This is a genomic window from Nocardia higoensis (assembly GCF_015477835.1).
GTDB classification, from domain to species: Bacteria; Actinomycetota; Actinomycetes; order Mycobacteriales; family Mycobacteriaceae; genus Nocardia; species Nocardia higoensis_A.
Genome location: NZ_JADLQN010000006.1, coordinates 57,672 through 273,515, shown reverse-complemented (window position 1 = coordinate 273,515; position 215,844 = coordinate 57,672). Strand labels below are relative to the sequence as shown.

General features: G+C 68.9%; 182 protein-coding genes, 5 tRNA genes and 6 pseudogenes (1 of these 193 cut by a window edge). 81 read left to right on the top strand and 112 right to left on the bottom strand.

The annotated features are described in order from the left end of the window. Positions 1 to 85: 85 nt before the first annotated feature. Positions 86 to 156: transfer RNA gene (locus IU449_RS25185), tRNA-Gly, on the bottom strand. Positions 157 to 623: 467 nt separating this feature from the next. On the opposite strand from IU449_RS25185, the gene IU449_RS25180 reads away from it, so the two are divergent. Beyond that, entirely contained in the window at positions 624 to 1,580 is a 957-nt protein-coding gene (locus IU449_RS25180; protein WP_195004614.1) for a GGDEF domain-containing protein, read from the top strand. A gap of 64 nt (positions 1,581 to 1,644) precedes the next feature. Here the strand turns inward: IU449_RS25180 and IU449_RS25175 are convergent, their stop codons facing one another. Both IU449_RS25175 and IU449_RS25170 read right to left on the bottom strand, forming a co-directional pair. Further along, a complete protein-coding gene (locus tag IU449_RS25175) occupies positions 1,645 to 2,442 on the bottom strand; it encodes an Fpg/Nei family DNA glycosylase (protein ID WP_195004613.1) in 798 nt (265 codons plus the stop codon). 29 nt (positions 2,443 to 2,471) lie between these two features. Then, entirely contained in the window at positions 2,472 to 2,945 is a 474-nt protein-coding gene (locus IU449_RS25170; RefSeq protein WP_195004612.1) for a ribose-5-phosphate isomerase, read from the bottom strand. Positions 2,946 to 3,010: 65 nt separating this feature from the next. On the opposite strand from IU449_RS25170, the gene IU449_RS25165 reads away from it, so the two are divergent. Beyond that, positions 3,011 to 4,093: a M48 family metallopeptidase gene (locus IU449_RS25165; protein ID WP_416382238.1), complete on the top strand. Its 1,083-nt coding sequence runs from the start codon at positions 3,011 to 3,013 to the stop codon at positions 4,091 to 4,093. A gap of 46 nt (positions 4,094 to 4,139) precedes the next feature. Here the strand turns inward: IU449_RS25165 and IU449_RS25160 are convergent, their stop codons facing one another. Further along, a complete protein-coding gene (locus IU449_RS25160) occupies positions 4,140 to 4,784 on the bottom strand; it encodes a DsbA family oxidoreductase (RefSeq protein WP_324188428.1) in 645 nt (214 codons plus the stop codon). A gap of 203 nt (positions 4,785 to 4,987) precedes the next feature. Between IU449_RS25160 and IU449_RS25155 the strand changes: the two genes are divergently transcribed. Then, a complete protein-coding gene (locus IU449_RS25155) occupies positions 4,988 to 6,211 on the top strand; it encodes an NAD(P)/FAD-dependent oxidoreductase (RefSeq protein WP_195004611.1) in 1,224 nt (407 codons plus the stop codon). A gap of 156 nt (positions 6,212 to 6,367) precedes the next feature. On the opposite strand, the gene IU449_RS25150 is transcribed toward IU449_RS25155, so the two are convergent. From IU449_RS25150 to IU449_RS25115, 8 genes are all read right to left on the bottom strand, one after another. Continuing rightward, positions 6,368 to 7,834 carry a polyketide synthase gene (locus tag IU449_RS25150; protein WP_228805665.1) on the bottom strand — a complete coding sequence of 489 codons (1,467 nt, stop codon included), beginning with the start codon at positions 7,832 to 7,834 and terminating at the stop codon, positions 6,368 to 6,370. A 14-nt stretch (positions 7,835 to 7,848) separates the two neighbouring features. Further along, positions 7,849 to 14,706 carry a type I polyketide synthase gene (locus IU449_RS25145; RefSeq protein WP_195004610.1) on the bottom strand — a complete coding sequence of 2,286 codons (6,858 nt, stop codon included), beginning with the start codon at positions 14,704 to 14,706 and terminating at the stop codon, positions 7,849 to 7,851. After that, the gene (locus tag IU449_RS25140; RefSeq protein ID WP_195004609.1) at positions 14,703 to 16,121 is read right to left on the bottom strand and encodes an NAD(P)/FAD-dependent oxidoreductase; all 1,419 of its coding nucleotides are present in this window, start codon (positions 16,119 to 16,121) and stop codon (positions 14,703 to 14,705) included. Before IU449_RS25140 ends, IU449_RS25145 begins: the two co-directional genes overlap by 4 nt. After that, entirely contained in the window at positions 16,118 to 17,023 is a 906-nt protein-coding gene (locus tag IU449_RS25135) for a class I SAM-dependent methyltransferase (protein WP_195004608.1), read from the bottom strand. The genes IU449_RS25140 and IU449_RS25135 overlap by 4 nt, the downstream gene beginning before the upstream one ends. Further along, the gene (locus IU449_RS25130; RefSeq protein WP_195004607.1) at positions 17,020 to 17,601 is read right to left on the bottom strand and encodes a hypothetical protein; all 582 of its coding nucleotides are present in this window, start codon (positions 17,599 to 17,601) and stop codon (positions 17,020 to 17,022) included. The genes IU449_RS25135 and IU449_RS25130 overlap by 4 nt, the downstream gene beginning before the upstream one ends. 67 nt (positions 17,602 to 17,668) lie before the next feature. Beyond that, on the bottom strand, positions 17,669 to 17,899 hold the full coding sequence (locus IU449_RS25125; protein WP_195004606.1) for a hypothetical protein: 231 nt from the start codon (positions 17,897 to 17,899) through the stop codon (positions 17,669 to 17,671). Further along, the gene (locus tag IU449_RS25120) at positions 17,896 to 18,837 is read right to left on the bottom strand and encodes a metallophosphoesterase family protein (protein ID WP_195004605.1); all 942 of its coding nucleotides are present in this window, start codon (positions 18,835 to 18,837) and stop codon (positions 17,896 to 17,898) included. Before IU449_RS25120 ends, IU449_RS25125 begins: the two co-directional genes overlap by 4 nt. Further along, a complete protein-coding gene (locus IU449_RS25115; RefSeq protein WP_195004604.1) occupies positions 18,834 to 25,280 on the bottom strand; it encodes a type I polyketide synthase in 6,447 nt (2,148 codons plus the stop codon). Before IU449_RS25115 ends, IU449_RS25120 begins: the two co-directional genes overlap by 4 nt. 394 nt (positions 25,281 to 25,674) lie before the next feature. Here IU449_RS25115 and IU449_RS25110 point away from each other — a divergent pair, with 394 nt between their 5' ends. From IU449_RS25110 to IU449_RS25095, 4 genes are all read left to right on the top strand, one after another. Then, complete coding sequence (locus tag IU449_RS25110) at positions 25,675 to 26,115, top strand: SRPBCC family protein (RefSeq protein ID WP_195004603.1); 441 nt, start codon at positions 25,675 to 25,677, stop codon at positions 26,113 to 26,115. A gap of 14 nt (positions 26,116 to 26,129) precedes the next feature. After that, a complete protein-coding gene (locus tag IU449_RS25105; RefSeq protein WP_195004602.1) occupies positions 26,130 to 26,870 on the top strand; it encodes an ABC transporter ATP-binding protein in 741 nt (246 codons plus the stop codon). After that, positions 26,858 to 29,353: an FtsX-like permease family protein gene (locus tag IU449_RS25100; RefSeq protein ID WP_324188427.1), complete on the top strand. Its 2,496-nt coding sequence runs from the start codon at positions 26,858 to 26,860 to the stop codon at positions 29,351 to 29,353. Before IU449_RS25105 ends, IU449_RS25100 begins: the two co-directional genes overlap by 13 nt. Positions 29,354 to 29,441: 88 nt before the next feature. After that, a complete protein-coding gene (locus IU449_RS25095) occupies positions 29,442 to 29,960 on the top strand; it encodes a hypothetical protein (protein ID WP_195004601.1) in 519 nt (172 codons plus the stop codon). 19 nt (positions 29,961 to 29,979) lie between these two features. Here IU449_RS25095 and IU449_RS25090 read toward each other — a convergent pair whose 3' ends face one another. Both IU449_RS25090 and IU449_RS25085 read right to left on the bottom strand, forming a co-directional pair. Then, complete coding sequence (locus tag IU449_RS25090) at positions 29,980 to 31,671, bottom strand: PQQ-binding-like beta-propeller repeat protein (RefSeq protein ID WP_195004600.1); 1,692 nt, start codon at positions 31,669 to 31,671, stop codon at positions 29,980 to 29,982. Positions 31,672 to 31,810: 139 nt separating this feature from the next. Continuing rightward, entirely contained in the window at positions 31,811 to 32,635 is an 825-nt protein-coding gene (locus tag IU449_RS25085) for a phosphoribosylaminoimidazolesuccinocarboxamide synthase (protein ID WP_195004599.1), read from the bottom strand. 288 nt (positions 32,636 to 32,923) lie between these two features. On the opposite strand from IU449_RS25085, the gene pepN reads away from it, so the two are divergent. Beyond that, positions 32,924 to 35,497 carry an aminopeptidase N gene (gene pepN, locus IU449_RS25080; protein ID WP_195004598.1) on the top strand — a complete coding sequence of 858 codons (2,574 nt, stop codon included), beginning with the start codon at positions 32,924 to 32,926 and terminating at the stop codon, positions 35,495 to 35,497. A gap of 108 nt (positions 35,498 to 35,605) precedes the next feature. On the opposite strand, the gene IU449_RS25075 is transcribed toward pepN, so the two are convergent. The 6 genes from IU449_RS25075 to IU449_RS25050 all read right to left on the bottom strand — a co-directional run bounded on the left by IU449_RS25075 (position 35,606) and on the right by IU449_RS25050 (position 39,226). Next, positions 35,606 to 36,070 carry a DUF5130 domain-containing protein gene (locus tag IU449_RS25075; RefSeq protein WP_324188426.1) on the bottom strand — a complete coding sequence of 155 codons (465 nt, stop codon included), beginning with the start codon at positions 36,068 to 36,070 and terminating at the stop codon, positions 35,606 to 35,608. After that, the gene (locus tag IU449_RS25070; protein ID WP_195004597.1) at positions 36,057 to 36,329 is read right to left on the bottom strand and encodes a hypothetical protein; all 273 of its coding nucleotides are present in this window, start codon (positions 36,327 to 36,329) and stop codon (positions 36,057 to 36,059) included. The genes IU449_RS25075 and IU449_RS25070 overlap by 14 nt, the downstream gene beginning before the upstream one ends. A 72-nt stretch (positions 36,330 to 36,401) precedes the next feature. Beyond that, the gene (locus IU449_RS25065) at positions 36,402 to 36,623 is read right to left on the bottom strand and encodes a hypothetical protein (protein ID WP_416382237.1); all 222 of its coding nucleotides are present in this window, start codon (positions 36,621 to 36,623) and stop codon (positions 36,402 to 36,404) included. Between the two features lie 158 nt (positions 36,624 to 36,781). Next, positions 36,782 to 37,018 (bottom strand): hypothetical protein, encoded by a 237-nt coding sequence (locus IU449_RS25060; RefSeq protein ID WP_195004596.1) that lies wholly within the window; start codon positions 37,016 to 37,018, stop codon positions 36,782 to 36,784. 116 nt (positions 37,019 to 37,134) lie between these two features. Then, a complete protein-coding gene (locus IU449_RS25055; protein WP_195004642.1) occupies positions 37,135 to 38,739 on the bottom strand; it encodes a glycoside hydrolase family 13 protein in 1,605 nt (534 codons plus the stop codon). 82 nt (positions 38,740 to 38,821) lie between these two features. Beyond that, on the bottom strand, positions 38,822 to 39,226 hold the full coding sequence (locus IU449_RS25050; RefSeq protein ID WP_067861213.1) for a globin: 405 nt from the start codon (positions 39,224 to 39,226) through the stop codon (positions 38,822 to 38,824). A gap of 211 nt (positions 39,227 to 39,437) precedes the next feature. On the opposite strand from IU449_RS25050, the gene IU449_RS25045 reads away from it, so the two are divergent. Further along, complete coding sequence (locus IU449_RS25045) at positions 39,438 to 40,163, top strand: HNH endonuclease (protein WP_195004595.1); 726 nt, start codon at positions 39,438 to 39,440, stop codon at positions 40,161 to 40,163. A 22-nt stretch (positions 40,164 to 40,185) separates the two neighbouring features. Here IU449_RS25045 and IU449_RS25040 read toward each other — a convergent pair whose 3' ends face one another. Continuing rightward, positions 40,186 to 40,749 carry an XRE family transcriptional regulator gene (locus IU449_RS25040; RefSeq protein WP_324188430.1) on the bottom strand — a complete coding sequence of 188 codons (564 nt, stop codon included), beginning with the start codon at positions 40,747 to 40,749 and terminating at the stop codon, positions 40,186 to 40,188. Positions 40,750 to 40,968: 219 nt separating this feature from the next. Between IU449_RS25040 and IU449_RS25035 the strand changes: the two genes are divergently transcribed. Then, the gene (locus IU449_RS25035; RefSeq protein ID WP_195004594.1) at positions 40,969 to 41,670 is read left to right on the top strand and encodes an AzlC family ABC transporter permease; all 702 of its coding nucleotides are present in this window, start codon (positions 40,969 to 40,971) and stop codon (positions 41,668 to 41,670) included. Next, positions 41,667 to 41,978 carry an AzlD domain-containing protein gene (locus tag IU449_RS25030; protein ID WP_195004593.1) on the top strand — a complete coding sequence of 104 codons (312 nt, stop codon included), beginning with the start codon at positions 41,667 to 41,669 and terminating at the stop codon, positions 41,976 to 41,978. The genes IU449_RS25035 and IU449_RS25030 overlap by 4 nt, the downstream gene beginning before the upstream one ends. 184 nt (positions 41,979 to 42,162) lie before the next feature. Here the strand turns inward: IU449_RS25030 and IU449_RS25025 are convergent, their stop codons facing one another. From IU449_RS25025 to IU449_RS24980, 10 genes are all read right to left on the bottom strand, one after another. After that, positions 42,163 to 42,828 carry a hypothetical protein gene (locus IU449_RS25025; RefSeq protein WP_195004592.1) on the bottom strand — a complete coding sequence of 222 codons (666 nt, stop codon included), beginning with the start codon at positions 42,826 to 42,828 and terminating at the stop codon, positions 42,163 to 42,165. Then, positions 42,825 to 43,250, bottom strand: a complete 426-nt coding sequence (locus IU449_RS25020; protein WP_228805708.1) for an acyl-CoA thioesterase — start codon at positions 43,248 to 43,250, stop codon at positions 42,825 to 42,827. The genes IU449_RS25025 and IU449_RS25020 overlap by 4 nt, the downstream gene beginning before the upstream one ends. A gap of 198 nt (positions 43,251 to 43,448) precedes the next feature. Continuing rightward, positions 43,449 to 48,380 (bottom strand): NAD-glutamate dehydrogenase, encoded by a 4,932-nt coding sequence (locus tag IU449_RS25015; RefSeq protein ID WP_195004591.1) that lies wholly within the window; start codon positions 48,378 to 48,380, stop codon positions 43,449 to 43,451. A 382-nt stretch (positions 48,381 to 48,762) separates the two neighbouring features. Beyond that, on the bottom strand, positions 48,763 to 50,439 hold the full coding sequence (ettA, locus tag IU449_RS25010) for an energy-dependent translational throttle protein EttA (RefSeq protein ID WP_195004590.1): 1,677 nt from the start codon (positions 50,437 to 50,439) through the stop codon (positions 48,763 to 48,765). A gap of 109 nt (positions 50,440 to 50,548) precedes the next feature. Then, positions 50,549 to 51,511 (bottom strand): serine/threonine dehydratase, encoded by a 963-nt coding sequence (locus IU449_RS25005; RefSeq protein WP_195004589.1) that lies wholly within the window; start codon positions 51,509 to 51,511, stop codon positions 50,549 to 50,551. Then, a complete protein-coding gene (locus IU449_RS25000; protein WP_195004588.1) occupies positions 51,508 to 53,583 on the bottom strand; it encodes a cytochrome c oxidase assembly protein in 2,076 nt (691 codons plus the stop codon). Before IU449_RS25000 ends, IU449_RS25005 begins: the two co-directional genes overlap by 4 nt. Positions 53,584 to 53,729: 146 nt before the next feature. After that, positions 53,730 to 53,803, bottom strand: a tRNA-Arg gene (locus IU449_RS24995). 129 nt (positions 53,804 to 53,932) lie between these two features. Continuing rightward, positions 53,933 to 54,331 carry an NUDIX hydrolase gene (locus IU449_RS24990; RefSeq protein ID WP_195004587.1) on the bottom strand — a complete coding sequence of 133 codons (399 nt, stop codon included), beginning with the start codon at positions 54,329 to 54,331 and terminating at the stop codon, positions 53,933 to 53,935. A 134-nt stretch (positions 54,332 to 54,465) separates the two neighbouring features. Continuing rightward, the gene (gene ectB / locus IU449_RS24985; protein ID WP_195004586.1) at positions 54,466 to 55,722 is read right to left on the bottom strand and encodes a diaminobutyrate--2-oxoglutarate transaminase; all 1,257 of its coding nucleotides are present in this window, start codon (positions 55,720 to 55,722) and stop codon (positions 54,466 to 54,468) included. Between the two features lie 198 nt (positions 55,723 to 55,920). Then, positions 55,921 to 56,241: a hypothetical protein gene (locus tag IU449_RS24980; RefSeq protein WP_195004585.1), complete on the bottom strand. Its 321-nt coding sequence runs from the start codon at positions 56,239 to 56,241 to the stop codon at positions 55,921 to 55,923. Positions 56,242 to 56,497: 256 nt separating this feature from the next. Here IU449_RS24980 and IU449_RS24975 point away from each other — a divergent pair, with 256 nt between their 5' ends. Next, on the top strand, positions 56,498 to 57,028 hold the full coding sequence (locus IU449_RS24975) for a DUF4254 domain-containing protein (protein ID WP_195004584.1): 531 nt from the start codon (positions 56,498 to 56,500) through the stop codon (positions 57,026 to 57,028). A gap of 75 nt (positions 57,029 to 57,103) precedes the next feature. Here IU449_RS24975 and IU449_RS29285 read toward each other — a convergent pair whose 3' ends face one another. From IU449_RS29285 to IU449_RS24960, 3 genes are all read right to left on the bottom strand, one after another. Further along, entirely contained in the window at positions 57,104 to 57,442 is a 339-nt protein-coding gene (locus tag IU449_RS29285; protein WP_228805664.1) for a hypothetical protein, read from the bottom strand. Further along, positions 57,439 to 58,590, bottom strand: coding sequence for a fatty acid desaturase family protein (locus tag IU449_RS24965; RefSeq protein WP_195004583.1), 1,152 nt, complete (start codon positions 58,588 to 58,590; stop codon positions 57,439 to 57,441). Before IU449_RS24965 ends, IU449_RS29285 begins: the two co-directional genes overlap by 4 nt. An 84-nt stretch (positions 58,591 to 58,674) precedes the next feature. Further along, positions 58,675 to 59,733, bottom strand: a complete 1,059-nt coding sequence (locus IU449_RS24960; RefSeq protein ID WP_195004582.1) for a ferredoxin reductase — start codon at positions 59,731 to 59,733, stop codon at positions 58,675 to 58,677. Positions 59,734 to 59,946: 213 nt separating this feature from the next. Between IU449_RS24960 and IU449_RS24955 the strand changes: the two genes are divergently transcribed. Continuing rightward, positions 59,947 to 60,570, top strand: coding sequence for a TetR family transcriptional regulator (locus tag IU449_RS24955; RefSeq protein WP_228805663.1), 624 nt, complete (start codon positions 59,947 to 59,949; stop codon positions 60,568 to 60,570). A 15-nt stretch (positions 60,571 to 60,585) separates the two neighbouring features. On the opposite strand, the gene IU449_RS24950 is transcribed toward IU449_RS24955, so the two are convergent. Continuing rightward, entirely contained in the window at positions 60,586 to 61,944 is a 1,359-nt protein-coding gene (locus IU449_RS24950; protein ID WP_195004580.1) for an MFS transporter, read from the bottom strand. 95 nt (positions 61,945 to 62,039) lie between these two features. Here IU449_RS24950 and IU449_RS24945 point away from each other — a divergent pair, with 95 nt between their 5' ends. From IU449_RS24945 to cmrA, 3 genes are all read left to right on the top strand, one after another. Beyond that, positions 62,040 to 62,573 carry a PadR family transcriptional regulator gene (locus IU449_RS24945; RefSeq protein WP_195004579.1) on the top strand — a complete coding sequence of 178 codons (534 nt, stop codon included), beginning with the start codon at positions 62,040 to 62,042 and terminating at the stop codon, positions 62,571 to 62,573. Positions 62,574 to 62,645: 72 nt separating this feature from the next. Further along, positions 62,646 to 64,676, top strand: a complete 2,031-nt coding sequence (locus IU449_RS29550; protein WP_195004578.1) for an NADPH-dependent 2,4-dienoyl-CoA reductase — start codon at positions 62,646 to 62,648, stop codon at positions 64,674 to 64,676. Positions 64,677 to 64,712: 36 nt separating this feature from the next. After that, positions 64,713 to 65,516, top strand: a complete 804-nt coding sequence (gene cmrA / locus IU449_RS24935; RefSeq protein WP_195004577.1) for a mycolate reductase — start codon at positions 64,713 to 64,715, stop codon at positions 65,514 to 65,516. Positions 65,517 to 65,899: 383 nt separating this feature from the next. Here the strand turns inward: cmrA and IU449_RS24930 are convergent, their stop codons facing one another. After that, a complete protein-coding gene (locus IU449_RS24930; RefSeq protein ID WP_195004576.1) occupies positions 65,900 to 67,627 on the bottom strand; it encodes a helicase HerA-like domain-containing protein in 1,728 nt (575 codons plus the stop codon). 220 nt (positions 67,628 to 67,847) lie between these two features. On the opposite strand from IU449_RS24930, the gene orn reads away from it, so the two are divergent. Continuing rightward, on the top strand, positions 67,848 to 68,510 hold the full coding sequence (gene orn, locus IU449_RS24925; RefSeq protein WP_195004575.1) for an oligoribonuclease: 663 nt from the start codon (positions 67,848 to 67,850) through the stop codon (positions 68,508 to 68,510). A gap of 54 nt (positions 68,511 to 68,564) precedes the next feature. After that, positions 68,565 to 68,637 (top strand) — tRNA-His (locus IU449_RS24920). Positions 68,638 to 68,717: 80 nt separating this feature from the next. On the opposite strand, the gene IU449_RS24915 is transcribed toward IU449_RS24920, so the two are convergent. Beyond that, on the bottom strand, positions 68,718 to 68,933 hold the full coding sequence (locus IU449_RS24915) for a hypothetical protein (RefSeq protein ID WP_195004574.1): 216 nt from the start codon (positions 68,931 to 68,933) through the stop codon (positions 68,718 to 68,720). 80 nt (positions 68,934 to 69,013) lie between these two features. Then, on the bottom strand, positions 69,014 to 70,243 hold the full coding sequence (locus IU449_RS24910) for a L,D-transpeptidase (RefSeq protein ID WP_195004573.1): 1,230 nt from the start codon (positions 70,241 to 70,243) through the stop codon (positions 69,014 to 69,016). A 377-nt stretch (positions 70,244 to 70,620) separates the two neighbouring features. On the opposite strand from IU449_RS24910, the gene IU449_RS24905 reads away from it, so the two are divergent. From IU449_RS24905 to IU449_RS24895, 3 genes are all read left to right on the top strand, one after another. Continuing rightward, positions 70,621 to 70,696 (top strand) — tRNA-Lys (locus tag IU449_RS24905). Between the two features lie 607 nt (positions 70,697 to 71,303). Continuing rightward, on the top strand, positions 71,304 to 71,948 hold the full coding sequence (locus IU449_RS24900) for a transglycosylase SLT domain-containing protein (RefSeq protein WP_195004572.1): 645 nt from the start codon (positions 71,304 to 71,306) through the stop codon (positions 71,946 to 71,948). Positions 71,949 to 72,041: 93 nt separating this feature from the next. Next, complete coding sequence (locus IU449_RS24895) at positions 72,042 to 72,392, top strand: hypothetical protein (RefSeq protein ID WP_195004571.1); 351 nt, start codon at positions 72,042 to 72,044, stop codon at positions 72,390 to 72,392. A gap of 97 nt (positions 72,393 to 72,489) precedes the next feature. Here IU449_RS24895 and IU449_RS24890 read toward each other — a convergent pair whose 3' ends face one another. Beyond that, positions 72,490 to 73,002, bottom strand: a complete 513-nt coding sequence (locus IU449_RS24890) for a MarR family winged helix-turn-helix transcriptional regulator (RefSeq protein ID WP_195004570.1) — start codon at positions 73,000 to 73,002, stop codon at positions 72,490 to 72,492. Positions 73,003 to 73,191: 189 nt separating this feature from the next. On the opposite strand from IU449_RS24890, the gene IU449_RS24885 reads away from it, so the two are divergent. Further along, complete coding sequence (locus tag IU449_RS24885; protein WP_195004569.1) at positions 73,192 to 73,485, top strand: excalibur calcium-binding domain-containing protein; 294 nt, start codon at positions 73,192 to 73,194, stop codon at positions 73,483 to 73,485. 93 nt (positions 73,486 to 73,578) lie between these two features. Here the strand turns inward: IU449_RS24885 and IU449_RS24880 are convergent, their stop codons facing one another. Then, positions 73,579 to 73,800 (bottom strand): DUF3618 domain-containing protein, encoded by a 222-nt coding sequence (locus IU449_RS24880; protein ID WP_195004568.1) that lies wholly within the window; start codon positions 73,798 to 73,800, stop codon positions 73,579 to 73,581. A gap of 157 nt (positions 73,801 to 73,957) precedes the next feature. On the opposite strand from IU449_RS24880, the gene bcp reads away from it, so the two are divergent. Then, entirely contained in the window at positions 73,958 to 74,428 is a 471-nt protein-coding gene (bcp, locus tag IU449_RS24875; RefSeq protein WP_195004567.1) for a thioredoxin-dependent thiol peroxidase, read from the top strand. 31 nt (positions 74,429 to 74,459) lie between these two features. On the opposite strand, the gene IU449_RS24870 is transcribed toward bcp, so the two are convergent. Further along, a complete protein-coding gene (locus tag IU449_RS24870) occupies positions 74,460 to 75,248 on the bottom strand; it encodes a TetR/AcrR family transcriptional regulator (protein ID WP_195004566.1) in 789 nt (262 codons plus the stop codon). A 106-nt stretch (positions 75,249 to 75,354) separates the two neighbouring features. On the opposite strand from IU449_RS24870, the gene IU449_RS24865 reads away from it, so the two are divergent. Then, a complete protein-coding gene (locus tag IU449_RS24865; RefSeq protein ID WP_195004565.1) occupies positions 75,355 to 76,314 on the top strand; it encodes an ATP-binding cassette domain-containing protein in 960 nt (319 codons plus the stop codon). Positions 76,315 to 76,346: 32 nt separating this feature from the next. Further along, positions 76,347 to 77,156 carry an ABC transporter permease gene (locus tag IU449_RS24860; RefSeq protein ID WP_228805662.1) on the top strand — a complete coding sequence of 270 codons (810 nt, stop codon included), beginning with the start codon at positions 76,347 to 76,349 and terminating at the stop codon, positions 77,154 to 77,156. A 27-nt stretch (positions 77,157 to 77,183) separates the two neighbouring features. Here IU449_RS24860 and IU449_RS24855 read toward each other — a convergent pair whose 3' ends face one another. After that, positions 77,184 to 78,548 carry a hypothetical protein gene (locus IU449_RS24855; RefSeq protein WP_195004564.1) on the bottom strand — a complete coding sequence of 455 codons (1,365 nt, stop codon included), beginning with the start codon at positions 78,546 to 78,548 and terminating at the stop codon, positions 77,184 to 77,186. Between the two features lie 354 nt (positions 78,549 to 78,902). On the opposite strand from IU449_RS24855, the gene IU449_RS24850 reads away from it, so the two are divergent. Then, complete coding sequence (locus tag IU449_RS24850) at positions 78,903 to 79,535, top strand: TetR/AcrR family transcriptional regulator (protein ID WP_195004638.1); 633 nt, start codon at positions 78,903 to 78,905, stop codon at positions 79,533 to 79,535. A gap of 31 nt (positions 79,536 to 79,566) precedes the next feature. Here the strand turns inward: IU449_RS24850 and IU449_RS24845 are convergent, their stop codons facing one another. Both IU449_RS24845 and IU449_RS24840 read right to left on the bottom strand, forming a co-directional pair. Beyond that, positions 79,567 to 80,004, bottom strand: a complete 438-nt coding sequence (locus IU449_RS24845) for a holo-ACP synthase (RefSeq protein ID WP_195004563.1) — start codon at positions 80,002 to 80,004, stop codon at positions 79,567 to 79,569. A 216-nt stretch (positions 80,005 to 80,220) separates the two neighbouring features. Next, positions 80,221 to 89,562 (bottom strand): type I polyketide synthase, encoded by a 9,342-nt coding sequence (locus IU449_RS24840; protein ID WP_195004562.1) that lies wholly within the window; start codon positions 89,560 to 89,562, stop codon positions 80,221 to 80,223. Between the two features lie 387 nt (positions 89,563 to 89,949). Here IU449_RS24840 and IU449_RS24835 point away from each other — a divergent pair. After that, positions 89,950 to 90,031 (top strand) — tRNA-Leu (locus tag IU449_RS24835). A 493-nt stretch (positions 90,032 to 90,524) separates the two neighbouring features. After that, a pseudogene (locus IU449_RS29265) lies at positions 90,525 to 90,736 on the top strand (transposase); the annotation flags it as partial. Positions 90,737 to 91,261: 525 nt separating this feature from the next. Here the strand turns inward: IU449_RS29265 and IU449_RS29905 are convergent. Beyond that, on the bottom strand, positions 91,262 to 91,774 hold the full coding sequence (locus IU449_RS29905) for a nucleotidyltransferase domain-containing protein (RefSeq protein WP_416382236.1): 513 nt from the start codon (positions 91,772 to 91,774) through the stop codon (positions 91,262 to 91,264). Between the two features lie 217 nt (positions 91,775 to 91,991). Between IU449_RS29905 and IU449_RS24825 the strand changes: the two genes are divergently transcribed. Next, positions 91,992 to 92,957 (top strand): DUF4231 domain-containing protein, encoded by a 966-nt coding sequence (locus IU449_RS24825; RefSeq protein ID WP_195004561.1) that lies wholly within the window; start codon positions 91,992 to 91,994, stop codon positions 92,955 to 92,957. Between the two features lie 28 nt (positions 92,958 to 92,985). Beyond that, on the top strand, positions 92,986 to 97,317 hold the full coding sequence (locus tag IU449_RS24820; protein ID WP_324188425.1) for a TIR domain-containing protein: 4,332 nt from the start codon (positions 92,986 to 92,988) through the stop codon (positions 97,315 to 97,317). A 323-nt stretch (positions 97,318 to 97,640) separates the two neighbouring features. Here the strand turns inward: IU449_RS24820 and IU449_RS29260 are convergent, their stop codons facing one another. The 5 genes from IU449_RS29260 to IU449_RS24800 form a co-directional block, all read right to left on the bottom strand. After that, positions 97,641 to 97,961 carry a cytochrome P450 gene (locus IU449_RS29260; protein WP_324188424.1) on the bottom strand — a complete coding sequence of 107 codons (321 nt, stop codon included), beginning with the start codon at positions 97,959 to 97,961 and terminating at the stop codon, positions 97,641 to 97,643. A 10-nt stretch (positions 97,962 to 97,971) separates the two neighbouring features. Next, positions 97,972 to 98,406 carry a hypothetical protein gene (locus IU449_RS29255; protein ID WP_228805660.1) on the bottom strand — a complete coding sequence of 145 codons (435 nt, stop codon included), beginning with the start codon at positions 98,404 to 98,406 and terminating at the stop codon, positions 97,972 to 97,974. A 37-nt stretch (positions 98,407 to 98,443) separates the two neighbouring features. After that, on the bottom strand, positions 98,444 to 99,466 hold the full coding sequence (locus IU449_RS24810) for a hemolysin family protein (protein WP_195004560.1): 1,023 nt from the start codon (positions 99,464 to 99,466) through the stop codon (positions 98,444 to 98,446). Continuing rightward, on the bottom strand, positions 99,459 to 100,820 hold the full coding sequence (locus IU449_RS24805) for a hemolysin family protein (RefSeq protein ID WP_195004559.1): 1,362 nt from the start codon (positions 100,818 to 100,820) through the stop codon (positions 99,459 to 99,461). The genes IU449_RS24810 and IU449_RS24805 overlap by 8 nt, the downstream gene beginning before the upstream one ends. 399 nt (positions 100,821 to 101,219) lie before the next feature. After that, the gene (locus tag IU449_RS24800; protein ID WP_195004558.1) at positions 101,220 to 102,515 is read right to left on the bottom strand and encodes a hemolysin family protein; all 1,296 of its coding nucleotides are present in this window, start codon (positions 102,513 to 102,515) and stop codon (positions 101,220 to 101,222) included. A 339-nt stretch (positions 102,516 to 102,854) separates the two neighbouring features. Here IU449_RS24800 and IU449_RS24795 point away from each other — a divergent pair, with 339 nt between their 5' ends. From IU449_RS24795 to IU449_RS24780, 4 genes are all read left to right on the top strand, one after another. Then, positions 102,855 to 103,079, top strand: a complete 225-nt coding sequence (locus tag IU449_RS24795; RefSeq protein WP_195004557.1) for a hypothetical protein — start codon at positions 102,855 to 102,857, stop codon at positions 103,077 to 103,079. 449 nt (positions 103,080 to 103,528) lie between these two features. Further along, entirely contained in the window at positions 103,529 to 104,716 is a 1,188-nt protein-coding gene (locus IU449_RS24790; RefSeq protein ID WP_324188423.1) for a lipase family protein, read from the top strand. A 114-nt stretch (positions 104,717 to 104,830) separates the two neighbouring features. Then, positions 104,831 to 105,115: a hypothetical protein gene (locus IU449_RS24785; protein WP_195004556.1), complete on the top strand. Its 285-nt coding sequence runs from the start codon at positions 104,831 to 104,833 to the stop codon at positions 105,113 to 105,115. A gap of 60 nt (positions 105,116 to 105,175) precedes the next feature. Then, on the top strand, positions 105,176 to 105,688 hold the full coding sequence (locus tag IU449_RS24780; protein WP_195004555.1) for a DUF1990 family protein: 513 nt from the start codon (positions 105,176 to 105,178) through the stop codon (positions 105,686 to 105,688). A 103-nt stretch (positions 105,689 to 105,791) separates the two neighbouring features. Here the strand turns inward: IU449_RS24780 and IU449_RS24775 are convergent, their stop codons facing one another. The 6 genes from IU449_RS24775 to IU449_RS24750 form a co-directional block, all read right to left on the bottom strand. After that, positions 105,792 to 106,091: a DUF1540 domain-containing protein gene (locus tag IU449_RS24775; RefSeq protein ID WP_195004554.1), complete on the bottom strand. Its 300-nt coding sequence runs from the start codon at positions 106,089 to 106,091 to the stop codon at positions 105,792 to 105,794. Between the two features lie 143 nt (positions 106,092 to 106,234). Then, complete coding sequence (locus IU449_RS24770) at positions 106,235 to 107,815, bottom strand: carboxylesterase/lipase family protein (RefSeq protein WP_195004553.1); 1,581 nt, start codon at positions 107,813 to 107,815, stop codon at positions 106,235 to 106,237. Positions 107,816 to 108,206: 391 nt separating this feature from the next. Beyond that, the gene (locus tag IU449_RS24765) at positions 108,207 to 108,860 is read right to left on the bottom strand and encodes an SDR family NAD(P)-dependent oxidoreductase (RefSeq protein WP_195004552.1); all 654 of its coding nucleotides are present in this window, start codon (positions 108,858 to 108,860) and stop codon (positions 108,207 to 108,209) included. Positions 108,861 to 108,969: 109 nt separating this feature from the next. Then, a complete protein-coding gene (locus IU449_RS24760; protein WP_228805659.1) occupies positions 108,970 to 110,097 on the bottom strand; it encodes a cytochrome P450 in 1,128 nt (375 codons plus the stop codon). A gap of 354 nt (positions 110,098 to 110,451) precedes the next feature. After that, positions 110,452 to 112,200, bottom strand: coding sequence for an acyl-CoA dehydrogenase (locus IU449_RS24755; protein ID WP_195004551.1), 1,749 nt, complete (start codon positions 112,198 to 112,200; stop codon positions 110,452 to 110,454). Positions 112,201 to 112,779: 579 nt separating this feature from the next. Beyond that, positions 112,780 to 113,403, bottom strand: a complete 624-nt coding sequence (locus tag IU449_RS24750) for a hypothetical protein (protein WP_195004550.1) — start codon at positions 113,401 to 113,403, stop codon at positions 112,780 to 112,782. 395 nt (positions 113,404 to 113,798) lie between these two features. Here IU449_RS24750 and IU449_RS24745 point away from each other — a divergent pair, with 395 nt between their 5' ends. The 3 genes from IU449_RS24745 to IU449_RS24735 all read left to right on the top strand — a co-directional run bounded on the left by IU449_RS24745 (position 113,799) and on the right by IU449_RS24735 (position 116,352). Then, positions 113,799 to 114,746, top strand: coding sequence for an esterase/lipase family protein (locus tag IU449_RS24745; protein ID WP_195004549.1), 948 nt, complete (start codon positions 113,799 to 113,801; stop codon positions 114,744 to 114,746). Between the two features lie 61 nt (positions 114,747 to 114,807). Further along, positions 114,808 to 115,353, top strand: a complete 546-nt coding sequence (locus IU449_RS24740) for a TetR/AcrR family transcriptional regulator (RefSeq protein WP_195004548.1) — start codon at positions 114,808 to 114,810, stop codon at positions 115,351 to 115,353. Positions 115,354 to 115,755: 402 nt separating this feature from the next. Further along, entirely contained in the window at positions 115,756 to 116,352 is a 597-nt protein-coding gene (locus tag IU449_RS24735) for a MarR family winged helix-turn-helix transcriptional regulator (RefSeq protein WP_228805658.1), read from the top strand. A gap of 32 nt (positions 116,353 to 116,384) precedes the next feature. Here the strand turns inward: IU449_RS24735 and IU449_RS24730 are convergent, their stop codons facing one another. Both IU449_RS24730 and IU449_RS24725 read right to left on the bottom strand, forming a co-directional pair. Further along, positions 116,385 to 117,275, bottom strand: a complete 891-nt coding sequence (locus tag IU449_RS24730) for a dihydrodipicolinate synthase family protein (RefSeq protein WP_195004547.1) — start codon at positions 117,273 to 117,275, stop codon at positions 116,385 to 116,387. A 23-nt stretch (positions 117,276 to 117,298) separates the two neighbouring features. Continuing rightward, positions 117,299 to 118,072 (bottom strand): aldolase, encoded by a 774-nt coding sequence (locus IU449_RS24725; protein WP_195004633.1) that lies wholly within the window; start codon positions 118,070 to 118,072, stop codon positions 117,299 to 117,301. Positions 118,073 to 118,223: 151 nt separating this feature from the next. Here IU449_RS24725 and IU449_RS24720 point away from each other — a divergent pair, with 151 nt between their 5' ends. The 5 genes from IU449_RS24720 to eutC all read left to right on the top strand — a co-directional run bounded on the left by IU449_RS24720 (position 118,224) and on the right by eutC (position 123,448). After that, positions 118,224 to 118,811, top strand: coding sequence for a helix-turn-helix domain-containing protein (locus IU449_RS24720; protein WP_195004546.1), 588 nt, complete (start codon positions 118,224 to 118,226; stop codon positions 118,809 to 118,811). A gap of 256 nt (positions 118,812 to 119,067) precedes the next feature. After that, positions 119,068 to 119,610 (top strand): carboxymuconolactone decarboxylase family protein, encoded by a 543-nt coding sequence (locus tag IU449_RS24715; protein ID WP_195004545.1) that lies wholly within the window; start codon positions 119,068 to 119,070, stop codon positions 119,608 to 119,610. Between the two features lie 201 nt (positions 119,611 to 119,811). After that, on the top strand, positions 119,812 to 121,233 hold the full coding sequence (eat, locus tag IU449_RS24710; protein WP_195004544.1) for an ethanolamine permease: 1,422 nt from the start codon (positions 119,812 to 119,814) through the stop codon (positions 121,231 to 121,233). Then, complete coding sequence (locus IU449_RS24705) at positions 121,230 to 122,633, top strand: ethanolamine ammonia-lyase subunit EutB (RefSeq protein WP_195004543.1); 1,404 nt, start codon at positions 121,230 to 121,232, stop codon at positions 122,631 to 122,633. Before eat ends, IU449_RS24705 begins: the two co-directional genes overlap by 4 nt. Next, entirely contained in the window at positions 122,630 to 123,448 is an 819-nt protein-coding gene (gene eutC, locus IU449_RS24700) for an ethanolamine ammonia-lyase subunit EutC (RefSeq protein WP_195004542.1), read from the top strand. Before IU449_RS24705 ends, eutC begins: the two co-directional genes overlap by 4 nt. Here eutC and IU449_RS24695 read toward each other — a convergent pair. Beyond that, complete coding sequence (locus tag IU449_RS24695) at positions 123,445 to 124,206, bottom strand: TetR/AcrR family transcriptional regulator (protein WP_195004541.1); 762 nt, start codon at positions 124,204 to 124,206, stop codon at positions 123,445 to 123,447. The two genes, eutC and IU449_RS24695, sit on opposite strands and share 4 nt — an antisense overlap. 238 nt (positions 124,207 to 124,444) lie before the next feature. Between IU449_RS24695 and IU449_RS24690 the strand changes: the two genes are divergently transcribed. The 3 genes from IU449_RS24690 to IU449_RS24680 are packed head-to-tail and all read left to right on the top strand — an operon-like array spanning position 124,445 to position 127,019. Then, entirely contained in the window at positions 124,445 to 125,116 is a 672-nt protein-coding gene (locus tag IU449_RS24690; RefSeq protein ID WP_195004540.1) for a carboxymuconolactone decarboxylase family protein, read from the top strand. Next, a complete protein-coding gene (locus IU449_RS24685; RefSeq protein WP_195004539.1) occupies positions 125,113 to 126,510 on the top strand; it encodes a GMC oxidoreductase in 1,398 nt (465 codons plus the stop codon). The genes IU449_RS24690 and IU449_RS24685 overlap by 4 nt, the downstream gene beginning before the upstream one ends. A 35-nt stretch (positions 126,511 to 126,545) precedes the next feature. Further along, positions 126,546 to 127,019 (top strand): hypothetical protein, encoded by a 474-nt coding sequence (locus tag IU449_RS24680; protein WP_195004538.1) that lies wholly within the window; start codon positions 126,546 to 126,548, stop codon positions 127,017 to 127,019. Positions 127,020 to 127,253: 234 nt separating this feature from the next. On the opposite strand, the gene IU449_RS24675 is transcribed toward IU449_RS24680, so the two are convergent. Then, a complete protein-coding gene (locus tag IU449_RS24675; RefSeq protein WP_324188422.1) occupies positions 127,254 to 127,889 on the bottom strand; it encodes a TetR/AcrR family transcriptional regulator in 636 nt (211 codons plus the stop codon). Between the two features lie 65 nt (positions 127,890 to 127,954). Here IU449_RS24675 and IU449_RS24670 point away from each other — a divergent pair, with 65 nt between their 5' ends. The 5 genes from IU449_RS24670 (at position 127,955) to IU449_RS24650 (ending at position 131,185) form a co-directional block, all read left to right on the top strand. Further along, complete coding sequence (locus IU449_RS24670) at positions 127,955 to 129,433, top strand: GMC oxidoreductase (protein ID WP_195004537.1); 1,479 nt, start codon at positions 127,955 to 127,957, stop codon at positions 129,431 to 129,433. Further along, positions 129,430 to 130,032: a hypothetical protein gene (locus tag IU449_RS24665; protein WP_195004536.1), complete on the top strand. Its 603-nt coding sequence runs from the start codon at positions 129,430 to 129,432 to the stop codon at positions 130,030 to 130,032. Before IU449_RS24670 ends, IU449_RS24665 begins: the two co-directional genes overlap by 4 nt. A 135-nt stretch (positions 130,033 to 130,167) precedes the next feature. Then, a complete protein-coding gene (locus IU449_RS24660; protein ID WP_228805656.1) occupies positions 130,168 to 130,539 on the top strand; it encodes a phage holin family protein in 372 nt (123 codons plus the stop codon). Continuing rightward, complete coding sequence (locus tag IU449_RS24655; RefSeq protein WP_195004534.1) at positions 130,536 to 130,928, top strand: DUF3618 domain-containing protein; 393 nt, start codon at positions 130,536 to 130,538, stop codon at positions 130,926 to 130,928. Before IU449_RS24660 ends, IU449_RS24655 begins: the two co-directional genes overlap by 4 nt. Continuing rightward, a complete protein-coding gene (locus IU449_RS24650) occupies positions 130,925 to 131,185 on the top strand; it encodes a DUF4235 domain-containing protein (protein ID WP_195004533.1) in 261 nt (86 codons plus the stop codon). The genes IU449_RS24655 and IU449_RS24650 overlap by 4 nt, the downstream gene beginning before the upstream one ends. A gap of 9 nt (positions 131,186 to 131,194) precedes the next feature. Here the strand turns inward: IU449_RS24650 and IU449_RS24645 are convergent, their stop codons facing one another. Beyond that, entirely contained in the window at positions 131,195 to 131,485 is a 291-nt protein-coding gene (locus IU449_RS24645) for a metalloregulator ArsR/SmtB family transcription factor (RefSeq protein ID WP_324188421.1), read from the bottom strand. 55 nt (positions 131,486 to 131,540) lie between these two features. Between IU449_RS24645 and IU449_RS24640 the strand changes: the two genes are divergently transcribed. Both IU449_RS24640 and IU449_RS24635 read left to right on the top strand, forming a co-directional pair. Next, positions 131,541 to 132,020, top strand: coding sequence for an SRPBCC domain-containing protein (locus tag IU449_RS24640; protein ID WP_195004531.1), 480 nt, complete (start codon positions 131,541 to 131,543; stop codon positions 132,018 to 132,020). Positions 132,021 to 132,165: 145 nt separating this feature from the next. Further along, positions 132,166 to 132,813, top strand: coding sequence for a DUF6328 family protein (locus IU449_RS24635; RefSeq protein WP_228805655.1), 648 nt, complete (start codon positions 132,166 to 132,168; stop codon positions 132,811 to 132,813). 33 nt (positions 132,814 to 132,846) lie between these two features. On the opposite strand, the gene IU449_RS24630 is transcribed toward IU449_RS24635, so the two are convergent. From IU449_RS24630 to IU449_RS24615, 3 genes and pseudogenes are all read right to left on the bottom strand, one after another. Beyond that, entirely contained in the window at positions 132,847 to 133,233 is a 387-nt protein-coding gene (locus IU449_RS24630) for a hypothetical protein (RefSeq protein ID WP_195004530.1), read from the bottom strand. A gap of 419 nt (positions 133,234 to 133,652) precedes the next feature. Further along, positions 133,653 to 134,363 (bottom strand): annotated as a pseudogene (locus tag IU449_RS24620) (transposase); the annotation flags it as partial. Between the two features lie 304 nt (positions 134,364 to 134,667). Beyond that, entirely contained in the window at positions 134,668 to 135,159 is a 492-nt protein-coding gene (locus IU449_RS24615; protein WP_195004529.1) for a hypothetical protein, read from the bottom strand. A 35-nt stretch (positions 135,160 to 135,194) separates the two neighbouring features. Here IU449_RS24615 and IU449_RS24610 point away from each other — a divergent pair. Next, positions 135,195 to 136,109 (top strand): annotated as a pseudogene (locus IU449_RS24610) (IS701 family transposase); the annotation flags it as partial. Between the two features lie 25 nt (positions 136,110 to 136,134). Beyond that, positions 136,135 to 136,274, top strand: a pseudogene (locus IU449_RS24605) (transposase); the annotation flags it as partial. Between the two features lie 404 nt (positions 136,275 to 136,678). Here the strand turns inward: IU449_RS24605 and IU449_RS24595 are convergent. Both IU449_RS24595 and IU449_RS24590 read right to left on the bottom strand, forming a co-directional pair. Beyond that, positions 136,679 to 137,224 carry a hypothetical protein gene (locus IU449_RS24595; RefSeq protein ID WP_195004527.1) on the bottom strand — a complete coding sequence of 182 codons (546 nt, stop codon included), beginning with the start codon at positions 137,222 to 137,224 and terminating at the stop codon, positions 136,679 to 136,681. A gap of 103 nt (positions 137,225 to 137,327) precedes the next feature. Then, a complete protein-coding gene (locus IU449_RS24590) occupies positions 137,328 to 138,302 on the bottom strand; it encodes a toxin-antitoxin system YwqK family antitoxin (protein ID WP_195004526.1) in 975 nt (324 codons plus the stop codon). Between the two features lie 527 nt (positions 138,303 to 138,829). On the opposite strand from IU449_RS24590, the pseudogene IU449_RS24585 reads away from it, so the two are divergent. After that, positions 138,830 to 139,030: pseudogene (locus tag IU449_RS24585) on the top strand (transposase); the annotation flags it as partial. Here IU449_RS24585 and IU449_RS24580 read toward each other — a convergent pair. Further along, positions 139,027 to 139,497: a helix-turn-helix domain-containing protein gene (locus IU449_RS24580; RefSeq protein ID WP_195004524.1), complete on the bottom strand. Its 471-nt coding sequence runs from the start codon at positions 139,495 to 139,497 to the stop codon at positions 139,027 to 139,029. The pseudogene IU449_RS24585 and the gene IU449_RS24580 sit on opposite strands and share 4 nt — an antisense overlap. Before the next feature lie 184 nt (positions 139,498 to 139,681). Here IU449_RS24580 and IU449_RS24570 point away from each other — a divergent pair, with 184 nt between their 5' ends. Both IU449_RS24570 and IU449_RS29720 read left to right on the top strand, forming a co-directional pair. Further along, on the top strand, positions 139,682 to 140,329 hold the full coding sequence (locus IU449_RS24570) for a GAD-like domain-containing protein (RefSeq protein WP_195004522.1): 648 nt from the start codon (positions 139,682 to 139,684) through the stop codon (positions 140,327 to 140,329). Positions 140,330 to 140,491: 162 nt separating this feature from the next. Next, positions 140,492 to 141,167 (top strand): annotated as a pseudogene (locus tag IU449_RS29720) (IS701 family transposase); the annotation flags it as partial. A gap of 578 nt (positions 141,168 to 141,745) precedes the next feature. Here the strand turns inward: IU449_RS29720 and IU449_RS24560 are convergent. The 17 genes from IU449_RS24560 to IU449_RS24480 all read right to left on the bottom strand — a co-directional run bounded on the left by IU449_RS24560 (position 141,746) and on the right by IU449_RS24480 (position 162,061). Beyond that, the gene (locus IU449_RS24560) at positions 141,746 to 143,875 is read right to left on the bottom strand and encodes a hypothetical protein (RefSeq protein ID WP_195004520.1); all 2,130 of its coding nucleotides are present in this window, start codon (positions 143,873 to 143,875) and stop codon (positions 141,746 to 141,748) included. A gap of 252 nt (positions 143,876 to 144,127) precedes the next feature. After that, the gene (locus IU449_RS24555; protein WP_195004519.1) at positions 144,128 to 144,574 is read right to left on the bottom strand and encodes a hypothetical protein; all 447 of its coding nucleotides are present in this window, start codon (positions 144,572 to 144,574) and stop codon (positions 144,128 to 144,130) included. Then, complete coding sequence (locus IU449_RS24550; protein ID WP_195004518.1) at positions 144,574 to 145,860, bottom strand: hypothetical protein; 1,287 nt, start codon at positions 145,858 to 145,860, stop codon at positions 144,574 to 144,576. The genes IU449_RS24555 and IU449_RS24550 overlap by 1 nt, the downstream gene beginning before the upstream one ends. 57 nt (positions 145,861 to 145,917) lie before the next feature. Then, positions 145,918 to 146,964: a hypothetical protein gene (locus tag IU449_RS24545; RefSeq protein ID WP_195004517.1), complete on the bottom strand. Its 1,047-nt coding sequence runs from the start codon at positions 146,962 to 146,964 to the stop codon at positions 145,918 to 145,920. Next, on the bottom strand, positions 146,961 to 148,037 hold the full coding sequence (locus tag IU449_RS24540) for a hypothetical protein (protein ID WP_195004516.1): 1,077 nt from the start codon (positions 148,035 to 148,037) through the stop codon (positions 146,961 to 146,963). The genes IU449_RS24545 and IU449_RS24540 overlap by 4 nt, the downstream gene beginning before the upstream one ends. Position 148,038: 1 nt before the next feature. Then, positions 148,039 to 149,103 (bottom strand): hypothetical protein, encoded by a 1,065-nt coding sequence (locus tag IU449_RS24535; RefSeq protein WP_195004515.1) that lies wholly within the window; start codon positions 149,101 to 149,103, stop codon positions 148,039 to 148,041. A 23-nt stretch (positions 149,104 to 149,126) separates the two neighbouring features. Further along, positions 149,127 to 150,746, bottom strand: coding sequence for a phage tail protein (locus tag IU449_RS24530; protein WP_228805654.1), 1,620 nt, complete (start codon positions 150,744 to 150,746; stop codon positions 149,127 to 149,129). Further along, on the bottom strand, positions 150,746 to 151,639 hold the full coding sequence (locus IU449_RS24525; RefSeq protein WP_228805653.1) for a phage tail protein: 894 nt from the start codon (positions 151,637 to 151,639) through the stop codon (positions 150,746 to 150,748). Before IU449_RS24525 ends, IU449_RS24530 begins: the two co-directional genes overlap by 1 nt. Then, a complete protein-coding gene (locus IU449_RS24520; RefSeq protein WP_195004514.1) occupies positions 151,636 to 153,879 on the bottom strand; it encodes a hypothetical protein in 2,244 nt (747 codons plus the stop codon). Before IU449_RS24520 ends, IU449_RS24525 begins: the two co-directional genes overlap by 4 nt. Before the next feature lie 171 nt (positions 153,880 to 154,050). After that, complete coding sequence (locus IU449_RS29715) at positions 154,051 to 154,467, bottom strand: DUF5361 domain-containing protein (protein ID WP_324188420.1); 417 nt, start codon at positions 154,465 to 154,467, stop codon at positions 154,051 to 154,053. Beyond that, the gene (locus IU449_RS24510; RefSeq protein ID WP_195004513.1) at positions 154,428 to 154,718 is read right to left on the bottom strand and encodes a hypothetical protein; all 291 of its coding nucleotides are present in this window, start codon (positions 154,716 to 154,718) and stop codon (positions 154,428 to 154,430) included. The genes IU449_RS29715 and IU449_RS24510 overlap by 40 nt, the downstream gene beginning before the upstream one ends. Positions 154,719 to 154,835: 117 nt before the next feature. After that, positions 154,836 to 155,423 carry a hypothetical protein gene (locus IU449_RS24505; RefSeq protein WP_195004512.1) on the bottom strand — a complete coding sequence of 196 codons (588 nt, stop codon included), beginning with the start codon at positions 155,421 to 155,423 and terminating at the stop codon, positions 154,836 to 154,838. A gap of 76 nt (positions 155,424 to 155,499) precedes the next feature. Then, positions 155,500 to 155,934: a hypothetical protein gene (locus IU449_RS24500; RefSeq protein WP_195004511.1), complete on the bottom strand. Its 435-nt coding sequence runs from the start codon at positions 155,932 to 155,934 to the stop codon at positions 155,500 to 155,502. Positions 155,935 to 155,952: 18 nt separating this feature from the next. Next, positions 155,953 to 156,543: a hypothetical protein gene (locus IU449_RS24495; protein ID WP_195004510.1), complete on the bottom strand. Its 591-nt coding sequence runs from the start codon at positions 156,541 to 156,543 to the stop codon at positions 155,953 to 155,955. Positions 156,544 to 157,122: 579 nt separating this feature from the next. Then, the gene (locus tag IU449_RS24490) at positions 157,123 to 157,554 is read right to left on the bottom strand and encodes a hypothetical protein (protein WP_195004509.1); all 432 of its coding nucleotides are present in this window, start codon (positions 157,552 to 157,554) and stop codon (positions 157,123 to 157,125) included. 956 nt (positions 157,555 to 158,510) lie between these two features. Beyond that, positions 158,511 to 160,829: a hypothetical protein gene (locus IU449_RS24485; protein WP_195004508.1), complete on the bottom strand. Its 2,319-nt coding sequence runs from the start codon at positions 160,827 to 160,829 to the stop codon at positions 158,511 to 158,513. A 101-nt stretch (positions 160,830 to 160,930) separates the two neighbouring features. Beyond that, positions 160,931 to 162,061, bottom strand: coding sequence for a serine hydrolase domain-containing protein (locus IU449_RS24480; protein WP_195004507.1), 1,131 nt, complete (start codon positions 162,059 to 162,061; stop codon positions 160,931 to 160,933). Between the two features lie 862 nt (positions 162,062 to 162,923). On the opposite strand from IU449_RS24480, the gene IU449_RS24475 reads away from it, so the two are divergent. Continuing rightward, a complete protein-coding gene (locus IU449_RS24475; protein WP_195004506.1) occupies positions 162,924 to 163,460 on the top strand; it encodes a hypothetical protein in 537 nt (178 codons plus the stop codon). A 6-nt stretch (positions 163,461 to 163,466) separates the two neighbouring features. Here the strand turns inward: IU449_RS24475 and IU449_RS24470 are convergent, their stop codons facing one another. Continuing rightward, positions 163,467 to 164,015 carry a hypothetical protein gene (locus IU449_RS24470; RefSeq protein WP_195004505.1) on the bottom strand — a complete coding sequence of 183 codons (549 nt, stop codon included), beginning with the start codon at positions 164,013 to 164,015 and terminating at the stop codon, positions 163,467 to 163,469. Positions 164,016 to 164,239: 224 nt separating this feature from the next. Here IU449_RS24470 and IU449_RS24465 point away from each other — a divergent pair, with 224 nt between their 5' ends. Genes IU449_RS24465 through IU449_RS24455 form a run of 3 tightly spaced genes read left to right on the top strand, consistent with a single transcriptional unit; the run spans position 164,240 to position 166,458 of the window. Further along, complete coding sequence (locus IU449_RS24465) at positions 164,240 to 165,058, top strand: SDR family NAD(P)-dependent oxidoreductase (protein WP_324188419.1); 819 nt, start codon at positions 164,240 to 164,242, stop codon at positions 165,056 to 165,058. Positions 165,059 to 165,061: 3 nt separating this feature from the next. Next, entirely contained in the window at positions 165,062 to 165,946 is an 885-nt protein-coding gene (locus IU449_RS24460; RefSeq protein ID WP_195004503.1) for a TIGR03619 family F420-dependent LLM class oxidoreductase, read from the top strand. 2 nt (positions 165,947 to 165,948) lie between these two features. After that, entirely contained in the window at positions 165,949 to 166,458 is a 510-nt protein-coding gene (locus IU449_RS24455; RefSeq protein ID WP_195004502.1) for a nuclear transport factor 2 family protein, read from the top strand. A gap of 207 nt (positions 166,459 to 166,665) precedes the next feature. Here IU449_RS24455 and IU449_RS24450 read toward each other — a convergent pair whose 3' ends face one another. The 5 genes from IU449_RS24450 to IU449_RS24430 all read right to left on the bottom strand — a co-directional run bounded on the left by IU449_RS24450 (position 166,666) and on the right by IU449_RS24430 (position 172,442). Next, on the bottom strand, positions 166,666 to 167,346 hold the full coding sequence (locus IU449_RS24450; protein ID WP_195004501.1) for a hypothetical protein: 681 nt from the start codon (positions 167,344 to 167,346) through the stop codon (positions 166,666 to 166,668). Positions 167,347 to 167,411: 65 nt separating this feature from the next. Beyond that, positions 167,412 to 168,665, bottom strand: coding sequence for a cytochrome P450 (locus IU449_RS24445; protein WP_195004500.1), 1,254 nt, complete (start codon positions 168,663 to 168,665; stop codon positions 167,412 to 167,414). Positions 168,666 to 168,929: 264 nt separating this feature from the next. Continuing rightward, entirely contained in the window at positions 168,930 to 170,102 is a 1,173-nt protein-coding gene (locus IU449_RS24440) for an aminoglycoside phosphotransferase family protein (protein ID WP_195004499.1), read from the bottom strand. 247 nt (positions 170,103 to 170,349) lie between these two features. Beyond that, entirely contained in the window at positions 170,350 to 171,498 is a 1,149-nt protein-coding gene (locus tag IU449_RS24435) for a hypothetical protein (RefSeq protein WP_228805652.1), read from the bottom strand. A gap of 17 nt (positions 171,499 to 171,515) precedes the next feature. Beyond that, positions 171,516 to 172,442 (bottom strand): metal-dependent hydrolase, encoded by a 927-nt coding sequence (locus IU449_RS24430; RefSeq protein WP_195004498.1) that lies wholly within the window; start codon positions 172,440 to 172,442, stop codon positions 171,516 to 171,518. A 199-nt stretch (positions 172,443 to 172,641) separates the two neighbouring features. Here IU449_RS24430 and IU449_RS24425 point away from each other — a divergent pair, with 199 nt between their 5' ends. The 4 genes from IU449_RS24425 (at position 172,642) to IU449_RS24410 (ending at position 176,281) form a co-directional block, all read left to right on the top strand. Further along, positions 172,642 to 173,274 (top strand): TetR/AcrR family transcriptional regulator, encoded by a 633-nt coding sequence (locus IU449_RS24425; RefSeq protein ID WP_195004497.1) that lies wholly within the window; start codon positions 172,642 to 172,644, stop codon positions 173,272 to 173,274. 82 nt (positions 173,275 to 173,356) lie between these two features. Beyond that, a complete protein-coding gene (locus IU449_RS24420) occupies positions 173,357 to 174,646 on the top strand; it encodes a hypothetical protein (RefSeq protein ID WP_195004496.1) in 1,290 nt (429 codons plus the stop codon). Continuing rightward, positions 174,643 to 175,557: a hypothetical protein gene (locus IU449_RS24415; RefSeq protein ID WP_195004495.1), complete on the top strand. Its 915-nt coding sequence runs from the start codon at positions 174,643 to 174,645 to the stop codon at positions 175,555 to 175,557. The genes IU449_RS24420 and IU449_RS24415 overlap by 4 nt, the downstream gene beginning before the upstream one ends. 97 nt (positions 175,558 to 175,654) lie before the next feature. Beyond that, positions 175,655 to 176,281 carry a TetR/AcrR family transcriptional regulator gene (locus tag IU449_RS24410; RefSeq protein ID WP_195004494.1) on the top strand — a complete coding sequence of 209 codons (627 nt, stop codon included), beginning with the start codon at positions 175,655 to 175,657 and terminating at the stop codon, positions 176,279 to 176,281. A 138-nt stretch (positions 176,282 to 176,419) separates the two neighbouring features. Here IU449_RS24410 and IU449_RS24405 read toward each other — a convergent pair whose 3' ends face one another. After that, positions 176,420 to 176,962: a YaeQ family protein gene (locus tag IU449_RS24405; protein ID WP_195004493.1), complete on the bottom strand. Its 543-nt coding sequence runs from the start codon at positions 176,960 to 176,962 to the stop codon at positions 176,420 to 176,422. A 205-nt stretch (positions 176,963 to 177,167) separates the two neighbouring features. Between IU449_RS24405 and IU449_RS24400 the strand changes: the two genes are divergently transcribed. After that, positions 177,168 to 177,992 (top strand): cutinase family protein, encoded by an 825-nt coding sequence (locus IU449_RS24400; protein ID WP_228805651.1) that lies wholly within the window; start codon positions 177,168 to 177,170, stop codon positions 177,990 to 177,992. A gap of 127 nt (positions 177,993 to 178,119) precedes the next feature. After that, a complete protein-coding gene (locus IU449_RS24395; RefSeq protein ID WP_195004491.1) occupies positions 178,120 to 179,715 on the top strand; it encodes a GMC oxidoreductase in 1,596 nt (531 codons plus the stop codon). A 113-nt stretch (positions 179,716 to 179,828) separates the two neighbouring features. On the opposite strand, the gene gndA is transcribed toward IU449_RS24395, so the two are convergent. Continuing rightward, positions 179,829 to 181,286, bottom strand: a complete 1,458-nt coding sequence (gene gndA, locus IU449_RS24390; protein ID WP_195004490.1) for an NADP-dependent phosphogluconate dehydrogenase — start codon at positions 181,284 to 181,286, stop codon at positions 179,829 to 179,831. An 84-nt stretch (positions 181,287 to 181,370) separates the two neighbouring features. Then, positions 181,371 to 183,095 carry a dihydroxy-acid dehydratase gene (ilvD, locus tag IU449_RS24385; protein ID WP_324188418.1) on the bottom strand — a complete coding sequence of 575 codons (1,725 nt, stop codon included), beginning with the start codon at positions 183,093 to 183,095 and terminating at the stop codon, positions 181,371 to 181,373. Between the two features lie 110 nt (positions 183,096 to 183,205). On the opposite strand from ilvD, the gene IU449_RS29900 reads away from it, so the two are divergent. Beyond that, positions 183,206 to 183,715: a helix-turn-helix domain-containing protein gene (locus IU449_RS29900; protein ID WP_195004489.1), complete on the top strand. Its 510-nt coding sequence runs from the start codon at positions 183,206 to 183,208 to the stop codon at positions 183,713 to 183,715. Here IU449_RS29900 and IU449_RS24375 read toward each other — a convergent pair. Both IU449_RS24375 and IU449_RS24370 read right to left on the bottom strand, forming a co-directional pair. Then, positions 183,699 to 184,292, bottom strand: coding sequence for a ClpP family protease (locus tag IU449_RS24375; protein ID WP_195004488.1), 594 nt, complete (start codon positions 184,290 to 184,292; stop codon positions 183,699 to 183,701). The genes IU449_RS29900 and IU449_RS24375 overlap by 17 nt on opposite strands. Continuing rightward, complete coding sequence (locus tag IU449_RS24370; RefSeq protein ID WP_195004487.1) at positions 184,289 to 184,894, bottom strand: ClpP family protease; 606 nt, start codon at positions 184,892 to 184,894, stop codon at positions 184,289 to 184,291. The genes IU449_RS24375 and IU449_RS24370 overlap by 4 nt, the downstream gene beginning before the upstream one ends. A gap of 222 nt (positions 184,895 to 185,116) precedes the next feature. Between IU449_RS24370 and IU449_RS24365 the strand changes: the two genes are divergently transcribed. Further along, positions 185,117 to 186,751, top strand: coding sequence for an amidase (locus IU449_RS24365; protein ID WP_228805686.1), 1,635 nt, complete (start codon positions 185,117 to 185,119; stop codon positions 186,749 to 186,751). A gap of 31 nt (positions 186,752 to 186,782) precedes the next feature. On the opposite strand, the gene IU449_RS24360 is transcribed toward IU449_RS24365, so the two are convergent. Continuing rightward, on the bottom strand, positions 186,783 to 187,301 hold the full coding sequence (locus tag IU449_RS24360; RefSeq protein ID WP_195004485.1) for a L,D-transpeptidase: 519 nt from the start codon (positions 187,299 to 187,301) through the stop codon (positions 186,783 to 186,785). A 362-nt stretch (positions 187,302 to 187,663) separates the two neighbouring features. Here IU449_RS24360 and IU449_RS29710 point away from each other — a divergent pair, with 362 nt between their 5' ends. Beyond that, entirely contained in the window at positions 187,664 to 190,183 is a 2,520-nt protein-coding gene (locus IU449_RS29710; protein ID WP_195004484.1) for a helix-turn-helix transcriptional regulator, read from the top strand. 27 nt (positions 190,184 to 190,210) lie between these two features. Here the strand turns inward: IU449_RS29710 and IU449_RS24350 are convergent, their stop codons facing one another. Next, complete coding sequence (locus IU449_RS24350; protein ID WP_195004483.1) at positions 190,211 to 190,522, bottom strand: DUF2277 domain-containing protein; 312 nt, start codon at positions 190,520 to 190,522, stop codon at positions 190,211 to 190,213. Between the two features lie 177 nt (positions 190,523 to 190,699). Here IU449_RS24350 and IU449_RS24345 point away from each other — a divergent pair, with 177 nt between their 5' ends. Beyond that, the gene (locus tag IU449_RS24345; RefSeq protein WP_195004482.1) at positions 190,700 to 191,593 is read left to right on the top strand and encodes an STAS domain-containing protein; all 894 of its coding nucleotides are present in this window, start codon (positions 190,700 to 190,702) and stop codon (positions 191,591 to 191,593) included. Between the two features lie 212 nt (positions 191,594 to 191,805). Then, positions 191,806 to 193,071, top strand: coding sequence for a diguanylate cyclase domain-containing protein (locus tag IU449_RS24340; RefSeq protein WP_195004481.1), 1,266 nt, complete (start codon positions 191,806 to 191,808; stop codon positions 193,069 to 193,071). 365 nt (positions 193,072 to 193,436) lie between these two features. Here the strand turns inward: IU449_RS24340 and IU449_RS24335 are convergent, their stop codons facing one another. The 3 genes from IU449_RS24335 to IU449_RS24325 form a co-directional block, all read right to left on the bottom strand. Next, a complete protein-coding gene (locus IU449_RS24335) occupies positions 193,437 to 195,137 on the bottom strand; it encodes an FAD-binding dehydrogenase (protein ID WP_195004480.1) in 1,701 nt (566 codons plus the stop codon). Then, positions 195,134 to 195,751 (bottom strand): TetR/AcrR family transcriptional regulator, encoded by a 618-nt coding sequence (locus tag IU449_RS24330; RefSeq protein WP_228805684.1) that lies wholly within the window; start codon positions 195,749 to 195,751, stop codon positions 195,134 to 195,136. The genes IU449_RS24335 and IU449_RS24330 overlap by 4 nt, the downstream gene beginning before the upstream one ends. Before the next feature lie 477 nt (positions 195,752 to 196,228). After that, entirely contained in the window at positions 196,229 to 196,711 is a 483-nt protein-coding gene (locus IU449_RS24325) for a hypothetical protein (protein WP_324188416.1), read from the bottom strand. Positions 196,712 to 197,139: 428 nt separating this feature from the next. Here IU449_RS24325 and IU449_RS24320 point away from each other — a divergent pair, with 428 nt between their 5' ends. Then, a complete protein-coding gene (locus tag IU449_RS24320; RefSeq protein ID WP_195004477.1) occupies positions 197,140 to 197,802 on the top strand; it encodes a TetR/AcrR family transcriptional regulator in 663 nt (220 codons plus the stop codon). Positions 197,803 to 197,820: 18 nt separating this feature from the next. Here the strand turns inward: IU449_RS24320 and IU449_RS24315 are convergent, their stop codons facing one another. The 5 genes from IU449_RS24315 to IU449_RS24295 all read right to left on the bottom strand — a co-directional run bounded on the left by IU449_RS24315 (position 197,821) and on the right by IU449_RS24295 (position 202,601). Then, positions 197,821 to 198,636 (bottom strand): DUF72 domain-containing protein, encoded by an 816-nt coding sequence (locus IU449_RS24315; protein WP_228805650.1) that lies wholly within the window; start codon positions 198,634 to 198,636, stop codon positions 197,821 to 197,823. Between the two features lie 34 nt (positions 198,637 to 198,670). After that, positions 198,671 to 200,047: a hypothetical protein gene (locus IU449_RS24310; protein WP_195004475.1), complete on the bottom strand. Its 1,377-nt coding sequence runs from the start codon at positions 200,045 to 200,047 to the stop codon at positions 198,671 to 198,673. 109 nt (positions 200,048 to 200,156) lie between these two features. After that, a complete protein-coding gene (locus tag IU449_RS24305; RefSeq protein ID WP_195004474.1) occupies positions 200,157 to 200,750 on the bottom strand; it encodes an Rv3235 family protein in 594 nt (197 codons plus the stop codon). A 259-nt stretch (positions 200,751 to 201,009) separates the two neighbouring features. Continuing rightward, positions 201,010 to 201,234 (bottom strand): ferredoxin, encoded by a 225-nt coding sequence (locus IU449_RS24300; protein ID WP_195004473.1) that lies wholly within the window; start codon positions 201,232 to 201,234, stop codon positions 201,010 to 201,012. Next, entirely contained in the window at positions 201,231 to 202,601 is a 1,371-nt protein-coding gene (locus IU449_RS24295; RefSeq protein WP_195004624.1) for a cytochrome P450, read from the bottom strand. Before IU449_RS24295 ends, IU449_RS24300 begins: the two co-directional genes overlap by 4 nt. Positions 202,602 to 202,818: 217 nt before the next feature. On the opposite strand from IU449_RS24295, the gene IU449_RS24290 reads away from it, so the two are divergent. Together IU449_RS24290 and IU449_RS24285 are read left to right on the top strand one after the other, a co-directional pair. Continuing rightward, positions 202,819 to 203,466: a TetR/AcrR family transcriptional regulator gene (locus IU449_RS24290; RefSeq protein ID WP_195004472.1), complete on the top strand. Its 648-nt coding sequence runs from the start codon at positions 202,819 to 202,821 to the stop codon at positions 203,464 to 203,466. 247 nt (positions 203,467 to 203,713) lie between these two features. Beyond that, positions 203,714 to 204,118, top strand: coding sequence for a hypothetical protein (locus IU449_RS24285; RefSeq protein WP_195004471.1), 405 nt, complete (start codon positions 203,714 to 203,716; stop codon positions 204,116 to 204,118). A gap of 22 nt (positions 204,119 to 204,140) precedes the next feature. On the opposite strand, the gene IU449_RS24280 is transcribed toward IU449_RS24285, so the two are convergent. The 3 genes from IU449_RS24280 to IU449_RS24270 form a co-directional block, all read right to left on the bottom strand. Further along, a complete protein-coding gene (locus IU449_RS24280) occupies positions 204,141 to 205,448 on the bottom strand; it encodes a diguanylate cyclase domain-containing protein (RefSeq protein WP_195004470.1) in 1,308 nt (435 codons plus the stop codon). A 32-nt stretch (positions 205,449 to 205,480) separates the two neighbouring features. Then, positions 205,481 to 206,290 (bottom strand): SAM-dependent methyltransferase, encoded by an 810-nt coding sequence (locus tag IU449_RS24275; RefSeq protein ID WP_195004469.1) that lies wholly within the window; start codon positions 206,288 to 206,290, stop codon positions 205,481 to 205,483. Between the two features lie 253 nt (positions 206,291 to 206,543). Continuing rightward, positions 206,544 to 206,936 (bottom strand): hypothetical protein, encoded by a 393-nt coding sequence (locus IU449_RS24270; protein WP_195004468.1) that lies wholly within the window; start codon positions 206,934 to 206,936, stop codon positions 206,544 to 206,546. A 3-nt stretch (positions 206,937 to 206,939) separates the two neighbouring features. On the opposite strand from IU449_RS24270, the gene IU449_RS24265 reads away from it, so the two are divergent. Next, positions 206,940 to 207,839, top strand: a complete 900-nt coding sequence (locus IU449_RS24265) for a cation diffusion facilitator family transporter (protein ID WP_195004467.1) — start codon at positions 206,940 to 206,942, stop codon at positions 207,837 to 207,839. A gap of 230 nt (positions 207,840 to 208,069) precedes the next feature. Here the strand turns inward: IU449_RS24265 and IU449_RS24260 are convergent, their stop codons facing one another. Further along, positions 208,070 to 208,429 carry a cupin domain-containing protein gene (locus IU449_RS24260; RefSeq protein ID WP_195004466.1) on the bottom strand — a complete coding sequence of 120 codons (360 nt, stop codon included), beginning with the start codon at positions 208,427 to 208,429 and terminating at the stop codon, positions 208,070 to 208,072. Next, the gene (locus IU449_RS24255; protein WP_195004465.1) at positions 208,426 to 209,220 is read right to left on the bottom strand and encodes a class I SAM-dependent methyltransferase; all 795 of its coding nucleotides are present in this window, start codon (positions 209,218 to 209,220) and stop codon (positions 208,426 to 208,428) included. Before IU449_RS24255 ends, IU449_RS24260 begins: the two co-directional genes overlap by 4 nt. Before the next feature lie 116 nt (positions 209,221 to 209,336). Between IU449_RS24255 and IU449_RS24250 the strand changes: the two genes are divergently transcribed. From IU449_RS24250 to IU449_RS24235, 4 genes are all read left to right on the top strand, one after another. Further along, the gene (locus IU449_RS24250) at positions 209,337 to 210,002 is read left to right on the top strand and encodes a helix-turn-helix domain-containing protein (RefSeq protein WP_195004464.1); all 666 of its coding nucleotides are present in this window, start codon (positions 209,337 to 209,339) and stop codon (positions 210,000 to 210,002) included. 172 nt (positions 210,003 to 210,174) lie between these two features. Then, a complete protein-coding gene (locus tag IU449_RS24245) occupies positions 210,175 to 210,354 on the top strand; it encodes a hypothetical protein (RefSeq protein ID WP_195004463.1) in 180 nt (59 codons plus the stop codon). Positions 210,355 to 210,463: 109 nt separating this feature from the next. Beyond that, positions 210,464 to 211,546 carry a MerR family transcriptional regulator gene (locus tag IU449_RS24240; protein ID WP_324188415.1) on the top strand — a complete coding sequence of 361 codons (1,083 nt, stop codon included), beginning with the start codon at positions 210,464 to 210,466 and terminating at the stop codon, positions 211,544 to 211,546. Positions 211,547 to 211,803: 257 nt separating this feature from the next. Continuing rightward, positions 211,804 to 212,271: a hypothetical protein gene (locus IU449_RS24235; RefSeq protein ID WP_195004622.1), complete on the top strand. Its 468-nt coding sequence runs from the start codon at positions 211,804 to 211,806 to the stop codon at positions 212,269 to 212,271. Between the two features lie 238 nt (positions 212,272 to 212,509). Here IU449_RS24235 and IU449_RS24230 read toward each other — a convergent pair whose 3' ends face one another. After that, entirely contained in the window at positions 212,510 to 212,956 is a 447-nt protein-coding gene (locus IU449_RS24230) for a DUF7144 family membrane protein (RefSeq protein ID WP_195004462.1), read from the bottom strand. 213 nt (positions 212,957 to 213,169) lie between these two features. Here IU449_RS24230 and IU449_RS24225 point away from each other — a divergent pair, with 213 nt between their 5' ends. Beyond that, positions 213,170 to 215,179 carry a hypothetical protein gene (locus tag IU449_RS24225; protein WP_195004461.1) on the top strand — a complete coding sequence of 670 codons (2,010 nt, stop codon included), beginning with the start codon at positions 213,170 to 213,172 and terminating at the stop codon, positions 215,177 to 215,179. On the opposite strand, the gene IU449_RS24220 is transcribed toward IU449_RS24225, so the two are convergent. Further along, positions 215,077 to 215,844, bottom strand: the 3' portion of a protein-coding gene (locus tag IU449_RS24220; protein ID WP_195004460.1) for a flavin-containing monooxygenase. The gene runs 741 nt beyond the window's last position; the window shows 768 of its 1,509 coding nt (coding positions 742–1,509); its start codon lies beyond the right edge, outside the window; it ends in the stop codon at positions 215,077 to 215,079. The genes IU449_RS24225 and IU449_RS24220 overlap by 103 nt on opposite strands.

Below are 215,844 nucleotides of genomic sequence, written 5' to 3'. Positions count from 1 at the left end.
GGCCAGTTGTGAGGCTGCCCGGGTTTCGTCGTGTCTGGCCGAATCTGCGCTTGACCTGCGATCGGTCGGCGTCGAGCCGGTGTTGAGCGGGCGACGGGAATCGAACCCGCACCATCAGCTTGGAAGGCTGAGGTTCTACCATTGAACTACGCCCGCAGGCATACGACATCGATGGGATCGCCACGATGTCGTGTGCGCACCGACTGTACCGAATGACCGTCGCGTGCGCCAATCGCGCCCCCATCCCTGCCGCCTCCAGCCCACGAGAACAGGTTTCAGCACCGGTGCGGTCCATGGGCGGGCGCGGCAAGGGAAACGCCGTCTCCGGCGTCCTCCGTTCGGTGGACGGAGGACATCGCTCGGGGCAGCACATCCACGGCGTGTCCGCGGCGACCCTCCAGCGAATCCCGATTCGGGTGTAACGCCGTCGCTGTTGAGACGATCACACAGCGGATCGTCGCACCCGGCAAGGGAAAACTCGTTGTAGAACGGCGTTTTTCAGCGGCGTACACCTTGCTACGATCCATGTGCCGGACGGGGGTATCTGGAAAGGGGGCGGTGACCGTGCACCTGACGAGGTGGGCACTACCGCGTGGCAGTACCGGACGGGGCCGGTGGGTGCGATGACGAGCGACATCGAACCTCCCGTGGCCGCGATGTGCCGCGCCTGGGCGCGGGCTGTCTGCTCCGAACCGGGCTCACACACCACACCGCAGCAGCTCGAACCCGTCCTCGTCGAGATCGTCGACCAATTGCTCCATCTGGCCAGGTACGAGCCGTTTCCGGTGCCCGCCGCGCGGATGCTCGGTGCCCGCATGGCCGAGCCGCCGTTCGAACGGACCAGGATGCTTGCCCAGGCGAGTCGCTGGCTGCTCGGGTTCCCTTCCGGGCGGCCGGGTTCGCTGGTGGCGACCCGATGGCCGTTCGTGGCCAGTCAGGCGATCGACAGCTATGCCCAGGCGCTGCAGGAGCGCGCACTCGCCTATCAGGAGCAGAGTCTGTCGGCCAAGGTGTCTCGACGAGTGCAGGAGATCGCCGCGCTTCAGCACCGTCTGCGTCACGAAGCGACCCACGACGCGCTGACCGATCTCGCCAACCGCACCCTGCTGCAGGACCGGGTGCGCCAGATGGCCGAGGATCCGGCCAGCTGCGTCGGCCTGCTGCTCATCGACCTGGACAGGTTCAAGCAGATCAACGACTCCTACGGCCACGCCGTCGGCGACGAGGTGCTGGTGGAGCTGGCCAACCGGCTGCGCGAGGTCTGTCCGGCCGACACGGTGATCTGTCGTTACGGCGGTGACGAATTCGTGCTCGCGGTCAATCGCGACGGTGACGCGCTGGCCGAGATCGCGCACCGGATCGTCGCCACCCTGCGCGACCCGGTGTGGTCCTCCGCGGGGCCGGTCCCGGTGTCGGCCAGTGTCGGTACCGCGTTCGACGCGCCGGGCGCCCGGTCCGACTTCACCGATCTGCTACGCCGCGCCGACCGCGCGATGTACTCGGCCAAGACGGCGGGCGGGCGGCGATTCGTGTTCGCGGGCGCCGACGAACCGGGTATCGACGCGGCGGTCGCGGGCTGAAACGGAGTGTCGGACGGCGTGGCGCCACCCCCTCGGGCGCCTCGCTCCCGCCGCGGGTGAGCGATCAGCGCGGTTGGCACTCCGGGCACCAGAACAGATTCCGGCCTTCGAGCACCGCATGGGCTACCGGCGAGCCGCACACCCGGCAGCCCGCTCCCGGCCGGCGGTAGACATAGGTGCGCGGGCGGTCCGGAGCGTAGGACGGTTCGCCGTGATCGTGTTCGGGGCGCACCACGTGCATGCGGCCGGTCTCCACGCCGATCGGCATGAGCTCCACCAGATCCGCCCAGATCGCCTTCCATTCCTCGGCGTCGATGTCCACGCCGGGACGGTAGGGGGAGATGCCGTGCCGGAAGAGAACCTCGGCGCGGTAGACATTGCCGACGCCCGCGAGGACCTTCTGATCCATCAGCAACGCCCCGATCGGCCTGCGCGAGCGACGGATTCGCCGCCATGCCTGCTCGGGGTCGGCGTCGGCGCGCAGCGGGTCCGGGCCGAGCCGGGCGAGCAGCGCATCGACCTGCGGGGGCAGCAGCACCTCGCACGCGGCCGGACCACGCAGATCGGTGCCGTGCTCGCGGCCGATCAGCCGCATCCGCACCGCGCCGACCGGCGGGCCCATCGGCAGCGGCGCATCGTGGAACGCACCGTACAGGCCGAGGTGCACATGCACGGTCAGGCCGTTGTCGTAGTGGTGCAACAGGTGTTTGCCGTGCGCCGTGCTGTCGTGCAGCGTCCGCCCGTCGACCAGCGCGGCGCCCTCGGCGAAACGCCCCTGCGGGCTCGTCACCCGCACCGGGCCGCCCGCGAAGCGACGGCGGTGCTGATCGGCGAGCCGGTGCAGGGTGTGCCCTTCCGGCATGGTGGTCTTCCCCCGAGGGTCGAGCGAACTCAGTACGCGGGTACCGCGGGAGCTTCGCCGGACTTCTCGTATTCGGCCAGGATGTCGATGCGGCGCTGATGGCGCGGCTCCTCCGACCAGGCGGTCGAGACGAAGGCGTCGACGATGGCCAGCGCCTCCTCGGTGGAGTGCATGCGCCCGCCGATGCCGATCAGCTGGGCATTGTTGTGCTCGCGGGCGAGCTTGGCGGTCTCCACGCTCCAGGCCAGCGCGCAGCGGGCGCCGGGCACCTTGTTGGCGGCGATCTGCTCGCCGTTGCCGGAGCCGCCGAACACCAGGCCGAGGCTGCCCGGATCGGCGACGGTGCGGCGCGCGGCCTCGATGCAGAAGGCAGGGTAGTCGTCGAGAGCGTCGTATTCCAGCGCGCCGCAGTCCACGACGTCGTGGCCCGCCTGCTCGAGATGAGCCTTCACGTGATTCTTCAGTTCGAAGCCGGCATGGTCGGCACCAAGGTATACGCGCATGGCTGCGATTGTCGCAGGTCGTTCCGCGCCTGCGCCCAGGGGGACCGCCCCATAGGCTGTGTTCCATGTACTCGCCCGAACCGGCGCCCCAGCCGCCACCGCAGGACCTGGCCCCCAGATACGCAGGCCCCGTCGATGTGTCCGGGCCTGCGAGCGGCTGGGGGTACCCGCCGTCCGGCGGACCCACCGCCGGGTATGCGTCCGCGTCGCTGGGAGCCGGCATCCGACCCGCGCATCTGCCGCCCGACAACGGGCCGCGCGGGCTGGCGCCGTGGGGCATGCCCGCCCGGCACAGCTGGGAGATCCCGCTGCTGGTGGTCGTCGTGCTGTGCACCGTGCTGGCGTATGTGGTCGCGCTCGGACTGTTCGCCGTCGCGATCCTGGAGGGCATCACACCGGGCGACTATCTGCTGTTGCTGGTCTTCGCACCGGTGCTGGTGTGGGCGGGACGCGGGTTCAACTACGCCGCCCAGCGGGTCGGGGCGGTGAAGATGTCGCCCACGCAGTTCCCCGAGGGCTACCGCATGGTGGCCGAGGCGGCGCAGCGCTTCGGTATGCGTGAGGCGCCCGATGCCTACGTCGTTCTCGGCAACGGGCAGATCAACGCCTTCGCCTCCGGCCACGGCTTCCGGCGGTTCGTGGTGGTGTACAGCGATCTGTTCGAGGTCGGCGGGCAAGCGCGCGAGCCCGACGCGCTGGCGTTCATCATCGGGCACGAGGTCGGCCACATCGCGGCCGGGCACGTCTCCTACTGGCGTCAGCTGGGCATGTTCCTGGTGCCGTTCCTGCCGATTCTGGGGTCGTCGCTGAGCCGCGCGCAGGAGTACACCGCCGACAACTACGGCTACTGCCATCGCGCGAACGGCGCGGCGGCGGCGATGGGCACACTGGCCGCGGGCAAGTACCTCAACACCATGGTCGGGTTCGACGAGATGGCCGACCGGGCCGCGACCGAACAGGGCGGGTTCGTCTGGCTGGTCAACGCGATGTCGACTCATCCGGTGCTGACCTGGCGGATGTCGGCGCTGCGTGATCGCAGCAGGCACGGAAAGTTGTTCTGGCGGCCCGCCGCGCGGCCCGCCGGGTTCGGCGTGGGCGGACCGCGCTACGGCGAGGCGCCGAGCCTGCCACCGAAATCCGTTGTCTGAGCGCGGGTTCCCGAGCGGGTAGGCACCCGCCCGGGGATCGGAGGGCTCAGTCGAAGATCGGGCCTTCGGTGCGGGTGCGCTTGAGTTCGTAGAAGTACGGGTAGGAGGCCAGGGCGACGACGCCGTCCCAGATCTTGCCCGCGTCCTCGCCACGCGGGATGCGCGAGAGCACCGGCCCGAAGAACGCGATGCCGTTGACGTGGATGGTCGGGGTGCCGACGTCCGGGCCGACCGCGTCCATACCCGCGTGATGGCTGGCGCGCAGCGCCTCGTCGTAGTCGGTGCTGTCGGCCGCGGCGATGAGCTCGGCGGGCAGGCCGACCTCGGCGAGGGCGTCGACGACCACCGCGCGCAGCGACTCCGCGCGGTCCTCGCGCTCGTAGGCCTCCTTGCGCTCGTGGATGCGGGTGCCCATCGCGGTGTAGAGCGGTGCGAGCACCTTGTCGCCGTGCTGCTGGGCGGCGGCGATCGCGACCCGGACCGGGCCCCACGCGCTCTTCATCATCTCGGCGTAGTTCTCCGGAAGATCGCGGCCCTCGTTCAGCACGGCCAGGCTCATGACGTGGAAGCGAGCTTCGATGCCGCGGACCTTCTCGACCTCGAGAATCCAGCGCGAGGTGATCCAGCACCAGGGGCACAGCGGATCGAACCAGAAATCGGCGACATCTTTCTCGGTGCCCGTCTCGGTCACGTGTCGTTCCTCTCGATCAGTCGGCGGACGCGGCGGTGACGCACGCGTCGTTCCTGGCAACCATCCCGGCCGCCGATTCGTTCCCATTTCGCCCTCGGCGAAGGCCGCCGCCTCGCGCGGGTAGATCGCGAACCGACCGCGCGAACACACCGGTGACAGTAGGGTCGGGGGCGACGAGTCCCTCGGCACCGAAGGAGTTCGCGATGACCTCGAATCGGCGTTTCGTGATCGTGGGCGGCGGCCTCGCCGCGGCAGGACTGGCTCGGGCGCTACGCGCCGCCGACTTCGACGGCTCGCTCACCCTCATCGGCCGCGAGGAACATCTGCCCTACGAGCGGCCACCGCTGTCCAAGGAGTTCCTGCTCGGCAAGAAGCAATTGCCGGACTTCACCGTGGAGGCGGCGCAGTGGTATCGCGACCACCACGTCGAAGTCATGCTCGGCACCACCGTCACCGGCATCGACGCCGCGGCGAAAACGGTGGCGCTGCCGGATGGTTCGACACTTGCCTACGACAAACTCGCGCTGGCCACCGGTTCCTCCGCGCGCCGGCTGCCGATCTCCGGCGCGGACGCCCCGAATGTCCATACGCTGCGCTCCATCGACGACGCCCGCACACTGTCGGAGTTGCTGGAGCGGCGAGCCCGGCTGGCGATCATCGGCGCGGGCTGGATCGGCCTCGAGGTCGCGGCCGCCGCGCGGACCCGCGGGTGCGAGGTGACGGTGGTCGAGACCGCCGCCCAGCCACTGATCGGCCCGCTCGGCCGGGAGATGGGCACAGTCTTCGCCGAACTGCATCGCGGGCACGGCGTCGACCTGCGACTCGGCGTGCAGGTCACCGAGATCACCACCGACGACCACGGCGTCGCGACGGGGTTGAGCCTGGCCGACGGCTCGGCGGCGCCGGCCGACGCGGTCCTGATCGCGGTCGGCGCGGACCCGGATCTCGCGCTCGCGCATCAGGCGGGGTTGGCGATCCACAGCGGCGTGCTGGTCGATGCGGGACTGCGCACCAGCGATCCCGACATCGTGGCCGTCGGCGACATCGCCGAACAGGATCATCCGCACCTGGGCACGCGGGTGCGCGTGGAGCACTGGGCGAACGCGCTGAACCAGCCGGAGGTGGCGGCGGCGACCATGCTCGACCGCGCGGCCTCCTATGACCGGCTGCCCTACTTCTTCACCGACCAGTACGACCTCGGCATGGAGTACACCGGCTTCGTCGCGCCGGGTACCGACGCGCGGGTGGTCGTGCGCGGCGACGTGACGAGCCGGGAGTTCGTGGCGTTCTGGCTCGATCCGGCGCACCGGGTGCTGGCCGGGATGAACGTCAACGTCTGGGACGTGACCGACCGGATCAAGGAATTGATCACCGCGGGCGAGCCCGTCGACCCGGGTCGCCTGACGGACACCTCCCAGCCGCTCTGAGGGCGCGGGCCGACCGCCCCCGGTCCCCTCGGCCGGTTTCCGACCGGCCCCACCACACGACCCGGCCTACCCGCCCCGCCGTCCTCGATGTCCGTCGGCGTAGCCGGGCATCGGCGCCACGGCGACCGGCGGCGGGGGCGGCTGGGGACGACGCGGTCAGGGCGCGTCCATCGGTGGCGGATCTCCGAGAAAGCCCGGGTAGCACGGGATTCGCTGCCACGGCGGGCGAACCCGCGGGTGCGGTGGGGGTGTGCCCGGAACCGGGCCGAGCACGGCGTGCGCGTTGGTGCCGACGATGCCGAACGAGCTGATGCCCGCCAGCGGGCCGCTGTCGCTGTCGGACCAGGGGGTGGCCTCGGCGGCGAGCCGGATGGCGGTGCCGGACAGGTCGATGCGCGGGTTCGGGGTCCGGAAGTGCACCAGCGGGACGATGGTTCGTTCGCGCAGGCACAGCAAAGCTTTGAGGAGGCCGACGATGCCGGAGGCGGCCTCGGAATGGCCGAGATTGGTCTTGACCGAGCCGACGTGCAGTGTGCGGCCGTCGTTGCGGGCGCCGAGCGCGGCGACGATGCCCGCCATCTCGATGGGGTCGCCGAGGGCGGTTCCGGTGCCGTGGGCCTCCACATACCCGATGTCGGCGGGCGAGCGGCCCGCGTCGGCGAGGGCCGCGGCGATCACGCGACGCTGGGCTTCGGCGTTCGGGGCCGTGAAACCGGAGGAGCGGCCGTCCTGGTTGACCGCGGTCCCGAGGACGACCCCGAGCATCGGATCATTGTCGCGCTCGGCGTCGGTGAGGCGTTTCAACACGACCATCGCGGCACCTTCCCCGCGCACGTAGCCGTTGGCGCGGGCGTCGAAGGTCTTGCAGATGCCGTCGGGTGCCAGCGATGTGGTCTGTTCGATGGCTCGAGTCGAGCCGGGAGCCAGAATCAGGTTGACTCCGCCCGCCACCGCGAGGTCGACCTCACCGCGCCGGAGCGCGCCGACAGCCTGGTGCACGGCGACCAGCGAGGACGAACAGGCCGAGTCGACCGCGACGGCGGGCCCGGTGAATCCGAAGGTGTAGGCGATGCGGCCGGGAGCGAAGCTGTGGCCGTTGCCGGTGGCCCAGAAGGCATCGACGTGGCTGCCCGCCCAATCGGCGTAGTCCTGACGGCCGGTGAGGCCCACGAAGACGCCGACGCGCTGATCGCGCAGCCGGTCGTGGTCGAGCCCGGCATGCGCGATCGCCTCCCAGGTGACTTCCAGCAGGAGCCGGTGCTGGGGGTCGATGGCGCGGGCGGCCCGTGGGGTGATGCCGAAGAAGCCGGGATCGAAGTCGAGGGCGTCGGGCAGGAAGCTGCCGCGGGTCGGCAGTTGTGCCCACTGGTCGTCGAACGGCCAGCGGCGGTGGCCGGGCATGCGGGTGATCAGGTCACGGCCCGCACGCAGCGCGGTCCAGTAGCTGTCGAGGTCCCCGATGCCGCCTGCCAGACGCAGTCCGGCGCCGAGGACGGCGATCGGGCCGGGTGTCCCGGCCGTTTCGGCGGCGGCCAGTTCGGCGCGCAGACGCTGGATGGTCCTGGTCGCGCGGCGCAGCGCGGTGTCCTCGGTGCTGATCGGCATCGGTTCTGCCTGTTGCATGGCTGCTCCTCGGGTCACGCCGGTTCGGCGGCGAGTCGTTCGTCGATCGCCGTCGCCAGCGCGGCGGTGGTGCCGTAGGTCCACAGCAGGGTCGCCGAAAGACGCAGGGCGAAGGTGGTTTCGAGCTGGTTGCGCAGTTCGAGGCCGAGCAGGGAGTCCAAGCCGAGGGCGCGCAGGGGCGCGGCGGTGTCGAGGTCGGTGGCGGGCAGGCGCAGGACTCGCGCCGCCAGTGCGGTGACCTCGGCCTGGATCAGCGTTCGCCGTTCGTCCGCGCTCGCCTCCGCCAGCGCGGTGCGCAATCGTCCGCCCGCCGCCGGCGGCGGAGCCGCGGGGCCGTCGCCTGAGTCGTACAGCCGTGACCAGGATGCTTGGCCCGCGCAATCGGGGTAGGCGTCGAACCAGCGGCGGCGGTCGAAACCGAGATAGCCGGTGACCGCGATGTGCTCGGTGAGGAAGATTCGCAGGGCGTGCCAGGCCTCGCCGGCGGCGATGCCGGTCAATCCTCGGTCGGCGAGGCGGGCGCCGCGGTCGGCGCGGGCCGCGGCCAGGCCGATGTCGTCGAACGGCCCCCACTGCACGCTCAGGCCGGGGCGTCCGTCGTGCCTGCGCGCCAGGGCGAACGCGTCGAGGTAGGCGTTGGCGGCCGCGTAGGCGGCCTGGCCGGGGTTCCCGACCAGCGCGGCGGCAGAGGAGAACAGGACGAACAGGTCGAGCGGGTCCTCGGCGGTGAGTTCGTGCAGGTGGCGGGCGCCGTCGATCTTGGGACGCAGGACGCGTTCGATCCGGTCGGCGCGCAGGCTGTGCACGGTGGCGTCGTCGAGCACTCCCGCCGCGTGGACGATGCCGTGGATGGGCGGCAGATCGGCGCGGATCGCGGCCAGCGCCTCGGCCAGCGCGGCGCGGTCGGCCACGTCGGCGCGGTAACCGTGGATCCGCGGGTCCTCCGGCGCGGGGTGGGCGCCGCTGCTGAGCAGCGCGACCGCGCCCGCGCCGTGGTCGAGCAGATAGGCGGCCAGGCTGCGGCCGAGAGCGCCGTGCCCGCCGGTGATCACGTAGGTGGCCTCGGCGCGGAATCGCCCGTGCGGCAGCGGTTCCGGGACGACCTCGGTGACCGTCTCCGGGCGGGTGAGCACGATCTTGCCGATCCGCTCGTCCTCGGTGAGCGCGGCCAGCGCCTTCGGTGCGTCGGCGAAGTCGTGAACGGCGAGCGGCAGGTCGGCGACGATGCCGTCGAGCACACTCCGCCAGGCTTCGCCGAGCAGGGCGGCGTAGCGGTGCGGTCGGCGGGTCATCATGCCGCCGAGGTCGACGGCGGCGAGGGTGAGACCTTTCGCGAAGGCGCGCAGGCCGATGCGCCGGTCGGCGTAGATGTCGCGTTTGCCGATCTCCACGAACCGGCCGTCTTCGGCGAGCACATCGATGCCGTATTCGACGGCCGCGCCCGCCAGGGAGTTGAGAACCACGTCGACGCCGCGGCCTCCGGTCGCCGATCGCACCTGTTCGGGCCAGTCGGCGGCCCGGGAGTCGAACACATCGGTGATTCCGAGGGCCCGCAGGTACGCCCGGCGGCGCTCGCTGCCCGCGGTGGCCAGCACCCGCCCACCCAGGTGCCGGGTGATGGCGACCGCCGCCGCGCCCACCCCGCCCGCCGCGGAGTGGATGAGCACGGTCTCCCCCGGTTCGACGCGGGCGACCCGGGCCAATGCCTGCCACGCGGTAGCGACCACGAGCGGCAGCGCCGCAGCCGTGGCGCTCGCCATCCCGGCCGGGATCGGCGCGGTGTGATCGGCGCGGACCGTGAGATGGGACGCCAGCGCCCCGAACGCGCAGGCGACGACCCGCTGCCCCGGAACCCGGTCACGCACTTCGGGACCGACCGCCTCGATCACGCCCGCACAGTCGACGCCGAGCAGATCGGCGCCCTGCGAGTCGTCGGGGTAGGAACCTGTCACCTTCATGAGGTCGATGAAGTTGATCGCCGACGCCTCGACACGCAGCCGCACCTCGCCCGCTTCGGGGGCGCGCGGGGCGAGGGGCCGGAACTCGATCTCGTCGATCCGGCGATTCGGCCCGGCACCGAGCCGGAAGGGACGGCGCGCGCCGCGCCACGGCGCGCGGACCCCTTGTGCGGGTATACCTCGGGTGATGCGCCCGACGAGACGATTCCCCGCACGCAGGAGCACCTGGTCCTCGGTGCCCGCGACGGCCAGCTCGGCGGCGCAGGCGGCGAAGCGGTCCGTGACGGCGGCGGCCGGATCGAGATCGAGCAGCACGGCCGCCAGTTCCGGATGCTCGCGGCGCAGGACACGACCGAAACCCCAGTACAGTGCCGCGCCGGGGTCTGGACGTTCTTCCGGGGTCGCCGCCTGTGCGCCGGTCGTCACCACGACCAACCGCAGCGGCGCTTCCACACCCGAGGACGCGCGTACCGAGTCGGCGAGGTCGGCCAAGCGTTGTCGCTGATCGGTGAGTCCGGCTCCACCGGAACCGAATCGGCGATGCTGCCCGCCGTCCCGGGCCGGATCGAGCACCGCGATCCCTTCGCCCGCAGGCGCGAGGAAGACGACCGTCGTGGGTTGTCCCGGCACGATCTCGTGGCCGACGCGCACACCGAGTCGGCGCAGTTCGACGCCGAGCAGCGCGCATCCGGGGTCGTCCCCCGTGAGCACGAAAAGGTCGTTGTCCGACCGCGATCCGGACTCGCTCGGACGGCGCGTTTCCGGGACGAACCCGACATGGAACTCCCGGTCACGGCGGCGCGGGTCGGCCACCGTCGTGTCGATCTCGGCCAACTCGAGACCGAGGAGCTGTGCCAACAGGCGGCCTTCGTCGTCGCGGAGATGGATGTCGGCGCGGTACGGGCCGGTGCGGACGGCGTGCGCCCAGGCCCGGTCCACGAATCCGGCCGGAGCGGGGTAGGTCCGATATTCGGCGAGCGCCGCGGGGACCAGGGTCGGCTCCGGGGTCGAGGTGGGCACACCGGACCCGATAGACACCGCAGACCCGATCAGCCCAGCGCGCCCATCGGATCCGATGGGCCCGGCGAGCCCATCGGCCCCGGTGGGCGCAGCAGACCCGGCGGACTGCCCGGCGGGAACGGTGGCCCCGGTGGGCGTGACCGGCCCAGCGGAGGTGACGAGGACAGTGGACTCACCGACGACAGGGAGGTCGGCATGGGCGGAAGGCTCGGTACGCGGGTCCGCCCGAATGGACGGGTCGAAGAGGGCCAGCGCGGTTTGCGCGGCGGCGTCGAGCAGAGTGACGTGGAGTTCCCCGGCGGCGGCGCGTGCTCGGGCGAGCGGACCCACTTCGATCCGTGCCAGGGCCGAACGGCCGGTGGGGGCCGTGGTCACCCGGAGTTCGCGGATACCGCGGAACTCGGGGCCGTAGTGCAGTCCGCGCCGCTCGCACCGACGGTAGAAATCCGCGGGGTCGATGTCGGTCGTCACCCGGGCCGGGTCACTCGGAGCGCCGGTGCGGTGACCGCCCACACCGGTTCGGTCGCTCTCGGACCGGCAGGGTGGCGGGGCAGGTGAGGGTGCGCGGGTCGGCGGACCGCCCGATTCCGGCGTGGCACGGACCGGGGAATCATTCGGGTCCACGGTGGCGCGCGGCGGCGAATCATCCGCGACTGGGGTGGCGCGGGCCGATTTCTCGCCGACCGGGTCCGTGACGGGCACAGCGGTGCCGTGGGCGTGGAGTGTGCCGCTGTCCGGTCCGGTTGTGCTGGTGCGGAATTCCAGTACCCCCGTTCCGGCGAGCCCTGGGCGTCGGAGAACATCCACGCACTGAGCGAGGGAGGCCGTCGCGGCCACGTCGAGCGGGAGGGGGTTCAGGAAGCGGATATCACGCAGACGGCGCGGAGTGGTGGGGTCGGGACCGGTGTGGGCGGCGAGGGTGAGGAAGAAGACCGCGGGGGCGATCACGGCCTCGCCCACCCGATGGTCGCCGAGCCAGTCGAGATCGTGACGGGTCAATGTGACGGCGGCCTGTTGGACGGCCGGGTCGGCGGGGCTGGGGCGCAGGACCGGCGGCACGGGGGCGGGTTCGGTGGGCGCGCCGGGCGGGAGCCAGTACCGGCTGCGGCGCATCACCGTGTGCGGCAGCGGGTTCCGGTCCGGCGGTGCGATGTCGGCGACCGGGCGGAGTCCGGCCAGGAAGGCGAGGGCTCGGCCGCGGGCGAGTTCGCGCAGGGGGTCGCGATCGCGCGTGAGGGAGGACAGGACGACGGGTGGGTCGAGGCGGGTGGCGGCGAGTTGTTCCACGGCGGGAGTCAGGACCGGATGCGGGGCGACCTCGATCACATGGGTGACGCCCGCGTCGAACACGGCGGTCATCGCTTCGGCGAAACGCACCGGGCGGCGCAGATTGTCGACCCAGTAGCCCGGATCGAGGGCGGTCAGCGGACGCACGGTGACCGTCGACATCATCTCGATTCCGCCGCTCGGTGACCGGCCGGATTCGGCGGCGGACCCGAGGTCGGCGAGTTCGGCGCGCAGGGCGGCGGCGAGGCGGTCCATGTGTGGACTGTGGGAGGCGTAGTCGACATTCACCGGCCTGCAGTACACGCCGTCGGCGGTGAGGATTTCGGCGAGTGCGTCGACGGCGTCGGTGTCGCCGGACAGGACGCAGGAGCGAGGGCCGTTGTGGACGGCCAGGCCGACGGAACTCTCGAAACCCGCTATGGCGTCGGGGATCTCGTCGGCGGACAGGTCGACGGCCAGCATCCGGCCGGTGCCCGCCACCGTGCGCAGGGCGGCGCTGCGGCGGGCGACGATGCGGGCCGCGGACCGGACATCGAGCAGGCCGGCCAGGGTCGCCGCGGCGATTTCGCCCTGGCTGTGGCCGATCACCACATCCGGGTGCACGCCCATGGCACGCCACTGCGCCGCGAGGGCGAGCGAATACGCCCACAGCACGGGTTGCACCTGGTCGACGCGGGCCAGCCAGCCGGGCCCGGCCGCGCCGGTCAGCACGGCGTGGGCGTCCCAGTCCACATGCCGGGCGAGGGCGGCCGCGCAGTCGTCGACGACCTCGGTGAACGTCGGTTCCCGGCCGTACAGGCCGCTGGCCGGGCTGTGCCATTGCGAGCCCTGGCCGGGGAAGACGAAAGCCACCCGACCGACCGGGCGGGCGCGTCCGGACAGCACCGTGGGCGAGTCGGGGCCCCCGTCCCGGAACGCGCCGAGCGCGGGCGCCGCTTCCGCGTGGTCGCCGACGAGGAAGGCCGCGCGCCAGGGCAGGGCGGGCGCGAAAGCCGCCAGGGCCGCGCCCATCTCGTCGATGGTGGTGGCATCCGAGGTCAGCAGATCGGCCAGCGCTCCGCAGCGCTCGCGTAGCGTCGCACCGTCCTGCGCCGAGACCATCAGAACGCCGGATGTTTCCGGCGCTCCGCCGGATCCGGGCACATTCCGAGGCCCGAAGGCTTCGGCACCCGCGGAGGCTCCGTGCGCGCCCGGCACATCACCGGGTTCCGGCGTAGTGCGCGATCCCGGTGCGCGCGACACACCATCCACCCCGGGCGACCCGTCGGCGACGGTCGTGCCGGCCCTCCCGGACCGAGGCACCGGGGCGGCCGGTACAGCGGTGGGCTCGGGTGCGGGCCCGAGGACGATGTGGACATTGGTGCCGCCCCAGCCGAACGAGTTGACACCGACGAGCGTCCCGGGGCCGACGGGCAGCGCGGCGGGAACGCGCATCACCCGCACGCCCAGGGTGTCGAAGTCGATGTCCGGGCGGAGGGTGTCGGCGTGCAGCGTGGCGGGCAGGTGCCGATGTTCCAGGCAGAGCACGGCTTTGACCAGACCGGCGATGCCCGCGGCGGCTTCCAGGTGGCCGATGGCGGACTTGATCGAGCCGATCGGCAGCGGGCCCGCGTCCGGTGGGCGGCGGCGACCGAGGATCGTCCCCAGCGCGCCCGCTTCGACGGGGTCGCCGCGGCCGGTGCCGGTGCCGTGCGCTTCGAGGTACCCGAGCCGCGCCGGATCCAGACCGGTGTGGAGATAGGCGCGGCGCAACAGGTCGCGCTGGCCGGCGAGGCTGGGCGTGACCAGGCTTTCGCCCCCGCCGTCGTTGTTCACCGCCGTTGCGACGATGGTCGCGCGGATCGGGTCACCGTCGCGCCGAGCGGCCGACAGCGTCTTCAGGTAGAGCACGGCCACGCCTTCGCCGCGCACGAAACCGTTCGCGCCCGCGCCGAATGCCGCGCAGCGCCCGTCCGGGGACAGCGCGCCGAAATGGGCGAGACCGGCGGTCACCTCCGGTCCGAGGATCAGATTCACCCCGCCGACCAGCGCGGCCTCGATATCGCCGGAGCGCAGCGCTCGGACGGCCAGGTCGACGGCGACCGAGGCCGAGGAGCAGCCGGTTTCGACGGTCATGCTCGGGCCGGTGATCTCGAGGGTGTAGGAAACGCGGGTCGCGATCATGTCCAGCGCCGAGCCGACCACGCTGTGCGGGGTCGGCGGCACCGCGGTGCGCGAGCGCAGCGTGGCGTAGTCGTGCCAGGAGGCGCCCGCGTAGACGCCTGTCCGGGTACCACGCAACCGGTCGGCGGGCGTGTTCGCGTCTTCGAGTGCCCGCCAGGCGGTTTCGAGGAACAGGCGCTGCTGCGGATCGATGTCGGCGGCTTCGCGCGGGGAGATGCCGAACAGGGTGGCGTCGAAGCCTGCCACGTCGTCGAGGAAGCCGCCCGCCGTGGGGACACGGACATCGCCGCCGGACGCCGGTGCGATATCCCGGCCCTCCGGTGGGGCGGCGCGGACGGCATCGGTGCCCGCGCACAACAGACGCCACAGGTCCGCGACGCTGTCCGCGCCGGGGAACCGGCCCGCCATGCCGACGATCGCGATCGGTTCGCCCGGTCCGGTCATCGGTGTCCCCCGGTCAGCACCGCTCGCTCCCGCTCGGTCAGCGGCGGCGTGGTCAGGTGCGGAGCACCGCCGTCGAGCGCGGCGGCCAGCGCCACCACGGGGTGCCCGACGCTGCGCACCGCGGGCGCGGCCAGGAACATCGCGTCGATGAGGCGGGCACCGACCGCGGGCCGGGACTGGGCGGCGCGCATCACCCGGTCGGCGTAGCCGTGCGCGAGCCGGTCGATCCGGCCGAGTGCCGGGCCGACAGTGCGGGGGAAGCGCCGGTCCTGGCGGGTGGACACTTCCCAGGCCAGTACCGCCGAGCGGGCGACGGCGCGTTGCAGCCGCCGGGTGACCGGCTCGCCCTCGGCCAGCGCCGATCGCAAGGCCGCCGCACCGCGCGCGGCGACGGTGAGGCCCTGCCCGTAGACCGGGTTCAGCGCGGTCACCGCGTCACCGAGGACGAGGAACCCGCGCGGCCACCCGGAGAGCCGGTCGAAGCGGTGCCTGCGGTTGAAGGTGCTGCGGGAGCGGACGACAGGGGTGATCGGTTCGGCGTCGGCGAGCAGGTCGGCCAGCAGCGGGGTGCCCAGTGCGTGGCGGGCGTAGCCGAGGTAGTCGTCCCCGGTGTCGGGGACCGCGGCCCCGCGCAGCCCGCCGAGGGTGACGATCCACACCCCGTCTTCGATGGGCAGCAGCGCACCGTTGCCGGAGGGCCTGCCCCGCCCGGTCTCGGCCTGGATCAGCACCAGCGGGGTGCTCGTCTCGGCACCGGGGCGGGCGCGATAGAGGCGGGTGGCATACGAGTGCCCGGCGTCGACCACCTGAACGGGCGCCTCGCCCACGCCGAGACCGGCCAGCAGCGCCGAGGCGCGGGACGCGCGGCCGGTGGCGTCGACCACGAGATCGGCGGGCAGCGAGCGGAGCCCGGACCGGTCGCGCAGATCCCGATAGGCCACGCCGGTGACCGCGCGGGCGTCACCGAGCAGTCCGGTGGGCAGGCAGTCGCCCCGGAAATCGACATTGCCGAACTGCCTGACCCGTTCGCGCAGCACGTGATCGAGCAGGGATCGGCTGCACGCCACGCCGAACCGCTCGGTCCGGTAGCGCGGCAGCCAGCCACCCGCGCTGAGGTAGAGCAGCATGTCCTCGGTGGTGCGGATACGCCGGGCGCCTGCCGACCACAGCGCGGCGTGCGCGCCGGGCAGCATGGCCTCGATCGATTCGGCGCCGCCGGGCCCGAGGAAATGCGGATGGCGGTCCTGCGGGACGCCACGACGCCGCTGCGGCGCGACGTGCGGCTCGTCGCGGTCGAGCACCGTGACCGTTTCCGCGTACGGGGCGATCGCGCCCGCCGCGAGGATCCCGGCGAAGCCGCCGCCGAGGACCACCGCGTGCCCGACCACGCGGCCACCCGAGGGAATGGTGTTCATGCCGATCCTGTTCCTGGCGCGCGGCGCAGGCGCACGGTCGCACACCAGACGCGTGATTTCTCCGGTCGCCCGAGCAGTCCCCGGTCGGGCAGCAGTGCCCATGGCGCGAACGGCAGCGGGGCGCGCCGCAGCCGGGCGGCGGCGCGAAAAATCGACCGCGCGCTGTCGAGCGTCCAGCCGTCGAAGTAGGTCAGCGGGGCGGCGAACTGCCAAGTCGCCGAGCCGAGGACGCCGCCGAGCAGGGTGTTGACCGCGCGCAGCATCAGCGGCGACCAGTGGTCGAACACCCACCAGTGCACGGGTGCGGCGCCCACGGCGGCGCGGATGTCGCGCACGCGCGGCTCGGGCAGGTACGGCAACAGTCCCTCGGTGAGCACCAGCGGGCGGGCCGCGCCCGCGGTGGCCTCGGCGAGGAAATCCTCCAGCGCGGGACGGTCGGTCACGTCCAGAGCGCGACTGATCCGGCGGCAGTGCGGCGTGCGCCCGGCGAGCACGCGGTCCTTGCCTGCGACCATATCGGGCAGATCGGCCTCGTACCAGCCGAGGTCCGGGGGCAGAGGGAGCCGGTACGGCCGGGTGTCCAGGCCCGCGGCCAGGTTCACGACCCGATCGCAGCCCTCGGCGATCGAGCGCGACAGCAGGTCGTCGATGAGCCGGGTGCGCACCACGGTGGGCCAGTGGTCGCGGGCGCCGGGCGGCAGCAGGCGCGGGTCGGCCAGGTCCGCGCCGTCCGCGCCGACGAGTTCGGCGGCCAGCGGGTCGTGGAACAGGGCATCGGGACGCAGGGATTCCCGTCCCCGGTGGACGGCCACCCAGCGCGCGGTGTCGGAGACGTCGCGGATGGCGCTCGCACCGCGCCTGCCGGACGTGAACGGGACACCTCCGTGGTGGCGCTCGGTCATGACCGGCCCCTCTTCGCGAAGGCGGTCAGCCGATCGCCCAGGCGGCGCGGCGTGGGTGCGGCGGGCACCGCGGGTTCGGTTGCGGGGGCGTTCATGTGCGCCGTCATGTAGTCCACGAACAGGTCGGCCGTGGCGAAATCCTGGCGGCGCAGCAGTTCGGCCATCACCTCGCCGACGACCTCACTCGAGGTCAGGTGGGCGGCACGGCCGATGGCCGCGGGGTCGATGAAGGGCGCGGCGTCGGCGATCACCGTGGGATCGATCGAGTTCAGCGACTCCGCGGCGGTGTCCACGTCGTGTTCGTCCGACAACGCGGCGGTGATGACGCGACCGAGCAGACGTGGCGGCAACAGCCGCACCGCGAAGGGCACCGCGCGCCGCTGCGGAAACCGGCGGCCGAGCCGGTAGAGGCGTCGGTAGCGGGCGGCGTAGCGGGCATGCAGCCTGGCCAGCACCCGGTCGGTGAGCACGGCCAGGTCCTCGATGTCGAGGGCGGCGAGGTGGTCGAGCCGCTCGACGGGCACGTGCAGCGCCGCGGACAGCCGGGCGAGCTGGCGGGCGGTGGCGCGATCGGTCATCGCCACCGCCCCAGGAAGACCCGGCGCACGGCGGGACGGTAAAGGCGCGGCAGGGTGGCGCGATCAGTCATCGCCACCGCCCCAGAAAGACCCGGCGCACGGCGGGACGACACAGGCGCGGCAGGGTGTCGATGTTGTCGCGCAATTGCGGCTCGCAGCATTCGATGTCACGGTCGGGGGCCTGCTCCAGCAGGAGGAGCAGGTCCGCGCACTGCTCCTGCGACAGTGTGTCGAGGGCGGCCAGGTCGCCGCCCAGTTCCCCGGCCAGCCGGGAGCGGGCGGTGGTGGTGTCGGTCATCGTGCGGTTCTCCCTCGGCGGCCGGACATCGGATCGGACAACGCGCTCGCCGCGCGCAGCGCCCCGCCGACCGCGCGGCGGGTCAGCGCGTTACCCGCCCGCCCCGAACGCGCGGGGCCGGGCAGGATTTCCCGCAACAGCGGATCGGGCAGGCCGCGGCGGCGCCATTCGCGCGGATAGCCCAGTGAGACCTCTTCGAAGCGCACACCGTCGTAATGGTCGGTGCGCCGGATGTGCAGGTGCCCGTAGACGACGCAGCGCACGTTGTAGCTGCGGTGCCAATCGGCGGTCAGCTCGGTGCCGCACCACAGCGCGAACTCCGAGCGCCACAGCATCCTGGTCTGCTCCCGCAGCAGCGGGAAGTGATTGATCAACACCAGCGGTCGCGCCGGGTCGAGGTGGTCGAGCCGCTCGCGAGTCAGCTCGACGCGCGCGCGGCACCACTGCTCACGCGATGGGTAGGGATCGTGGGCAAGCAGCGTCTCGTCGGTGGCGACCGTGCCCCTGGCCGCGGCCGCCGCCAGCCCGTCGGCTTTGGTACGGGCACCGCGGGGCAGGAAGGTGTAGTCGTAGAGCAGGAACATCGGCACCAGCGTCACCGGGCCGCCCGGCCCCTCCCACACCGGATACGGATCCTCGGGGGTGAGCACGCCGAGTGCCCGGCACTCGGCGACCAGCCGCTGGTACCGGCCCTCGCCGCGCCGCGCCGCCGGATCGTTCGCGGTGCACCACAATTCGTGGTTGCCGGGCACCCAGATGACTTTCGCGAACCGTTTGCGCAGCGCGGCGAGCACGCCGCGAATGTGCTCGATCCGCTCCCCCACGTCGCCGGCGACGATCAGCCAGTCCTCCGGCGAGGTGGGCCGGATCAGGTCGACCACGTCCCGATTGCCGGGGTGGCCGACGTGCAGGTCGGAGATCGCGAGCACCCGGTTCACGAACGGACCCCGTCGACGGCGGCCACCTCCCCACCGCGCAACCGGCCCATCGAGCCGGTCAGCCGTTCGAGCAGGGGCTCGGGGATCAGGCCGTCCTCGTGGATGGCGGCCAGGCGTTCGAGCAGCATCTCGACCTCGGAGACGATCGGGTCGGCCAGTTCGGCGTCCTGCGGGGTGATCTGGTCGAGCACGTGCCGGGCCAGCAGGTTGACCGTCGGATACTGGAAGATCACCGAATTGGCCAGTTTGACGCCGGTCATCGCGCGCAGGTGGGTGCCCAGTTCGATGGAGCTCAGCGAGTCGATTCCCATCTCGGTGAATTCCCGGTCCGGCGCCACCGCGTCGGGGGACGAGTAGCCGAGCACCATCGAGATCGGGGTCTTGAGCAGGTCGACCACCACCGCGTGTTGTTCGGCCGGGCTCAGGCCCGCCAGCCGCTTGGCCAGTTGCGAGGCGTCGCCGGTCTGCCCGGTGGCGCGCGGGCGCGAGTGCAGCAGCGCACGGAAGAACGGCGGCAGCTCGGCGACCGAGGAGGCCACTCGCAGCAGCGACAGGTCCATGCCGACCGGCACCACGTAGGGCCTGCCGGTGGCCAGTGCGGCGTCGAAGAGTTCCAGGGCCTGCGTGGTCTCGATGGGGGTCACGCCCATCCTGGTCAGGCGAGCGCGGTCCTTGTCGTCGAGCGAGCCGGTGTTGGAGGTGTCCTCGGCCCACCAGCCCCACGCCATCGAGGTCGCTGCCAGCCCTTCGTGGTAACGACGGCGGGCCAGCGTGTCGAGGAAGACGTTGGCGGCGGCGTAGTTCGCCTGCCCCGGCGCGCCGAACGTGCCGGCGGCCGAGGAGAACAGCACGAACATCGACAGATCCGCCTCGCGGGTGAGTTCGTGCAGATGCCAGGCGCCGTCGGCCTTGGCGCCGAGCACCGCGGCCACCTGATCGGGGGTGATCCGGTCGAAGGTGGCGTCGGCGAGGGCGGCCGCCAGGTGCACCACGCCACCCAGCCGGTGTTCGGCGGGCACGCGCGCGAGCACCGCGGCGAGTGCGTCACGGTCCGCGGCGTCGCAAGCCTCGACCCGTACCTGCGCACCGGCCTCGGCGAGTTCGGCGACCAGTTCGTCGACCCCGTCGGCGGCTGGACCGCTGCGGCTGGTGAGCAGCAGATGCCTGGCCCCGTAGGCATGTACGAGATGCCGGGCGATGATGCCGCCGATCTTTCCGGTGCCGCCGGTGACCAGCACGGTGCGCTCGGGGTCGAACGCGGCGGGCCAGGTGAGCACGACCTTGCCGATGTGCCTGGCCTCGCCGAGATGGCGTAGCGCGGCATCGGCCTGACGGATGTCGAAACGAGTCAGGGGCAACGCCGGGACGACTCCGCTGCCCGCCAGGGCGGCGACGTCGGCGAGCAGGCCGGCGAGCGTGGCGCGGTCCAGCGCCCCCAGCTCGAAGGTGTGGTAGCCGACGCCGTGTCCGGCACGCACCTGTTGCGGGTCGCGCACCGCGCCGCGGGCGAGGTCGACGAATCTGCCGTCGCCGCCGAGCAGTCCGAGGGAGGCGTCGGTGAACTCGGCCGGCAGCAGGTCGAGCACGATGTCGATGCCGCGCCCGGCGAAGCGGGTGGCGAATTCCGCCGAGCGGGAATCGGCGAGATGGTCCTCGGCGAACCCCATGCCGCGCAGCACATCCTGCTTACCCGCGCTCGCCGTGGCGTAGACCTCGAGGCCCAGGTGGGCGGCCAGGTGGACGGCGGCGGTGCCGACGCCGCCGGTGGCCGAGTGCACCAGCACCCGTTCACCGGGTTGCGCGGCGGCGATCTCGCGCAAGGCGTAGAGGGCGGTGAGGTAGGCGACCGGCGCGGCCGCCGCCTGCGCGAGCGACCATCCGGCGGGCACGTGGCTCAGCAGTCCCGGGCCGGTCTCCGCGCCGTCGGTGCCGGTGCCGGTCCTGACAGTGACGTCGACGGTGTCGGCGATCTCGTCGACCAAGCCGAAGACCTCGTCGCCGGGCGCGAACGCGGTGACCCCGGCGCCGACGGCGCGCACCACGCCCGCGGCCTCGTGCACCAGCCGTTGCGGCGTGCCCGCGACGGCGTCGAGACCGGTGAGGGCGACCGGGAAGGACAGACCGGCCGCGCGCAGTTCGACCCGCACGCTGCCCGGTGCGGGGCCGTCGCTGACGGGGGTCCGCTCGGCGAGCGCGACGTCGTCGAGATTGCCCGAGGACGGGATGTCCAGGCGCCACGGCCCGCTCAGCCGCCTGCCCACCGCCGCGACGGCATCGAGCCCGGAACGGATGCGCCTGCCGTGGAACACGCCACGGCGCAGCACCAGTTCGGGTTCTTCGAGGCCGAGCGCGGTGGCGAGCTGGTCGAGGGTGATGCCCGCGTCGTCGTGATCGAGCTGGACGATGCGGTCCTGATGCTCGGACTGCGCACTGCGCACCAGGCCCCAGACCGCGGCGCCCGCCAGATCCGCCACCGGTTCGGCCAGGTCGGCGGCCTGCACGCCGCTGCTCAGCAGCACCAGCGTGGTCTCGGTGAACCGCTCGTCGGCCAGCCAGGTCTGCAGCCGGGTCAGCGTGCGCACCAGATCCTCGCGGACCGACTCGGTGGTGCCGGCTTCACGCCAGGCGCCCGCCGTGTCCCGTGGTGCGAGCACCACTTTCGGTGCGGGCGTGCCGTCGGCGACGGCGGCGTAGAGCGCGTCCGGATCGGGGTAGACGGTCAGCCCCGCGGTGTCCGGCACGCCCGGCGGCAGTTCGCCGATCACGGCCCACTCCCCCGGCCGAGCGGTGTAGCGGGTCCGTTGCGCGGGCAGCGACAGCCAGTCGACGCCGAACAGCGAATCCTGTCTGCCCGACAGGCCGCGCTGGGCAAGTGTGCCCATCGAGATCGAACGCACCTGCAGGGTGCCCGCGGCCACCGTGCGACCACTGCTGTCGCCGAGCACCCAGCGCACCCGGTCCGGACCGGCCGGAGTCAGTTTGGCGCGCAGCGCTTTCGCGCCGACGGCGTGCAGTTCGACCCGCTCCCAGGCGAACGGCAGCCGGATCGCACCCGGCTCGGTGGGCATCATCGACGCCACCGCGGCCACGGTCTGCATGGCCGAGTCGAGCAGTGCCGGATGCAGGCCGTACTTGTCGGCGTCGGCCACCGAGTCCGGCAGCGCGACCTCGGCGAAGATGTCCTCGCCGCGCCGCCACACCGCCCGCATGCCCTGGAAGATCGGCCCGTAGTGGTAGCCGAGCGCGGCCAGCGTCTCGTAGGCGCGTTCGGGTTCGAGTGCCTGCTCGGCCCCGACCGGCGGCCACAGTTCGAGGCCGTGCTGATCGTCGTCCTCGGCGCGGGCGGGGCCGGTGAGCACGCCGTCGGCGTGCAGGCTCCACAGGTTCTCCCCCGCCGCGGCGTCCTCGTTCTCCTGGCGGGAGTAGATCGCGATGGCACGTCTACCGGCCTTCGCCTCGCCGATCACCAACTGCACCTGCACCGCGCCCTGGGCGGGCAGCGTCACGGGGGTGTACATGGTCAGCTTCTCCACGCGGGGGCTGGCGACCTTGTCTCCGGCGTGCAGCGCGAGTTCGAGCAGCATCGCGCCCGGGACCAGCACGTTGCCGTGCAGGGCGTGATCGCAGATCCAGCCGTGCGTGGGCACCGACAGCCGGGTGCTGAACTGGAACCGGTCGGCGCCGGGCAGCTCGGCCATCGCGCCGAGCAGCGGGTGGCCGGGATCGGTCAACCCGAGACCGCTGGGCTTGCCGCCGTTGGCGTTGTGCACCGATGCCAGCCAGTAGGTCTGGCGCTGGAACGGATAGGTCGGCAGCGGCACCGCCTGGTGGCACGCCGGATCGTAGATCTTCCGCCAGTCCGGCGAGACGCCGTGCACATGCGCCGTGCTCACCGAGGCGAGGAACCGGCGCAGGCCCGCGTCCTCGCGCTCGATCGAGCCGGCGATCAGGCAACTGTCGGCGAAGGAGCCGAACTGGTCGAGGGATTCGTGCATGGCGGAGGTGAGCACCGGATGGGCGCTCATCTCCAGGAAGGCGTTGTAGCCGGACTGGAAGGCGGCCTGGAAACCGTCGTCGAAGTTCACGGTCCGGCGCAGATTGGCGAACCAGTAGTCGGGCCCGAGATTCTCGGTTTCGAGCACGTCACCGGTGACAGTCGAGAAGAACAGGATCTCGCTCGGCCGCGGAGTGATCGGCGCCAGGGCCTCGCGGGTCTGCTCCGCGATGGCCTCCATGTGACCGGTGTGCGAGGCCACGTCCACCTGGATGCGCCGGGCGCGCAGCCCGTCGCGCTCGCACACCTCGAGAACGCGGTCGACACCGGCCCTGGTACCGGCCACCACGGTGGTCGACGGTGAATTGACCGCGGCCACCTCCAATTCCGGGATGTCGGCCAGCAGCTCGCGCACCCGCCCGGCGGAGGTGTTGATCGAGGCCATCGCCCCGGTGCCGTCGAGCTCGAGCAACGCCCGGCTGCGCAGTGCCACCACGCGCGCGGCATCACGCAGCGACAGCGCTCCAGCGACATACGCGGCGGCCACCTCGCCCTGCGAATGGCCGATGACGCCCGCCGGCTCGATGCCCAGCGAACGCCACAGCCGTGCCAACGACACCATGGTCGTGAACAGCGCCGGTTGCAGCACGTCGATGCGGTCGAGGGTGGGCGCACCGTCGGCTTCGCACAGCACATCGGCCACGGAGAAGTCGACGAATTCGGCAAAGGCGGCATCGCACTCGGCGACGGACGCGGCGAATTCCGCCGACTCGGCCAGTAGTTGCCGGGCCATGCCCTGGTACTGCCCGCCCTGGCCGGGGAAGACGAACACGACACCGCGCTCGGCGAGTGCCTGGCCGCGGATCGGGCCGACCGGCTGCTGCGCGGCCACGGCCGCCAGACCGGCCAGCAACTCCTCGCGGTCGCCGCCGAGCACCACCGCGCGATGATCGAACGTGGCCCGCGTGGTGGCCAGCGCGAAACCGATGTCGGCGTCGCGATACTCCGGGTGCGCGCCGGCGTGCTCGGCCAGGGCGGTGGCCTGCGCCGCCAGCGCCTCCGGGGTCTTCGCCGAGATCGGCCAGAGCACCACCGCCGGCCGCGGCCCGTCAGCCGGGGCGGCCGGAGCGGCAGGGGCGTTGACACGGGGCGGTTCTTCGACGATGACGTGCGCGTTCGTGCCGCTGATGCCGAAGGACGAGACACCCGCGCGACGCGGCCGGTGCCCGGCCGGCCACGGCGTGGTCTCGGTGACCACCTCGACCGCGCCCGTGGACCAGTCCACCGCGCCGGTCGGTTCGGAGACGCCGAGCGAGGGCGGCACCGCCTCGTGGCGCATGGCCTCGATCATCTTGATCACGCCGGCCAGGCCCGCCGCGGCCTGGGTGTGGCCGAAATTGCCCTTCACCGAGCCCAATCGCAGCGGCTGCCCGTCGGGGCGGTCGCTGCCATAGGTGGCCAGCAGCGCCTCCAGCTCGATCGGGTCACCCACCGGGGTCCCGGTGCCGTGCCCCTCCACCACGTCGACATCGGCGTAGCCGAGGCCCGCGTCGGCCAGCGCCGCCTCGATGACCTTGCGCTGCGCATCGGTGCTCGGCACCGTCAGGCCCTTGGTCGCGCCGTCCTGGTTCACCGCCGCGCCACGGAGCAGGGCGAACACCTGATGTCCGTGACGCCTGGCATCGGAGAGCCGTTCCAGCACGAGCACGGCCGCGCCCTCGGACATGCAGAAACCGTCCGCGTCGGCCGAATACGGTTTGCTACGACCCTCTTTGGAGATGGCGCCGTGCTGGCCGAGCGCGTAGAAACCGGTGAGCGTGGACATGATCGACACGCCCGCGGCCAGCGCCAGCGAGCATTCGCCCGCCTTCAGCGCCCGTGCGGCCAGGTGCATGGCGACCAGCGAGGACGAGCAGGCGGTGTCGATGCTCATCGTCGGGCCCTGCAGGCCCAGGGCATAGGAGATGCGCCCGGACAGCACGCTCTGACTCACGCCCGTCGCGACGTAGCCGGGGTCGAGATCCTTCTGGCCGGGGATGAGGTAGGCGTAGTCGCCGCCCATCGCACCGACGTAGACGCCGGTATCGCTGTCGTGCAGCGTGTTCGGGTCGATACGCGCGTCCTCGAGCGCCTGCCAGGTCAGCTCCAGCACGATGCGTTGCTGCGGGTCCATCGCCTTGGCCTCGCGCGGACTGATACCGAAGAACTCGGGGTCGAATTCCCCTGGCTCGTCGATGAATCCGCCCATCGGCGCCATCGCGGCCACCACCTCCGGGGCGGCGATGTCGGCCAGCTCGGTCATCGACCGGTCCGCCGGGAATTTGCTGGATGTGTGCTTCCCGTTGATCACGAAGTGCCACAACGCTTCCGGGGTGTCGATCTGCCCGGGGAATCTGCACGCCATTCCGACGACAGCGATGGGGTCGACTGCGGTTACGTCATCCTGCATGACGGCTCCCGGCCTTTCGGAGAAGTGATGAAGTAGAAACGACGCCGGCTCATTTCCGCACGGCGGAGAATGCCTTCGCGGCAGCTTTGATCGGAATTCGGGAACGGTTCGGCCACTGTGTCGTCGAGCATCACGGCCCGCCGGAACCACACTGGGCGACGACGATGGGGATGCCTCGTGCCGGTCAACGTACAGCAGTGTTCGCCGAACTGCAACGGGTTACAGCCAGGTTCGGAAAAACCTGTATCCGTGACCTCCGGTCACTTGCACAGGTTCGGTGAATCATGGACGCTCGCAACTACGTTCGCGCTGCCACCACCGAGAATCGGTCTCCGGTGCCCCAGGTTTCCCGGGCACGCCGGCACCCTCGGCAGGCGGACATCAGGGAGGATTCATGGCCGGCTTCGAGGTCAGCAGAGCACTGGAAGCGTCCCCGGCGCAGATCTACACGATTATCGCCGACACGAGCACGTGGAGCGATTGGTTCATGCTCCACGAGAGTTTCGCGGAGGCGCCACCGGAGAACATCACAGTGAATTCCCGGATGGTGCAGAACATTCGCATGCTCGGTATGTCACAACGCATCGAATTGACCGTCACCGCGTTCAAGCCGCCGATGCAGCTGATCATCGCCGGCCGCAGCCCGGCCGGAGTCACCTGCGAGTTCAGCTTCGCGATCGAACGCAAGCCAGGAGGTTGCCAGCTCACCATCGCCGGGGCATTCACCGGCGCGATGCTCACCGGCCCGCTGGAACAATCGGTACAGCAGGAAGCGCAGACGCAACTGGTGGCCTCGATCGGCAAACTCGCCGCGCTCTCCGACGTGAACGCCTGACCGGGACGCCGACGATGCCACCGATCATCGAATTGTCCGAGGTCTCCAAGCATTACCGCATCGGCGGCCAGACGGTTACTGCGCTCGACGGCGTCGATTTCGCGGTCGCGCCGGGGCAGTTCGTCTCGGTGGTGGGCCCCTCCGGCGCGGGCAAGTCCACGATGCTGCACCTGCTCGGCGCGCTCGACCGGCCCGACACCGGCTCCATCCGCTTCGGTGATCGCGAGATCGGCGGCCTCGGCGACGACGAGCAATCCGAATTCCGCAGGCACAGCGTGGGTTTCGTGTTCCAGTTCTTCAATCTGCTGCCCACCCTGTCCGCCTGGGAGAACGTCGCGGTGCCCCGCCTGCTCGACGGCAGCGCGCTGCGTTCGGCGCGCGAGCGGGCGGGCGAACTGCTCGAACTGGTCGGGCTCGGCAGCCGCGCCGAACACCGCCCCGCCGAACTGTCCGGCGGACAGATGCAGCGGGTGGCGGTGGCACGGGCGCTGATCATGGATCCGCCGCTGGTGCTCGCCGACGAGCCCACCGGCAATCTCGACTCGGCGACGAGCGCCGAGATCCTGACACTGCTGGCCGAGATCGCGAGCAGCGCGACAGGATCGCGATCGGTGGTGATGGTGACCCACGACCCCGAGGCAGCGGCAAGGACCGATCGTGTCGTCACCCTCGGCGACGGACGGATCGTCGCCGACGAGCCGACGGCCGCGGGCGCCGCGACCGCCGGCCCCGTGGAGCCGCCGTGCGCGCGCTGATCGATCGCTGGCGACTGTTCAGCCTGCGCGAATTCGCCGTGCACCGCGGCCGGACGCTGGCCTCGATCACAGTGATGGCGGTGTCGGCGGCGTTCCTGGTCGCCGTGTTCGGCATGTTCGGCTCGCTCACCGGATCGGTGCACCGGCTGGTCGACGGTCTGGCGGGCGAGGCGAGTCTCGAGGTCTCCGGGATCACCGACTCCGGGTTCCCCGGCACGCTGCACGCCGACGTGGCCGCCGTGCCCGGCGTGCGCGCGGCCGTGCCGATGGTGCGCACGGTCGCGCCGACCTCGGCGGGCTCGGCGCTGGTGCTCGGCACCGACGCGAGCGCGACCGCCCTGGGCAGCGTGCTGCAACCGGCCATCGAGTCCCGGCTGAGCGCGCTGATCTCGGTGCCGGACGGCGTGCTCGTCGGTCCGGGCCTCGGCGTGTCCGCAGGCGATCGCCTGCGGGTCGGCCGCACCGACGTGACGGTGGCGGGCGTGCTCGACGGCGGACAGCTCGGCAGGCTCAACGAGGGTCACTACGTTCTCACCTCGCTGCCGGTCGCGCAGCGGGCGCTCGGACGCACCGATCACCTGGACTCGATCCTGCTGGTCACCGAGCCCGGCGCGGATCCAGCGGACGTCCGCGCCGCGGTAGAGCAGCGGATCGACGGACGGGCGATCGTGGCCGAGCCGACGCTGCGCGCGGTGCGTACCGGTAACGGCCTGCGCATCCTCCAGTACATGACACTGATGGGCGCGGCGCTGGCCTTCATCGTCGCCGCGTTCCTCATCTACACCGCCATGTCGATGGCGATCGCGCAGCGCCGCCGGACGCTGTCGATGCTGCGCGCCGTCGGCGGCCGCAGGCGCACCCTGGCCGCCGACCTGCTCACCGAGGCGGGGGTCATCGGCCTGGCGGGCGGTGTGCTGGGTACGGCGCTCGGCATCGCCTACGGGCGCACGACCGTCGACGCGCTGCCCGTGGCGCTGCTGCAGTCCGTCGAGGCCAGGACCGTGTATTCGGTTCCGGTGTACGCGATTCCGATCGCGCTCGCCGCCGCGGTCGGCACCAGTGTCGCGGCGGCGGCGGTGGCGGCGCACCAGGTGTACAAGGTGTCGCCGGTGGAGGCGCTCGCCCCGGTGGGTGTCTCGGTCGCCGACCGGGTGCCGCTGTGGATGCGCGTCGGCTCGGGGTGTGTCGCGATCGGGGCGATGGGGCTGGCCGTCGTCCTGGTCGCGCTCCGGCTGGGTGACCTGGTCTGGTCGGGCGTGGCGCTGTCGATGTTCTTCGGCGCGGGGCTGTTCGCCTGCTGGGCGGTCACCGGGACGCTGGTCTCGGCGGCGGCGGAGGTGGCGCGGCGGTGCGGCAAGGCCGGTGAGCTCGCGGCGGCCACGGTGCGGCGCGCGCCTCGCCGGGTGTGGGCGACCATGATGACGGTGTTCATCGCCGTGGCCATGACGGTCACCATCACCGGCGCCAACAGCGACATGCTCGGCGCGGTGCGCGGCTCGATCGGCGCGGTCGACGAGGTGGACCTGCTGGTCGCCGCCAGACCGGCCGACCAGATGCCCACCGACCCGGCGCTGCCCACCGACGCCGCCTCCCGGATCGCCGCGCTGCCGGAGGTCGAGCGGGTCGTCGAGGGCCAGCTCGCCTATGCCACCCTCGGCGAGGAACGCATCATCCTGTACGGGCTGGCGCCCGGCGCGATCAGTCCCCTCTACGCCGATCTGTCCCCGGCGGCCAGGGAAGCGGTGATCAGCGGGCACGGCATCGTGCTCTCCCGCGACCTGAGCCGGACCCTCGGTGTGACCGAAGGCGATGCGCTGACCATGCGCACTCCGTCGGGGCAACGGCAACTGCCCGTGGTCGGGGTGGTCTCCTACTTCTCCGCGCTCACCGGAAACGCCGCCATCGGACTCGAGCAGATGCGCGACTGGTTCGACCGGCCCGGATCCACCGTGCTGCAGATCGACGGCCGCGACGATATCGGCTCCGAACAACTGCGCGCGGCCGTGCGCGCGGTGGTCCCCGCCGACACCCACGTCTTCACCGGGCAGGAGTCGCTGGCCGGAGTGGACAGCGCGATCCGCCAGGGCGCCGGGGTCGCGAACGCGGTGTGGGTGATCGTGGTGCTCATCGCCGCCGTGGCCCTGCTCAACACGCTGGGCCTGTCGGTCCTCGAACGCAGACGCGAACTGGGCGTGCTGCGCGCGATGGGGGCGACCCGGCGCGTGGTGCTGCGCACGGTGCTGGCCGAGGCGGTCGGCATCGGCGTCGTGGGCGGGGTGCTCGGCCTCGGCTTCGGCGCGCTCAGCCAGCTCTTCTTCGACCGGATCACCCCCGACATCATGAATCTCGACGTCGCCTACCGGCCGGGGCCGATGATGGTGGTCTTCGCGCTCGGGGCGATCGCGCTGAGCCTGCTCGGCTCCATTCCCCCCGCCGTCCGCGCCGCGCGGCTGGACATCATCGAGGCCATCGGCACCGAATGAGCCCACCCCGTCCGTCCACCGCGACCACGACGGCGACTCCAGCCGCACGCACTCCAGCGACAATCACGCCGCCGACGAGAGGACCCCGATGAACCTTCCCAGGCCACGCCTGTCCCGCGCCGCGCTCGCCGCTTGCCTCGCCTCGGTCGCGGTGCTCGCCGCGGGCTGCGGCGGGTCCGATGCCGACGAGGCGACCGTGTCCGCCGAATCCGCGACGACCGCCCCCGCCGCCGGAGCGCAGCAGCCACCGGTGCCGCTGCCCAGCCCCGCGGACCTCAACGCCGGTTTCCAGCTCGCGCTCGACCCGGACACCCCCGCCACCCTGAAGACCGGTGCGGTGCAGGGCGCCGACGCCGACCCGACGCTGATCGACAAGCTGGCCCAGGCTTCCCAGGCCAACGGGATCACCTTGACGATCGTCTCGGTGGACTACCAGGGCGACGCTGTCCTGCAGGCCACCGCGGACATGACCCTCGACGGCAAGCCGGTGCAGGGGCCCACCCTCATTCCCTTCGTCGCCGAGGACGGGCGCTGGAAACTCCAGCTGGCCTGGGCGTGCCAGATGCTGGCCAACACCCAGACCACCTCCCCGGCCTGCGCCGCCTAGCGCACGAGGACGATCGGCGTCACGGGCGGGCGACGGCCTGCAACGGCCGGTAGGGCGAACTGCCGTCGCTGCTGAGCACGAGATAGACCTCGGGCAGGGCGAACACCTGCAGCGACGGCCCAGAACGCTCGACGACGGCCACGCCCGCGTGGGATTCGGCGCCGGTGCGCAGGTCGAAGGCGCCCAGGCCGAGCACCCGGAAATTGTCGACGACCACCATCACGCGGTCGCCGTCGGCGACCAGCGCGTCGGGATCGTCGTCGAGCAGGTCGCCGGTCCAACGCCTGGCGCCGGTGGCGAGGTCGTGGGCGAGGAGCCGGTAGCCGTTCTCGCTCTCGGCGCGGGCGACGGCGACGAGCGTGTTTCCGGTCACCACCGTCCTGGTGACCGGGGCAGCGTCGAACCCGGCGAGGTCGACCGGCCGCAGGGGCATCAACTCCGGATCTGCGGTGCCGGTGCCGGTCTCGATGGTGGCGGTGACCGCGCCGGTGTCGTCGAAGGCCACGAAGGCGGACCGGCCGCGTCTGCCGTTCTCGGTGACGTGCACGACGAGTGGTTCCGAGGCGATCCGGGTGACCCGGCGAGCGCCCTCGAACGGGACGGCCACGGTCCAGGCCACCGCACCGGTGTCGGGGGCGAGCGCCCACAGTGCGGGCCCACTGTCGTCGGCGGACTCGGCGCCGGTGCAGCGGTCCACCGCGACGACCACATAGCGCCCCGCGGCCAGCCACGGAGTGCCGCAGGCCGATTCCGGCAACCGGAACTGCCAGCGGGGCGCGCCGTCCCGCAGGGCGAACCCGTGCACGGCGTCCTCGCCCAGTGCGACGGCGGTGCCGCCGGTGACGGCGAGTACGTCGGGGCCGTCGACGAGCCCGCCGGGCACGGTGGATTCCCAGAGGGTCCGCCCGGTCGCGATATCCACCGCCCCGAAACCGGCGCAGGGAGCGTTCTCGTCGTGCCGGGCGACCAGCCCGATTCCCTCGGGAGCCGTCCGGCTCATCGCGCACAGCACATCCCGGTCCGGGAAGACAGCCGACCAGCGTGTCGAACCCGAGGCGACGTCGAATGCCGTCAACCCGTCGAAGGCGACGCGCACGGCGGTGCCCGCCTCCGCCGCGGTGTGCCAGAGGCCGCCGGTCTCGCCGTCGTCCGTGCGATCCGAGGGCGCGGCCCAGGCCGGCTCCCAGGTGTCGCCGTGCAGTTGGCCGAAAGCGATCGCCGCCGGATAGATCGCGAGCACCGCGGCGACCGCGCCTGCCAGCGCGCCCGCCAGCCGGGTGCGGATCAGCGCGAACAGGAGCAGCGGAACGAACGCCATCAGCCCGAACAGCGAGATGACGAAGATGGTGCCCCAGTACCGGGGACAGTCCCCGTAGCTGATCCCCCTGCTGGTGCCACACGACCCGCCCGACTCGCGGGAGATGGCGATCCAGTCGAGCACCTGCCAGGTCACCATGAATCCGACGACCGCCGCGGCGAACGTCCCGAACAGCAGCCACGCCGGGGTATTCCACCGGCCCGACGTCGTCGGGTCGGCTCCGCCCCGTCCGGCCTTGCGCAACTGCGGCTTCGCCCGTCCGGTCCGGCCGGTCCTCCCCCGACCGGCACCGCCTTTGCCCGCGCCCCTCGTGCCGGTGCTCCCCCCGCCGGACTTCGCCTGCCTCGGATCACTCTGCTCGGGCGTGCCCGGATCGGTGCCTGCGCGCCTCATGTCCCGCCTCCCTGTCGCGCGGCCCTCGGCCACGGACATCGGGGAGTATCGCACCGCCGAGGCTCGCCTGTCAGCGCGAATCAGGATGCGGCCGAGCACGAGGACCGGCCCCGCGTCCCTCCCCTCGGCCGCGTGGCGATCAGCCCCAGGCGCGACCGGTGATGAGTTCGTAGGCCTCCTGGTACTTGCGCCGGGTGGCCTCGACGATGTCGGCGGGAATCTCCGGGCCGGGCGGTTCCTTGTCCCAGCCGGTGGAGGTCGCCCAGTCGCGGACGAACTGCTTGTCGAAGGAGGGCTGCGAGCGGCCGGGCTTCCACTGGTCGGCGGGCCAGAAACGCGAGGAGTCCGAAGTGAGGACCTCGTCCCCGAGGGTGAGCACGTCACCGTCCCAGCCGAATTCGACCTTGGTGTCGGCGATGATCACGCCGTTGCCCGCGGCGTGTTCGGCGCCGCGGCGGTAGATCTCGAGGGTGCGCTCGCGCAGCGCCTCGGCGACCTCGCGGCCCTCCTGGTTCACCACGTCGGCGAAGGTGATCGGCTCGTCGTGGCCTTCGGAGGCCTTGCTGGTGGGGGTGAAGATCGGTTCGGGCAGCTTGTCCCCGTCGCGCAGTCCGGCCGGCAGCGTCACCCCGGACACCGTGCCGGTGGCCTGGTACTCCTTCAGGCCCGAACCGGTCAGGTAGCCGCGGGCGATGCACTCCACGTGCAGCATCCGCAGCGGCTTGACCCGCACGGCGCGGCCGCCGAACTCCTCGGGCACGTCGACGGTCGAGACGATGTGGTTGGGGATGTCGGTGAAGAAGTCGAACCACCAGTTCGACAGCTGGGTCAGCAGCGCGCCCTTGCCGGGGATCGGCGTGGGCAGCACCACGTCGTACACCGAGACCCGATCGGAGGCGACCAGCAGCAGGGTGTCGCCGTCCTCGTACAGGTCACGCACCTTCCCGGCGTGCACATGCTTCACCGTCGAGCCTCCGCATCCGTGGGTTGTCGCCCGGCCGTCGGGCAGGCAAACAATACCGCCCGCCCTTTCCCTTCCCCGTGGCCGCCGTATCCACGGCCACTGCGACGCCCGCCCCGCCACCGTGCTCCGGGGCGGGCGGATACGGGTACCTGTCCGTCATGGGGCAGTGCCCGCGCCGGAGGTGGCCGATAGGGTTGGGCCCACAGTCCGCGTGACGGGTCCGCAGGTCGGCGCCGCCGCGTCGCGGACGACATTCGTGCCGTGTTCGTCGAAGAGCGAAGGAGTTCCATGTCCGCCCCGAATCTCACCCGCGACCAGGCGATCGAGCGCGCCGCCACGGTCGCCGTCGAGAACTACCGCATCGAACTCGACCTCACCGACCAGAGCGCAGGGGCGAGCACCTTCGGGTCGCGCACCACCGTCACGTTCACCGCGAAGCCGGGCACGAGCACGTTCATCGACATCGTCGCCGCGCGGGTCCGCTCGGCCGTGCTCAACGGTGCGGCGCTCGACGTGGACTCCTACGACGAGTCGACCGGCATCACGCTGCCGGATCTGGTCGAGCGCAACGAACTCGTCGTCGAGGCCGACTGCGAGTACTCGCACACCGGCGAGGGCCTGCACCGCATGGTCGACCCAGCCGACAACGGCGTCTACCTGTACTCGCAGTTCGAAACCGCCGACGCCAAGCGGATGTTCGCCTGCTTCGACCAGCCCGACCTCAAGGCCACCTTCGACATCACCGCCACCGCGCCGCTGGACTGGCAGGTCGTCTCCAACGGGGCAGGCGAGCGCACCGACGACGGCGCCGTCGCCACGCATACTTTCGCCACCACCCCGGCGATGAGCACCTACCTGGTCGCCATGATCGCCGGTCCGTACGCCAAGTGGACCGACACCTACCGCGACGAGCACGGCGAGATCCCGCTGGGCCTGTACTGCCGCGCCTCGCTGGCCGAGCACATGGACGCCGAGCGGCTGTTCACCGAGACCAAGCAGGGCTTCGGCTTCTACCACCGCAACTTCGGCGTGCCCTACGCCTTCGGCAAGTACGACCAGCTGTTCGTCCCGGAGTTCAACGCGGGCGCGATGGAGAACGCGGGCGCGGTCACCTTCCTCGAGGACTACGTGTTCCGGTCCAAGGTCACCCGCGCCTCCTACGAGCGCCGCGCCGAGACCGTCCTGCACGAGATGGCGCATATGTGGTTCGGCGATCTGGTCACCATGAAGTGGTGGGACGACCTGTGGCTGAACGAGTCGTTCGCGACCTTCGCCTCGGTGCTGTGCCAGGCCGAGGCCACCGAATACACCAGCGCCTGGACCACTTTCGCGAACGTGGAGAAGTCCTGGGCCTACCGGCAGGACCAGCTGCCCTCCACCCACCCGATCGCCGCCGACATCCCGGACCTGGCCGCGGTGGAGGTCAACTTCGACGGCATCACCTACGCCAAGGGCGCCAGCGTGCTCAAGCAGCTGGTCGCCTACGTCGGGTTGGAGCCGTTCCTGGCCGGGCTGCGGGCCTACTTCGCCGAGCACGCCTACGGCAACGCCACCTTCGACGACCTGCTCGGCGCACTGGAGAAGTCCTCCGGACGCGATCTGTCCGGCTGGGGCGCGCAGTGGCTCAAGACCACCGGCCTGAACATCCTGCGCCCGGAGTTCGAGGTCGCCGCGGACGGCACCTTCAGCTCGTTCGCGGTCGTGCAGGAGGGCGCGCAGCCCGGCGCCGGTGAGCAGCGCGTGCACCGGCTGGCGATCGGCGTCTACGACGACGAGGGCGGCAAGCTGGTCCGCACGCACCGGGTGGAGCTGGACCTCGACGCCGCCGAGCGCACCGAGGTGCCGGAGCTGATCGGCGTCGCGCGGGGCAGGTTCGTGCTGATCAACGACGACGACCTCACCTACTGCTCGGTACGCCTGGACCCGGAATCGCTCGAGGTGCTGGTCAATCGCATCGGCGACATCGCCGAGCCGCTGCCGCGCACGTTGGCCTGGTCGGCGGCCTGGGAGATGACCAGGCAGGCCGAGCTGCGCGCCCGCGATTTCGTCGCGCTGGTGCAACGGGGCATCGGCGCGGAGACCGAGATCGGCGTGGTGCAGCGGCTGCTCATGCAGGCGCACACCGCCCTGGGCAGCTACGCCGATCCGGTCTGGGCCGAAGGGGTCGGCTGGACCGAGTTCGGCGACCGGCTGCTGGAACTGGCGCGGGAAGCCGAGGCGGGCTCGGATCACCAGCTGGCCTTCGTCAACGCGCTGCTGGGCGCGCGCCTGGAGGCCAGGCACACCGAGCTGCTGCGCGAACTGCTCGACTCCGACCCGGCGACGGTCGGCCTGCCCGGTCTGGTGGTGGACACCGACCTGCGCTGGCGGGTGATCGGCGCGCTGGCCGCCGCGGGCGAGATCGACGCCGACGGTCTCGCGACTCCGGTCATCGACGCGGAGCTGGCCGCCGACCCGACCGCCACCGGCAAGCGTCAAGCCGCCACCGCGGCGACCGCCCGCCCGCAGGCCGAGGTCAAGGCCGATGCCTGGCAGAAGGCGATGCACGACGACTCGATCCCCAACGCCACCACCCGCGCCATCGTGGCCGGATTCGCACCTGCGGGCCAAGGGGAACTGCTGAAGGACTACGTGGGCAAGTACTTCGCGGAGATCCCGGAGGTCTGGGAGCGCCGCTCCAGCGAGGTCGCCCAGACCGTCGTCGTCGGCCTGTATCCGGCGTGGGAGATCACCGAGCAGGCCGTGGCCACGGCGGACGAGTTCCTGGCAGGCGATCACCCGCCCGCGCTGCTGCGGCTGGTGTCCGAGGGCAAGGCCGGCGTCGAGCGCTCGCTGCGGGCCCGCGCCTTCGACGCGAAGTAGGGCCGGGAAACGGCAACGGCGCGCTCACCCCGAAGGATGAGCGCGCCGTTTCGCGTCCTGATGTCGCCGCTGCGAGCCCGGATTCGCGAAATGCCGCGAGCAGGCTTCTCAGCGACCGATGGCGGCGGCCATCACGCGCACCGCGGAGACCAGTCCGTCGATCAGTTTGCCCTGTCGGATCGAGCTGAGCGCGGCGGTGACGCCGAGCTGGCAGACCCGGTCGTTGGCGCGGTCGGCGATCTCATGGCCGGAGCGGACCTCGATCACCTTGTCGTTGGGCGAGACGGCGATGAGCACCGAGCGCGACGCGTCCGGGGTGGTCGCGAACAGCTCGTCGACCGCGGCGGAGGCGTCACCGGCCAGATCGCCGATGTAGATGGTGAAGCGCACCTTGGTGGCTCGGGTCGCCTCGATCAGCGCGTTGTCGACAGCCAAGCGCTCGTCGTCGCTGAACGGCGCCTCGACGAACACCGCGCCCGCCTCGTGCACGCCGGAGACCCGGCCGCTGCTGGTGAGGACGTATCCGTGCGGAAGGTCGGCCTCGACCACCGCGGGCCACTTAGAACTTGCCACTTGCCCGGCCTCCGATCAGCTCCTGGGCGGATTCGATAGCCGCATGACTGCCATGCGGTGCGACGTCGTGGTGACCGTGACCGATCACCTCGTCGGTGGCACTCCACAGCACCGGCTCATGAGTCCACTTCTGTCCCAGGTCGAAGTGAACCGGCTTCTCGCCGGGCAGCGGCTTACCGAGATACGACAATCCGGCGATCGCCGCGTAGATCACCAGCGGGATGCCGAGGAAGATCAGCACTGTCTCGAGAATGCTCACGGTTCAAAGGTAGACGATGCTGTGTAGTAGACGCGCGTCCGGGCGGGAAATACGGCCCCGTGTCCAGCCTGATCAGTCCTTGCCGAACCGCTGGAAAGCAGCCTGCCTGCTGGTATCCAGCGCCATCCCGATGACGGTCCAGGAATCCCCGGCTGCATGGGCGTCCTTGACGGCGGCGCGTAGCTCGGCCTCCGCCTCCGCCACCTTCTTGCGGGCCGCGATAATCCGCCGGAAACTCTTCGCGTCCTTCGCCGGATTCTTGCCGGGGTCCAGTTGGTCCAAGCCTGTAGCCACGGCGGGCAACGCGGACTCCGAGTTGCTGACAGGGCCCTGATCGGGTGTAGCCGTGTCGGCCCGACGACTCAGGGAACCACGGCGGGTAACGCCTCCGGGCTGAGCCACACGCGGGTTTCGCTTGGCTGCCCCCTTCTTGTTCTTCGTCTGCATCTCGATCACCTCAGGTAGTCGTGGAATTTCGGCCTCAGCCAATCGGCGTGAATGATCCGGTTCGGGTCTCCGGCTGGAACGGCCACGAGTTCGAGTAATCGCCCTGCCAGGTCCGGTCCGATGATCAGTAACCGTTCATCGCCCTTGTACTCGTACTCCACGTACCGCAGTGCGTTTTCGTACGCGTGAAGGATGTCGGCATCGGTTATGCCGTGCTTGCGCGCCGACGCCGTGATGTTCACGCGTCAAGACTACCTTTACAGCCGGACAGTCTGTCAAGGCAATCTTGACAGGCGCTCTCCGAACTGCGACTCGCCGCAGTCGGCCGGCAAGCTGCGCCTGCGATGTCGCGGTGGACTCACACGAGCAACGCTGCGGCATTCGGCGCCAACCGCCCGTCCGCCGAGGGCGCGCTGGAGAGCAACAACTCCCCGTGCGGCAACACAACCGGCTCGTCGGTGGTGTTGAGCACGCACACCAGTCCGCCGGGGCGCCGAAAGACCAGCACGCCGGGAGCGGCGGCATCGATCCATTCGACCATGTCGCCAGCGAATTCCGTTCGGCTGCCACGCAATTCGATGGCGGCGCGGCACAGGGACAGCATCGATCCCGGGTCGCGAAGCTGGGACTCGACGGTCAGTCCGGCCCACTCCGGCGGGATCGGCAGCCAGGAGTCCGGGCCGGCGGTGAAGCCGAACGGCGGGGTGGTCCCGCGCCACGGGATCGGCACGCGGCACCCGTCCCGGCCGCGTTCGGTGTGGCCCGATCGCTCCCAGACCGGATCCTGCAGCACGTCCTCGGGCAGGTCGTCGACATTGGGCAGCCCCAGTTCGGAGCCGTTGTAGAGGAAGACCGCGCCGGGCAGCGCGAGTTCTACCAGCACCATCGCCCTGGCCCGCGCGAGCCCTACCGCCCCGCCGCCGTAGCGGGTGACCTCGCGCTCGATGTCGTGGTTGGACAGCGTCCAGGTGGCCGGAGCCCCGACCTCGGCGACCGCCGCCAGCGAGTTGTGCACCGCCTCGCGCACGGCCGCGGCGTCGAACGGTGTCTCGGCGAGCCGGAAGTTGAACGCCAGATGCAGTTCGTCCGGGCGCACGTACTCGCCGAAGCGGACATTGTCGTCCACCCACACCTCACCGATGACGACCGCGTGCGGGTACTCGTCGAGCACCTTGCGGATGCCGCGGTGGATGTCGTGCACGTCCGGATTGTTGAAACGCGGGTCGCTGTCGTCGTGGATCAGCATCTTGGTGTTGACCTGCGCGAGGTCGGGCAGGTCGGCGGGCTTGGCCATGCCGTGCGCGACGTCGATGCGGAACCCGTCCACCCCGCGGTCGAGCCAGAATCGCAGGGTCTGCTCGAAATCGGCGACGACCTCGGGATTGTCCCAGTTCAGATCGGGCTGTTCGGGGGCGAACAGGTGCAGGTACCACTGGCCCGGCCGCCCGTCCGGTTCGGTGACCCGGGTCCAGGCCGGGCCGCCGAAGATGCTCGGCCAGTTGTTGGGCGGCAGTTCGCCCTGCGCGCCGCGGCCGTCGCGGAAGAGGTAGCGGGCGCGTTCCGGGCTGTCCGGCGCGGCCGCCAACGCGGCGGCGAACCAGGGATGACGGTCGCTGGTGTGGTTGGGCACCAGGTCCATCGTGATCTTGATGCCGCGGGCGTGGGCTTCGGCGACGAGCGCGTTCATCGCCGACATGCCGCCGAAGAGCGGGTCGATGTCTCGCGGGTCGGACACGTCGTAGCCGCCGTCGGCCATCGGCGAACGCATCACCGGGCAGATCCACAGGGCGTCGACGCCGAGGTCGGCGAGGTAGCCGAGCCGGTCGCGGATACCGCCCAGATCGCCGACGCCGTCGTCGCCGGAGTCGGCGAACGAGCGCGGATAGACCTGGTAGAAGACCGCCGAGCGCCACCAGGTGCGGTCGCGATCGGCGGCGGGTTCGCTGTCGGGCGCCGGTGTCAGTCCGTCGAGGCTCACCCCGCCATGGTGCCGGAACCCGCCGCCGGACGCGCGACAGGCGTGCGGACGCTCACACCCGACTCGGTCAGATCGGCGAGTTCATCAGCGAGTTCGCGGCCATCTCGAAGTAGTCCAGCAGCGCCTTGCGGTGCTCGTCGTCGAGCACGTCCGGTTCGATCTCGGCGATCGCGATACGCATGCAGCGCAGCCAGGCGTCACGCTGCAGCGGGCCCACCGTGAACGGCATGTGCCGCATCCGCAGCCGGGGATGTCCGCGCTCGTCGGAGTAGGTGCGGGGGCCGCCCCAATACTGTTCGAGGAACATCCGCATGCGCCGTTCGGCGGGACCGAGATCGGCTTCCGGATAGAGCGGGCGCAGGATCTCGTCGGCGGCCACCTCGCGGTAGAACACCGCGACGAGGCGGTGGAACGTCTCCGCACCGCCGACCGCGTCGTAGAACGAGGTCGCCGTCTGTTCGCCGGAACTCATCGGATCCTTTCGATCGCAGGTAACGCCACGGTCCATTGTGCCCGCGCGCGCCGGGCCGCGACGGGCGCAGGGCTCGCGCAGGTCGCCGGTGGGCCGCGCTTCGACGGCAGTTCACCGAACATTGTGCGAAATCACCGTGCAAACACCCGGGGTTCATGGTCAGATTGTTGGCAGTCTTTCCACCTCGAGATGACCGAATCGGGGTCACCGAATGAAGCAGCGACACGGCCGATCACCGGAGGCCAGGACCCATCGACAACTGAAGCCCGCCGACGTCCACAATCGTGGGTCGGGGGCTATTCCGCTGCATATTCTGTCCGACCATCACCCGGGACCATCCCATCCCGGTGACGCTTCCCGCCGTGCCGAGCACGGCCATCTCGTTCCGGTGCCGAACGGCGCCGATTCTCTCGCACTCGGTTGGTCCAGGCGCCGGGTGCTTCTGCTGAATGCCACCTACGAGCCGCTGACCGCGCTCTCCGCCCGGCGGGCGATCGTCCTGCTCATCTGCGACAAGGCCGACACCGTGCACCACGATCCCGAAGGATCGACCGTGCGTTCCGCGGGGGCGGAGCTGACCGTGCCCTCGGTGATCCGCCTGCGCACCTATGTGCGTGTGCCCTATCGCGCGCGGGTGCCCATGACCCGGGCCGCGCTCATGCACCGCGACCGCTACCGGTGCGGTTACTGCGGCGGCAAGGCCGAGACCATCGACCACGTCGTGCCGCGCAGCCGCGGTGGCGAGCACTCCTGGGAGAACTGCGTCGCCAGCTGCGCGCCGTGCAACCACCGCAAAGCCGACAAGTTGCTCAGCGAGTTGGGCTGGACGTTGCGCACACCGCTCGTCTCCCCCAAGGGCCCGCACTGGCGGCTGCTGTCCACCACCGCCGAACTGGATCCGGTGTGGTTGCAGTACCTCGGCGAAGGGGCTGCCTGAGGGTTCGGAGGCGGTAGAGCCGTCAGGGGGTCTCGACGACCATCGTCGCCCAGGTCCCCGATTCGAGCGCTTCGAAGACATGGCCCGCGTCGCCCGGGTAGGAGATGTAGTCGCCGGCGTGGAGTTCGATCGGTTCGTCGGCCGGCCCGACCCGCGCTCGGCCGGCGGCGAGCAGGATGTGCTCGATCACGCCCGCCGTGTGCGGCTGGGAGACGCGGGCCCGGCCGGGTTCCGCGGTGATGCGGTAGACATCGCGGCGGGCGTTCGCCGGGCCCGCACTGAGCAGGGTCGCGCGGTAGTCCGATTGTTCGGCGGCCACCACCGGCCCTTCGCCTGCGCGGATGACCTGGACGGCCGGGCGGGGCGGGTCGAGCAGCCGGGAGAACGGCATGTCCAGGGCTACGCACAGCGCCCACAGTGTTTCGATACTGGGATTGCCGTTGCCCGATTCCAGTTGCGACAGCGTCGATTTCGCGATTCCCGCGCGCTGGGCGACTTCGCTCAGCGACAGGCCCGCCCGCGCCCGCTCCCGGCGCAGCGATCGCGCGATGATCTCCTGCGGGGCCGCCGGGACGGCACCCGCCACCTGCGCCGCGGCGCCCGCGGTCTTCGACTCGCTCTCGGTCACACCGCCTCCCTCACCGAGCATCGCCCGCTCACCGAACATCGCCCGCTCACCGAACATCACAGCGATCACACCCGCGACGCCGCATGGACGTCTCCACCATCACACGAGCGCCGCCCGCTCGGCGAATGCGCCGGCCCCATTTGACCGCACCGGCCCGGAACGTTCACCATAAGAAACATGCGTTCGATATGGCGAACACTCGGTCGGGACACCGCACTGGGCATCGCCGCGTTGTGCTCGGCCGTCGGCGTGATCGGCATCTCCTACGGCACGACCGCCGTGGCCCAGGGCTTGCCCGCGTGGCTGCCGGTCCTGCTCGCCACCGTCGTTCTCGCCGGCGGCGCGGAATTCCTGTTCCTCGGGATCATCGCCGCGGGTGGCAGCCCGATCGCTGCCGCACTGGCCGGACTGCTGGTCAATGCCAGGCACCTGCCCTACGGCCTGTCGATTCCCGACGTGATCGGCACCGGCCCCCGACGCCTGCTCGGCGTGCACGTGATGAACGACGAATCCGTCGCACTCGCCCTGGCCGAATCCGACCACACCCGGCGCACGGCGGTGTACTGGGCCGGCGGCCTCGGCGTGCTCGCGGTCTGGCCGCTCGGCGCGGCACTGGGCGTCGGGCTGGGCACTCTGGTCCCCGACACCGCTGCCCTGGGCTTGGACGCGGTCTTCCCCGCCGTCCTCGTGGCCCTGGTGCTGCCCGCCCTGCGCGACCGAGTCACGTTCGGCGCCGTCGCGATCGGCATCGTCGTCGCCCTGGTCAGTTCACCGTTGCTCCCCGCCGGACTCCCCGTGCTCCTCGCCCTCACCGGCCTCGTCTACGCCCCGCTGCGCCTGCGCCGCGAACCCGTTCCAGCGGCGCGGGAGCCGTCATGATGCTCGGCGCCGGTGTGGTCGCGCTCGCCGTCGGCACCTACGCCTTCCGCTGGGCCGGACCCGCATTGCGCAGTCGGGTGCGCTTGCCCGATCACGCCCGCCGGCTGCTCGAGACCGGCGCTGTGGTCCTGCTCGCGGCCCTGGCCGCCGTCACGATGCTGCCGTTGGGCACCGGGGAGATCGGGATAGCCATGCCGGTCGGCGTCGGGGTCGCGGGCCTGTTCGCCTGGCGACGCAGCCCGCTGCTGGTCATCGTCCTCGCCGCGGCCGCGACCACCACCCTGCTCCGGCTCCTCGGCCTGCCCTGAGCCGGTTCACCGGGCCACCGGGCCACCGGGCCACCGGGCCACCGGGCCACCGGGCCACCGGGCCACCGGGCCACCGGGCCACCGGGCCACCGGGCCACCGGGCCACCGGGCCACCGGGCCACCGGGAGGATCGTAGGGCCCGCTGCGCGGAATATGCCGACGAACCTCGGCCGGAAGCGCCGAGTCAGTTCGCGAACAGCGGGATGCCTCCGCCGCGACGGCGGGCGACCGACCCGAAGCGGGCGTCGATGCGCAACCAGCTGCCGGTCGCGCGGACCCGGACCATCTCGGTGGCGGCGATGCGCGGCGATTCGACGCGGTCTCCGGAGTGCGGGATGAAGTCCATCGCGGTCAGGGCGAAGACGACGCGCATGGGAATCTCGACCTCCGTCTGCCCTCCCGAGACCGTGACGACGGTCTGGTCGAGCAGACCTGCGGGCGGCCCGTGCTTGCCGCCGTGTTCCTTGGCCAGCGCGACGCCGCGCTCGGAGAGTTCGACCAGTGTGCGGGCGGGCAGGTCGTCGATGTGGACGAACCCCTCGGTGGGCGGCAGCGCCCCGCGCCAGGCGGAGTCCATGGCGTAGCCGAGGTCGACCGCGCCGCCGGCGCGCAGACCGGCCTGCACCAGGTCGGCACCGACGGTCGTGTCGGCCACACCGAGGTCACCGGCCACCGTGCGGACCGCGAGGGTATCGAAGCCGGTCGTCACCCAGGCCGACACGTACCCGTCGCCGCGGCGGCGCAGACGCACCGGCGCGGCTTCGTCCAGGCGCAGGGCGTGGCCGAGGAAGGCCGCCAGATTCTCGCGTTCGGCGGGATCGGCGACGTGCAGCACCGGCTGCCCGCTCACTCGTCCATCCACTCCGCCAGGTAATCGTGTTCGGCCGGGGTGATCCGGCGCAGACGCTGGGTCTCGATGTCGAAGGCGGCGATCTGGGTGGCGGCGACCACCGCGGCGGGCGAGCCGGGTGCGGCGCCCGCGGCGCGCACCTCGTAACCGACGGTGAAGTCCACCGCACGCAGCTGCTTGATCCACATGGCGATGTCGAGCGGGGTGTCCTCGTGGCGTAGCTGACCGCGATAACGCACGTGGAGGTCGACGAGCACACAGCCCGCCCGCAGCGGCGCGGTCGGCCTGCCGTCCTCGAACAGCCACGGAATACGCGCCTCTTCCAGCAGGGTCACCATGCGCGCGTGGTTGACGTGCTGGAACACGTCCATATCGGACCAGCGGATGTCCACCTTCGCGTGGAAACGCCTGGGCAGCAGCAGAGTCCCGCCGTTGGCGTCGGCACCGCCGGTCGCATGGACACTGCCGTTCGACGCACTCGTCACCTGGTACCTCCGTGGATAGCCCGCTTCCGGCCCCGCTACACGCCGGACCCGGGCATCAAGGGTAGGCCAGTCGCACGCCCCGGCGCAGGTCCGGGGCGCGCGATTGTGACATATATCGACGCCGAGCCCGCGGGTCTACGACTGGGCGCCCACCCCGCTCACCATGCTGCGAACCTGCCGCGCGGCCACCGAGAGACCGGCCAGATCGTGTGCCCCGGATTCGAAGATCTCGGCCAGCGCCGCCCGCGCGCGCCCCAGCCTGGACTGATTCTTCGACTCCCAGTACTGGATCTTCTCCTCGGCGGTCTCCTCCGGATCACCGGCCGAGAGCACGTCGAGGGTCAGCGAGCGCAGCGAGGAGTACATGTCGTCGCGCACCGCGAGCCGGGCCAGTGCGTGCCAGCGGTCGCCGCGCTCGAGGTCGGAGATCGCCGCGAGCAGCCAGTCGATCTTGAGGTGGTCGTTGAGCGCGTAGTACATCGCGCCGACCTCGTCGCCGTCGCGATCGGTGATGTCGGCGATGTCGAGGACGTCCAGCAGCGGGAACTGGTTCAGCAGGCCGTAGACCTCGGTGGCCAGCTCACGCGGCGCACCGCGCCTGACCAGTTCGTCGGCCTGTTCGGTGACGCTGAGGATGTGATGGCCGCGCAGCCACGTGGACACCTTCGGCGCGAGTTCCCGCACGCCGTCGCGATACCGGTTGACCTCCGCGCCGACCGCGATGGGCTGCGGACGGTTGTTGAGCAGCCAGCGCGAGGCCCGGTCCAGGGTGCGTTTGGTCTCGAGTTCCAGTTCGTCGCGCACGGCGACCGGGACATCGGCCGCGCGGATGCGTTCCCACACCTCGCGCAGGCCGAAGATCTCGACCGCCGCGGCGAACGCGCGCACCGCGTCGCTGGCGGACGCGCCGTTCTCCTCGTTGAGCCGGAAGGCGTAGCTGATGCCGCCGTAGTCCACCATCTCGTTGACCAGCATGGTGGTGACGATCTCGCGGCGCAGCCGGTGCCGCTTGATCGCCGCGCCGAACCGCTCGCGCATCGGCTCGGGGAAATACTCCGGCAACCGTGCGGCGAAGTACGCCTGATCGGGCAGGTCGGAGTCGAGCAGGTCGGACTTGAGCGAAAGCTTCACGTGCGCCATCAGATTCGCCAGCTCCGGGGAGAGCAGGCCCTCGCCGTTGGCCACGCGGCGCTTCATCTCCGTCTTCGAGGGCAACGCCTCGAGTTCGCGGTCCAGGCCCCGGCGCTCTTCGAGGTCGGTGATCAGCCGGGCGTTGACATTGGTCATCCGAGTCGACTCGAACCGCGCCAGCCCCATCAGGAAGTTCTGGGAGACGTTGTCGCGCAACACCATCCGGGCGACCTCGTCGGTCATCGAGGCCAGCAGCGGATTGCGCTCCGCCACCGGGAGCAGCCCGGCGCTGACCACGCCGTCCAGCAGGACCTTGATGTTGACCTCGTGATCGGAGCAGTCCACCCCGGCCGAGTTGTCCAACGCGTCGGTGTTCATCTTGCCGCCCGCCCGGCAGAACTCGATGCGCCCGCGCGCGGTGGCGCCCAGATTGCCGCCCTCACCGATCACCGCGACGCGCAGATCCCTGCCGTCGACCCGGACCGGATCGTTGGACTTGTCGCCGACCTCGGCGTTGGTCTCGGTGGACGCCTTGATGTAGGTGCCGATACCGCCGTTCCACAGCAGTTGCGCAGGCGCGAGCAGGATCGCGCGCACCAGCTCCGGCGGCGCGAGCGAGGTCACGCCGTCGGGCAGCCCGAGAGCGGCCCGGGCCTGCGGGCTGATCGGCACCGCTTTCACGGTGCGATCCCATACCCCGCCGCCCTCGCTGATCAGTGCGCGATCGTAGTCGGCCCAACTCGACCGCGGCAGGGCGAACAGGCGCTGCCGTTCCCGATAGGACCGCGCCGCATCGGGATTCGGGTCGAGGAAGATGTGCCGGTGGTCGAACGCGGCGACCAGGCGGACGTGCTCGGACAGCAGCATGCCGTTGCCGAACACGTCACCGCTCATGTCACCGATGCCCACCACGGTGAAGTCTTCGCTCTGGGTGTCGATCCCCATCTCGCGGAAGTGGCGTTTGACGCTCTCCCACGCCCCGCGCGCGGTGATACCCATCGCCTTGTGGTCGTAACCGGCCGAGCCGCCGGAGGCGAAGGCGTCGCCCAGCCAGAAGCCGTAGTCGATCGCCACGGCATTGGCGATGTCGGAGAAGCTGGCGGTGCCCTTGTCGGCGGCGACCACCAGGTAGGTGTCGTCACCGTCGTGACGCACCACCCGTGCCGGGGGCACCACCGCGCCGGTGGCCAGATCGACATTGTCGGTGAGATCGAGCAGTCCGGAGATGAAGATGCGGTAGCACTCCACGCCCTCGGCGGTCAGCGCCTGACGGTCGGCGCCCGGGTCACCGGTCGGCTGCGGTGGCTGCTTGACCACGAAGCCACCCTTGGCGCCGACCGGGACGATCACGGCGTTCTTCACCGCCTGCGCCTTCACCAGACCCAGGATCTCGGTGCGGAAATCCTCCAGGCGGTCCGACCAGCGCAGGCCGCCGCGCGCCACCGAGCCGAAACGCAGGTGCACGCCCTCCACCCGCGGGGAGTAGACGAAGATCTCGAACTGCGGTTTCGGCTTGGGCAATTCGGCGATCTCGCGCGGTTCGACCTTCATCGAGATGTAGGCGCGGGGGGCGCCGTCGACGTCGGTGGTGTAGAAGTTCGTACGCAGGGTGGCCTTGATCAGGCCGAGGATGGCGCGCAGGATACGGTCGGCGTCCAGGCTGACCACCTCGTCGATACGCAGGCGCAGCTGCGCCTCGCACTCGACGGCACGCTCGGCCGAGCAGGTGCCGGGATCGAAGCGGGCGGCGAACAGATCGACCAGTAGCGCGGCGATGTCCGGATGGGCCAGCAGCACCCGCGCGATATTGATCTGCGAATACGGGAAGCCGGCCTGCTGAAGGTATTTCGCGTAGGCGCGCAGCATGGCGACCGCGCGCCACGGCAGCCGGGCACGCAACACCAGTTCGTTGAGTCCGTCGGCTTCGGCGCGGCCGTGCCACATCGCCGCCACGGCATCGACGAACCGTTGCCGCAGACCGCTGCCCTCGCCCGCGGCCGACTCCAGCAGCTCGGCGTCGAGATCGGTGTCGAGCGCGCTGCGCAGCAACTCCTGACGGGCCAGCACCCCGAAGTCGTAGATCCAGCGTTCCGGCTCCACTCGCACCCGGTAGGGCCGCTCGTCGACGACCTCGAGCCCCAGGCTCTGCAGTACCGGAAGCACCTGGCTCAGCGAGATTCCGGCCCCGCACACCGCCAGCGCGAACCGCCACGCGCCGGGCTCGGCGTCGGGAATCCGGTAGAGGTGCTGGTCGATGGCGCCCTCGGTGAGCCGCTCCAGCCGGGCGATGTCGCGCAACGCGCGGGCGGGCGTGAAGTCCTGCTTGTAGGACTCCGGGAAGGCGGTCGAATACTCCTGCACCACTTCGGGATCGAGCACCGGCGTGGTGGCGACCAGTTCGAGCAGGTGATCGGCCCAGGTGCGGCTGGCCTCGGCGAGCAGGCCCTCGATGCGCTTGCGATTCTCCTCGGAGGTGCGGGCCAGGATGGCCGCGCGGTCCGGTCCACCGGTTTCGGCGCCGGGGATCCGGACGGTGAAATACACACTCGCCAACTCGCTTTCGCTGACGCGCGCGGAGTAGTCGATGGAATCACCGCCCAGTTCACGCACCAGGATCTCCTGCATGCTCAGGCGCACGTGGGTGGTGTAGCGGTCGCGGGGCAGGTACACCAGGCAGGCCACGAACCGGCCGTGGGTGTCCGCGCGCAGGAACAGCCGAACCTGTCTGCGCAGACCGACGTTCAGCACGGCTTCGGCGGTGCGGCGCATGGTCTGCGCGTCGGAGGAGAACAGCTCGGTGCGAGGGAACGACTGGATGACCTCGAGCATGGCCTGCCCGGAGTAGGACTCCAGGTCGAACCCGCTGCCCTCGATCGCGCTGCGCACCCGGCGCGAGATGACCGGGATGTCGAGCACGTTCTCGTGGACCGCGGTCACCGTGAACACGCCGATGAACAGGTGCTCGCCGACGACCGCGCCGGCGGCGTCGACATCGGCGACACCGACGAAGTACGGGTACACCGAGCGGTGCACGGTGGCCGGAACGAGCCCCTGGGTCAGCATCAGCAGCGGGCGGTCCGCACCGTTGACCGGCACTCGGAAGTCGGTGCCGACATCGGGGCGGAGCACGCCCAGGCAGGTCCCGTCGACCAGGTCGGTGACCGTGCGCCCACCGACACTGTGCAGCCGATAGCGCGCGTAGCCGAGCACGGTGAAGTAGCCGCCGGCCAGCCAGCGCAGCAGCGCCGCGGTGTCGGTGAGGTCCTGGGCCGGGAACGGGCCACCGTCCGCCGCGGCGCGCCGGTCCAGTTCGTCGGCGAGCGCGCGCTGTGCCTGCTCGATCGCCCCGCGGTCGGCGACCACCTGACGCACGTCGGCGATCACGTTGCGCAGTGTGTCGGCGAGTCCTTCGAGCACCGCGCGATCGGTGGGCTGCAGTTGCAGGTGGATCCACGACTCGCGGCGCAGGGCGGCGCCTTCGCCCGCGCTCAGGCCGGATCTCGTCTCGACCTCGTGCGCGGCGGCGGCCAGCAGATGCCCCTCGCCGTCGCGTTCGACGTCGAAGATGGGGTGGATGACCTCGGTGATGCTCGCACCGGCGCGGCTCACCGCGGCGGTGATCGAGTCGACGAGCAACGGCATGTCGTCGGTGACCACCTGGACAGCAGCGCCGATACCCGGGCCGTCCGTGGTGCCCGTGTCGGCTGTGTTCTCTTCCGGATGGTGGACCCGGATCAGCGCGCGCCCCGCCGGACGCGTCGCCGCCAGTTCCAGATGTCGCTGGAAGATCAGCGACAGACCGGTGACCACGCTGTCCACATCGTCCGCGTCGACGTGGCGGAAATACGCCCGCTCGAGATTTGCCAGCTCCTCGCGCAGCGGATGCGGCAAACTCGCGGCCCAGGCCGCACCGGACAATTCGGACGAGACCGTCATTTTCTTCGCCAACTCCCTCGGATCGGATTCCGCAACAAAGTGACGCAGTCCGAAGGGTAGCTGTGCCGCACGCGCACGGCAGCGGAATACCGTCCCACCGCCGAAACGCCGGTGCCTCTCCACACGGTTCGGCTTCCGGCACAGCCCCCGATCGAACCCGGGGTTACCTCACGTCGACGCGATCGCGATGAGGACTGCCGGGGCACCGGAACGCGCCTGCGCATGCACTCGGCCCACCTTAGCCACTTCCATCCGGGAATGTGTCTTACAGGTGAAAACGACAGGGGGCGAGACGGTTAACCGTCTCGCCCCCTGAACGCAGCGTGCGATCCGAGGCCGCGTCCGGCGTCGGATCACCGTGCCGGGAGAAGCCCGTCGAGGGTCAGTCGCGGGTCAGCTTGCGGTGCGTCACCCGGTGCGGGCGCGCCGCCTCCGGGCCGAGGCGCTCGATCTTGTTCGCCTCGTATGCCTCGAAGTTGCCCTCGAACCAGAACCACTTGGCCTCGTTGTCGGAGTCGCCCTCCCACGCGAGGATGTGGGTGCAGGTGCGGTCCAGGAACCAGCGGTCGTGGGAGATGACCACGGCGCAACCGGGGAAGTTCTCCAGCGCGTTCTCCAGCGAACTCAGCGTCTCGACGTCGAGGTCGTTGGTGGGCTCGTCGAGCAGGATCAGGTTGCCGCCCTGCTTGAGGGTCAGCGCCAGGTTCAGGCGGTTGCGCTCACCGCCGGAGAGCACGCCCGCGGGCTTCTGCTGATCCGGGCCCTTGAAGCCGAACGCGGACACGTACGCGCGCGAGGGCATCTCCTGCTGACCGACCTCGATGAAGTCCAGGCCGTCGGAGACCACCTGCCACACCGTCTTCTTCGGGTCGATGCCCGCGCGGTTCTGGTCGACGTAGCTGAGCTTGACCGTGTCGCCGACCTTGACCGTGCCGCTGTCGGGCGATTCGAGACCGACGATGGTCTTGAACAACGTCGTCTTGCCGACGCCATTGGGCCCGATGACGCCGACGATGCCGTTGCGCGGCAACGTGAACGACAGATCCTTGATCAGCTGACGGTCGCCGAAACCCTTGTCCAGGTGTTCGACCTCGACCACCACATTGCCCAGGCGCGGGCCCGCGGGGATCTGGATCTCCTCGAAGTCGAGCTTGCGCATCTTCTCCGCCTCGGCCGCCATCTCCTCGTAGCGACCCAGTCGAGCCTTGTTCTTGGCCTGGCGGGCCTTGGCGCCGGAGCGGACCCAGGCGAGTTCTTCCTTGAGCCGCTTCTGCAGCTTCTGGTCCTTCTTGCCCTGGACCTCGAGGCGCTCGGCCTTCTTCTCCAGGTAGGTGGAGTAGTTGCCCTCGTAGGGATAGGCCCGGCCCCGGTCGAGCTCCATGATCCAGCCGGCGACATTGTCGAGGAAGTACCGGTCGTGGGTCACCGCGAGCACGGCGCCGGGGTACTGGGCGAGGTGCTGCTCGAGCCACAGCACCGACTCGGCGTCGAGGTGGTTGGTCGGCTCGTCGAGCAGCAGCAGGTCGGGCTTGCTCAGCAGCAGCTTGCACAGCGCGACACGGCGGCGCTCACCACCGGAGAGGTTGGTGACCGGCTCGTCCGGCGGCGGGCAGCGCAGGGCGTCCATGGCCTGCTCCAACTGGGAGTCCACATCCCACGCGTCGGCGTGGTCGAGGAACTCCTGGAGCTTGCCCATCTCCTCCATCAGCTCGTCGGAGTAGTCGGTCGCCATGAGTTCGGCGATCTCGTTGAACCGGTCCAGCTTGACCTTGACCTCGCCGAGGCCCTCCTCGACGTTGCCGCGAACGGTCTTCTCCTCGTTCAACGGCGGCTCCTGCTGGAGGATGCCGACGGTGGCGCCGGGCGCGAGGAACGCCTCACCGTTGTTCGGCTGGTCCAGTCCGGCCATGATCCTCAGCACGGTGGATTTACCCGCGCCGTTCGGACCGACGACGCCGATCTTGGCGCCGGGAAGGAAGTTCAAGGTGACATCGTCGAGCACGACTTTGTCGCCGTGCGCCTTCCGAACCTTCTTCATCTGATAAATGAACTCAGCCATATACGCAAGCCTATCGGTCAGGGAACAGGGGTACTCGCCGGAGGCGGGACAGTGGGGCGGGACGGAGCGGGGGTTCGGGCGGGTGGTCGCGAGGACACCGAGCCGAGGGTCACAGACCGGTGGTGTCGGTGTTCGCCCCGCAGAGCACCACGACCGGACGTTCGCCGCCCGCGGGGACGTACGCGCCGCTCTGGACGGCGGCCAGTGCGGCCGCACCCGCCGACTCCACCACGATACGGAACTCGCGCCACAGGTACTCGCGCGCGGTGGCGATCGCGTCCTCGGTGACCAGCAGAGCGGACACGTCGTAGCGGCGGGCCAGGCACAGCGCGAGATCGCCGACGCGACCCGCGCCGAGCGCGTCGCTCCCGGTGGGCGCGGGTCCGACCTCGACCGGCGCCTCGGCGGTCAGGGCGGCGCGCAGCGCGGGCATGCCCGCGGGCTCCACCCCGATCACGCGCTGCCTGCGCCCGTACGCCGCCGCCAGCCCCGCCACCAGGGCGCCACCGCCGACCGCCGCGAGCACCGGCGGCCTGCCACGCACCTGCTCCTCGAGTTCGAGGCCGAGCACCCCCGAGCCCGCCACCAGATCGGTCTGGTCGTAGGCATGCAGCAACAGCGCCCCGCGTTCGGCGGCCAATACGCGGGCGTGCGTTTCGGCGTCGCGGTAGGTGGTGCCGAACCAGAGCACCTCGGCGCCGTGCGACCACATGGCCGCGACCTTGGTGTGCGGCGCCGATTCGGGCACCACCACGGTGCAGGTCTTGCCCAACCAGGCGGCGACCAGTGCGGCCGCGATGCCGGAATTGCCGGAGGAGGCGAGCAGCACGTGCCCGCCGGCCTCGGTCGCGAGCATCGCGTTGAGCATCCCTCGCACTTTGAACGTGCCCGCGTGCTGCAGATATTCCAGCTTCAGGGTGACCGGGACCGGCCCGTTCGGACCGGCCACCGAGGTGTGCAGCACCGGGGTCTTCCTGATCCGGCCCGTCAGTCTGCGCCGCGCGGCGCGGACATCCGAACGCACGAGCCGATCGGATGCGCCGGAGGCCGGCGCGGTGTCGAGCTCGGTCAAGCGCCCGCCTCGCGCTTGCCCGCGCCGTCCTGCCGGGCGAGCTCGGCGTACATCGCGTTGTAGGCGGCCAGCTCGGCGTCGTCGTCGCGGTCGGCCGCGCGGTCGTAGCGTTTGGCCGCGCGCTGGTCGCTGCGTGACCACTGGATGAGCAGCGCCAACATGACTACCACCAACGGCACCTCGCCGCTGGCCCAGGCCAGGCTGCCGCCCGTCCGCTGATCGCCGAGCAGGTCGGTGTGCCAGTCCAGGCCGAGGCTGCGGAAGAACCAGCCGCCCATCACCGTGGACATGCTCATCAGCGCCACACCGAAGAAGGCGTGGAAAGGCAGGGAGCCGAACACCATGCCCAGTTTGGTCAGCGGCTCCACCTGGCGCGGCTTGGGATCGATACCGATCACGACCCAGTAGAAGAGATAGCCGCTGATCAGGAAGTGCAGGTTCATGAACAGGTGCGCGGCGTGCGAGTCGACGATCGAGTCGTAGATGCCGCCCATGTAGAGCGCGTAGAAACCGACGACGAAGATCACCGAGGCCACGATCGGCTGGGTCAGCACCCGGGCCACCGGATTGTGCACGGCCTGCAGGACCCATTCGCGCGGTCCCGGCGGGGCGCCGCGGCCCGCGGGCGGCAGGGCCCGCAATGCCAGTGTCACCGCGCCGCCCAGCGCGAACAGGATCGGCGTCAGCATCGACAGCGACATGTGCTGCATCATGTGCACGCTGAACATGGCGGGGGCATACCGGCCGATGCCCGAGGACGTCGTGATCAGCAGCAGCGCGCACGCCGACAGCCAGGCGACGGTGCGTCCGACCGGCCAGGCGTCTCCGCGCTTGCGCAGCCTGCGCACCCCGAGCAGATACAGCGCGGCGAGCACGATCGCGAGCGTGCCGAAGATCAGGTCGAAGCGCCAGTCGAACAGGATCCTGGCCACCGTCGGCGGACCGGCGAGGTCGTAGCCGAGTTCCACTTCCACCGGGGTCGGCACCGAGACCGGCGGCGGAGGCGGGGTCCGGCCGAGACCGACCGCCAGGCCGATGGTGGCGGCGAAGATCAGGACTTCGACACCGGCGAACCGGATGAGCGCGCCCCGGTCCCGCGGATTCGCTTCCAGCGCGGGCAGCGCCGCCCGGCGCTGGAACCAGCCGAGCACTCCGAGCACGATCAGCGCCAGCACCTTCACCAGGACGAGCCGCCCGTAGGTACTGGTGAACAGTTCCGAGAACGGCAGTCGGACCCAGGAGTTGATCACGCCGCTGACGGCGATCACCACGAACGCGGCGGTGGCCGCCAGGGAGAAGCGCCGGGCCGCCAGCCCGGTGTACACCCCGCCGCGCAGCGCGTAGGCCAGCACCGCGAACAGCCCGCCCACCCAGACCGCGACCGCGATCAGATGCAGGATGAGGCTGTTGGTCGCCACGTCGTGCGAGCCGCCGGAGGACGAATGTCCGGTCAGCGCCAGCGGCAGCATGGTCAGGATCGAGACGCCGAGCAGGATCGGGGTCCAGCCCCAGCGCAGGGCCAGCCGGGCGCCGATCGCGACGATCAACGCCAGCGCCACCGTCGTACGCCAGGCCTGCGCGACCTCGATCTGGCCGATGGCCCCCCACAGCTCCGCGGGCCGCCAGATCTGCCCGACCGGCCTGCCGGTGGTCTCGGACACCGTCAGCGGCGCCAGCAGCGCCGCGCAGCACGCCCACACCAAGGCGAAGTTGGAGGCCATCCGCACAGCGCGGTAACCGCCCGCGTCGAGCAGGCCGTTGCCTTGCGGCGGCACCAGGAACGCGGCGAACACCAGTGAACCGACGGTGAGCGCGGCGGCCAGATCGGCCAGTGCCCGGACCGCGGGCAATCCGTAGGTGGTCATCGCACCGGGATCGGGAATGCCGAGCAGAGTCAGCGCCTGGGCCGCCGAGAGCCCGACGACCAGTGCCGCCGTCACCGCGGCCACCGCGCCGCAGAACACCGCCGCCGCGCCCGAGAACACCGTCGCGGTGGCGAAGCGCCCTACCGCCGCGCTTCGCGTGGCGTCCCGCGCAGCGGTGGCTTCGGCTGGCTCCGGGGGTGAGGACATACGACTGAGCGTAGTTGGATGATCGGGGCCACACCGTGGCGGGTTTGGCTGCCCCTCGGGGCGGAGAAGAAAATCGGCGTTTGCGCGATGCGTACACCGGGTACGCACAGGGAGTCCGGTGCAGTGTGTGCACCGGCGCGGCGTCGCGCCCCCGGCAGGAATCGAACCTGCGACCTAGGGATTAGAAGGCCCTTGCTCTATCCAACTGAGCTACGGAGGCAGTGCGTCCACCATGACCGTCGCACGGCCTTGCTGTCCACCGGGCGTAAGTATAACGATCGTCCAGGTTTTCGGCTGTCCGCCTCCGACACGCGTGGGGCGGGGCGGACTCTTCCCCGGCCGCGAGGGCCTACCAGTCGATCGATCCCATGTCGTGAAGGCGCTGGAAGACCAGCAGGGATCCGGGCGCGACGTGCCGCATGCGGGCGTACTCGCCGACCGTGAAATAGCGCAGTTCGGCGATCTCGCCGCTGGGCCGGGGGTCACCGTCGAGTTCACCGGTGAAGCAGGTCATGTGCAGGCGCACGCCGGGCGCGTGCCCGAACGCCTCGGCCTCGAAGACGCCGAGGCGGTGGTGGTGCGCGACCGCGACACCGAGTTCCTCGCGCACCTCCCGGCGCAGGGCCTCATCCGGCGTCTCCCCCGGGTCGATCTTGCCGCCGGCCATGTAGAACACCTCTTTGCCTGTCGATCGCGTCTGCAGGAGTCTGCGGTCACGGACATGGGCGAAGGCGGCTGTGCGGATCACCGGCCCACCCTACGAGTGCCCGGCGACGGGCGGCGCGACAACCCACCGGTCCTCGCGCCCCGCACCGGCCGCCGGGAGCCTGCTCAGGCTCGACGGTCTGCGCCTGGAACATCCAGCGCATCTTCTCCAGCGACTCAGTCGCACACCGCGGCGACCGAATCGGCCAGCACGTCCAAGCCGCGCGCCAGTTCGTCGTCGCCGATGGTCAACGGCGGGATCAGCTTGACCACCTCGTCCACCGATCCCGAGGTCTCCACCAGCAACCCGCGGTCGAAGGCGGCGCGGCAGACCTTGGCCGCCCGCGAGGAATCGGCGAACACCAGACCCTGCACCAGCCCACGGCCGCGCACCGAGATGCCGTCTCCCGCCCGAGCGATGCGCTCCAGCCCGGTCCACATCACGTCGGCCTTGACCGCCGTGGCCCGCTCCAGCGCGTCGTCGGACCAATAGTGCTCGAGCGCGACCCGGGCGGTGACGAAGGCCGGATTGTTGCCCCGGAAGGTGCCGTTGTGCTCGCCGGGAGCCCACTGGTCTAGTTCCGGACGCATCAGCACCAGTGCCATCGGCAGGCCGTATCCGCCGATCGACTTCGACAGTGTCACGATATCGGGGGTGATGCCCGCGACCTCGAAGGAGAAGAACGGCCCGGTCCGGCCACACCCCATCTGCACGTCGTCGACGATCAACAGGATGCCGCGGCTACGGCACAGCTGCGCCAGCGTGCGCAGCCACTCGACCCCGGCGACATTGACTCCGCCCTCGCCCTGCACGGTCTCCACGATCACCGCCGCGGGTTTGTCCAACCCGGAGGACGAATCGTCGAGCATCCGGCACATCCAGCCCAGACCGTCACCCTCGCCGAGGAAGCCGTCGTAGGGCATCGGCGTGGCATGCGGCAGCGGAACCCCGGCGCCCGCGCGCTTGGCCGCGTTGCCGGTGACCGACAGCGCGCCGAGGGTCATGCCATGGAACGCGTTGGTGAAGTTGAGCACCGTCTGGCGGCCGGTCACCTTGCGGGCGAGCTTGAGTGCGGCCTCCACCGCGTTCGCGCCGGTCGGGCCGGGGAACTGCACCTTGTAGTCCAGCCCGCGCGGCCGCAGGACCAGCTCGCGCAGCGCCTCGAGCAGCGCACCCTTGGCCACCGTCGACATGTCCAGACCGTGAGTGAGGCCGTCCCGGGCGATGTAGTCGATCAGCGCCCGCTTGAGCACCGGGTTGTTGTGCCCGTAGTTCAGCGCACCCGCCCCGGCGAAGAAGTCCAGATACTCGCGGCCACGCTCGTCGCGCAGCACAGATCCGCTCGCGGTGTCGAAGATCGTGGGCCACGACCGGCAGTAGCCGCGGACATTGGATTCCAGTTCTTCGAACACGTTGGTCTCGGCGACAGACATCGAGGATCCTTCCTGCCCCCGCGCGAGCCCTCCGCGCTTGTGAAGCGCCTGCGTTTCTAACACTGCGCGTGATCGCGCGCTGGGCTTTCGCGGAAATCTCCCCACCCCGCCGCCGAGTTCGGTACCTCACAAGCGCGGGCCGGTGCACGGCTGTACTCGATACCGCCGCCACCTGTCGCCGCGGAGGTGCCGCCCGGGTCAGGCGGAGGACTCGCCGTGCGCTGAGTACAGGCTCACCTCACCGTCCTCACCGAGGAAGGCGTTCACCAGCATCGTGCCCCTCGCCCGCAGTTCGTCGGCCTCCGGAGCAGCGGTGGTGATGTTGATCTGCGGGATGGTCGCCCAGTTCACCACGTAGCGTTCCGGCGGCCCGCCGTCGTCGGACAGCCGCGCCAGACGGAACACCGACACGGTTTTGCGAACGATGAGATTGCGCACGACCTCGGCGATTCGCTCGGGGTCTTCCAGCGCGAACAGAAAGCCGAACGTCAGCTCCGGCGAGGACACATAGGCGGACACGAATATCGAGGTTAGCCGATCGGAGAGCGGCGCGAAGGCTACTGCGCCGAACAGGTAGCCGCGAGAATGCCCGCGCCCGAACTCGGCTCCGTGAGCGTGTATTCGGGGTGAAGTCCGCGTCGCACTCGATAACAATTGGCCCGCACATCGGCGAATTGTGCGCAGAACCGTTGCACGGGGGTGGCGGGTCACGCTTTTCTGAGGGAACCGATTCCGGGCACTTCACACGAAAACCGTCGACACAGGGGGCAACTGAATGCCGACCCATGCGGGATGGACCGAAACAGGTGCGCTGCCACCGCGTTCGGCGCTGCTACAGGCACTGCGCGAGACCGCGGACCTGCCCGCGCGAGCCCACCCTGTCCTGGCGACCGCCCGCGCGCTGGCCGATTGCCACGAACGCAGGCAGCGCGCCCTGGCCCTGGCGCGCGACTGCGACGGTGCCGCGGTGTCGGCGGCGATCGTCTCCGCCGCCGTCGTCGAGGACATCGACCGCGAGCGCGCCACGCTGGTGGACCGGATCAACGCCTGGGTCGCCACCCATGTGGTGCATCGGCACGGCGCGTCGCTGCACACCGAGACCCTCGGCGCGGTCATCGACCGGATGGCCGCGAAGTGGGTGGCCGCCCAGGCCTGCATCGGTTCGGACCTGCCGAGACAGCGACGGGAGCCGTTGTCGCGCACCGACGCCCACCTGCAATGGACCCGGCTGGCCGAGCTCGCCGACGGCTCCCAGGATCTGGTCACCGAGGTGGTCCAGAATCGCAGGCGCCTGCCGGTCCACTGAGGGACGGACCGGCAGGGCAGGGGGCAACCGACGTCGGGGCCCGACTCTGCGGGGCCGTACTCGACGCCGACGGGATCAGTGCCGCTCGTCCATGCGGTGCTGATCGTGCGAACCTGGCTCGGCGGGCCCGGACTCGACCGCCCCGGCATCGAGCAGATCGAATGCGTCGGCGCCGACGGGACCGGGATCGGCGAGGGCTCCCTCCGAGCCGGCTGCCGCCGATTCCTTCGCATCCCGGCGCGCGGCGTGCGCCGCCTCGTTCATCTCGATGGCGTCGGTGACCCACTCACCGATCTCGCGGGTCACGTCGGCCACCGTAGCGGTGATGATGGTCGCGATATTTCCGACGTGCCGCGCTCCCGAGGATGTCAATTCCTGGATCAGATCCTTGTTGGCTTCGAATTTTCCGATCATCGCGCGCCCACTTCGGTCGTCGTCTTCTGACGTACCACGATAACACCGGGTGCCTGTTCGGATCTGCTCCAGCGAGGCGGCAGGGCGAGCACGAAAATCTTGCGCCAGACATCCAGGAGCTGGGTATGCAACGGGCCGGTCTGATACGGCAGCCCGTACTTCTCACACAGCGCGCGTACCTCCGGCGCGATGTCCGGATACCGGTTCGCGGGCAGGTCAGGGAACAGGTGGTGCTCGATCTGGTGCGAGAGGTTGCCGCTCATGATGTGGAACAGCCTGCTACCGCTGATGTTGGCCGAGCCGAGCATCTGCCGGACGTACCATTCGCCCTTCGTCTCCTCGGCCGTCTCTTCCTCGGTGAACGTCTGTACGCCGGAGGGGAAGTGTCCGCAGAAGATGATCGAGTAGGCCCAGACGTTGCGCACCAGGTTCGCCGTGACATTGCCCGCCAGCGTGCTGATCGCCAGCGGTCCGGTCAGCGCCGGGAAGATGACGTAGTCCTTGAGCGCCTGCTTGCCCGCCTTCCGCCACCAGCCCTTGACCAGCGGCTTCAGATCCTTCCAGGAGCGCTTACCCTTGACGATGTTGTCGGCCTCGGCGTCGTGCAGCATGACGCCCCACTCGAACAGCATCATCAGCGCGAAGGCGTAGATCGGATTGCCGAGGTAGTAGGGATTCCACTCCTGCCCCTGATCCATCCGCAGGATGCCGTAGCCGATGTCGCGGTCCTTGCCGTGGATGTTGGTGAAGGTGTGGTGCAGGTAGTTGTGCGAGTGCTTCCACTGATCGGCCGGGCACACGGTGTCCCATTCGAACTCACGCGAGTTCAGATCGGGTTCGCGCATCCAGTCGTACTGACCGTGCATCACGTTGTGCCCGATCTCCATGTTGTCCAAGATCTTGGACACGCTCAGCGCCGCGACGGCGGCCAGCCACACCGGAGGCAGAAAGCCCAGGTACATCAGGCCGCGCCCGGCGAGCTCGAAACCGCGCTGTGCCTTGATGATCGAGTAGATGTACTCGCGGTCACGCTCGCCGAGGTCGGCGACGATGCGCCGGCGCAGTTCCTCCAGTTCCTCGCCGAGCTGCTGCACCTGCTCGGGGCTCAGGACCAGCGGGCCGTTCTCGGTCTCGGTCAGAATCGTCATGTCATCCCCTGAAGTCGATGTTCTCGGATGTCGTGCCTTCTCGGATGTCCGATGTCCGGGCGGTCCGGGCGTCGGACATCGGGTTCAGATGTCGATGTCGACGTCGCCGACCGGCGCGCTCACGCACAGCTGGATCGGCTGGTCGGGGTCGGACCCGGTCTCGCCGGTGCGCAGATCGCGGGTGCTCCCGGTGCGGCGAACCGCCGTGCAGGAGAAGCAGATACCCATCCGACAGCCGTAGTCCGGTGTGAGCCCGGCGGATTCGGCCTGCGCGAGCAGCGCCGCCCCGGAGTTGGGGGCGCTCACGCCGCTGGCGGTGAACCGCACGGTGCCGTGCGCCTGCGCGGGGTCGACCGGTGCGGTGACGAGGGTGAACTCCTCACTGTGCAGCCGATCGCCGAGGCATTCGGCCTCGTACACCGTGCGCACCGCCGCCATCAGCGCGGGCGGGCCGCACATGTAGGTCTGCGCGTCGGCGAACCACGGCGCGACCCGCTCGAGTTCGTCGTACCCGAAATGCGCGTCGCCACGCTCGGGGTAGCGCATGTCCACCCGCAGGCGCGGATGCCGGCGCGCGAGCACCTCCAGTTCGGACCGATACGGCACCTCTTCGGGCGAACGCGCGTAGTGCAGGAAGGTGATCTCGCCCCGGTGCCGCTGCTCGACGAGCGTGCGCAGCATCGACAGCACCGGAGTGATCCCGCTGCCGCCGCTGATCAACAGCACCCGGTCGGGCCGACGGTCCGGCATCCGGAATACGCCCTCGGCCTGCGAGAGATCCACGACGTCGCCCGGTCGCGCGTGGGCGTGCAGATGCTGGGAGACCAGACCACCGGGGTGAGCCTTGACGGTGAGCCGCAGCGTGCGTCCGGTGGCATTCTCCGCGTCGATCGGCGAGTAGCACCGGGTGTGGCGCACACCGTCGATCACCACGCCGATGCGCACATACTGGCCCGCCGCGTGACCGCGCCAGCGCCGTGGCGTGCGCAGGGTCAGCGTCACCGAGCCCGGCACCGAGCGGTTCACCTCGATGATCTCGGCACGCAACTGCCGCACGGTGAGGGTGGGACGGACGAGTTCCAGGTATCGGTCCACCGGATGCGGTGTGGTCAGGGTCTGCACCAGGTCGATGAGATCCACCATTGCGTTCTCCGTACTTGTCGTCACGGTCCGTGCTTGTCGCCGGGAAGAGTCGGCGTCACGGGCGATCGGATGTAGCTGTTCACGGTTTCAGTGCACGCTTGTACACTTCTCCAGTGTGACCGAACGACTGGTACCGGTGTCAACCGGCAGAAGCTGTGACGCGAGTAACAGCAAAGCTCCGAAAGCATGGTGAACGGACGTATGCTCACCGTGATGACCGAGCAAGCAGCAACCCGAACCGAGCGCAAGGAGCGCACGCGCGCCGCGATCCTGGACGGCACTCTCGCGCTGGCCGCCGAGCGCGGCTTCGCGGCACTGAGCCTGCGGGAGATCGCCCGCTCGGCCGGCATCGTGCCCACCGCCTTCTACCGGCACTTCGCCTCGCTCGACGACCTCGCCGCGGCCCTGGTGGACGAGGGCGTCACGGCACTTCGACTGGCATTGCGTCAGGTGCGCAGGCGCACCGACACCGGCTTGGCCGACACCGTGCGCTTCGTCTTCGATCAGGCCGAGGCCAAGCACGCGCTGTTCGGCTTCCTCACCCGCGAACGCCATGGCGGCTCGGCGGCGCTGCGCAGGAACATCGCCCACGAACTGCAGATGATCGTGCGCGAACTGGTCACCGACATGTCCCGCCTGCCCGCCCTCGACAACTGGAGCCCCCGCGACCTGGAGATCGCGGCCGAGCTGATCGTCGGCACCGTGGCCGACGGCGTCGCCGCGGACGTGGCGGCGCAGACCCCGCGCGAGCGGCTCGCGATCAGGGAAGCGACTGTGCAGAAGATCCGGCTGATCGCGCTCGGCATGGACAACTGGTGGCCCCCCGGGCATCGCTGATCGCGGCCCCGGTCTTCACGAGACACGCTCCGTCACGACGACTTCCCGCACCGGTTCGGGGCCGCGCACCGGGAGCAGCACCAGCAGGCCCGCGCCGAGCACGACGAGCAGGCCGACGATCCCGGCCCGATCCGCCCCGAAGATCCATACCGAGAACCCGAACAGCGTCGGCGCGAGAAACGACGCCGCGCGGCCGGTCGTGGTGTACAGGCCGAACATCTGCCCCTCCCGCCCCGGCGGGGCCAGCCGGATCAGGAACGAGCGCGCCGACGCCTGTGCCGGGCCGACGAATACCGTCAGCAGCAGGCCGAACACCCAGAACATCGCCGGTCCCGACACCACGAGCAGGGCGAGGCCGCAGACCAGCATGCTCACCAGCGACACCACGATGACCACCTTGGGCCCGACCCGGTCGTCGAAGCGCCCGGCCGCCACCGCGCCCAGCGCGGCCACCACGTTGGCGGCGATGCCGAACAGCAGCACATCGGAGTCGTCGATCTCGTACACCTTCACCGCCAGCACCGCGCCGAAGGTGAACACTCCGGCCAGTCCGTCCCGGAACACCGCGCTGGCCAGTAGGAACCACACCGTGCGACGGTCGGTGCGCCAGAGGTCGCGCAGGTCGCGCCACAACACCCGGTAGGCCCCGAAGAATCCGGCCCGGTCCGCGCCGGGATCCGCTGTCGCGGCCGCGCCGGTACGCGGTATCTCCGGGATCGCGAACATCACCGGCAGCGCGAACACGGCGAACCAGACCGCCGACACCAGCACCACCAGCCGGATGTTGAGCCCGTCGTCGGTGGGTACGCCGAGCAGACCGCGATTGTCGCCCTCGCCCGCGATGAATCCGAAGTAGCAGATCAGCAGCAGGAAGATGCCGCCGAAATAGCCCATCGCCCAGCCGAATCCGGACACCCGCCCCACCGTGTGCGGGGTGGACACCTGCCGCAGCATGGCGCTGTAAGGCACATTGGCGAGTTCGAAAGCCGCCGAGCCGATCGCCAGCAGCGCCAGACCCAGCCACAGGTCGCGGTAGTCGTCGTGCACGAAGAACATGGCCAGCATGGCCGCGATGACCACCAGCGTCAGCACGCCGAGCGCCCGCTTGCGCCGGGCGGCGGCGTCGAACCACTGGCCGCTGACCGGCGCGGTCAGCGCGACGACCAGGCCCGCCAGCCCCAGCGACCAGCCGAGCCAGGTGCTGGCCGCGATGTCGCCGGGCAGGTCGTCGCCGACCTTGTCGGTCAGGTAGACGGTGAACACGAAGGCGACGATCACCGCGTTGAACGACGCCGAGCCCCAGTCCCACAACCCCCAGGCCACGACCTTCCCCCGCCCGGCGGCTTGCCCGATCGACTCTCGCGCGTCCGTCATGCGCACAGGCTAACGGCCGGGAGTCCGCGTGGCAGGGTTTCCCGATGGTATGCACCCCGTTGCATATCCCGCTCGGTCACGCCTACGCTGGCCGCATGGCACTCGAGCACGCCCTGCTGGTATCGCTGAGCGAGCGCTCCGGTTCCGGCTACGAACTGGCGCGCCGCTTCGACAAGTCCATCGGCTTCTTCTGGACCGCCACCCACCAGCAGATCTACCGGGTGCTCAAGCGCATGGTCGAGGCGGCCTGGGTCGACTGCGTATCGGTGGCCCAGGAGGGCAAACCCGACAAGAAGGTCTACTCGGTCACCGAGGCGGGCAACGCCGAACTCGCCCGCTGGATCGCCGAGCCCCTCGACATCGAGATCCCGCGCAGCGACCTCGGGGTGAAGATCCGCGGCGCGAGCTTCGACGGTTCGGAGGCCGTGTGCACCGAGATCGTCCGGCACCGCGATTTCCACGCCCACCGCGTCGAGGTGCTGCGCGAGATCGAGAAGCGCGACTTCCCCGCCCCCGACCAGCTCACCGGTTCCGCCCTGCACCAGTACCTCGTGCTGCGCGGCGGCATCCGCACCTGCGGCGCGTACGTCGAATGGTGTGACGAGATGCTGACCGCACTGCGCCGCTGATCCCCTGCCACCGACCCGCCTGCCGCCGAGCACCCAGCCGCCCCCCGCGGGCGCCGAAGAAAGATCGCCCCCATGAGTTCCTTCCCCCACCTCTTCGAGCCGCTGGATCTCGGCTTCACCACCCTGCGCAACCGGGTGGTGATGGGTTCGATGCACACCGGCCTCGAGGACCGTGCCCGCGACATCGACAAGCTCGCCGCCTACTTCGCCGAACGGGCCGCCGGCGGCGTCGGTCTCATCATCACCGGCGGCTATTCCCCCGACCGGGTCGGCAGGCTGCTGCCCTTCGGCGCGAAACTCACCACCACCGCTGAGGCGCTGCGCCACCGGCGGGTGACCCGCGCGGTGCACGAACACGGTGCGGCGATCGCCCTGCAGATCCTGCACGCCGGCCGCTACTCCTATCAGCCCGGCAGCGCGTCGGCGTCATCGATCAAAGCCCCCATCAACCCGTTCCGCCCGCGCAAACTGACCCGGCGCGGCATCGAGCGGACCATCGATGCCTACGTCCGCTGCGCGCGCCTGGCACAGCTCGCCGGTTACGACGGCTGCGAGATCATGGGCGGCGAGGGCTATCTGATCAGCCAATTCCTCGCCCCGCGTACCAACAAGCGCACCGACGAGTGGGGCGGCTCGGCCGAGAACCGCCGCCGCTTCCCGCTCGAGATCGTGCGCCGGGTCCGTGCCGCGGTCGGCGCGGATTTCATCATCGTCTTCCGGCTCTCGATGGCCGAACTCGTCGAAGACGGGCAGACCTTCGAGGAAATCGTCGCTCTCGCGCGGGAACTCGAACGCGCGGGCGTCACCATCCTCAACACCGACATCGGCTGGCACGAGGCACGGGTGCCCACCATCGTCACCTCGGTCCCGCGCGCGGCGTTCGTGGAGTTCACCGCCGCGATCGCCGAGCGGGTCTCGATCCCGGTGTGCGCCTCCAATCGCATCAACATGCCCGAGATCGCCGAGGAGATCCTGACCCGCGGCGACGCGCAGCTGATCTCGATGGCCCGGCCGCTGCTGGCCGACCCGCAGTGGGCGAACAAGGCCGCCGCCGATCGGGTGGCCGAGATCAACACCTGCATCGCCTGCAACCAGGCCTGCCTCGACCACGCCTTCGGCAACAAACGGGTGTCCTGCCTGCTCAACCCGCGCGCCGGGCACGAGACCGAACTGGTGCTCGCGCCGACCCGCCGCGCCAAACGCGTCGCCGTCGTCGGGGCCGGTCCGGCCGGGCTCTCGGCCGCGGTCAACCTGGCCGAGCGCGGTCACACCGTCGACCTCTACGAGGCGCAGGACCGCATCGGCGGCCAGTTCGACATCGCCCGCCGCATCCCCGGCAAGGAGGAGTTCGACGAATCCCTGCGCTATTTCGACCGGATGATCGCCACCACCGGAGTGCACCTGCGGCTGAACACCACCGCCACCGTCGAGGATCTGCTGGCCGGAAGCTACGACGAGGTCGTCGTCGCCACCGGCGTGCGTCCGCGCGTACCCGCCATCCCCGGCATCGACCACCCGATGGTGCTCACCTACGCCGAACTGGTGCGCGAGGACAGGCCGGTGGGCAAGCGGGTCGCGGTGATCGGCGCGGGCGGAATCGGCTACGACATCAGCGAATTCCTCACCGTCGAGGGTCATCCGACCCTGAAGCTCGACGAGTGGAAACAGGAGTGGGGCATCGAGTCCGGCGACGAACACGCCCCCGGCCAGCTGCGCGCACCCGAGCCCGCCCCGCCCGCGCGCGATGTGGTGCTGCTGCAGCGCAAGACCACCCCGTTCGGCAAGGGACTGGGCAAGACAAGCGGCTGGGTCCATCGCGCGGCGCTGAAGGCCAAGGGCGTCGAGCACGTCGGCGGGGTCAACTACGAGCGCATCGACGACGACGGGCTGCACATCAGCTTCGGCGACAAGCGCGAACGGCCCCGGCTGATCCGCTGCGACAACGTGGTGGTCTGCGCGGGCCAGGAATCGGTGCGCGAACTCGCCGAGCCGTTGCGCGCCGCCGGGGTGCGGGTGCATCTGATCGGCGGCGCCGAACTGGCCGCCGAGCTCGACGCCAAACGGGCCATCGACCAGGGCACCCGCCTGGCCGCCCGCCTGTAGGACCGCGGCGAACAGGGCGAACGTTAGGCTCCCAGCGTGAGCTTGCCTTCTCCCACCACCGACAATCGCGCCGTCGTCACCGGCGCCTCCTCCGGCATCGGCACCGCGCTGGCCGCGGAACTGGCCGGACGCGGTTACTCGCTGATCCTGGTCGCACGCCGGGGCGAACTGCTGAACGAGCTCGCCCAGCGGCTCACCCTCGCGCACGGCATCACCGCCGAGGTGCGCGCGGTCGACCTGGCCGACCGGGCCCAGCGTGCGCCGCTGGCCGAGGAACTCGCCGCCCGCGACATCGCCATCCTGTGCAACAACGCCGGCATCGCCACCTTCGGCGCCATCACCGAACTCGACCCCGCATACGAGCGCGACCAGCTCGAACTCAACGCCGTCGCGGTGCACGACCTCTCCCTCGCCGTGCTGCCCGGCATGCTCGCGCGGCGCGCGGGCGGCATCCTGATCAGCGGCTCGGCGGCGGGCAACATGCCCATCCCCAACAACACCACCTACGCCGCCAGCAAGGCCTTCGCGAACACCTTCGCCGAATCGCTGCGCGGCGAACTCAAGGACACCGGGGTACACGTCACCCTGCTCGCACCCGGCCCGGTGCGCACCGAAACACCCGATCCCGCCGACGCTTCGATCGTCGACCGCATGGTCCCCGACTTCATGTGGGTCTCCTCCGAATACACCGCGAAGGTCTCCATCGACGCCCTCGCCCGCAACAAGATGCGTGTCGTTCCCGGACTCATCAGCAAGGGCATGAGCGTGGCGGGCCAGTACAGCCCCCGCGCCCTGAGCGCACCCATCGCCGGCGCCTTCTACCGTAAGCTCGGCGGCTGATAGCACTCCGGCGGATTCGTGACTCAGATTACACACCCGCGAAACGATCCCCTAATCGAGTGGGGGATTGCGCCGTCCAAATGCCATGGTGCTACGCAGATTCCCGGTCACGGCCATGTTTTCGCCCCGATTTGGTCATAGCAGTTGGCTGTGGTTAAAGTTCTCACCGGTCCATCCAAGCAACCAACGATGAAGGAGTTAGTCACATGCTGCTCGATTTCGTCTCGGATCTGCTCGCCTCGCTGCTCGCTCTGATCGGTCTCTGATACTTCGAGACCGTCGACTCGCCCCACCCCGCTCGAGGTGACCAACCCAGGGGTGGGGCGAGTCCGTTGCTCCCGCAACATTTCCCAATTGCGGATACCTGCCGAGCCGGGTTCGGCTCAGCGGCGGCGACGGGTGCCGAACAAGCTGCGAGTGATCTCGCGGCCGGCCACCGTCGCCGCCGACCGCAGAAAACCCCTGACCGCCGGATTGCGCATGATCCGGTCGGCCGCCGACTCCTCCGGCTCCTCGCCCGGCGAACGCTCCGGCGTCACAAGAACTTCCGGCTTCACCGGCTCCACCGCGGCCATCTCGGCGGCCAGTATCTCCGAGGCCGACTCCCGGTCGATCGTCTGCCGGTACTTCGCCGAGAGCCCGCCCGCCAGCGCGTGCGAAGAGATCGCGGCCTCGCCGACGGTGTCCATCAGCGACCGCGGTGGCGCGATCCTGGTCCATGCCACCGGAGTCGGCGCTCCCCGCTCCGACAACACGGTCACCATCGCCTCGCCGGTACCCAGTGAGGTCAACGCCGTCTCCAGGTCGTAGTGCTCGGTACGCGGATAGGTCCGGACTGTCTTGGACAACGCCTTCTGATCATCCGGGGTGAACGCCCGCAGCGCGTGCTGAATCCGCGCACCCAGTTGCGAGAGCACCGGATTCGGTATGTCGGTGGGCAATTGCGTGCAGAAGAACACCCCGACGCCCTTGGATCGGATCAGCTTGACGGTCTGCTCCACCTGATCCAGGAACGCCTTGGAGGCATCGTCGAACAACAGGTGCGCCTCATCGAAGATGAACACCAGCCTGGGCTTGTCGGCATCGCCGATCTCCGGCAGGGTCTGGAACAACTCGGCGAGCACCCACATCAGGAACGTCGAGAACATCACCGGCCGCGCCGCCTGGGCGCCGAGCTCGAACAGCGTGATCACGCCCTGTCCGCCTGCGGTCCGCACCAGATCGGCCGGATCGAATTCCGGTTCACCGAAGAAGGTGTCGCCGCCCTCGGCCTCCAGATTCACCAGCGTGCGCAGGATCACTCCCGCTGTCTGCGCCGACACCCCGCCGATCCCCTTCAGATCCGCCTTGCCGTCCGGGCTGGTCAGATGAGTGATGACCGCGCGCAGATCCTTCAGATCCAGCAGCGCGAGCCCCTGCTGATCGGCCCAGTGGAAGATCAGCCCGAGCGTCGACTCCTGGGTCGTGTTCAGGCCGAGCACCTTGCTCAGCAACACCGGGCCGAAGGCGGAGATGGTGGCGCGCACCGGCACCCCGATGCCACCGGTGCCCAGCGAGAGGAATTCGGTCGGGAAGCTACTCGGCGCCCAGTCCAGGACGCCGGTCTCCGCCGCCCGCGCGGCGATCTTCTCGTCCTGCCGTCCCGCTGTGCTGAGCCCGGACAGGTCGCCCTTGATGTCGGCGAGCACCACCGCCACGCCCGCACGCGAGAGCTGCTCGGCGATGCCCTGCAAGGTCTTGGTCTTGCCGGTGCCGGTCGCGCCGGCCACCAGACCGTGCCGGTTCATCGTCCGCAACGGGATGCGTACCCGGGCATCCGGATCCACCACACCGTCGACCACCACCGTGCCGAGGTCGATCGCGGGCCCCTCGCTCGCGTAACCGGCCGCGATCTCGCGAGCGGCCGACTCCGCGGCCTCGCTCGCCGCGGATTCCACGTGCTCCCCCTGCGCCCCTGGCCCCGATCGCGCCGACCGCTCCACTTCCGCCGCCCGATGCGCGGCCAGTTCGCGTTCGGCCGCTTCCGCCGCGGCGGCCGCTTCCGCCGCCAGCTCGGCTGCCCGCTCCGCCGCTCTGCGCGCCTCGGCGGCCCTCTGCTCGGGGGTGGTCATCGCACGTCCTCCGTCTACTCGACTCGACACCGCACAACCGGGCACGGGCACTGCGAGCCGGAACCGACCGGGGCCGGGTACTGCTGAATCGAAGGGATCGGATCGGTCCGACCGGAGACCCTGCCGAGACTGTATCCCCGCAACGAGCCGATGGGGCGCGAGGAGTCGGTGGTGTCGCGAGCCGTTCGCCGACCGCCCACAGCGCAGTAGTCTTGCGCGGGTGTCCGACAAATTAGTGGTGTGGATGGATTGTGAGATGACCGGGCTGCGCCTGGACAGCGACAAACTGATCGAGGTGTCGGCGCTGGTGACCGACAGCGATCTCAATGTGCTCGGCGAGGGCGTGGACATCGTCATCCACGCCGATGACGCCGCGCTGGCCGCGATGCCGCCGGTGGTCACCGAGATGCATGCCCGCTCCGGCCTCACCGAGGAAGTCCGCCGGTCCACCGTCACGGTGGCCGAAGCCGAAGAGCTGGTGCTCGACTACATCCGTCAGTACGTGCCCACCCCCCGCACCGTGCCGCTGGCGGGCAACTCGATCGCCACCGACCGCGCGTTCATCGCCAGGGACATGCCCGCCCTCGACGCGCACCTGCACTACCGCATGATCGACGTCAGCTCGATCAAGGAACTGTGCAGGCGCTGGTATCCCCGCATCTACTTCGGTCAGCCGGAGAAGGGCCTCACCCACCGCGCCCTGGCCGACATCCAGGAATCCATCCGCGAGCTCGAGTACTACCGCCGCACCGCCTTCGTCGCCCCACCCGGACCGTCCACCGCCGAGATCGCGACCGCCGTCGCCGAGATCGACGCCGCACGGGCGAAGGCCGCGAAGAACGCCGCAACGCCGCAGGTAGAAGGCATGCCGGAAACCGATTAGGGATCTTCGGGGTAGACGCGCTAATATCTAGGCCGCCGGTTGTTACCGGTGATGGTGAGTGTAGTTCAGTTGGTAGAGCACCAGGTTGTGATCCTGGCTGTCGCGGGTTCGAGTCCCGTCACTCACCCCGTAGAGCGGGGCCGGAACGAGAGTTCCGGCCCCGCTTTCGTTCCCTCGGGCGCCCTCCGCACTCCTCGATGTCTCCGGCTAGCCGGTCTCATGGATGTAGTAGACCCACACGCCGTCGTCGCTCTCGGCCGACAGCGGGAACCCCCCGGCGAAGCGGCGCCACGCCAGCGGTCCCCCGGCGTCGGCTTCGGCGAGGGCCTCGGCAGCCCCCAGCTCCACAGCCTCCCCCAGTCGCTCGTCCTGCCGATCGCAGAACTCGCACTCGTGCACCTTCCGCACGTCGTAGCCTGCCACCCGACCTCACTCTCGCCGCAAACGACACGGTCGCCGCGACCAAGCGTTGCGGCGACCGTGAGAACCGGGGCAGAGCCCGGCTAGGACACGTCGGCGTTGCCCGCCTTCCACGTCTCCCAGGGGATGTTCCAGTCGCCGAGGCCGTCGGTGCCCGACAGCGTCCCCGCGACGGTGTTCTGGACGATGGCGATGTCACCGCGCTTGGCGTTCTCGTACACCCACCGGGCATCGGCCGGGCTGAGGTTCAGGCAGCCGTGGCTGGTGTTGGTGTTGCCCTGCGCGCCGAGCGACCACGGGGCCGAGTGGAAGAAGATGCCGCTGTAGGACATGCGGGTCGCGTAGTCCACCGGGGTGCGGTAGCCGTCGGCGGAGTTCACCGCGACGCCGTAGGTGGAGGAGTCCATCACGATCTTCTCATGCTTGTCGGCGATGATGTAGACGCCGTTGTCGGTGGGCGTGCTGTCCTTGCCCATCGACGTCGGCATGGTCTTGATCACTTCGCCGTTGCGCGTGACCGTCACCATCTTGGTGTTGTCGTCCGCGGTGAAGATCACCGCGTCGCCCACCACGAAGTGCGAGGTGACGTTGTTCTGGCCGTACAGACCCTCGCCCAGATCCACGCCGTAGACGTTGATCTCGATGTCGACACGGGTGCCCGGCGCCCAGTAGTTCTGCGGCCGCCAGCGCACCTCACGGTTGTTCAGCCAGTAAAACGCGCCCTCGACCGGCGGCGTGGTGGTGATCTTGATGGCTTCCTGGGCCGCCCGGCGATCGGGGATGTTCTCGTCGAACTGGATCGCCACCGGCTGGCCGATACCGACCACTTCACCCTCGCCGGGGCTCAGGTACGGCTTGGTCTGGTTGTCCGGAGAGCTGGTGGTGAAGCTCAACGTCGCGGAATTCGCGCCGCCGAGACCGACAGCCTGGGCCGCGAGCCGATAGGTCCGGCCGTAACCGAGCACCTCGGTGGTCGCCCAGCTGCGACCGTCCTGAGCGAGCGCGCCCTGCACCGCCCTGCCCTCCTCGTTGACCAATTCGACCTCGGTGAAGCGGCCGTCCTGGACCTCGAAGGTCATCGGCATGCCCGGCGAGACGCCCTTGTCGCCGTCCTTGACCGGCGAGAGCAGCTTCGGCTTGATGAGCTCGGTGATCGGATTGCGATCGATGGCCAATGACGAACTGTCGTTCGCCGCGGTGGAACACGACGTCAGCACGAGTGCGAGCAGGGCGAGCACGAGCGCGGGAAGACTGAGCACTCGTGATGTCCGGCGGATCAGTGGCACTCGACGCCGACCATGACCAATGCTCATCATCAACCCCGTTTCACGTCTGGACGCCGCCGAACACGCCTGCGCGACACGTTTGACAGCTCGATTTTCGACCGGTGCGGAACCTCAACCCACCGCACATCGACCCACCGCTCGGCAGGCCCGGTCGAGAACCTGACCGCCATTCTGCCAGTCGGGTTCGACCTGTCCAATGACCGCGCTCACGCCGGCGGATCGCGTCAACGCGCGACGAGAGGAACTCCCCGACTGACCATCGCGTGCGGACCGGCGGGCGTTACCGCCCGGCCGACGGTCGGAGACCGCTCGAACCTCGCCCAGCCAAAACGCCTCTGACCAGCCGATTTCACTTCTGCACCCACCTGCTGTTAATGTTTGTCCCGCACCGGAACACGGAGCAGGCGCCATTAGCTCAATTGGCAGAGCAGCTGACTCTTAATCAGCGGGTTCGGGGTTCGAGTCCCTGATGGCGCACCACGAGAAGGCCCGTTCGGCATACGCCGAGCGGGCCTTCTTCTTGGGTTCACCCACTGGAGAAGATCACCGTCTCCATCGCAGCGCCGAGGGTACGGAGCGGCCCTATTTCGGGATGGAACCGTCATCCAGGCGTTATCGCACCGAGATGCTCGAAACATTTCTGTGACCTCCGCCACCGAATGTTTATCGGCAAACCTCCTGCAAGACAGTCGATTTACTCCACAGGCCGCAGCGATCCAAGATCACCAACACTTCCCCTTGGCCTGCCGTTCATTCTCCGTTAACTTTTCGTGACCATTCTGCAATCAGGTCACAGCGACCCGGAGTTCGGTTACCGACCAGCCAGGGCATGCTCCACCGCCCGGCACCTCCCCGAACCCCATCGCTCCACCCGAAGTGGAGTTCCGCGCGACGCCCGCGGCCGCACTCGATGCCGAGTCGCCGCGACAGGCATGACGTCGTGTCCGCCGGACCGAAGTGTCCGTGACAACAGAACCGACAACAGCACACCGATTCCATCGGCGCGAGGGCTCCCTCCGCCGCCGGATCCGCGCTGCTCGAGTGCGATTCGGACCACCACGTCCCAGACCAAGGAACCGATTCAGCGATGTCCGACACCCGTCTGCTCAACTTCCGGCGCACCACCGTTCGCGAAGGCATGACCCTCGCCGTGGCCGCCGCGGCCGTCCTGGCGGTCACCACCTCCTCGGCGATCTCCGTCGCCGACGACCGCCCCGCCGCCCGCCACACGCTGGTCGCCGAGCAGCAGCTGGTCGCCGAACAGCAGCCGGTCGCCGAGGTGGCCGCAGCCGAGGCCGCGCCTGCTCAGCAGGCCGCTCCGGCCGCACCCGCACCGGAAGCCGCCCCGGCCCCCGCACCGGCGCCCGCGCCGCCGGTCGAGCCCGTCGCCGCTCCGGCTCCGCCGGTCTACGAGAACAACCTGGACGGCTGGATCCGTCAAGCGCTGGACATCATGGCCGCCAAGGGCATCCCCGGCAGCTACGACGGCATCTACCGCAACATCATGCGCGAGTCCACCGGCAACCCCCAGGCGATCAACCTGTGGGACTCCAACGCCGCCGCGGGCATCCCGTCCAAGGGCCTGCTCCAGGTGATCGACCCCACCTTCGCCGCCTACCACGTCGAGGGCACGCCGTTCGACATCTGGAATCCGGTCTCCAACATCGTCGCCGCCTGCAACTACGCCGCGCACCGCTACGGCAGCATGGACAACGTCAACAGCGCTTACTGATCTCCGCGCACCGATCGTCTCGCCTTCTGCGTGCGCGACGCCCCGCCCCGGCTCACCCGGCCGACGGCGGGGCGTCGGCCGTAAAATGCCCGGGTGGCCGATCACGCGCACAACGCCGAGCATGCGCACAGCGGCGACTATGCGCACAACACAATCTCGGCGGGCCGCCGCGCGGAGAAAGCCCGGCGCTTGGCCGTCTACCTGTGGGACCGGGACATCAGCGCGACCGAACTGCGTGCGATGCCCGCGGCGATGCTGCGCAAACTGGCCAGGGCCGCGCAGACCAATCCGCCCAGCACCGACGAGACCTGGCAGGCGGTCGCCGCCCTGCTCGACGAGAAGGCCGGATGGGCGCGACGCCACCCCGGACATCCGGCGGCCCGCCGCGCTCATCCGGACGAGAAGCTGCTGTGGGTGAAGCCGCCCATCACCCCGTGGTCCTGACTCGGGTCGGCGAGTTCGCCACCAGAGGACTGCCGGGCGCGCCACGACGACACGGCACGGCTCGGCCGCCGAACTCGTCGCGGCGACGAGCTCGGCTTCACCGCCGGGACCGGGCGTCGTAGCCGTCGATGTCACAGGGCTCGGGCTCGTCACACACGTCGTCGCAGCCCTCGGCCGACGGCACGACTCGGTCGGCGAGTTCCCGCAGGGCGCGCGCCTGCTCCTCGGTCATCGGATCGATGAACACGGTGCGCACCAGCTCGACATGACGGGGCGCGGCCTGCTCGAGAGCAGCACGTCCGGCGGCGGTCAACTCGACGAGGATGCCGCGCGCGTCCTCGGGTGACGGCTTGCGCTCGACCAGCCCGCGCGCGTCCATCCTGGCCAGGTGCTTGGAGAGCCTGCTCTTCTCCCAGCGGACCTCGGCACCGAGATCTTTGGCGCGCATCCGGCCCTCCGGTGCGGCCGAGAGCGGTACCAGCAGGTCGTAGTCGGCCAGGGACAATCCATCGCGCGCCAGACCTGCGGCGATCGCGGCATCCATCCGGTGCCTGATCCGGATATAGGCTTGCCAGGTCCGCTGCTCTTCCTCACTCAGCCATCGCGTCACCGCCCCAGTCTACCGATTGGTTGACATGGACACCACATGTGGATCGGCGCGGTCACCCGCTTCGCGGCCCTGTGTGTCCAGCCTTCGCGCGGTTGACAACTCAGCGGCCCATCGCAACAGTGGGTGCGGCGTCGGGACTCTCGACGCCGCTCACCGCAGCACATAACCGCAGCAGACACAGAGGAATACATGAACGTTCGCCGGCTCCTTGTCAGCACCGCCGCCGCGGGCCTGACGCTCGTCGCGGCCCCCGCCCTGGCCTCCGCCAACACCGGTTCCGCGGGAACCGGCTCCTCCGCCATCGACACCGGTCTGATCATGACCGGTTCGGCCGGTCTGTCCCAGACCGGTTCCGCGGGTGGAGCCTTCGCCAACTGCGACGCCGCCCGCGCCGCGGGCCGCGCTCCGATCTTCCGCGGCGAGCCGGGCTACGGTCCGCACCTCGATCCCGACGGCGACGGTTTCGCCTGCCCGACCGTCTGATTCGGACCACCTTTCCGATTCGGGCAGATCGTGGCCGAAAACGAAGAACACCCGGTGCGGCGAGGCCACACCGGGTGTTTTCGTTCGCGACGGTCAGCGGAAGAGCTTGACCAGCACCAGACCCACGACCAGCGCGCCCGCGCCGATCAGCGAGTACTTCACTTTCGGCTGATTGAGCTTGGCCACGACGACCGCCTTGGTGTCGTCGGCGATCCGCTGCGGATCGGCGCGCACCGCGATCTCGTCGAGCGTGCTCGCCAGTCGCGCGCGAGCCTCCTCGATCTCCCGCTCGATCCGCTCGGTATCCCTACCCACGTCATTCCTCCTCGTCGATTGGCGTGCCACCAGGCGCGAACCGGGCCCGGACTCCACCGAGATGTCCCGGCCGGGAAACCCGGCGGTTCGCGAATCACCAGGGCTCGGGCACGAGTGTATCGGCCCGTCGCGCACCGCTTCGGTTACCGTGCAGGACGTGACGAATCAACGACTCGCCCCCGGTGACCTCGCTCCCGCCTTCACCCTGCCCGACGCCGACGGCAACGAAGTCTCGCTCGCCGATTACCGCGGCCGCAAGGTCGTCGTCTACTTCTACCCGGCCGCGAGCACGCCCGGCTGCACCAAGCAGGCCTGCGACTTCCGGGACAGCCTCGCCGAGCTGAACGAGGCGGGCATCGACGTGGTCGGCATCTCCCCCGACAAACCCGCCAAGCTGGCCAAGTTCCGCGACGCCGAGGCCCTGACCTTCCCGCTGCTGTCGGACCCCGACCGCGCGGTACTGACCGAGTGGGGCGCCTTCGGCGAGAAGAAGATGTACGGCAAGACCGTCACCGGCGTCATCCGCTCCACCTTCCTCGTCGACGAAGAGGGCAGGATCGAGGTGGCCCAGTACAACGTGCGCGCCACCGGTCACGTCGCCAAACTGCGCCGCGATCTGTCGGTCTGAGCTCGCCCGCGGCGCGCCGTCACCGGCGCGCTCAACTCTTCGCCGCGCTGCCGGTGGCCAGGTCTTCGCCCGCGCCGAATCCGTGTGCCGCGAGGTAGTGGTCGTAGCCGTCGAGCAACCGGTCGAGGCCGAACTCGAAATCTGCTCGCGTCCAGTCGATGTCGCCGTCGAAGGCACGGTGGGTCAGCGCGGAGACCAACGCGGGGAACCGCTCGGGGTCGAGCACCGAGAGCAACACGCCCTCGAGGTCGGCGTCATCGCCCTGGTCGGCGACGACGTCCTTGGCCGCCCACGACCGGCCGAGGACATAGAGCGACAGGTTCATCACCAGCTGTAATCGGATCGCTTCCGGCAGCGTCGTCCGCCCCAACGTGGCCAGCCCGGCCTCCAGCCAGGCCATATTGTTGGGCCCCATCGGCGGGCTCGCCATCGGGATGTCCAGCCACCACCGGTGGCGGGCGATCATCTCGAATTCCGCGAGAGCCCAAGCCCGCAGCCCGGCCCGCCAGCCCTCGTGGGCCGCGATCACCGGCGGCTTGCCGACGACGCGGTCGAGGACCAACGTCACCAGCGTCTGCTTGCTGTCGACATAGCGGTACAGCGACATGGCGGTGAAGCCGAGCTCCTTGGCGATCCGGCTCATCGACAGCGCGGGCGCGCCCTCCGCATCGGCCAGCGCGATGGCCGTATCGAGGATCTGCTCCAGGGTCAGCCCGCGTTTGGGGCCGCGCTCCCCTTCCGGCACCACGCCCCACAGCAACGCGATCGGCTTGGGCAGCTCGAGCGGTGAGGTAGCGGCAACGTCCTCCGACCTGGTCATCGGTTTCCTCCTTCGCGTCGACTCTAGCCGGGCTCCGAGGTTGCGCCGGTCAACTGCTTAGCATATAAACTGTATTATCAATAAACAGTTCTTGGGAGAGGTTCACATGACCACCCGGCCCATTTCCGCACTCACCGTGCACCAGTTGCGCAAGTCCTACGGCGAGCACCGCGTGCTCGACGGCATCGATCTGGAAGTCCCTGCGGGCACCATCTTTTCGCTGCTCGGCCCGAACGGCGCGGGCAAGACCACGCTGGTCCGCATCCTCACCACGCTCATCACCCCCGACGCGGGCGAGGTCCGCATCTTCGGCCACGACCTGGTGCGCGAGGCGGCCACCGTGCGCGCCACGATCGGTGTCACCGGACAGTTCGCCGCCGTCGACAAAGTCCTGACCGGCGCGGAGAACCTGCAACTGACCGGCAGGCTCCTGCACCTGCCCGCCGCACAGCTCCGCGCACGCCGCGACGAACTGCTCGAACGCTTCGATCTCGTCGCCGCCGCGGGCACACCCGCCGAGACCTACTCCGGCGGCATGCGCAGGCGCCTGGACCTGGCGATGAGCCTGATGGGACGTCCCCGCCTGCTGTTCCTGGACGAGCCGACCACCGGCCTGGACCCTCGCAGCCGCCGCGAGCTGTGGGCGGTGATCCGGGAACTGGCGGCCGAGGGCGTGACCATCCTGCTCACCACCCAGTACCTCGAGGAGGCCGACCAGCTCGCCGACCGCATCGCGATACTCGACGGCGGAAGGATCGTCGCCGAGGGCACGGCCGCCGAACTCGAGCAACGCGTACCCGGCGGCCACATCACGGTGTTCTTCGCCGACGCGGCCACCCTGGACGCCGCCACCCGCGCGCTCGGCGGCATCGGCCATCACGCCGACCACGCGCAGCTGTCGGCGCGCATTCCCTCCGACGGCAGCGCCGCCGACATCAAGCACACCCTCGACCGCCTGGCCGACCACGACGTCACTATCGAGCGCCTGGCCGTGCACACCCCCGATCTCGACGACGTCTTCTTCGCCCTCACCGGGCACCCCACCACCGCCGGCACCGCGGCCTGACCCGTCCGCCCACGAGCGAGAAGAGATCCACCATGACCGTCACGGCTCCGCCCCGGCGTCCGACCCTGCACCGGCGGGCGCTGCGCACCGCCCAGGACAGCCTCACCATGCTCGACCGCAATCTCCGGCACACCCGGCGCAGCCCGGACACGATGATCATGACCCTGGCGCTGCCGATCGCGATCCTGCTGATGTTCGTCTACGTCTTCGGCGGCGCCATGAATGCGGGCGAGAGCGCCTACATCGACTATGTGGTGCCGGGAATCATCCTGTTGTGCGCGGGATTCGGCGCATCGACCACCGGCGTCAGCATCGCCGTCGACCTCAGCGAAGGGATCGTCGACAGGTTCCGCGCGATGGACATCGCCCGCTCGGCAGTGCTCACCGGCCACGTCGCCGAGAGCGTGCTGCGCAATATGGTCACCACCGGCATCGTGATCGGGGTCGCGGTGGCGATCGGTTTCCGACCGACCGCCGATCCGCTGCGCTGGCTCGGCGCGATCGCGGTGATCGCGATGTTCGTGCTGGCACTGTCCTGGGTAGCCGCGGCGCTCGGGCTGCTGGCCCGGAACCCGGAGGCGGCCAACGGGTTCAGTTTCGTCTTCATGTTCCTGCCGTACGTGAGCAGCGCGTTCGTCCCCACCGAAACCATGCCGAGCGCGCTGCACTCCTTCGCCGAGAACCAGCCGGTGACCCCGGTGATCGAAACGGTGCGCGGCCTGCTCATGGGCACCGAGATCGGCGACAGCGCCCTGCTCGCCATCGCCTGGTGCGGTGCCATCGCCCTGACCGGCTACCTCGCGGCCCGGCTGCTGTTCCAGCGTCGCACCACGGCCGCCTGATCGGACGTTCCGCCGGAGCCGAGTGAGTCAGGCTCCGGCGAAACGCTGTGCCGCCCATTGCGCGATCAGCCGCACGTGGTTGTCCCACCACCGATAGGACTCCGGGGTGAAGGCGGGCGGTGGCGGCGTCTCGCCGGGGAACAACAGCAGGGCGGCCGGATCTCCCAGCGTGGGTTCGGTGGGCAGGCCCGCGCCGGGCAGCTCGCCGGGAGTTTCGACGACATCGGCCCGCTCGTCTTGGACCGGTTGCAGACTCAGGGGCTCCCCGGGTGCGCCCCACCAGCTCTGTGACTGCGGCGAACCCAGTGCGTAGGAGGCGTGCTGGACCGGCTCGGCCACCTCCGCCGCGCGGACGCGCTCCGGGGCGCCCCGTCGGGAGTCGAACACACCCGGGTGCGCCGGGGAGCCGGCGTCCGCCCCGGCGGTCGAGTCGGTGCCGCCGAAGACCTCGCTGTTGGCTGTCACCCGCGCGTCGTCGGAGAGGACGAGACCACCGTCGCCCTGCCTGTCGTAGAGTCCGCCGCCGGCATAGAGGCCCGCGGTGAGCAGACCGCACGCGAGCGCGCCCACCGCCGTCGGCAAGGCGGGGGCGAGCCGATGACGGGCGGGCGCGTCGACTTCCTCGGCGACGCCCGCCAGATCATCGAGCACCCACCTGGCCGCTCCCACGGCCGTCGCCGCGGCCGCGAGCGGACACGACAGCACCGGCACGCCGAGTCCTTCGACGGCGGCGCGCACCTCGAACGAGTCGGCAGCCGACCCGATCAGCAACACCGCGTCCAAGCGCACCCCGGCCGCCGCGCTCTGGGCGCTCGCGGCCCGCACCACCTCACCGAGCGAGGCGACGGTTCCCGCCCGGCCGGTCGCCGCCAGCACCCGGCTGCGCGCGGCGTCGACCACCGCGCATGCCTGATATCCGGGCACCACGTCACAGACCATCAGGTCGCCGAACTCCGTCAGGGAGGGCAGATCGGCGGCGACGCTCAGATGCGCGGACGTCGAGGGAACCAGGGCCGCGCCGTGCCAACGCCCTTCGGCCAGCCGGGTGACCACCGCCCTGCGCTGGGCGGTCTCCCGATAGACCACCGCCGCGCCCGCGATCGCCGAGTCCAGATCCCCGATCGGCTCCTCGACATCCTCGCCCGCGGCCAGCGGGCCGACGGCCCTGAGCTCCGGGCCCAGCTCGTTCGCGTCCATGCGCCGCAGTTCGGCGGCGACCGCGTCGAGGGCGACCTCCACCGCCACGGCGATATCCGCCGGGTCGGTTCCGGTCCTGACCACCCGGCGCACGAGCACCCGTTCGGCCCACCTGCTCCCGAACTGGGACAAAGCCACCGCGCGTACCGCGCCGCGTTCTATCGATGCCCCCAGCGTCACCATGAGTCGAGCCACCACACCCGCCTTCCCCGTCACCGTTTGCGCGGGCCCCGCTCGCCGTCGAACCTGCCCGCTCGATAGATCCACTCGCAAGACATGAGTCGAACCCGCCTGGTCTGATCGGCACGACCTGATCGGTACCTCGGATCAACCCCCGGGGGCGCGACGATGCGCCTACCGATGCACGCGTGCTCAGTTGGGGTTCGACACCACAACCGGTGCGGATGGGTGGGAGAAGTGACCGAAAACCGACCCGCCGATGATGCGGGCATATCGGTCTTCTATCGGTACCGCTAGCCTGGACGCGTGGAAGTGCAAGCGAAGGCCGAGGCGAAGCCCAGGAAGCGACACCTTGACCCCGCTTTGGAGATGCAGGACGACCCGCGGGAATTGATGCCGCGCAAGCGACCCACTCAGGAGCGGAGCAAGCGCAAATTCGACGCGCTGTTGCAGGCGTCGCGCGAATTGCTCGTCGAGGTCGGGTTCGAGTCGTTCACCTGTGAAGAGGTCGCGGCTCGCGCCGAGGTGCCGATCGGCACCCTGTATCAATTCTTCGCCAACAAATACGTGATCGTCTGCGAACTCAACCGTCAGGATCTGGTGGCGGTCTCCCGGGAGCTCGCCGATTTCCATGGCGAGATTCCGTCGCTGGACTGGTTGCGTCACATGAACCAGTTCGTCGACCATCTCGCCAACCTCTGGGTGACCGACCCGTCCCGGCGGGAGGTCTGGCTGGCCATGCAGTCCACTCCGTCCACGCGGACCACCGGCGCCATCCACGAGAAGGAATTCGCCGAGGTCGTCTCGCAGATGCTGCGCCCGCTCACCCCGCGCACGCCGCGGGCAAGGCGCACCATGATGGCCGAGGTGCTCGTGCACGTGGTCTATTCGATGCTGAATTTCTCCGTCCAGGACGAGCAGTCGCACGCCGACGCCGTCGCCGAACTCAAACGGCTGATGGTCGCCTATCTCCTGGTGGCGGAGAAGGAATCGCGGTCCTGAATCACCGGACCGCGATTCGGGACCGCGCGCCTCACACCGGTGATTCACGGCCTTCGATGAGATCGGCCAGCTCGCCCGGATCCTCCAGCACCACCATCGCCGCAGCCGTGTCGCCGTCGTGAGTGAGCGAGAGGTGCACCCGCACGCGCGGCAGGAATTCCGCCGCCAGGCCGTGCAGTTTGATGCTGGGCCGCCCCCAGGCGTCGTTGACCACCTCGATCAGCGGATACGGATTGTCACCGATCTGTGGGCTGCGCGCGAAGCGCGAGGACGCCCACGCCTTGAGCACCGCCTCCTTGGCGGCCCAGCGCGCGGCGAAACTGCGAGCCGGGTCGGTGCCCTTGCTCTGGCAGTAGCGGCGCTCCCCCGCGGTGAAGCTCTCCCGCAGCATGGTGGTACCCACGCGCTCGAGCTGCTCGGAGAACTCCGAGATGGTCACCAGATCCAGGCCGATTCCGAGAATGGTCATGCGTCGTCGCAGCTCCCTCATATGCGTCCGGGAGTGCGGCCGCTCGTCCGTCGACCGCACTCCCGTTCGGCAAGCGCTCAATTGTTCACGGTTCGCGCCGTCCGCCCCCGATGAAGCGGATCGACGGACGACTCGCAGTGCAGCGTACTGGTTTCGGCGCACGACACGGCCGGATCGCGCCCACCGAGGCAGACGCGATCCGGCCGACTGTCGTTGTTACTCCCCGGCCAACTGCCCGAGGACCTCCGCGCCGGTGCCGCAGCCCCGGCCGTCGACCCGGTAGGCGCCGTCGGAGCCCAGACGCGCCTGTGGCGAGAGCAGCATCTCGGCCTCGAGCTGACGCACCCGGCTCGCCGGAGTGCCGTCGGCCCCGAGCCGCCGGTCCGCGGGCCGCTCGTAGAGCGCCGCGCCGCCGCACATGGCCTCGGCGATGCGCTGACGTCCGGCCAGCTGCCGCTGCTGCGCCCGGCGCTGGTACTCCTCGCGCCGACCGGCCTCGACCGCCTGGATGAACGCCTGCGGATGCACGACGGCCAGCAGGCCGGACACGTGACCGAAGCCGAGCGAGGTGACCAGACCGGCCTTGAGCGGGAAGCGCTCGCCGAAGCGCAGCGCCTCGCGCACCCACACCAGGTGCGGGTAGGCGCGCATCTTGTCGTCGACGCAGTCCAGGCTCCGGTTCGGCGGCACCACACCGGATTCCAGCACCTGGCACAGGCCGATCAGCTGGAACGCCGCCGCGCCGCCCTTGGCGTGCCCGGTCAGCGCCTTCTGCGAGACCACGAACAGCGGGGCGCCCTCGGAGCGGCCGACCGCCTCGGCGAGACGCTCGTGCAGTTCCGACTCGTTCGGGTCGTTGGCCGCGGTCGAGGTGTCGTGCTTGGAGACGACCGCGATCTCGTCCGGTGAGACACCCAGCTTGCGCAGTTCCGCGGCGAAGCGGGACTCGCGTCCCCCGCGGCCTGCGCCGAGCGCGCCGAGCCCGGGAGCCGGGATGGAGGTGTGCACGCCGTCGGCGAAGGACTGCGCGAAGGCGACCACGCCCAGTACCGGCAGGCCCATCTCCAGCGCCACCGACCCACGGGCCAGCAGGATCGTGCCGCCGCCCTGCGATTCGACGAACCCGCCGCGACGGCGGTCGTTGGCGCGGGAGAAGTACCGGTCGCTGATGCCCTTGGCGCTCATGCTCGCCGAGTCGGCGGTGGCCGACATGTCGCCGAAGCCGACGATGCCCTCGATGCCGAGATCGTCGTAACCGCCCGCGACCACCACATCGGCCTTGCCGAGGCGGATCTTGTCGACGCCTTCCTCGACCGAGACCGCCGCGGTCGCACAGGCCGCGACCGGGTGCACCATCGCGCCGTAGCTGCCCACGTAGGACTGCACCACGTGCGCCAGCGCCACGTTCGGCAGCGCCTCCTGCAGGATGTCGTTCGGGCGCGACTCGCCGAGCAGGTTGTCGATGTAGAGCGAGCGCATCGAGGACATGCCGCCCATGCCGGTGCCTTGGGTGTTGGCCACCAGGCTCGGGTGCACCCAGCGCATCAGCTCCGACGGATCGAACCCGGAGCCGACGAACGCGTCCACGGTGCAGGCGATGTTCCACAGCGCGACCCGGTCCACCGAGCCCGCCATGTCCGCCGAGATGCCCCACACAGTCGGATCCCAGCCGGTCGGGATCTGCCCACCGACCGTGCGGGACAGCTTCGCCTTGCGCGGCACCCGGATCTCGGTGCCCGCCTGGCGAGTCACCTGCCAGTCGCCGGAGCCCTCGACCGGCGAGATGACGGTGTGCTCGGGATCGGCGGCCGCGAAGGCACGGGCCTCGGCCTCGCCACCCACTGTGAAGGTGAGGTCGCGGTCGAGGAACACCGAGGTCATCAGCGGCGCGGTGTTGTCCACCATGGCCGCGTCGTCCTCGTAGCGCCGCACGCCGCAGCGGGCGACCACCGTGTCGTGGTAGCGCTCGGCCAGCTCGTGCTCGGGCACGTACTCGCCGGATTCGGTGTCGTACCAGCCCGGCTTGGGATCGTTCTCCCAGGCCACCAGCCCGGTGGTCCAGGCCAGCTCCAGCACGCCCGCGGCGGAGAGCTCGTCGGAGACCTCCATCTCGAAGCGAGTGCGCGAGGAGCCGTAGGGGCCGAGTTCGGCGGCGCCGACGATGACGACCATGTCGTCGAGGTCGGCGGTCACCTCACCCCATTCTGGCACCGGCAGCGCGGAGGTGACCGTCGGCGGCGTGGGCAGCGCCGGGATGGTCGCCTCGGCGCCGGTCTCCTCGGCGGCTGCTTCGGCTTCTTCCTGTGCCTGCTTGGCCAGCGCGGGCAGGTCCAGCTTGGCCCTGGCCAGTCCACCGGTCAGGTCGATCTGCTGCGGGCCGGACACGGTGACCTGGCGGGCCCGCGAGGTGCACCACTTGAGCAGTTCGTCGGCCATCTCGGTGGTCGACCAGGTCTGCACACCCGCCTTCTCGACCGCCGCGACCATCGGGTCGTTGTGACCCATGAGGCCGGTGCCGCGCACCCAGCCGATCAGCGCGTGCACCAGGGTGACCCGCTGCGACCAGGACTTCTCGGCCCGCCACTTGGCGACCACCGCGTCCAGCGCCGCCTTGGACTCGCCGTAGGCGCCGTCGCCGCCGAACAGGCCGCGGTTGGGCGAACCCGGAAGCACCACATGCAGTTTCGCGTCGACATCGTGGTCGGCGCCGATCACCGACAGCCCGCCGATCAGACGCTCGACCGACCACAGCAGCACGCGCATCTCCATCTCGGCGCGCGCACCGGCGTCGGCGAGATCACCGGCGACCCGCGGCGCCGCGAAGGGCAGCAGCATGGTCGGGGTCATGGCGTCCTTGATCTTGATCTTGGCGCCGCCCGCGGTGTCGATCTGCTCGCTGCCGACCCACTCGATCAGCGCGTCGACGTCGGAGTAGGAGGCCATGTTCGCGGGCACCACCCACAGCGCGGCCCCGGCCCTGGCGTTCTCGCGGTAGAGCTTCTTGTAGAAGCCGATCCGCTCGTCGTCGAGGCCGGAGGTGGTCGCGATGACGGTCGCGCCGCCGGCGAGCAGGCGTCCGGTCACCGCCGCGGCGATGGACCCCTTGCTGGCGCCGGTGATCACCGCGATGTCGCCGGACCACTGTCCCGGCGCCTCGTCGGTCAGCAACGCGACCTCGGCAATGCGCTCGTAGAGCCCGGCGAGCACCGAACGCGCTTCGCCCTTGGCCCGCTCGCGCCACCAGTTCGCCTGCGCGGCGACAGCTTCGCCCGCGCCGGTGAATCCGTCGACCGGCTGGTCGGCGGCCTGGGAGTCGTCGATCAGCCACAGCCGGGCCAGATCCTCGCGGGCGCTGGCCCAGCGATCGTCGATCAGCACGGCCTTGCGGGCGTCGAAGGCTGGCGCGACCAGACGCGGCCAGTCCGAACCGAGTTCGGCCGAGACCAGATCGACCAGCGACTCGTCGGAAGCTTCCGGAGCCGAGGCGCGATCGCCCAGGCCGAGGTGTTCGAGGATCACCCGGGCCGCCGAGGCGAGCACGCCGTCGGGACCGGTGATCTGCTCGGTGAACTCGCCGAGCGCGGCCGCGTCCACGGTCGCGCCGCCGCCACCACCGCTGGAGGGCAGCGACACGCTGATCCCGCGCCGCGCCGCGACAGCCTGCACCGCGGCGTCGATGGCGGCGTCGACCGACGCGCCGTCGGTGAGTCCGCCGGACACCAGGCCGCCCAGGTCGCCGCCGCGCACGCTGACACCTTCGCGGGTGCCGAGCGAGACCTCCGCGGTGACGTGGCTGGCCCAGCCGTCACCGAGTTCCCAGACCTTCTTGACGCGCTCGGCCACAGCGGCGGGCCGCTTGCCGGACGGGCCGAAGACCTTGCGCAGGTGGTCGTTGATCGAGTCCGAGAGCACCGAGCCGAACGGCTTGTAGGTGCGGGCCAGCCGGTCCACGGTCGCGGCGAGCGCGCCCATGTCGGCGTCGGCCGCGCCGTCGATGGCACCCAGCGACAGCTCCGCGCCGAGGTCGACGAGCAGCTGGTTGCGGCGCGAGGAGACGCCGTCGCACAGGCCCTCGATGGTGTCCACCGGGCCGATCTGGTCCAGGCGCAGCTTGGTCCACAACGCGATGAGCACGCGGGTGGCATCGGCAGCGCTGAACGCGATGTCGTCGGGGCGCGGTCCGCCCGAGCTCGCGACGGGAGCGGGCGCGGCGGCAGCGACCGGCGTGGCGGCCTCGGTCGCCGGGGCGGCCGAGGTCTCCTCCGGCTCGTCGACCGGCGCGGGATCGGTGTCGGTCGAGTAGACGATGCCCGCTTCGCGCTCGATATTGAGCACCTCGACGGTGGCCGAGGCGAAGCTCGGCAACTTCAGCGTCTGGCTCGCCAGATTCGCCACGGTCGGGGTCGCGCCCAGGCCGATCTCCACGAACCGCTCCACGCCGAGACCACCGTGCGCGGCATCGGTGAACAGCAGGTCCTGGGTCTCGATCCAGCGCACCGGGCTGGCGAACTGCCAGGCCAGCAGCTCGATCAGCACCACCCGGCACAGCTCCACCGGACGCGCGGCCCACGAGTCGAAGTCGGCCAGCACCGCGGCCAGTGGCTCCGAGGGCACCAGATCGGCGATCTCGGCGACGAATTCGCGCTCCAGCGAGAACGGCTTGGGCACCAGGTTCGGGATGTAGCGCCCGAGGAGGACCTCCGGGTGCAGATCCTGCGGCAGCAACTGCTCGAGCTTGCTGCGGAACTCCGGCACGCCCTTGCGCAGCACCGTCGAGTGGAACGGCACATCGATGCCGGGCACCAGCACGAAGGCCCGCTTGCCGCCGAACTCCGCACGGCGGCGGTCGATCTCGGCCTCCAGCGCCTCCAGGCCCGCGACCGTGCCCGCGATCGCGTACTGCGAGCCACGCAGGTTCAGGTTCACGACCTCGAGGAACTCACCGGTCTGACCGGCGATGCCGGAGACGAAGCCGACGACCTCGTCGTCGGGCAGCCCGATCTGCGAGGGCCGGATGGCGGCCATGCGGTAGTCGCTGCGGCCCTGGGCGTCACGCGGCACCAGCGCGTGCATCGCCGAGCCGCGCTGGAACACCACCTCGAGCACGGCTTCCAGCGGCAGCACGCCCGCGACGGCCGCCAGCGCGTTGTACTCGCCGACCGAGTGACCGGCCAGCATCGCGCCCTCGACGTACGCACCCGATTCCCGCAGCTCCGCGACCTGCGCGACACCGAGGGTCGCCATCGCGACCTGGGTGAACTGGGTCAGGTGCAGCACGCCGTCCGGGTGCCGGTGCTCGACGCCGCGCGCCCGCAGGTAGGTCGGGTTGTCGCGCACCACGGCCAGGATCGAGAAACCGAGCGCCTCGCGAGTGTGCTTGTCGGCGCGGTCCCAGATCGCCTTGGCGGCCTTGGAGCGGGTCCGAGCGTCCAGGCCCATGCCCTTGCGCTGGATACCCTGACCGGGGAAGGCGTAGACGGTCCTGGGCGCCCGGATGCGACCGGTGGCCGTCATGACCAGCTCGCCGCCGGTGCGGCAGGACACCTCGACGATCTCGCTGCCGTTGTCCACCGCGACGCGCTCGACGCGCACGTCGATCTCCGCGCCCGGCCGGACCATGCCGAGGAACCGGGTGGTCCACGCGGTCACCGTGCGGGCAGGCACCGACGCGGTCGGGTCCACGGCCGAGACCGCGTGCTGCGCCGCGGCCGACAGCCACATGCCGTGCACGATCGGGCTGCCCAGCCCGGCCAGCTTGGCGGCGTTGTCACTGGTGTGGATCGGGTTGTGGTCACCGGACACCGCGGCGAAGGCGTGCATGGCGCGCGGCGCGACCATGGTGACGTCACGACGGCGACGACGCGGGGTGTCGGCGGCCTCGGGGGCCGTACCGGCGGCGCGCGGCGGATCGGACAGCTCGCCCGCGCCGTTGCGGCCGCGGATGGCGAAGCGCTCGGTCAGCTCGGCCAGCGGCACCACGTCCAAGCCCTGATCGCGCATCTCGCCGACGGCCACGCGGACCTCGACGACCCGGCCCATGTCGGTGTCGAGCACCGAGGAGGATTCGGCGCGGACCACGAGAATGCTGGTCTGGTCGGGCAGTTCGCGCAGCAGCTCGATCCGGTGGTCGAGGTGCACGAGGTCGAGCATGCCCTCGATGACCGAGCGGGCATCGCCGGTGCGGGTCGCGCCCAGCACCGCGAAGACGGCGGGCCAGCAGGCGCCGACCAGCACGTCCGGCACGGTGCGGCCGAGGGTGCTGAGCGTGGCGGGCAGACCCGAACCGGTGACGCCCGCGTGATCGGCGATCAGATCCGGCGTCCAGGCCAGGTTGACGTGCGCGGTGCCGCCCTTGACCTCGGGCAGCGACTGCCCGGCGGCCACGGCCAGCAGCGCGCCCATGGCGGCGTCGGCGTCGGCCTCGGTGACGACCGGCGCGCCGCCGTTGTAGATCGAGACCGGCGCCGTGATGCGGATGCGCACCACGTCGCGGCCCAGCAGCGGCACGGTCAGCTCGACGTAGGAGTTCTCCGGGTCCGGGCCGGTGGTCTCGGCCAGGGTGGCGCCGGTGCGCGGGTGCACCGCGCCCTTGCCGTCCACGGTCCACTCGGCCAGGTCACCCAGCCGATGGATCGGGTTGACGGTGGTCCGCCCGGCCCACTGCACGTCGGGCGCGGCGATCACGGCGTCGATCACGCCGCTGGTCACCCCGGCGACCCGGCGCGCGTCGACCGCGGCGGGCACCGCGCCGTCACGGACCAGGCTGTAGGCGGTGTCCTGCTCGAAGCGGTCGAGCAGCTCGCCGACCGGCTCGTCGACGCGGGTGATGCCCGCGACCGCGACGGTGCCGGGGATGATGCACACCTGATCGGCCGAGTAGCGCGGATCGTGTGCCTGCCACAGCGAATCCGAGCGCCACCAGCGCCGCACGTCGCCGTCCACGACCGGCACGAAGTTGACCGGCTTGCCCGGCGTCTTGCACAGCGAGATGAAGAACGGCACATCGGCCGGGTGCAGCAGGGTCTGCTCGGCGGCCGGGTAGCGCTCGGCCAACGTGCACAGCGCCTGCACCGGGTTCTCGAACGCCTCGTCGTCGGCGAACAGCGTCGGGATCTCGCCCCGATCCGCCTCGTGCAGACGGGATTCCGTGCGCCGCACCATTTCCGCGAACCGGTCGCGCCAGGTGATGTCCAGCCACACCGACGCGGTGGCCTCGGCGATGGCTTCGCCGATGTCGCTGCCGCAGTCGAAGTCCTTGCGCCGGTCCAGCCCGACGGCCAGCTCCACGTAGCGCTGCAGCCACTCCTGGTAGGTCATGGTCGCCACGTCGCCGAAATACGGCTTGGCGGTGGCGTTCAGCGCCTCGATGATCTCCGCGCGCCGCTCGGCGACCGCGTCCGCGTCACCGGCGACCTCGTCGAGCAGACGGCCGGTCCGCGAGGCGGCGTTGTCGATCTCGTGGATGTCGGCGCCCAACTGGCTGCGGCCCGAGGCCATGCCGCCGGACGCGGTGCCCGCGCCGACCCAGTCCGGGGTGCCGGGGGTGTCGACCAGCAGCTGCTTGACCTCGGGTGCGGTGGTGGCTTCGAGGGTCGCCATGGCGGCGGTGCCGACCAGCACGCCGTCCAGCGGCATCACCGGGTAGCCGTGCCGCGCCGACCACTGGCCGGTCAGGTATTCCCGCGCCCGCTCCGGTGTGCCGATGCCGCCGCCGACGCAGACCACCACGTTGTCGCGGCCGCGCAGTTCGGCGTAGGTCTCGAGCAGCAGGTCGTCGAGGTCTTCCCAGGAGTGGTGACCGCCGGCCTTGCCGCCTTCGATGTGCATGATCACCGGGTAGTCCGGCACCTCGTCGGCGATCCGCAGCACCGCGCGGATCTGCGCGACCGTGCCCGGCTTGAACGCCACGTGGTGGATACCGGCCTCGGTCAGCTCGTGGATGAGCGCGACGGCCTCTTCCAGCTCCGGAATACCGGCGGTGACGATCACACCGTCGAACGGCGCGCCCGCCGCACGGGCCTTCTGCACCAGCCGCTTTCCACCCAGCTGCAGCTTCCACAGGTAGGGATCGAGGAACAGCGAGTTGAACTGCACCGAGCGACCCGGGTGCAGCAGCGTCTTCAGCTCGGCCACCCGGTCGGCGAAGATCTGCTCGGTCACCTGACCGCCACCGGCCAGCTCGGCCCAGTGACCCGCGTTCGCGGCGGCGGCGACGATCTTCGCGTCCACGGTGGTCGGGGTCATGCCCGCCAGCAGGATCGGCGAACGACCGGTCAGCTTGGTGAACGCGGTCTCGACGACGATGCGCCCGTTGGGCAGCCGCACCGGCTTCGGCGCGTAGGCACTCCACGGCTCGGCCAGTTCCGGCGCCGCACCGGGGGTCAGCAGGCCGCGCTGCCCCGCCCGGGTGGCCGCCGCGAGGATGCCCACGCCGCTGCCCTTGAGCGAGCCCGCGGTCAGACGGGTCAGCAGGTCACCGGGACCGAGGTCCAGAATCCACTGCGCGCCCGCCTCGACCGCGCCCTCCACCACGGCGACCCAGTCGATCGGATCGACCAGGATCTCCTGCGCCAACCGGCCTGCCAGCTCCGCGTCCAGCCCACACTGTGTGGCCCAGCCGCTCACCAGATCCACCGTGTCACTCAGCGCCGGATGATGGAACGCCACGTCGACCAGCAGGTCCTCGAAGACCGGTGAGAACACCGCACCGCCGCGCGCCTTCTTCTCCCGTTCCTTGGTCTGCTGGTCGGTGATCTGCGCGCACCGCTGCCGCACCCGCTCGATCTGCGCCGGGGTGCCGGACAGCACCGCCCGCCGACGGCCGTTACGAATCGAAACCACTGCCGCCACAGCGGGATCCACACCCTCGGCGACCTCGGCCACCACCGCGCGCAGCTGCTCCGGATCGACATTGGAGACCGCCACCATCGGCGAGTTCTCCCCCACCGGCATCAGCCCGCGCCGCCGCGCGACCAGTCCCGCCGCCGCGCCGATCAACTGCCCGATCGCCAGCAGCTCCGCATCCCGCGCGCCCGCGCCTTGGAGCGCCGAAGCCGCCAGCAGACCCTGTGAGTGCCCGATCACGGCCACCGGCGCGTGCTCGGCCGGATCCAACCCCTGCAAGCGCAGCGCCCGCAGCGCCGCCAGCTGAGTCAGCAACACACCCGGCATCGACACGACAGCCGAGCGGAGCACGTCCTCGGAAGGCGCGGCCGAGGGCTCCTCGGCATCCGGATCGGCCAGCTCGTCCTCGAGCATCCACGCCACCGGGTCGAACCCGCCCGGCCGCACGACAAGTAGTTGGCGCGCAATGGGTTCCAGCAGCCCGGCTGCCTCGTTGACCAACGCGGTCAGCTCCGGCTCCAGCGCGCTGTCGCGCGCGATCTCCTCGAGTTCGCTGAGCCACCGCGCACCCTGCCCACCGAAGGCCAGCGCGTAAGGAGTTCCGTTCAGCAAACGATCCAGCAACGGCGACCGCGTCCCCGCCGCACTCTGTCCGGCCCTGGTCACCTTCGCGCTCGCTCCGGCTCCGGTCTCGGTGCTCTCGTTGATCGTCAAGACGCTTCGTCTTCCTTCTCTTCGGCGACGTGCCTTGGCTCGTCGCTCAACTCGGGTGCGCGGGCATTCCTCGACCGCTCGGCCTGATTACGGCGAGGATTCCACAGAATCATGAGGAAATCCTCACGTTTCGTTACAGCCCGCACCGCTACCCCCGAGTATTTCCGTACTGCCGTACCAGAATCTCCCGAAACATGACCATCCCTCACGTTTCAAACGCCCAGTTCCGACCCGTTACCGCCCCACACAGAAACATGAGTGCCCCTCATCTTGTCCGTGACTCAATCGTTATAATCCCAGGTCGGGTTACCGGTCAGTACGACACTCGCCACAGTCACTTCTGGAACCGCGCTTCGGCCGGTAAAGTTTGGACGGTCGTACCACCAAGCGCGAGTGGCGAAATTGGCAGACGCGCCAGATTTAGGTTCTGGTGTCTTAGGACGTAGGGGTTCAAGTCCCCTCTCGCGCACAAAAACGCAACAGATCTGTTGGATCCGCGTCCTGCGTGTTCGAGTGCCCTCGAACACACGGAGCCGACCAGTGAATGCACCTTCTGACCTGCGCCGATTTTCGGCGTGCGCGCCGGATTCCGGGGCCGAGTCCCCTAACGGAGCATCCCTGGCCGGGGGTGCGCACCGATGATCGTGCCGGTCATACCACCGCAGTCGTCATTGCAGGAGCTGATCCACGGCCCGGCGGCGGCCCCTCCTCTGGTCCGTACAGCGAATCGCGAGATCGTGTACGGGATCTGCACACTGGGCGAGTCCGGGCGCGTCCTGGACCGTCACATCTACCAAGTCTTGGCATGGGAGCCCGGCACTCGCCTCTTACTGACCTACCTGTACTTCGGTGTACTGCTCTGCCAGCAGTGTCCGCCTCGCAGGACAGGAGCTGTCATGACAACGACCGGCGTGAACGCCGAGACCCTCACCGCAGCACGACTGCTGCCGAGCAAATGGGTGAACAAAGAGATCCGCCGCCGCACCGACGCCGTCGGCACCTTCCCTGACCGGATCGCGATCATCCGCCTCGTCGGTGCTGCCCTGGCCGAACAACACGACGAATGGATCGAGGAACGACGCTACCTTGGCCTCGATGTCCTGGCCCGCTCCCGCCACCACGACGGCCCGCCGATGAACAGGAGGACACCGAACCCGCGGATCCGACCGCCTGACCACACAGGGTCACGTGGCGATCACCCTGTTACACCACGCACTTGGACTTGACCGCAGTCGCTGCCTCTGCGAACACCAGGGGTGGATCCTCTCAGGCTGATCAGTGCAATGTGTTCTGCCCGTGCGCGATCCAACGTGAGGTGGAACGACTGATCGCGAGCAGCAGTGAGATCAGTGTGTACACGGGCAGGAGGTCACCGATTGGACTGCATCCACGGCGCCTCGAACCGCCCCGACGAGCATCACCGTGCTCCACAGCAGCGTCAGCCCCGCGGCCCACCTGGCGACCCCACCTCGGGGCGCCGCCTCAACCGTCGACATTCCCGCCGGGTGTGCCGCCTGGCTCCGCTCTGCCCCTTGCTCATTCATGAACCCTCCCCGCTGTGCACGCCCGCGACATCATAAGCGAACAGGCAGCGGGGCATGCCGTCTCCCGGAGTCGTTTGCGTTTTACGCCGGTCGATCGGGCCGGTCCAGCGGCACCGCTCCAGTTGGGCTTCGGCACCCCTCCGAGTCGCCGATGTTCACGGCGGACAAGGGTCGGGCCGGACCGTGCCGGCCGGCACAGCGATGGTCAATCCCTGTGGCGCGAGAGTATTTCCAGCCAGTGATGGCCGGGATGCACTCGCGACAGCCACCCGGACAGCCGGGATCGCTGTGCGCGGTCCATCGCTGGAAGCGTGTGGAGTAAGTCCGCCTCGTCTTTGGCGCGCAAGGCTTTCGCCTTGAACAGGAGTACGACCTCGGGGACCGCGTAGGGGATGCCCTCGGCGGTGCGGAGAACAAGTATAGGGCCACACGCACCCGTCGCCGACGACGTCCCATTCGTAGCCGGGAAACGCGTCTACGATCCCGGCGAATTGTTCACGCGGAACACCGATTTCGAGATCGGAGTGCTCACGTCCGAGGCCGCCGGTGAACAGATCCAGTGCCCACCCGCCCGCGACATACCAGCAGGGCGTGCTGGCCGAGATCCGTGCGGCGACTTCGGAGGGTGTCCAGGCTCGCCAGAGGCGGTCGCATTCCTCGGCGGACATCGGGCGTCCTGCCATCTCAGACGGACTCCTTCACGTTCGACGACACGATCCTGACCTTATCTTCAGCGGGCAGAAGTTCATCTGGTCGTCCGCGCGTCCGCGAAGGAATCGAGTCCACCTCACTAGGGTGTGACACGATACGCGGCCGTACCGGTTTCTCCGACGACGCTGTTCGCGGAACCGGCAGTGCGAGGAGGTCGGAGCGAGGAGGGATGCCGTGGACGACGAAGACCATGTGGTCGAGTCACTGTGGGCGAGGCGAGTTCGCTGGGCACGCGCCGCCGATGCCGCGAAGAAGCGTGTGGACTACGCACGCTCCGCCGTGCTGTATCTCGGCGGAGTGGGCGCGATCGCCGCGGCGATGACCGCGACCGTGGCGCGGGCCTCGGGCCTGCCGCAACTCCTGGCGGCGACCGTCAGCGCTACCTGCCTCGCCGCGGCGACTTTTGTCGGGGCTCATTTCCTCACTCCCGCCGAGTTCCGCCGCTGGTCTCGCACCCGTGCGGTGGCCGAGAGCATCAAGCAGGTGATCTACCGGTTCCGAGCACGAGCCGGCCCTTTTCGCGGAAACGACGCACTGCTCAGGCTGTACCGGGCAGTCGCCGAGATCGAGGAGAGCGCTGACGATCTCCTGCCCTTTGTGGCCGAGGTCGACGCCGACGCCGCCTCGGCAGGCCGAATCTCACGCTCGGCTACCGCGATGCCCCCGGTGATGACCCCGGACGACTACGTGCGAGACCGAGTGCAGCACCAGATCACGCACTACTACGACCGCACGGCACGCGAATACGCCGGTCGGGCGCGGCGCTTGCGGATGTGGACCATCGTGCTCGGTCTGACGGCCACCGTCGTCGCCGCTCTCGCCGCGGTCCAGGCCGGCACCGCGACCGGCTCGGCACCCATTTCTCCGGCGTCCACGCTGGCGCCGTGGGTGGCGGTGCTGACCACACTGGGCGCGGCGGTCGCCGGCCATCTGACCGGCCGCCGGTACGAGTTCCTGGTGATGAGCTATTCCGCGACGGCACGTCGACTGCAGCAACTCCTCGACGAGTGGAAGGCGGCGGGATCACCCGCCGACGAGCCGCGGTGGACGGCCTTCGTCGACGACTGTGAGAACGCGATCGCCGTCGAGAACCAGACGTGGGTCGCGAAGTGGGCCGAACCTCCACTCGACGACAGATAGCGCGTGCTGAGCGAGTAGCGCGGTACTCGTGACGCTGCCGCTGTCCGCGCGCAGTGTCGGACGCATGTACCGGATCTTCGTGAGCCATTCCAGCCGGGACAAGGTGTCCGCGGTGGCCGTCACGCGGTGGCTGACCGAGAATGAACCGAGCCTGAGCGGGGAGATCTTTCTCGACGTCGACCCCCACACCGGCATCGCGCCCGGGACCCGCTGGAAATCCGAACTCGTCCGCGCCGTCGATCGTTGCGAAGCAGTCATCTGCCTGATCTCACCGGCATGGGAGGAATCTTCCGAGTGCCTCGCCGAATTTCGGCACGCGGAATCCCTCAACAAACGAATCTTCTGCGCTCGACTCGACCAGCGGGCTCGTGGCGAGAAGGCCCGCGAATGGCAGTTCTGTGATCTGTTCTCCGACGGGCACCGGCCGGTCACCACGGTCGCCTCCGAAAACGGCGAACCAGTTGTCTTCGCCAGCGAGGGCTTGCACCGATTGCTCCGCGGTCTTCGCGAAGCCGGCATCGGCGCCGAGCACTTCCCGTGGCCGCCGCCGGGCGACTCCGGACGTGCCCCGTATCGCGGGTGGCAATCGATGCAGGACGCGGACGCCGCGGTGTTCTTCGGCCGGGATTCGCAGATCCTGCGCGGTCTGGACCTGCTTCGCGGCATGCGCACGACGGGCGTCGAGAGCCTGTTCGTCGTACTCGGTCCGTCCGGTGTCGGGAAGTCGTCATTCCTGCGCGCCGGACTTCTGCCCAGACTGCGCCGTGACCGCGAGAACTTCCTGGTATCGGACATCGTCCGCCCCGAGCGTGCTCCGTTGACCGGCGAGCACGGCCTGGCGCACGCCATACACCGGCTCCGGGCCCGGGCCGGCCCGAGCGGACCGGCGCTCGGAGAGATCAAAGCCGCCTGCCTCGCAGTCGACACCGACCAGGTGACGAACTGGCTGCGTGAGGCGCGGCAGGACGCGATCGACCACGGCCCGGCGCCGACCCTGATACTGCCGATCGATCAGGCCGAGGAGTTGTTCGCCGCCGATGCCGGGCCGGAGTCCGCGCGATGCCTCGCGTTGCTCGGCAGTCTGCTGCGGTCGACCGCGGTAGCCGAATTGCCGATCATCGCGGTGGCGACGATTCGAGCCGACCGCTACGAGGCGCTACAGACCGCCCCGGAATTGCTGGGTGTCCGCGCCAGGGAATTCGGTGACCTGAAGCCGATGCCGGTCACCGAATTCAAAGAGGTGATCACCGGACCCGCCGCTCGCGCGGCTGCCGCGGGCCTGCGTCTGAGTATCGATCCCGAGCTCGTCACCCGACTGCTGACCGATGCCACCGGCGGCGCGGACAGTCTGCCCTTGCTCGCGCTGACGCTCTCGCGTCTCTACCTCGATTACGGCAGCACCGGGCACCTGACCCTGGCCAACTATCAGGCGATGGGCGGCATGCAGCACATCGTCCAAGCCGAGATCGATACCTTGCTCGCCGCGGACCCGGACATCCGAGCACAGCAACTCGACACACTTCGCACGACATTCATTCCCTGGCTCGCCACCGTCGATCCACACACCGACCAGCCGTTGCGCCGAGTCGCGCGGTGGAGCGAACTCCCCACGGCAGGCCACGACCTGATCGATGCCCTGGTCGCCCGGCGACTGCTCGTCAAAGACGAGCGCCGCGGCGAGACGGTGATCGAAGTCGCCCTGGAAAGCCTTTTCCGACAATGGGACCCGCTGGCGCAGTGGCTGCGCGAACAGGCCGAGGATCTGAAGGAGGCGGACAACCTCGACCGAGCCGCCGCGGATTGGGAACGCAACGACCGCAACCCCGAATGGCTGATCGAAGGCGTGCGCCTCGCCTCGGCGGAACAGTTGGCGAACACCCCGGCATTCCGGACCCGGGTTCGACCAGCGGCGGATTTCCTGCGGGCCGCCCGCGAGCGCGAGAACGCCGAGGCGGACGCCGAGCGGGAACGTCACGAGGCCGAACTGCGGAACGCGCAGCAGCGTCGCGACGAGGCGCAAGCGCACGCGGCGGTACTGCGCAAACGCACGAGGGTGCTGCGTGCCGTGCTCGCCCTGACGCTGGTCGTGGCCCTCGCCGCGGTGACCGGCTTCGTACTGGCGGTCGCCGCCCGTAACGACGCTGACACGAAACGCCAGGAGGCCGACAGCCGCAGCCGCGAGGCTCTCGCCGAACGGTTGACCTCACAAGCGCAGGCGATACTCGTCGGCGGACAGCCCGGCAGTGAGCTGCAGGCCCTCGATGAACTGCTCGCGGCGCAGCGTATCTCGGCGAATCCGAACATCGGCGCGCTGGTCACCGCGCTGAGCAATACGGCGAAGCTGCAGAAGATCATCGAGTTGCCCGGGACAGCCGGGATAGGGCGCCTCAGTGCCGACGGTCAGCGGCTCGTGGCGAACACCTCCTCGGGAACTCAGTTGCTGGACATCGAGACCGGGCAGCCGATCGGCGAGCCGTTCGCCGATCCCGAGACTTCCACCGCCGCTGGGCTCAGCTCGGACGGGCGTTTCGTGGTGACGGTCAGTGAGGACAATACGATCCGCGTCTGGGATACCGCCGCCCGCGGGCCCGTCGGTCAGCCGCTTCCCGGCAGCGAAGAGTACGTCGATCGCGTGGCCGTGAGCCCGGACGGGCACCGAGTGGCCGCGGTAGACGGCAAGGACGTCCTGCGGTTGTGGGACGCCGAGACCGGGCGGCCGATCGGGGGGCCTTTGACCGGACACGACGCTGGCGTGACCGCCCTGGCCTTCAGCCCCGATGGGCGTCGCCTGGCGTCGGCCGGTCACGACAACACTGTCCGGCTGTGGGACACGGATAACGGGGCGGGACTCGGCGAACCGTTGCGTGGCGGCGATCCGCGTATGGAAGCCACCGACGCGACCTGGAGCGTTGCCTTCAGCCCCGACGGGCACACCATCGCCGCCGGTGGCGCGACCGTGGGACTCGGTGCGCTACTGAGCGCCGGGATGCCGCTGCGACTGTGGAATGCCGACACCGGCGTCGCGATCGGCACACCGGTCTTGGGAAACTACGGCGATATCAGGTCGGTGGCATTCAGTCCGGACGGTGGCCGGATCGCCACCGGCGGCGACGACAAGACCGTGCGGCTGTGGGACGCTCACACCGGTCAGCCGATCGGCGATCCGCTCCGATTCCAGGAACCGGTGTGGGACATCGCATTCACCCGGCACGGAAACCGGGTCGTCGCGGTGTCCGGCGACACCGTTCAGATACTGAACGCCGATCCCGGTATCGACTTGATCACCGAGATGGGCGGCAGCATGGCGGCACAGTCACGCTACGGGCTGGACTCCACCACGGATGCCCCGCGTATCAACGTGTTCAGCGACAACACATTCCGACAGTTCGATGCCGATACCGGTGAACAGGTCGGCCGAACCACCGTCTCCGAGGGACTTCGAGGAATGACCGCCTATGATGCCAGCCCGGACCACCGCTGGCTCGCCGTCGCAGCCGACAAAGAAATACGCGTTGTGGACGCCGTGACCGGGCAGTCACACGGTTCCCCCCTCACCGGGCATGACGACGTGGTGAACAGCGTGGAGTTCAGCCCGGACGGGACGATGCTCGCGAGCGGGAGCGACGACAAGACGGTCAGGCTCTGGGACTGGCGAAACGGTCGGCAGATCGGTGAGCCGATGACCGGTCACGACCGTTGGGTCAGATCGATCATCTTCAGCGAGGACGGCCGCCGCCTGTACTCCAGTAGCTGGGACTCGATCCGGATCTGGGACACCTCGACGAGGCAGGCGATCGGCAAGCCGATCGGTGGCCCCGACACCCTTGAATTGTTCCACGCCATGACGATCAGTCCTGATGGTCGACGTATCGCCGCGGCGGATGGGGCCACCATCCGGCAATGGGACGCCGAGAGCGGCGAGACGGTAGGCCCGGGAATGGAGGGCTACAACGCTGCCGAGGTGGATCAGTTGGAACTCGACTACAGTCCCGACGGTCGCTATCTGGTTTCGCTCTGTGTGATGGAGTCCGGGAACTGCGGGGACAACACGCTGCGGTTCTGGGACACCACCTCGGGACGCCAGATCGGCGAACCTGTCGACACCACTGCGGCGGGCGGGACCAAAGGGGTCGAGTTCAGCCGCGACGGACGTCGCGTCTTCCTCACCGCCACCAGTGTCTCCCTCGACGGCAATCCGCCACATGTCGGCGGTGGGCTCTGGCAGTTGCCCGCGCCCGCCGCATGGGCGGACGCGCTCTGCGACAAGCTGACCTCCAATCCGAGCCGAGAGCAATGGAACATCTGGATTTCGCCCGACATCCCCAACCAGGAGTTGTGCCCGGGCAAACCCCCACGGTGAGGCCGAGGAATCACCCGTCGATCCGGCGCGCGGACTGTGGGGACGACACGGGAACGAGCGCTTCGGAGATCGGACACCGAATGCCCTCACGATCCGAGTAGTCCCTACGGTAGTCTCCCACCACGAACACGACGAACGCCGCAGAGCATCCTGACCGACCAACACCGGTGAACGGCAACGTTTCTCCTCGGCGATCCTGCCCGCCTGGGCACGGAAATCGCCGCAGGTCAGCGAGGTCCTGCCGCTACTGTATCTGCACGGGCTCTTTCACCGGGGACTTCGGGCATTGCTGGTTCCACAAATCCGCGAACATCCTTGCCTCACTACTGGCATCCGTGCATCCAGGCGCGATCGCGGCACTCGATCTCCTCGCCGGTCCAGATTTCGGCGATCTCGGGATGCACGGACAGATAGTGCAGCGCGAAGGCCATGACGCCCGCCGAGGTCTCGTGCCCGACCGCGAGAAACGTCAGAATCTGATTGCGAATGTTCGTCTCGTCCAACAGTGTCCCGGTCTCCGGATCTGCCACGGTCAACATCCGGTCCAGCAGGTCGCCGTGCTCACCAGCGCCCTCGCGGCGGCGGCGCGCGATCACTTCGTCGATCTTCGCTTCGAGGGCGACCTTGTTCGTATCGGCCGGCACATCGACCCACTCACCGGCGCGTCCGGCCCAGTGCTCGATCAACTCGTCGGCGCATGGTGGCGTGATAGCCCCGCATCGCAGCCCCGGTGAACGACGGCGCCAGGACAGCGTGCGCTTTGGCCCAGTTCGGCTCGGAATTGTGTGCGGTGAACAGCCCTTCACCGGCCACGCTGCGCAGATCCCGGATCGGGACCCCCAGGAATTTCGACCACAAGTCGTCGCCGTTGATCTCCCGCAACAGATCCGGATCCGAGACGTAGGTGACCCGTGCCCCGGCAATGTTGCGCTCGTAGATTCCACCGTACTTCTGCGCGCCACGCATACCCCATCGACTGGAATCGGTGACATGCAGATCCCACACGTCACCCAGGACGGGCAGACGGTACGGCGGATGCGGTAGCTTCCGCTCCCTGGCGCGGATCGGCCTCGGAGTGGTCGTGGTCATCGTGCGCCATCCCGTAGTTCAGCGCCTCCACCGGCCCTCAGCGATCCCCCGGCGTGGTACTGGCCAGCAGTCGTTGCAGCACATCGGTGATGGTGATGAGCCCGATCAGTTCGCCGGTGCCTGGTGCAGTGACGGTGGCGAGATGGCTGCGGGTTTCGCGCATGGTGCGCAGCGCCTCGTACACGGGTACGGAGGTGTTCAGGGCGAGCACCGGGCGCATCATCTGCCGGGCGGTGATTCCGGCTCCCGTCTGGAGGGTGTCGCGCACGTGCACGACGCCCTCGATCTGCGAGCCGCTGCGGACGAGCAGACGCAGATGCCCGGTCCGGCGTGAGGTGGTTTGGATGGTGTCGGGTCCGGCATCGGGGGCGACGGCACCGGGGGCGGTGTCGGGGCGCACGATATCGGCGATGGTGAGTTGTTCGAGTTCGAGCGCGCTGGTGAGACTGCCGTGGTAGCGCTCGTCGAGCGTTCCCGCGGTGGCGGAGTGTTCGACGAGATGGCGGAGCGCGGCGGGATTCTGTCCGGTCTCCACTTCGTCGACCGGGGTGACTCCGATCCTGGCCAGGCACCAGTTGGCGGCCTCGTTGAGCACCGTGAGCAGGGGACGGGTCAGCCACATGAAGGCCCGCATCGGAATCGCCAGCAGGGTGGCCGACTTCTCCGGGTGGGCGATGGCCCACGACTTCGGGGCCATCTCCCCCACGACGAGGTGCAGGAACGTCACGATGACGAGCGCGAGCACGAATCCCATGACGTCGGCCGTCCACCGGGGCGCGCCCAGATCCTCGAACAGCGGGGTGAGCCAGTGGTGCACAGCGGGTTTGGTGGTCGCACCGAGGGCGAGGGTGCAGACGGTGATGCCGAGTTGCGAGCCCGCCAGCAGGACCGACAGCTCCGAGGAACTGCGCAGCGCGGCGCGGGCGGCACGGCTGGTCTCGGCAGCGTCTTCGAGTCGGTGACGTCGGGCGGCGATGAGCGCGAACTCGACGGCGACGAAAAACGCGCTGGCGGTGATCAACCCGATGGTCACCGCGGCGACGACCCAGGGGCTACTCATCACCTGCCTCCTCCGATTCGGTGTGCACGGTGAGGAACACCGAGGCAGGAACATGTTTGTGGACGCTGCGCACTTCCGCGATCACCGTCTGCTGCGGCGGCGCGTCGTCGAGATAGTCGACTCCCTCACGGCGCAGCGGGATCTCGACCCGATCCCCGGCCTCGGGGAACCCGTTGAACACGGAGATGACCAGTCCGGCGATGGTTTCGTAGTCGCCGTCGGGCAAGGTCAGATCGAGCAGACGCTCGACTTCGTCGAGGTGCACGTCACCGGCGAGTAGCCAGCCGCCGTTCTCGGCGACGATATCGGCGGCCGTGCTGGGATCGTGCTCGTCGGCGATCTCGCCGACGAGTTCTTCGGCGAGGTCCTCGATGGTGACGATGCCGGCGAAACCACCGTATTCATCGACAACGAACGCCATCTCCGCACGCTCGTCACCGAGTCGGGTCACGACCTCGGGCAGCGGCAGCGTCTCGGGCACCAGGACGGGCGGCCGCATCAGCGTGGCGGCGGTACCCGTGGCGCCGCTGCCCAGGAGATCGTGGAGCTGGATCACCCCGCGCAGGTCGTCGCTGGAGGTGCCGACCACCGGGTAGCGGGTGTGCCCGGTCCGCATTCGGACGAGTACGTCGGCGACCGGTTCGTCGATGTGCACCGTGTCGACCCGGGCGCGAGGGATCATCGCGTGCTCGGCGGTGCTGGTCGGGAAGTCCAGAATGCGGTCGAGCAAGGTCGACAGTTCGCGCGGGAGTTCGCCCGCGTCGCGTGACGCGGCGACGATGTGTTCGAGATCGCGTGGAGTGGCCGAGTGCTCGACATCGTGGACCGGTTCGATGCGCAGAGCCCGCAGCAGCAGGTTCGAGGATTGATCGAACAACCGGATCAACCAGCCGAAGATCTTCAGATACACCGTCGTCGACGCCGCCAGCCACCGGGCCACCGGCTCGGGTCGGGCGATGGCGAGGTTCTTGGGCACCAACTCCCCGAACAGCATCTGCACCAACGTCGAGAACGCGATGGCCAGCACCGCGCCGACCGCGATGCCGACCGCGGTGGGCACCCCCACCCCGCCGAGCAGTTCGCCGAGGCCGCGGCCGATGAGGGGTTCGGCCACATAGCCGACGAGCAGTCCCGTCACGGTGATCCCCAGCTGAGCGCCGGACAGCATGAAGGATGTCCGGCGGGTCACCCGCAACGCGCGCTCGGCAGCCACGTCGCCCTCCACAGCGCGCGCTTTGAGCCGGGAGCGGTCCACCGCCATGTAGGCGAATTCCTGAGCGACGAAGTACCCCGTCAACGCGGTGATCAGCAGCACCACGACCACGCCGAGCACGATATTCAGCGCGGTCAGCACGACGTCACCTCGGGATGGCTTCGAGGAAGGCGATCCTCCCGGAGCGGGCCGGGTTGTCGATTTCCGCGCGAGGTGCGTCTCATCAGCTCTCTTCTGCTCGAGGTACAGGGGCAGGAACCCGACAGAACTTCACCGAGGACCCGGCCATCGCGGCCGGCCTCCCGGCGCATCCGCGGTCGAGACATCGTGACCGCGCTGTCGACCATTGCCCGGTTCACGATCCCTCCTGGATCATCGCGACACCAGGATCGGGCGGAACACCGCAGGATCGGCGATGTCGATCTGCCGATTCTCTCCGCCGTCGAGATACCACCCGATATCCCGATCCTGTGAACGATATCCTCCCGGCCGAGCGCACTGCGGCCGGGCGACTTCCAGGCCCGGGACGCCGAGGGGACACTACGGTGCCGAGGCACGCTGGGGCGTGACTCGTAGCGCGGCGATGCGTTTGCCGTCCAGATCGCTCACCGTGAACCGATGGCCTTCGATCACCACACTGTCCCCGATCTGAGGGATACGCTGCAGATGGTGCAGGACGCAGCCCGCGACGGTTTCGTAAGGGCCGTCGGGCAAGGTGATACCCAAGATCTGTTCGGCGTCTTCCACGATCAGCAGCCCATCGATGCGATGGGGCGCCCCCGTGGCGGCCGAATGGTTGGCGCCGCTCGGCAGCGGATCGAATTCGTCGCCGATCTCCCCGACGATCTCTTCGACGATGTCCTCCACGGTGGCGATACCGGCGGTGCCACCGTACTCATCGACCACGAGGACCAGTTGCGTATTGCCCCGGCGCATCAGCGTGAGTGTGGCAAGCGCGGATTTCGAGGCAGGCAACTGCAGCAGCGGCCGACACAAGCCGGCGACCGTCCGGTTCTCGGACTCTCCAGCGCGCAGCAAGTCACGCAGATGAACGAAACCGAGAACATCGTCGAGGGAAGATCGAGCGACCGGATACCGGCTGTGCCCGGCTTCGATCGCTCGCTCACGAGCCTCGTTCACGGCCAGGTCCGCGTCGAGGAAGTCCACTTCGGTCCTGGGCCTCATCACCTTGGCCAGACTGCGTTCCCCGGCATCGAAGACCTCGGCGAGCATCTGGCGTTCTTCGTCGGGAATGCCGCGATGACCGGTCAGCAACTCCCGGAGCTCGTCGTGGGTCATCTCCTCGCCCTTGTGCCCGGGATCCCCGCCGAGCAGGCGCACGAGCGCATCGGTGGATACCGACAGCAGCCATATCACCGGCGACATCACCGTGGCGAACCGATCCAGCGGCGACGCCGTCGCCAGCGACACCCCCGTCGTGCGCTGCAGTGCGAGGCGTTTGGGTACCAGCTCGCCGAGAATCAGCGACAGATACGCGATCACCAACGTGGTCGCGATCAACGCCACCGCGTTCGCCGCCTCCTCGGACAACCCCCATTCCCGCAGGACAGGGCTGAAATCCGGTGCGATCGTCGAGGCGCCGTAGGCGGCCGAGAAGAACCCGGCCACGGTCACCCCGATCTGGACCGCGGACAAGAACCGGTTCGGATTCCGAGCCAAAGCGGCGGTCCTGGCGCCGCGCCTGCCCCGCCGCTCGAGCGACCGCAGCTGACTCTCGCGCAACGTCACCAGGGCGATCTCAGCGGCGGCGAACACGCCACCGATCAGGATGAACACCACGACGAACAACACGTTCACGACCGTGTCCGCGGTCATGACCGCCACCGACGGTCACGACTCGAACGGCCGAGCCTGTCGTAGTCGTCCATACCCTTTCTCCGCACGCAGGAAGTGCTGATTCCGAGTCTAGCGAACCATCAGCACATCTATCCGGCGCCGATTCGCGGTCGAGGTCACGGCGCGCAATGTCCCGCTCGCCGCCACGCGCTCGGCGGCGGGTAAGCGTCCACCACGCGCCCGAGGCGATCGGGCAACACCACCGACCTGGGACATCTGACGATGAACTACGCTCTGTAACAGCCGATTACGCATGCGGGTCGGTGCGGTCACGGTTTCGTGGCCGTGTTGCAGACTGGTCGAACGAAGGAGTCGGACGTGGCTGTCCCTGTGGTGCTGGACAAGGTTCTCGACAAGGCTTTCGAGGACAAGTCGCTGACGGAGCTGCTGGCTGCTCCGCCCTCGGCGTTGGCGGGATTGGCGGAGAAGCACGACGCGCAGTTGTTCGAGGCGTTGGGCATCAAGACCATCGGCGACCTCGGGAGCAACAAGTTCTTCCGGCTCGCGGCCGCACTGGTGGATCTGGCAGCCCAGGAAGGCTGATCCGCCTCGGTCACGACGGCCGTGAGGAGCGCTGTCACCTCCGGGCGCCGAGTGCAGCGGCACGCCCGACAACCTGGGGTGCCGCTGCACCGCTCCCCGGGTTGCCGGGCGTGCCCGGCACAGGCTGAGCCTGATTCTGCACCGACACAACGGCTACCGCTGTCACCGTAGGTGGAAACCGGGGCAGCGCCTCGGTCCACACCCCTTGCGCCACCTACGAAACCCTGTCCCGCTGTGATAATTCCCACCATCGGGTTCGTGACCTCCTCGGCGACAACGTGATTGCGCTATGTTCGCCGCGAACGGTGCCGCAGCCGCGAACACGGGCATCCGACCCAGCGGACGCCGCCGTACGCTGTGTCGCACGTCCCGCCAGTTCATTCACCGATGGCCGCCGCGGCCCCATGCCACGGCGCTCCTCGGTGCTACCCGATGTGTGAAGGAAGACCGTGTCGACAGTCGTGACCCGCATCCTGATCTTGATCCTGAGCATCCTTTCGCTCGGCGTCGTGGGCGCGCCCGCCCAAGCCGAACCGCTCTACCCTCAGCCGGACCCGGATCCGTTCTACGCCCCGCCCGCCGACCTCGGCTCCCTGCAGCCCGGTGACGTGGTGCGGACCCGCCGGATCGACACCATGCCCTATGTGGGCACCGAAGGCTGGCAGGTGGCTTTCCGCTCCACCAACTCCGGCGGCAACCCGATCATGGGCGTCACCACCGTGCTGATCCCCGTGGGCGTACGCAACCCGCCGCTGGTTTCCTACCAGGCGTTGATCAATTCGCTCGGCTCGCGCTGCAACCCCTCGCGCTCGCTGTTCAACGGCGAACTGCAGGACGCCGTCGGCGCGATGTTGCCCATCGGCCGCGGTTGGGCCATCTCCCTGCCCGACTACCTCGGCCCCAACGTCGCCTACGGCGCCGCGAAGCTCAGCGGCATGGTGACCCTCGACAGCGTGAAAGCGGCGCAGCGTGTCACCGAACTGGGCCTGGCCGATTCACCGGTGGCGATCGCCGGCTACTCCGGCGGCGGCATGGCCACCGCCTGGGCGGCCGCCTTGCAGCCCACCTACGCTCCTGACCTGAAACTCGCCGCGGCGGTCGCGGGCGGTGTCCCCGCCGACCTGGAACAGATGGCCCTCAGCCTCGGTTTCGACCCGCACCCCGGCTTCGGTCTCGCCTTCGCCGCCGCGATGGGCCTGGAGCGCGAATACCCCGACCGCCTGCCGATCTCGGACCAGCTGAACGAGAACGGTCTGTGGTTCCGGGAGTTCACCCACGACGCCTGCCGTCGCTTCCTGCTCTTCCACGGCGCCTTCCGCAGCGCCGAGCAGATGGCCGCCTCCAAGAGCCTGATGGACAGCCCACAGGCGCGAGAAGTGCTGCGCGAGAACAGCTTGCGCGATTTCCCCGGCGTCCCCACCGTTCCCACCTATCTGTGGCAAGGCCGCTACGACACTCTCACCGCGTTCGGCCCGCTCGCCGAGACCGCCGAGCGCTACTGCAAGGCGGGGGCACCGGTGCAGATGGTGCCCTACGACATCGCCGAGCACATGACGGCGGCTGTCGCCGGGTTCGCCGACGCCTGGAATTACGTCGAAGCACGATTCCGGGGCGAGCCCGCGCCGACCAGCTGCTGAACCACGCCCGGTCGGTACTGGTCACCGGAGCCGTCTTCGCGCCCCACCAGGGCCCCACGTGCGGAGATCCTGCCATCGGGCCACCGGGGCCGCATCACGGCTACGCTCCTCGGTATGGCACCGGTCCCCGACCACAACCCGCCGACCGGTAACGGTGTCGGGTTGGCGGCCCTGGTACTCGGCATCTTCGCGCTCGGGTTCACGTTCATCCCGCTCGTGGGGGAGATTCTGTCCGCACCGGCTGGATTGGCCGCGGTGGCAGCGGGTTTCGTCGGCTGGGATCGGGTGGATCGCGGCATCGCGACTAATCGGGCGGATGCCCTTGTCGGCGGCCTGCTGGGAGCGGTCGCTCTGATGATGGCGCTGCTGATCTACGTGGCCACGAACGGGGCCGGCTGATCGTTCGCACAGCGCTCGGCGACGCGCTTCCGATCGGGTGTTCCGGTGCAGAATGGACGTGTGAGTGACGACGGCGCGAGCGGTTTCACCTATTCAGCAGTCGGCGCCACGGCGGGCCGGACACCGACCGGTTATCACCTTTTCACCCGGCGGCGCCGGATCGGACGTGGTCGGGCACTGTTCGAGCGCGCGGGTGCCGAGGTCATGGCGTATCGGATGCTCGATGGCGCGGGCGTTTTCCACTCCGCGAGTTCGCCCGTCGCCGCACCGGGAACACGCGTGGTGGTGCGGTTGGGTGTGGGGCCCGTGGCGATATCCGCGGCCTGCCGGGTCGTGTATGTCGTGGACGAGCCGGACCGTCGCGGATTCGCCTACGGCACGCTGCCGGGGCATCCGGTCAGCGGGGAGGAACTGTTCGCGGTGGAGTACGACCCGGCCGACGAGTCGGTGTACGCCGTGGTCACGGCGTTCTCTCGCCCTGCGGTGTGGTATCTGCGGCTCGCCGGGCCGCTCGCTCGTCTGGGGCAGCGCCGCATGGCCGATCGGTACATTTCCGCTGTGTCCACCGCGTGAGCGAACCGGCACCGGGTCGTGGATCGATCGGCGCGGCGCGTTGTCGGGCTCGTGGCCTGTCCGCGCCGATCGGCGACCCGGGGTCCGATTCGATTCTCGCGGCTCAGCGCGGGTCGTAGGTGAGGCAGCGCGCCGAGTGGGTACCGGAACCGGGCCCGACACGGATGTCGCTGGCCGTACATTCGAGACTCTCGTTGTGGGCGCAATCGGCGCGCTGACAGGCGCCCACCATGCTGGTGACGGTGTCAAGTCCGCCCTTCACGGACAGCGGGACGAAGGTCTCGCAATCGGCGCTGCCGTTGTGACCGGCGACGTTGATCGCGTAGGCGTGGCAACCGTCGTGGTTGTAGGAGCATTTGCTGACCGTGCACTCGCGAACGTGGGGCATTTCCATCGTGGTCATGTCGAACTCCTCTGGTTGGGAGATCTCACGGACGATTCCCGACGATATGTCCCGCCCTCGGAAAAGAAAAGGCAGGTCAGGCTACCCTGATCCGTTCGAATCGGCAGGGCGCGAACTCCGCCGCCAGCAGGGTATGCACGGTGTCACTGCCGGTGCTCCGACCAGAAGGCGCAGTCGTGCCGGAGGGTGAAATCTTCGATCATGGTGCTGCCCGTCGCTCGCATGGCCAGGGCGGGCCCGTCGATCGGCTGCCCGTCCGGCGGGGGCCAGGGCTGCCACTGCTGTGCACCGGGCCCGTTCGGATCGCCGATGTGGGCGAAGGTGCTCCACCAGCGCTGCATCTGCGCGGCGAAAGCCGCGGAGGCACCGGTCCACGGCACCGGGACGCCCATGATGGCGCTGAACAGATAGAGCAGTTCGGCGGCATGGAACGCGCCCGGTAACAGCGGGGCGGCGACACCGAAGGGTGCCTGGTCGAACTCGTACTGCCACACGGGATGTCCGGTGTCCCGGGCGAGGCGGCTCGTCCACAACGCCGGGCAGGCGAACAAGCCGTCGGTGACCACGGCGGATTGCGCGGCCGCGGGCGAGGGATACCGCCCGAGCGGATATCGGGCGAGGATCGCGTCGGCGTGGGCGCCGAAGGTTCGCCGGACGTAGCTGTCGTAGCTCGCCGCGTCCGGGATACGGCCACGCGCGTAGTCGGACTCCGCGACCAGTTGCGCGCCTTCATTGCTGTTACTGCCGACCATGAGTGGGATCTTTCGGTTGTCCGCGCGCAACGCGGCGTCCGGTGGTCGGGTGATGACGACACCGTCGACGGTGGGGGTCCAGGTCGGGAGGGCTTCGTCGGGTTCGACGGTCGACGCGTCGAGCAGAGTCGCGACGGGGCGAGCACGCAGGCAGGCCAATCGTGTCGCGGGATCGCCGCATCCCACGCTGTCCGCGAAGCGCGCCGAACGGATGAAGGAGTCCTCGCGGCTGCCGGGCACCACCGGCGACCGCACGCAGGAACCGCTCTGCACGATGGCCTTGTGGAACAGGCCGTCGGAGGCCGGAGCGGCGAAGTGCGCGCACACACTCGCGCCGCCTGCCGACTCCCCGAAGATCGTGACGTTGGCCGGATCGCCACCGAAAGCCCGGGCGTTGTCGCGTACCCACCGCAGGGCGGCCTGCTGGTCCTGGACGCCGATCGTCCCGGTGGCACCACCGGACTCGGCGGCCAGTTCGGGGAGCGACAGGAAGCCGAACGGGCCGAGACGATAGTTGGGTATCGCCACGACGACGTCGCCGTCCGCGACCATGCGCGTGGGGGCGTATTGGCTGTTCGAGCCGGTCGTGAAGCCCCCGCCGTGGAAGAACACCATGACCGGACGGGGTCGGTCGGCTGTCCCGTCGGGTGCGTAGACGTCGATGGTCAGGCAGTCTTCGCTGGTGGGAGCTGCCGGAGGCAGCCCGGGAACGAATCCGTTCTGGGGGCACGACGGTCCGTGGCTGTGCGCTGATCGCACGCCCGGCCAGGACGGCGCGGGCTCCGGCGGACCGAACCGGGCCCCGCCCGTAGGGGGCGCGGCGAACGGAATCCCCAGGAATTCGACAGTGCCGTGAGCGGCGGAGCCGACGATCTCGCCACCGGTCACGCTGACCTGCTCGGGCGTCGACGCGACGGCGGGTGCCGACACACCGAGCGACAAGAGCGCGGTCACCGAAATCACGGAGATCATGGATCGAACGAGCGAACGGATCATGGGTCCCAGCCCTCCGAACGGCGTGCGTGCATCAGCGGCGACGAACTTTCGGCGGCGTGCGTCGACGATCTTAGAGGGGACGAGACCCGCCTGCTGCTTGTTGCGGGCACGGCGGGTCTCTGCGCGACTCTTGCCACGTCACGCCGTTGACCGATCGGAGCGATGCCGCCTGATCGGTTTGTCGGGCCGCCGATCAGCCACGTGTGTGGGTAGCGGCGACTACCGATGTCCGAGCGCCCGGAGGACGAAACTGCCGACCTGGTCGGCGATGACCTCGCCCCCGTGCGCGCCACCCCGCTCGACGGCCTCGCCTTCTCCGGGACCGAGGCGAGCCTGCCGAGACCGCCCGCCTCCGCCGATCTCGGGTTCAGCCGTCGTAGGAAACGTGCGGCGTCCACTCCCCCGCAGGTCGATTCGCCGCCGCGTGCAACGCCGCCGCCACCTTCTCCCTGCTGAACGCGCCTTCGTCGAGCACGCCGTTGACCTGCACGGCGACTGCCCGGATGCCCTCCGGCGCCAGGGTGGTGTCCAGACTCGTCACCAGATTGCGCACCGCCGCCTTCTGCACCCCCAGCGAGGCGGCCTGGTTCCACGGCTTGTCCGCCGCCGCGCTGCCGGTGACCAGCACCCGGGCGCCCTCGGTCAGGAACGGGCGCGCCGCCTGGACCGCGGGCAACAGTGCGGCGGCGCCGACGGTGAAGTCCGCGATCAGGTCGGCGACCGACAGGTGCAGCGGGTCCGCCTGCCGGAAGACGCTCGGATTGAAGTGCAGCACGTCGATTCGGCCGTAGCGCCGCCCGACCTCGCCGACGACCCGGCTCACCTCGTCGGGATCACCGAGATCCACGCCGACCCCCACCGCGGTCGCCCCTTCCGCCCGCAGCTGCTCGGCCAACGGCTCGGCGTCGTCCGCGAGCCGGGCGGCCAGCACGACAGTGAACCCGTCGCGCGCGAACAGGCGGCCCACCGAGAGTCCGAGGCCGGGGCCGGCACCGAGCAGGAGAAGTACAGGAGCAGTCATGGACACCGAGCCTAAGCCTCACCGCTGGACCGCTGACGCGGACCTCCCGCCGAACCAGCGAGGCGACCCGGCCGCCGAGAGGCGGGCGGCCGGGGGTCGCGTCGAGGGGTTACACCCGCAGCGGGGCAGAAGGCGGGAAGACGACCGGCAACGTCGTCAACGCTCGATGGAAGGGGCCGGGACGCCACACGAGTTGGTCCGGCGGGACCGCGAGCCGCAGTTCCGGGAGGGTGTCCAGAAGGTGGTCGATGACGTCCTGGGCGAGCAGGAGCCCGTAGGGGCGAGCCTGGGCAGGGCAGGCGTGATCACCGGTGCTGAACGCCAGATTCCATCCGTTGTCCAGGTATTCGCCGGTATTGATCTCCGGGTCGGTATTGCAGGCGGCCATGCTGATGATGACCGGCTGGTTCGCGGGCAGCCACTCGCCCTCGATCAGGATGGGCTGGCGAGGATAGGTGATGCAGTAGTTGGCCATCGGCGGGTCGGTGGCCAGCCGCTCCTCGAGCGCGGACCGGGTCGACAGCGGAATTCCGTTCTCACCACTGGTGAAACGGGAATCGGTGAGCATCAGCAACAACGTGTTGGCGATCAGGTTCACCGGCGGTTCGACGCCCGCGGCGAACAGCAGCACCAGCTGATGCACCATCTCCTCGTCGGACAGCCCGGCAGGATGCTGGATCATTCTCGTGGTGACGTCGTCCCCCGGATGGGCACGCTTGAGGGCGGTGAGATCGAGCAGCGCGTCGCTCATCATCGTGTTCACCGTCTCGGTGTCCACACCGTCGAACATCGCCGCACTGGCCGTCGCGACCTGTTCGCCGATCTCCGGCGGGCAACCGAGCGCCTGACAGAAGACCGAGAAGACCAGTGGGAGCGCGTACTGATTCAGTATGTCGGCGTGCCCGTCCCTGCAGAACGTGTTGACGATCGGGACGGCGGAGGTCTCCACGGCGGTTCGCACGGAATTCAGATCGATTCCGGCCAGGGCATGGTTCAGGACACTGCGGTAGCGGGCGTGTTCGGCGCCGCTCGTGCGAATCGCGTTGGGTCGGTATTCGATCATCGGCATGATCGGGATATCGGCGGCCACGGTCTTCTGCCAGGCGCTCGGGTCGGCCGGAAAATGGCTGGAGTCACCGAGAATGCGCACGGCGGTGCTGTATTTGATGACCAGGGTCGCGGGCACGCCGGGCCACATCTCCACCGGCACCAACGGCCCGAGGTCCATTTCGCGCATCTGGCGGTAAGCCTGGTGAGGATCGGCCGCGAACTCTGCACTGTAGATGGGGATTCGCGGGCCTACGGGCTCGATCGACCGCTTGGGGTCAGCGGTAGCACCCTGAAGCGGGTGATGCGGATGCACGTATTCTCCTCGATTTCGATTACGGCAGCACAGCACTCGAGGCTGCCCGATCGTCGCCAGCTACGCGAGGCGACGGGCCGCGCCTCGCTCCCGACTCATGGATGCGACCCAGACTGCGTGTGCGCGTTGCTCTTTGCGGAGAACACTGTAGGCGACAGAAGCGGCTGCCGCACGACGAGGTCACGGGCAGGGCCGCCCCGATCCGGGACGGCCCTGGCGAGTGCTGTCTCAGCCGCGGATGCGCGAGTCCCAGGCAGCGGGCAGGTCGTCCGAAAGCACCGGCGCGCCTAGGATCTCGTCGTCGAATCCGAAGGCGTCCAGCAGTGCGGGCAGGTGGTCGACGAGGTTGTCGATCGCCCGGCGCAGTTGCTGCTTGGTCGACTCGACGGCAGCGACGTCGAGCAGGCCGTGCGTCAGATACCAGGCGGCGTGCTGGTCGATGTAGTGCAGGGCGAACACATCCCGCACCGCGGCGATCTCCGGATGAGCGGTGTTGTGCAGCAGGCCCAACGCCTGTTCGGCGCAGTAGGCCTCCGCGAGGTCGAGCGCCTCGGGGATCACCGCCAACCGGTCCTCCAGCGTGGACGTCGCCAGGTGCTGCTGCGCTTCCTGCACGATCGTCAGGGTCCGCGCGTTGAACAGACGCTCGCGCGCACCGGGGTCGGCCGGGTCGTGCAGCTCGGGGTGCGGCGTCGGCTTGCCCGCCATCTGCTTGGCCAGGACCCGGCCCGCGACGGAACCCAGGACGTGGCAGTCGCCTTCGCCGGTGATGGCCGCATGACAGACGCCCAGGTAGTCGGCCACCCGATTGGCGCTGAACATGCCCTGCGCGCCCATCTTGATGCGGCTGTGCGTCACCGTGTCCAGCGCGTGCAGCTGGATGAAGTGCTTGGCCAGCATCACCGACACCACCGTGTCGCGATGGGTGAGGTCGCTCTCGGCGAGCTGGGTCTTGATCGCGTTGCCGTAGACGGTCCGGACGACGGTGCCTGCCAGATCGGTGATCAGGGTGTCTCGCACGTGCGGGATGTCGAGCATGACCGGGGTGTCCTCGAGCGTCAGCGGCACCACCCGCTTGGTGGCGTAGCGCAGCGCGATGTAGAGCGCGGCGCGGGCCGAGGCGTTCAGGCAGGACGAGAGCGCCAGGCGGCCGACGGTCAGCTGGCTGATCGCCGACGGGAAGGCCCGCTTCCGGCTGGCCTCGTCGCGCCAGGTGAGCACGCCCTGATCGTCGATGGTCGCGAGGTCGTTGCTCAGCCAGGCGTTGCGGTCGACCCGCAGGTTCTCGAAGCTGATGACCGAGTTGTCCATGATGACCAGCGGCTGGTGGTCGAGCTGGGTGATCGTCACGCCGGGGGCCGCGGCACCGTCGGCGTCGCGTAGTCGCGCCGTGAACAGGTGCACGCCCTGATCGACGCCCGCCGCGTCGATGAACCGGGCGCCGACGACGCACACTCGGGACACCGGGATGCCGACGCTGGGCATGAACTTGCGTGCCCGCGGGTTCGGGGTGTTGATGACGAACCCGTCGCCGTCCCAGGTCGCGGTGGTCTGCATGAACCCGATATTGGAGCCGCAGCCGTATTCGGTCAGCAGCATGACGCCGATAGCGGAAGCGTCGTCCAGATCCTGCAGGTACGGTGCGGCGGCCTCGGGTTCGGTCAGGGTGGCCAGGCTGCCGGAGGCCAGGTTGTAGTGGCCGGAGATCAACGGGATCAGGTCCGTCGCCAGCACTGCCGACCAGTCGAACACCGCGAACAGTTCCGGCAGGTCGGTAGCGACGTCGCGAGTGCTGCCGATCTCCTTGACCAGGTTCCGCAACTGATCGTAGGCGTTCTGGCGCCGCTGCTCCTGGCTCTGCTTGTCCGTGACGAGGAAGTCCGGATTGCTCAGGATCTGCTGCAGCCGCTGGTGAAACTCCGGGCTGCCGTGCCGAAGATACTCCGCCAGCGCCTCGTGCTCGTTCGTAACCATCATCGCTCCTAGCTCACTTCCGACCCCAGCCCACCGCTGGGGAACGCTCAGGCCACCGCTGCGCACCTTCGACACAGCGGAGCCACTCGGTGCCACATGCTCACGAGGACACCGAAACACAGGAGAGATGGAGGGCTGCCTGTCAAAGCTTCGTTCCCCCATCATCTTTCACGTAACCTTCCCAGCTCACCGGCCGCACACGACGTCGCGGATCCCAGGCACGGACGCCGGGATTCACAGGTGTGAGAGAGAAGTCCCCCAAGCCACAGCAGGCTTGCGCGGCAACAGCAGACCGAGCCTTTTCACCTCGGCCGCGCAGCGATGTGCGCGAGTCACCGAGCCGATATGCGGTCGCATCGAACTGCGAAGTCACCGGTGCCGCAGAGTTGCTTTCGACTGTCTGCGACACAAGAGGGATTGTGCCACAAAACATCTCGCCGCTCAGCGCGAACGGGTGGCCGAAGAGTTGCGGGGCGAGGCGTGGTAGTCGCGAGGCGGCGCGACGAGCCGCTCGCCCGGTGCGTCTCGCGGACACCAGGCATCCGGCCGGAACCCTGCGGTCCGGCCGGATCGTTCAGTCGCTCACACCAGCTCGGGCACGCGCAGGTGAGCGAATCCCAGTCGGAACTCCGCCACTTCGAGAACCTCGGCCCCCAGCCCCCGGGTCGCGTCGGTCCTGATCCGACGAGCCTGCTCGCGGCTGCTCTCCAGTTCCTCGAGACTGGACCACACGGTCGAGGCCACCGCCCGGCCGTCGGCCCGGTCGACGAACAAGCTGGCGCTGCGGAATCCTTCGATCTTCTCGAGCTCGGGAAGGAGTTCGACCTTGAACGTGTCGATCATCCGGTCGACCCCGGCCGGCTCGATCCGAGTCCAGGCGCAGCGGGCGCGAGCGCGCGGGCCGGCCAGGTGATCACGGTGCATGACCGCCACTTCCCATTCTTCGACCTTCCCGGTCTGCCCGTGCAGCGCCTGGGCCAGACCGTCGCGCAGAGGCTGGACGCGCAGTCTGCTGGATTGCAGCGCATGCTCGGATTCCCAGGCGGTTGTGGCGATGCAGCGCCCGGTCGCCCGGTCGATCAACAGCGACAGACCGACCCATCCGTCGATCTCGGACAGACTCGGCATCATCTCTTTGCGGAGGTACGCGATCCCGTTGTCCATCGACGACGGTTGGGCCGCGATCGTGCTCGAACGTGCGTACACAGGCCACCTCCTGTTCGGAAGGGCAGCGCCCCCGGTGGACGCCACCGGACATACCCACTGTCCTCCCCGGTGGCCGCCCGCACAATGCGGCGCCCGGATCGCGCCCTGATGCCGGATTCAGGACCCCACGGGCATCGGGAGACGACAGGCACACCGACACTCGCGAGAACGCGCGGGCGCCGTCCGGAAAGGCCGAGACCGCGCTGCTCGGCTGCGGCCAGGGGCACAACCGCGTCGAGCCCGACCCCGCTGCCGAACAGAACTGGGTCGATATCGTCGCCGACACCGCCGACCTGACGCTCTTCCCGCAAGCAGCTGTGGGGGTACGCTATGACCAACCGGTCGGTCATAGCGTTCGATGCGCTTTTCGTCCCGCGCCGGCGAGGAGGCGAGCAGTGAATTCCCTGAAGCGATGGATAGCCGTGGCCGGGATGGCCGCCCTGGTAGGCGCCTCGGCGGGGGTGGCATCCGGCGAGGAAGCCGAGCCCGTGCCCTACAGCTATCTGGCCGGGCTGGCCGCGCAGGCGCAGGCACCGGGACAGGCCCCGCCCGGCGCCAACGACTGGTCGTGTCGCCCGAGCGCGCGGCATCCCCGCCCGGTACTGCTGCTGCACGGGCTGGGAAATGAAACAGTGAGCTGGCAGACGCTCGCACCGCTGCTGACGCAGGCCGGGTACTGCGTCTTCACCACCACGTATGGCACCGGCATGCTGGGGCCAGCGATCGGTGCCTTGGCTCCGGTGGAACGCAGCGCCGCCGAGGTGGGCGCGTTCGTCGACCGCGTACGCACGGTGACCGGCTCGGACCGCGTCGACATCGTCGGGCACTCGATGGGAGCGGCCGTATCGATGTACTACATGCGCCACCTGGACGGAGCACCCGCCGTCGCCCGGCTGATCGGACTTGGCGCGCCCTACCACGGCTCGACAGTCAGCGGACTCGACGTGCTCGGCCGGTGGGTCGCCGATCTGCCGGGCGCAGCGGCGATCGTCGAGGACTGCGGGCCGTGCCAGATGTCGCCCGGCTCGCCCACGGTCGAGTTCCTCGGCGCCGACGCCCGCCTGCTGCCCGACACCGAGTTCGTCGGCATCGTCAGCCGTTACGACGAGATCGCCACGCCGTTCACCACGGGCATGCTGGATGGACCCAACGCTCGCAACGTCGTGTTGCAGGACGTGTGCGCCACCGACTTCAGCGAACACTACGGACTGACCTCGGACCCGATCGCGGTCGCCGAAGTCCTCAACGCGCTCGACCCCGAGCACGCGCGACCGGTGGATTGCACCCTGGTCGCGCCGCTCCTCGGTCCGTTGGTGCCGCCGGCCGCCCCAGGTGCCCGGTGAGATCGCGCTGTTCCGCGACTCCATCCGGGCGGCTCCTCATCGATCAGGCAGGATCAACCCCATGAGACCCGCCGAACCCGGTCGTCGCGCCCTGTTGAACGCGGGACGCACACTGCTGGCCGGCTCCGACCTGACCAAACTGTCGGTCAGTGCCGTCACCGCCGCCGCCGAGATGGCCAAGGGCAGCTTCTACCAGCACTGGCGCAGCCGCGAGGACTACATCCGAGCGCTGCACGAGGCATTTCACGACGAGCTGTTCGACAAGGTCGAGCAGCAGTTGGCCGGGCGCCCGCCCGGCGCCGAACGACTGGCCACCGGCCTCGCGGCCTATCTCGACGGGTGCCTGGCCGAACCGGCGACCAAGGCTCTGCTCGTCCAGGCCAGAACCGAGGCCGGGCTGGGCGAGCAAGTCGGTCGGCGCAACGAGCAGGCGGCTCAGGTCCTCACCGCCGACCTCGCCGCGGTCGGCTGGCACCACCCCGAGCCCCTCGCCGTCCTGCTGGTCGCCGCGATCGCCGAGACCGCTCTCATCGAGCTCGCCGACGGACGACCGCGCGACGATCTGCGCGACGCGATCCTCCGCCTGGCCACACCCGCCCGCGATTGACCACGTGAGCGCCACCGGCGTCGGGTGAGCGAGAGCTCGTCACGGGATTCCTCGCGGCTTCGAGGAACACAGAACGCTGCCGGAGAAATTTCGAAATACGCCGATATTTCGGGCCGCAGGGTATTGACAGACGGGGAGAGCGGAGAAGACTGGATACATACCGGAACACCGGAAAAGGGTCACACCGCCGATGGAGACGTCCATCGACCGTGGTGATGCTTTTCCAAGATCCGGCTAAGCCCCCGGCAAGCCAGTCGAATACCGGAATTTCGGCGACGACCGCAATTCATGGTGTCGATGGAGACTACCGGGGACTGCCCTGTCCGGGGGGATCATCGATATCAGGTCTGTCCCGCATCCGGATCCGCCATACAATAGGACTCCTACCTATGAACGGCGGTGATGATGCATTCCGATGACGACCTCGACCGCCGCTTGGTCGACGCCTTGGAACGGTTGAGCGGTGGCGTGCGCGCGTTGGCACAGCGCAGCGCTCGTGACCACGGGCTGACGCCCTTGCAGCAACAGGTGCTGCTGGCGCTGTCGAAAAACCCGCCGCCGCGCCGCGAGGTCAGTGCGCTGGCCGCGGAATGCGATGTCACGCGCCCGACGATGTCCGACGCGGTGACCGCGCTGGAGCGCAAGGGCCTGCTGAGCCGATCGCCGGGCGGCGACGGCCGACGACGGGTGCTGACACCGACCCCGCGCGGATGCGAAGTGGTCGACGATCTGCGGGAATGGGACACACCGGCGGTGCGGACCCTGCTCGGAGTGCCTGTCGAGGACCGGGCCGCGACATTGCAGACCGTGCTGTCGATGATCGCCGGGCTCCAGCGTCAGGGCGTGATCAGCGTGGCGAGGGTCTGCACGAGCTGCCGCTTCTTCGAGGCACACGCGCATTCCGATCGGGTGGCGCCCCATCACTGCCGATTGCTGAACGCGCCGCTACCGCTGACCGAGCTGCGGACCGACTGCCCCGAGCACCAGCCGGCCGCCTGAAACGCGCGGCCGACCGGCATCCGGATCACCCATCAGAGATGGGTCTCGCAGACGGTGATCAGTTCGTGCAGACGCGCCGTCTCGTGCTCGTCGAGCGGTAGCAGCGGGCGGCGTGGCGTGCCCGCGTCGACGCCGATGCTGCGGAGCCCGGACTTGATGGTGGTCGGCAGGCCACGGCTGACGATCATCTCCAGGAACGGTCGCAGATGTTCCCACATCGCTTCCGCCCGGCCGGTCTCCCCCGAGGCGACGGCCCGATGGAACGAGACGATGGGACGGGGAATGAGGCAGGGTGCGGCGGTGCACCAGCCGGCCGCACCGGCGCCGAACGCCTTGTAGGCCAGCGGGTTACTGCCGTTGAAGAACGGCAGGGTGCCGCCGCTGAGTTCACGCAGCCGGTTCATGCGGGTGATGTCGCCGGTCGATTCCTTGACCATGGTGATGTTGTCGACGGCGCCGACGAGGTCGAACAGGAACTCCGGTGACATGTCGATCCCGGTGGTGGCCGGATTGTTGTAGGCCATGACCGGCAGGCCGACGGATGCGGCCACCGTCGTGAAATGCACTCGCACCTCGTCTTCGGTCAGTCGCCAATAGGACGTCGGCAACGCCATGACGGCGGTCGCGCCCAGCCGCTCGGCGAGCTTCGCCCGGCGCACGGCGCCCGAGGTGGTGAGATCGGAGACACCGACCACGGTCGGGACGCGTTGCCCGACATGGGCGATGGTCTCGGCGGCGACGGTCGTCCATTCGTCGTCGGTCAGATATGCCGATTCGCCCGTGCTGCCGAGCGGGGCGATCGCGTCTACGCCCGATTCGATCATCCGGTCCAGCAGCAGGCGCAACGCGTCCACGTCGATGGTGTCCTCGGCGGTGAACGGGGTGATGGGATAGGCGACGATGCCCGAGATGGGGTGGGTCATGAGCTGAGTTCTCCTCGAGTCGTTCACTGGTTGACGGCGTCCGGGTGGGAGCGCAGCGCTTTGCGGGCGTAGTAGGAGAAGTTGGCGACGCTGCGCCGCGGGGTCAGCGTCCAGTCGTGGGCTTCGCGGGCCAGGCGCGGGGGCAGCGGCTTGATCTCGCCCGCGGCCATCGCGAGGAGCTGGAGCCGGGCGGCACGTTCGATCAGGTGCGCCAGCGAGCACGCCTCTTCGATGGTGGCGCCGACGACGAGCTGACCATGATGGGCCAGCAGGATGGCGCGTTTGTCGCCCAACGCCGCCGAGATTATCTCGCCCTCTTCGTTGCCGACCGGCACACCCGGCCAGTCCGCGAGGAAGGCGCAGTCGTCGTAGAGCGGCGTGGTGTCCATCTGCGACACCTGCAGGGGCACTTCGAGCATCGACAGCGCCGCGGCATGCAGCGGGTGGGTGTGCACGATGCAGCCGACATCCGGGCGGGCGCGGTAGATCCAGCTGTGGAAACGGTTGGCGGGATTGGCCATTCCGTCGCCTTCGAGCACCTCGAGGTCCTCATCGACGAGCAGCAGATTGTCCTCGGTGATCTCGTCGAAGCCGAGACCGAGGCGCTGGGTCAGAAAGGTTCCGTCAGTCCGGCCACGGGCCGAGATCTGCCCGGCGAGGCCGGAATCGTGGCCGGCGTCGAACAGGGAACGGCAGGTCAGAGCGATCTTCTGCCGGTCCGACCACCCGGCCTCGGGAATCTGGGTGAGCATGGCGCTCTTCGCGGCGTCCATCAATTCGCCTTTCCCCAGGCTCATCGTGGTCCCGACACGTTCGGGGGCTGTCACAGTCGTTTCTCCTTCCGTTGTCCGATAGGACACAACGGTGACGATAGGACACAAGGTTTCCTAAACGCAACCTTGTTACTATTCGTGACACGAATCGGGACAGAACGAAGGAGAAGTGACGATGGCGGCGTTTCTCAGGACGCACCGCCGGCGAGCAGGCTTGACACTGGAGGCCCTCGCCGATCGCACGGGGCTGACCAAGAGCTACCTGTCGAAGATCGAACGCGGCTTGAGCACTCCGTCGATCGCGGTGGCACTCGCGATCGCCGATGCGCTCGACACCGACGTGAGCCTGCTGTTCTCCGACAAGGCCGACGACTCGGCGATGACCATGGAGCGCCGCGACGAACGCGCGGTGGTCGACGAATCCGCTTCGGCCGCAACGTACGACCCGATCGCGACACGCATGCGACGCAAGGCGATGCAGCCGTTCATCGTGCATCCGACCACCGAACCCGACTCACCGTTCATGGAACACTCCGGCGAGGAATTCATCTTCGTGCGGTCCGGAGCGGTGGAGGTCACCGTTCCCAACCAGACGCTTCGACTCGACGAGGGCGACAGCCTGTATTTCCACTCCGACACACCCCACCGCGTGCGATCGATCTCGACACCGCGAGCGACGCTGCTGGTTGTCGTGCACGACCGTGGCGACGACGACGGCGCGTCGACCGGACACAGCCCGCGGCCCTGCGGCCCGACCGCCTGACACCCGGAGCGGCATCCCCGCCGAAATCCCCTCGGCGCAGCGCACACCAGAGGTCCACCACGGGACGAGCGCGTCCTACCAGGTGTTTCGACCTCCCCTGTTGACAAATAGGTAGGAGTCCTACCTACTATGAGCACGCCCGCTACGGAAATGGGGTCCAGGTGCCGACGACGCCCAGACCCCACCTGCCGTGCGGGCCACCGCGAGTTCCACGGCCGCTCCGGCCGTCGATCAGTCCCCCGAAAGGAACACCCCCATGTCCCGTGTCGACCTGCTCACCACCGAAGACGTCACCGACGAGCGCGGCGACGTGCTCGATCAGATCCACGGCGCGTTCGGCTTCGTGCCCAACATGTTCAAGGCCGTCGCCAACTCTCCGGCGGCACTGCAGAGCATGTGGGGCAGCTTCGGCGCTCTCGGCGCGGGCACCCTCGGCGCCAAGATCGGCGAACAGATCGCGGTGGCCGTCGCCGACCGCAACCGCTGCGACTACTGCCTGTCGGCCCACACGCTGCTCGGCAAGAAGGCCGGTGCCACCGCCGAGGAGATGACCGAGGCCCAGAAGGGCTACTCGGCCGACCCCAGGACCGCCGCGATCCTGACGCTGGCCACCGAACTCGTCGACCAGCGCGGGCAGATCGACGCCGACGCCGTGCGATCCGCGCGCGACGCGGGCCTGACCTCCGAGGACATCGTCGAGACGATCGCCCACGTCGCGTTGAACGTGTTCACCAACTACATCAACCTCGCCCTCGACGTACCGGTCGACTTCGACCGCGTCCGGCTCACCGCGAAGTAGGCGGATTCCGGGACCATCGGTGCCGGCCCCCTCTTTTCCGGAAGGAGGGTGCCGGCACCGCCCGAGGTGTCCGAAGCCGAAACACGCGCGCAAGTGTTGTGAAACACCGGCTCTCTACCCTCGCGCTGTCGGAAAAGCCGCGTGTCGAACCCGCCGAGATGGAAATCTCGGCGGGATAGACACTGTTCGAGGAGCAGCCAGATGGTCACCACACCTGATGAGACCGGAGCAGGAACCGACCACCATTACCTCAGCAAAAGGATGCTGCGCACCGGAACGGCGGGCTGGGTGCTGCTGGCCGGACTCGGCGTCAGCTACGTGATCAGCGGCGACTACTCCGGCTGGAATTTCGGCCTGGGCGAAGGCGGCTTCGGCGGGCTGCTCGTCGCGACGGTCGTGATCGCGGCCATGTACGCCGCGATGGTGCTGAGCATGGCGGAGATGTCGGCCGCCCTGCCGACAGCGGGCGGCGGCTACACCTTCGCTCGCCGGGCGCTGGGCCCGTGGGGCGGATTCGCCACCGGGACGGCGGTGCTGATCGAGTATTCGATCGCGCCCGCCGCGATCGCCACCTTCATCGGCGCCTACGTCGAATCGCTCGGATTGTTCGGCATCGTCGACGGCTGGTGGGTCTACCTGGCCGTCTACGTGATCTTCGTCGGCATCCACCTGGCCGGCGTCGGTGAAGCGCTCAAGGCGATGTTCGTCATCACGGCGATCGCCCTCGTCGGTCTGGTGATCTTCGCGATCGCGAGCATCGGCAGCTTCTCCTTCTCGAACCTGACCGACATCGCGCCGGACCCCGACGCCGCGGGCGCGAGCGAGTTCCTGCCGTTCGGCTACCTCGGGATCTGGTCGGCGCTGCCCTTCGCGATCTGGTTCTTCCTCGCCGTCGAAGGCGTTCCGCTCGCCGCGGAGGAAGCGCGGGATCCCGCGCGCAATGTCCCGCGAGGCATCATCGCGGCGATGGCGGTCCTGGTCGTGACCGGCGCGATGGTGCTGATTCTCGTGCCGGGAGCCGGTGGCGCGGCGGCGATGCAGGCCTCCGGCAATCCGCTGGTGGAAGCGCTGGGCACCGGCACAGCGGCCACGGTCGTTAACTACATCGGCCTCACGGGCCTGATCGCCAGTTTCTTCTCGATCATCTTCGCCTACTCGCGCCAGCTGTTCGCGCTCTCGCGCGCGGGCTATCTGCCGCGCGGGCTGTCGGTCACCAACTCCCGCAAGGCTCCCGCCCTGGCGTTGATCGTTCCCGGCGTCATCGGTTTCGTGCTGTCGATCTTCGGCAACGGCGCGACGCTGCTCAACATGGCCGTGTTCGGCGCGGCGCTGAGTTACGTGCTGATGATGATCAGCCACATCGTGCTGCGGGTCAGGGAACCAGGCATGGACCGGCCCTACCGGACGCCCGGCGGCCTCGTCACGGCGGGCTTCGCGCTGGTGATCGCCGTCCTGTCGGTCATCGCGACCTTCCTGGTCGACTCCACCGCGGCCTTCGGCTGCGTGATCGTATTCGCGCTGTTCATGCTGTATTTTGCTCTCTACAGCCGGACTCGACTGGTCGCCAGCTCCCCCGACGAGGAATTCGCCGCGCTGGCCGCCGCGGAAGACGAACTTCGATGACATATCAGCACACCGCGCGAGGCCATACCTATCAATTCGGCACGCTCACCGAGGTGCTGGCCAAGGCGACGCCCCTGCGCTCCGGCGACCAGCTCGCCGGGTGCGCGGCGGAGTCGGACGCGGAACGGGCCGCGGCAGCGCACGTCCTGGCGGACCTTCCGCTGCGGCTGTTCCTCGACGAGATGGTCGTGCCCTACGAGTCCGACGAAGTGACCCGGCTGATCATCGACACCCACGACCGCGAGGCTTTCGCCCCGGTCGGCCATCTGACGGTCGGCGAGTTCCGGGACTGGCTGCTGGCACGGGTGTGCGAGGCGGATGGAGGCGAGCGGATCGCACACGTCTCGCCGGGCCTCACGCCCGAAATGGTCGCCGCGGTAAGCAAGCTCATGCGCAACCAGGACCTCATCGCGGTCAGCCGCGTCCTGTCGATCGAGACCGCGTTCCGCACCACCATCGGCCTGCCGGGCAGGCTGGCCACGCGCCTGCAGCCCAACCACCCCACCGACGATCCGCGTGGCATCGCCGCGGGCATTCTCGACGGTCTGCTGCTCGGCGCGGGCGACGCCGTGGTCGGCGTCAACCCCGCCACCGACTCCCCGCACGCCACCGGGCAGCTGCTGACGATGCTGGACGACATCCGGCTCCGCTACGACATCCCGATGCAGTCGTGCGTGCTCTCGCATGTCACCACCACCCTCGAGCTGATCGAGCGGCAAGCGCCCGTCGACCTGATCTTCCAGTCGATCGCGGGCACCGAGGGCGCCAACACCTCGTTCGGCATCACGCTGTCCCTGCTCGCCGAAGCCGCCGAGGCCGGTCGCTCGCTGAATCGCGGAAGCGTCGGGAACAACGTCATGTATTTCGAGACCGGACAAGGATCGGCGCTGTCGGCGGGAGCGCATCTGGGCGTCGGCGGCGTACCGGTCGACCAGCAGACCCTGGAGGCCCGCGCCTACGGCGTCGCACGCGCCTTCGACCCCCTGCTGGTCAACACCGTGGTCGGCTTCATCGGCCCGGAGTACCTGTTCGACGGCAAGCAGATCACCCGCGCCGGGCTCGAGGATCTGTTCTGCGGCAAGCTCCTCGGCCTGCCGATGGGCGTCGACGTCTGCTACACCAATCACGCCGAAGCCGACCAGAACGACATGGATGTGCTGCTCAGCGTGCTGGCGCTCGCCGGAACCGCCTTCGTGATCACGGTCCCCGGCGCCGACGACGTGATGCTCGGCTATCAGAGCCTGTCGTTCAACGACGCGCTGTACGCGCGCAACGTGCTCGGACTTCGAGCGGCGCCCGAGTTCGAGCAATGGATGCAGCGCATCGGCCTGGCGGACGGACAGGGCCGGGTGCGCCCGATGGACCTGGAACACTCTCCGCTGCGGAGCCTGACCGCATGAGCCCCGATCGCTCCGATCCGTCCGGCCACTCGAATCCGACCGTCCACTCGGAACCATCCGGCCGCTTCGATCCGGCAGGCACCGGATCCGACCCCTGGTCCGGCATCCGGCCGCTGACCCAGGCGCGAATCGGTCTCGCGCGCACCGGGTATGCCCTGTCCACCGCCGAAGTCCTCGACTTCCAGGCCGCACACGCCGCGGCGCGAGACGCCGTCCACTCGCCGCTGCCGGTCGAGGACATCCGGTCCGGGCTGGCACGCCTCGGGCTGGGACCGGGTCACCACGTCACCAGTCGCGCCGCCGACCGTGCCGAGTACCTGCGACGGCCCGACCTCGGCCGGGTGCCGTCCTCGCTGGAAGGCATCGAACGCCAGGGAGCGGATGTCGGGATCCTCATCGCGGACGGCCTGTCCGCGACCGCGGTGGCCGAGCACGCGATTCCGCTGGTGGCGGCACTGCTGCGGGGCAACGACGGCGCGCTCACCATCGCTGAGCCCGTGATCGCCACGCAGGCCAGGGTGGCCCTCGGTGACCACGTGGGCGCGGCGCTGGGCGTGGAGACGATGCTGACGATCATCGGCGAACGCCCCGGCCTGTCCGTCGCGAACAGTCTCAGCGTGTACCTGACCTATCGCCCCACCCCCGGCCGGCTGGACTCCGAGCGCAACTGCGTCTCCAACATCCATCCGCCGGAGGGGCAGAGCTACGAGGCCGCCGCCAGCATCGCGTGGAACCTGATCGGCGGAGCCAGAGCGCTCGGGGCATCGGGAGTCGCCTTGAAGGACAACTCCCCCGCAGCGCCGCAACTGCCCTAGCGCGCGTGGGCCTCGATGACCTCTGGCTGAAAACCCATGTCGCGCATGACCGTTCGCAGATGAGCGTCGTACAGGTCGTCGACGTTGGTGATCAGGCGGGGCAGGTTGCCGAACTGTTCGGAGGTGAGGAATCCCAGGATCGACGCCCACGCGTTGAGTCCGACAGCGGCCATCCGGGCGAGCCGGTCCGCCGCCATGCCGATGGGCGTTCCGGAGGGGTGCGCCGTCAGCAGATAGACACCCAGTTCGCCGGGCTCGACGGTGTCGGGAACGATGCACCGATCGAGGTCGGCCGCACCGGCGTCGACCGCGGCGGCGTACGCCAGCAGGGGGATCGAGGCGGCGCGCCCCGCGGCGGGGCCGGTGACCGACTCGGCGGCGTGATACCCGGCGATGGGCGTTCCGAAGATCAGCGCGAAGTCCTGGCTGTTGCGCAGCGCCCATTGCCTGGCGGCCTGGCCGATCGCCCAGCACTGCGCGCTCGGATCGTCGGCGACGCTGCGGTCGCGGACGGCCTCGAATTCGTCGCCCAGCGCCAGATAGGCGTCGACGCACAGCGCGCCGATCAGGTCCGATTGGTTCGCGAAGTAGCGATAGATCGCCGCCGACGACATCCGCATATCCCTGGCGACCGCCCGTAGCGAGAGCCCACCGGCCCCGCGTTCGGCCAACTGCCGACGGGCCCGGGATTTGATCTCCTCGATGGTCTCCTGCCGCCTGACATCGCGCCGCGAGGGTTCCTCAGCCGATGCCGACATGGACGCCCACCTCCGTTTCGCCGCTGCATCCGGTCGTTTCCCGATTGACACCCTACGCCAATGGCGCATACAGTTCGATCGTCGATCACAATGTAATCACTGATAACAAGTCGTGACCGGCCGGTGCCGACCGACCACGGAACACTGATGACTCAGAGCGCTGACAGCCACGCGCGTCGGCAGCGGTGATCAACCGTTGCCGACGCGCGTGTCAGTGCCGACGACCCTCGGAGGCGACATGACCCGCACCGCACCATCGAGCGCGAACCCGATGGCGGCGCCGTTCCGCAAGCGCACCTACACCCTTCCGCAGCTCAGCCGCGAGGTGGTCCAGGTCGCACGCCGCGGGCCTGACGCAGGGCGCGCGTGGCGTCCCGAACGCATCGATCCGCTGCTGCGCGAGCAGGTGATGTTCGCCGTGGCCATGGTCAACGACTGCAAGTTCTGCGCCTACGTGCACAACGGGGCCGCCATCGCAGCGGGAGCCGATCGCGACGCGCTGGCCGAGCTGGTCGGCCTCGACCCGGCAACGACGACCGACGATCGCCTGATCGCCGTCGTCTGGGGTCAGAGTCGCGCTGCGGCCGCACTCGGTCCCGCCGACGCCCGGCTCGAGCACGAACTCCGGCAGCACTACACGCCCCAGCAGGTCCGGGACCTCGACACCATCGTGCGCGTCATGACGGTGATGAACGTCTCGGGCAACACTGCCGAGGCGCTGATCCGCCGGCTGCGGGGGCAGGCCGTGCCCGGCAGCCGCGTGCTCGACGAAGCGATCATCGGCGGCGGCTACATCATCGGCGCGGCCCACATGGCGGCCTTCCTGGCCGTACGCCGCCGGGTCTCGCCCCTGCGGGTCCTGCGCGAGGTCCTCGCCTTCGACGGCGCGGCCGGCGCACGAGCGTCATGACCCGCTCGTCGTCCTGGGACGCCATCGTCGTCGGCTCGGGGTTCGGCGGCGCGGTCACCGCCGCCAGGCTGGCCGAGCGCGGCCTGAAGGTATTGATCCTCGAGCGCGGAGCCTGGCGAGATGGTGCCCCGGACGGCGCGCCCACGCGGGCGCGCGGCGCGGCCCACCTGGTGCGAGGCGTCCGGTGGTCCGCGGGCACGCGGAGCGCGTCGGCCACCATCCGTTCCAGCGGTCTCTACGAGCTGCACCAGTTCGCCCATCTCACCTGCGTCGTCGCCAGCGGAGTCGGCGGCGGATCGCTCGTCTACACCGACATGCAGGTACCGCCGCACGACGACTACTTCCGGGCACTGCCCGCCGACATCACCGCGGCCGAGATGCGACCACACTTCGAAGCGGTACGGACGATGCTGTCCCCGAAGCCGGTCGCGCACGTCCCGCACAGAGTCCGCGCTTTCGAGCGAGCACTGGCCACCGCCGGTCTGGGAGCCGCCCATTTCCCCGACCTCGCGGCGACCTTCGAGCAACCGGGATCACCGGTCCGGTCCACGATGGCCCACACCTACATCCCGTCGGCGTTACGTCACGGCGCGACACTGCGGCCCATGAGCGAAGCCACCGCGATCGACCACCGCCCGACGGGTTGGCGCGTCCGCTATCACGACCACATCCGCCACCGCAGCTGTGTCGAATCGGCACCACGGCTGATCCTTTCGGCAGGAACGCTGGGCACGATGCGACTGTTGTTCGCCGCCAGGGACCGGCACAAGACCTTGCCGATGCTGAGTCCGGCACTCGGGCGTGGATTCACTCCCAACGCGGACATGGTCAGCATCGTGCACCGAACCGCCACCAGGATCGACGGCGACGACGGCCCACCGGTCGCCGCCTACCACACCGAGGCGGTCGACGGACGAGAGTTCCTGACCGGCGAAGTCGGCATCGGCCTGCTCACGCCTTCCGCCGCGGTGACCAGGCTGTTCCCGCGCACCGCGCTGCTGATCGGCATGGGAGCCGACCGCATCGCCGTCGAGACCACCTATGACGGCCACAACCTCCACATCGACGCCGACCGCACCGATGATCCCGAAATCTTCGACCGGATCGGCGAACACGCCCGGCGGATCGCCGGAGGCTACCGGGCGAAGCGCTCGCTGATCAATGCCCCTTTCGGCGCGACCAGCAGGCGACTGACGTCGGTGCACCCACTCGGCGGCGTGCGCGTTGCCGACACACCGGCCGACGGCGTCGTCGATCACACCGGGCAGGTCCATCGCTATCCGGGGCTGTTCGTCGCCGACGGATCGATCCTGCCCGGCGCGCCGGGCGTCCCTCCGTCGATGACCATCGCCGCACTCGCCGAACGTCAGAGCGCGTTCATCGCGAACAGCTGAACCGTCCTCGTCCACACCGATCTACGGAGTATCCGATGCCCCAGCAAGCCATGAACATCCCCGCAGCGCGCGACGCCTTCGATTTCGCCGCACTCTCGGCGCACATGACCGCCGCGCCACCAGCGGCGGATCCGCTCCTCGGGGACTACACCGGCACGATCCTCGCGATCGCGGGTTTCCAGCGGCTTCCCCACGCGCTGCGCGCACCGATCACCCGGATGGCCTGCGCCATCGGGCAACCGCTGTGGCGCGGCAAGCGATTCCATGCCACCGACGGAACGAACATGTGGCTTAGCGGGCGGCACCCCCGCACCTTCGCGGGCTACGCCTGCGCTACCGCCGACGACGGCCACACCATCCTGGACTACGACCAGCCGCGCAATCCGCGCCCGCTACGCGGAATCACCGGCGAACTGGCCGAGCTGGGGCCCGGAATCCTGCTCGGCGCCATGTATCTGACGATCGGCAGGCGTCGCGCCACGCTGCTGTATTTCACCCTGGAACGCTGAGGGACCCTCCCGGCGACGCGCAGCCCGCGGTGGCGGACATCCCGCTGCTTCGCTCCGGGTGCTCATCGGCATCCGGAGCCGTGTCGCAGGTGTCGCGCAGAACGCCCGAGCGGTCACCTGCGTCGGCCACTCTGCGGGATCGGCCGGCATCCTGTCCACCGAGCGATGGCGCAGATGCGGGACGGCATGAGCGGACATCACCGAATCGTGCCGACTGGGCGCACCACGACCGGATCACCGATCGCCGGGGAACAACTTCGATCGCAGATGACCGAGGTAGCCGGGTAGCGCAGTGTCGTCGCCAGGGGGAAACATGCTCTTGATCCGCCAATAGCCGATGTACGCGGTGTAGGTGAGTTCGGCGGTGCGCAGAGCTCCCTCCTCCGGGGTCCCCCCTCTGCGCAGCAGGTCGGTCAGAGTCTCCACTTTGGCGAGCGCGTGCTCGAGCGCGTAGGGGGCGACGGTGGCGTCGGCCCCGGCGGCGCACACGTGCGCGAACAGCCGCCCGGCCGCGTCGTTGTCGAACATGTCGCTCACGACGGCGGCCAGCGCGTCGCGCGCGGTCAGCGCCGTGTCGGCGAGTTGCTCCACGCGTGCCGCTTCGTCGTCACGCCACGCGCCGAGCGCGGCGCGAAGAAGTTCGTCGCGGTCCCGGAAATGCGAGTAGAAACTCCCTTTGGTCACGCCGAGCCCGGCGGCCAAGGGCTCGACCGCCACCGCGGGCACACCGTCGCGTTCCAATGCGCCGAGCGCCGCGTCGATCCAGTCGCGCGCCGAAAGACGAGGACGCCTGCTCGGATTCCGCGCCCCCATCAGCCCTTGCCGCCTCTCCTGCTCGTCGGTGGTCCTATCGGGCTGGTTGCCCCGCACGCCGACAGTACCCTACCGTATTCATACGCCACCGTATGAATACGGTGGCGTATGAGGAGGCGCTGGTGTATGACATCGTGGTTGTAGGTTCCGGATTCGGCGGTGCGATCGTCGCCGCGCGGCTGGCTCAGGCAGGGGCCCGCGTGCTCGTCATCGAACGAGGGCCGTGGTGGGGCTCCGGTGACGACGAAGAACGGCTTCCCTTCCCGCGGGGACGAACCTCCCACCGATTCCTCCGCAACCTGCGGCTGAGTGGCCGATCGAGAACCGTGGACGTGCGGGTCGACCGGCGTGGCCTGTTCGAGGTGCATCGCTTCGATCACCTGTGGACGGTCGGCGCCAGCGGCGTAGGTGGCGGCTCCCTGGTCTACGGGGACTGCCAGGCTTCTCCGCCACCCTCCTACTGGGATGCCTTCCCTCCCGAGATCACCGCCGCCGAGATGGCCGAGTACATCGCCTTGTCGGCGAGCGTCATGCGCCCGGCCGAACTGCCGGACTGGCAGCGACGCGGCAGCGATCTCGGTGCCGCGATCGGTCCGCTGGGCGGCTGGAAGACCGAACCCGTCGAACTCGCGATCAGTTTCGGTGCCGATCCCGACGTACCGGCGTCCTTCATCAACTCGGCGGGAGCACCCCAGACCACATGCCGACTGTGCAATCAGTGCGTGGCGGGCTGTCCGCACCGGGCGAAGAACTCGCTGGATCTGACGTATCTGCAATCGGCGAAGCGCAGCGGCGCGGTCATCGAGGATCTCAGCGATGTCAGCCATGTCGGAGCCGTCACCGGGGGATATCGCGTTCGCTGGCTCGATCACCGCACCCGGCGAACACGCACCGCAGATGCGCGCCGGCTGGTGCTGGCGGCCGGAGCACTCAACACGACCCGACTGCTGTTCCGATCCCGCGCCGCGGGCTTGCTCACCGCCCTGCCACCGGCCCTGGGGAACAACTTCAACACCAACGGCGACCAGGCCACCTTGCTCTGGCGTGTCGCAAGCGGACCGGTCACACGCGGTGCCATCTTCAACGCCCTGGCCCAGGGCGAAAGCGACGGAGACACATCCTTGTTCGTGGGCGAGGCATCGGCTCCTACCTCCGGGCGCGGCAGGCTCGGCCGGGAACTCGCCCGCTCCCGGTTCCTGTTCGCCATGGGGGCGAGCAGCCTCGACGGCACACTGACCTTCGACGGCCGCGGCCTCGGGTGCACGATCAGCCGCACCGCCGACAGGCAGTTCTACGACCATGTCGACGACGTGAGCAGCCGCCTCGCGAAGAGCTACCGCCCACGCCGGGCCATGGCGAACTTCCCCTTCGGAAGCCGAGCCGCCGGCCTGTGGACCGTGCACATGCTCGGCGGCGCTCCGATGGCGCGACGCGCCGAGGACGCGGTGGTCGACCACAGCGGGCAGGTGCTCGGGCACCCCGGGCTCTACATCGCGGACGGCTCGGTCCTCCCCGCAGCACCCGGCGTCCCACCCTCGCGAACGATCTCGGCACTCGCCGAGCGGATCGCCGCACTTGCCGTCGAGGAGCAGAACCGATGAAGCGCCGAGCCGATACCCCGTCGAATTCCTCGATCATGCAGGAGAACATCATGTCCAGCCCCGACTCTGCGGTCACCCGCGTCACCCCCTCCCCGGCCTGGCTTCGGCTCGCCACCGGACACGAACTCGACGCGCAGTTCGACCGACTCGAATCACCGGCACCGGATCGGCTACGCGGGCTGTTCACGGTCGAACTCCTCACCGTGCGAGGCAGCGACAGAGTCGACGCACTGTGGCGTCCGCTGCGCGAACAGCTGAACCGGGGGATGCCGACGGTCTTCCGCGGCAAATCCCTCGCGGTGACCAGCGGGCACAATGTGTTCGCCGGCAAAGGCCCCGCCTTGTTCTTCGATATCGGTCAGCACCCCACGAAGCCCGGGCATCTCGTCATCGACTACGACACCGCCGCCACCCCGCGGCTCGCGCGCCCTCTCGCGGCGGAGGTCAGGAGACTGACCGGCGACGCACTGCTGTGCCGGACGGTCTGGCGCGGCCGATCCGCCGAGAGACCCCTGCTTCACTTCCTCCTGCACCCCACCACCGCGCGGCCGAACGAAGGCGACGGACTCCGCGCGGCCGAGAATCACCACCGGTCATGACATAGCTTCCCTCTCGGTCGGCACAACCGACGATGTTCCCGTTTCCTGCGCACATCGCCGGGTAGACGGCACGAAGGAGGTGACAGGCCGATGGTTCAGCACATACAGCCCCGGGTGACACCCGGGGAGCGCTCCATGTCGGAGTTGGTCGAGGACGCGACCGCGCAGGTGTCGCGGCTCGTCCGGGACGAGATGCGGCTGGCTCGAGCGGAGATCGCCGAGAAGGCGGGCGGAATCGCCAAGGGCACCGGTGTGGCCGGGGCGGGCGCGGTCCTGGCGCTCTACGGCGGCGTGGCGCTGACCGCGGCCGCGGTGTTCGCCTTGGCACTGGTCCTGCCCGAGTGGGTCTCGGCGCTGATCGTGGGCGTCGCGCTGCTGACGGTCGGCGGCGTTCTGGCACTGATCGGCAAGAAGACCGTGATGCGCGCGGCCCCGCCGCTGCCGACCGAAGCCCAGGAAGGCGTCCGGGAGGACGTGGCCGCCATACGAGAAGGAAGCCGACGATGACCGAAGACCGCTCCGAATTCCCCGCGACACCGGAGGAGATCCGCGTGGACCGTGACCTGGCCCGAGAAGAACTCGAACAGACCGTCTCGGAACTGACCGACAAGCTCGACCTTCCGGCCCGCGCCGAGACCAAGATCCACGACACCACGCAAGCGGCCAAGCAGCGCACGGCCGAGGCCGGACAACACGCGCTCGACACGGCGGCTCGCACCCGAGCCAAGGCAGGCGACCTGCTCGCGAACGCCACCCCGTCGATATCGGAGCCGGTGGAGGACATCGTCAAGCAGGCCACGGAATCGATCCGCAGGAACCGCGTGCCCGTCGCGCTGATCGGTGCCGTGTCCGCGGCGGTTCTGACCTGGGCGATTCTGCGACGGAGGCGCGCATGAAGACCCTGTACAAGCCGCTCGGCATCGTCCTGGGTGTTCTCGGCGGGATCGCGGCCAACGCGGTGTTCACCCGGGTGTGGCGCGGAGTGAGTGGGCACGACGAGGCTCCCCGCGCGACCGCGGCCGATTACACCTGGAGAGAAGTGCTCATCGCCGCCGCCCTGCAAGGAGCGATCTTCGGCCTGATCAAGGCGGCGGTCGATCGTGCGGGAGCAGCCGGTTACGAGCAACTGACCGGGACCTGGCCCGACAAATAGGAGTTCCGATCACGTGCCGCTGTCGAGTTCATCGAGCAACTCGACAGCGGCACGCGCGTATTCGCCGATCCAGCGGTCGTAGATCCGCTTGATCGGCAGGGGCGCCAGCGCTAGATGTCGCTCGCGCCCGACCTTGCGCCCGATGACCAGTTCGGCCTGCTCCAGCACCCGGAGGTGCTGGAGCACCGTCGTCCGGTCGAGTTCGGGCAGTTGCGCGCACAGTTCGCCGGTGGTCAGCGAACCGGTCTTGAGCGCGTCCAGCATGCGACGCCGTGTCGCGGACGCGAGCGCCTTGAACACGCGGTCATCGTCCGATCCATTGACGCCCCTCTCCAACATGTTGTAAAAATATCACATGACAACCGTGCAGAACCAACTCTCCGAGATCAGCTTCACCGTTTCCGGTCGCATCGCCCGTCCCTGCGCCGAGGTCTACGAGGCCGTCGCCGACCCCGAGCAGCTCTCGAAGTACTTCACGACCGGTGGCGCTCGTGGGCGTCTCGAGCCGGGCACCGAGGTCACCTGGGACTTCCACGACTTTCCCGGCGCGTTCCCGGTCCGGGTGATCGAGGCCGACAAGCCGCGCCGCATCGTCATCGAATGGGATGGGCAGGCCACCGCGAACGGTCGCGGCACCACCACGACGACCTTCGAATTCGAGCCCCTCGACGGCGACACCCGCACCCTGGTGACCATCACCGAATCGTCCTGGCAGCCCACACCGGACGGCGCGAAGAACGCTTTCGGCAACTGCCAGGGCTGGACCGGCATGCTGGCCGCGCTCAAGGTGTGGGTGGAGCACGGCATCAATCTGCGAGACGGCTTCTACGCGTAGTCGTCGACTGCCGGCGTCGGCGGTTCGACCGCTCCACGACGGGTATCACCATCTGGGTTTCCAGCCAGGCGAACCTGTCCGACCATGTGCCACGGCCCACCGCGTCGCATCGAGGACACCGACGAACGCATGTTTCGAGATACCCATGACCGATCCACGCCAGCCGATATCCGGACCAGCGAGGGCGTCGGTCGATGACACGCGGGCGTGCGACGCGGCAGGGCGAGCCGGTGACGCCCTCCACGACGACGAGGACGACAGGCTGTGGGATCTGCGGGTGCGCGGTGAGAGCCGGACCGAACAGTTGGACCGCAATTTCGCGACCCTGCTCCAGGAATTGCGTGTGGTGCAGACCGGCGTACAGGTGCTGACCGGCATCCTGCTCACGCTGCCCTTCCAGAGCCGGTTCCCGGAACTGTCCCCCGCGATGCGCGTCGACTATCTCCTGGTCGCCGCCGCATCCATCGCCGCCACGGTGTTCCTGACCGCACCGGTCGCCGCCCACCGCATGCTCTTCCGCCGCCACCGCCTCGAACACATCGTCCGCAGCGCCCATCGCTGCGCGGTCATCGGAATCCTGTTCCTCGGCTTCGCGCTCACCGGAGTCGCGGTCCTGATCTTCGACTTCGTCGCGGGACCCGTCGCGGCGACGATCGCGGGCGTCACCGCGGCACTGCTGTTCGTCCTGCTCTGGTTCGCGTTCCCCTATCACCAGCGCACCCAGGACGCGGACCCCGAGGAGCAAGGCCCGCTGCGGGATCCGCGTGCGCACCGATTCTTCCGTGAGCCTTGATTACCGGCATCCCCGGTTTCACGAACGGCCGGGTCAGCCGTCCGCCGAGATGCCCAGATCTTCCTCGTAAGTGTCCGCCCGCCGCTCTTCTTCCCCTACCCGCACCGCGGCGGCTTCAGCCGGCCGTGAGTCCTCGGCCTGCGACTCCTCCCCCGCTTGCGCACGGTCGAACACGTCCGGCTCCTCTTCCGCGAGCCGCTCGTCCAGCCCGCGGTCGTGCGCCTGCTCGTACGGAGTCATCCCGTACTCGGTGACGCCGGTCCAGTGCTCGGGCGGATCCATGGCTTTCTCCAGCGGATCCGCGTGCAGGCGATCCTCGTCCAGATCCTCGGCACTGTTGAGCGCGGCCGGGTCGGTCTCGACGGCATCCGGCGGTCCGGAGTCCTGCGGTTCGTCCCACGAACCATACGACTGGGTCATGTCGAATCACTCCCTTTACACGGTGACCGCTCAGCCGGTCGGCTGACATATCCGGCCTACCCGAGGCGAGGCAAACCAATCGCGAACCGCTTCCCCGCCGCGCACCAGGCCCCGTGTGCCCGGAACAGCACCGTAGGCGCACCGCATACCTGACGATCAGTCCCCGATGTGGACCCAGCTGTCTTCGCGAGGTGTGACGGGTCCGGTGATCGACGGCAGGCCGAGATCGCACGCACACTACGCCTGCAGCTGTTCTCGATCCCAGTACGAATCGCCCGCCACGCCCGCCGCATCCACCTGCGCCTATCCCGACACCACCGCGGCACCAGCCTCCTGCTGACCGCCCTGGACCGCCTGCAACCCGACTGACCAGCCGAAAACCATCCCAACGACCACCGAAAGGACTCTCAATGACGTTGTCAAGCCGCTCGAGCGGTGACCGTCATGTGCGGTGTCCAGGTTCTTTTGTCGCGCATGAGTGCCCACAGGACGTCGATACGGCGGCGAGCCAGGCAGATGACAGCTTGGACGGGACACTTGCCCTCCGCGCGTTTGCGGTCGTAGTAGGCGCGGGATTCGGGATCACAGCGGATGCTGGTCAACGCGGACATGTAGAACACCCGCCGCAGGGATCTGTTGTAGCGGGTAGGGGTATGCAATCGGCCGGTGCGTTTACCGGAATCTCTGGACACCGGCGCCAGCCCCGCCCAGGCGGCCAGGTGGTCGGGGGAAGCAAGAACACCCGGATCGCCGATGGCGGCGAGGAATTCGGCTCCGAGACGGAAGCCCATTCCGGGCATACTGGTGATCACCTCGGCCAGCCGGTGGCGGCGAAATCGATCCTCTATCGCGGTATCGGTGTCCTTGATCCGCGCGTCGAGGTCGATCACCTCCTTCGCCATCGCCGCGACCAGCCGGGCGGCGACGTCTTCGCCGGGCAGGCCCACCGTCTGGGTTCTGGCAGCCCCGACCGCGGCCTGCGCGATCGTCGCGGCGTTGCGGATACCGGCTTTGGCCAGCGCGTGGGTCACCCGATCGACTCCGGCGCGACGGATCGCCTTAGGGCGTTGGTAGCGCGTCAACAGCACTGCCCAGCCTCGATGCTGAGTGATCGCAGCGACGCGTTCGATCTCAATCGGCGGCCCAGGAAGTCCAGGCGAGTCGGGCGGCCAGTCCTTTCAAGCCGCACCACCAGGGCCTGCAACCACATACCCAGCCACACCCGACCCACCCGGGTCGCAGCACAACGAACTGCCCCTACGAACTTAAGGACCTTCATCCGGGCCCGTGGACCCCCAGCAGCCACCCGCTGACCGGGCTACCCTCGGTTGCCCACCGGCTGCTGATCAACCGCCGGAAACCAATCCGAACCCGACCACGCCGGGCCGAAGACCCGACGAAAGATCGAGGCTAAGCCCATACGTCATCGATCAACTATTCCTCGACCGATACAAGGTTGCCGCCCGCCACCCAAGCCAGGTAGCGAAGTGGTCCGATACTGTACGGCCACGAATCGAGTTGCAGTTGCACTACCAGCATGGAATCGTTACGGCTATGTCCCCACCAGCTCCAAACGCGATTCTCCATTGCATAAACCCACGAGTCATAGTCCCATAGGTTTTCATTCTCCCGCATCTCTTGCCTCGAGTGCCCTTCGAACGACTCGATGAACCAATCGGGCAGGAAAGATTTCAGATATGCACCCAGATCTCCTGGTACCGCATCGACCGATTTCCCAGAAGGAAAGTCGTCGATCCGCAAGTGATGAGGCCGATCGGGCTCGGTTGCCACAATCCACTGCCGCATCACCCCCAAAATCTTCTTCTCCACATCGGAATCTTCACCCAGATGTATCTTCAGCGTCAGCCACTGCCCCGGCGCCTTACCGAAGTGTGGGTTGCGCTCCAAGTTTTCGATCTCGCTCATGGTAGAATCATTTCCCCACTCCCTGGAATAGTGTTGCCTTGCAGTCGGGGTATGTCACCGAGGCCGGGCACGCGTTCCTCGGTGCCGAACTCTATCTGCCGAAATCCTGGACCAGCGACCGCGACCGCTGCACGCAGGCCGGTGTTTCCGACGATGTCGGATTCGCGACCAAACCCGCGCTGGCACAGGCGATGATCACCCGCGCACTCGACGCGGGCGTGAGGGCGCCGTGGGTCACCGGCGACGAGGTCTACGGCGCCGACCCCGGTTTGCGGGGCGGACTCGAGGCCCACGGTGTCGGGTATGTCCTGGCCATCGCCCGTGACCGGCGCGTGAACACCACGACCGGCCGCTGCCGCGCCGACGAACTCGCTACCCGCGTGCCGCGGCGCGGCTGGCAACCCCTTTCGGCCGGGGACGGCGCGAAAGGCCCCCGCCTCTACGACTGGGCGTGGATCGGCATCGATCCCGATACCGACGCCGCCGCGGCCGGGCATCGGCGGCTGCTGATCCGCCGCAACCGAACCACCGGTGAGCTGGCCTACTACCGCTGCTACGCACCCGAACCGGTGCCGTTGCACCGGCTGGTCACCGTCGCCGGCCACAAGTGGTCGATCGAGGAGAACTTCCAGACCGGCAAGGGACTGTGCGGGCTGGACCAGCATCAAGTCCGCCGCTGGCGGTCATGGCGGCGCTGGACGATCCTGGCGATGCTCGCCCACGCATTCCTCACCGCCCTCGCCGCCACCGAACCGGCTACCACCAGCCCGGCCGCCAAGACGGGCCTGATCGCGTTGACCCGCAACGAGATCAGGCATCTACTCGCTGTTCTCGTCCTCAACCCCGCCCGCAGCACCCGGCACCGGCTGGCCTGGTCGACCTGGCGCCGCCGACACCAATACCGCGCCCGCCACAGCCACTACCAGCGACGATCCCAACTCAGACCATGATCACGAAGTCCGGCTGGAGTACTAGGCCGGCCACCTCGCCTCCTACGCCAGCATCGCCCCGATCACCCACCGCTCCGGCAGCTCCATCCGCGGTGAATACCCCGCCGCTCCGGCAACCACAACCTCAAACGCGCGCTGTTCCTGTCCGCGTTCGCCGCCCTGCACGGGTTTCCCGGTGCTGAGCAGGTCCTGCGGATCACTCGCACACGCACCGACCGTCGCAGCGGCAAGCGCAGCACCGAAACCGTGTACGCGGTCACCAGCCTGTCTGCGCTCGACGCCACTGCCGAACAAATCGCCGGCTGGTTGCGGGGGCATTGGGGGATCGAGAACCGGGCACAGGATCCGTGACGTCGTCTACGACGAGGACCGCTGCCGGGCCCGCACCGGCTCGGCCCCGCACGTCCTGGCGACCCTGCGCAATACCGCGATCAGCCTCACCCGTCTGGCCGGGCACACCAACATCGCTGCCGCGTTACGCCACTACGCATACGACTTCACCAGACCATTCGAGCTGCTGTTGACCTGCTGAAAAGCGACTTTGACGGAGCCCTGGCGAAAAATCGAGGCTAACGGGCTTGTTGTATCACCTTGACTGTTTCGTGGGCGAGAAGATCGGACGTGAGAAACCGCTCGGTCAGGAAGTGCCATAGACTGTTACCTGTTATCTCGGAGAGAGTTACGAATCGCCCGAACGGGTTGGTGCGACCGGAGAGGTCCTCCAGCTCGAGAACGAGAGCCGCCCATTGCGCGGTATCGATATACCAAACGACACCCCGATCAGTCTCACCTTCGCTGAGGTCGTCTGCATAGGGGAGCAAGAGTACAGTCTCCGCAGTACCTGCCAAGCCAGGGTTCGGAGTCGCTGAGTAATCTGACGTACGCATGGCCCATATGCGCGCCTCCGGTCGGGATTCGACCGCGACTGCCGGATTGAACTCATGAATATCCCATGGGGGAGCGAACTCGGAGACGTCGGGGACGAACCTTATTTCAATGCGCGCGTTGAGAGCTACCATATAACCGCCCGACAGGAGCTCGGGATGATCCGACGCGATTGCCCACTGCAATGGTTGCACGTAGATCATAAAATCGCGAAGATTCGGCACTTTCATTATAGAATTCCTCCCAGCGTGCGGCCGGATTTTTCGTACATGAACGCAGCTGCAGCCGGCGCCCGGTCACACCGATCGACCCCACGAAGCGAGCCGCAGGATTCTACTGACGAGGTGGAGATTCATAGGTGAGATACCCATCCTCGTCCCATAGTTTATGGCCGAGCGGGTTTCCGAATTCGGAGAAAAGACGCAGCGCGGCCAACCTTCCGTTGGGATGCCATTCCCGCCACTCACCGATAGGGTCCCCCTTCCTGGATTCCCCCGCCTCACGCAGGACGCCATTGGGGTACCATTCACGTGACGGGCCGTGCGGCACCCCGTCTTTGTACATTTCACTCTTGATGAGACGACCGTTCGACGCTATTTCGATCATCTCGCCGGTAAAAGGCTCCCCGCCATAACGGTAGTCGACTCCCTCGCCATATTCACCCTCGACCAGATCATCAACATTGACACGTAACATCACTTCACCTTTCCACGATTCCGAAGGGTCTCGCCCTGTCGTACCGAGAGTCGATCGGGTCATACCTGTAACGACCTGAATAGCTGGGGATACCTCGCAGGATTGCATTGCAGTTCGCACATGCCGGAGCCGGATCCAGCTTATCGTAGCCCTTCCCTTCACGCAGCCAACGAGGATGAAGCGGAACTCTTCGAGGTCAGCCCACTTCAGGGCCGGGTCACCTGGCCTACGTACCACTTCGCGCGCCCACAATAATTCGTTGATCGCCTTCACTTCGGCATGACGCAGCGGATGGTCCGCATGCACCTTTCCGTCGTACGTCTTGATTCCAATACCATGTTCGCCCTTCACAAGATGTTGCCAGACGGCTATATCGACATAATTCTGCCGCAGAAGCGGATGCAGCGTATGAGTTTCCAGGAGCGATCTTTTACTTCCGTTGACACCTTCGGTGATTCGGCCGTACCGCAGATCTATCGCAGCGGCATAAACCGGCCCGACACTCTTGGATTCCGCTCCGATAACAATGGCCCGCTGTTTCGCAAGGGCCGCGATGTATTCGACTACCGGAAGTCCATCGATAGTTTCGATCAATTCGCCCGCCACCCCCACGCGCGGACCCGACGGGTCAATTTCCTCTAGCAACGCACCACGCGCCCTGTCTGTCGGTCCCTTTGGTGTCGTCGTCCAAGGGATCTCCCCTGGATATCTCGGCGGCGCGATGGGTTTGAATTCCTCATTCCGCCCAATGGCAGTGACTGGTCTGCGTTGCGGCTGATCCGAACCTATGACCTCGATGGGAGTTTTCGGCACCGCGTCCGGATGTATCGGCGGCAGTCCGTCGTGTGGCGCGGGGGGTTTGCCGACGTGGGACGGCGAGATCTGGGTCTGGTGGCTACATCTCAGCGAAATCCTCGTCGCAATCACGACGGTCCTCCAACTCCGATTCCGCGCCGACATCTCGCAACATCCGCAATTTCCTGGTCATCTCCGCGAGATGATCAACCATGACCCCATTCCTCCCAAGCGTGAACCGTCGCCGAGTTCCTCACCTTCTTTAAACGCCTCATCAGCGGCTATGACACCAAGATCCACCTGGTCGTGGACCGGCACCCGGTCCACCGCGCGAAGCGACCACGACCTGGATGGAAACCCACCGCGACCGGATCGAGCTGCACTACCTGCCCGCATACGCACCCCACCTCAACCCCGACGAACTGGTCGACGCCGACCTCAAACGCGTCCTGGCCGATGAGATCATCCTCACCCGCGACCAGATGGAACTGGCGGTGCGGTCGTTCTTCCGGGCCCCACACACCATTTACGCTTCAACCATTTAGTTCTGGGACGGATCGGTCGACAGTTTCGAAGTCTGCACCACATGAGGTTTGAGTCCGAATGCCCGCCAGATCCGCGAGACCGTGGACTGGCTCATGCCCGTCGCATCTGAAATCGAACGGCTCGACCAGTGCGTATCACCATGCGGCGGTGCCGTTTCCAACGTCGCCACGATCAGTTTGTCGACCTGCTCGTCGGTGATCGTGCGTGGCGCACCCGGACGGGGTTCATCGGCCAACCCCGCGATCCGGTCACGGGCGAACCGAACCCTCCACTTACGCACCGTTTCCCGTGACACCCCCACACGCCGGCCGACCTCGGTGTTGGAACCACCCGCAGCGCACTCGAGCACGATCCGCGCCCGCAACACCGCCGCCGCACCGATATTCCGGCGCCGCAACCACCCCTGCAGGGTCCGACGCTCGGACTCGGTCAACTCCAAAGGTTCCCCCCTCGCCGGCACCGACACAGCCTAACAGCGCAAACGAATTAACGACTCGAGACACTAGGATGGGAGACGGGTATGTAAACAAATCGATAGGAAGCCAATGGAAGGGAGTCAGGGTGGCGGAATTGACGCGATATGCTGAGGATTTGATCCGCGCTGGCTTCGGCGATCATTTGTTGAACGTGGAATGGAGTTTGAGTAGATAATGAATTTTTCTGTCGATGAAATCACGAACAAATGGGGTAGGCCGACTACCTTCCGGTCGGCGCCGGCTGATCGGTTCGAAAAATATGCGGGCGTCGTTCCGAATCTACTGCTCAGCGTATGGCAGGAATTGGGGTTCTCCGGATTTTATGATGGTTTGTATTGGATATGTGATCCTGCCGAATGGCAGTCCGTAGTTGATGAGTGGACGTCGGAACTGGATCTTCAGTTCGGGCGCGATGAGTGGAGTGCTGTAACCAGATCAGCTTTCGGTACGATGGATCTCTGGGGTCGGCGAACAGGTATGAGCCTGACCATAGTGCCGTACTATGGCATGATCCTTCCTGTAGACAATACAGGAAGAATGATCAACGACTTCGAACGGGATCTTCAAATTCTGGCAGCGTTCACCTCGACCTCTCACGAGACGTTGGATCCTGACGGTGATGATGACCGTCCCCTCTTTAGGCGAGTCTTCAATAGGTTAGGCCCGGTAGATTTCGACAGTATGTATGGATTTGTTCCGGTACCGGCTCTCGGTGGCGAGATGCTGCCGGAGCGAGTGGAGATTTTGGATGCGGAGGTCCATATGCATCTATTGAGCCAAGTCACACCGCGAACGCTTTTGGTCAACAATCCGTATCGTTAGTACTCCAGCCGGACTTCGTGATCGGTGATGCTGCTGGTCAGCGGGCTGGACATGGAGCAGCCACCGCGTGATCATGTCGTATTTGTGTGGAACACAACTGAATTGGCGGTGGCCGCAGGTCACAGCGTAGCGTCTGATCGCTGGCAGCGGGAGCTCGACGAGTTGAACGTCCGGGTCGGTGGCCGGTTCGCGCGGGTGGAAACCCGCCGGACCGCGTCCGGGGATGCTGGCCGCGATGGTGTCGGAACTGCCGAACAAGAACTGCTGGACACTGGCCGAACATGCTGGTGACAGGAGTCCGGACGCGATGCAGCATCTGCTGTCGGCGGCGGTGCTCGACGAGGACGGACTGCGTGAGGACCTTCGCGACTATGTGGTCGAGCGTCTCGGTGGTGCCGGGGCGATCCTGGTGGTCGACGAGAGCGGCGATCTGAAAAAGGGCACCAAGACCGTCGGGGTGCAACGCCAATACACCGGCACCGCCGGTCGTATCGAGAATTCGCAGGTCGCGGTCTATCTGGGGTATGTCACCGAGACCGGGCACGCGTTCCTCGATGCCGAACTCTATCTGCCGAAATCCTGGACCAGCGACCGCGACCGCTGCACGCAGGCCGGTGTCCCCGACGATGTCGGATTCGCGACCGAACCCGCGCTGGCACAAGCGATGATCACCCGCGCACTCGACGCGGGCGTGAGGGCGCCGTGGGTCACCGGCGACGAGGTTTACGGCGCCGACCCCGGTTTGCGGGGCGGACTCGAGGCCCACGGTGTCGGGTATGTCCTGGCCATCGCCCGTGACCGGCGCGTGAACACCACGACCGGCCGCTGCCGCGCCGACGCTGATCCAATGTCAGCGAACTGGCGCGATCGATCCAGCCTTCGACAAAAATCTCGAAGATTATGCCACTATTTCGAGCTTTTTGCACATCCGACGGCAACAACTCCTCGATTGGAACCCACCCCTCGATGCCAAGTTCGAGCTGGTATAGCCAGGGTTCATCCCTCAATGCATGGGAAATTATATGAGACAATCGGTATGGAGATTGGCCCGTCAACCCTCCACTCATTCATCGAACTCGATCAGGTCGTCAATAGCCCTCCGCAGCCAGTCATAGAAGCCTTCGTACGACTCACGGGCTTCCCATCCGGGCTCAGCGAAGTCGTGCACGATCAGGACCGTCGAATTTCCGTCCTCCCAACACGCAACGTCATCGTTGTCTTGCCGAGCAGCGAACGGAACCAACGTTCTGCCGGGGTACCGCTCCTGCATGCCGTGATATCGCCACTCGAGCAGATCACCACGTAGTATCTGCCATGGCTCAATATCGAGGATGCCTAGCTCAACGACGCGGATGAACTCGCGTGGATACTCAAAATTCGGAGGGAGCTCGTTCGCATTCAGTAACTCGATCAATTTCAGTTTCCTGACCATCCTGTAAATGGCGATCCATTGGGGTAGGCATTCCGATATCCAGCACTTTGCCTTCCGATCCTATATTGTACCGCCTCGCCCCATGTGGTCGGCAATGCCCCGTCCTTTGATACGAAACGCGGAGCCATAGTCGGTGGTATCGGTTCGTCAAAGGCATGGACCACCGCTTCAATAGGGGTTCCGGTGGCCTTTGCGGCAAGAACTCTAGTATTATCCACCGAGATCAGGGCGCCATCAGATGTGCGGACAAGGTCAATCGGAGGTCCGACCCAGCCGTTCTGGCGCATGCTGTCAATGATCTCTGCTGCATCATTCACCTTGTTCTGGCTGAAGCGTACGGTCCAAGGATCGATCTCAGCAATGGCGCGGGTCCCAGCTATGCCATCGACGAAGGCGGGGGTGGTTTTCGGCACCGCGTCCGGATGTATCAGCGGCAAGCCTTCGTGTGGCGCAGAAGGTTTGCCGACGTGGGACGATGGGATCTGGGTCTGTTGGCTGTAGATGTCGATGTGATCGGTCCAGCCGGCCGAGTTCCTGTTGACTCGGCCCGCACCGGAGGCAACAGCCGGACTTCCTACGGCATCCACCCCACCCGAGCCGGGCTTACCCCGACCAGCCGCGCCGCCGAAGGCTCCTAACGCGATGCCGAAGGCTACGACCGAGTTGGGATCTCGCCAGTCCGGCAGCAGACCGGAGGCCATCCCGAGGTGATTGACAACTCCAGCCGTATTGCCCTTGTCCGCTTCGGCTTTGGCCGCCTCGACTTGCGTTGCGATACCCGCGGCGACGTCATCACTCGTCGGAAGGTTCGGATGCCTGCCGAACCATCCGCCGACGTTGTTGACGACAGCGCCGAGATCCGTCATTGCGAATATCCCGACGGCCATGTGACCGAACTGGCGGGCAACTCCTCCGAGACTCAGCTCCGGATCATTGTCTACCGGTTCGGATGGACTGGTCAGAACGGGAATAGTCGCCAGGTATCGGACATGCTCGGAGACCCCTGGATCTCGCCAGGGAATTCTGGCTTCGTCGAGACGGCGCCGGGCCTCGCGCTGCTGTCGTTCCTGTTGCTGTCTGGCCTCCGTGTACCAAGCGGCCTCGTTGCGAAGACACGGCAGGGTGTCGCTCGTGGCGGACTTCAGATCTTCGAGTTGCTGAGGTGGGGTGTAAGCAGCCGCCTGCAACCGAGCCATGGCCGCATCCCAGGGGTGGGCACCTTGACCGACCCACGGCACGGGCGGGACACGGATTGTCTCGAGATCAGCGATGAGTTGCGACGCTGGATAGCCTGCGCCGATACGGAATATCACGCGGGGATCCCGTATTGAGTCCGGCAGGCCTGTCGCACGTGGATCGGGGACACCGGACGCCGAAGGCAGTGGGTCGGCGCTGTTCACATCGGAGGCGATGGAGGGAATCGCTGCCTCCGGGATGATCAGTTCGAGCGCAGTGCTCGCGGCAGGGCTCGGTGCAGCCGGCCCGGTGCCGAGGACGATCTGTCCGATGAGCGTTTGTTCCACGGTCGTCGCATCAGCCTGCGAGGACTTCTTCTCCTCGGTCTGGGCGATGATCCAGGGCAGCGAGCCGACTTGCGCTGGAACTCCGTTGTCGCTGTTGTAGCCGAACAGGTACGGATACTTTGCGGCGATCTCAGGATCAATCGGGCGCTGCGTCGGCTCGGGACCGGACGTGGTCGGGGCGTCGACCGAGGTCGGCTCTGCGGGTACAGGCTGCGCCGGCCCGGTGGACGGTGCGGACGCAGACACCGGAGCGGGCACGGGGTCGGGCGCGGGGACGGATGGCACCGATGCTGTTGAAGCAGGCGGGGTGTGGGGTGTTGCCATGAGGTGCTGGATGTCTTCATCCGCACTATCGCGATCACCGGGCGGCGTGGACTCAGGCGCAGGCACAGGCACAGGCACGGGGACAGTCGGTGCGGCTTGCGTCGGCGCAGGCGGCATCTCCTGCTCGGGTGGCCTCGCGGGAGTGGTCTGCGGCGGCATCGGATCGTCGATCGCTGTCGCCACAGGTATCTGCTCACGAGCGTGCGACTCCATATCCGCTCTGTTCAGCACACGTTCGTACGCGCGCGCGGCAAGCGCCGGAGTCATACCGTGGAAGTTGTGCACCCGCGGCCGACCGTCCCCACCATCACCATCGGTCCGAGTCCTGACGGGAGTGAGCGACTGCAGCCACCGCGACCCCGCCAACGGGTCGTAGGTATCTTCTGGCATCGCCATCGTGCGGAACCTTCTCTATGCAGCACCGAAAAATGGCCCGCTCCACAAGGGAGCGGGCCGATCGGCGTCCTATGTTCAGTTGGCTTGCGACGTTCGCGGGTGATACCGCTGCGACCGCCCCGGTCAGGTGATGCGGACGTAACTGCCGGACGCGGTGATCGATGGGACCCAGGCTGCGAGCCCGGCCTCGGCGACGGCTTCCACAGTGATGATCGAGCCCTCGACCACATCACGGCTCACGGTGGCGATCAACACACCCGACGTACCGGTCACCGTGGGGCCCTCGACGACCGGAACACCATCGACCAACAATCTGGCCTTCTGCGTGTTCGAAGCCGCATCACCACCGGAGAACACCAGATTGGCGGTGATGGTCGCCGCGACCTTGTCCGCCGACACCCGCAATCCCTCGCCGACCACCGTGGACCCCGGATACGCGCTGTCGGCGGCCCAGCCCGGCACCGGCCACCACGGATTCGCGGTGGTACCGATCTGCATCGTGTACGAGCCGTTCTTGTTCATGGACGTGGGCACAAACGGCGCCCCGCCACCGACGATCACGAAGGGCATCAGGACGTCACCCCTCGCAGGCTCGCCTGCAGACCGCGACCGGCCGGGCTGTCCACGGTCGTGATGTGCACGGTGATCCGGTCGCCCGCGTTGAAGACCCACGAACCGGTGAGGGTGGTGTCGGTCGCGTGAGCGGCGGCGGCGATCGTCGCCGAGGTGAGCGCCACAGCGGTGCCGTTCTGTCGCAGCTCGACGACCAGGTTTCCGGTGCCCGAGGTCTCACCCCGATAGGTGATGGAGGTGACGGTGACCTTCCGTTCCAGACGCAAGCCCTCGGGCATCACATTGCCCGCGCCCGCGGCACGGATGCCGTTGTGCGACTTGAAGGCGATGTCGTAGATCTGGCCGAGCGCGGTCGGCGTCCTGGCATCGCTGAGTCGGGCATCGGTCGCGGCGACCGCTTCGAGAGCGGTGCGGGCGGCGGCGGCGTCGGCAGCGGTCAACACCGCACGACCGACGGTGGTCGAGTCGGCGATCTGATTTGCCGGGTGAGTATGGGCGATCGGCGTCCGGGCGTTGGACAGCCGGGGATCGTCGCCGGCGACGGCGGTGGTCGCCGTCGATCCGATGGTGGGCGGGAAGGTCGCCGGTTTGCCGGTGATCGCGGCCCAATCGCTGGACCCGGCCGGGCCGCGGATGACGATGCCCTGGCCGTCGGGCAACCAGCCGCCATCCGCGGCGTGGTAGACGTAGAGCAGGTTGTCGGCGGCCACCACGTAATGGGCGCCTTCCTGCGGTGTCGCGGGCAGCGCGGAGTAGGTCGCCACCCGGCCGTCGATCCGGATGCCCTCACCGCGGGGCCCGACCACCACGGCATTGCCCGGTGAGGCCGGGACCGGGGAGGCCAGGGTGAGATCGACGAGACCGGAGGAGCCGGTGTCGGGATTCTCCGGGTCCGGGCCGGGCAGATACTCCGGGACGTGAAAACTGAACGGCTGCAAGGGCACCGGTTCGCCGTCATAGGACAGGTCGAAGGTCGCCCGCCAGGTCCAGTCGGCCGGATTGGTGGCCGCGCTCGGCGCGACCAGTCGCACTCCGCGACCGCCTCGCCAGGTGAGGTAGCCGAACTCGTCCAGTGAGCACTCGTAGTGCTGGGGCAACTGTACGTAGGTGGCGGGCGCGGGCACGGCGTCGGCGACGAGCACCTTCGGCGTCTCGGCGGTGAAGGTGACCGTGCCGGTGAGCGGAGGGAATTCGGGAAGGTCGCCGATGTCGGGGCCGTCGCTGATGTTGGCGAGGAAACGCCCGACGACCTTTCCGTACTTCAGAGGGGGCAGATCGGCCATGGATCGATGCCTTTCGGAGTGGGCAGCCGAGAGACGGCTGGGGTGGGAACGCGGCCGCTACACCGGCTCGGCGTAGACGATGAGCTGCGCGCCGTTGGTCGAGACGCTGAATTTCGAGGTACCGACACGGCGGACGACGACATAGAGGGTGGTCGTCTGATTCGCCGGGATCACCCCCACGGTGGAGGCGGGCGAGAGCGCGTACTCGAACTTCGGGAAGATCGGGATACGGGTGAGATTGCTGGCGCCGAGGGTGTAGCCGTAGCCCACCAGGTCTCCGCGGATGTCGCCGACACGCACCTCGATGTCGCAGTGCGAACCATTGAGCTGACTGACGTGCGTCTGCACGATCAGACCGCCCTCCACGCGTGGACGCCACGGCGCCGGCTGCGCCGGGATGGTGAGGGTGGCGACCACGCGGCTGGCGTCGGGAATATTGGTGCCGCCGGTGAACTGGTTGCTCGCGATGGCCCACGGACCGGCGGGCGCCGGATTGGGCACGGGCCGGAACTTCTCCAGTGCCGCGTCCCAGGACAGGATGAAATCCTGGCCGAGCGGATTGTCCTCGTCGACGAGGACATCACTGGCGTCCTGGATGCGTCCGGGGCCGCCGGGCGGACCTGCGTCGCCGGTCTCCCCTCTCGGGAAGGTGATCTGCAACTGCTGATGCGGCGCGGTGCCGGTGACCTGCGCGGTCGCGTTCGAGCCGGGCGGCCCGGCGACACCGGCCCCGGTGAGCGTCGTGGCTGTGCCTCTGCGCCCGGCGGCGCCGAAGGCATCGGCGAAGGCGATGAATTCCAGGCCGGTCCAGTAATAGACGCGGTTCTCCGAGACGACCCGCCACGCTTTGCGCGCGTCGGCAGTGGTCGGAGCGAGCGCGAGCAGCGCCGGGACATCGGCGACATCGCCCTGCCACAGCCACGGCCACGCCGGATCGCCGTCCGGGCCGGCCGGGCCGGGAAGTCCTTCGCGGATCTCCACCAGCGCCCGGCGGTCCACCACTTCCATGGGATTGACCGTGAACGGCAGCCCGACCGAGTCGGACACACCGCGCATGGTGATCATGATGTCGTCGTCGTAGACGATATTCGGGTCGTCGGTCATGATGCCGCCACTGGTTGCGCCCAGCACACGATCTGCGCGCCGGACATGGTGTACGAGTAATTGGAGCTGCCCTGGGCACGGCGCAGGACCACGTAGAGGGTCACCGCCTGGCCTGCGGGGACGACGCCCACCGAGCTGCTCGGATCGGCGATCGAGGCGCCGAAGAACGGGCGCAGCGGGGTGCAGACGGTGATACCGAACGGCCAGCCGGTGCCGAGGGCGACGATCTGGCCGGAATTCGATCCGATCCGCACCTCGGTGTCGACGCGGGTGGCGTAGCTGGTGGAGCCCTCCTGCGTGCGCACCACCACGCCGCCGGACACGAGCGGACGCCACGCGACATCCTGTGCCGGGATGTCGAGGCGGGCGATGGTGTTCGGTGAGGTGGAGACGTTCGTCTGGGAAGCGGAGAAACCGGCTCCCCCGTTCCACGCCGACGTTTCGACGATCGACCACGGCCCACGCAAACCCGGGTTGGGGCGAGGTGTCCACTTGCCGGTGGTCTCGTTCCACACCGGGACCGAACCGTCGGCGTGGACACCGTCGGCGTAGTCGGCGGCGTTGCGGATCGGGCCGGGCGGCCCCGCTTCGCCGACGATCCCCTTCACACCCCGGGGAACGGTGAGGTTCACCGTCACGTTCGGCGCTGTCCCGATGACCGAGACCTGCAACGGGCTGCCCACGGGACCGGTGTCGACGACACCGATCGACACCGAACACGGCTCGCCGTCGGGGCCCATGGCGCCGAAAGCGTCGGCGAAAGAGTCGAAACTCGTTCCGTTCCAATACATCAGCGTGTCGGTGGCCAGCACGCGCCATGCTTTGCCCGCGTGCGCCTGGGTCAGACGGGGCGCGAGCGCGTTCAAGGCGTTCTGGTCGGCGATGTCGCCTTCCCATCGGAACGCGTGCGCCGTCGGTCCCTGCGGGCCGACGGCGCCGGGCGGGCCGGTCATGAGTTCGAGTGCCCCGTCGCGCGGCGTCGCCTGCAGTGCCTGCACTACGCCGGACGCGCCGGAGCCCTCATCGATGCCGCGAATGATCGTGGAATCGAAATATTCCCCTACCGTGGACATGTCACCTCCTTGCTCGGGTGGGTGTGGCGTAGACGACCAGGGATGCGCCCGCGCGCTGATAGCCGATCTCGCCGGTGCTGGTGCTGCTCGCGTTGAGCCGGTCCACCGTGACCACCAGATTCACTGGTTGACCGGCGGGGACGGTCGCGTATGTCGCGGTCGGCGAGAGCGATTTGGTCGCGTCGGCGTCGCTGTACGCGGGCGCGAACGGCGTCATCAAGTAGCCGCCGCCGGTGATGCCCGGCCGAGCCATCGCGACGATCTGTCCCTCGGAGTGCATGAGCCGCACGGTGACCCGGTAGAACTGCTGGCCGGAGTCCTGGCAGTAGACCGACAGGTGGCCGTACACGGTGGGGCGCCATTCGAACGGCATGGCAGGCACCGTGAAGGTCCCCGCCACCAGCTGCGCGGCCGCCCCGGCTTGGTCGGCCGCGAAGTCGGTGTCGTACCAGGCCCATGGCCCGCGTCCGGTCGGGGCCGCCAGCGCCTGGAACTTGCGGGAACCGCGCTGATAGCCGAACACGCCGCCATCGGTGGGCCCTACCGTGGTGTCGAAATCGGGGGCTGACCCGATGGTGCCCGACGCACCCGGCGGACCCTTCGGACCACGCAGCCCGGCCGGGACGGTGACCGAGAGCATCTGCGCGGCACCGGATCCGGTGACCACCACGGCCGGGTTGGTCAGGGCGGGCTCGTGCACCGTGCGGACGTCGGTGAACTCGATCGAATCGGCGGCGGGACCGGCCGGACCGACCGCGTTCGGCGAATGCTGCCAGCCGGCGCCGGTCCACACGTCCATGCCGTCGTCGTCGAGGCGATGCCACCACTTGCCGCGGTCGTCGGGTCCGAGACCGGACGGGCGCGCGGCGGCGTCGGCGATCTCCCCCATCTTGTGGAAGGTCGTGCGCGGCAATCCGCGACGCCCGGCCGGACCCGTGGGCCCCTGGGGTAGCGAAAGTTCCGCGACCGTGGGGTTCACCGTGACCTCGGCGGTCAGAACGGGCAATCCGTCGGCATCGGGATCGGCGCGGAGAGTGATGTGTGCTGGAAAAGTGGTGTCTGCCATTGTTTTCTCCTCGCGGGACAAGGTCAGAAGATGAGCAGGTCGAGATCGGCGCCGACATCGGTGGCGAGATCCTTGATGGCGGCCGCGACCCGGCCCAGCCGCTGCCATGCCTTGACCACCGCGTCCTCCTCGTCGGAACCGTCGCCGACCGTGATCTGCCAGGTGGCGGGAGTCTCCCGGTCGTCGGTGAAGGTCAGCTCCGTCACGTAGTCGGTGAAGATGAGCTGTCCCATGGCGAAACCGATCTGGTCGCCGAGTCCGAAATCCCGGCCGAGCAGATAGGGGGCGTTGTCTTCCACGGTCACGCGATGACTGGTGTAGCCGCGGGTGAGATGCAGGCCCTGGCGGGCCGCGACGAAACCGTCGAGGGTGAACGCCTTGTCACTGCCGGTGATGTACAGCTCGCGGAACGCATACGGGCCGCTGCGCTCCACCCGCTCCATGTCCCGGTAGACGTTCCATGCCAGGAACACGTCGTTGAGCTGGCCCCGGTACAGCCAATCCATGCCGATCAGCGACAACAGCCCTTTGATCGCGATCTCGATGCCCGCGTTGACCCAGCCCGGTGACCGGCCGCCGATGATGACGTCGGTCGCCGTGGGCTTGTGCAGGGCCACCTCGGATCGCCCGATTCCGGAGTACTCGCCTTCGAAGTACCACACCCACGGAAGATTCTTGAAGGTGCCGAACTTGCCGTAATTGCCGTACACCGCTTCGTATTCGGTGGTCGATTCGAAGTTCGGATAGCGGATCGGCGTGGTGCCGTCCTCGGCGAACTCTTCCAGCCAGGACTTGATGCCGTCGAGCAAGGTACCCGTCGGGCCGGTCACACCGGACTTGTCGACCGTTTCCAGGACGACGGTGGGCCGCTCCAGATAGAACCACTCCGGGGCCGGTTGCTCGTCCTCCTCGGGGAGGAAGAACCGGGCCGTCAGCATGACACCGGAATCCTCGAGCATCGGCATGAACAGCTTGTCCGCCATGTCGAAACGTGCCGAGGCCGCGCTCCAGCGGCTGGTGTCGGTGCGCGGGTCGACGGGGACCACCGCGATCGGGAACAACGGGTTGCCCGCACCTGCCCAGCCGGGGTTGTCCGCGGTTCCCGGCGGCGCCCAGCCCGGCGCCTGCAGGCGCATGAGATTCGCGGTGAGGTAGGTGGTCACCAGGGTGCGGACCGGACCGAACTGGATCATGTGCCGGGGGAACTGTGCCAGGATCGGCGCGAACGGCGACGCCCAGCAGCAGATCGTAGAGATGTGGTTCCAGGCGTGGATCGCCTCGATGTCCACTGTCTCGACGCCGTTCTCGTCACGGACCAGGGCGGCTTTGGTGATGTAGCCGTCCCACCGGAAACCTCGGGTGTTGACCGTGATCGGGATGGTGGCGTCGGCCCCGTCCTCGTTGTTGAACAGATGGTCGAAGTGCACCATGTCGCGCGGGCAGATCATCTTGAGTCCGCCCGCCGCGTTGCGCGGATAGGTGAACTCGAGCGACAGATAGCTGTGCTCCTCGCCCACCTCGCGCATGAACTTGTCCCAATAGCGCACCAGCACATCGGAATCGCGGGCGTGCTCCTGCTCGATCCGGTAGATGTCGTCCATGTGGCGCGCTTGCGCGTGCGGATCCCAGGTCGGTTCGCTCATCAGAACGGCCTCGACGATCGCGGGGTGACGGACACGATCAGGCTCGACGCGGTGGTGCCGCCGTCCACGGTGACGGTGATGTCGGTCGAACTCCACGGCGGGAGCGCCGCCAGCCAGTGTCTGCCCGCCAGCTGCGCCCACACATTGCGGCCTCGCGGATTCTCGGCGCTGTACACAGTGGCGGTGCGGTGCCGCGGATGGGTGTCGATTCGGAGGGTCTCGCCCTCGCTCAACACAGGTGTCTGCACCAGCCGCGGTTGTTCGCCGCCGACCGGATCCTGGATCGCCCAGCGTCCCGGCCCGTTCATGGTGTAGCGCGGCCAGGCAGGCTGGTCGGCGGCATTGCGCGCCCGCACGACGCCTTCACCGATGCCGGCGACATCGGTGAACACCGAGGTTTCCTCGAAGTGATGTTCCAGCGGGTCCATGGCCGTCGCGGACATCTTGTAGATGGCGAACGCGTTGCGCGCCGGATCGATGTCACCCATCGGTTCCGGCGCGGCGTCGAGCTGGGCTTGCTGGAAACGCCACCCCTGATGCCGGGTGAAATAGCCGACGGTGACCGGCTTGTCGGTCGACCAGCCGCGGAACCAGGCGTCGTGGACCGCGAGGAAGTCGCGCACCGGGTCGGAGACGGGACGGTGCGCGGTAGCCGAGATCACCACGAGGAAGTCCCATTCCTTCTTCGACCGGACCGATCGCTGGAAGGTGGCACCGTCCTGGCGGGCGCCCTCGGACACCAACAGCTGCACCGGCGCGAACATGAATCCGGCCTGCTTCGACAGCCGCACCCCTTCCCGCCCGGCATTGGCGCCCGACAGATGCCACACTCGTCCGTTGACATCCCACACGACCACTTTCGTGTCGTGCGCATTCAATACCTGGTGGGTCATCGACCGAGCCCTCCTCCGCGTTGCTGCGCCAGCGTCCGGCGCCGATTGACCCGCTCCACCGCGATCGCGGCGCTCTTGGGGTCCATGCCGTTGAAGTTGTAGATGTCCTGGCGGGCCGTCCGGCCGCCCGGACCTTCGGCGAGATCGGTGAGTCCGAAACCGGTGCCGATCACCTCTTTCGCCGTCTGGGCGGCATATTCGATCGGCTGGGTGACCAGGTTGGACACCGTCGATGCCGCCATCGAGCCGATCGCGCTGCCGATGGCGGGCGCCAGCGGCGCCGCCGGGCCGAGGAAGCCGGCCAACGCGGTTCCTGCCGCGGAGCCGAGCAGGCTGCCCGCCGTCGATGCGGCTCCACTGATCGCTCCGGTCAGGCCGCCGACGAGACCCCGCTGCCGCAGCCCCTGCACAGCGCCTGTCATAGCGGCGAACCCGATCTGCTGTTCGACCGAGGGATTTTGCCGCAACGCCTCCTGCTGGTCCGGCCGGAAGTCGATACCCAGCAGGTTGCCGACACCCATCGCCAGGGTCGGCGCCCACTGCCCCTCGGGGTCGAGCGAGGCGACAGCGCCGAACAGGTCACCGATATCGCGGCCCGCGTTTTCGCCGATTCCGAAATCGACGCCGAGCTTGGCACCGGCGACCTGGGCGAAGTCCGCGACGCTCCCGTTGACGGGATCGTAGGGCCGCATCACCTGCTCGAGGCTCTTCGCCTGCGGCACCGCCGCACCCAAAGACTTCGGCGCGTCCGTGCGCAGCGCGGACAGCATGGACTGCACGGTGCCGCCTTCACGCACCGAAAGCGCGGGCGTGAGCCGACCACCGGGCAGCAGATACTGGAGGGGAATGCCGTCCTCGCCGCCGATCGGGATTCCCGGCAGCGTTCCGCCCGCACCGACCTGCGGAGCGACCGGTGCGGTTCCGGTCGGAGCGACCGCTCCCCCGTCCACCGTCGGGGCGCCAGTACCGGCGCCCGTCGCGGGATCGACCGGCGTTGTGCCGGTCATGGTCATCGAAGCGCGCAGGCTGCCACCGAATTTCGATCCGATCATGGCGCCGAGCTGGGCGCCGATCTCCGGTGCGAGCGCGCCCGACGGCCCGAGGGCCGGGCCGATCGCCGAGCCCAGCGCCGAGCCCACTCGCGCGCCGGCATCCGCGGCGACGCTCTCGATTCCCTGCCCGAGCGCTTCGGCGAGCCGGGCCATCTCGCCCATGCCGTCATCCGTGCCCGCCGAATCGCCGGACAAGAGACCGCTGAGGCCGGGAAGCATCGCGGTACGGGGAATCGCGGACGTCCCCTGCGGGGTGATATGGAGAAAAGCGGCGAGCGGATTCGGTGCCCCACTCGGAAGATCGCGCTTTTCGAAGTTCTGCATGGGGCCTGTCGAGGCGCCGCCGGACGCGGAGAACAGTCTGCTCACCACGCCACCGGGACCGAACGCGGGCGCGATCGCCGCGCCCAGGGCGGACCCGGCGCGCCCACCGGCGTTCAGCGCACCGTCGGCGATGGCGCCGAAAGCGTCACCGACCAGGCCGAACAGGCCGAAGTCCGTGCCGGTGACCGCACCCGGCACGACCGGCTTCGCGAGGTTGCGGGCGAGCAGATCCCGCCACACGCCGTTGTTGCCCGCCGAATCGACCAGTCCACCGGCGGCGAAGCCCGGCAGCATCCGCGCCAGGTACGCGGGCGAGGGCACCCACCCCGCGTTGATCGCATCGAGCAGCGGCAGCGCTCTCGAGGTGGCCGCGGCATTGACGACGTATTCGCCGTCGGACAGCCGGGCGAGGATTGAATCATCGCGTGGACCGCCCGGACCCGACACCATGCCGCCGGATGCCCGCCGGATCGGCGTGCGATCGGCAAGGCCCGAATCGGTGACGGCCTCGTCGCGTTCGCCGTCGGGCTGCCCCGGCCGGTACGGATTCTGGAAGGTGGTGCGCGCACTCATCCGCAGGATCCGGGTACTGGTGCGCGCCTGTTCTCTGCCACCGCCGGATGCGACCCAGTCGGCGAAGATCCTCGGCATCACGCCCAGCACACCCTGGAACGCGCGCGCCAGGGCATCCATCCGCACCGGCGTGCCGCCGGCCGACTCGGGTGACTCACCCGAGTCGACGAGCAGCGGATCGTCGTCGGGGAAGGTGATGGTGGAGGTTCCGGCGCTCCGCCCGCCCTCCCACACCGCACCGCTGGGCAGCGTGAGCTTCTTGCCCGGAGGCAAGGCGCCCACGGTGGTCATCGCGAGAATGTCCGGCATCCCCATCACCGGGTGACGCCGCGCCGGCCGAGAGGCGCCGGATCGGCGCGCCGGAGACGGATCGGAGCCTCCGGGTTTCCGCACTACGGAGCTCATGTGTATCTCCTCAATTGACATCTACTTTCTCGGCCGCTGCCCAGACCTCGGCGCCTGTTACCGACCCCATTCCAGGAACGTGTTCATCTGGTCGATGGCGGTGGCCGTGCCGACGCGTTCGCGGTCGGTCTTCTTGCCGGGCCGTGCGATCGGTTCGGGCCGGTTTCTGCCTTGCTGGGCATCGGGGGTCTTGGCCCACACCAGCCAGCGCAGGGAGTCGGTCATTTCCGCCAGCAGGTGCTGGCTGACTTGCCAGCGGCTGCCGACCGGATCCATCGAGCGCAGCAGCGCCGACTCGGCGGGCAACCACCGGATGATGGCCAACAGGTCACGCCAGCTCAGCACGTCGGTGCCGAGCTGGCGTAGCCGCAGGCCGAGAGCTATCAGATCGAATTCGACAGCCTCGCCATGCTCTTCGAGAAGAGCATCGAGGCCTAGGATTCCCCCAGGTTGACTCCCGAATGGGCGCGCCACGCCTCGAGCAGGTCGTGGTAGGCGTCGGGGTCCATATCGTCTAGCGCGGCAAGCGATTCCGCGGGCAACACCAGTTCGAGCAACGTGTACATCGCGTCCACGTCGCCGAGCCGGCGGATCCGGCGGATCAGGCCCGGCTTCAGGTACGACAGCGAGGGCAGGTGCACTTCGACACCGCCGACCTCGACCACGAAGTCGTCCTTGACCGTGATGGGCTGGTTCAGCGTGAGGGGGGCTTTGGGGGTAGTCATCGGTTTCGCAGACCCTTTCATGACATCGGTGTGCGCAGGCTCGGTAGGAATGAAGGGCCCAGCGGCGGCAGGCGGGCCTGCGCATAGGTGAATTACCTGCCGCCACTGGGGGCTTTATCAGGCGGCGAAAACGCCGTCGTCGAAGTAGCGGTAGGCCTTCACACCGGCGTCGTCCTTGAACGCCTCGACGGTGATGGTGAAACCGGCCAGTTCGCTGGACACGAACTTCTTCTCGGTGACCGAGGAGATCTGCGCGTTGGGCAGCACGATCCGCAGCTTCTTGTTCTCGTTCTTCATGTCGAAGATCCACGAGCGGCGCGGCAGCACCGCACCGGTCTCCCTGACCTCCACCAGGGTGCCGGTGGAGGCGGTGGCGGCGGTGGGATCGACGTTGTCGGGATGGAACACCTCGTTGAGCACGTCCGCGTCCCACACCGCGTAGAGGGTGAGGCCGAAGGCGACCGAATGCTCGGTCTGCAGCTTGGCGATGATGTCGGCGTTCCAGTCCTTGATGGTCTCGACCCGACGCTCACCGCGGGACTCGATGCCGTCTTCGGAGACGTAGCCCAGCGGCTTGAAGGCCGCGATCGGGGCGGTGGCGGCCGAGGTGGGCAGCGTGGTGCCCAGCGGGGCGACCAGGACGCCGCCGGTCACGGCGATGTTCGGCGTTCCGGCGCCGATGAACTTGCTGGAAGGCAGAGCCATTGTGATATCTCCCTTGGGATCAGTTGCGCAGGCCCCTTGGGATCGGATATTCAGTTGTGATTCCCGAATCGGGGAATCAGGCGGAGACTGCGCCCCGCACGATCAGGTCGGCGACGATCACCTGACGCGGTGCGTCGGTCGCCGGGTCGGTGTCGTTCTCGACGCCGACATCCTCGAGGTGGTCACACCACACAGCCCCGAGATAGCCGGGCGCCGCCCCCGACAGGATGGCGCGCACCCGACTCGCCAAAGCCGCTGCGGCACCGGCGTCGTCGGTGCATTCGATGACGACGCGAGGCCTGTCCAGAATCAGGTGGGTGCCTCGGCGCCCTTCCCTGTCCTCGACGTCCTCGCGTCGTTTACGGTCGTTGCGCACGACACGCACCATTCGCACCGGTCGCGGATCGGGCACCCGCGTCACCACAGCGGCGGTATCGGAGAGCGCCGCGAGCTGGGTGGACAGGTACCCGACCAGAGTCTGTTCGATGTCCGGGAACTCGATTCGTTCCACCGGAAACCTCCTTCCTGGTTAGTCGGCCCCGCGGGCCCGTTCGATCCGCTCACGCAGCTGATCGACGAGCCCCGCATAGGCCTCGGTCTTGGTCGGGGCCTCGAATACGAGCCCCCGAGGATGGACGGCGCACCACACGCCGTCCTCGGTCTGAGTGACATCGATGTCGTCGATGTCGTAGAAGGAGTCCGGATCAGGGTCGGGCCAGCAGCCGTTCTCGTCCTTGTGCACGTGCAGGCCGGTGTCGAACGCGCCTGGCTGGCCGCCCGGGGTGGGCAGCCAACGGATCTCCTCCAGCTCCGAATGCACTCGAACACCGCGCCGCACAAGGTATTCGGCGACTCTGGTGGCTTGTTTGATACCGGTCACCGTCGCCTCGGCCGTGGTGCCCGCGCCCCGTTGCCAGGCCGGCAGGTGGATCACCGACAGTTCCTCGGCCAGGGCCTTCACCTGCGGATCGAGCTCCTCGCCTGCGGCGGGCTCCGGGAGCCGGCCGGAGAGCATCTGCTCCATCAGGGCCAGGAACTCCGGCGTAACCAGCTGTCCCGCCTCACTTTTCGAGTAGGAGGACTGTGGCCGGCCGACACCGAACTCTACAGAATCAATCACTTTTCGATCGGACATAAATGCACTCGACAACTTTCCGCGACCTCGGGCCGCAACTATTCGATCGTCCAAGCCGACGGCGTCTCAGAGTTGTGAAAGCCCGGCTACACTCGGACCCAGCGGGCGGACTACCTATCCCCTCGCCTCTCGACACGGAGTCGCAGCCGAGCGATCTGCCGTTGGCGGCGCCATTTCCAATAGAGGATCCACCAAGGCTGCTTATGCAGCAAACGCTCGAACAAACTAGGCGCAGGCAGCGGATCTACATCAGTTCCGGATTCCGACCAGATACCATGGCCGAACATCACATCTTTTGCCCAGTAATCTTCTGATTTGTGAAAGATAACATCGTCTCCGAAAAATTCCAAGCCCACGAATCGTCGATTGATTCTAGCCAAGGGCCTCCGATTCGGAGATTCCGAAAGTTTTGCTCATTTCTGACGCGACCGCCGAAAAGAACTCCCTCCCCTCGTCGTCGGTCCAGAAAGTGTAGCGATTCATCGCCGAGTCCTTCATTTATTGCACCACGATATACAGCCGAGACGCCTACACGGTCTGGATCTCGAACCCGATGCGGCACCTCTAAGAGGGGCCGGGGGCGAACTTTTCTTCTGCTGCCGCTAACATCCTGGGCAATCTGGGCGGCCCAGCTCGCTGAAAATCTTCATAAACCACATCTAGCGGAGAAAAGAAGCCTTCGGACCCATCCCGACCTCTGACCACGAGTACATAGTTCGGCCCTCGTTCATCGACCAGAAGCTTCCATTCGGCCCCGAACTCGACAATGAATACCTGGGCCACGTATGCGGCCAACATAGTATGCAGATAAAGCCAATCCTCTTCTCCCATCATAGAGAAATCTTGACCGACCACGAACATATCCAATTCGGCTAGCAGGGATGCCGGGTCTATGTCCATGTTCAGGTCGCTGACGTCGATGGCGCGAAGAAAGTCTGCCAGCGCCGTGCGGCGCTGCATCTCCCACCTGCCGAGTCGGTCGACCTCAGAACTCATGCACTCCACCTAATTCGAGGCGCTCAGTCAGCAATAGCCGGAAGCAACCTCTACACGACCGGCTATGCACCACTGTGTCCCCGATCCCATCTAGCTACTGAGCCCCAGTGACCGAAGTCGGGAATCGGCTCCCAGAAGACCGACATGTCCACGTCACTGTAGCTTGTCGTTTCACGTGATCCATCCTCGTAATCATCCAACGTATCGCGAACTACTCCATCTTCCGAGAATTCTGTACGCCCGATCGCCGACGCCCCAGAAATATCCTCAGCTCGAAGGTTCCGTATCGCCGAGCGGACGGAAATTACCGTCCCGATCTTCCGCGATAACCATATCTACCTCCCATTTTTTTCGATATATCGTTTTCAGCAAAACCTCTATTCAAATCCACGCGCAGAGTCCTTGATTTACCACCACTTATCCGCTGCCTCGAGTTTAAGGCGTCCAGCATCCGAACCATAGTTGGAAACCGACGTGACGCTGCATCTGGAGCCCTCCACCCACTGCTGCGACCTATCCGTCGCGAGAATCTTCACCAGGCTCGGTCTGCATTACATGCGAGTGATACCCTAACCCTTCAATCGTCTTCATGACAGACTGCATTTCGACTTCTGTGCCGATCGGCCTACTGGGTCCAGACTCCGCCAGTGCCGTGAGCGCTTCAGCCGGGGACAATCCAAGTATTTCGCGCAATCGCTTCACTACAGCTAAGCGTACGGGGCGACTCGTCGGTCCGGCTATGGTTGCCCCGCCGAACTCATCCAGCAGCGCTCGGCGCAGCGTAGCCGGTCCCACCCCAGCTCCGGACTCGTCGCTTACTAGTCCACATGAGGGGCACTCCCATTCTATGAACCAACGAATGCCATTCGAATGTTCGAGAAGCTCCTGTCCCTGCCACCCCGTCACGGCTTGACCGCAACTGGAACAAGGTTGACTATATTTGACAGCTTGTTCCATTACATCCATCCTCTGAACTCGAGATAGCGATTAACTGTATCATAGAACAGTTTTGACGTCCCATTGCCGTCCCGAGGGTGGTGATTTATCCGTCCGCGCGCAAACCAGCGGTGATGGAGTTCCTCGTGAACAATGGTTCTCCGCAACTCCAATCGCGAGCTGAACGGAATCCGGCCGATCTGTATTCCGGTGTTTTGTCGGGCCATTCCACTGTATACAGTGGGGCTATAGACCGGACGATGCGTGAACCTGAAGTTATTGAAGTCGGGTGAGTTCAGGATCGCCTCCAGCGCACGACGCCGTGCGAGGGACGATGATCCCGTAGCACGTTCGATCTGGTCCAATTCTCCCCAAGCATTCCGAGAAGTGTGCCCACTATGCTCCAGATGCTGCACATTTTTGGCCTCGACCGGGCGCGTTTCCGAGGCCGAACCAAGCTTCCTCAACGATTCGTGCTGGTTGTGTAAGAGCGCCCGACCACGAGAGTGATTGGGTATGCCGCGGGCCGAACTCGGCCGGAACGACGGAGTCGCATCAACGCTGCCGCGGGCCTTTCCTCCACCGAATAGCAGAGCAATTCCGAAGGACGCATTGCCGAGCGTTTCCGCTGGATGTTCGGAAAACCCCGTCCAGTCGGTGCCGATGACCAGCTTGGACATCTCGTTGTAGGAGTTGCCGATAGCGCGGCTCGCTTCGTCCCAGGTTTCGTCCCAGCCCTGTTCACCGGAGAGGAACGCTCCCAGTTCGCTGCTCGTCGTGGTCCATGCCCGGTAGTCGGCGACCGCGACATCGACAACGGTTCTGCCGAGCCCGATGACCGCTTCCGGGAGGGTGGTGAGGTTCGGGTTCTTGCCGAAAAGCTCTCCTACCAGGTTGATCTGAGCGTTGACACCGGAGAGCGCGCCGGCGAATTCGACCAGGCCGAGTGCGCCGTTCGCGACACCTTTCCCGAAAGCGAGGCCGAAGCCGGCTGCCTTCTCCCAGGCCGCGCGGGTGTCGGGGCGGCCCTGGCGGGCGATCTCGGCACCATCCGCGTCGAAGGTGATCCGTGTGAAGTCCCGCAGCAGCCGGGTGATCCGGCCGTCCGGCGTCGTCGTGTCACGGAACCATTCACCGTCGACGCCCCGGAATTCGTCGGTCCGAAGCCCGGTGTGGTCGATCCGCGACAGCAACACCCCGTCTTCGTGATCGCGGGTTCGCATCATGACGGGATTTCCGTGGCTGTCGAGGGCCATCGTCCAGCGCTCGTCGTCCGGGCCGATGCGCCAGCCGTTGCCCTCGCTGTCGACCTGTTCGAAGAATCTGCTGGTGACACCGCCGTGGCCGTTCGGTGCGGCCGTGGTGACCGTGCGGTTGCCGTAGTTGTCGTAGTGGATGTTGTCGTAGAGCCCCTCGGCGTTGGGCACGCCGACGTCGTAGCCCACGAGGTTGCCGTCCGCGTCGTAGGACGGGCTGACGACCTCGGCCCAGCCGGGCGTGGTCCCGAACTCCCGGTCGGGTGTCCCCGATGTCGAGGTGCCCGGCATGAAGTGCTGTCCGAAGCCCATCGCTCCCGGATCGCCGCTGTTGTAGTAAGAGGCGGTCCCGGTCGAATCGTTGTTCCATCGCTGGTATCCGCCGCGGCCGTCGGAGACCACCCGCGAATAGGTGATCGTGCCGTCGGCGTTGTGGATCACCTGGTCGACGGTGTTCAGCCCGTTGCCGAGCGGAATCGTATTGGTGCGGGTGATCCCGTTCGGCAGCGTCTCGTCCCAGGTGTCACCGGGCGTGTGCCCGGTGACGTCGGGTAGGCCGAAGACGTGCTCGGATGCGTCTTCAGCACGGGCTGGTTCCGGAAGCACAGGGATCGGTGTGGTTCCGGATGGAGATGGTGTGGCGGCGGATTCGTCGTTCTGCTGCGAGGGAAGTTCCGGTAGTGGGCCGTCCCACTGCGTCGGTCGGGGAGCATTGGGGTTGACAACCGGGGGCAGTTGATCCACTCCCGACTGCTGTGGTGCGGGTGGGGAGGGCGCTGGAAGCTTTTGCCTGGTCGACGGCTTGTGGTATTCGCCGATGGGCTCGTCTACGAATGTCAGCTTCGACTGTGCTGGGGACAGCATGGATTGGACAGCATCGGCGGTGATGGTGAGCGCGTCGGCAGCTCGTATTCGCTCCAGCCGCCTGGCAGCGGACTGGGGCGTCATGTTGTGGAACGTGGTGACCGAGGTCGGTTCGGTCGGTGCGTCGGCGAGTCCACCGGCTGTCATCCGCCGAAATGCGTCGATTCGAGCCTCCACCCAGGGTGGCCGGTATATCTGGGGCGCTATGGAATTGGTCATCGGTTACCTCTTGGAACATGCCGGCTGACCGCGCGGCAGTGCCGCCCGGTGCGGAGCGGAATTCGATGGGGCGCCCGTCGCCGATCGGGCGGCGACCGAGGTCAGAGCGCGGCGTACGCGTCCAAGGCGGCTTGCCCGATCTTGCTTTGGCTCGACGTCCCGACCGTCATGTGATGTTCGTTGGCAGCCGCCACGACCTGCTTCGAGCCATCGTCGGAGGTCAGCCAGAGGCTGTAGTAGCCGAGCACTCCGCCGGTGTGCTGCCATACGGGGCCCGCGTTCGTCTCGACGCGCAGGACGCCGAGGCCGTAGGAGGCCGAGCCGTTGGAGTTCGGCACCGGCACCGTGGTTTTCAGCGCGGCCTGCTGCGCGGCGGGCAACAACTGGCCGCCGATGAGCGCTCGGGTGAATGTCGCCAGGTCGTCGAGCGTGGAGACGATCGCGCCCGCGGCACCGAAGGCCTGGACCTGGGACGCGGTGACGAACCGGTAGATGCCCCAGGTGATCGAATGTCCTTCGAGGTAGTTGCCGTACAGCTGGGGGTCCGCCGTGGGGAAGGATGTGTCGTCCAGGGCGAGGGGAATCAGAATCCGGCTGTTGATCTCGGCGGCGGCGGTTTTGCCGGTCGAGGCCTCGATGATCATGCCCGCCAGCACGTAGTTGGTGTTGGCGTGAGCGAACTGCTGTCCGGGTGCGTGCAACGGGGGATGCGTGAGAGCGATGTTCACCAGGGTCTGTGCGGGCCACGGCTGGTTCGGCTCGAAGTTCAGCGCGTAAGTGGTGGTGAAGGCAGCATCGGAGGAGTACTCCGGCAGGCCCGAAGTGTGATCGAGCAATTGGCGGATGGTGATGGTGGTGCCGTCGTTGCCATTGGCAGCGACGACGCCGGGCAGCCACTGGTGCACCGTGTCATCCAACGACAGAACGCCTTCGGCCTCGAGCTGGAGGATGACCGTCGCGGTGAAGGCTTCGGTGTTCGCGCCGATGCGGAACTGCGCGGACCAGTCCGCGGGTTGCTGCGTCTGGTACTTGCGGTAACCGACCGCGATGTACTCCTTGTAGGGCTCATTGCGCACCATCCCGATCACGCCGGGAAAGCCCGCGGCCGCGGCAGCCCGGGCCCCGGAGACCAGGAGTTGCGCCGGTGTCGCCGATGCGATGCCTGGAACGGAGGTCGCCGACGGGGTGCTCGCAGGCGAGGAGATCGTCGCGGGCACGGTGAAGTCACTCATGAAAACTCCCGAGTCATAGAATGATGCGCATAGCTAGATGCGAGGACGTGCCGTTTGTCGAGCCGACGCGGAAAGCGGCGGGCCCGGAAAACAACTGTGGCTTCGACCCGGAGCGGGTCGAAGCCACTGAAGGAATCGAGTCAGAGATTGCTGTCGCGAAAGCTTCGCAACAAGAGTTCTGCACCGGCTCGAACCTGCTTGCAGGCACAGCTCTGGCGCTGCACAAAGCTTCACTTAAGCGCGCCCGAATGTCAACCCCTGCAACGAAAATGAGGGATATGCGCAGGTCACCGGCTGACCTGGACGCCTGCGCCGTCATCGGCCGGGTGCCCCGAGCCCGGTGCGGCCTCCCCGGCGCGCGGCTGACCTACCGCACCCACGGCACGCTCTCCCCCGACGGCCGCGACTGCGTGCTCCCGGCCGCGCTGACGGCCGATCCGGCGTGCGGGACCGGGGCGAGACCGGCCGCGGGACTGCGCGCCTTCGACACGGTGTACACGGCGTATTCGCGGGACTTCCTCGACGCGCGCACTTATCTCGAGCTCGGCTGCACGTCGGTCGAGGATTCGGTCGAGGGCTGGGTGCGGGCGACCGCTGGCCTGCCCGAGCGCCGAGGTCGAGACCGGATCGGTGGAGGCCTGCCGCATGCGGGGTGCAGCGTGTCAGTTCTCGGTGCGACCTCCGGCACCCCGCTCGCCGGTTACGATCCGATCGTCGGGCTGCCGTGTCCTGGGCATACGACCGCGGCGATCACCCTCGCGGTCATCGAGGGGTTCTCGCCGCAGGCCCGGCTCGGATCGTCGGCACGCCGGCTGCTGTCCCGGCCGCTGCCGAACCGCGGTGGCCTGCCGGAAGGAGACCCATGGAAACCGATGCGCAGGCGATCCTGCACGGACCGCTGTTCTCCCGGCGCGTGCCGCTGCATCGCGACAATGCCGCCAGCCGCATCAGCGCCTACGTCTACGGCAATGTCCTGGTGCTCGCCGCGCTGGTGCCGATCACCACCTCGGACAAGCACGTCGGCATCCTGGTGGTGCTGGGGACGAGTCTGTCCACGTTCGTCGCGCACGTCTTCGCCGAATCGGTCGGGCACAGTGTGCGACGCAGGCAGAAACTCTCGCGGGCCGAGAAGATCGGCGAGCTGCGCGACTCGGTGCCGATCCTCAGTTCCGCCGTACTGCCGTGCGTGATCCTCGCGATCGGATGGTTCGGTCTGCTCGAACCACGGACCGCGCAAATCCTCGCGGAGATCGCCGTGCTGATTCGGATCGGCGGCATTGTGTTCGTCGTCGGACGCCTCAACGGCGAACGTCCGTCCCGGGACTGGGTGGTGGCCGCCGCTGCCCTGACCGGGGTGGCGGTGACCGTCGTGATCGTGAAGATCCTGCTCACCCATTAGGACCTGCTACCAGACCAGCGTGACGTCCCCGACCTTCACATTGCCGAAGAAGCGCTTGCCCACGTCGGTGCCGCCGTAGTTGTAGGCGTCGAGGATTTCGGCGAGTTCGTCGGCCAGGGCCTGCAACTTCGGGCTGACGCACTCCAAGCCCCAGTCGTCGACGACCCAGCCCCATTCGCGGGGCACGTTCTCCAGGGTGATCACGATCCGCCCGTAGAACGGGGCCTGGACGTTGTAGTAGATGTCGGAGGGGGCGTCCCGGATGGGATTGACCAGCGCCAGTTCGGTCGGCGACTCCGATGCCGAGAGGGTCCGCGCGAAGACGATGTCCTCGCGGATCATCTCGACGATGCGTTCCAGGTCGGCGTGCCTGCCGGCGCGGGCGAAGCGCGCGCCGTACACCCGTCCGGCGACCGTCCGGCGCGCTTCCGCGCCGGATTTGACCAGAATGCGGTCGAGCATCCGTTGCGCCGCGGCGCGTTCACCGTCGCCGGTGTTCGGATGGTCGATCAGCGCCCGCAGCCGGGCAATCCTCATGCCGAGCCCAACTGCCATGGGCTCACCCTACCGAGACCGAGATCACTTCAACGACCGCAGGCGCTGTTCAGGTCGGCGAGTCGCAACTTTCGGGCCAGGGCCGACTGGTCGCGCCCAGCCGGGGACAGCACCGCCGCTCGCCACGGATGGTCGCGTCGAGTTCCAGGTATCGCGTCGTCTGTCTAGTGGGGTTACTGTATCAAGCAAATGCTTGGTTGCTTCACGGAACGAGGAGGGCTCAGGTGACCGACCTGAAACGCTACGGACCGTGGGCGGTGATCGCCGGTGGTTCCGAGGGCGTCGGCGCGGCTTTCGCCACCCAACTGGCCGAGGCGGGCCTGAATCTCGTGCTCGTCGCCCGCAAGCCCGGTCCGCTCGAGCGGACCGCCGCCTTGGCGCGCGAATCCGGTGTCGAGGTCCGCACCCTGTCCGCCGACCTCACCGATCCGGCAGCTGTCGCGGGCATCATCGCGGCCACCGACGACATCGACGTCGGCCTGCTGATCTACAACGCCGGCGCCAACAGCTACGGCAGCGAATTCGTCCTCGGCGACCTCGCCCGGTTCCGGTCCGTCATCGACCTGAACATCACCGCCCAGTTGGCCTTGGTGCACCACTTCGGCGCCAGGATGCGCGCGGCGGGGCGTGGCGGTCTGCTGCTGGTGGGCTCCATGAGCGGTTTCCTCGGCGGCTACCACCAGACCGTCTACGCCGGGGTGAAAGCCTTCGGCAGACTGTTCGCCGAATCGCTGTGGCTGGAGTTGCGCGAGCACGGAGTGGATGTGCTCGAACTGGTGCTCGGCGTGACCCGCACGCCCGCCATGGAGCGCGCGGGCCTGAACTTCGACGTGCCCGGCATGCGGGTCGGCGACCCCGCAGACGTCGCCAGGGAGGGCCTCGAGCACCTGCCCGACGGCCCGCTGTGGATCGCGGGTGGCAATGCCGACGCGGTCGCCAAACGCAACGGCCTCGACCGCGCACCATTGCTGCTGGCATCGCACGAGCGGATGCGAAAACTGTTCCAGGCACGTCATACTCCGGCCACGGGCTCGAAAGGCTGAACGATGCGTCTCGGGATCGCCACCCCGGTGGTCACTCGCGTGCCGGGCGCGCACTCCGCGTGGGAACGCACTGCGGGCATCGCCGCGCTGGCCCGCATCGCCGCCCACGCCGACGCCCTCGGCTTCGCTCATCTCACCTGCAGCGAGCACGTCGCCGTCCCGGTGTCCGTCGCCGAACAACGCGGCGGCACCTACTGGGATCCGTTGGCGACCTTCGGCTATCTCGCCGCCCACACCACTCGCATCCGCTTCGTCACCCAGGTTCTGGTCCTGGGCTACCACCACCCGCTGGCCATCGCCAAGCGCTACGGCACCCTCGATGTCGTCTCCGGCGGCCGGCTGACCCTCGGGCTGGGGGTCGGCACCCTCGAGGAGGAATTCGCCCTGCTCGGAGCGCCGTTCGAAGGCCGGGGCCCGCGCGCCGACGACGCCCTGCGCGCCCTGCGCGCCGGGCTCTCCGGCGCCGCCCCCGAGTACCACGGCGAGCACTACGACTTCGGTGGCCTGGTGGTCGACCCGCACGCCGTCCAGCCCCGTGTGCCCCTGTGGATCGGCGGCCGGACCAAGCGCTCGCTGCGCCGCGCGGTGGAGCTCGCCGACGGCTGGACCCCCTTCGCCCTGTCCTACACCGACGCCGCCGCCATGCTCGCCGAGGTCGACCGCCGACCCGGTTTCGACGTCGTCCTGTCCGCGGGCCCGCTCGATCCCCTCGGCGACCCGGCCGCGGCCGAGCGTCGTCTCACCGCCGCGAAAGCCGCGGGCGCCACCACCGTGAACGCCTCCCTCATGGCCGATTCCGCCGATCACTACTGCGCACAGCTCAGCGCCTTGGCCGATCTCGCGCCGCGCTGGTCCGGCACACCACTGGAACGCCCCGAGAAGGAGTGACGATGGACGAGCGCCTGGCCGCACTCGAAGCGCGCCTGCGTCTGCTGGAGGACGAACGCGAGATCCAGCGCCTGGTCAGCGCTTACGGCCCGCTCGTCGACGACGGCCGGGCCGAAGACGTGGCCGAGCTGTGGATCGACGAGGGAGTCTACGACGTCGACGGCCTCTACATGTCCGGCCGCAACGAGATCACCGCGATGGTTCGCTCCACCGCCCACCAGAGCCTCATCCGCCACGGCTGCACCCACTTCCAGGGCCCCGTGCACGCCACCGTGGACGGTGACACCGCCGCAGCGGCCAGCTACTCGCTGCTCGTCCTGCACCGCGACGGCGACTTCCTCGTCGCCCGCGCCACGGCCCATCACTGGCTCTTCGAGCGGACCGGCAAGGGCTGGAAGGTCCGTCGCCGCACCAGTCGCGCCTTGAACGGCGCCGAGGAGGCCCATCGCCTTCTCGCGGCTGGCGTGCGCGGGCAGACTCTCCCAACCGGCGACGGCCCCTTCCTCGGGTAGTTGCTGCTCTGCGCGCGGAGGTCGCCTGAGACCACACCGGAGTCGCGGGAGCAGCGCGCACGGCCGCAGACGAGGCCGAGGCGGCGGCCGGTGACCCGTGCAGGCGATCGACGCGCGCGCAACCATCGGAATCCGGTGGCCGCGACGATGCCGCCGGATCGCCTGGCGGCGGAGAGGTGGCCGGACACCTGGTGAGCTGGGCGCCGGTCAGCCGACCAGGTCCGGCGCCCGGGAACTGCGGTCTTTTGCGTATTCGACGACCTCGTCGACACGGTCCGCCGCGCCGTCGCGGGCAGCGCACTCCCGGAATCGCTCGATCGCCTCGTCGAGCCGGGGTCCCGGCCCGCCCTCGGCCGAGAGCACGACGATCGCCTCCCGGGTCCGTAGCACCGGATCGGGCAGCGCCAGCAGTTCCTCGAGATAGCGACCGGGCTCGAGCAACTGCACCGCCCGCCGCGCGTAGGCGTGGACCCGGCGGGGGAGTTCGTCGCGAATCGCCTCGATATCGGCCTGCAGCGCGTGCCCGCCCGGCTGATCCGGATCCACCCGCAGCGTCCAGGGCGCGGGCGGCTCGCCGGGTTTCGGGTGCGGGCCGAGGAGGTCCGGACCGGTGGCCGCCGCCAGCGGGACCGGGGTGAGCCCCCGCGCTTCGTCACGTCGGCGGCAGTACTCCCACCATGCCGCCGGTGTCGCGCTCGAGGTCAGCCCGAAGGCGAGCGTCTGCTGACCGTCGGTCCACGTCCGCGACACCCTGGTCCGGCCGACCGAGGCGACACCCGCGTCCTCCACCCGCTTCCAGGTGGGCTCGTTTCCGTGAAAACCGTAGGGCTGGAGCAGTTTTGCGGTGTCACGCAGGAGTCGACGCAGGGCGGTATCGGGGCTGACCATGATCAGGCAGAGTAGCGCCGCCCGCCGACAGTCCGGACTCGCCCCTCGGCCGTACCGGAAAGTGGCTAGACGACCAGCGGCGCCATCGGCGGAAAGGTCACCGGCAGTTCGGCCAGCGCCCGGTGGAAAGGACCGGATCGCCAGATCGGACCGCCGTCGGGCAACGCGACGCGGATCTCCGGCAGCGCGTCGAGCAGTTGGTCGATGGCGTCCTGGGCGATGAGATGGGCCAGCGCCTGGGCCGGGCAGGCGTGCGGGCCGATGCCCCAGGCCAGATGGGAACGGTTGCCGGTGAGGTCGCCCGAGTGGACGGCGGGATCGTTGTTGCAGGCGGCCATGGAGATGACCACGGGCTGGTGCGCGGGTAGCCAGACGTCGTCGATGAGCATCGGCTGACGAGGATAGGTGATCAGCATGTTCGCCACCGGCGGGTCGTTGAACAGCACTTCGTCGAGGGCGTCGCGCGAACTGAGGTTGCCGCCGAGCACGCTGTCGCCGAAGCGGTGGTCGGTGAAGATCAGCAACAGGGTGTTGGCGATCAGGTTCAACTCGAACTCGATGCCGCTGCCGTAGACCTGCGAGACGTGGGTGGCGGCTTCCTGATCGTCGAGGCCCGCGGGATGACGCAGCAGCGCCGTGGTGACGTCGTGGCGGGGATCGGCGCGCTTGAGGATCACCAACTGCTGCAACGCCTCGGTGAGCATCTGATTGCCCTTCTCCGCCTCCACCCCCTCGAGCAGCGCCGAGGTGCCCGCCGCGACCTTCTGGCCGACCTCGGGCGGGCAGCCGAGCATCTCGTTGAGGGCGGCGAACACCAGCGGGAAGACGTACTGCCGGATCAGATCCGCGTGCCCGTCCTGGCAGAAGGTGTTGATCAACGGGACCGCGATCCGGCCCACCGTCTCGTGCATGGCATACAGATCGACCTGCTCGAGGCCCGTGGTGATCGCCTGTCGGTAGCGCTCGAACTCCGGGCCCGCGCAGCGGCTGGCCATCGGTCGCCACGCCATCAGCGGCAGGATCGGGCAGTCGGCCGGGATGTTGCGCTGCCAGGTGCGGGGGTCGGCCGGGAAGTGATCGGGATCGTTGAGCACGCGCAACGCTGTCGCGTAGCCGACCACCAGGGTGGCCGGGACACCCGGCGCCAGCTCCACCGGGGCCAGCGAGCCGTAGCGGGCGCGCATCTGCCGGTAGTACCGGTGCGGATCGGCCGCGAATTCCTCGGTGTAGAGCGGAATCGCGACCTCGTCGGAAGCGAAGGGCGAGCCGTGCGCGACTGGGCACGTCGGGGCCTGCACCCGGGACTGGGGCGTACTCAATGGAAGAACTCCAGACTTCGTTCTCGTGTACTACGGGTGTGGCACCACGCTGTGCCCGATGGCGGCATGACCCGTCCACCGACGAACTGCACTGCCGAAAACACACCGACGGGCGGCTATTTCACCGCCAACCCGCCGAAACACACTGTCCCGGCGGTCACTTCACGCACACACCGGGAGAACCCGTCGAATCGTATAGCCGCTCCGGCGCCGCGGCCACGCGAACACCCGAAAACCGTTCGAATGGAACGTTTCGCGATGGAATCACACGCCGAGCGCGCCGAGGGAGTCGTGGTCGTCGATGGCGGTGGTGATCCGCCGCAGCAGGGTCAGGCAGGTCTGTTCGGACTGCATCCTCGGCTGGTAGAAGGCACGTCCGATGGTGAAAGCCCATGCGGCGTAGGCGAACATCGACTGCTGCCGGTAGGCCGTCCAGGCGTCGTCGAAGGAAGGGGCCGCCCCGTCGAGACCGCCCAGCTCGTCGAGATAGGCGCGGAGCAGGTCGGCATCCCAGGCGCGACGATCCTCGGGCTCGCACCCGGAGTTGACGGTGTAGGCGAAATCGTGGGCCCAGCCACCGCGCATCACCACCTGCCAGTCCACGTACCCCATCCGGCCCGCCGCGGTGCGGTAGGTCTGACCGATATGCGGATCACCGTGCAGCAGCGTGTGCGGAAGTTCGCCGGTGGCCTTGTCGACGGCGGCCGACACCCCGGCCCAGAGGCGTTCGCTACGGCCGTGCAGGCGCTCGGGCACCACCTCCGCGGCACGGACCAGTCCCACCGCGCAGCGCTTCTTCATGTCGATCGCGGCCAGATAGGCCTGCAGCGCTTCCGTGGTCGTCTTGAGCTCGGTGATGGCGGGGTGCTCCCAGAACGTGCGGTGCAGGCGGGCCAGATTGCGTACCAGGTCTTCGATCTGGTCGCGGCCGATCCTGGCGTTGGGCTCGATGAACTGCGCGCCCCTGGTGGCGGCGATGTCCTCCATGAGGGCGATCGAGCGCCACGAGCCCGCATCGGCGGCGCCCCAGTAGCCGATCGGCGCCTCCATATCGACCAGGGGGCGGAAGTCGCGGAAGAACCTGGTCTCGCCGTCGATCATCTTCCCGCCGCCGAGCAGGATGCGCTGGGAGAACGCCGTGGTGGTCTTGGCGAACAGCTCCTTCGGCAGTCCGGCCCGCTCACCGACGTCGTTGTAGCCGACCCGGATCGCCACCCGGGTGGAGGTGCCGACGCTGCCGCCGACGGTCTCGAACGACTCGGCCCGCGCGCCCGGCGTGTGCCGGCACAGCACAGCGGTCAGCCATTCCGGGGTGATGGTCTGCCCCGACACCGGCACGTCGTCGATGGTGCGCGCCTCGGGCCGGGTGAGCGCCTCACCCAGCATCCGCGCGCCAACCGTCACCGACCGTCCGAGCAACCAGAGCTTGTGGTTCATTCACGTGCCTCGATTCGGTGTACGACGCTGCCGCACCGGGCCGCCCTACCGCCGGGTGCACGAGATCCGAGCGAGAGTATCGCACGCAATCGACGCTGAAGTGGTTGCCCCACAAGACGATTGACTTCACGAAGACGGCGGCGCGAGGCGCGCTCGACCCGGCGCAGGCGCGCGAACGAGCGAAGCCGCGGCCCCGCACAGCGGCCGCGGCTCCGGCTCCGGCTCCGGCTCCGGCTCCGGCGAATCGTCAGGCCGACTGCGGCGCCGGTTCCCGCTCGCCCGCCTGCTCCTTCGTCCCGGCTGTCGGCACGGTGAAGGCCGCGACCAGCACGAGGATCGACAGGGCGAAGCAGGCCAGCGTGTACCAGAGGTTGCCGATCGGATCGCCGTCGCCGGTCACGCCGTCCACCGCGGCGAAGAAGTCCGGCAGCGCGGTGGCCCAGAGCAGCGCCATGACGCCCAGGTAGACCACGCCGTACCAGCGGGCGAATTCGTTCACGTAGCCCGGCGCCTGCTCGGGTTCTCTCCGCAGCTGCCGCCATCGGCTGCCCAGCGCCCAGACCGCGACCACCACCACGGCGAGCAGTTCCAGCGCGTAGACCGTGCCGCGCACGGGTGTGCCCGCGATGCCGAGGACCGTGGCGGGCAACGGCAGCAGGAAGGTGCCGATCGAGGCGAGCACGCCGATCACCACCGTGCGCCATACCAATTCGAGCCCGGTGAACTCACGGCCGCGATCGACGTGCCTGCCCACGAAGTACTGCACGCACAGCGCCAGCGACATCGGCCACAGCGCGGCGAACACCACCACGCTGGGCAGCGGCACCGAATCGAACATCGGCTGGTTGATCGGGTTGGTGGTGGACCATTCCCACCAGCGCAGCTGCGGGCCGAGATGATCGAAGATCTCGTAGAAGCAGTGGTGCACGAAGCCGACGCACGCCGCGCCGACCAACACGCCGTAGCGGCGGAAGATGCCCAGCGTGCGGACCAGTTCGAAGGCGATCGTCGCCAGGAACGGATAGATGGCGACGATGTAGAGCGGCAGCCTGCCCCACAGGAAGTCCACCGTGAACACGTTGTGCGCGAACATGGTGTCGACGTGTTCCTCGATGCCGAACGCGGCCGGGAAGTACAGCGGCGGTTCGATGATGAACAGGTAGGCGGTCGCGCCGAACCACAGCACCAGGTTGGTGGGGTCGCCGTGGCGGCGCAGTCGGACCACCGCCAGGACCAGCGCGAGGACCGCGCCGACGATGATGGTCAGCTCCAGAACCGGAAGTGTCCAGTTCTCCAGCGCGAAGGGACTGCGGAACTCGACGAGCCCGCCCATCTCCGCGCAGGAGAAGCCGAGTTCCTCGGCGAGCCGGGAGAAGGTGGGTGAACAGTGTTCCATGATCTGCCTGCCCCCGCTCAGGAGATCGCCGCGTCGGCGGTGTACCAGCGCTGCACGTCGTAACCGGCGTCGTACCGTTTGAACCACTCGTCGGCCAGCGCGGGCAGCTTCTCGTGCGCCGGATTGTGTCTGGGCATCTGCGAGCGCACCACGCCGCCGAGCGCGACCAGCTGCTCACGCAGCGGCAGATCGTCGAAGGCGCGCAGCATCGGCCCGTTGTTCGCGGGCTCCAGCCCCGGGATCCACCTGCGCAATTTCTGCGCCCGCCGATATCTGGCGAACATGGCCATCGCGTCGACCTTGCGCTCCGCGAGCGGGACGTGCTTGTTGAAGCCCTCGGAGGCGATCTTGATGACATCGAGCACGTGCTTGAAGATCGACGGCGCCTGACGCATCCGGTAGAGATCGCTGCCGACCACCGAGTCGAAGATGATCAGCGCCGAGCTGCGGTGCTCGACCTCCTCGACGAAGTGCCAGATGAACAGCGAGGCGACCCGGTCGTCGCCGGGGCGGAAGAGCGCGGCCTCGTTGTCGAGCATCAGTTTGAAGACCGGGGTGAAGGTGGCCTCCAGATCGGCGGTGTAGGCCAGCCGGTATTCCAGCGAGGTGTCGCGGGTGAGCTGATCGAAGGCGCCGATCACCTCGTCGAGGGTCTCCTGCAGCCCGGGATAGTGCCGGATGAGGCCCTTGACGTGCTGGCGGTGCGCGGTGGAGTGCTGGCCTTCCTGACGCATGAACGCTTCGGCCTCCTCGGCGACCTCCGCATCGGTGATCACCGGCTTGGCCTGCAGGATCATGTTCACGATCATTTTCTCGAAGCCGATGGCCAGGAACGACACGGCGTTGGCCATGCTCGAGAAGGCCGGGTTCTGCGGATTCCACAGGAACGGCACTTCGTGGTCCTCGAACGCGAAATTCATCTTCCGGACTACCAGATCGGTCACGTTGCCCACCTCGTCGGTTGCCAGGCGCACGCGGGGACAGCGGCGCCACTGTGCGGACCATCATACAAATAGAACAAGTTATGTATGATCACTTTCGACGAAAGGATCCGTCACGGCCGCGCCGCAGAGCCCTGTGATAGCGTCGAACCCCTGATCAGAGCATCATTTTCGGACAAATTTCGAGTCGGGAAGCGAGCCGGTGGCACGACGACGCGGGTGGGGCGGACAGCCACCGGACAACGACGAGGAGGCCGCGCGCCGCATCGTGGACACCGCCGTCGAACTGATCGCGCGCACCGGCTCGGAGATCAGCATCGCCGACGTGGCCGAATCGCTCGGCGTCATCCGCCAGACCGTCTACCGCTACTTCCCCAGCGCCGACGCCCTGATGAAAGCCGCCGCCCTCGCCTCGGTGGCCGGGTTCCTCGACCGCCTGGCCGCGCATGTCGCCGGGCTGGACGAACCGGTCGAGGCGATGACCGAGGGCGTGGTGTTCACCCTCACCGAGGTCAGGCGCATTCCGCATCTGGGATTGCTGCTGACCGGCGCGCATTCGAGCGTGCACAGCGACGGCATCACCTCGCCGGAGGCGAAAGCCTTCGGGCTCACCATGATCCGGCGTTTCGACGTCGACTGGGAGCGGTACGGCTACGACGACGAGTCGCTGCCCGAACTCGTCGAATACATCCTGCGCACCATGCAGTCGTTCTTCGTCTCCCCCGGCTCGCCGCCGCGCGAGGCCGACGAGCTGCGCCGCTACCTGCGCCGGTGGATGGGCTCGGCGATCATCGCACAGTCCGAGGCGATCGCAGGCGATTCCGCGTCCCGCTAGGAAACTGGTACGCCTCACCGAAACTCCGCCCGCCAGAGGCGAAGTCGTGTTAGACATGCGTCCAACAGCAAGGAGGCGTTACGTGGCACGTCCTTATCGGCTCATCATCTGGGGCCCCGGCGACATGGGCGGGCGCGCGCTGCGCACCGCCCTGCAATCGCCCGACTTCGACGTCGTCGGAGTCAAGGTGTTCAGTCCGCACAAGCACGGCAAGGACATCGGGGAGCTGGTCGGTCTGCCGCCGGTCGGGATCACGGCCACGACCTCCAAGGCGGACATCCTGGCGCTGAACGCCGATGTCGTCGTGCACACACCGACCACGCCCGCGCTGGTGCAGGGCGCCGACGCCGATGTGATCGACCTGCTCGAGTCGGGCAAGAACGTGGTCTCGGCGGCCTCGTACCACAATCCGGCCATGCCGACCTGGCTGTCGGCCTCGCAGTCGCCGCTGTCGGTGCTGCGCACGGTCTCGGCCATGCGGGTCACCGGCGACGCCTTCGGCGCGCAGCTCAAGGGCGCGCTGTCCGGATTGCGGCTGGCCATGAAGGCGATCGACTCCGCGCCCGCGGCTCCGGTCCGGCCGATGCTCGACAAGCTGGCGGGCGCGGTCGTGGACAAGGCGATCCCGCGGCGCGCGACCGGCGCACGGTTGCAGCAGGCCTGCCTGAAAGGCGGGGTGTCACTGCACGGCACCGGCCTGCATCCGGGCCTGATGGTCGAACAACTGCTGCTGCGGCTGGCCGGGCTGCTCGACCAGGTCGATCAGGTGCGCTTCCTCGAGGTCGGCGACCTCTCCCCCGCACCGGACGGCATGTGGGGCGGGCTGGCCAGTCTCGGCTTCGGCACCGACCTCGACCAGGTCGACTCCGACCACGCCATCGCGCTGATGCAGCACTTCTACTTCGACGCGGTACTCGCCAATGTCGCGCACACGCTGTTCGGGGCGAGCGCCGATCAGGTGCGTGTGGAACGGCACGTCTATCCGGTGCCCGCCCGCACGCGGGTGAAAGCCGGTGGCACGGTGATCGAGCCGGGCAGTGTCGGCGCGATCCACATGACCTACCGCGGCTACATCGGCGACAGACTGTTCATGACCAACGAAGAGTGCTGGCACGTCGGGCCGGGTAACGCCCATCTCGGGCCGGACCATCCGCGCAGCAGCGCGGGCGGGCACGTGATCACCCTGGACGGCAGTCCCGGAACCATCGAGATGCGCAACGAACTCGACGACGAGAACGCCGGTGGGGAATGGTCGGCGGTCACCGATATCTCGGTCAACGCCATGCTCGCCGTCGTCCCCGACCTGTGCGCGGCCGCGCCCGGTGTGGTGACCCCGGATCTGGCCCCCCGCTACCGCCTGGAGAACGCATGAGCACCCATCGCATCCGCGTCACCGTCCACGGCGAAGGTCCGCTCGCCGACCGGATGGCCGACCGGGTCGAGGCCAGGGCCGATCTCACCCTCGTCGCCCGCACGGCCGGAACCGAGCAGCCGCCCACCGGAACCGAGTGCGTGATCTACCTGCCCGGGGCCGAGGAGCCGGCGGCCGCGACAACGGCGGTGCCGCATCTGCTGCGCGCCGGCTACGACGTGGTGACCTCGCTCCCGCTGGACGAGCGTCTGCCGGAAGCCGACATCCTCGACGCCTGCCGGGCCGGCTCGTCGACCTTCCACGCGAGCGCCGGGTTCCAGTCGGCGGTGGCGATCCGGATGGCGCGGACGCTGGCCGAGGTCACGCGAGACATCCGGCGGGTGGAGCTGATCGAGGAAGTCCGGTTCCCCGATTCCGGGGTGTACCCGTGGGATTCGCTCGCGGGCACCGGCCTGGGGGCGACCGACAGCGAAGCGGCGATCGCGGCGGTCCGGGCGGTCACGGGATACTACGAGGCCGGACTGCACGTCCTCGACGAAGCGGTGTTCGCGGGCGCGGGCGCCGCCGAGAACGTCGCCACCGCCGTGGATATCGAGATCGGTGACGCGGGCCAGGTCGAGCGGGTGAGCGTGCATCGCGATCTCGGCGCCCAGGTCGGCTACCACTCGATCTGGACGCGGGCCGAACCCGACAGCGTGCCGTTGCGCTACCGTCTTGCCACCACGACCGACTCCGCCTCCGGGACGGCGACGGTGGAATTCCGGTTCACCGACGGGCTGCACCCGGGCGATCACCTCACCGGCGTGGGCGTATTGGACGCACTGCGCTCGGTGAACGAGAGCGAACCGGGCATCGCCCGCCGTGATCTGTCGATCAACTACCTGAAATCCGACGATCGCCTGAAGCGCTGACTCCCACCGAGCCTGCCACCCGCGTCGGACCGTCCGTCACTGTCTGCGGCGGGCGGTCCGACGCGGTGGGGCCGAGGCGGAGTGCGAGGATGAGTCGATGAGTTCACCGAGACTCTGGCGCGGCCAGACCATGGACGATCGCAGTGCCGACCGGCGTGAGCAGTTGCTCGCGGTCGCCACCGAGATCTTGGGCACCGCCGGTGCGTCCGCGGTGACCATGCGGGCAGTGACACGGCAGGCGAACCTGAGTCCGCGCTACTTCTACGAGAGTTTCCACAGCCGGGAAGCGCTGCTGCGCGCGGTCTACGACCAGGTCGAGGCCGACCTGATGACACGCATCCAGAAGCTGCCACCCACCGGGGACCTGCGGGCGGGCGCGCGCGCGGTCGTCGACCTGTGCGCGCAGTTCTTCGAGGAGGACGCGCGCCGGGCCAGGATCCTGTTGCGCGAGCCGCTCGGCGACGACACCCTGCACGAGCACAGCGCCGCGCGAATGCCCTCGTTCATCCGCGCGCTGGTGCCGCTGCTCGGCGCGGAGGCGGGCGCGCTGGTGCCCGCCGACGACGCCACCCTCGCGATCCAGGCGACCGCGCTGAACGGGGCGTTGGTGGCGCTGTACCTGGACTGGACCGACGGGCGGCTGACCGTCGAACGCGACCGGCTGGCCTCGGTCGCGGTGGACATCGCGTTCGCGCTCGCCGCCGTCGCGCACCGCGACAACTGAACACCGCGCACCGCGACAACTGAGCGCACTGCGCACGGCACACCTGAGCACCACGCACGCGCAGCGCGCATTGCGACAACTGAGCACCACGTAGCGACGTGGACGGCGACCGATGGACACCGCACCGCAACTGCCGAGCTAACCCAACCGGTGCTCGTGCACCACCGTCTCGAACGCCGCTCCGTTGATCTCCAGATAGAGCGTGCCCTCGGTGACCGACAGGGTGGCGGTATTGCGGCGTTCGACCACGGCCACCGCGGCATCGACGAACGCGCGATCGACGCTGTACAGCGGGATCCGCTCGGCGCGATGGATGCGCTTGCCGTGGTACTGGGCGAGTACCTTGACCGGGTCCCGGTGGGTGTAGATGGCCACGCGCTCAGCGGATTTGCTGCCGCGGTGCACCCGCTCGGCGTCGGGCGCGCCGACCTCGATCCAGGCGGTCAGCGCGCCGGTGGCGTCGCGGGCGAGCACGGCGGGCTGGTCGGCGGAGGAGACGCCGCCGTCGCTGAAGCTGATGCCCTCGGTGTATTCCAGACAGTAGGCCAGCAGCCGGGTGAGCATGAATTCCGCCGTCTCCGAAGGGTGGCGGGCGACGCGCAGCTCCAGATCGTCATAGACGCCACGGTCGAGGTCGGCGAGTCCGACGGTGAAGCTGTGAACAGTCGCATTGAGTGCCATAGAGCGAGCAGCTTATCGGCCTGGCAGTTACTATTTCGTCAGGGTTCGGCCGACACCGGCGTCCTGGTCGCGGGACGCCGTTCACCATCCGGGCGCTCGCCCGGCAGTGCAGAGACGGAGTACGACGATGCTCTCTCGATGGACGCTTTCTCGATGGACGAACGCAACGGTCTGCACACTCGCCATGGTTGCTGCCGTGTTGCCGATGAGTGCGGGGGCCGTCGGCGCCGCCCCGGGCTCCTGCCCCGACCTCCATGTCGTGGTCGTACCGGGCACCTGGGAAACCTCCCACGCGGAACCGGGCAAAGGCATCCTCGCGGGCGCCGCCGACGGTCTGCCCGGCAATGTCCGGGTCGACTACGTCACCTACGCGGCGACCGCCTTCCCCTGGGAGGGCGAGGTCTACGGCCGGTCCAAGCGTGAGGCCACCGATGGCGCGCGCGGACTGGTCGCCGACGTCGCCAGGCAATGCGCGGGTACACGTTTCGCGCTGCTCGGTTACAGCCAGGGCGCGGATGCGGCGGGCGACCTCGCGGCCGAGATCGGTACCGGGCTCGGCGTCGTGCCGCCGGACCGGGTCGGGCTGGTGGGTCTGGTCGCCGACCCGCGCCGCTCCCCCACCGACCAGCTGATCGGCCCGGCCGTCCCGGGTGCGGGCGCGGGCGGGCCGCGGCTGGGCGGCTTCGGCTGGCTCAGCCCGGTCGCCTACACCTTCTGTGTCCCGGAGGATCTCTACTGCGCCACCCCGGACGGCGATTTCGCCGCGCGGATCGCCGGACTGTTCGCCCAGGCTTCGGATCCGAGCCAGTTCTACCAACTGCCCGCGGGCGATCTGCTGGCCGACGTGGTCAACGCGGGCGGTCTCGGCCTGCTGCACGACCAGCTGAACAACTCCGCCTACGAGCAGCGCAAGCGTCAGATCGACAATTTCCTGTCCTCCGGTGCGCACCAGAGCTATCCCTACTATCGGGTCGCCGGCGGCGAGACGGTCATCGGCTGGTTGCGCGGCAGACTTCGCGCGCTGACCTGAAGCGGCCGAGAGCCCGGCGAATCGGACACAACAGCTCGGAAAGGTTGACGCCGGTGTGACGTAGACGGCAGACTCGCCGTGGACCGGACAGCGTTGTCCGGTCTCTCTACTTTCACAAAAGGGTGTCATGTCGGTAATCACGCGCCGCTCCGTGCTGACCGGAGCAGCCGCAGCAGGTGTAATGGCCGCGGGGTCTTGGAATGCCAACGGACGGCACGCCGTCGCCGCTCGCGGCAATCAGATCCCGGTGAGTTTCGAAGAGCATCGTGTCGTCGTGGTGGGATCCGGTTTCGGCGGCGGGGTGAGCGCGCTGCGCCTGGCCCAGGCGGGCGTGCCGGTGACCGTGCTCGAACGCGGCCTGCGCTGGCCGACCGGCCCGAACGCCGAGACCTTCCCGCGCGCTTCCGCGCCGGACAAGCGGCTGCTGTGGTACCGCTCGAGCCCGAACCTGTTCGGCACGCCGTTGCTGTTCGAGCCCTACACCGGCCTCATCGAGGCGGTGCCGGGAACCAACATGACCGTGCTGTGCGCCTCCGGCGTCGGCGGCGGATCGCTGGTGTACCAGGGGATGTCGCTGCAGCCCACCGAAGAGGTGTTCGACGCGCACTTCCCCGCCGAACTCGACTGGGGCGTGCTCGACCGGGTGCACTACCCGCGGGTGGCCCGCATGCTGGGGCTCGCGGTAGCACCCGACGAACTCATCGCACACCCGAACTATCTCTCGGCCAGGGTCTTCGCCGAGAACGTGCGCCAGGCCGGTCTGCCGCTCGACAAGATCCCCATGCCGATCGACTGGAATTTCGCGCTGGCCGAGCTGCGCGGGGAGATGAAGCCCTCCTACACCAACGGCGACGGCGCGATGGGGGTGAACAACGGCGGCAAGAACTCCGTCGACGTCACCTACATCGCCGCCGCCGAGGCGACCGGCCTGGTCACCGTGCAGACGCTGCACGAGGTGTCCGACGTCGAGCGGGCCGCCGACGGGCGCTGGACGGTCTACGTCAACCGCCTCGACACCACCGGCACGGTGCTGGAACAGAAGATCATCACCGCGGGCACGCTGATCATGGCGGCCGGTTCGGTCAACACCACGAAGCTGCTGGTGCGCGCACAGGCGACCGGGCGCATCCCGGATCTGCCCGACGCGCTCGGCGAAGGCTGGGGCACCAATGCCGACCGCATCTACGTCTGGCACAACCCCGGTGCGCATTTCGGTATGGCCCAAGGCGGTCCGGTCGTCTACGGCAGCAAGAACTGGGAGGACCCGCAGGCCGCGTGCACGCTGATCCAGGCGTCCATCCCGCCCCTGCAACTCGACCCGCAGAGCACCATGATGGTCGGCTACGGCGTCAGCCGCGGGCGAGGCCGGTTCGACTACGACGCGGCGGCGGGCGAGGCCAGGCTGTACTGGCCCGCCGACGGTGACTCGGTCATCCAGGACAATCGCATCGGCCCGATAGCGCACCGTATCGCCGGACCCGACACGACGCTGATCGACACCAACGCCGTGTTCCCGTCCACCTGGCATCCGCTCGGCGGCGCCTGCATGGGCACGGTCTGCGACGGCGACGGCCGCGTCCTCGGCCAGCGTGGCCTGTACGTGCTCGACGGCGCGCTCATGCCGGGCAATACCGCGGCGTGCAACCCGTCGATGACGATCGCGGCGGTCGCCGAGCACGCGCTGGACAACCTGGTCGCCCACGACGTCGGCACCGTCATCTGAACCGTGCCCGGCCGAGCCGGGGGCAGCCGGGCACGATGCGCCGCACATGCGAGAGGGCCGGACGATCGTCCAGCCCTCTCGGTGTCGTTCCCCTCGGACCGGGGCTCGTGGGATCAGGCCCGGATCTCGGAGCGGTCGCCGCTCCACAGGGTGTGGAACTTGCCTTCGGCGTCGACGCGCTCGTAGGTGTGGGCGCCGAAGAAGTCGCGCTGGGCCTGGGTCAGCGCGGCGGGCAGGCGCTGCGAGCGCAGCGCGTCGTAGTACGACAGCGAGGAGCCGAACGCGGGCACCGGAATGCCGAGCAGGGCGGCGGTGGCGACCACGCGACGCCAGCTGTCGATGCCGGTCTCGATGGCCTCGCGGAAGTACGGGTCCAGGATCAGGCTGGGCAGCGACGGGTCGTTGTCGTAGGCCTCCTTGATCCGATTGAGGAAGCGGGCCCGGATGATGCAGCCGCCGCGCCAGATGGTCGCCAGATCACCGGGCTTCAGGTTCCAGCCGTATTCGGCGCTGCCCGCGGCGATCTGATCGAAGCCCTGCGCGTAGGCCACGACCTTGGAGGCGTAGAGCGCGCGGCGGATGTCCTCGGTGAACTGCTCGACATCGGTGGGCTTGTCGGCCAGGGCGCCCGCGGCCAGGCCGGCGGCGGCCTTGCGCTGGGCCCGCGAACCCGACAGCGCGCGAGCGAACACGGCTTCGGCGATACCGGTCACCGGCACGCCGAGATCCAACGCGGACTTGACCGTCCAGCGGCCCGTGCCCTTCTGCTCGGCCGCGTCGACGATGACGTCGACCAGCGGGCGGCCGGTCGTGGCGTCGACCTGGTTCAGCACCTCGGCGGTGATCTCCACCAGGTAGCTCTCCAGATCGCCGCTGTTCCACTGGGTGAACACGTCGGCGATCTGCTTGGCGTCGAAACCGAGCGCCTCGCGGAACAGGTGGTAGGCCTCGCCGATGAGCTGCATGTCGGCGTACTCGATGCCGTTGTGCACCATCTTCACGAAGTGGCCGGAGCCGTCCGGGCCGATGTGGGTGCAGCAGGGGATGCCGTCGACCTTCGCGGCCACCGATTCCAGCAACGGGCCCAGCGATTCGTAGGACTCGGCGGGACCGCCCGGCATGATGGCGGGCCCGTTGAGCGCGCCCTCCTCACCGCCGGAGATGCCCGCCCCCACGAAGTTCAGGCCGCGCTCGCGCATGGCGGCCTCGCGGCGGATGGTGTCGGTGTAGAGGGCGTTGCCGCCGTCGATGATGATGTCGCCGGGCTCCATCGCCGCGGCCAGTTCCTCGATGACCGCGTCGGTTGCCTCGCCCGCCTTCACCATGATCAGCACCCGCCGCGGCCGCTCCAGCGCCGCCACGAACTCCTCGATGGTCTCGGTGCGCACGAAATCCCCGTCGCCGCCGTGCTCGGCCAGCAGCGCGTCGGTCTTGGCGACCGAACGGTTGTGCAGCGCCACCGTGTAGCCGTGCCGGGCGAAGTTGCGGGCGATATTGCTGCCCATGACGGCCAGGCCGGTGACACCGATCTGTGCGCGCGCGGTCGTGGTCGGCTCCGTGGAGGTCGGCATGATCAACTCTCTTCGTCGACAGGGCGGTGATTTCCGCGTTTCAAGCTACTGCACCGGCCGTCGCGCGAGTGATCGACCTCGCGCTCAATCGCAGACCGCACCGCGCGATGCCGAGCCCACGAGTTTGACGTATTTCGCCAGTACACCGCGGGTGTAGCGAGGCGGCAGCGGGTGCCAGCCCTGCGCGCGGCCGGTGAGTTCGGCGGGATCGACGAGCAGGTCCAGGGTGCCCGCGGCCACGTCGAGACGGATGCTGTCGCCGTCGCGGACGAAGGCGATCGGACCGCCGTCGACGGCCTCGGGGGCGACGTGCCCGACACAGAGGCCGGTGGTGCCGCCGGAGAAGCGGCCGTCGGTCAGCAGCAGCACGTCCTTGCCCAGTGCCGCCCCCTTGATCGCGGCGGTGATGGCCAGCATCTCGCGCATCCCCGGCCCGCCCTTGGGCCCCTCGTAGCGGATGACCACCACGTCCCCGGCGGTGATGACGCCGTTCTCGAGCGCGTCCATCGCGGCGCGTTCGCCATCGAAGACCCGCGCGGTGCCGGTGAACACCTCGGAGTCGAAGCCCGCCGACTTGACCACCGCGCCGCCGGGGGCCAGCGAGCCGGACAGGATGGTGATGCCGCCGGTCGGGTGGATGGGCCTGCTGAGCACACGGACCACGGTGCCGTCCGGGTCGGGCGGGTCGATCTCGGCGAGATTCTCCGCGACCGTCGCGCCGGTGACGGTCAGGCAGTCCCCGTGCAGCAATCCCGCGTCGAGCAGGGTCTTCATCATCACCGGCACGCCGCCGATGCGGTCGATATCGGTCATCACGTGCGCGCCGAACGGCTTGACGTCGGCGAGATGCGGGACGCGGCGGCCCACCCGCGCGAAATCGGCCAGTGCGAGGTCCACCTCCGCCTCGTGCGCGATGGCCAGCAGGTGCAGCACCGCGTTGGTGGAGCCACCGAAGGCCATCACCACCGCGATCGCGTTCTCGAAGGCCTCTTTGGTGAGGATGTCGCGAGCGGTGATGCCGCGCCGGATCAGCTCGACCACGGCCAGGCCGCTGCGGCGGGCGTAACCGTCGCGGCGGCGATCGGTGGCCGGTGGCGCGGCACTGCCCGGCAGGGACATCCCGAGCGCCTCGGCCGCACTGGCCATGGTGTTGGCGGTGTACATACCGCCGCACGCCCCCTCGCCGGGGCAGATGGCGCGTTCGATGGCATCGACGTCGGCGCGGCTCATCAGCCCGCGCGCACAGGCGCCGACGGCCTCGAAGGCGTCGATGATGGTGACCTCACGCTCGCTGCCGTCGGAGAGTTTGGCGATGCCGGGCAGGATCGAACCCGCGTAGAGGAAGACCGAGGCCAGGTCCAGCCGGGCCGCGGCCATCAACATGCCGGGCAGCGATTTGTCGCAGCCTGCCAGCAGCACCGTGCCGTCCAGGCGCTCGGCCTGCACCACGGTCTCCACGCTGTCGGCGATCACCTCCCGCGAGACCAGCGAGAAGTGCATGCCCTCGTGGCCCATCGAGATGCCGTCGGAGACCGAGATGGTGCCGAACTGCATGGGGAACCCGCCCGCGGCGAACACGCCGTCCTTGCTGCCGCGGGCCAGCCGCTCCAGCGACAGATTGCACGGGGTGATCTCGTTCCACGAGGAGGCGACGCCGATCTGCGGCTTCTCCCAGTCGTCGTCGCCCATCCCGACCGCGCGCAACATGCCGCGCGCCGCGGTCTTCTCCAGACCGTCGGTGACATCGCGGCTGCGTGGTTTGAGGTCGGGCTCAGCGGTCAGGTGGGGTTCGTTCCGGTTCTCGGCCACTGCCCCATCATGCGCGCTCGTCCCGGCGCGGCACCGCGGCCACGCCGAAGTCATCCGCCCACAGCGGAATCGGCCGACCCCGGATCCCGGCGGCTCGTAGCCTGAGGACCATGACCGAGCATCCGAGACTGCACTCGATCCCCGGCGGGCGCGAGGACCGGCGGCCCGCTCCCGCCCCGGAGCCGCTGTGGCGGGAGGTGCTCGGCGAACGCCTGCGCGCCCTGCGCCTGGAACAGCGCGAGACACTGGTGGAGATCGCCCGGCGCGCAGGCATTTCACCGCAGTACCTCTCCGAGGTGGAACGCGGCCGCAAAGAACCCTCCAGCGAGATGATCGCGGCGGTCGCGGGCGCGCTCGGCATCACGCTGATCGGGCTCACCGTGCGGATCGCCGACGACCTGCGCGCCCACCGCCGACGCCCGGCCCCAGCCCGCCGCACCGGTGGCCCCGCGTCGTGCTGCGCGCGGCCGGAATTCGGTTTCCCCAGCACGTTGCCGAGCGAGGTGCGCACTCCCACGCCGCACACCCTCGCGGAGGCGCCGTTTCTCGCCCCGGCATCGGGACTCGCCCCCGCGAGCGGCCGTTTCGCGGGGGTCGCGGGCCTCAGCCGCGTGGGCTGAGCACGGTGTCGACCAGCCCGTAGTCCAGCGCCGCCCGCGCGGTGAAGACACGGTCGCGGTCGGTGTCCTCGCGCAGCCGTTCCACCGGCTGACCGGTGTGCCGGGACAGGATGTTCTCGATCTCCGAGCGCATCCGGACCAGCTCGTCGGCCTGCAGGATCAGATCGGGAATCGGGCCCTGTCCGCGGGCGGCGGGCTGGTGCAACACCACGCGCGCGTGTGGCAGGATGGCGCGGTGCCCGGGCGCGCCACCGGCGAGCAGCACCGCCCCCACTGCGATAGCCTGACCCACGCAAGTGGTGTGCACAGGGGCGCCGATGTGCTGGATCGTGTCGTAGACCGCCAGCATCGACGGCAGGTCGCCGCCCTCGCAGTTGATGTAGAACTCGATCTCGCGGTCCTGGTTCTCCGATTCCAGGTGCAGGAGCTGCGCGATCAACGCGTTGGCGACACCGGAGTCGATCGGCGTTCCCAGATAGATGATCCGTTCGGCGAGCAGATGCGAATAGATGTCGGTGATCCGCTCGCCACCGCGCGGATGCGCGGCGATGACATTGGGGATGGTGTAGGTGCTCATATCGCAAGCCCCGCTCGACGACGGAACGACACGATCTGATCGAAGTCGTCGACGATGTGGTCGACGAAACCGTATTCGGCGGCCTGCGGGGCGGTGAACCAGCGGTCGTGGAGGGAATCCTCGTAGATCCGCTCGTAGGGCTGCCCGGTGTCGGCGGCGATCAGGCCGAGCACCGTCTCGACAGTGTGGCGCAGGTCGCTGGCCTGCACCTCCACATCGACAGCGGTCCCGCCGATCCCCGCCGATCCCTGGTGCATGAGGATCCGCGCGTGTGGCAGGGCATACCGCCTGCCCGGCGTACCCGCCGAGAGCAGGAATTGTCCGGCGCTGCATGCCAGCCCGAGGGCGAGGGTGGACACCTCGCAGGGCACCAGCCGCATCACGTCACGGATGGCCAGCATGGCGGGCACCGAACCGCCGGGCGAATGGATCCACAGCGCGATGGGCGCGGTGTCGTTGTCGGCGGCCAGGGTGAGCAACTGGGTCGCCAGCAGTGTGCCGTTGTCGTCGTCGAGGGGACCGTCGAGGACCAGGATGCGGCGGCCGAGCAACTGCGCTCTGGCCCGCCAGTCGAACAGCGGAGTCTTGTCGTCGTGAGCCATGCACCCACCGTGCCCCGGCGACGTGCCGGGAGGTGCTCCACGCTGCCGAGGGCGGATCCGCTCACAGCGGCGAGCGGCCGCGCCGATGCGGGGAAGTACACCAAAAGCACTACTCTGCAATAGGTTTCAGCGTTTCGAGGATGTATCCTTTCCGGTTCTGCGCTCGTCCGGAGGCCGGAACACACTCGCCATCGGAGACCAGGGGGAAATGTGTCACCGTCGTTGTCGCGTCGTTCGTTCCTTCGCACAGTGAGCACGGGCGCCGCCGTCGGCGCCGCCACGCTGACCGGCGCCGCCTCGAGCTGGGCCGCACCGCGACGGTCGCCGGCACTACCCGATCCGGGCACAGTATCGGCGACCGACCCGGCGTTGTTGTCCGCGGTGGAGGCAGTCGGCTTGTTGCAGGCTCGCGCACTGCATCCCGGCGAATTGCTCGACGCCTGTTTGCGGCGCAGCGCCGCCTACGACGGCGCCGTCAATTCCTGGAGACACGTCTATCCCGAACTCGCGCGGGAGCACGCCGACGCCGCGGCAGCGCGGCTGGCCGCCGGGAACGCGCCGCTGTTGTGCGGGCTGCCGATCGGCGTGAAGGACCTGTACGCGGTGGCCGGGATGCCGCTCACCGCCTCCAGCCGCATCCTCGAGGGCAATGTCGCCTCGGGTGATTCGACGGTCTGGCGACGGTTGCGCGAGAACGGCGCGGTGCTGATCGGCCACGCCCGCCTCGACGAATTCGCGCTGTTGACCGCGACACCGCAGGTCGGCAACCCGTGGAATATCGACGACACGGTAGGCGGCTCCTCCGGCGGCAGCGCGGCCGTGCTCGCCGCCCGGTTCGCGCCGCTGGCACTGGGCACCGACACCGGAGGCTCGGCGAGGCTGCCCGCCTCGCGCTGCGGAATCAGCGCCGTCAAGCCGACTTTCGGGCGGTGCAGCAGGTACGGGGTGATCCCGGTGATGTGGACCAGGGACCATCCCGCGCCGATGGGCCGCAGCCTGGCGGACACGGCGCTGCTGTTGTCGTTCATGGCGGGCCCGGACCAGCACGACCCGGTGACCGCGGCCGCGCCGCCCGCCGAATCGCTCTATCCGATCCTGCCGCCTGCGGGCGGGAAGCCGCTGGCGGGCACAGTGTTCGGCGTCGTGTCCGTCGACCTGCCCGCCGAACTGGGACGACTTTTCGAGGAATTCCTGCGCGTGATCACCGAACTCGGTGGTGAACTGCGCGAGGTGCGGCTCCCGGAGGAGTCCGAGGCACTGGCCAACGGCGGCGCCGTGGAGCTGGGAACCTACCACCGGCAGTGGGCCGACCGGGTGGCCGAGTTGCGCCCCAGCAGTGTGCCAGTGGTCGGGATGGGCCTGGCCGCGCTGGCCGCACCCGACTCCGAGTATCTGGACTTCATCCGGGCGCGCACGGAATACCAGCACGCCTACAACCGGATGTTCGCCGAGCACGGGCTCACCGCGATCGTGGTGCCCGGCGCGGCCAACGACGGACTCGAACGCGCCGAGGCGGCCGCGATGTCGCTGCTGGACGCCGATCGGGTTCCGGTCGCCTGGGCCAATTACACAGGCGCACCGGCCGTCGCGCTGCCGGCGGGCCGATCGGCGGTCACGGGCATGCCTTTCGGCGTCCAGATCGGCGGACTGCCGTGGGCGGAAGCCGAACTCATCTCCCTCGGCCTCGCACTGGAGTCGGCCGCGCCGCACTGGCGAGAGGTGCCGCCGCTGCGGCCGAGCCCACGGATGCTGCCGACGGTCGCGCCGCAGGCGCCCGGACCCGGCCCCGACCCCACCAATACCGACACCGCCAATCCCGGCTACGAGTTCGTCCCGACCACCGCGACGGCGATCTGAGCACCGCCGTCGCGGCGCCTCGCGCCGGGCGCTACACGACCACTTCCACCCGGTCACCGGGCGACAGGTAGCCGAAGAACGCCCGGGCGCCCTCCGGGGTCATGCGGACGCAGCCGTGCGACTGCTTGTCGACAGGTCCGATGTGGAACGCGATGTCCCCGTTGAAGAAGATCGCGTACTCCATCGGCGCGTTGTGCATAGTGCTCCAGTGGAACGGCTTCTTGAACGCCACCGAGAAGACCCCGGGTGGCGTCTCGTAGCCCGGCATGCCGTGCGAGATCGGGGTGGGGCCGTACACGGTGCGACCGCCGTCCATCAGCCATGCCTCGTTGGTTGTCAGCCGCAGGCACGCGCGGGCCAGCTCCGAACACGGGGCGGGCGGCGGCTGGACGATGGCGGGCACACCGGGCAGGTCGGGGCCGCCGGGCCACAACGGCTCGGCGCGGGAGACACCCCCGCCGGCGATCCCGGTGGCCATGGCGGCCGTGGCGGCGAGGCCCGCCACGGCGGCGAGACGACCCGTCCAGTGGGACGAACGCACAGAACTCATCACGCACCTGACCTCTCTGCCCGATCGGACCTTCGACCCGCCGGGCTGCTGGGTTCACGCGAGGCTGGGATTCACGCGGAGGCGTCTTTCGATCATGACTTTCGATCATGACGGGACTCGGACGCGCCGATGAGGACCGGTATGGAACCGTTGCCGAATCATTGCTGTAGCCCTTGCGGGCCGGAGACCGTAGCGGTGAAATTTGAATAACAAGACTCGACGGTCCGAACTTCGCGGGCATCGCTCCGGTAAATTCTGCTCTCTGAGCGTGGTAGTGGTGAATCGCGTTGTACGCCTCGTTGCAGAACAGTCGGCATGGCACGAAAGCTTTGGCACGAGAGCACCGGAAAAGGCAGGGCGCCGTGAGCACTTCGCACCACCCCGGTCCGGCCGGACATTCGAGGGGGCCGACGCCCTCGTTCACACCGATCGCCAGACCTTTGCTGTTCGACAGCATCGATGCCGCCGTCGCCGCGGGCAACGGCGGCGTACTCCTGATCAGCGCGCCGGCGGGCACGGGCAAAACCACGCTGGTCGCCGATTGGGCCGCCCACCGCCCCGATCTCGCCGTCCGCTGGGCCGACGCCGCCGAACTGCCCGCCGCGCCGCCGGACATGCCCTCCGGCGGGGTTCTGGTCCTCGATGACGCACACCTGTCGACCGACCCCGAGGCGAGCGCCGAGTTCGAACGCTTCCTGCTCGACGCGCCGCCCGATACGACGGTGATCGTCTGCGCCCGCCACGATCCGCCGATCCGCTGGCACCTGCTCGAACTACGGGCCCGCCTGCACCGCCTCGGGGCGGCCGAACTCGCTTTCACCGCGGGGGAATCCGCCCGGCTCTGCGGCGAGCACGGGGTACGTCTCGATGATGCGGGCCTGGCCACGGTGACCGGGCTGACCAGGGGCTGGACAGCGCTGGTGCGCATTCTCGCCGTCCACCTGTCCGCGTATCCGGAAGAACTCGACGCGCCCGCGCTGCTCGACCGTCCACCGCACCCGATCGCCGGATATCTGGCCGCCGAACTGCTCGACGACCTCGCCCCCGCGCTGCGCGAGTTCCTCACCGTCACCGGTGTGCCCGCCGCGTTCACCGAGAAGCTCGCCGACGAACTCGCCGGTGGCGGCGCCGGACACCACCTGGACGAACTGGACCGGATCGGATTCCCGCTGAACCGCACCGCACGTGGCACCGACGTGTGGATCCAGCACCATCCGATGCTGCGCGCCCTCTTTCGCGCCGAGGCCGACCGGCTCGGCTCCGCGCGCATCACCGCACTGCACGCCCAGGCCGCGCACTGGTTGCACGGCGCCGGGCATCTGCCTGAGGCACTCCCCCATCTGAGCGCGGCGGGCGACCGGCGCGAGCTGGTGGATTTCGTCGTCACCGCGGGCCTGACGATGGTGCTCGACGGCGACGGCCGCGCGCTGTTCGACGAGCTCACCCGCGCGGCCGTCGACCTGATGGACGACCCGTACCTGTGGGCCCTGCGGGTGCTCGACGCCCTCGTGCACGGCGACCTGGCCGACGCGGGAGCCTATCTGGATCTGGCCGTCGAGCGCGGCGCGCGGCGCGCGTCGTTCGCCCCGGCGGCGTGGACGCAGGCACTGATCGGTGCGCTGGCCGTCGATGTGGCCGCCTGCACCGGCGCCCCGCCCGTCGCATTCACTCCGGCGGCCGCCCCGACCGGCAATCCGGACATCGACTGCTACACCGACATCCAGGCGGCGACCGCGGCCGTGCTCGCCGGCCGGATCGCCGAGGGCGAGGAGCTGCTGCATCGTGGCTCCGCGCTGGCAGAGCACGCCTGTCATCCCCGGCTGGCCCTGCGCACCGCGGCCCGGCTGGCCCTGGCCGCCGCCGCGGCCGAATCGACGACCACCATGCGCCGCAGGGCGGCACGGGCACTGGCGGTGGCCGCCGACCACGACCTGCTCGCCTCCTTCGACGCCGCCCAGGTCATGACCATCTCCGCAGCCGCGGCCTACCTGCGTGGGGAGGCGCCGGAACCCTCGTACCTGAGCGCCGCGCTGGCCTGGCACCGCGATCGCGACGGCGCGCACAGCCCGCTGGTCGGCGGACACGGTCACCTGCTCGGCCAGCTGGCTCGTCTCGGTACGCCGCCCGCACACGGTGTGAGCGCGGCGAGCGGGTCGGCGCCGGGTGCGGCGGTGGACACGCTGCATCGCGACATGCTCGCCCTGCTCGATCGCGACACCCACCCGGCCGACACCGCGGCTCTGGTCCCGCACGTGGTGTGGGCGCTGCTGCGGATGCGTGAGCCGCGCACCGCCCGCCTGCTCACCGACAAGGCCAGGTCACGCCTGGGTGAGCTGCCCGATGTGACGCTGGCGCGGGCGGCCTGCGCGCTCGCCGAGGACAAGCCCCGCCAGGCGCTGGATGGGATCGAACCTCTGCTGGGCGCACCGGACGTGCTGCGGCCGAGCAGCCGGGTGACCAGCCGGCTGGTATGCGCGGTGGCCCATTTCGCGCTGGGCAGGCCGAGGGCGGGGGCGGAAACCCTGGAACGGGCGGTGCACGAGGCCGCCGACGACGAGATCGTGCGGCCCTTCCTCGATGTGCCCGGCGCGATCGCGTTGCTCGACGCCTATTCCGGGCGGTTCGGGCGCGCCGAGGCTTTCGTCGCCAGGATCAGGGCGAACCCGGCCGCCCACCGCGACATCTTCCGGCCCGCGCTGACCGATACCGAACTGGTGGTGCTCAAGCAGCTGCCGACCGGGCGCACCGTCGGGCAGATCGCCGCCGACCTCGGCGTGTCGATCAATACCGTCAAGACGCATCTACGCGGTATCTACGGCAAGCTCGGCGCCAATTCCCGGGTCGGCGCTCTGGACACCGCCCGCCGCAGCGGTCTGCTCTGACACCGCCCCGCTCGGACGCGCGCCGGTTCAGGCGTGTTCGTGGGTGTGCTCGATGCCTGCCGCATGGGCGGCCTCGTGAGCGGCGATGCGGGCGCGGACTTCCGGGCGGCGCAACGGTGGCACGGTCTTGGGCGGTGCCTTGCGTTCCGGCAGGCGCTCGAGCAGGCGGGCGGTCGCCGCGGCGATCTCGGCCACGGCGTCGTCGACGGCCGACCGGCTGGTCGCCGACACCGCGCTCAGGCCGCCGACCTTGCGCACGTACTGCAGCGCGGCGGCCTGGATCTCCTCCGGTGTGGCCGGCGGTTCGAGCCCGCGCAGAGCGGTGATGTTTCGGCACATACCCCGAGGCTAACCGCTGCCGCCACCGCCCGGAATACGACCTGGACGGTTGCCGAATCATTGTGCCGCACACTGCGGAAAACCCGTCCGAGCGACGCGGACAGCGGTATACGATGCCGCTCACGACGGCCCGTGCGGCCGACCCGGCGTCCGGCATGCGATGCGGCGTCTCGATCGATGGAGTACCCGTTGTCCGAACTGTTCAGCTCCACCCGGGCGGACCCGGGCGCGAACGGGGCGGGTGAACGCCTGCTCTCGGAACTGGTCGAGCACCTCCGGCAGAACCGCACCACCCTGCGCGCGCAGTGGGCCCGGCGCATCACCGAGGCCCGGCTGCTGACGGCCATGACTCCCGAGGAGATCTTCACCGAGGTCACCTCCGTCTACGACAACTACATGACCGTGCTGGAGACCGGTTCGGTCGGCGCGCTCGGCAACTACGCGCGCGATCTGTCCGAACGCATCATCGTGCGCGGCGTGCAGACCGAGGAGATCCTCGGCATCGTGCTGCTGCTGCGCGACGTGCTGGCCCGCTCGCTGTTCGAGAAGTACCAGTCCGATTTCGACCTGCTCGAGCGCGTTCTGAACGTCTACGAGCCCGCCGCCAACCGGGTAGCGGGCATGGTGGCCATCTCGTTCGTGCAGGAGCGCGAGCGGATCATCCGCCAGCAGCAGGAAGCCATCCGGGAGCTGTCCACCCCGGTCCTGCAGGTTCGCGAACAGCTGCTCATCCTGCCCATCATCGGCGTACTCGACAGCCAGCGCGCCCGCCAGCTCACCGAGCAACTCCTGCGCGCCATCCGCGCCAACCGCGCCAAGGTCGTCGTCATCGACATCACCGGCGTGCCCACCATCGACTCCACCGTCGCCAACCACCTCGTCCAGACCGTCGACGCCTCCGGACTCATGGGCGCGAGCGTCATCATCACCGGCCTGTCCTCCGAGATCGCCCTCACCCTGGTCACCATCGGTCTGGACCTGTCGAAGATGAACGCCGTCGGCGACCTCCAGGGCGGCATCGAAGAAGCCGAGCGCCTGCTCGGCTACGAGGTCGGCCGCGCGACGGGGTGACCGGGCCGGGCGGGGTGATTGCCGTCGGCACGGGCGTTCGCTATTGTCGATCTTCGATACCACTCAGTCTTTTTTGACTGCTCGACTGCTCGCTTCTCCGGTATCGGCATCTCGTACTCGGAAACCTCGGCGCAGGGTGGGTTGTTCGCCGAGCCGATGTCGCGATGCCTGCTCCACCGTGCTATTCGCGTCGTACGACGAACAGGATTCGCATGGCCCGAGACATCACCGTCGCCGACACCGCGACACCCGGCGGCACCGCCGTGGCGCAACTCGCGCAGCGCTACTGCGCGCTCGTCGAACACTCCCCCGACGCCATCTGCGTGCTCGAGGAAGGTTCGATCGCGTACCTGAACCCGGCGGGCATGCGGCTGTTCGCCGCCGGTTCCGACGTGCTGGGGCGGCCGCTGTCGGACTTCCTGTCCCCCGCCGAGCCCGCCCCCGCGGTCCGGCCGAACCGCCGGACACCCGCCACCCTGGTCCGCCCCGACGGCGCGCGGATCCCGGTGGAGACGGCCACGGTGCTCACGGTGTGGCAGGGCCGCGACGCTTACCAGGTGGTGCTGCACGACCTCAGCGCCCAGCACGCGGCCGAGGCGGCCCGGCGGCGGATGGAACAGCACTTCGCCGCGGTGGTCTCCCAGCTCGAGGAGGGCGTCGTGGTGATGACCAGGGACGGGTGCATCGAGTCGATCAATCCGGCCGCGCTGCGCCTGCTGGGATGTGAGGGCGCGGACCTGGTCGGCCGCAGTTATCAGGCGCTGTCATTGCGCATGGTCGACGCCGACGGCGCGCCGCTGCCGCCCGCCGCCCATCCGATGGTGCGCACCGTCCACACCGGGGAGCCGACGACCGGTTTCGTCTTCGGCATCGAAGGCCACCACCGGGGCAGGCGCTGGCTGGCGGGCAACTGCCGCCCGCTCGATCCCGCCGATCCGTATTCGGCGGTGGTGGCCTCGTTCACCGACATCACCGACAACCGCGACCGCCACCGCAAACTGCGTTACCAGGCCACCCACGACGACCTCACCGGCCTGAAGAACCGCGCCACCATTCTCGCCCGCCTCGAACACGCATTGGCCGACCCCGCGCACGAGGAGATCTCCGCGGTGCTGTTCGTCGACCTGGATCGATTCAAGTCCGTCAACGACCGCCTCGGACACCTGACCGGCGACGAGGTGCTGCGGATCATCGCCCGCCGCCTGCGTCGCGCGGTGGCCGACGGCGATCTCATCGGCCGGCTCGGCGGCGACGAATTCCTGATCCTGCTGCGCGGTCCGGGCCGCGATCCCGCCGCGGTCACCGAGCGCCTGCACGCGGTCGTCGCCGAACCGATCCGGCTGCCGCGCCACCGGCTGGAGCTGAGAGTCTCGATCGGGACGACCCGGCTCTGTCCCGCCGACCCGCGCTCGCTCACCGAGGTGCTGCACGACGCCGACATCGCCATGTACCGGCAGAAGGCCGCCGCGAGCGCCTGATGAGGTGCCGGCGGACGTGCGATTGTCCGCGATGTCCGCGCGTGGGCAACGGCGCGCCACACCGCCCCAGCGTACGATCGGCAATCGGGTCGGCCCTCCCTGAAGCCGATCACCGTGCGGCTCGAACCCCCTGCGAGTCGCGCATCTCCGAGTCGATGCCGCCGGGCTCCCCCTCCCGGCGGCATCCTCGTTTGCACTGAGCTTCCCAGGTTTTCGCGACCATCGCGACAGCGGCCGGATCATCCGCGCAGCGCGCGTCACCCCGATACGGCCGCGGGCACCGAACAGATGCCCGGCCAGACCCCGCCCCACTGCGGACATCTCGGCAACCTCGTGGCTGCCCGGGCTCCGGCCCGAAATCGGGCTCAGGACAACGACTTCGCCAGTGCCCGCCCGGCCGAGCGGCCCGAGAAGATGCAGCCGCCGAGGAAGGTGCCCTCCAGCGCGTTGTAACCGTGCAGGCCACCGCCGCCGAACCCGGCGACCTCACCCGCGGCGTACAGGCCGGGCAGCGGCGTACCGTCGGGGCGCACGACCTGCGAGTCCAAGGTGGTCTGCAGGCCGCCGAGGGTCTTGCGGGTGAGAATGTTCAAGCGCACCGCGATCAGCGGGCCCGCCTTCGGATCGAGGATGCGGTGCGGCTTGGCGACCCGCCCCGCCTTGTCGGCGAAGGACTGGCGCGCATTGGTGATCGCCATCAGCTGAGCGTCCTTGCCGAACTTGTTGTCCAGTTCGCGATCACGCGCCACGATCTGCCGCTCCAGATCCGCGAGATCCAGCTGCGGGCCCCGCGTGATCTTGTTCATCCCCTCGACCAGTTCGGCCAGCGTGTCGGCCACCACGAAGTCCACGCCGTGCTTCTTGAAGGCCTCCACCGGGCCCGGCGCGCCCTTGGCCACCCGACTGGCGAGAGTGAGCTTGATGTCCTTGCCGGTGATGTCGGGATTCTGCTCCGAACCCGAGAGCGCGAACTCCTTCTCGATGATCGACTGGGTGAGCACGAACCACGAGTAGTCGTAGCCCGTGGCCAGGATCGCCTTCATCGTCGCGTTGGTGTCGAAGCCGGGGAAACACGGTGCGGGCAACCGCTTCCCGTTCGCGTCGAACCACAGCGACGAGGGTCCGGGGATGATGCGGATCGCGTGGTCGGGCCAGATCGGATCCCAGTTGTGGATGCCCTCGGTGTAGTGCCACATGCGGTCGCGATTGACGATCGCCCCGCCCGCGGCCTCCGAGATCGCGAGCATCCGCCCGTCCACATGCGCGGGCACCCCGGAGATCATGGTCCGCGGGCACGGTCCCAGCCGCTCGACGGGCCAGTTCTGCCTGATCAGCTCGTGATTGTGGCCGATGCCACCGGAGGTGACCACGACGGCCTTCGCACGGAACTCGAACTCCCCCACCACCGTTCGCGAGGAGGCCTTGCCACGCTCGAGATCGGTGTCCTCCAGGACGCTGCCGCGCACACCGACCACCGCGTCGTTCTCGACGATCAGCTCGTCCACGCGGTGGCGGAAGCTGAACCGAACCAGTCCGCGTTTCTCCGCGGCGAGGACCGGTTCGGCGAACACGCGCACCACCTCCGGGCCGGTGCCCCAGGTGAGGTGGAAACGCGGCACGGAGTTGCCGTGGCCGTCGGCGGCGGCTCCGCCGCGTTCGGCCCAGCCGACCAACGGGGTCACCCGCAGGCCGAGCTGTCGCAGGTAGTCCCGCTTCTCGGTGGCGGCGAAGCGCACATAGGCCTGCGCCCAGCGACGCGCCCAGTGATCCTCGTCGTCGCGGTCGAAACCCGCCGAACCCTGCCAGTCCTGCCAGGCCAGTTCGTAGGAGTCCTTGATGCCGAGCCTGCGCTGCTCGGGGGTGTCGACCATGAACAGCCCGCCCAGCGACCAGAACGCCTGACCACCCAGGTTGTTGCGGTTCTCCTGGTCGATCAGGTGCACCCGCTTACCGGCCAGCGCCAGTTCGTGGGCCGCGACCAGACCGGCCAGGCCCGCGCCGACCACGATCACCTGGTCGTCGCGATCGGTGCTCTCGCGCGCGAATTCGCTATTGCTCATCGTCATCCTTCGATTGGCGTGCTGTAGGCCAGCACGACGTGGCAGAACAGGTCGGCACGCCGACCGAGGACCGTCCGGTTGCCCGGCTCCATCAGCACCTGGGTGGCCGTGCCGTCGTGCACGGCGATCAGCGCCTGGCCGAGCGCGGCCGGATCGGCGACGGTGCGCCCCGCCCGGCGCAGCGCGGCCACGACGGTCGGCGTCAGGGCGGCCACGATGGCTTCCTCCCGCTCGGCCATCACCCGGCGCAGATCGGGAGTGCGCAGCGCGTGCGCGGTGAACTCGGCGGTGATCCGGAACCAGGCTTCCTCCAGCGGCACCACCTCCAGCAGGCGGGCGACGGCCGCGCGTACCTCCGCGTTACCGGTGACACCGGAGGTGGGTACATCATCGTGCCCCGGCGCATCGGGACCTTCCGAGGTGAGGGCCCCGAGCGCGGCGCGCAGGTTGTCCAGCATGGCGCCCGAGCGCTGCTCCCACATGGCCAGGAACAACTCGTCGAGGGAGGTGAAGTTCGAATAGAACGCGCCGCGGGTGAACCCGGCCCGATCGCATACCCGCTCCACGGTCGCGCGTCCGAACCCTTCTTCGGCGAAGACCTCGTAGGCCGCGGCGAGCAGCCGGTCGCGGGTGCGTACGCGTCGCCGGCTCGGCGGCTTGGCCCCGGCGGCCGTGCCGGTCCGAGCCCGCGGTTGTCGCGCGGACGCCCGAGGCGGGTCACCCGCCTGTGCTCGCCCGGCCTGCGCTGCCGCCGTCACCGTTCCTCCTCGCGGCGGGTTCACCGCCGTCCGCTCTGTCGCTCCATCCGAATCGCCCAGTGCCCGAGAACGCGCTGTAGCCCGGTACCCGACCGCCGCCGGGGCGGCGAGCGTCCCCGGTGGGGACCCGCTTCCGATACATAAATGTATCGGATACAAGAATGTATCAGAATCGGTCCCGAAGGAGGAGAGTCCAGAGGGCATCGCCACACCGATTCCACCGGCGGGCGCGCATCCGCTGCGTACGGCATCGAGCATGACCGAATCCACCAGCCGACGGCGGCATCGAGCCGAGCCGAGCCGAGCCGACGGAGGGGCCGGGCCGGCCGTTCCCGGGACCTACCGGTCCGGCGGGCCGATCCGGGTGATGAGCACTCCGTCGGCGCGTTCGACCACCGTGACGAACTGGCGATAGGTCTTGACCGCGCCGTCGGGGCGGACTTCGGTCAGCACCACATCGAACCGGCCGTCGGGCAACGGGGAGATGAGCACGCAGTGCCGGGTGTCCGGCGGCACCGAGGCGATGCCCGCGTCGATGACCTCGGCGGTCGAGACGACCGCGTCGCGGGTGGTGATCGCGCGGGCCTGCGCGCCGGAGCGGGTCACGTAGTAGGCGTACTGGAAGGCGAGCACGGCGTCGGGGCCGCTGGCCGCGGAGCCGGTGCCGTTGCCGCGCACCAACTGCGGGGTGCGCAGCGGTTCACAGCCGGGTCCGCCGCCGAGCACCGGATCGGCCACGGTCGCGGACTGTCGCGGGCCGGGTGCGGTGGACACATAGGCGAGCACCACCGCCACCGCCGACAGCGAAACACCCAGCGCCACAGCGGTCACCAGCCATGGGCGGCGCCGTCGCGGCGGCCGTCCGCGCCGCCGTCGCTTCCCGAGACTGCCGTGTCCGGGCGAGCCCCCGCGAGCACGTCCGGCCCGCGGCTCCCCCTGGGTGATCATGCCCGGCCAGACCGGGCGCCGGGCACCCGGCGACGCACGTCGTGACCCCACCGCGTAGGACGCCATGAACGACGCACCTTCCCCTGTCAATACCGTTGCGCAGTAACAACATTGCACATCGGGCCCGAAAATGACGGGTGAACGGCCCGATCCGGCCCGTTCGGGGCGGCCGCCGTGCGGCGGGAAAGGCGATGGCGCGCATAATCGGAACCCGCGCGCGGCGGCGCAACGCTCACGAGCACGGTTGCCACCGGTGGCGTTCCCCGCGCCGTATCGCACGGACCTCCGACAGAAAGGCTTTCATGCGCCCCTCGACAACTCGATGCGAGTCGTTGCACGACAGCGAACTCGCCGATCGTCGCGCGGCGGTCCGCACGGACTCCCCCTCGTCACCGCGCGGCAGACTGATCGCCGCACTTGTCGAATGTGTCGACGAGAAGGGCTATCCCGCGACGACGCTCGGCGACATCGTGGCCGCCGCACGGGTCTCGCGCAGTACCTTCTACGAGCACTTCACCAACAAGGAGCACTGTTTCGTCGAGTCGGTGCACACCGGCATCGCCGTGCTCGCCCAGCGCGTCCGCGTGGCGCTGGCCCGGCTGCCCCACGGCGCCGATCCCCGGGTCCGGATCGCCTGCGTCATCACCACCTTCTGCGACGCGGTCGCCGAGGAGCCGCGTTTCGCCCGCATGGTGCTCGTCGAATCGGCCCGCGTCGAGCGAGCCGCGACAGCGGTGCGGGTGCTGGCGATGGACCCGATCACCGAGATGTACCGGCATTTCCACGCCAGGGCCAGAGCCGCCGATCCGTTGGTGCCGCCGGTCTCCTCCGAACTGATCGCGCTGATCCCGGACGCGATCAGCGAGCGCACCCGCCGCGTCATGCTGACCGAGGGCGCCCAGGCCGTGCCCGCCTCGGCGCCGCTGTTCATCGCGTTCACCACAGCGGTGCTCGGGTTGGACTAGCCGGACAGGGAACGGGCGTCAGAACAGGGTCATCGGCTCGTGCGCGCTCGGATCGGGCAGCGGGTCGAGTTCGGGGACCAGCGCGCGTACCTCGTCGTGGAAGCGCCGTGCCAATCGCAGCGACGAGGCGTTGTCGGGAGTGTGCACGAACACCGTCGGGGTGCGGCCGGCGCGCAGCCACTCCGCGACGACGGGCAGCCACGGCTGCCAGCCCGCCACGGTCGTCTCCTCGTCGTCACGGCCGTGGTAACGCACCATCGGGTCGGCGGTCAGCGCGCGGGTGCGCCGCGGCAGCCGCGGCTTCTTCGATCGGGCCTCCAGTTCGGCGGGACTGGAGGCAGGGGCCGAGAACAGGACCGAGGTGTCGAAGGTGGTCCACTCCGCGCCCGCCCGGTCGAGCACCCTTTCCAGCGCGGCGGCGGCCCGCTGGTCGTCGTAGAACGCCCGGTGGCGGACCTCCACGGTGCGACGGGCCCGCGCGGGCAGGGTCGGCAGGAATCGGGCCAGTGCGCCGAGATCGCCGGGCCCGAACGAGCCGGGTAGCTGCACCCACAGGGTGTGCAGGCGCTCGCCGAGCGGGGCCATCGCGTCCAGGAAGGCACTCAGTTCGGCATCGGCGTCGAAGAGCCTGTGCTCGTGGGTGATCGACTTGGGTAGCTTGGCGGCGAACCGGAACTCCGGATCGGTCTGTTCGGCCCAGGAACGCACCGTGGCGGGCGAGGGTGTGGCGTAGAACGTGGTGTTGCCCTCGACCGCGTTGCAGTGCCCGGCGTACCAGCGCAACCGCTCCGAGGGCGGCAACTGCCGATCCTGCCAGGACGGATGGGTCCACATCGCACATCCCACGTGAAGGCGCATACCCGCGACATTAACGCTGCTCGAGGATGCGCCGGTCCTTCCCTTCCTCGACGACTGCTGCTGCGTCGACGCGATCGGCGGTCGTCGGCGGCGCAGGGCGGATTCGGCGCAACACCAGCAGGGCGAGCGCGCACCCGATCGCGATGATCATGGCGACGATGCCGGTCAACGCGAACAGCAGTACCTCGGAGGTGGCGTCCTCTCCCGGCGCCTGCCAACTGCGGGGCAGGGCGAAGCCGATACCGAAGATCCGGGCACGCACGGCGACCGTCGGTCCGGGCAGACAGAGCACGACCAGTCCGAGCATCAGCGCAGCGGCACCGTTGCGAGGCAATGTGGAGGCCAGGCTGTAACCGACCAGCAGGGTCAGCACCAGACATCCGCTCACCGTCGCGGGGGCGCCGGGACCGTTCGCGTCCACCGTCAGCAACGCGAACAGGGCCAACCCGATCGAACCGAAGATCGCGGCCAGCGGCATCGGCCGGTGGACGCCGAGCACGAGGCCCGCCACCCCGGCGGCGAGCAGCAGGGGCACCATCCAACTGGTCAGCGGCACCAGAAAGACCGCCCCACCCGCGGCGGCCACCGCGACCATGGCAAGCACCATCTCGCCTTCGCGGCGCGGCAGCAGCAGGGCGGTGCACAAGGCAGCGACCACGGTGATCAGGGCGACGGGCAGCGCGTCGAAGGGGGCGGAGCCGTCCCGGATCAGCCATGAGGAACCGATGACCCTGCTCGCGGTGAGCACCAGCATGGCGAGTATCGGCCGCAACGGCAGTTCGACCGAGACGTCCGAATCCTCGGGTCGCGGTCTTCCGCGCCGAATCGCACACCACACGGTCAGCGCGGCGGTCGGTGCTATGAGAGCCACCGGGATGGATTCGGTCAGGAACCAGCCGAGTGGAGAGTCGCCCGCGACACCGGAGAACTCCGCGCCCGAGACGCTGAGATCGCTGAGCATGATGGCGACCATGCCGCCGAGGGCGGCCACCAGCATGAGCGATCTGCGGTGCTGGACGGCGGCGAGGACGCCGCCGAGCATCACGCCGCCGGCCATGCAATCCACGTAGTTCAGCGTGGTGAGCGGCGCGAAGCCGGAGAAGCCCAGCCACAGCACATGATTGGCTAACAGAATGAGGCTGCCGCCGAACGTGATCAACCAGGCGATCCGGGTGGAACCGGTCGTCGTCGCGAAGCCCACCGTGATGATCGCCGCCAGGCCACCCACAGCAGTCGCCCTGGGCAGGCTCTGCATCAGCAGCTCCATCTCCAGCGACGCCGCGCCCTCGGCCCAGGCCAGCGAGATCGGCGTGGACAGCGCCAGGCAACCCATCACGGCGGACAACCACACCGTGATCGACTCGATCACTCCCGGACTTCGCCGCACCTACTCCAAAGTAGTGGCGACGGGACCGGCCCGCGGTCGTTTGGGGAGGTGTGTCCGCAGTTCGCGCGCGGTTCAGGTCACACACGTCACTCGCGGCGACGGCACTCACTCAGCGCACGCGCAACGCCGTCAGCCGCCAGCCGGAGGCGCGCCTGCGCACGGCTCGGGCGGCCAGCGCGAACCGCCTGTCGCCCCGGTGGTAGCCCGCACACAACTCCGCGGTGTCGGCGGCGACCAGCCGCACATCGACTCGGGCCAGCACGGCCGTGCCGAGCGCGCGTTCGGGCGCCGGGCCCGTGCTCACCAGGGTGCGCACGGCGGCCAGCACCAGCGGATCGGCGATCCCGGCCAATTGCTCCACCTGTCTGCGCCGGTCCAGCACCTCGAGCACCGCCCGCAGCGAACGGTCGGCAAATCGATGGACGTCGGTGGTCACCTCGGCGCGTTCGGCGGCGTGCGAGGCGCGTACGGCCAGCCGGACGCCCGCGCCCGCCGAGCGCCCGCCTGCCCGGCCCAGCCGCCGGAAGGCGCCGGGATCACCGCCGCGCGCATGCCCACCGGCGTCGGCGCGGCCGCCACACCCGTCGGCGTCGCGACTGTCTCCGACCTGTCCACCACCGCCGACCTGTCCACCACCGCCGATATGCACATCGATGTCGGCGTTCGCATCGGCGCCGGCGTGGCCGCCGCTCTCGACGTTCACCCGGTCATCATCACGTGTACGGCCGTCCCCGGGTACCCGGCCCTCGCCGTGCATACGGCGGTCTCCCCGCCCACCGCCCACGACGTGCGCGCCGCGGCCGCGGTGCCGTGTGACCGGCAGTTCACCTCGCAGCGGCGGCTCACTGCTCGGCGCCTGCGACAACAACCCGTTCTCCTCGGACATCCCCTGATCCCCTTCTCGCGTCCGGATTCCGGAGATGATCATGAAACCGGGGCGGGCGGGCGACCCGAGTAGCCGACTACTCGAATTCCGCCGAGGGTGATCGGTCCTGGCCGCGGTCCAGGCTCAGCGCCTGTACCGGGCAGCTGTCGACCGCGAGTTCGACGATGTCGCGATCGGCCTCGGTGACGGTGTCGCGCAGGAGGGTGACGATGCCGTCGTCGCCGACGCGGAACAGCTCCGGCGCCAGCGCCTCGCACATGCCGTGTCCCTCGCAACGGTTCCTGTCGGCGATCAATTTCATCGGCTGATCCGTTCCAGTTCGATGGGCAGGCCGTCGGCGGGCGTCGGGCCGGTACCGGCCACCAGCAGCGGTTCGTAGCCGGGGCGCACCGACCAGCGGTAGTTCAGCAGCATCTGGTGCAGCACCGCCTTGACCGTCATCCCACCGAAGTACAGCCCGATGCACTTGTGCGCGCCGCCGCCGAAGGGCGACCAGGCGAAGCGATGCGACTTGTCCTCGCGCCGCTGCGGGGAGAACCGCTCGGGATCGAATTCGTCGGGATCGCTCCAGTATTTCGCCATGCGCATCATCATGTACGGACCGCACATGACCAGCGTGCCCTTGGGCACGTAGTGCCCGCAGATGTCGGTGTCGGCGATGGTCTCGCGGGCCTGCTGAGCGACCGGCGCGTACATCCGCAGCGCCTCCTTGAAAGCCATGTCCAGCAACGGCATCGAGTCCAGATCCTCGTAGCCGAGCGAGTCCTTGCCCAGTGCGCGGGCCTCCTCGCGCAGCCGCTCCTGCCACTGCGGATGCCTGCCCAGTTCGTAGACGAGCATGCAGGTCGCGATGGTGCTGGTGTCGTGGGCGGCCAGCATCACGAAGATCATGTGCTGGACGACTTCTTCGTCGGTGAAGGTGTGGCCCTCGTCGGTGGTCGCCTTGCTCAGCACGCTGAACAGATCGGCCCCGTCGCCCGCGCGCTTGACCTCGATCTCGCTGCGGAAGTACTCCTCGAGCTTGCGCCGCCCGCGCAGCCCGCGCGCCCACACCCCACCGGGCACATTGGCGCGCACCATCGCGGTGCCGCCGTGCACCGCGTCGTCGAAGGCGTGTGCCAGTGCCACGCTCTCCGGGCCCAGTTTCGCGCCGACGAAGACCTCGGTCGCCTGGTGCAACAGCAGTTGCTTGACCGCGGTGTGCAGGTGGAATTCCGGCGAGGGCTGCCAGGCGGCGATGCCGCGGCGCAGCAGCGGGCTGGTCAGTTCCTGATAGCCGATCAGGCGGGGCCGGGTGAAAGCCTGCTGCAGGATCCGGCGGTGGAACATGTGGTCGTCGAAGTCGCGCAGCAGCACGCCACCGTGGAAGAACGGGCCGATCAGCCATTCCCAGCCGCGTTGGGCGGAGAAGACCTTGTTGCGATCGAGCAGCACTTCCTCGAAGGCCTCGGGGCCGTTGATGGTGACCACCGCGCGCCCGAGCACGCCGAGCCAGGAGACCGGGCCGAGCTGTTCGAACCGCTCTCGGGAGAAGGTCATCGGATCGGCGAGGGTGTGCAGGGTGTAGCCGATGCCCGGTGGACCATAGTCGCCCAGTGTCGGTTTCAGGCCGCTGCCCGCCGGCGGCTCGGCGAGCGGAGTCATGTGCGGCTTGTAGCGCTTCATCATCCGCACGCCGGCACGCTGCACCCGCCAGGACAGCTTCGTGCGCAGATGCCGGGCTGTGTCGGAGACCGTGCTGGTTCTGTTGGGTTGGAGCTTGTGAGGCAGGAGCAGACTCATGGCCGAATTCCCTTCGCGACGCTGCGAGTGATCTCGACCATATCGGAAACAAGCGTTTCCGTACACGGTTGTTTCCTCATTTGCGCTGTGAAAAGCTGTGCGGATGACGCGCGCATCCTCGGGCACGTATCGCGGAGCCTCGACCGAGGAACGTCGCGAAGATCGCCGCCGCCGCCTGTTGGACGCCGCACTGGAGATCGTCGGCACCCAGAGCTTGTCGGCGCTGACCGTGCGCGGGGTCTGCGAGCAGGCGAAAGTCGGCCCGCGCTTCTTCTACGAGGCATTCCCCGACCTCGACGCGCTGGCCGTCACCTTGCTGCTGGAGCTGCAGACCTCCGCCCTCGACCGGGCCCGCGCTGCCGTCGCCGCCTGTTCCGGGCCGCCCGCCGAGCGGATCAGGGCGGGGGTGGGCGCGCTCATCGGCGAGCTCATCGACGACCCGCGGCGGGCCAATATCGTGTTCGCCCAAGCCTTCGGCAACGAGGCGCTCATGCGGTCACGCTTCGCCAGCATGCGCACGGTGGCCGCGACCATCATCGAGCAGACCCGGGTCATCCTGGACATCCCCGAGGGGCATGACACCGCCGTGGCGGCCACATCGCAGCTGATCACCGGTGGCGCCGCGGAACTGGTGCTGGTGTGGCTCGACGGCGGCCTCGACGTCGACCGGCAGGGTTTGATCGATCTGGTCGGTGATTTCACGATCGCGATGATCGAACGCCTGCCCTCGGTGGCCGAACGCCTGAGCTGAGCGATTCCGGCGAGTCGCATTCCGGCGAGTCGAGATACGGCGGGGAAGATTCCATCGCAATAGGTAGCCATCGGCTATACACTCATTTGCAGGTCGGTTCTCCTTTCAATTCATCGAAAGGCGCGACCGACGTCACAACTGCGACATCCCCATCGAACGACCGCCCTGCTCATCTGATTACGTTGGGAGGCAAGATGATCCAATCGACCGGGCATCGCGTCGGCCCGCGTCCCACCGGAGGTGCGCGATGATCGAGAGTGCTTCGGCCCCCGATACCACCACCCCCGACACCACAACCCTCGAACCGGAGGGCCCCGCGCACCGGCTCCCGGGCAACAGCATGTGGACGGTGTCGGCCGTGGTGGTCGAGGCCGACGGACCGAGTCCGCGTCCCGGCGTGGTGGCCTCGGCGAATCTGGGCGACGCCGCCGAGCAATTGTGCGAATACCTGCCCAGGGCCGGTGCCGTCGACGACTGCTACCTCGTCGCCCGGCAGGTTCCGCTGATGCCGCACGGACCGCAGGGCACGGGCAGGCGCGCCTGGATCAGCCCGATCCGGCGCGACGACGAGGGCCAGACCACCTGGGGCCGGTGGATCCGCGCCGAGGAGCATCCCGACTTCCGCCGCGGCGAGGCCCTGGCCTGGAACTGAGCGGCTCGGGCGCGGGAAGGGCTCAGGTCCGTTCCGCCGCTCCGGGCCGGTATTCCTCGGCGCCGTCACGCTGCGACGCGCTGTTCTTGTCCCGGTACATCGCGGCGTCGGCGGCGCGCAGGAGTTGGTCGACCGCTTCCGGCCGTTCCCGCACGAACGCCGACCCGATGCTCGCGCCGACCCGCACCCCCTGATCCACCACCTCGATCGGCTCGATCAGCGCCTCGTGCAGCCGTCCGATGAGCGCGTCCAGCTGAGCGCATCCGACGCAGCGTTCGACGAGCACGACGAATTCGTCGCCGCCGACGCGCGCGGGTAGTTCGTCGGCGCGAACGGCATCGCGCAACCGCTCGCCGACCTCGCGCAGCACGGTGTCTCCGACGGCGTGCCCCCACCGGTCGTTGATCTCCTTGAACCCGTCCAGATCGACATAGCACAATCCGATCGGCGCCTGCGCCTCGGCGAGCCGGTCGAAGAACAGCGTCCGGTTGGGCAGGCCGGTGAGGCTGTCGTGATGGGCATCGTGCCAGAGTCGGTCGGCCAGCTGTTTGCGTTCGGTCACGTCGACGGCCACGCCGATGAGGAATCGCATCTGCCCGTACGCATCCCGTACCGCCGACATGGACAGGTCGATGAACGACACATCACCGTCCGGGCGGATATGCTCGGTCTCCAACCGGAACCGGTCGATCTCGCCGCTGACCATCCGCTGCATCTGGCCGTAGGCGAGGCCGATGTTGACCGGCCCGAGCAGTTCGGCCACCGAGCGGCCGGGCATGGATTCCTGTGGCAGACCGAGCATTTCGGCGAAGGCGGCATTCACTTCGAGAACCCGGCCCCGGACGTCGACGGTGCCGATGCCGACCGAGGCGCCCGCGAACACCGCCTCGAAGCGGGCTTCGGACAACTGGCGCCTGGCCTCGGCTTCGCGGGCGGTCGCCAGCGCCGCGCCGAGCGTGGTCTCCTGCTCGACCAGCGCGACACCGCGCAGTGCGCCGGTGAATCCCGCGCCGAATTCGGCGGCCACGGCGACCGCGCGATCGCGGCAGCGCTCGAATGCCGGATCGGTGCGCGCGCAGCATGCCTCGGCCATGTCGGTGCAGACGACGCGCACCGTGCGGCTGACGGCGAGCGGGTCACGATAGTTGGCGGCGACCAGCCGAGCGGCCACCGCGTAAGCGACGTCCGGTTCCCGATCACCACGGATCGCCGCGATCAGGGTCTCGGTCAGCTCGGTCAGCAGCGTCTCGATCTCGCGGCGGGTGAGGGCGGGGGCGACGACACCGTCCAGGGCATCGGCCCACCGCGCCGCCAGCTCGCGCGCTCCCACCGACCGTCACCCCCTCCGCTGCCGCGCCCGGGTCACACCTTGCGACCGACGCCGGCCAGGGCGAGTGAGCGTCCCGGCTCCTCGTGCCGATCGCGTTCGGATTCCGGTCGCCACATGGACGGTTCGACGACCCCTGGTTCCACCGGCACCCACCTGTCGAACATACCGACGATCCGGGCCGCGGGACGGAAGTGGATGCCGACCTTGCTGGAGTTGCCGGCGCTCGCGCCGAGCACGGCGGCGTCATCGGGCCGCAATTCCGATGTCAGGTGGGAGATCGCGACGTAGGAGCCCTCGGCCACCGAATCGTAGAGCCGGCCGACCTTGTCCACCGGTTCGTCGGCGTCGGCCAGCAGATGCAGCACGGCGATCAGCAGCACGCCCACCGGACGATCGAGGTCGATCAGACCGGATTCGCGTACCCGCGCCATCAGCTCGGCGGGCTTGCGCAGGTCCGCCTCGATCGCCCCGGCATTGTCGTTTCCGCTGAGCAACGAGCGCGACTGCGCGACGGCGACCGGATCGATATCGATGTAGAGCACCCGCACCGAGGGGTCGACCCCCTGGGCGACCTCGTGCACATTGCCGACAGTGGGGATGCCGGAGCCGATGTCGATGAACTGAGTGATCCCCGCCTCCACCAGGTAGCGCACCGAGCGCCGGAGAAACGCGCGATTGCTCAGCGCCAGGCGCGGCAGGTCGGGCACCAGCTTCTTGCCCATCTCGGCCGCCATCCGGTCGATCTCGAAATTGTGCGAGCCACCCAAGAGCGCGTCGTACATCCGCGCCGGGCTGACCTGGTGCATGTCGACGCCCTCGGGCGCCCAGGACGGCCTGTCCATCGAATCCCCTCTTGCCACGAGCGAATCACCCGAGCTTCGGACGATCCGCACCCGGGTGGTCCACACCCGGCGATGCCCACGCATGGTAGCCCCCCGCGATGATCATCGCCGCTCCACATCAGGAGCAAAATCCCAGCTAATGGCGGGTACGGGAGGACAGATGCAGACATGCGCATCAAAACACGTTAGGCTGCCCTGGGTGAGCGATCGGGCCGGTCGATCCTCGCCGCACCGGCTCTCGGTGAGCCGGTCGTCACGGGCCGGAGACCGGATCGAGGGAAAGGACGAGCGCGGCATGGGAGAGCAGTGCGGTTCCATACGGGAGCCGGCGGCGACCACGGGCCGGGACGGGCATCACGCGCCCGGCTCCGGTCACGGTCACGATCACGGTCACGATCACGGTCACGATCACGATCACGATCACGGTCACGATCACGGTCACGATCACGATCACGATCACGATCACGACGAGTATCCCGCCCACGATCATGGTCCGGATATCGCTCGCGACAGTGACGCCCACCGTGACGGCCGAGACGATCGACACCGGGACCACGACGTGGACCACGACCGACAGGGAGGGTACGTCCGTCGGCACGCGCACGACAAGGGACACGCGCACGGTAATGGACACGCGCACGATCACGGTGTGGGCGCCGACTCCGATCCGCGCCGGCTCGGGGTCGCACTGGCGCTGATCGGCGGTTTCATGACGATCGAAGTGGTCGTCGGCCTGCTCGCGCAGTCACTGGCGCTGATCACCGACGCCGCGCACATGCTCACCGATGCCGCCGCGATCGTGCTGGCACTGGTGGCCATCCGGCTCGCCCGCCGCCCGGCCGCGGGCAAGTACACCTACGGCTACAAACGCGCCGAGATCCTCTCCGCGCAGGCCAACGGCGTCACCCTGCTGTTGCTGGCGGCGTTCTTCGTCTTCGAGGGCATCCATCGGCTGATCGATCCGCCGGAGGTGGCCGGGCCACTGGTGCTGATCACCGCCGTGGCCGGCATCGTGGTCAATATCGCGGCCGCCTGGTGCATCAGCCACGCCAACCGCACGAGCCTCAATGTCGAGGGCGCCTTCCAGCACATCCTCAACGACATGTACGCCTTCATCGGCACGGCGGTGGCGGGCGCGGTGGTCTGGCTCGCGGGCTATCCGCGCGCCGACGCCATCGCGGCGCTGGTGGTCGCGGCGCTGATGATCAAGGCGGGCTGGTCCCTGGTACGCGAGTCGGGTCGCATCTTCCTGGAGGCCGCGCCCGCTCATCTCGACCCCGACGACATCGGCGCGCGGATTTGCGCGATACCGCAGGTCACCGAGGTCCACGATCTGCACGTGTGGACGATAACCTCCGGCGAGCCGTCGTTGTCGGCGCACGTCCTGGTCGAGGACGCCGCCGACTGCCATGCCGTGCGCAAACGGATCGAGACCACCCTGCTGGCCGATTTCGAACTCGCGCACACCACCCTGCAGATCGACCACGCCGCGGACTGTCCGGCCGACACCCACTGCGCCGAACCGCACGGCCCGACCCACCGGTCCTGACCGCGCCCGGCCGGGCCACCGGATCAGCACACTCCGATCGGCCGGGCCGCCGCACCGGCCGGCGAGTCGCCGACACACCGCGCGACGACTCGCCTGTGACGGTGATCTGCTGCGGTCAGCCGCGCGATCGCCGGACGGTGGGACGGAGCGCAACCGCCGCATCGTGCGAGCAACAGATCCGGTACCGGCGCACATCGAGGCGCGCCGAACGGATCCGGTGCGGCACCTCGTCAGAGGTTGCGGTGCAGCGTCACGTGGACGACGGAGTCCTCCAGCGCGGTGAGCCGATGCGGATCGCCGCCGGTGATGTACACCGTCGAACCGGGATCGAGCCGGTGCGCGCCCGGCGTCTCGCCGCCGGTGATCTCCAGATCGATACGGCCGCTGACGCAGCTGACCAGGATCGGGCCGGGGGCCTTGTGCTCGTCGAGCACCTGGCCGGTGCGGAAGCTGAAGCCCACCAGGGTCAGTCCGGGTCCGGCGAGCAGCCTGCGGGCACTGGGGCCGGGGCCGTCGCCGGGCACGAACTCGGTGGTGCCGGTGGCCGCGGGTGTCTGGGGAGCGGTCTGGGGAGCGGTCTGTTCGGTCATGCCTTCGGCTTCCTCGCGATGACGGAGATGGCGCGCAGTTCGCGCCTGTGGGCGTTGAAGGTGGAGCGCATGGCCAGCACCCGCGCGCGGGCCGGCTTGTCGCGCAGGACATTACCGACGATGCGCGCCGTGCCGAGAACGCCCTCGTCGGCGAGCACCCGACGCGGCTGCAGCAGGGCCATCGGCGCGTAGCCGACGTGCTCGATCTCGAAGCCGCCCCGCTCCAGGATGTCGCGCCATTCGGCGGCGGTGAGCGGGCGGGCGTTGACCTTGATGGAGCGGGCCAGCGCCTTGCGCAGCTCTGTCTTGGTCCCTTCGGGCAGATCGTCCGGTGTCAGCGACAGCTCGTGGATGGCGTAGCGACCGCCGGGGCGCAGCACCCGGAACGCCTCGGCGATGATGGCCGATTTGTGCGTGTCGGTCTGCATGGTCAGCATCGCCTCGCCGACGACCGCATCGGCGGACTCGGGCTCCAGACCGGTGTCGGCGGCGTCACCGCTGGTGACCACGCCCGCGGTACCGACCGCGGCGGCGCTGAGCGCGGCGGCGTCGGCATCGGCCTCCACACCCCGGTAGCTGGCCGGGTTGCGGCGCAGGATGGAGGTGGCCGTCTTGCCGAGACCGGGGGCGAGCTCCACCACGTCGGCGCCGGTCAGCTTCGCCGCGTCGAGCATGTTCTCGGTCATCTCGGCGCCGCCCGGGCGCAGCACCCGCTTGCCGAGGCGAGCCAGGAGCCAATGACCGGGCAAGTGCGCGGAATCGCGCTTGTCGAAGGGCAGGGGTGTGGTCATGATGCGCTTCCTGTCGGTTCGGCCGTCGCGGGGACGGTCCTACAATCTGTCGGGAATGTTGTCGTCCGGGAGGCCCCGGAGGGAGTCGGCGCCGGGCGTGGCGGGAGAGGAACACGATGGCCGCCGCACCACGGCAGCGGGACAAGGTCCTCGCGCTCGTACGCGACTCCCTGGAGCCGCTGGACGCGCCGGTCATCGCCCGTACCTTGGGCATTCACATCACCACGGCGCGCTTCCATCTCAACGCCCTGATCGACGCCGGGCTGGTGGAGGGCACCTGGCTGCCGTCGGAGACCGTGGGCAGGCCGCGCAAGGGCTATGTCGCCGTCGGCGCCGACCCGGCCGCCCCGGTCCTGGCCGCCCTGCTCGCCCAACTCGGGGACACTCCGGCCGAGCGACACGCGAAAGCCGTGGCGGCCGGGCGTTTGTGGGCCGACAGCCTGACCGGCATCGGCGCCGCGGAGACGGACCTGCCCGATCCGGTCACGGTGGTGACGACCACGCTCACCCGCTTAGGTTTCCAGGTGTCGCAGACCTTGTCGAGTTTCGGCGGGCACGAGATCAGCGTGTGCAACTGCCCGTTGCGGCGTATCGCGCGCGATCTGCCCGAGGTGGTCGCCGGTGTCCAGCAGGGCATGATCGAGCGTTCGCTGCAACGTCATTCGCCCACCCTGGCCTCGCAGTACGACGTCGAAGTGCGTCCGGACGCCGCCGCGGGTGATTGCGGTGTCACGTTGCGGCTGACCAGCAAGTCGCCGCGCATCGCGCCGCTCACGCACTGACGACACCCACTCCACCTTTCGCCGCTCTCGCGCCCCGGAACCTCCCCGGCGCGGGACCGAGACTATTTAAATAAGTCTTGGCCCTACGCCTTAGGCTAGGCTAGCTATCCTCCCCAGCAGTCTATTTTCGGCGAAGACGGATGTAACTTCGCTCACTCGAAAGGTGAAATAGATGAAGAAGTGGAGCACCCTCGGCACCTCCTCCATCACCAGCGAAGTACCCACCCTGGATCAGCTCGAGCAGCAGGTGTACTTCCTTACCGCCACCCCTGCGTCCGACGAGGCCACAGCCGCGAATCCGGAAGGTGGGATGAACGCGGTCGTCGTGCCGCGCACCGTCTACAACTCCTGACAATGGTCACCGCCGCCGGAGGGCTGCGCAGGCACGAAGGACGGGGCTGAGCTCGCACCCGAGCGCGCGAGCTTGACCTTCACCTTCGTCGAAGCTTCATGATGGCCGCGTGACAGAGCGCGACATACACGGACAGAGCAGGGATCACGACCTTCTGACGATCGGCGCGATGGCGCGGGCCAGCGGCCTGACCGCCAGCGCCCTGCGCTTCTACGGCGACTGTGGGCTGCTGCCACCCAGCCTGGTGGACGAGGCGACGGGCTACCGCTACTACACGCCCGCCCAATGCGAGCGCGCGGTCCTGATCCAGCGGCTGCGTGGCATCGACGTCCCGCTGCCGGAGGTCGAGCAGATCCTGGCAGGCGATCCCACCCACGCCGCGCGCGTGCTCGACCGCCATGTGGCGGCGCTGACCGAGCGAGCCCGCAGGGCGGCAGCCGTCGCGCAGGAGCTGCGCGGCACGCTCACCGCGACGCCGCCATCCGACGCCGCCGCCTGCGTTCTCGAGGCCGCGGCCTTGGCGCAAGCCGTCGACCAGGTCGCCGGTGCTGCGGCCCGCGACCGATCCATCCCGGCCCTGTCGGGGATGCTGCTGGAAGCCGGCGACACCGCTCTGACCTTGACCGCCACCGACCGCTACCGGCTCGCGACCCGATCCCTCGCCTTGATCCGCACCGGCGGCGCGACCTGGTCGGCCGTAGTCGGGGCGGCGGAGGCGGCGACTGCCGTCCGGAGCCTTACCGCGGGCGAGATCACCGTCGACCGCGACGGCGCGGGAGTCCGCCTCACCGGGGCCACGACCGTGCACCTGCCCACCCTCGACGAGCAGTTCCCGGACTACCGAGCCGTACTCGACGGCCTGTCCCCCGCCCGCACCCGCGTCCTGGTCAGCCGCGCCGCCCTGCTCGACCTGCTCGAATCCACCCCCGACGCCCCGCTCGGCCTCGACATCGACGCCACCGGCCTCACCCCCCGTCGCCCCGGCGCCACTCGAATCCCCGTTACCGTCACCGGCCCGCCACTGCACCCCGCCTTCGATCCGGCTGTCCTGCGCCCGGCTGTCGACAGCGCCCTGGGTCCCGATCTCATGCTCGACCTCGCCGGTCCCGACCAGCCCGTCGTCGTCCGCTCCGCCACCGACGGCGATCTCACCGTCCTCGTCATGCCGATGCTCGACCGCCCGGCCGCCTGACTCCCCTGCCGATCCACCCGGCAGACCCGACAACTCTCGATCTGCTCGAACACGCCGACTCACCCGGCTATCCGCAGCTCACCCACTGCTTCCGCCGCACACCCACGAACAGAGGAAACACGATGTCCGACACCACGCCCGACGCAACCGCGACGACCACCGGCATGCCCGGCGACACCTCCACGGCGGAGCACCCGACCGTGGCCTCCACGACGACCAACGCGCACGCAGGCGCGGTCACGCCTGCCGATCCCACGATGGTCGCGATCACCCGAGCTGTCGAGCTCGGCCGGGAAGGCGACCGCGACACCGCGCGCGCCCAGCTCACCGATCTCTGGCGCACGCTCGGCCCGCTCGGCGACCCGCTGCATCGCTGCACCCTCGCCCACTACCTGGCCGACCTCCAGCCCGATCCCGCACAGGCCCTGGCCTGGGACATCCGCGCCCTCGACGCCGCCGACAGCCTCACCGACGAGCGCGCCTGCACCTACCACCCGACCCTCGCGGTCGCCGGTTTCTACCCGTCGCTGCACCTCAACCTCGCCGACGACTACCGCAGGCTGGGCGCCTTCGACGCCGCGCGAGGCGAACTCGACTCCACCCGCGCACATCTCGGCGCGCTCGGCCAGGACTCCTACGGCGCGATGATCCGCACCGCACTGCGCGAGGTCGAAGCGGCCGTCGGCGCGGGTGACACGGCCCCGCGCCCGTCCGCGCCCTCCTGATCACCGCGCCACTCGCCCTCCCCCGGCACCACTCGGGCGACTGTCACGCCGAACGTCACACGGCCACTCGGCGCTACGAGATCTCCACGGCAGTGCGGCGGTGAAGAGAGTGTCCCGCCGAGGGGTATCGCGCCTGCCGAACACGAGCCTGCGCGCGAGCGGCATCCGGGACGTCGTCGACCAGGCACGACGACACCGGCGCCCCGCCTACCGCGGGCGCCGGTGTCGTGACCGCGACTCAGGCGGTTTCGGTACGCCAGGTGGAGATCGCCCAGATCACCACGATGTCGAGCGCGATGATGAGCAGTGACCAGTACGGGTAGTACGGCAGCGACAGGAAATTCGCCACGATCGAGACCGCCAGGAGCGTGATCGCGGCGACCCGGCCCCAGGTGGCCCCGGTCATCAACCCGAACGCGCTGATGATCAGGATGGCGCCGAGCACGATGTGGACCCAGCCCCAGGCAGTCGTGTCGAACTGGTAGATGTACTCGGGGCCGACGATGAACAGCTCGTCCTCGACGACTGCCGAGATGCCCTGGAACAGCTGCAGCAGACCGACGGTGAGCAGCAGGATCGACGCGCCGATGGAGACGCCGGCGGCGACGCCCTGACGGACCGGATGCGACGTAGCCGACGGTGCGGTGTTCGTGGTGGCAGATGGTGCCGGGTGCGGTGTTGTCATGCACTCCATTGCAGTCCGCGCACCGGGGTGAACAGCTCACCCGTTTCGGGTGAATCGTGGCGCGACCTCGCGTTCTAGCGTGGAACATGTCATTCGGCCGGTGTCACGGCGCGGCGATCACCGCGTAGCCGCCGACGACTCCGGTGCCTCGGCCGCTTCCCGGCCCGCGCCCACTCCAGCGATTCATGCCCGCCATCCCGCCGAGGAGGCACGATGGTCCCCGCGCGTCTGCTCACCCGCCTCGACCGGGCCGCCGCAGGTCCCGCGCCGGTACTGCTGATCACCGCGCCCGCGGGCAGCGGTAAGACCGCGCTGATCGCCGCCTGGACCGAGCACCTGTCCCGCACCCGGCCCGGCGCCCGCACCTTGCGCATCCCCGGCGATCGCGCACCTGAGTTCCTGCGGCACCGAAACATCCACCGCCTCCGCGACGAATCCGGCTATGGCGACACGGTTCTCGTCATCGACGATGCCCACCGGCTCGTCACCGAGGACGCGATCAGGGCCGTCGAGCAGTTTCTGCGCACCGCACCGCCGCGACTGATCACCGTCCTGGCGGCCAGGCGGCCACCTGCGCTGGCCTGGCACACCTTGACCTCGGCCGCCCGCCTGACCCGATTCGTCGCGGCAGACCTCGCGCTGGACCCGACCGACGCCGCCGCCGGGGGCTGCCCGCTCACCGGCGCGGAACTCGCCTTGGTCCACGACCTCACGCGAGGCTGGCCCACCCTGGTCCGTCTCGCCGCGACCTACCTCGACGCTCATCGCGAATACCGCTCCGCCGCTCTCACCATGCTCGAACACGCCCCGCGCCCGCTCGCGGAATTCCTCACCGGGGAAGTCCTGCCCGCACTGGACGACGCCGAGCGCGAACTCCTCACCACCACCCGCAGGCTCGCCGAGTTCACCCCCGACCTGGCCGACGTCCTGACCGGAGGTCGCGCCTCGGCCGCCATCGACCGCCTCGAGCACGCCGGCTTCCCGCTGCGCCGCCACCTGCGCGACGGCATCCTCCACTACTCCTACCCCCCGCTCCTGCGCGGCTACCTCGAGCACACCGCCCGCCCCGTAGCCGACGCCGTATGGATCGACCCGTCACCGCGGACACCTGCCGCGGCGGCGCCCCCGGTCCAGCTCGACCGCCGACCGCAGTCCTCACCCTGCCCGGCGTCACCGCCACCCGGCTCGCCGATAGCACCGAGTGCCCGCCGACCGGCACAGGCCGAAGCACCTCCGGTGGCCGCGCAGACCGAGCACACAACCGGCTGCCCGCCACCCGACAAGGCACTTCGCGACTGGTGCCGCACCCACCCGTCCGCGACCGTCCTCCCCCACCTGCTGGCCGCGCCCGACCGCACGCACCTGGTCGAGTTCCTGAGCGAACACGCGGTCCGCCTGGTTCTCGACGCGAACGGCCCAGCGCTGTTCGGTCCGCTGGAGGACGCCCGTTCACCCCTGCTCGAGGATCCGGCGCTGACCCTGCTGTACACCGCCGACGCCTTGGTGCGCGGCGCGCACCCGAGCACCCTGCCGAACCCGCTGCGGCGCCTCTCCCGCATCCTCGACGCAGCCCGGCTGGCCGCCCTGGAATCGGCGGTGGCCGCGGATCTCGCCGTACACGCCGACACCGCCGCCCTGCACGCGCTCGCCCTGCCCGCGCGCCCCCGGCTCACCGGCCACGACGCCGTCGACTATTACGCCGAACTCTCGCTGGCCACCGCCCACGCACTGCGCGGTGACACCGTCCTCGGTGAGCGCGGGCTGCGACGGGCCAGGGCGCTCGCGGAGGCGATGGGCGCGCCGCGGTTGCGTCTGCGCGCGCAGGTCCGTCTGGCGGTGACCGCCGTCCTCGCCGGACGTTCGTCCGCGGCGAGGGAACGCGCCGCTCACGCGATGGAGCTGGCCGTGCGCTCGGGACTGACCGGCACCGCCGACCATGCGCGCGCGGCCGCCATCCGCGCGTTGCACGCTTCCCGGCCGGCCGACACCGAAACCCCACAACCCGCCGACACCCCACAACCCGCCGAAGCCTCGCAGCACGCCGAAACACAGCAACGCGGCGAATCCCCGCCGCCGGCCTGGACCTCCCAGCCCGAAGCTTCCCCGAGCGCCGAGTTCGCTCAGCGCACCGAAGCGGGTGCCGAGGTGCCTCGGCTCGCCGAGACCGGGGACAGCGTCTTGCTCAGATCGGTGCGCAGGGTGGTGGCCGAATCCAGCAGGTAGTTCTGCCTGACCTTCCACGGGTGCCGATCGCCTTGGCGGGGGAATTCGTCGATCGAGCGCTGGATGTAGCCGGAGGCGAGGTCCAGCAGCGGGTGTTGCGCCAGTTCACCGTCCGGGCGCGGCACGACCGCGGCGTGACCGTGCCGGTCCATATGCCGCAGCACCTTGCACACCAGGCGCGAGGTCAAATCGGCGCGCAGTGTCCAGGAAGCGTTGGTGTAGCCGATGCAGACCGCGAAATTCGGCACACCGGTGAGCATCGCGCCCTGCCAGACGAACTGCTCGGCCAGCGGCACCGGCACGCCGTCGACCCGCGGTGCGATGCCGCCGAAGGCGAGCAGGCGCAAGCCGGTGGCGGTGACGATGAGGTCGGCTTCGAGCACCTCGCCGGAGGTCAGCGCGATGCCGCCGGGTACGAACCGCTCGATGTGGTCGGTGACCACCCGGGCCTTGCCCTTCTTGATCGCCTTGAAGAAGTCGGCGTCGGGCGCGGCGCACAGCCGCTGATCCCACGGGTCGTAGCTGGGCGTGAAGTGCTCGGCGACCATCCGCTCGTCTTTGAGGATGCGGGTGTTCAGGTCGCTGAGCACCTTGCGCGCCGAGGCCGGGAATCGCCGGCAGTAGTTGTAGAAGGCGAGTCCGAACAAGATGTTCTTCGTACGGAT

Bases quoted from the DNA above. Each gene is read 5' to 3' on its own strand.
- IU449_RS24615 (WP_195004529.1), bottom strand. From the start codon at position 135,159: ATGAGCGAGATCGAAAACTTGGAGCGCAACCCACACTTCGGTAAGGCG.
- IU449_RS24275 (WP_195004469.1), bottom strand. From the start codon at position 206,290: ATGGACAGGCCGTCCTGGGCGCCCGAGGGCGTCGACATGCACCAGGTC.
- IU449_RS24685 (WP_195004539.1), top strand. From the start codon at position 125,113: ATGACCCGCTCGTCGTCCTGGGACGCCATCGTCGTCGGCTCGGGGTTC.
- IU449_RS24665 (WP_195004536.1), top strand. From the start codon at position 129,430: ATGAAGCGCCGAGCCGATACCCCGTCGAATTCCTCGATCATGCAGGAG.
- IU449_RS24370 (WP_195004487.1), bottom strand. From the start codon at position 184,894: ATGGCTCACGACGACAAGACTCCGCTGTTCGACTGGCGGGCCAGAGCG.
- IU449_RS24550 (WP_195004518.1), bottom strand. From the start codon at position 145,860: ATGGCCGATCTGCCCCCTCTGAAGTACGGAAAGGTCGTCGGGCGTTTC.
- IU449_RS24375 (WP_195004488.1), bottom strand. From the start codon at position 184,292: ATGAGCACCTACACCATCCCCAATGTCATCGCCGCGCATCCGCGCGGT.
- IU449_RS29550 (WP_195004578.1), top strand. From the start codon at position 62,646: ATGAGTTCCTTCCCCCACCTCTTCGAGCCGCTGGATCTCGGCTTCACC.
- IU449_RS24525 (WP_228805653.1), bottom strand. From the start codon at position 151,639: ATGACCCACCAGGTATTGAATGCGCACGACACGAAAGTGGTCGTGTGG.
- IU449_RS24485 (WP_195004508.1), bottom strand. From the start codon at position 160,829: ATGACCAATTCCATAGCGCCCCAGATATACCGGCCACCCTGGGTGGAG.
- IU449_RS24320 (WP_195004477.1), top strand. From the start codon at position 197,140: ATGCGCCCCTCGACAACTCGATGCGAGTCGTTGCACGACAGCGAACTC.
- IU449_RS24335 (WP_195004480.1), bottom strand. From the start codon at position 195,137: ATGACGATGAGCAATAGCGAATTCGCGCGCGAGAGCACCGATCGCGAC.
- IU449_RS24860 (WP_228805662.1), top strand. From the start codon at position 76,347: ATGACCGTCACGGCTCCGCCCCGGCGTCCGACCCTGCACCGGCGGGCG.
- IU449_RS25095 (WP_195004601.1), top strand. From the start codon at position 29,442: ATGAACCTTCCCAGGCCACGCCTGTCCCGCGCCGCGCTCGCCGCTTGC.
- IU449_RS24960 (WP_195004582.1), bottom strand. From the start codon at position 59,733: ATGGTGGATCTCATCGACCTGGTGCAGACCCTGACCACACCGCATCCG.
- IU449_RS24490 (WP_195004509.1), bottom strand. From the start codon at position 157,554: ATGAGTTCTGAGGTCGACCGACTCGGCAGGTGGGAGATGCAGCGCCGC.
- IU449_RS24865 (WP_195004565.1), top strand. From the start codon at position 75,355: ATGACCACCCGGCCCATTTCCGCACTCACCGTGCACCAGTTGCGCAAG.
- IU449_RS24730 (WP_195004547.1), bottom strand. From the start codon at position 117,275: ATGACCCACCCCATCTCGGGCATCGTCGCCTATCCCATCACCCCGTTC.
- IU449_RS24545 (WP_195004517.1), bottom strand. From the start codon at position 146,964: ATGACCGACGACCCGAATATCGTCTACGACGACGACATCATGATCACC.
- IU449_RS24690 (WP_195004540.1), top strand. From the start codon at position 124,445: ATGACCCGCACCGCACCATCGAGCGCGAACCCGATGGCGGCGCCGTTC.
- IU449_RS24295 (WP_195004624.1), bottom strand. From the start codon at position 202,601: ATGATGAAGCGCTACAAGCCGCACATGACTCCGCTCGCCGAGCCGCCG.
- IU449_RS25140 (WP_195004609.1), bottom strand. From the start codon at position 16,121: ATGAACACCATTCCCTCGGGTGGCCGCGTGGTCGGGCACGCGGTGGTC.
- IU449_RS29255 (WP_228805660.1), bottom strand. From the start codon at position 98,406: ATGACCACGACCACTCCGAGGCCGATCCGCGCCAGGGAGCGGAAGCTA.
- IU449_RS24955 (WP_228805663.1), top strand. From the start codon at position 59,947: ATGACCGAGCAAGCAGCAACCCGAACCGAGCGCAAGGAGCGCACGCGC.
- IU449_RS25090 (WP_195004600.1), bottom strand. From the start codon at position 31,671: ATGAGGCGCGCAGGCACCGATCCGGGCACGCCCGAGCAGAGTGATCCG.
- IU449_RS24570 (WP_195004522.1), top strand. From the start codon at position 139,682: ATGAATTTTTCTGTCGATGAAATCACGAACAAATGGGGTAGGCCGACT.
- IU449_RS24250 (WP_195004464.1), top strand. From the start codon at position 209,337: ATGGCCGCCGCACCACGGCAGCGGGACAAGGTCCTCGCGCTCGTACGC.
- IU449_RS24760 (WP_228805659.1), bottom strand. From the start codon at position 110,097: ATGCGCGAAATGGACCTCGGGCCGTTGGTGCCGGTGGAGATGTGGCCC.
- IU449_RS24455 (WP_195004502.1), top strand. From the start codon at position 165,949: ATGGACGAGCGCCTGGCCGCACTCGAAGCGCGCCTGCGTCTGCTGGAG.
- IU449_RS24975 (WP_195004584.1), top strand. From the start codon at position 56,498: ATGCCGACCCATGCGGGATGGACCGAAACAGGTGCGCTGCCACCGCGT.
- IU449_RS24850 (WP_195004638.1), top strand. From the start codon at position 78,903: ATGCAGGACGACCCGCGGGAATTGATGCCGCGCAAGCGACCCACTCAG.
- IU449_RS25030 (WP_195004593.1), top strand. From the start codon at position 41,667: ATGATGCTCGGCGCCGGTGTGGTCGCGCTCGCCGTCGGCACCTACGCC.
- IU449_RS25175 (WP_195004613.1), bottom strand. From the start codon at position 2,442: ATGCCGGAAGGGCACACCCTGCACCGGCTCGCCGATCAGCACCGCCGT.
- IU449_RS24410 (WP_195004494.1), top strand. From the start codon at position 175,655: ATGAGTTCACCGAGACTCTGGCGCGGCCAGACCATGGACGATCGCAGT.
- IU449_RS25110 (WP_195004603.1), top strand. From the start codon at position 25,675: ATGGCCGGCTTCGAGGTCAGCAGAGCACTGGAAGCGTCCCCGGCGCAG.
- IU449_RS24300 (WP_195004473.1), bottom strand. From the start codon at position 201,234: ATGAAATTGATCGCCGACAGGAACCGTTGCGAGGGACACGGCATGTGC.
- IU449_RS24475 (WP_195004506.1), top strand. From the start codon at position 162,924: ATGGAAACCGATGCGCAGGCGATCCTGCACGGACCGCTGTTCTCCCGG.
- IU449_RS24440 (WP_195004499.1), bottom strand. From the start codon at position 170,102: ATGAACCACAAGCTCTGGTTGCTCGGACGGTCGGTGACGGTTGGCGCG.
- IU449_RS25000 (WP_195004588.1), bottom strand. From the start codon at position 53,583: ATGTCCTCACCCCCGGAGCCAGCCGAAGCCACCGCTGCGCGGGACGCC.
- IU449_RS24635 (WP_228805655.1), top strand. From the start codon at position 132,166: ATGACCGATCCACGCCAGCCGATATCCGGACCAGCGAGGGCGTCGGTC.
- ettA (WP_195004590.1), bottom strand. From the start codon at position 50,439: ATGGCTGAGTTCATTTATCAGATGAAGAAGGTTCGGAAGGCGCACGGC.
- IU449_RS24340 (WP_195004481.1), top strand. From the start codon at position 191,806: ATGGCCCGAGACATCACCGTCGCCGACACCGCGACACCCGGCGGCACC.
- IU449_RS24910 (WP_195004573.1), bottom strand. From the start codon at position 70,243: ATGAGCATTGGTCATGGTCGGCGTCGAGTGCCACTGATCCGCCGGACA.
- IU449_RS25170 (WP_195004612.1), bottom strand. From the start codon at position 2,945: ATGCGCGTATACCTTGGTGCCGACCATGCCGGCTTCGAACTGAAGAAT.
- IU449_RS25130 (WP_195004607.1), bottom strand. From the start codon at position 17,601: ATGACCGATCGCGCCACCGCCCGCCAGCTCGCCCGGCTGTCCGCGGCG.
- IU449_RS24505 (WP_195004512.1), bottom strand. From the start codon at position 155,423: ATGGCTCTGCCTTCCAGCAAGTTCATCGGCGCCGGAACGCCGAACATC.
- IU449_RS24900 (WP_195004572.1), top strand. From the start codon at position 71,304: ATGTCCGACACCCGTCTGCTCAACTTCCGGCGCACCACCGTTCGCGAA.
- IU449_RS24235 (WP_195004622.1), top strand. From the start codon at position 211,804: ATGGTCGCGATCACCCGAGCTGTCGAGCTCGGCCGGGAAGGCGACCGC.
- IU449_RS24775 (WP_195004554.1), bottom strand. From the start codon at position 106,091: ATGACCACGATGGAAATGCCCCACGTTCGCGAGTGCACGGTCAGCAAA.
- IU449_RS24435 (WP_228805652.1), bottom strand. From the start codon at position 171,498: ATGGAACACTGTTCACCCACCTTCTCCCGGCTCGCCGAGGAACTCGGC.
- IU449_RS24705 (WP_195004543.1), top strand. From the start codon at position 121,230: ATGACATATCAGCACACCGCGCGAGGCCATACCTATCAATTCGGCACG.
- IU449_RS24535 (WP_195004515.1), bottom strand. From the start codon at position 149,103: ATGGCAGACACCACTTTTCCAGCACACATCACTCTCCGCGCCGATCCC.
- IU449_RS24680 (WP_195004538.1), top strand. From the start codon at position 126,546: ATGCCCCAGCAAGCCATGAACATCCCCGCAGCGCGCGACGCCTTCGAT.
- IU449_RS24540 (WP_195004516.1), bottom strand. From the start codon at position 148,037: ATGTCCACGGTAGGGGAATATTTCGATTCCACGATCATTCGCGGCATC.
- IU449_RS24315 (WP_228805650.1), bottom strand. From the start codon at position 198,636: ATGTGGACCCATCCGTCCTGGCAGGATCGGCAGTTGCCGCCCTCGGAG.
- IU449_RS24470 (WP_195004505.1), bottom strand. From the start codon at position 164,015: ATGGCAGTTGGGCTCGGCATGAGGATTGCCCGGCTGCGGGCGCTGATC.
- IU449_RS25035 (WP_195004594.1), top strand. From the start codon at position 40,969: ATGCGTTCGATATGGCGAACACTCGGTCGGGACACCGCACTGGGCATC.
- IU449_RS24395 (WP_195004491.1), top strand. From the start codon at position 178,120: ATGTCGGTAATCACGCGCCGCTCCGTGCTGACCGGAGCAGCCGCAGCA.
- IU449_RS24660 (WP_228805656.1), top strand. From the start codon at position 130,168: ATGTCGGAGTTGGTCGAGGACGCGACCGCGCAGGTGTCGCGGCTCGTC.
- IU449_RS24260 (WP_195004466.1), bottom strand. From the start codon at position 208,429: ATGACCGAACAGACCGCTCCCCAGACCGCTCCCCAGACACCCGCGGCC.
- IU449_RS24650 (WP_195004533.1), top strand. From the start codon at position 130,925: ATGAAGACCCTGTACAAGCCGCTCGGCATCGTCCTGGGTGTTCTCGGC.
- IU449_RS24845 (WP_195004563.1), bottom strand. From the start codon at position 80,004: ATGACCATTCTCGGAATCGGCCTGGATCTGGTGACCATCTCGGAGTTC.
- IU449_RS24350 (WP_195004483.1), bottom strand. From the start codon at position 190,522: ATGTGCCGAAACATCACCGCTCTGCGCGGGCTCGAACCGCCGGCCACA.
- IU449_RS24460 (WP_195004503.1), top strand. From the start codon at position 165,062: ATGCGTCTCGGGATCGCCACCCCGGTGGTCACTCGCGTGCCGGGCGCG.
- eutC (WP_195004542.1), top strand. From the start codon at position 122,630: ATGAGCCCCGATCGCTCCGATCCGTCCGGCCACTCGAATCCGACCGTC.
- gndA (WP_195004490.1), bottom strand. From the start codon at position 181,286: ATGCCGACCTCCACGGAGCCGACCACGACCGCGCGCGCACAGATCGGT.
- IU449_RS25050 (WP_067861213.1), bottom strand. From the start codon at position 39,226: ATGAGTTCCGGCGAACAGACGGCGACCTCGTTCTACGACGCGGTCGGC.
- pepN (WP_195004598.1), top strand. From the start codon at position 32,924: ATGTCCGCCCCGAATCTCACCCGCGACCAGGCGATCGAGCGCGCCGCC.
- IU449_RS24225 (WP_195004461.1), top strand. From the start codon at position 213,170: ATGGTCCCCGCGCGTCTGCTCACCCGCCTCGACCGGGCCGCCGCAGGT.
- IU449_RS24725 (WP_195004633.1), bottom strand. From the start codon at position 118,072: ATGAGCCTGGGGAAAGGCGAATTGATGGACGCCGCGAAGAGCGCCATG.
- IU449_RS24695 (WP_195004541.1), bottom strand. From the start codon at position 124,206: ATGTCGGCATCGGCTGAGGAACCCTCGCGGCGCGATGTCAGGCGGCAG.
- IU449_RS24870 (WP_195004566.1), bottom strand. From the start codon at position 75,248: ATGACCAGGTCGGAGGACGTTGCCGCTACCTCACCGCTCGAGCTGCCC.
- IU449_RS24595 (WP_195004527.1), bottom strand. From the start codon at position 137,224: ATGAAAGTGCCGAATCTTCGCGATTTTATGATCTACGTGCAACCATTG.
- IU449_RS24285 (WP_195004471.1), top strand. From the start codon at position 203,714: ATGATCGAGAGTGCTTCGGCCCCCGATACCACCACCCCCGACACCACA.
- IU449_RS24255 (WP_195004465.1), bottom strand. From the start codon at position 209,220: ATGACCACACCCCTGCCCTTCGACAAGCGCGATTCCGCGCACTTGCCC.
- IU449_RS29905 (WP_416382236.1), bottom strand. From the start codon at position 91,774: ATGTCCGCCGAGGAATGCGACCGCCTCTGGCGAGCCTGGACACCCTCC.
- IU449_RS24555 (WP_195004519.1), bottom strand. From the start codon at position 144,574: ATGCCCTTCGTGATCGTCGGTGGCGGGGCGCCGTTTGTGCCCACGTCC.
- IU449_RS24720 (WP_195004546.1), top strand. From the start codon at position 118,224: ATGGCGGCGTTTCTCAGGACGCACCGCCGGCGAGCAGGCTTGACACTG.
- IU449_RS25155 (WP_195004611.1), top strand. From the start codon at position 4,988: ATGACCTCGAATCGGCGTTTCGTGATCGTGGGCGGCGGCCTCGCCGCG.
- IU449_RS29900 (WP_195004489.1), top strand. From the start codon at position 183,206: ATGACCGAGCATCCGAGACTGCACTCGATCCCCGGCGGGCGCGAGGAC.
- IU449_RS25180 (WP_195004614.1), top strand. From the start codon at position 624: ATGACGAGCGACATCGAACCTCCCGTGGCCGCGATGTGCCGCGCCTGG.
- IU449_RS25105 (WP_195004602.1), top strand. From the start codon at position 26,130: ATGCCACCGATCATCGAATTGTCCGAGGTCTCCAAGCATTACCGCATC.
- IU449_RS24400 (WP_228805651.1), top strand. From the start codon at position 177,168: ATGAGTGCGGGGGCCGTCGGCGCCGCCCCGGGCTCCTGCCCCGACCTC.
- IU449_RS29285 (WP_228805664.1), bottom strand. From the start codon at position 57,442: ATGATCGGAAAATTCGAAGCCAACAAGGATCTGATCCAGGAATTGACA.
- IU449_RS24735 (WP_228805658.1), top strand. From the start codon at position 115,756: ATGATGCATTCCGATGACGACCTCGACCGCCGCTTGGTCGACGCCTTG.
- IU449_RS24885 (WP_195004569.1), top strand. From the start codon at position 73,192: ATGAACGTTCGCCGGCTCCTTGTCAGCACCGCCGCCGCGGGCCTGACG.
- IU449_RS24520 (WP_195004514.1), bottom strand. From the start codon at position 153,879: ATGACCACCGTGGGCGCCTTGCCTCCGGGCAAGAAGCTCACGCTGCCC.
- IU449_RS24930 (WP_195004576.1), bottom strand. From the start codon at position 67,627: ATGACCACCCCCGAGCAGAGGGCCGCCGAGGCGCGCAGAGCGGCGGAG.
- IU449_RS25125 (WP_195004606.1), bottom strand. From the start codon at position 17,899: ATGACCGACACCACCACCGCCCGCTCCCGGCTGGCCGGGGAACTGGGC.
- IU449_RS24640 (WP_195004531.1), top strand. From the start codon at position 131,541: ATGACAACCGTGCAGAACCAACTCTCCGAGATCAGCTTCACCGTTTCC.
- IU449_RS25015 (WP_195004591.1), bottom strand. From the start codon at position 48,380: ATGACGGTCTCGTCCGAATTGTCCGGTGCGGCCTGGGCCGCGAGTTTG.
- IU449_RS24245 (WP_195004463.1), top strand. From the start codon at position 210,175: ATGAAGAAGTGGAGCACCCTCGGCACCTCCTCCATCACCAGCGAAGTA.
- IU449_RS24755 (WP_195004551.1), bottom strand. From the start codon at position 112,200: ATGATGGTTACGAACGAGCACGAGGCGCTGGCGGAGTATCTTCGGCAC.
- IU449_RS24480 (WP_195004507.1), bottom strand. From the start codon at position 162,061: ATGAGTGACTTCACCGTGCCCGCGACGATCTCCTCGCCTGCGAGCACC.
- IU449_RS24765 (WP_195004552.1), bottom strand. From the start codon at position 108,860: ATGACTGCTCCTGTACTTCTCCTGCTCGGTGCCGGCCCCGGCCTCGGA.
- IU449_RS24345 (WP_195004482.1), top strand. From the start codon at position 190,700: ATGGAGTACCCGTTGTCCGAACTGTTCAGCTCCACCCGGGCGGACCCG.
- IU449_RS24360 (WP_195004485.1), bottom strand. From the start codon at position 187,301: ATGAGTTCTGTGCGTTCGTCCCACTGGACGGGTCGTCTCGCCGCCGTG.
- IU449_RS24950 (WP_195004580.1), bottom strand. From the start codon at position 61,944: ATGACGGACGCGCGAGAGTCGATCGGGCAAGCCGCCGGGCGGGGGAAG.
- IU449_RS24290 (WP_195004472.1), top strand. From the start codon at position 202,819: ATGACGCGCGCATCCTCGGGCACGTATCGCGGAGCCTCGACCGAGGAA.
- IU449_RS25150 (WP_228805665.1), bottom strand. From the start codon at position 7,834: ATGCAACAGGCAGAACCGATGCCGATCAGCACCGAGGACACCGCGCTG.
- ectB (WP_195004586.1), bottom strand. From the start codon at position 55,722: ATGTCTGTCGCCGAGACCAACGTGTTCGAAGAACTGGAATCCAATGTC.
- IU449_RS24405 (WP_195004493.1), bottom strand. From the start codon at position 176,962: ATGGCACTCAATGCGACTGTTCACAGCTTCACCGTCGGACTCGCCGAC.
- IU449_RS24810 (WP_195004560.1), bottom strand. From the start codon at position 99,466: ATGAGTAGCCCCTGGGTCGTCGCCGCGGTGACCATCGGGTTGATCACC.
- IU449_RS24965 (WP_195004583.1), bottom strand. From the start codon at position 58,590: ATGACGATTCTGACCGAGACCGAGAACGGCCCGCTGGTCCTGAGCCCC.
- IU449_RS24560 (WP_195004520.1), bottom strand. From the start codon at position 143,875: ATGACTCCGGCGCTTGCCGCGCGCGCGTACGAACGTGTGCTGAACAGA.
- IU449_RS24415 (WP_195004495.1), top strand. From the start codon at position 174,643: ATGAGCACCCATCGCATCCGCGTCACCGTCCACGGCGAAGGTCCGCTC.
- IU449_RS24230 (WP_195004462.1), bottom strand. From the start codon at position 212,956: ATGACAACACCGCACCCGGCACCATCTGCCACCACGAACACCGCACCG.
- IU449_RS24630 (WP_195004530.1), bottom strand. From the start codon at position 133,233: ATGACCCAGTCGTATGGTTCGTGGGACGAACCGCAGGACTCCGGACCG.
- eat (WP_195004544.1), top strand. From the start codon at position 119,812: ATGGTCACCACACCTGATGAGACCGGAGCAGGAACCGACCACCATTAC.
- IU449_RS24785 (WP_195004556.1), top strand. From the start codon at position 104,831: ATGGCACCGGTCCCCGACCACAACCCGCCGACCGGTAACGGTGTCGGG.
- IU449_RS25135 (WP_195004608.1), bottom strand. From the start codon at position 17,023: ATGACCGAGCGCCACCACGGAGGTGTCCCGTTCACGTCCGGCAGGCGC.
- IU449_RS24945 (WP_195004579.1), top strand. From the start codon at position 62,040: ATGGCACTCGAGCACGCCCTGCTGGTATCGCTGAGCGAGCGCTCCGGT.
- IU449_RS25165 (WP_416382238.1), top strand. From the start codon at position 3,011: ATGTACTCGCCCGAACCGGCGCCCCAGCCGCCACCGCAGGACCTGGCC.
- IU449_RS25115 (WP_195004604.1), bottom strand. From the start codon at position 25,280: ATGCAGGATGACGTAACCGCAGTCGACCCCATCGCTGTCGTCGGAATG.
- IU449_RS24510 (WP_195004513.1), bottom strand. From the start codon at position 154,718: ATGACTACCCCCAAAGCCCCCCTCACGCTGAACCAGCCCATCACGGTC.
- IU449_RS24800 (WP_195004558.1), bottom strand. From the start codon at position 102,515: ATGACCGCGGACACGGTCGTGAACGTGTTGTTCGTCGTGGTGTTCATC.
- IU449_RS24450 (WP_195004501.1), bottom strand. From the start codon at position 167,346: ATGGTCAGCCCCGATACCGCCCTGCGTCGACTCCTGCGTGACACCGCA.
- IU449_RS25145 (WP_195004610.1), bottom strand. From the start codon at position 14,706: ATGACCGGACCGGGCGAACCGATCGCGATCGTCGGCATGGCGGGCCGG.
- IU449_RS24740 (WP_195004548.1), top strand. From the start codon at position 114,808: ATGAGACCCGCCGAACCCGGTCGTCGCGCCCTGTTGAACGCGGGACGC.
- IU449_RS24530 (WP_228805654.1), bottom strand. From the start codon at position 150,746: ATGAGCGAACCGACCTGGGATCCGCACGCGCAAGCGCGCCACATGGAC.
- IU449_RS24655 (WP_195004534.1), top strand. From the start codon at position 130,536: ATGACCGAAGACCGCTCCGAATTCCCCGCGACACCGGAGGAGATCCGC.
- IU449_RS25045 (WP_195004595.1), top strand. From the start codon at position 39,438: ATGAAGCAGCGACACGGCCGATCACCGGAGGCCAGGACCCATCGACAA.
- IU449_RS24715 (WP_195004545.1), top strand. From the start codon at position 119,068: ATGTCCCGTGTCGACCTGCTCACCACCGAAGACGTCACCGACGAGCGC.
- IU449_RS24770 (WP_195004553.1), bottom strand. From the start codon at position 107,815: ATGATCTCCGTGATTTCGGTGACCGCGCTCTTGTCGCTCGGTGTGTCG.